The sequence below is a fragment of the Pandoraea aquatica genome (assembly GCF_902459565.1).
Classification (GTDB): domain Bacteria; phylum Pseudomonadota; class Gammaproteobacteria; order Burkholderiales; family Burkholderiaceae; genus Pandoraea; species Pandoraea aquatica.
In genome coordinates this window covers 57,672-287,814 of record NZ_CABPSN010000003.1, presented here as the reverse complement: position 1 = coordinate 287,814, position 230,143 = coordinate 57,672, and the positions used below count along the sequence as shown (strand labels likewise).

The following is a 230,143-nucleotide window of genomic DNA, read 5'->3' as shown; positions in this document are numbered from 1 at the left end:
GCGTGGCCGCACCGACGTGCCGAAGATCGTCGACTGGTACATGGAAGGCAAGATCAACATCGACGACCTCATCACGCACACGCTGCGTCTCGATCAGATCAACGAAGGCTTCGATCTGATGAAGCGCGGCGAGTCCATCCGTTCCGTCGTGCTGTACTGATCTCGCAGATCCACTGATGCGCGGCGGCGTGCTGGATCCGCCCGACAGTCCCGCTGGCGATGCCGGCGGGCCGCTCGCACGAACACGCCGTCGCCGTCATCGCATTCGTCTCGCCATCTTCCTCACCCTGCTGTTTGCAGGGCTGATCTTCACCACTGTCAGCCTCGTACGCGACGTCGGCCGCGCCGGCGAACACAGCATCGCACTGCTGCCGTTCCTTTTGCTCGTCGTCGCCCTGCTGATCGCCCTCGGCTTCGAATTCGTCAACGGTTTTCACGACACGGCGAACGCGGTCGCGACCGTCATCTACACCAACTCACTGCCGCCGAGCGTCGCCGTCATGTGGTCGGGCCTGTTCAACTTTCTCGGCGTGCTGCTCTCAAGCGGCGCAGTGGCGTTCAGTGTCGTCTCGCTGCTGCCCGTCGAACTGATCCTGCAAGTCGGGTCGTCGGCGGGGTTCGCGATGGTCTTCGCGCTGCTCATCGCGGCCATCGTCTGGAACGGGGCGACGTGGTGGCTCGGCCTGCCCGCATCGTCCTCGCACACGCTGATCGGCTCGATCGTCGGCGTGGGCATTGCCAACGCCCTCATGCATGGACGCGACGGCACCAGCGGCATCGACTGGTCGCAGGTGACAACCGTCGGCTACTCGTTACTGCTCTCACCCGTGATCGGGTTCGGACTGGCGGCGGCCCTCTTCATCACGCTCAAATTCTGCGTGCGCAATCCGGCGCTGTACGCCTCGCCCGAACCGCGCAAACCACCGCCGTGGTGGATTCGCGGCATGCTGATCCTCACCTGCACCGGCGTGTCCTTCGCCCATGGCTCCAACGACGGACAGAAAGGCATGGGGCTCATCATGCTGATTCTGGTCGGCACGGTGCCCATCGCCTACGCGCTCAATCGCGCAATGCCGGACGCGCAGGTCGCTCAGTTCGCCGCCAGCGCGCAGACTGTGCAACGCTCGCTCGCCGCACATCCACCGCTAGGTGCACCTGACGTCAATGCATCGGATGTCGTGCCGAGCGCCCCTGCCCGCGACGTGCTGACCCGCTTCGTGCGCACCGAACGCTTCACGCCTGACGTCGTACCGGCGTTGTCCGAACTCAGCGGCGATATCGGCCAAGAGGTGGCCGAACACGGCTCGTTCGCACGCATGCCCGCCACGTCGGTCGCTAACGTGCGCAACGATATGTACATCGCGTCCGAGACTATCCGGCTGCTGGAACGGCAACATGGCGTGCATCTTCAGGCGGACACTGTCAGCGACCTTCAAGCGTTTCGCGGCCAACTCGACGAGGCCACCAAGTACATCCCGTTCTGGGTGAAGGTGTCGGTTGCCGTCGCGTTGGGCCTCGGGACGATGGTCGGCTGGCGGCGCATCGTCGTGACCGTCGGCGAGAAGATCGGCAAGAAGCACCTCACGTATGCGCAGGGCGCGTCGGCCGAAGTCGTCGCCATGCTGACCATCGGGGCCGCGGACATGTACGGCCTGCCGGTGTCGACCACGCACGTGCTGTCATCCGGCGTCGCGGGCACCATGACCATCAACGGGTCGGGCCTCCAGTGGGACACCATTCGCAATCTGCTGCTGGCGTGGGTGCTCACCCTGCCGGCGGCCATCGTGCTCGCGGGCGGCCTGTACTGGGGCTTTCGCCAGTTGTTCTGAGCGCAGTGCGCGCATGGGATAGCGGGCGAGTGTCGCCCCGTAACACACGACAATATTCCGGCAACGTTTCGTTACGCATTACCGCAAACCATCGGGCGGGAAGTCCGGTCGAACCGGCATGGCAAGCACGGAGAGGTTCGGAAATTCGCCGTGCGCCGCTGAATCAGGGAGACGAACATGAACAAACCCACCTTGCCCCTCGCCATCGCGGCCGCGACCTTGCTGACGTCGCTGGTCGCGCTGCCCGGCGTGGCGTCGGCGCAGTCGAGTCAGGCGGTCATCAACGCATCGGCCAATGTGCGGGCTGGCCCTGCGAGCGACTATCCGGTCGTCGCGCAGGCGGGGCCCGGCATGCCGGTGACGGTCTACGGCTGTGTCGCGGGTTATTCGTGGTGCGACATCGGCTTGCCGGGTGCGCGCGGATGGATCTATGGCGCGTTGCTCAGCTATCCCTATCAGGGCAATCCGGTGCCCGTGCTCAACTATGGAACCATGATCGGTTTGCCGATCATCACCTTCTCCATCGGGTCGTACTGGGGCAACTATTACCGTAACCGTCCTTGGTACAACGATCAGCGTTATTGGCATCGTCCGCCGCCGGGACCGCGTCCGCCGCATTGGGGACCGGGTCCGGGGCCGCGACCGCCGGGACACGGCTACTACCCGGGTCATCCGCGTCCGCCGGGTCACGGGGCGGGACCGGGACCAAGGCCACCGGGACATGGCGCGGGTCCGGGGCCGAGACCGCCCGGGCACGGTGGTGGGCCGGGTCCGCGTCCGCCGGGCGGCGGGGGCAATGGTGGTGGACACGGGGGCGGCCATGGGGGTGGAAATGGCGGTGGGCATGGCGGTGGGCATGGCGGTGGGCATGGCGGTGGGCATGGTGGTGGCCGTCCGCCGGGTGGGGGTCCAGGCGGCCCGAACCGATAAGACGGGCGATGTCGGCCCGAGGGTTTGAATTCGGGCAATGGATGGGCGGGGGATGTCGGTGCCCTGACGGAGCGACTTTCAGGTGGAGCGCAGTCGGGGTACCGGCAGCCCCCGCGGCCCGGAGGCTGGCTGGGGCGTGGCGGTGGTGGCGGGATGTGGTGTTAGGAGCACGACCCGCCCCAATCCGCCCCTAATTAAGCAGCAACTACACGCACTTTGGGAAAAACGCTTAAAATGTGAGCAATTCCGGCCAGGCGGAGGTGCCGAACGGGCACCGATGGCCGGACCGCAGGACAGCGAGCCCTTGCACACCGACGCCTTCCGGCGTTCCCGTGCACCAACATTGCAGACCCTTCAGCAGACCTATCTCCGGTGTGCCGCAGCGAAGAATCGAAGCATCGCGGCGGTCACGGCAGTCCGGCAGGATCCTCAGTAAGTCTCGATTGTGTTCGTCCCGCCCCGGCGTGCCCTCCTTGCGAGCGGCGACGTCGTGGCATGCCCATCGCCATGCCCCATCGTCGGCACGCGCTACCCGCGCCCGCCGACGTCGGCCGTATTGCCCGTGCAGTGTGCCCGGGCCGCGCGAGAGCAACGACGTGGTTCGTCAAACCCTGTGGCCTTCCGCCACGCATGGGAACGAGCGGCCACAAGCCCGGGTGCCCTTTGCAGCCAGGTTGCGGGACACGTCTCCCGCAGATTCCCCGGATGGCGCTCGCCACGCGAACGCCAGGGGCATACGTTGCAGGAACCTTTTGCAGGCAATGAGTCTTTTTCGAACCAAAAACATCGAGAACATGCTGGCCGCGGGTCGCACCGGCGATCTCAAGAAAGTGCTGGGCCCGGTCGACCTCGTCCTGATGGGCATCGGCGCCATCATCGGCACCGGCATCTTCGTGCTCACCGGCACCGGCGCACTCACAGCCGGCCCGGCGCTCACCATCTCGTTCATGATCGCCGCGATGGCCTGTGGCTTCGCCGCGCTGTGCTACGCCGAGTTCGCCTCCACCATCCCCGTCTCCGGCTCCATCTACACCTACAGCTACGCCACGCTCGGTGAAATCGTCGCGTGGATCATCGGCTGGGATCTGATGCTCGAATACGGGCTGGCGTCCTCCGCCGTGTCCGTCGGCTGGTCCGGGTACTTCCAGTCGCTTGCCGCCGGTTTCGGTCTTCACCTGCCCGCCGCGATCACCGCAGCGCCCGGCAGCGTGCCCGGCGTGAGCACGTTCATCAACCTGCCCGCCGTCGTGATCATGCTGCTCATCACGTGGGTGCTGTCGTACGGCGTGCGCGAGTCCGCACGCATCAACAACCTGATGGTCGCCATCAAGATCGGTGTCGTGCTGCTGTTCATCGCCGTGGGCGTGTGGCACGTCAAGCCGGCCAACTGGACACCGTTCATGCCGTTCGGCACCAGCGGCATGTTCAACGCCGCCGCGCTCGTGTTCTTCGCCTTCATCGGCTTCGACGCCGTCACGTCCGCCGCCGAAGAAGTGCGCAACCCGGGACGCGACCTGCCCATCGGCATCATCGGCTCGCTCATCGTCTGCACGCTGTTGTATGTGGCGGTCGCTGCAATCATGACCGGCATCGTGCCGTTCGCGCAGTTCGCCGGGGTCGATCACCCGGTGTCGCTCGCGCTGCAATACGCCGGACAGAACTGGATCGCAGGCTTTGTCGATCTGGGTGCGATTCTCGGCATGACCACCGTCATTCTCGTGATGACGTACGGCCAGACGCGCATCACCTACGCCATGTCGCGCGACGGCCTGCTTCCGCCGCTTCTTTCGCGCATTCACCCCACGCACAAGACCCCGTTCGCTGGCACGTGGATCATCGGTGTGGTGTTCGCCGTGATCGCAGGCTTCGTGCCGCTGGGTGTGCTCGCCGAGCTGATCAACATCGGCACCTTGTCGGCGTTCGCGCTGGTGTCGGTCGCCGTGCTCGTGCTGCGTCGCACACGCCCCGACCTGCCGCGTGTATTCCGCGTGCCGGGCGCGCCGGTCGTGCCGCTCATCTCCGTGGGGCTGTGCCTGTTCCTGATGGCGCATCTGCAAGCGACCACGTGGATCGCCTTCGTGGTGTGGCTCGCGATCGGCATGGTGATCTACTTCACCTACGCCCGCCGCAACGCGCTGCTGCACAAGCAAGGCTAATACCCGCAACACCGACTTTCCCCATCTCGCGCACCATCGCGAGTGGGCGTATAGTCCGGCACAGGGCCTCGTAGGGACACATCGGTGTGCCCCCGAGGCCCTTTCTTATGCCTCATTCGCCCGTGCTTTTCCCTTGCCGTCGTCACCCCACGTCCTAGCCAAGGAATCAAAACATGCGCCGTTATGTCCTGCTTGCCGCTGTGCCTGCCGCGTTCGCTGCCGGTCTCCTCTCTTCCCATCTGATACCGAGCGCCGTAGCACAGGCTGCACCGCTCACGCCGCAGATCATCGACGTCGGCGCGATGACCGACGAACAGATCGGCAAGCTCGTCCCCAACGTCGGCACGCTACGCTCGCGCACGCTGGTCGCCACGCAAAACGGCACCGTCGCCGTGCAGAGCGGGAACGTGCCGCGTCACACCCATCAGGATGCCGATGAAATTCAGTACGTGATTTCGGGCAGTGGCACCTTCTGGCTGGGCGACCAGCAACGCGAAGTGCACCCGGGCGATCTGATCGTGATTCCGCGTGGCACCGTGCATGCCGGGTCGCAGAACACCAACGGCGAGTTCAAGGTGCTGGCGATCAAGCTGCCGCCGCAGGCACCGAACGATATTCAGTGGGTGAAGTGACGAAGTGAAGGAGTGATGATCCGGCACGCGGACGCCTGACGGCCCCGTGCCCGATCATCGACACAGTGACAGGTCAGCCCAAGTTGCGATTGATCCAGACTGCACCGTAGCCGAGCGCGAACATCGTGAGCAGCAGCGGCACCGAGATGCGGATGATCTGAATGACGAGCGGACGCGGCGGCAAATCCTCGTCCTGCGGCATACGGGCCGCCTCGTGCAGCGCGCCCGTGCAAAGTGCTGCCGCCACGGCGCTCGCGAACACCCAGAACGTCTGGTTGTAGAGCAAGGCGACGAGCAGCAACGTGAGCGCCACGTTGCGTCCGTGATAGATCAGATTGACGGTATTGCGAAAGGCTTGCGGCGACATGTCGGAAAAGCACTGACGTATGCATGACTGCACCGCCTGCGCGAAGTATCTTGTTATTCGTTTTTTTGATCCGCAGCGCGCCTCGAAACGCACCGCGGTCCTTTCATTCCTCACTTAATCCCTAACGGCGCTGGCTGCCGAGTCTTTAGCGGATCGTCGGCCGCTCACCGGTCATCCGTGGCCATTCGTGGCCACGCGTGACGTGTTCGAGGTGCATCTTACCGCGCCGAATCCACACCTTCGCGTGATGTCATGCGTCATACGAATGGAGTATCCTCCCCCGCATGACAGCCCCCGCCTCCTCCCGTCTCCAGCAAGCCGCGCAGGACACCCGTGACGGTGCCCCGCAGCGTGCCGTCTACGTCATCGTGGCGCATCCGCGCTGGCGCGACTCGCGCGTGAACCGCCGCCTGCTCGAAGCCGCACGCGGCATCGAAGGTGTCGACGTCAACGACCTCTACTCGACGTATCCCGACTTCAGCATCGACGTTGCCGCCGAGCAGGAACGCGTGGCGCGCGCCGACCTGATCGTGCTCGTGCATCCGATCTACTGGTACAGCATGCCGCCGTTGCAGAAGCTCTGGTTCGACGAAGTCCTGTCGTGGGGCTGGGCTTACGGTCAGGACGGTCATGCGCTCGCCAACAAGGATCTCTGGCTTGTAGCCAGCACGGGCGGACCGCTCGAAAGCTACCGTCCCGAAGGGTACAACCAGCACGAGTTTTCTGCCTTCCTGCCCGCCTACGAGCAAACGTCGCATCTGTGCGGCATGCGCTTCTTGCCGCCGCATGTACTGTTTGGTGCACGACGCTGCGACGCCGCCGCACTCGACACCCACGTGAGCGAATTCGCCGGACGCCTCGCCACGTATCCGCACTGGCCCGAACTGATCTCGATGGCGGACGCCGCCGAATGTCAGGCGATCCCGTCGACGGACCGGCCGCGCTGCGCGACCGGCGACGGCGCACAGAACACCACCGACACCGCTCCCGGGAGGGCTGCCTGATGGAACATGTGCCGTCCTGGTTGCTCGCCAGTCTCATCTATCTGGCAGCGGCTGTTATCGTTGTGCCGCTGTCCCGCGCGCTCGGTCTCGGCGCAATCATCGGCTATCTCGCCGCCGGTATCGCCATAGGTCCGTGGGGCCTCGGCCTCGTCTCGCGTGTGGAAGATGTCCTGCACTTTGCCGAGTTCGGCGTGGTGCTAATGCTGTTCCTCGTTGGCCTCGAACTGGAACCGCGCCGTCTGTGGAGCTTACGACGACCGATCTTCGGCTGGGGCTCTGCGCAGGTCATCGGGTGTGCCGTGCTGCTGTTCGCGGCGGGCGTCGCGCTCGGCGCGCCGTGGCGCATCGCGCTCGTCGCGGCACTCGGTCTCGCGCTGTCGTCCACCGCCATCGCCTTGCAGGTGATGGCCGAACGCAACATGCTCGCCACCGCCAGCGGTCAGGCGGGCTTCTCGATTCTGCTGTTCCAGGACGTCGCCGCGATCCCGATTCTCGCGCTGCTGCCGCTGCTCGCCGATTCGGTCGACAGCCAGGCGATGACGGGCACGGCGCGCGCGCTCGAAGCACTGAAGATCGTCGGCGTGATTGCGGCCATCATTCTCGGCGGGCGTCTCGCTTTGCGTCCGCTGTTGCGCTGGATCGCCAACAGCAAGACGCCCGAGATCTTCACGGCAGCGGCGTTGCTGCTGGTCGTCGCCATTGCCACGTTGATGCAACTGGTAGGCCTGTCGATGGCGCTCGGTGCCTTCCTCGCAGGCGTGCTGCTTGCGGAAAGCGAGTACCGTCGCGAACTCGAAACCGACATCGAACCGTTCAAGGGATTGCTGCTGGGGTTGTTCTTCATCGCCGTGGGCATGAGCATCGACTTCGGTGTGCTGATGGCGCAACCGTTGCGCATGCTCGCCGTGGTGATCGGCTTCATGGCGCTCAAGGGACTCGCGATCTACAGTTTGTCGCGTCTGATGCAGTTGCCGTATCAGGAGCGTCCGATCTTCACGCTGCTGCTCGCGCAGGGCGGTGAGTTCGCCTTCGTGGTGTTCCAGTCGGCCGGTCCGCAGGTGCTGCCGCCGGCGGTGTCGTCGTTCCTGATCGGTGCGGTTGCGCTATCGATGTTGCTCTCGCCGCTGCTGCTCGTGGCCATCGACAAGTGGTTGCTGCCGCGTTACAGCGTGAAGGGGTCGCCCCGCATGGAGGAGATCTCGGAGCCGCAGTCGGCAAACGTGGTGATCTGCGGCTTTGGACGTTACGGACAGATCGTCGGCCGCACGCTGATTCCGCAGGGCGTGTCGGTGACCGTGCTCGATCACGATCCGGACACCATCGAGAGTCTGCGTCAGTTCGGTTTCCGGGTGTTTTACGGCGATGCGACGCGTCTCGATCTGCTGCGCATTGCGGGCGTGGCCAACGCGCGTGCGGTGGTCATCGCAGTGGACGACCTCGATCAGTCGCTCGAAATCGCCGATCTGATGCGCGAACACTTCCCCGACGTGCCCGTCATCGCCAGAGCGCGCAACGTCGGACACTTGTTCCAGTTGCGCGAGCGCGGCGTGAAGCACATCGAGCGCGAAGTCTTCGAGTCGTCGCTGCGCAGCGCGCGCTCGGTGCTCGAAACACTCGGGTGGCCGGCGTCCGAAGCCCGTGAGGCGACGATGGCGTTCAGACGCGCCAATTTGCAGTTGACGGACGAAATGTATCCCTCCTACCAGGATCGGAACAAGATGATCGCCACCGCGAAGGAAGGGCGTCGTCAGTTCGAGGAGCAGATGGCGCGCGAGCGAGCGACGCGTCGCGCGCAGCGACAGGTCACGTTCGGCTGGGATGGTGACAGCGCTCCTGAGAAGACGCCGGGGCCTGCCAGCGCCGACGCCACAACGTCTCAGGACAAGACCGCGACATCACGCGCAGGCGACGAACCTCGCGCCTGAGCCATCATCAACGCACGCTATCGCATCGATAGCGTGCATCCCCATCTCGCCAATCAGTCGAACGGCTTGAAATGGCCGTCGGCAGGCACGCGGGCATCGGCACGCAGACGCGTTTCCGCTTCCACACCGGCCAGCCCACGGTAGTACAGATGCACGGCGATGGCCGCCGAATAGCGGCGGATTTCCACGAGCGTGAGATGCGCATGCTCGGCCGACGTGAACATCAGATACGGCGATTCTTCTTCGATCAGCCCGGCGACCTGATGCAGGCCGTGACGGTGCAGCACTTCCGTGAGTTCGTCGCGGCTGCGGTGCGTGTTCGCGTCGGTGGCCGGGTACATCATGCGCAGCAGTGCCAGCGGATGGTCGGCAACGGCGAGCGACAACGCCTGTACGACAGCGTGACTATCGAGAGCCGTAGCCACGGCTTCACCTTCGGGACGATGCTGCGGAAAGAGTTGCTCAAGGGTCAGCGACATGATGAGTCCATTGCAAGGTAGCTGCAAAAACTGCGACAGCGGCTCTACAGTCTAGTCACGTCTGCGCGCGCGATATAGCGCGTCGCGCGAATACCTGCGTTGCACGCGCCGCAACAATTACCAAATATTTCATCGCGCACTGGCCTTCCTGCCACAACGTCCGCCGCATTGTCATTACGCAGTTTTACGTCATGCCCTTGTCCCGGGCCGATGACACAATGCACGGCTAGAAATCGGTTAACAAATTAACAAAAAGGAAGAGACAGTCGTGGTCAAAGGTATTTCCCGTTTTTTCACGCAGGTCGTGCACCGCTTTTTGCCCGATCCGCTGATCTTCGCCATCTTCCTCACCGTCATCACGTTTGCCCTCGCCCTCGGCTTCACCCCCAAGACGCCGGGCGATCTCGTACTCCTCTGGGGTTCGGGCTTCTGGAATCTGCTCGCCTTCTCCATGCAGATGGCGATGATTCTCGTGACGGGTCACGCCCTCGCCAGCTCCGCACCGATGAAGCGCGCGATGGCCGCACTGGCCGGCGCGGCCCGCTCGCCCGCGCAAGCCACGATGATGGTGGCGCTGCTCGCCGGTGTCGCGTGTGCAATCAACTGGGGCTTCGGTCTCGTGCTCGGCGCGATGTTCGCGCGTGAAGTGGCGCGTCGCGTGAAGGGCACCGACTACCGCCTGCTTGTCGCGTGCGCCTACATGGGCTTTCTGACGTGGCACGGCGGACTGTCGGGCTCTGTGCCGCTCGTGGCGGCAACGCATGGCAATCCGATGGAAAAAGTCGTCGGCCTGATTCCCGTCTCGCAGACGCTGTTTACCGGCTACAACGCCTTCATTACCATCGGCCTGATCGTGATGTTGCCGTTGCTGGCGCGCGCGATGATGCCGAGTCCGAACGAAGTCGTGTCCGTCGATCCGAAGCTGCTCGTCGACGAACCGACGCATGAGCGCGTGCTCGGCCCGAACGCCACGCAGGCCGAAAAGCTCGAGGAAAGCCGTCTGCTGTCGTTGCTGGTGTTCGTGCTGATCGCAGCCTATCTGGTGCTGCGCACTGTGACGAAGGGCTTCACGCTCGACATCGACACCGTGAACATTGCGTTCCTCGGCATCGGCATTTTGCTGCATCGCACGCCGATGGCCTACGCGCGTGCCGTGGCGAATGCCGCACGCGGCGCGTCGGGCATCATGATTCAGTTCCCGTTCTACGCGGGTATTCAGGCGACGATGGATCACTCGGGACTCGCCGGCGTCATCACGAACTGGTTCATCGAAATCGCCAACGTCCACACGTTCCCGCTGCTCGCCTTCCTCAGCTCGGCCGTGATCAACTTCGCGGTGCCGTCGGGCGGCGGTCACTGGGTGGTGCAGGGGCCGTTCGTCATGCCCGCTGCACAGGCGCTGCATGCCGACCTCGGCAAGGCGGCCATGGCCATCGCGTACGGCGAAGCCTGGACAAACATGGCGCAACCGTTCTGGGCACTGCCCGCGCTCGCGATTGCCGGACTCGGCGTGCGCGACATCATGGGGTACTGCGTGACGGCGCTGCTGTTCTCGGGCGCGATCTTCATCGCAGGGATGTATCTGTTCTGACGGGTTCTGTCCGCGCTGTGCGGGCTGTCCATGAGACGGTCTGCACGGCGCACGCATCGCGCTTGGTGATATGATTTTTGTCGACGCAGACAGACCTCATACCGAATGCGATATCCCGACCAGATGTCCGACACGTTAGCGGCCGCCGTAGCGCAGGCCGATCATGTCATGCGGCATTGGCAATACGATGCCGACGGCCCCGTAAAAATTGGTTCGGACTCCCATAAACGCATGTTCTGCCGCATGCTGCTGGAGTCGCACAATCCCTACAAGCCGTCCGTCATCGAATGGCCGAAGCTGCCGCCCGACGCCCTCAAACGTCTGACCGCGTTGCCCATCTGGGACATCGCCGTGCAGACGGAAGGACGCGCATCGATTCGCGTCGCGACCTACGCCGCCACGATTCAGGACCCGCTGCTGCGCGAAGCCCTCGTCATGGACGGCGAGGAAGAAGCGCGTCACAAGGTCGTCCTCTCCAAACTCGTCGAAGCCTACGGCATCGAACTCGCTGCCGAGCCGCCCTATCCGCCGCCGAAAGACGCCGAATGGGCGTGGATGAAGACCGGCTTCAGTGAATGCATCGACAGCTTCGTCGCTTTCGGTCTGTTCCGCTCGGCACAGCGCTCCGGCTATTTCCCCGAGGCGCTGGTCGAGACGTTCGAACCGGTGATTCAGGAAGAAGCGCGCCACATTCTGTTCTTCGCAAACTGGGTGGCCTGGTATCGGCGCACGCTGCCGTTCTGGAAGCGTCCGTGGTTTTACGCGCGGGTCGCGGCCGTTTGGGTGACGCTGATCTGGGATCGCATGGCGATTGCGCGCGGCATCGACACCGACGGTGTGGCGCGCGACGCCAACTTTCCCGCGACTGGCACGGCCGATATCGGCGAATCGCTCAAGCCACGCGATCTGATCTTGCTGTGTCTGGAAGAGGATGCGCGGCGCATGGACGGTTACGACAAGCGATTGTTGCGTCCGACGTTCGTGCCGAAGCTCGCCCGCATCGCGCTGCGCTTCATGAAGGCCTGACGAACGCCGCTTTGAGAGGCGAATTGCGACAGTTCGCAAATGCAAAAAAGCCGTCCCGGGCATCACACCCGGGACGGCTTTTTAACTTTTTACTGCTGCGACCTTATCGGCCGCGCGGCGATCAGCTGCCTTGGAACTCGTTCAGTTCGCCAGCAGCGCGGGCACGTGCCAGCTCTTGCTTGACGTCGGCGCGCGACACGCTCGAACCTTGGGCGACTGCGGCGACCGGGTAGTCCTGGTCGTTTTGTGCCATCAGGCCTTCAGCGCGGGCTTGTGCCAGTTCCGTCTTCACTTCGGCGCGGGTCTTGCTCTCGCCCGAAGCGACGTACACCGGATAGTCGGCGTCGCCTTGCGGGATCAGACCGTTGGCGCGAGCCTGAGCCAGATCGGCTTGCACGGCAGCACGCGTGAGCGGCTGACCTTGCGAAGCGATTTCGGGGTAGTTGTTGCCGTTTTCGGCGGCGTTGCTAGCAACGGCACCAAGGGAAGCCACAGCAGCGATAAGGGCGATTGCGATGTTCTTGCGGTTCATTTTCCTAACTCCTGTCATGTTGCGACGACTTTGTTTTGAATTGCGCCGTCGATGGAAGGAAGTCTAGAACTCGCCTCTCGAATGAAAAACGCGATATTTGTCGAGGAACTATTGCGTCTTTTGATGGGAATAAATGCACCACATTGGTGCGACATCAAAATGCGAAACGCCGCTGCCTCCGGACGAATCCGGAGGGCGGCGGCGTCGTAGGGTCGGGAAGACGTCTGCGAGACGCCCCCGAATCGTCAATCCGTAAGCGACGCGCCCAGCGCATCGAGCAGGAAGTTGGTGCCCCGCTCGCGTGACCCGGCATCGTCGTAACCGTCGAGAAACGCGCCCTGCTCGGTCATGACGAGATGCGTGCCGCCACCGCGTGCCTTGATCTCGATGGTCGCCACCGACACCGAGATCTTGCGCGTATCCAGATGCATCTCGTACGCGTAGACGACACGCGTATCCGGCACGACATCGTAGTAAAGCGCATCGAAGGTCGAGACCATGCCGTTCGGCCATTTGCCTTTCGCCACTTCGCGACCGCCGGGGCGCACATCCATCGTGCGCTCGATCAACGTCAGCCCTTCGCTGCGCGCAAACCAGCGGTCCTTCGCCTCTCGCTCGACCAGCGCACGGAACACGCGCGCGGGCGATGCCGGGTACTGACGCTCGATACGGAATGTGCCATGCACGACACTGCGCTGCGTCGGCGCTTCGGCTTCCTTCATGACTTCGCGTCCGAGCTTGTCGAGCGTTTGCGTCCATCCCTGCGCAGCACCCTCCGGCATCCACGCGAAGGCGGGGTCGAGCACCGTATAGCGCTGCTCGACGTCGAGCTGCGTGCCTTGCGCCACGTCGGTAAAGCTCGCCGTGGTGAGCGCGCTGAACAACGCGTGCCCTTTCTCGTCCGTCACTTTCATGTCGATGACCAGACGCTTCGGCGCATCGACTTCGACGAAACGCCCGCGAATCCAGTGCGATTCGCCCTCGGGCGACTGCATGCGCAGATCGAAAGCGCCGCCCTCGCGAGCGTCGATCTGGGCTTCGGGCACCGTGTAACCGGTCGGGCAGAACCAGCGCTTGACGGCGTCGGTCGAGGTCCATGCACGAAACACCACATCGCGCGCCACGGCGTACGTACGGCCAACGGTGAGCGGACGCGCTTGCACGCCCGCTTTTGCTTCACTTGCTGTCGTCATGAAGGTCTCCTTCGGGCGGCAGGCTGGCCAGATACTCGCCCAATCGGTCGAGATGGCCCTCCCACTCGTGACGGCGCTGGTTGATCCATCGCTCTGCAAGGCTCAGCGCCTGAGGTTCGATCCGGCACGTGCGCACACGTCCCGCCTTTTCCGTTCGCACCAGCCCCGCACTCTCCAGTACGGACAGGTGCTGCATGACCGCCTGCAACGACATCGACAAGGGCTGCGCTAGCGCGCTCACCGACGCCGGCCCTTGCGCCAACCGCACGAGCATCGCTCGGCGAGAGGCGTCGGCCAGTGCCTGAAAAGTCAGATCGAGGGTGTTGTCATGGTCAAGCATGTGCTTGAGTATAGTCGCGTTAAATACTAAAGCAAGAACTTTAGTATTAAGTTTTTTGGAAAAGGCATCGGCGACTGAGAGGCCGCCGCCGAGGACTCAGACGGTTCAGGTGATGATGTGATGCTCGCGCGCCCGCACTTGCGCCGTATGCTGGCGATGCAGGATTTCCCGCAGCGATTGCTCGATGGTCTCGGACATGGCGTCGAGCGCCAGATCGTTCGCTTCCAGGCCGAACGGCTCCTCGATCTCGGCGCTCACCGCTTCGAGCGCAAAGAACGTGTACGAGATGAAGGCGACGATCACGGGCGTCATCGGCCCGATGGAGTCGACCAGCCCGAACGGCAGCAGCAGGCTGTAGAGGTACGTCACGCGGTGCAGGATCACGCCGTACGTGAAGGGAATCGGCGTGGTGGCAATGCGCTCGCAGCCGCCGATGGCTTCGCCGAGGCGGTCCAGGTGCATCTCCATGACCTGCGCCAGCGGCGCTTCGATCTGTCCGCGCATGCGACGCTCGCGCAGCCACTCACCCGCCATCAGCAGGAGGGTGATCGGCTTGAACTGCTTGCGCTTGAGGCACGCCACGTCTTCCTTATCGAGCAGGCGCTCGAAGTCGGCGCGCGGGTCCGTGTTGCGCAACTGGTGGCGCATACCGTGCACGAAGGCGATGAGATAGGCGACGAAGCGCGGCGAATCGGACGTATCCGACACCAGCGTCATCGACTGACGGGACAGCGCCCGCGTCTCGTTGAGCACGCTGCCCCAGAGCACACGGGCTTCCCAATAGCGGGCGTAGCTGGTGGTGTTCCGGAAGCCGAGAAAGATCGCGAGCGTGATGCCGATCAGCGAGAACGGGATAAACGTGAGCGGGATCTTCCATTCGAAGATACGCCCGTGCGCTACGGTGACGACAATCGAGATGATCGTGGTGAAAATGAGCTGCGGAGCGATCTTGGGCAAGATCGAGCCGCGCACGACGAATAGCATGCGCAGCCAATGCAGATTGGGACGGACGATCATGATGACGAAATGGCGCTCGCAAGCGCTGAGACCGGCTGTGGGGGTAGCCGTTGGGGCCGGATGATACGCCGATATTCGTGCTATTGAAATGACCGGACCTCGTGCCGTGAGGCAGGCGCGTCAAATCGTCGCAATGACAAATGCCCGTCGACCGTGGGGCCGACGGGCATTTGCCTTTCGTCTCATACAGTGAGGCACCAGGCGTTATTTCACTTCCAGCGCCTGCGCCAACGTCACCGGGTCCTGGAAGATGCTCGAAAAATCGAGCCCGCCATGACCGTTCGCGCGATGCACTTCGAAGATACGGCGCGCGAGATCGCCCAGCGGCGTCGCCACGTCGCTCGACTCGGCCGCACCGTGCGCGAGACGCAGGTCCTTCGCCATCAGGTCGGTCGCGAAACCGCCGGTGTAGCCGCGCGAGGACGCCGCGTTCTCCATCACGCCCGGACACGGGTTATAAACCTCCAGCGTCCAGTTGCGCCCTGAGCTTTGCTGCATCACCGCCGAGAGCACCTTCGGATCGAGACCGTTCGCAATGCCGAGGCGTAGCGCTTCGCTCGTGCCCGCCATCAGAATGCCCAGCAGCATGTTGTTGCACAGCTTGAGCGTCTGTCCCGCGCCGAGCGGGCCGCCGTGGTGAATTGCGCGTCCCATGTTGCCCAGCAGCGGCCGCATGCGCTCGACGAGTGCCGCATCGCCCCCGACCATAAACGTCAGCGTGCCCGCCGCTGCGCCTGCCGTGCCGCCCGAGACCGGCGCGTCGAGCAGCAACGTGCCGGGCCGCGCAAGCTTCGCCAGTTGACGCGGAATCTCCGGCGGCACCGTGCTGCTGTCGATCAGCACGGCGTCCGGTGCCGCGTTCGCCAACACGCCCTCGGGACCGTCGTACGCCGCCAGCACGTGCTCGCCGGCAGGCAGCATCGTGATGACGACCTGCGCGTCGCGCACCGCATCGGCAATCGATTTCGCCGCGTTTCCGCCCGCCGCCGCGAGGCGTTCCACTGCATCACCGGACAGGTCGAAGCCACGCACAGCGTGTCCGGCCTTGACCAGATTCGCCGCCATCGGCCCGCCCATGTTGCCCAGGCCGATGAACGCCACGCGCAGCGTCCCTTGTTGAGTTTCCGTCGCCATTGTCTGTCTCCGAAATCCGTGGAAGCGCGCGTTACTTCAGCGTGATCGTGGTGTTCACGCCTGCGGGGCCGGTGCCGCGCGCCTGCCAGCGTGCCGTGACGGTCTTCGTCTGCGTCCAGAACAGAATGGCCTGCTTGCCGTTCGGGCCGAGATCGCCGAGCTTCGATGCACGTGACCCCGTGAAGCTGAACCACGCCACCGGCACCGGAATCGGCAGGTTGATGCCGACCTGACCGACGTCGATCTCATTCTGGAACTGACGCGCCGCGCCGCCGTCCTGCGTGAACAGCGCCACGCCGTTGCCGTTCGGGTTCGCGTTGACGAAGGCGATCGCTTCGTCGAGCGTGTCGACCCCGGCCATGCACAGCACCGGCCCGAAGATTTCCTCGCGGTAGATCGACATATCGGCGGTCACGCCGTCGAAGATGGTCGGGCCGACGAAGTTGCCGTCCGGCGCTTCCTTGACCGAGTGACCCCGTCCGTCGAGCAACAGCTTCGCGCCCTCTTCCGCACCCGCGCCGATCAGTTTCTCCACACGCGCACGCGCCTGCTTCGAGACGAGCGGGCCAACGTCCGCCTTGCGATCCGTGCCCGGCCCGACCTTGAGCGCACGCGCACGCTCGACCAGCTCCGGCACCCACTCACGGGCTTCGCCCACGAGCACGGCGACCGACGTCGCCATGCAGCGCTGCCCCGCCGCCCCGAAGGCCGCGCCGAGCAGATGGTTGATGGCTTGCTCGCGATCCGCGTCCGGCAGGATCACGCAGTGATTCTTTGCGCCCATCATCGCCTGGCAGCGCTTGCCCGCTTCCGATGCGCGACGATAGATGTGCGTGCCGACGTGCGTCGAGCCGATGAACGACACGGCCTTGATATCGGGGTGATCGCAGATCGCGTTCGCGATGTCAGGACCACCATGCACGACGTTCAGCACGCCCGGCGGCAGGCCGGCTTCGAGTGCGAGTTCGGCGAGTCGCAGCGACGCACTCGGGTCTTGCTCCGAAGGCTTCAGCACAAACGTATTGCCCGTGGCGACGGCCAGCGGGAACATGAAGCACGGCAACATCACCGGGAAATTGAACGCGGTAATGCCCGCACACACGCCCAGCGGTTCGATGAGCGTATAGACGTCAACGCCACCGGCCGCGTTCTGCGCGTACTCGCCGAGTTGCAGCGACGCAATCGAGCAGGCGTGTTCCACGACTTCGAGGCCACGGCCCACTTCGCCTTCGGCGTCGGGCAGCGTCTTGCCGTGTTCGCGCGTGATCAGCTCGGCGAGTTCGCCCGTGTGGTCGCGCAGCAGTTGCTGGAAGCGCAGCATCACGCGCATGCGATTGGCCTGCGACGTGTTGCGCCAGCCCTTGTAAGCGGCCTTGGCGGAGGCCACAGCCGCATCGAGTTCTTCGGTCGTAGCGAACGGCACGCGTGCGACGACTTCCTGCGTGGCCGGGTTCACGACGTCGCGCCACTGCGACGTCTTCGATTCAACACGCTTGCCATCGATGAGCAGCGGGATGGTGGGTAGGGACATGACACGCTCTCCAGATCGAAACGAATGCAGGGATTCGGGTAAGGGTTGCGCGACCGCCGGATGACGGTCGCAGACAGTTCGGTGACGCTTACTTCGCTGCCGTGTTCGTCTTCACGAGCGAACAGGTCGATTTCGACAGCGGCTGGAAGGCTTCCGTCGCAGGGACGGTGGCCACTTTAGTGTAGTAATCCCACGGGCCTTTGGACTCGGCGGGCGACTTCACGCGGAACAGATACATGTCGTGAATCACGCGTCCGTCCGGACGAATCGACGCGTTGTGCATGATCGGATCGCGAATCGGCAATTCACGCATTTTTTGCGCAACCACCTTCGCGTCCACACTCTTTGCTGCGGCGACCGAGCGCAGGTAATGGAGCACGCTCGAATACACACCGGCCTGCACCATCGTCGGCTTCAGATTCTTGTACTTCTTCTGGAAGCGGTCGGACCACGTGCGCGAGGCGTCGTCGTAGTCCCAATAGAAGCCATCGGTAAACATCAGGCCTTGTGCCGTATTCAGGCCAAGGGCGTGAACGTCAGACAGAAACACCAACAATGCGGCGAGCTTCTGACCACGTTGCACGATGCCGAATTCGCGCGCCTGCTTGAGGACGTTGACGGTGTCCTGCCCGCCGTTGGCGAGCGCCACGACTTGCGCCTTCGAGCTTTGCGCCTGCAACAGGAACGACGCGTAATCGGACGCATTGAGCGGATGCCGCGACTGGCCCACGACCGTGCCGCCGAGCGTCTTCACGATATCGGCGGCGTCTTTCTCCAGCGAGTGCCCGAAGGCGTAGTCGACGGTGATGAAGTACCAGGACTTGCCGCCGTCGCCGACCACGGCGCGGGCGGTCGCGGCCGACTGCGAGTACGTGTCGAACATCCAGTGAAAGCCCGTGGGCGAGCAGTCTTCGTTGGTCAGACGCGTGGTGGCCGGCCCGGAGAACAGCACGACTCGCTGCTTGTCCATCGCGAGCTTCTGCACGGCGAGCGCCGCCGCCGAGTTCGTCAGATCGGCAATCGCGTCGACGTTGTCGCGATCGAACCATTCGCGCGCCTTGTTGGCAGCGACGTCCGCTTTGTTCTGGTTGTCGGCCGACACCAGTTCGACCTTCATCCCCTTGCATTCGGCGGCCAGACAGTCGTCAATGGCCATTTGTGCGGCCACAACCGACCCCGCCCCGCCCATCGCCGAATACGTGCCCGACATATCGGTGAGCACGCCCACCTTGACGGGCCGGTCCGGCAACTGCGCAAACGCACCGGCTGACGACAATCCCAAGCCCGCACCGAGTCCCAGCGCGAGCAGCCACGGCTTGATCTTCATCGCTTTTGTCTCCTTCAGGTCTTTTATGCTTTCGTCGCCGACGTCTATGCGTGGCGCTCATAAATTGTATTTGTGCGAATTTGCTTTACATAGCGAAAATCTGCATCTACTTTGTGCATAAATGCACATAGCGACTTCACACGGGAGCGGGGGTATGGCGCACGGCGGCGCAGCGAGAACGACGAGAGCGGCACGGTCAACCGGCATGGCCGGGGCGTCGGGTGCGGAGCCGCGTCCCGACTGGGACGATCTTCGGTACTTTCTGGAAGTGGCGCGCACGCAGCGCGTGAGTGCGGCAGCGCTTCGGCTGGGTGTCGACCACACGACGGTATCGCGACGGGTGCGTGCGCTGGAGCAGGCGCTCGGCACGCTGCTGTTCGACAAGTCGCGCAACGCGGGCTTCGCGCTCACCCCGGAAGGCCAGCAACTGCTGGTGCATGCCGAGCAGATGGAGACGGCCCTGCAATCGGCCTGCGAGCAGGTCGCGGGACTTGGGCAAACGCTCTCGGGCCATGTGCGCATCGGGTCGACGGAAGCCTTCGGCACGTACTTCGTCACGCCCGTGCTCTCACGCTTTCAGCGCGAATACCCCGCCATCGATTTCGACGTCTTGCCGGTGCCGCGCTTCGTCAGCCTCTCCAAGCGCGAAGCCGATCTGGCGATCACCATCGAGCGCCCGCAACGGGGACCGTACGTGTGCAGCAAGCTGTGCGACTATCGCTTGCAGCTGTACGCCACGCCCGGCTATCTCGCGCAGTACGGCGACGTGTCGACGTTCGCCGATCTCACCGGGCGTCGCTTCATCAGCTATGTCGACGAACTCTCGTTCAGCAACGAATTGCGCTATCTGGAAGACATCGTGCCGGGGTGCAATGTCGTGCTGCGCAGCACGAGCGTCATCGCGCAATACCAAGCGGCGTTGCAGGGCGAAGCACTGGCCGTTCTGCCGTGCTTCATGGCGGCGCAGGACCCCCGACTCGTGCCGCTGCTGGTCGACGACGTGGTCGTCACGCGCAGCTTCTGGATCTACTGCCACGAAGAATTGCGCACGCTCAAACGCATTACGGTGCTGTGGGATTACCTGCGCGACGCCGCCCAGCGCAACGACGCCCTGCTGCAAGGAAAGGCCGGACAACTGTTGCTGACCTGACGCCGCACCGGCACGTCTCCCGTCAGCGAATCTTGCGCTGCTCTTCCTCGATCACGGTCGGAATCGCAATGCGCATCGCCTCGACGAAGCGGCGCAGGCGCGCGGGGTAATACTTCGCGTACGGGTACAACAGATACATCGGCAGCGGCGTCGAGCGCCATTTCGGCACGAGTTGAATCAGGCGCCCCTGCGCAATGTCTTCGGCCATTACCCACGCCGACGCCACCCCCACACCCAGACAGCGCAATGCGGCACTGCGCAATGCGAACAGGTTGTCCGTACTCATGCGCGGGTCGAATGTGATGCGCTCGCTCTCGTGCGTCTCACGATGCGTCAGTGTGATGTCGGTCCGGTAGAACGTGGTGAGCGCGAGCCACGGGAACGCCGTCAGTTCAGAGGGATGCTCGGGCATCGGACGTCCCCGCAGCAAGTCGGGAGACGCCACGACGATACGCGGCACGTCGGTGAGCAGAATGGCGACGTTCGACGGGTCCTGCAATTCGCCCACGTGAATCGCGCAATCGATGCCTTCCGCAATGAAGTCCGGCTCGCGATCCTGCAAGAACCAGTGCACCTTCATGCCCGTATAGCGCTCGAGAAAATCGGCCAGCGGCCCGATCATCATGTCCTGCCCAAACGCGTGCGGCACGAGCACGCGCAACGTCCCCTCCGGCTCGGCCCCCGTGCCACGCAGGTCGGCCTCGAACGCCTCCCAACTGGTCACGAGTTCCTTGGCGCGCGCAAAGCAACGCTCGCCGTCTTCGGTGAGCTTCATGCGATGGGTCGAGCGCTGAAGCAGCCGCAGCCCCAACGAGCGCTCCAGCATTTGCAGCCGTCGGCTCACGGTCGGCTGGGTAGTCCCGAGCTGCGCCGCCGCCGCCGACAGACTGCCGGATTCGACGATGCGCACGAAGGTCTGCATCAGTTCGACGCGGTCGGCACCGCCGGGACGGAGGGCCAAGGGCGATGCAGAGGACGGGGGATCGAGAGGCTCTGTCATACGTCACACGTATAAAGGTTGTACGGATTATAGGTCTACCGCTGCACTGCACCAAGCGAGACACTACGGCCCGTACCTTCCTACTGAATTATTGGAGCCTCACGTAATGAGTTCCGCTCAGATTTCGAACACGCCCGACGCGAGCCGTGCCACGCCCCGGCCGCAGCCGGAGCTATCCGCACGACTGATTCTGTTGCTAGCCACGGGCACAGGCCTGACGGTCGCCTCGCTGTACTACGCGCAACCGATGCTCGGCATCATGACCGACGACATCCACGCGGCCAACACGACCGTGGGCTGGGTGCCGACGCTCACTCAACTCGGTTACGCCCTTGGGATTCTGCTGCTCGTGCCGATGGGCGACATCATCGACCGCCGCCGCATCGTGCTCGTCAAGGGCGCGATCCTGACGCTCGCGTTGCTGCTGGCGGCCTTTGCGCCGGGCATCGGCACCTTGCTCGTCGCGAGTCTCGCCATCGGTCTGACGGCGACGATGGCGCAAGACATCGTGCCGGCAGCGGCCACCCTCGCCCCCGAATCGATCCGGGGACGCGTTGTCGGCACCGTCATGACCGGCCTGCTGCTGGGGATTTTGCTCTCTCGTGTGGTGTCGGGCTTCGTCGCGCAGAATTTCGGATGGCGGGCGATGTATGTGGTCGCGGCCATCAGCGTGGCGGGCTTTGGTGTGGTGGCGTGGCGCAGCCTGCCGTCGTTCCATCCGACGACGCAGATGTCCTATCGTCAACTGATCGGTTCGGTGGCGAGCCTGTGGCGTCGTCATCCGGCGCTGCGCCGTGCGGCCTTCGCACAGGGCCTGCTCTCGGTCGGCTTCAGCGCGTTCTGGTCGACGCTGGCCGTGATGCTGCACGAAGCGCCGTTCCATCTGGGCGCGGCCGCCGCAGGTGCGTTCGGTCTGGCGGGTGCTGCCGGTGCACTCGGTGCGCCGATTGCCGGTCGTATCGCGGACAAGAAGGGGCCGCAGATCGTAACGCGTCTGGGCGCGGGTCTGGTGGCCGTCTCGTTCGCGGCGATGCTGTTCGCTCCGCTGCTCAGCCCGCATGCGCAACTGTGGCTGATCGGTCTGGGTGCCATTGGCTTCGATCTCGGTGTGCAGGTCGCGCTGATCTCGCATCAGACCATCGTGTACGGAATCGAGCCTGCCGCGCGCAGCCGTCTGAACGCCGTGCTGTTCGTCTGCGTGTTCATCGGCATGTCGCTCGGCTCGGTGCTTGGCTCGCAGGCGCTGGCGCACTGGGGCTGGACGGGCGTCGCATCGGTCGCCATGCTCTCCGCACTCGGCGCACTGGCTGTGCGGATGTGGCCGGGCACGACGTCGGCACATTGATGCAAGACTGAAAGAAGAAGGGCCTTGCAGACGGTCGGTCTGCAAGGCCCTTTCTCGTTGCGCTTTCGATGTTCAGCGCACGACCGTTTGGGCGGCACCCGCGAGCGCTCGCGCGAATAACTCGTCGGTATCGACGTCGGCCAGATTGAGACCGAAACGTCCGGCCAGCACGTCAACGAGTTGCGACGCCGAATCGATCTTCGTCTCGGCGATCACGTCCCCCTTCGAACCCCGCTCGACAAGCTTGGTATCGAGCAACGCGAGACGTCCCTGCGGCAACACGCGGCACGCCATGAGGTGATTGGTGAAGATCGAGTCCGGCGCGCTCGACGTGTACCAGTTCCCGAGCTTGTAATCGATCCACTCGGCGGGACGCGGCGCGAAGCGATACGTCGGCAGCCATGTCTGCGCCGATTTCACGCTCAGCCGATATTCGCCGACGGTATGACCGTCGCTCATCGGCACCGGCGTCAGATTGAAGATTTCCAGCGGCGTGGCCTGCTCGCCCGACGCATTCAGACGCAACGGCGCGGTCAGCGTGACCGAGCCGAAGCCCACATCCGCCAGCCACGATTCGCCGTCGAGTTCGATGCGCAACAGCATGTGCGTGAGCGGCGCTTCCACTTCGAAGGTGCGGCCCCAGCAGACGCGTCCGATCAGCGGCGTGACGTCGAACCCGAGATACTTGAGCGCGCTGGCAAACAGCGCATTCTGCTCGAAGCAGTAACCGCCGCGCTCACCGTCGACCAGCTTGGCGACGACCGACGGCAGGTCGACGTTCACCGCCTTGCCGCGCATCGGGTCGATGTTCTCGAAGGGAATCGCAAGCGGATGCAGCGAATGCACCGCGCGCAGCACGTCGAGCGTGGCTTCGCGGGGGCCGGTATAACCGATGCGCTGGAAATAGCGCGCAGGATCGAAATCTTGGGACATACCGGCCTTCCTCTGTCAGTCGTTCGATTCGCAGAAGCGAATGCGGTTATTGAACGGGTCCGTCACCGTCATCTGCTTACCCCAGTCGAGGGCTTCGATGCCGGGATTCATATTGGGATAACGCTTGCCCGACAAATCGCGCTGATAGGCTTCGACACCGCGCATGAAGACGAACGTCGTCGCCCCAGGGCTGGCATCGCCGAAGTGGCCTGAGAGGTGCAGTGTCATGCCCGCACGCGAGACCTGGCAGTACAGCGGCAGACCGTCGGCGAAGCGGTGTTCCCAATCGATCTTGAAGCCGAGAAAGTCGACGTAGAATTCGCGCGCTTTCGCTTCGTCGAAGATCCGGTGAATCGGGGCGACGGTGTCGAACACGATGCCATCGCTCACCGCCGCGGCGGCGACTTTGGCGGCGAGCACGTTCCAGTCCGCAAAGCCGAACTGCGCGGCGACGGATTCGAGTGCCTGTGCGTGGGAGATGTCGATGCCCTCGCGCGCGAGACGTTCGCGCAGGGACTTGGCCATGATTTTGGCGTCGAGATAGGTTCGCATGTTGGCCATCCTTGATAGCGTTCAATGGCGACGCATTCGATCAGTGCTCGCGTTGCTGATGCGCGTCGCCCGGAGAACGGGACGGACATGCGATACCTGCGATGCTTTCACCAACCCCGGTTCGGGTGCGAGCGGCAGGCAGCATCGGCCGTGCGGCAATTCTAGCAGCAATCGCAGGCCCCCGAAGACCACCGCCGGGGCGATGCCGAAATGCGATGGCAGCGCACGGAATTCCGTATTGGCCTGCCATGCGGCGCGCCGGTATAGTGGCGCTCGTCGGCCGAGCGCATGATCCCCATGCGTCGGCCTCAGCCTTCCGGAGTCCTGCGTCCATGATCGACGCCGCGCGTATCACGCAAGCGCTGGCCGAGCGCCACATCACCCCCGACCTTCGTCAACGCGACGCCATCGCCATGCTCGCGAGCCTCTCGCCACCGGGCGCGTCCCGTGGGGCGGCGACGCATGACGGCGTCTATTGCTACGGCCTGCCCGGACGCGGCAAGAGCCTTGTTGTCGATGCCGCCTTCGCTGTCGCCGATGGCGAGAAACGACGTGTGCACTTTCACGAGTTCCTGCGCGACATCCATCGTCAGCTCGTGCGTGAGCCGAAGTGCGACGACCGGCTCGCTGCGGTCGCAAACCGCTGGCTCGACGGCGTCGAATTGCTGTGCTTCGACGAATTCCACGTCCACGACATTGCCGACGCCTTCCTCATCGGACGCTTTCTCGACATCGCGCTCGCACGCGGCGTTCGATGGGTGCTGACGTCGAACTACGCGCCCGCGCAGTTGTTGCCCGATCCCGAGTTTCACGAGCGTTTCGAGCCGACCATCGCCGTGATTCTTCAACGCTTCGCCATCGTGCACTTCGATGGCGCGACCGATTACCGGATGGGGGGCGACGCGGCGTCGATGCCCCGCTGGCTTGCGCCGTTGGACACCGCGCATGGCGTGCTGCCCGCGTGTTACGAAGCGCTGGAGGGCAGTCCGGCCGGCGCACCGTCAGACGTTACGGTCGCCGGACGCGCCCTCGCGGTGCGCAGCGCGGGCGAGCGCGTGGTGTGGGCCGACTTCGAGGCGCTGTGCGTGGCCCACCGCTCGCACCTGGACTACCTCAGTCTTGCCGAACAGTGGCAAGCGCTGATCGTCGACGAACTGCACGTCGAGCAGTTGCGCCGCCCCGATACGCTGCAACGCTTTCTCTGGCTCGTCGACATTTGCTACGACCGTCAGCGAACGTTGCTGATCGCGTCCGACGCACCGCTGATCCCCGCGCTCGACGCGCTAAGCGACTGGCGCGACCTGTCGCGCACGATCAGCCGACTGGCGGAGATGGGATCGCGGGACTACGAGCGACGCACGCTCACGTCGATTAAGCCCACTCGCTGAACGTCACGTCGCATCGCCTGCCGGTTAGACGACGCTGGCGATGGTTTCCCGCAGCCAGCGATGCGCCGGGTCGCGGTGCACCCGCTCATGCCAGTACATCGAGATCTCGAAGCCGGGCAGATCGATGGGCGGGGCCATAAGTTGCAGCGCGGGATCGTCGCGCACGAGGCGCTCCGGGGCCATCGCGACGAGATCGGTGCCCGCGAGCGCTGCGCGCAGGAACAGGAAGTGCGGCACGGAGAAGACCACGCGTCGCGACATGCCCATCGCGGCGAGCGCGTCGTCGGTGCTCGCGTGAAAGCCACCGCCGTCCTGCGAGACGATGCTGTGATCGAGTTCGCAGAACTGCGTGAGCGTCGGGCGACGCTTCAACTTCGGATGCCCCCGACGTCCCACCAGCACATAGCGCTCGGTGAAGAGCGCCTTGCGACGCAAGCCCTCCGGCGCGTTCTCCGTCGTGTGAAAGACCACGTCGATGCTCCCCTGCTCCGCCTGACGCGACAGCCGCGAGGGGACCAGATCGTAGACTGCCAGCCGCGTCTTCGGTGCTTCCTCCCGCAGTCTTTGCATGAGCGGCAGAACAATCGTCGATTCGGTGTAATCGGTCGCGGTGATGCGCCACGTCAGATCGGCATTCGCCGGTTCGAACGGTGCCGCCGGCGCGACAGCCCGCGTGAGCGATTCGAGCGCTTCGCGCAACGGCTCGCGCAGCGACTCCGCCCGCGCGGTCGGTCGCATGCCGCGCGGCCCCGGCAGCAGCAGCGGATCGTCCAGCGCCTCGCGCAGTTTCGCGAGATGCACGCTCACCGCTGGTTGGGAGATATGCAAACGCTCAGCCGCGCGCGTAACGTTCAGCTCGGCCAACAGCACGTCGAGCGTGACGAGCAGATTCAGATCGATTCGTCTCAAATTAATCATCGTTATACCTGCCATATCAGGAATTCATTTCCAATATACCTCGTGCGTCTCTAAGCTGCATTCATCCCCATCCAGTCAAGCGATGGCATCGAATACGCCGCAAGGCCACGGAGTCTGAAAATGAATGTCCTGATCGTCTACGCCCACCCCCAACCGCGCTCGCTCAACGGTGCGCTGCGCGACTTCGCCGTGCAGCATCTGGAAGCGGCGGGGCATCACGTGCAAGTCTCGGATCTGTACGCGATGCAATGGAAGACCACCATCGACGAGCACGACGCGCCGCAACGCGATCCGGCTGAACCGTTCCACGCGTCGCTCGACTCGAAGCAGGCGTTCGTCGACGGCACGCAAAGCGTCGACATCGCCCGCGAGCAGGAAAAGCTTCGCTGGGCCGACACGGTGATCTTCCAGTTCCCGTTGTGGTGGTTCTCCATGCCCGCGATCATGAAGGGCTGGTTCGACCGCGTGTATGCGTATGGCTTCGCCTATGGCGTGGGTGAGCATTCGAACGCGCATTGGGGCGACCGCTACGGCGAAGGGTCGCTGTCGGGCAAGCGCGCCATGCTCGTGGTGACGACCGGCGGCTGGGACTCGCATTACAGCGCGCGCGGTATTAACGGCCCTATCGACGACGTTCTGTTCCCGATTCAGCACGGCATGCTGTTCTATCCCGGCTTCGACGTGTTGCCGCCGTTCGTGACGTTTCGCTCGTCGCGGGTCGATGCCGAGGCGTTCGCCACGATTACGCACGATCTCGGCAAGCGTCTCGACACACTCGCGACGACCGCGCCGATCCCCTATCGTCGCCAGAACCACGGCGACTACGAAATTCCTGCGCTCACGCTCCGCGACGATATTGCGACGGACAGAACGGGATACGCCGCGCACATTGCCTGACGGGCACGTTGCGACGCTACTGCACACGGGCGGTAAGCGGGCGGCTGTCACGGCCCGCTTGCCGCGCGCAAGGCGATCTGCAAGACTGGCGTCTCCGCTCCGTTACTGGTACTGCGCCATGCAACTCTCCACGCTTGCGATATATGCCACCGCCGCGCTGATCGGCGGCCTGATTCCCGGTCCGACGACACTGCTCGCCCTTGCCAACGGCATCTCGGGCAACTGGCGTGTGGTACTCGTGGGGATGTGCGGTGCGGCGCTGTCCGACCTGCTGGTCGTAGCCGCTGTGGGTGCGGGGCTCGGTGCGGTGCTCATGGCGTCGGCGACGCTCTTCGCCACCGTCAAATGGGTCGGCGTGGCGTATCTCGTGTGGCTCGCGATTCAACTCTGGCGCAGCCATCCGCAAGACCTGAGTCAGGTGCGGATCAAGTCCGATCTGAGTGCCGGTCGCGTCTTCCTGCGCAGCTTCGGCGTCGGGCTGACCAATCCCAAGATTCTGCTGTTCTTCTCGGCGTTCCTGCCGCAGTTCGTGGATACGTCGATGCCGCTTGCACCGCAATACGCTGTGCTTGCCGTGGTCTCCGCCGGTGTCGACATTCTGGTGATGACGCTTTACGCGACCGGCGGCGTGCAGGCCGCGCGTCTGATGACGGCACGCGGTCTCAAGCGGCTGAACCGCGTTTGCGCCGTTGTCATGTTCTCGCTCGCGGGCGGTCTGGCGTTGTATCGCAAAACCGGCAACTGACGGCCAAACGTTCAGGTGAAGCGCGACACGCCCCCGCACCGCGCTTCACCTTCCCGCTTCTAGCTCGCTCCTAGCCTCTCTCTACTACCCCATCAAACCGTTGCCGGGTCCAGCTTCTCCGGATCGATACCGTACTTGCGAATCGCCTCGGCAACGCGCTCGCGCGGCACTCGACCTTCGTCCGCCAGCGCACCGAGCGCCGCCAGCACGATGAAGTGACGATCCACCTCGAAGTACGTGCGCAACGATTCACGCGTATCCGAGCAGCCGAAGCCATCGGTGCCGAGCGTGACGAAACGACGGTCACGCACGAACGGACGAATCTGATCGCCGACGATCTTCATGTAATCCGTTGCGACCACGACCGGCCCCTTGCGATCTGCAAGACATTGCTGGACGTACGGCACGCGCGGCGTCTGTTCCGGATGCAGCAGATTCCAGCGCTCGACGGCCAGCCCGTCACGACGCACTTCCGTCAGGCTCGTCGCACTCCAGAGATCGCTCTGCACGCCGAAGTCGTCGCGCAGCAATTCGCTCGCCGCCATGACCTCACGCAGGATCGCGCCGCTGCCCATCAGTTGCACGCGCGGTGCATCGGCCTTCGCCTCGCCCTCATCACCTTTACGTAGCAGGTACAAGCCCTTGAGAATGCCAGCCTCCGCGCCTTCGGGCATGGCCGGGTGCGCGTAGTTCTCGTTAAGCAGCGTGACGTAGTAGTAGACGTCCTGATCGTCGACGTACATGCGCTTCATACCGTCTTGCAGAATCACGGCGAGCTCAAACTGGAACGTGGGGTCGTACGCCACACAGTTCGGGATGACGGATGCAAGCACGTGACTGTGACCGTCATCGTGTTGCAGCCCTTCGCCCATGAGCGTCGTGCGCCCGGACGTCGCACCGAGCATGAAGCCGCGCGTACGGGCGTCGCCCGCCGCCCAGGCGAGGTCGCCCACGCGTTGCAATCCGAACATCGAATAGAAGATGTAGAACGGGATCGTGGCAAAGTCGTGCGTGCTGTACGACGTGCCCGCCGCGATCCACGACGCCATCGCGCCCGACTCGTTGATGCCTTCTTGCAGGATCTGGCCGTCGAGCGCTTCCTTGTAGTAGCTGAGCTGCCCGGCGTCCTGCGGCGTGTAGCGCTGGCCTTGGAACGAGTGAATGCCGATCTGGCGGAACAGCGGCTCCATACCGAACGTGCGCGATTCGTCGGGCACGATGGGAATCACGCGCTTGCCGATTTCCTTGTCCTTGAGCAACGCGGTGAGAATGCGAACGAACGCCATCGTCGTCGACATCTCGCGCTCGCCTGAATCCTTGAGTTGCGCGGCGAAGGTGCTGAGCGGCGGAATCGCGAGCGGTGCACGCAAGCCGAAGCGCGCGGGCTGGTGACCGCCCATCGCCGCACGGCGCGCCGCAAAGTAGCGACCTTCGGGACTATCGGGATCGGGCCGCAGGTAGGGCATCTCGGCCAGTTGCTCGTCGCTCACCGGCAGATCGAACCGGTCGCGGAAAGCGCGCACTGCGTCGGCGCTCATCTTCTTCAACTGGTGGTTGACGTTCTGCCCCTCGCCCGCTTCACCCATGCCGAAGCCCTTCACCGTCTTGGCGAGGATGACGGTCGGACGCCCCTGCGTCTTCATTGCCTGCGCGTAGGCGGCGTGGACCTTCAGGGCGTCGTGACCGCCGCGTGCGAGTTGCCAGATCTCGTCGTCGCTCAGATGTGCGACCATCGCCAGCAACTCGGGCGACGTGCCGAAGAAGTGCTCGCGCACATACGCGCCGTTCTGCGATTTGAACGTCTGATAATCGCCATCGACGCACGCCATCATCCGCTCGCGCAGCAGGCCGTGGACGTCGTTTTCCAGCAGCGCGTCCCAGCCGCTGCCCCACACCACTTTGATGACGTTCCACCCCGCCGCGCGGAACGTGCCTTCCAGCTCCTGAATGACCTTGCCGTTGCCGCGCACGGGGCCGTCGAGCCGTTGCAGATTGCAGTTCACGACGAAGACGAGATTGTCGAGACGCTCGCGTCCGCCCAGCGAAATCGCGGCGAGCGATTCCGGCTGATCCATCTCGCCGTCGCCGAGGAACGCCCAGACCTTGCGGCCCTGGTGCTGCTTCAGTCCACGGTATTCGAGATAGCGCATGAAGCGCGCCTGATACGCAGCGGTGATCGGACCGAGCCCCATCGACACCGTCGGGAACTGCCAGAAGTCCGGCATCAGACGCGGATGCGGGTACGACGAGATGCCGCTGCGCCCCGCTTCGCGACGGTAGTTGTCTAGCTGTGCCTGCGTAATGCGGCCTTCGACATAAGCGCGTGCGTAGATGCCCGGCGCGGAATGCCCCTGCACGTAGATCATGTCGCCGTCGAACGTGTCGGTGCGGCCACGGAAGAAGTGATCGAAGCCGACGTCGTACAGCACCGCCGCCGACTGATACGTCGCGATGTGCCCGCCCACGTTCGAATGCTTGCCCGCGCGCAGGACCATCACCATCGCGTTCCAGCGGATAAAGGCGTTCAGGCGTCGCTCGATGGCGAGGTCGCCCGGATAGGCGGGCTGGCGCGACGTGGGGATCGTGTTGACGTAGTCGGTCGTCACCCGGGTATGGAAGTCGCCGTGCTGCGCGAAGTCCCATGCGGCAAGACGGTCGATCAGGAAGTGGGCGCGCGAGCGGCCTTCAACGGTGGTGACGCCTTCGAGCGCGTCGAGCCATTCGCGCGTTTCCTGGATATCGGTGTCGGCACCCGCCGCCACTGGCAATTGGGTCATGAGATGTCTCCTTGAGATCACGAACCACACGAGGGATCGCGATGGGGGTTCGCGATAGCGATTACGACAGCAACAAGCGCAGCATGGATTGCATTTGCAATCGTCATGCCGGCCATTCTAGCCATGTACAATTGCATCTGCAACTCACATGTAACATCGACAAGGACATTCATGAGCACGCCTGACCCCGATCTTTGGTTCTCCTTCGTGCGCGCGCACCGCACGATGATTCGCGAGATCGAGCGCCGTCTGGCGCAGGCCGACCTGCCCGCCTACGCCTGGTACGACACGCTGTGGGGACTGGAAAGCGGCCCGCAAGGCACGCGGCGCATGCACGAACTGGCCGACGTACTCGCCATCGAGCGCTACAACCTCACGCGCCTGATCGACCGTCTGGAGCAGGAAGGGCTCGTCACCCGCATGCGCGATCCGGACGACGGACGCGCCGCCTACGCGACCATCACCGACAAGGGGCGCACCCTTCGCAAGAAGATGTGGAAGGTCTACCAGTCCACCGTAGCGGAGTTGTTCCTCAGCCAGTTTCGCGAAAAGGACGTCGCGCCCGTGGCCGAAGCTCTGGATCGCGCAAGTACGGCAGCGAAGGTGTTTCTGTCCGAGACCAAGGCGCGATAGCGCATTCCTCCGCGACTTCAGACCACACCGTAACGACGCGTGGCGTCTGCGATGCGGGTGCGCGGCAACGTGCCCTCGTCCACCAGCAGACGCAGCGCGTTGAGTACGATCCATCGCACGCCGGGTGCGTCGCCCGTGCCTAAGCGCTCGCCGCTGTCGTCCGTTGCTGCCCCGATGTCGCTCTCAAGGAAATCGTCGCTGCCCAGCGCAGCGAAACGAGCGGGCACGAACGCACCGATCTGATTGGCGATGTGACGCGCATAACCGGTGACGGCGAGGACTGGCGCGCTGCGGCCGCCAAGACATTCCACAAGATGGGGGAGGTCAGGCGCTTGATCCGGGTGCAGCATCGCGACACGCTCCGCCTCTCCAGCCTCCCGTGCCAGACGCGTGTAACTCGGGCAGCTCCACACCTCGCACGCCACGCCCCAGTCGAGTTGCAGCCAGCGCGCGGCTTCCAGCACGTTCGCCAGCGCCCTGCCCGCGCCGCATAGCCTGACGACATATGGCGGATTCGTGTCGGGCAACGCGCGCAGACGATACATCCCCTTGAAAGCGTTGCGGGCATCACCGTGCGTCAGCGCGCGCGAATGCGCGAGCGGCACTTCATGCGCACTCATATAACAGAAACCCGATTCGCCCCGGACATACAACGCGTCGAGCGCCGCGCATAACAATGCCTTGAGCTCCTGCGCCGACGCTGGGTCGTACGGCAGCCATTCGGCCTGCGCCGCGAGCCACATCGGCAACTCCGGCCGAACGCGCTTGAACCGATCCGGCGACCAGATGGTGGCGTCATTGAGGAAAATGCCGCGCCGTGCCGCCCCGGCGTCCTCAGCATCCCTCAATCCCGCCGCTTCGATGCCGGCGCTCAGCACACCGCGCAACGTCGGTGAATGCAACAGGTAAAGCAGCGGACGTTCGCGTGCCGGCGCCGACCGGAACCACGTGACGATGGCGCTCGCGAGCGGCACGGGTTTGCTGCTTCGCTTTCGCTTTGCGTCGGGATCGCGTGACACCGCCGGCACGATTTCCGCGTCCGCGTCGACGATCCAGACCTTGTCGGACGTCTCGCCTTCCGAAAGCGCATTCGTCAGCGACGCGAGCGCACCGGACGGCGACACCGGCAGCTTCCCCGCGCTGCGCACCGCACGCAGCTTGCCGATGCAGGCGAGCGCCGCCTGCCGCGTGACCTCATCCGGTGCGTTCACCGCCGCACGGCCCCCGCTCCTCCATCCCCTCATGGCATTCCTCACATCTTGTGATTCGTCGTGGAAACACATACGATTGCAATTGCAATCATTGTATTTGCAATCGCAAATCAAGACAACGTCCTGAGGAATGCCATGAACGCCAAGAATTCCATCCATCCGCCGCTCACCTTCTACACCGCCGACACACCCAACGGCCTGAAGGTCAGTCTGTATCTGCACGAAGCCGATCTGGCCCATCGACAGGTGAACGTCGATCTCTCAGCGGGCGAGCAGAAGCAACCCGCGTTTCTGTCACTGAATCCGAACGGCAAGATTCCGGTCATCGTCGACCACGAGCGCGATCTGACGGTGTTCGAGTCGGGCGCGATCCTGACCTATCTCGCGACGAAGACCGGCGTGCTGCAACCGATGACGCAAGCGAAGGCGATTGCCATCAATCAATGGCTGCACTTTCAGATCGGTGGCATCGGCCCGATGCTGGGTCAGCTCTGGTGGTTCCTGCACGGCTCGAAGACGCGCAACACCGAGGCCATCGAGCGCTATCGCAAGGAGTCGCTGCGGCTGATCGGTGTGGTGGATATGAGGCTGGCCAGATCGGCCTACCTCGCGACGGATGAGTATTCGATTGCCGACATCGCCGCCTTCGCGTGGCTGCGCACGCACTACGAACTGGATCTCGACCTGACGCCGTACCCCGATGTGCGGCAATGGCTGACGGACATCGAGGCGCGTCCCGCCGTGCAAAGGGCGATTGCGGCCAATCGCGGTGCGTCCGAGACGCCTGAGGCGCAGGAGGCGTAACACCATGAACGCGATGGCCTGGATTTACCTGCTGCTTGCGGCGGCACTGGAAATCGCCATGGGGCTCGCGCTGAAGCTCAACCAGGGCTGGACGCGCGTGCTGCCGAGTGCGGTCGCCATTGCCGCCGCGCTCGCCAGCATCTACCTGCTGGCGCTGGCGTTGCGCGCGTTGCCCGTCGGCACGGCCTATGCCATCTGGACCGGCATCGGGACGGTTGGATTGGTGGCCGTCGGCATCTTCTGGTTTGGCGAGTCGTTGACGTGGAGCCGCGTCGGCTTTCTGACGCTGGCGATCATCGGCATCGCCGGATTGCGGTTTTCGGGGGGCGACGCCGCCTGATGCAGGCCTGATGTGCCGATATGCGTCATGACTGCCTTACGCGCGTTAATGTCACCCTCTATACTGCCCGCTGCGACGGATAGCGGAAGTGATGAGGGAATGACATGAATCACGATGTAAGCAGCGTGGAACAACTCGAAGCGATCTACGGCGAGCCGGGCGAACGCGCGATCTGGAAGGAACTGACGTACCTCAACGAGGACTATCAGGCGTTCGTGAAAGCCTGCCCGTTCGTGGTACTGGCGTCCGTCAGCGAAGAAGGCACCGACTGCTCGCCCAAGGGCGACCCGGCCGGTTTCGTCCAGATTCTCGACGAGCGCACGCTCGCCGTACCGGATCGCCCGGGCAACAATCGTATCGACAATCTGCGCAACATCATTGCCGATCCGCGCGTGTCGCTGCTGTTCCTCATCCCCGGCATCGGCGAGACGTTGCGCGTGAACGGCCGCGCGCGCATTTCGGTCGACCCCGACCTGCTCGCGCGCTTCGACGTGAACGGCAAGCTGCCCAAGACGGTGATCGTCGTATCGATCGATCGCGTGTATTTCCATTGCGCGAAAGCCATCGTCCGCTCCCATCTGTGGGACCCGACGACGCAGATCGCCCGCGAATGCCTGCCGAGCACCGGCGCGATGCATCGCCGTCTGAGCGGCGGTCACTTCGACGCGGAAACATACGACCGCGACCTTCAGAAGAACACGGTAGCCGGGTTGTATTGACCGCTTGTATCGACATACGGAACGTCGGACCGCCCAAGCGCTGACGCGCCTTGCGGTCCGTATCGTTAGGCGGCCTTAGCGCACCGCTATGTCCCGATTCCCGTAACTTTCACTGCATTTCATCAGTTCGTCATGACTCCGTCCAATACTCCGGGACTTCGACCAAGTTCCACAGAGGACATCGGAGTCTATGAAACCTATCGCCATACTGGCAGGCGTCATCGCGCTTTTCGTCGAGCAGCACGCCCTCGCCGCCAATTTCCAGATCAATAGCGGACAAACGCTCACCGCAGGGCAAACGTTGTCGACCGGCCAAACCGGCACGATCAACAGCGGCGGCACGTTGCAGGTGAGCGGTGGCACCGTGGGCATTACGGCCACCGGCAACGCCACCATCGTCAACAACGGCACGATCAATATGACGGGCACCGGCCGGGCCATCCGCGACAACACGGGGGTGTCGCTCACGGTCACGAACGGTGTCGGCGCGAGCATGACGACGTTCGACGCCGACGTCATCCAGATGAACAAGTCGAACGGCAGCATCGTCTTCAACAACTACGGCACGTTGACGTCGACCAACAATTCCCTGTCGGGCAATCAGGCCATCGACTTCAACGCCATCACGACCGGCACCAACGTTCTCAACAACTTTGCGGGCGGTGTCATTCAGGCAAACGAAGCCGACGCGGTGCGCCCCGGCGTGAATGGCGTGGTCAACAACGCGGGCATCATCCGTTCGACCGTGAATCCCGGCAGCACGAGCAGCAGCGACGGCGTCGACGCACAGGCCAACAGCGGCATCACCGTCAACAACACGGGTACCGGCTTGATTCAGGGGGCGCGCCACGGCATTACGGGCGGGCCCGATACGGCGACCGACGGCACCTTCACGCTGAGCGTCAACAACAGCGCCGGTGCCACGATTCAAGGCATGAACGGCTCCGGCATCAACATCGACGGATTCAATGCCAAGGAAGTCGTCACCATCGTCAATGCGGGCACGATCGTCGGTAACGGCGTGACGGGCGATGGCGACGGCGTGGATGTCGACGGGATCGTCAACATCACCAACTCGGGCACGATTCGCGGCGCGCGCGCCAACAACGACGTCAGCGAAGGCGTCACCGTGGGCGGCGGCACTATCGTCAACAGCGGCACCATCGTTGGCGAGAACACGCCGGGCGGCATCGGTCGCGGCATAACGCTCGCGGGCGTCGACAAGGACCCCATCACCAAAGCGCCCATTCCGGTGCAAGGCATTTATACGAACACGACCATCGTCAACAGCGGCCTTATCCGTGGGCAGAGCGACTCGGCGATTGCCGTGACGGGCGGGCGCAACGCGTTCACCGTCACCGTCATCAACCAGGCCAGCGGTGTGCTCGAAGGCGGCGGTGCCACGGCAGCGGTCGTGAATACCGGCGCGAACGATGCCACCGTCGTCAACTACGGCACGATCACGGCCGATCAGAGCGGCAAGGCCGTGGATCTCGGCAGCGGCAACAGCAGTCTCCAGATTCTGGGGGGCGCGGCAGTCGTGAATGGCGACGTGTCCGGCGGCACCGGCACCAGCACGCTGACGATCACGCCGGGTGCGGGCAACGCGTTCAACTACAACGGTGCGATTTCCAACTTCTCGGCGGTCTCGCTCGGTGCGGGCACGATTACGCTCAATGGTGCGAGCACTTACGCGGGTGCCACGTCGATCGCCAGCGGTGCGACGGTTCTCGTCGGCGACGCTGCGCATCGCAGCGCCACGTTGGGCAGCGGCATGACGAGCGTCGCTTCCGGTGCGACGCTCGGCGGTTACGGTGGCGTGCTCGGCAGCGTGACGAACGCGGGCATCATCGCGGTGGGCAGTGCGTCGCTGGGCGCGACACCGGGTGTGCTCGGCACGTTCACCATCGCGGGCGATTACGTCGGCAACAACGGCACGGCGCTGTTCGGTGCGACGGTTGCGCCGGATGGTTCGACCGCATCGGACAAGCTCGTCATCAACGGCAATGCGAGCGGCACGACGCTGCTCAAGCTGACGGTCACAGGGACGGGCGTGCCCACATCAGGGGCAGGCATTCAACTGGTGCAGGTCAACGGGACGGCTTCGGACGGGGCCTTCAAGCTCGCGGCACCGATTCAGGCGGGCGCGTACCAGTACCTGCTTCGCAAGGTCGGCCCGGTGGGGGGCGATCCGAGCTGGTACTTGTCGACGTCGTACGCCTCGGGTCAGACCGCCTATCGCGCCGCGACAGTGGGCTACGCGATGACGCCGCAACTGAACGCCGACTTCGGCTACACGATGCTGGGCCGCTTGCAGGAGCGCATGGGGAGCGTGCGCGGCGTGAGCGCGCCGGGGGAGGATGCATCGAACGGCGTGTGGGGACGGTTGTACGGCAAGACGATGGACTCCACTCTGTCGGGCCGCTTCGGCGCAGACGAGCGCATGTTCGCGGCGCAGTTCGGTCGCGACTGGCGTCTGAATACGGATGCTTCGGGCATGGGCGGCAGCGCGCTCGTGGGGCTGACGGCAACGTTCGGGACGGCCTCGGCACAGTTCTCCGACAGCGCACGCACGCAGGACCCGACACTCTCCGCCGCGACCGGCTCCGTCTCGATGCAGGCGCAATCGGTCGGTGCGTATTGGACGCGCATTCTGCCGCAAGGCGCATTCATCGACGTCACGACGCAGTTCTCGCACTATCGCAACAAGTACAGCGACGTGGGTGGCGTGGGTGCGACGCAGAACGGCTTCGGAGCAGCACTGTCAGGCGAAATCGGTCATCGCTTCTCGATTCTGGGGTCGGGCTTCACCGTCGAGCCGCAAGTGCAACTGGCGTATCAGTACCTGCATCTGAACGGCTTCAGCGACAGCGTGTCGTCGGTGTCGGGCAATACGACGAATGCCCTGCGCGGGCGCGTGGGCGTGAAGTTCAATACGCCGGATCTGGGCAATGCTGTGGGGGTCGGTTCGGCATCGCCGTATCTGAGCGTCGACGTGGTCCACGACTTCCTGTCGCCGGGTGCGACCAACGTGGGCGGTGCGACGTTCGACAGCAGTCTCGCCAAGACGTGGTACGAACTCGGCGCAGGCCTCGAAGCGACGCTGGGTCGCACGTCCTCCCTGTACGCCGGTGTGAAGTACGCGCGCAACATGGGCGGCGACTACCGTCGAAACATCTACGGGCAGGTGGGATACCGGTATCGCTGGTGATGAGAAGGCGACGTGCTTAATGGCACGTCGCCCCCGTCACCTTCCTCACCTACCACATCTACGCCGCGCTCAGCCCTGCACTGCGCCGAGCGTGGCGATATCGCCCGCGTTCTTCAGCGTCTCGACTTGCCAGCACGCGTCGATCAGGCGGCGCACTTGCGCGTCGGGCAGAATGCCGCTCACCAGATCGAGGAACTTGGTCTCGAGCTGCTTATCGGTCATCGGCACTTCCAGACTGCCGATGGCGTGCTCGATGAACTTATGCAGCTTTCGGCCGTCCTTGAGCGTGATGGTCATGTCGACCTGCTCCGGTTTGACCGACGGCACGACCGTCGCCGTCACCCGGTCACGCAATGCGATAACCGCCGGGTCCTGCACTGCGCGGTCGCTGTACTGACGCTCGCCTGCTGCGCCTTCGATGATCGCCACCGCGACCGAGTGGTAGACGCTGAACTTGCCTTCCAGTCCGATGCGCGGTGTCTTCTTGCCGGTCAGTTCGATGACGAGCGGGTTGACCTTCAGGTCGATGCTTGCAATCTGGTCGGCCGTCAGCTTGTACTCGTTGCGCAACTGGATGGCGGCGTCGATGGCCGGATGAATCACGATGCCGCACGCGAACGGCTTGTACGTGTTGAGCGCCGCCTCGTAGCGCTGACCGAGACCTTCCGTGATCTCCCGGTAGTCCTGCTTCGTGCTGATGGCGTTCGCCCAGCCGCGCTTGGCTTCGATCATGCCGTCGGAACTGGTGTAGTCCTTCGCGGCGAGCAATGCGGCGAAGAGTCCGTTGCTGGCGGCGCGTCCCGGGTTGAAGCTCTTGTTCATCGAGCCGAACGATTCGCGCAATCCCACCGGCTGCGACGCCGCCAGCCCCAGCGCCCAGACCATCTGCTGCTCGGTCAGGCCCAGCACCTTGCCTGCGGCCGCCGCCGCGCCGAACACGCCGGCGGTGCCGGTGATGTGCCAGCCCACGTCATAGTGGTTCGGATAGACGGCGTTACCGATGCGGCATTCCGTCTCCACACCCAGTACCAGCGCATTGAGGAATTCGCGGCCCGAGATCGGGTGGTATTCCGACAATGCGAGCAAGGCCGACGTCACCGGACCGGCCGGGTGGATGATCGTCTTCAGATGCGTGTCGTCGTAGTCGAAGATGTGACTTGCCACACCGTTCAGGAACGCCGCATTCATGATGTCGAAGCGTTCCTTGCGGCCCAGCAAATGCGCTTGCGCCGGACCTGAGAACGGCGTGAGCGCCGCCACGGCGCGATCCACCGTCTCATGATGCGAGCCGCCAACGGCCACGCCGATCCAGTTCAGCAGCGTGCGCGTGCCTTCCTTGCGCACATTCGCAGGCAGGTCTTCGTAACGAGCGTTGACGATGTAGCGTGCGAGCGTGCGGGTCACGCCTTTCCCGCTCTGTGCATTTTCACCGGCGGTGGCGGCAGATGCTGCGCCGGGGGCGGGCGCGGCGATGCTGCGTTGAACCAGTCCTTGCGCGGCGGCCAGCGAGGCGAAAGCGCCGACCTTGAGGGCCGAACGTCGGGTAAATGTGCTCATGTGTCGTTCCTCCGTGAAATCGTTGTGTGTGCTTTGGTGAATGGCTACCGGTTGCCCTGCGTTGGGGCAGCCCAAAATGATCAACGATCTCGCGACGCATTAGAATCGCAAAAATCACAACCATTAGTGCACTGAACGCATGAATCTGGAATTGAGCGACCTGCGGGCCTTTGTGGCGATTGCGGAGCGGGGCAACTTTCGGGCGGCGGCGGAGGAAATTCACTTGTCGCAGTCGGCGCTGTCGCGTCGCATCGCCAAGATGGAAAGCACGCTGGGCGTGCGGCTGCTGGACCGCACGACCCGTCGCGTCGACCTGACGGCATTCGGACGCGACTTCGCCCGCAAGGCACGCGAGCTGCTGAACGATTTCGACGAAAGCCTGCGCGGCCTGACGGACGGCGCGACGCGTCTGGGCGGCGAAGTCACGCTCGCGTGCGTGCCGTCGGCCGTGCGTCACTTCCTGCCTGAGGTACTGCGTCAGTTTCACGAGACATACCCGCGCGTGCTGATCCGCGTGATGGACACGGGGGCGAGCGACGTGCTGTCGAGTGTGGTGCGTGCCGAAGCGGATTTCGGGCTGAACTATCTCGGCGCGCAGGAGGACACGATCGAGTTCGAGCCGATTCTGAAGGAGCCGTTTGTGCTCGCTTGCCGACATGAGCATCCGCTGGCCAAGCGCTCGGAAGTGAAGTGGTCCGAGCTGAAAGAATACGACTTCATGGCAGTCGCGAAGGCGAGCGGCAATCGGTTCGTGCTGGATCTGGCGCTGGCGGGCACGCCCGATCTACCGCGCTCGTTCTGCGAAGTGCGGCATGTGATGAGCGTGGTGAGTCTGGTCGAAGCGGGCTTGGGGATTGCGGCGGTGCCGAGACTGGCAATGCCGCCGGGGGAGCATCCGCTCCTGACGAGCGTGCCGCTGGTGGAGCCGGAAGTCACGCGCACCGTCGGGTTGATTCGTCGGCGAGGACTGGTGCTGTCGAGTGCCGCGCAGCAGTTGTACGACACGATTCTTGGATTTGCGGGGCGAAAGCCGAAGTCAGGACTTTAAACGCACGTTACGTATTCGCGTGCTAGGATTAGTTTCCAGCAGTCGGAGTTCGCCACATGCCAACGCAGTTGCATAAACAGTACCGCCAGCGAACGTACATGATTCGCGTAGCACCGAACGGGGTCTCGGGATGGAGAGCTGTCGCATCGATAGGTCACATGGAGAACGGCGTGTTCTTCACTGACTTCTCCAAAATCACCGGGTTGTCGGGTCACTCGCCAGATGACGCATGGGTGAGAGCCGAGGCGCAGGTGCTGGCGTTCATCGATAAGATTCAGGGGTGAAGTTAGGGACGGGACAGCCTGTCGGCGTATCGCCCCAATGGGCAGTTGCACGGCCCCCAAGCTATGCTAAACTCCCCGACTCAGTGCGTCAGAGCGGGCGTCGTATAATGGTAATACCCTAGCTTCCCAAGCCGCTACGGGTTATACAACGCCGCAATTCTCGCGGGGTTTCACCCCGTCTCTTCTGCTGGCAACACTCAAGTCCACATGCCATGCGGGTTTGATAGCGACGCCAGTTTCCGCTCCAGCAGATAGCTCCGGAAGCTAACGACATGCATGTATGTGCCGCAATCACTGCAGGCACCCCGTTCATCATCGCCAGCCCACCGAGACGCATTTCATTTCGAAGATGCCTGCACACGCTCGCTAACATGAGGCTGATCTAGCGCAAGAGTCGCGATGATTGCTTCGAACTCAGCGACCAGATCAGGTTGATACTTTGAGATGAACCTACGCACAGCTTCATTCTCCATCAGTTTCGACAGAAAGCCCTTCGCAATTACCAGATTCAGCACATCTTGCCCGTACGTCTGCTCCACGAGCTTGTACTGGACTTGGAGGTTGCCCATCTCCCTTTCCATCAACGACATTTGTTCTGCCGAAAGCCCCGCAAGCTTCGCAGGCTTCCTTCCCGCAATCAATTGGTTCTCCGGTGTTGCGACGAGAAGCGCTTCCGCATAAGGCACAGACAAATTGTTGACGGAGTTCATAAGCTCGACGCACTCCACCTGCCGCATTGGCTTCATTTTTCTTAGGGCTCGCGACAACTCGGGGGAAAACTGACGGTCCTTCAGAAGGTCGATTGCCTCCGGGCATATCCCGTCGAGCAACCCTATTTTTCTCCTAACCGAAGAGATGTCGACGGCGAGTGCCTTCGCAAGTTGCTCGGGAGCGACTCCTCGCTCGATTGCAAGGCAGATCATTCGATGCTCCTGTATTGACGATATCCGATTAACTCGATTGTTGTACGTGTAGCTTTCGTCGTCGGTCGCTACGAGGCAAAGAGCATGCGTGTCGCCTAGTTGCTGCAGAGCAAGGATTCGAAGATGCCCATCCAAAAGCACATACTGCCCGCCGTTCCCCACCTCCGAGGGAGTTACCGACAATGGCTCAATCATCCCGACCTCCTTGATGGACGCGATGATCTGCTGGAACTTTCTCGATGACGATACGTGCGCCTTGATGCTCTTCGAAAGAAGTATGTCTTCTATCGGCACAGAAATCGGCGTTGGTATGAACCCTAAAGTCACGTTACTCATCAGACTCCCCCACTCGGCCATACTCGCTCTGCGAGATATTTGGGTAGAGTTGCTAATCCTTCCGCTCTGAGCAGATTTACGAAATTCTCATCAGAAAAAAGTTCGCGCAACGCTCCTACCAGAAATAGGAGTCTCTGTTGGGTGAACTCGGCCTTACGAACAAGGGCTTTCTGGCGCTCAACCTCATTACGGTAGATTCGAACGAGGCTGGACGTAGATATGTTTTTGGTCTCTTTAGATTGGTATCGCGTCGCCGATCTCCCAAGCTGTTTTCGTCGCTCGATAAGCCGGCGAGCGTTGACAAGCTGCCGCCCTCGAAGCTTGCCAGTCTCATAAGCGTTTTGAAGCGCTTCTTGAACTGCATCATCGCTTTCTCCAGCCCCCATGATGTCGAGCGCTGTATTCAACGGCACACGCCCCTGCTCCACTGCCACCAGGAGGCGTTCCTCCCCACGTGCCAGCAAGCTCAAAATTCCCCGGATGTAGTCGTAAGTTAAGCCTGTCTTCTCGGCAATCTGCTTGCCCGAGTAGCCCTTTGCCTGAAGTTGCTTGATGCCATTCAGCAATTCAAGCGGCCGACTCTGGTGACGAGCGATGTTCTCCGCCAGACTCATGATCAACGCGTCCTCGTCGCTGACATCGACAACCAATGCCGGTATCAGGACCTCACCGAGAGAGCAAAAGGCTTTCAATCGCCCCTCTCCACATACCAAGAGATAGCGCTCGGAATTATCCGATTGGCGTCGCGGTGTCACGACAATTGGCTTCTTTAGTCCAATCTTCCTTATGTTGCCAACGATCTCATTAAAGATAGCGACGTTCCTGTCTCGAGGGTTCAAAACCTCTATCTCAGACACTGGAATCATCCGCAGTTCAGGCGTCTTCACCCGGACCTCCTAATACGTGCACGCTGCGCCATCCCGTAAAGGTAGTCCAACGTATCAAATCGGTAGCTTTCAAACTCGATAGAATTCCTCTCTCGAAGGCTTATCCTTGGCAAGCAAAAATCGAGACGGGGGAGTAGGTAGTAGTCGAGCGTGGTTTCATTCGATGGAGTCAACCGCACCGCAACCGTGACGTCAGGAAGCAGGCTCGTGTCAAAGCGGATCTTCCAAAAATGTCGCCCACTCATGTAGGACTGACATCTCGCTAGAACGATTGAGCATGTGAATTCGTTGTTGACAGTAAGAACATCCGTCGCGACATCCCGTTCAACACTTCCGCCCAGATCAACAATTCGTCCCTCGGTTGTTGAGACAATTTCCGGATGGAGCTTGCGCAGGAATCTATTCGCCTCCACGTAACGGTAGTCTCTGTCGGGAGTAAAGCCCACGGCCTTATATGCTCGTATCAGACTGCCGAATCGATGCATGTAGACCGACGCGGAGGGCATACCGTCGGTTTCGTCAATGATGACGCCGGAAAGAAGACCCCGTTGCAGATAGAGGTTGCGGAGGCGTTCTATCAGCTCGTCGTTAGAGTATTTGCGAGCTCTGGCACGCATGATGCCTTGAACCGTATAGAACATTTCCGCAGGAACAATGGCTTGAAATGCGTGCTCTCTTCGCACCCATGAGTCCGCAGGATTGACAACTCGACAAGCCTTGAGTTTGAACGAGACCCGGTTGTACACGTTATTGCCAATGTACTTCTCGTTGGTGAGAATCTCCCTCACCGTGGAGCGTGTCCAATCGCGTTCGAGATCGGTTCGTATCCGCATGCTGTTCAAACGCATCGCGATTTCTGATTCACTCAGCGACTCCTCCACAAACCACTGGTAGATCATTTGGACGATTCTGACCTCTCCGTCTGGTCCCGGAACAAGAATCACCCGGTCTGACTGAAGACTCTTATATTCGCCTCGCGCAAGAGCGGTCTTCACCAGCCCGTGCTGATCGACGAGCACACGACGAAGACCGTAACCGGCAAGTCCACCTTGTCGGTATCCAAGCTCTATCAGTCGACACTGGCCAGCGAAAACTTTCGCCGATAGTTCTCGACTGTATTCCCCAGCCATTGCACGCTTAACACCCTTTACGATGGTGGAGACAGGAGAGCCATCGTTTTCGAATTGCTCAGCGCAATAGATGACGTGGATTCCGGCGCGTCGACAGATGTACTCGTAATATGCACTTTCGTCAGAATCTTGAAAGCGCCCCCAGCGACTGACGTCGTAGACAAGAATCACATTGAAGTTTGCACTGCCGCTCTGAACTTGGCGAATCAGCTCCTGAAGCGCCTGCCGACCGTCGATCTTGAGCCCGCTCTTCCCTTCGTCGGCAAATGTTCTTACTATTTCTATCCCGTGAAAAGTCGCGTACTCTTGTATCTTCACACGTTGATTTTCAGTGGAGTACTGCTGGTGTTCCGTTGACATCCGCACGTACTCAGCCGCACTTAATCGGTCAGCAGGCTTATCGCCCCTCTCGTATTGTCGATCCAGCGGCATACTACGACTCCACCACCATAAGATGATCCAACGGGCAAACGAGTCCCTGAGCCTGCCTATATTGCGACGCGCAGCTCCGCAAGCTACTGATTCACATTAGCAGGCAACCTCACGCCGCTTCACAAGTCATCTCTTTGCAATCGCTGAGCATCTGGAGACACGACTGAGAGAACGGAGATTTTGACGAGATACTCGTCAGTCGATGCAATCGGGGAAGGGATCAACAACTTGAGCCGATACACGCCGCCTGGCATCTGGTGCAATACAGGTGACTCGTCAGGCTTTGCAACTTGAGATTTTGATCGTCGGGAGTTTCTCAGATGTTGTTGATCGCGATTCCGTTGACAATAGTCGGGATGTTGTTCGCGATACTCTCTCCAGTAATCGGGATTCCTCTCGTGCCAAGCCAGTTGCGCGTGTCGCTGGTTCGCTCGATAATCAGAATCGACGGCGAGCTGTTGCTTGTGCCACCGATAGCGTCTTTCTCGCTGGCAAAGCGGAGATGAGCAGTAGGCTTGATGCGGAACATTCGGACGCGGGAGAAAGGACTTCCCGCAGGACGCACAACGACGCGATTGCTTCATGGGACACCTCCGAACCAGCTCAGCGCGAGTGTCAGCAAAGGCCCCAAGATTCGCTATCTACTTCGCCAACCAATATAGCGAGAGAGCCCTGTGGCCTTCTGACACGCAACTTGCTTCTATAGCCATACAAAATCATCAGAAAAAATTCGTTCCACCCAGTCATCTTTGTTGGGTAATCCGATAGCCGCCAGAGACTCGCTCATGATCAATCTGAACGAAACATATCGCGGTTGCAGAATTCTTATTGAAATTTGTGGGCAAGCAGAAACTTGGGCAATCACGATATCAGTGAACCCGCTCGACGGCGTCGAGCTTATCGAGCCGCTTGGCAGCAGGAACATGAAGCTACCGAAGTCCGAACCTTTGGACTTGATCGTAAGGGAGTTGCTACGCGAGATTCGGCTCGCAATTGATAGCGACATTGTGGATCCGTAACCCGGATGCGGATGCTGACGAGTCGAATGAAATCGATGCCGAGCATCGGTGACAGCCCATAGACACAATCACTTCAGGTAAAAAAATAGGCTCCCGAGGGAGCCCATTGATTGATCGGCCAGCAGACCAAGCCATTTCTATTTCTTACCGATCGGCTCATGCTTCGCCTTGATCATCTGATAGTAGGTACTCGCCCCCGCTTTCGTCAGCTTCACGTCCACGATGAACTTCTCGATGATGTCCTTTCGAGTGACATCCTTCACCGCCCTCATGCGCTTGTATATCTCCGTAGCGAGTTCCATCTTTGTCGGCGGAGCATCGACTGTCGCGCTCCGCTTCTGATCGGCTGCCGTCTGCTTGCTGGTCTTGTCTTCCTTGCTGCCCACAACCGTCTGCTTTTGTTCAACCATAATCGCACCTCAGAGGTTTTGTAAGTGCGAACACGGTCCCTCGAACGGAACATCAGGGCAACGGCAAGTTGCAGCATCGAACGGCCTCCCACGATGCCCCTGCCGTGAATCCGGCGAGCAACAGTGACAGTTTTCACGTCACCCTCCGTACCTAAACTGCTATCCCGTTGAATTCTCGAGGATCGCCGAAGCAGATCATCAGCTTCTGAAGAATCTGCCGTAGGACCAGCCGCAGCTTTCTGAGGAGGCAAGCAACCTCGATTTTTGACAATTAAACGATTTCATCGATCTGACAAAAGTGTTTACGCTCTGTCATACATACAGACATATCTTTGTATTTCGAAGAAGATCGTTTAATCGTCAAAACCAAAGTGGGGAGCGCGATGCTCGGGCACCCGGTGCGGCCTGCTGACCGTTTGACAAATTTTCGGAGGCGTGTGATTATTCGCGTCCTCCAAGGGAGCATGCTCTCGACCCCGCAAGAACAATAAAAAATATCGCGGGTGATAGGGGTTGATAGGAAGCCGTCCTTAAGCAAGACGGTATGTCGCAGGTAGCTATGCGACTAACTGACCGGTCTCGGTCAGTCAATCGACCTGTATAGCCTTGGTTCGAGTCTGCACGTTGATGTTAACGGGCAGTTTGAACCGCTATACAGGGCGACAAGCTACGTTCGTCCGTATAGCAAATTATTTTTATTAATTTTTTGCCAGAAGGATCGAACATGAATTCACAGCTCAAACCGCATCATCCTGCCACTCGGCAACTCGCAACATCTCGCCGCAATTCGGCACCTAAAGCTCGGAAATCGCCCCTCATCGTTGAGTTCTTCGACGAAGACGACGCATGCCAACGCGAAATGGATGAATTCGAGCGTCGCATGCAAGCGAAGTCACAGCGTCAACTCGCTCAGTTCCATCAGACCTTCGGCCCCCTTTGTGATCTCTCGATCTCCTACGATCTCTGGGGAGAATCGCCGATCCGTCACGCCGACGGTGATCTGATGCCCCTTTGCTGCTTCAGCCCCGGCACCGTGGTGTTCTGCCCTGCACACGAGGCCCCCCAACCCACCGCCACTACCGTCGGCCCTCAGGCAGAAGCTCAAGGCGTACTTTGCGCTGTCTGCAAGCACATCTATCACGTTGATATGACGAACATTCTCCCCAACCCGAGGGAAATGAACATCTCGCTCTGAACACAAGCGAAATCACGTAAACGACAGAAATAGATCGCAAGCTGTGCCGTCTAATTTTAGGCAGCACAGCCCATCAATAATTTAGGAATCCTTATTTTATTTATCATGAAAAATCACCTCCAAAAATTCACGGAACTTGCTGCGGAAGGCCTCGCGTCGATTCCTATCCGCTCGAATTCCAAGATTCCGTTGACGGATCATGGCTTCAAGGATGCAAGCCTCGATCTCGCAACCCATTCTGTCTGGGCAGAGAAATTCCGGGATTCCAACATTGCATACGCGACGGGGGCAATCTCCGGCCGTCTGCTCGTGGTCGATATTGACGTCAAGAACGGCAAGGATGGTATGCAATCGCTCGTGCAAATTGAGAGCGAGCATGGAAGTCTTCCCAAAACGCGGATCGCAAGGACTCCCTCAGGCGGATCTCACATGCTCTTCTACTACCCCGAGGGGGTGACAGTAGCGAATAAGGTCGATCTTCGTCCCGGCATTGATATTCGTGCAGAGGGAGGGTATTGCGTCGCCCCTCCCTCGCGTTTGGAAAACGGGCTCTACGCGTGGGAAGACAAGCTCGTCCCCATCGCAGACGCACCGGTCTGGTTAATCGATCTGATTCGTGCGCCGTCCAAGAAGCGCGAAACGATAGCTCGCGGCGAAACGTATGCCACCGGTAGCCGCAATCACAATGTGATGTTGCACGCATTCGCATTGCTCAATCGCGGGCTGGACTATGGCCGTCTGCAAGACGAACTCATCGACTTCAATATCGCATTCTGCCGCCCGCCTTTAGCTGAGTCCGAAGTGGCAAAAGTAGCCGCAAGCGTCATCAAGTCACATAAGAAAAGCGGCACGGTGATGAAGGATCTGACCGATCTTGGAAATGCACGCCGTCTTAGTCAGTTGTTCGGAGACGAGCTTCGCTTTCATAGTGACTCCGGTCAATGGCTGGAGAAACAACCTTCAGGGCTGTGGAAACGCGTTGACACGCTCTGGGTTCAGCAGCTCGCCCGTGCATTAATCGATCTTATTTACGAGGAAGCCGAAGCCCTCGGAGGGAACGCACAAAGCGCAATGTCCAAACACGCCTATCGCTCGCAGAGCAGTAAGGCGATGAAGGACGCTATCGAATTGTTCAAATCGGAGCCGAACATTGCGGTTTCGACTGAACAACTCGATCAGGGCGAGTGGTTGTTCCCGACAAAAAATGGAATCGTCGACCTTCGCACTGGCGAGTTTATGCCGATACGTCCCGAGCTTCACATTACTTATACGGCGGGGGTCGAGTACGACGAGCATGCAACTTGCCCTACATGGGAAAAGTTCCTTCTGCAGATCATGGCTGGCGATACGAAACTGGTGGAGTACCTGCGCCGCGCGATCGGCTACTCGCTGACTGCTCAGATCACCGAGCACTGCCTGTTCTTCCTGTATGGCAGCGGGGCTAACGGCAAGTCAACTTTCCTCAACGTTCTCCGCGCACTGTTTGGTGACCTCGGGTCGCAAGCCAACGGTGACATGCTGCTTGAAAAATCCGGATCACACGGCTTTTCACAAAATGCTGCCAGTAGCGAAGTCGCGCGCCTCGTCGGCAAGCGGTTCGTTGCTATGAGCGAGGTCGAAGAAGGACGGCACTTTAGCGAGAAAACCGTGAAGTGGTACACCGGGGGGGAAATGATCACCGCTCGCTTTCTTTACCAGAATTTCTTTGAATTCAAACCCCGGTTCAAACTCTGGCTTGCTGGCAACCACAAGCCGACCGTTAAAGGGGCTGATCACGGAATCTGGCGCCGTCTCAGGTTGATTCCGTTCACTGTGACAGTTCCCGTCGAACAGCGTGATCCTGATCTCGAACGCAAGCTTTGCGAGGAGCTGCCGGGAATTTTGAACTGGGCGCTGGAAGGTTGTCGGCAGTGGCAAGCCAATGGCCATAGGCTTCAGGACCCTGAGGTCATTTCGAACGAGGTAACGGACTATCGCGGCGAGATGGACATTGTGGGAAGCTGGCTCAACGAGTTCACGTGCGATGACCCTGAAGGTGAAATTCGCTTTACGGAGACGTTCAAATTCTTCAAGTGGTGGAGCAGTCAGCAGTTCAATTTTTCGTATTCGGGCAAAAGGTTTGGTACGGCGCTGAAAGACAAGGGATACATTCCGCTGGCCAAGCCGGATCGCGTTTATAAGGGCCTGCGCTTGCTGGTCGACTTGGACTTCAACGAGCACACCGGGGCTTTCGTCGGCTACCGCCACATTGAAAACAAAATGAAGCATGCGCTTCCGGTCGAGGCAGAACTGACAACAACGCTGACGCACTAATCCTGCGCCCCCCTCCACTTCCGAACAATGGACGGCGTCCACCAGCGACAGCGTGGCCTTGTGACGCCGTCCTTTTTAAGGCACTGCAAAATGAGTAACAGCAAGTCAGGTACGACCGCGAGCAAGGCATGGAACGAGATTCTCTCCGGCGTCTCGATCGAACTGAAAACACCCGAACATAGGCCGGATGTTGGGTATTTTACCGGGGACACTCTTTTCTCTGACGCCGATGGCAATCGCATGGAGCTGTACGATTTCCAGAGTGCCGAGGTTGTTTGCCCCATGCATCTGAACGAAGTTGTCCTCTGTCGCATGCTCGTCGAACGCAATTACTCAACAGGTTTCTATTGTCCCAAGTGTGTGAAAACCTACTGGGCGATACCTGACTGGCACGTTACATGCCGTCAATGTGGAATCCCCGATTCAATGAGCGCGATGTACGAATATGGGTTCTGCTACAACTGCTACGATCCCGACGAGATATCGGGCTTTCCTAACGGCGAGCCTATGCAGTAATCCGTACGCCAACTGGCAAGGGCGAAAGCTGTTGTCATACGCGTAGTCAGCAAGGATGGTGATGTCCATTGATTCTTTTTTTCAAGGACATCACCATGACGCTTGTTCGTCGCAACAACACGAAGAACTGGTATTACCAGTTCCAGATTCAGGGCAAGAAGTACTTCGGCTCCACCGGCACGCCGAACAAGACCAAGGCTGCACAGGTCGAGCGCGAGATTCGCAATCGAGCCCATAGTGAGCAGTACCTGGGCGAAGCGCAGACCATCACTATCAAAGAGGCGCTGGAGATGTACGTGGAAGCGCGAAAGGACACAGCCTACTATAGCGGCATGTGGTCCGGCGTTCGCAAGGCGCTTGGGTACAAACTGCATTCGAAGACCAAAGCGAAGCTGCCCTGCTACGGCTTTTTGCCGAGTATGTCGCTCCATGAGTTGCAAACGCGTGACTTCGAGATCCTTGTCGCGAAACGCAAAGCTGAAGGCGACAAACCCGCCACGATCAAACATGAGATAGGTCTGCTTCGAGCGACCATCAACGAGATGGGCAAGCTCGGCTACAAGATCAATCGCGATATCGTTTTTCCAGCGCTCAAGACACCGTATAGGCTTCGATATTTGGATTCCAACGAAGAGTCGGCGTTATTGCTCGAACTCGATCCGAAACGCGAGAAAACGGGTTTAAAGCCGTTAGAAGAGCGGACACCCGAAATGATGCGGAATTTGCAGGACAACTACGACCTCGTGGTCTTCCTGCTTGATACGGGGTGTCGCTATTCGGAGGTCGCCAATATCCCGTGGTCTGCCATCGACCTGACCGCCGCAACGATCAGCCTGTATCGGAGCAAAGTGCGGAACGAGGATGTGCTGCACATGACCTCTCGGCTGGAAGCCGTGCTGCGCCAGCGTTGGGAGAATCGCCGCCCCGGTCAGCGATACGTGTTCGAAGATCGCACGGGCAACGAGCGGGGCTACAGCACAAAGTCGATCAAGAAAGCGATTGAACACGCTGGGCTAAACGAAGCGAGCATCGTGAAGGAACGCGGCGGGCGTGTCACCCTGCACACCCTGCGCCACACGTTCGCGAGCAAGCTCGTGCGTGCCGGTGTCAGCTTGTATGAGGTGTCAGTGTTGCTCGGGCACAGTGACCCGAAAATGACGCAACGATATGCTCACCTGAGCCCGAATGACGCCAGCAAGAAAGCGGTGCGAGTGATCGATAACCTGCTGAACGCCGCGTGACGAAATAGTCCACAATCCATCTGTTATAGAAGGCGTATAAATCGGGAAATCGGTGGCTCGAAGATATGTGAGCAACCCTAGAATTCCTCGGCCCACTTTTCCCAGAATCCCGGTGAATCGTGGGCTGCATTCGCCAGTGCAGCCTCGTAGGGCAGACAGTAGAAACGAACTCCGGCGTTGATCACGGGGCCGTTTGGCCCCTCAAGAAACCCCTCTAGTTCGGCATAGAGAGCGTCGCTCGGCTCATATCGGATATCGATGTAGATTTGGCCTCGATACGACATCTGCATGTTGGTCGACGCGATGTGACCGCACGGGCTCCAGCCTATTCCTTTTGCATCCAACCAGTCGATCACTTTTTCGCGTGGGTGCCAACTGCTCCACTCGTGAGCCGCAATAATTTCCTGCCCCTTGCCGTTGCCATCGATCCGGCGGAACTCCACGAACAACGCGTCGCGCCCCTTTGCTCGGGCTATCGCATCAATATGCTCAATGATTATCGGCATCTATGTCGTTATGAGGTGCAACGTCGGTGTACGCCACCCAAGCGACGTCGACCAATGCCGCCGAGCATTCGTCACCTTCTCGTCCCGGCACATCCTCCAACAGCGACAGGAACTCGTCGGTGAATTTGGTCCGAGACAGTGAGTCGCCACGGGTCTCGATAATTTCGGCGATGAGGGATCGAAGTTGTTCGGCAGTCAGCGAAGTGTAGTCCATGATGTCGCACGGTGTTTCCATGCAAGCACCATCCCGGGATTCACCGCCACAGACAACATGCGTCAGGACTTTTTGTCGAAGTACGACGACCGTGGGCACGCATCACTCAATCGATACAGCTCGTCTCGCTCTGCCTCCCACTGCTCCTGTTCACGTTGCTGCTGTGCTTTCGAGAGAGTGTTCCATCGCTCTCGATCACTTCGAGGGTCATCCATTTCGTGCGCAATCATCCGCTTTGTGATGGCTCTCGACTCGGCTTCTTCCTCCTCGAATTTCGCCCACCTGCGTTGAGATTCAGCGCGGCTCGGAACCCACACACCGTCTTCATTAACGCCGCCGTTCACCTTCAGTGACGATTTTGCGATGTAGTAGAGGAGCGCTGCACCGGACACGAGCAACGCGGCAACGAGAAAGTCCTGTACGTCGTAGTCCAATGCTCGCCGGTGCAGCACCACGGCATACATCAACGCCCCCGGCAATCCGAGCACGGCGTCCACCCAATGCATGACTCTTGCCTTGTTCTCGAAGCTCAACGGAAGCAAGAAAAGGTCTTGGAAGATATGGACGTAGATCACAACGGAGATGTAGACGATGCAACACGCCATGCGCAGTTCGTCTCGCCAGTACTTTCGCTCACTCTTGTCGGTGGCAGTTCGCAGGTGCCGTAGCGCTTTCTTCAGCTTCAGCGTTCCGTAGATCGGTGCCGCAATGAAAATGAATACATAGACGGCTGCAAAGGCTGCATTAATCAGCCGCTCCACCATTTCTGTCAGCTCATTCTTCGATGGATCAGTCATGCTGCACTCAAGGTCGAGGAATTGTCGATGGATCGCTACGTGCGGATACCGCGCGCCCTATCGATGCTGAAACCCGCTGATTTGCCAGTCCCCATCAAACCTCTGCAACTGCCACAGGAGCCGTTCGCCCTTGATGTCGCAGATGTAGTAGGTGTCGCTGATCTTTTTGCACTCATTCACGTAAAACTGCTTTGACTGCTCTCGCAGGTCGTCTCGCTCACTATCAGACACGCGATGGAATTTGGACTGAAGATTCAGATTCCATCGGAAATATGCGTTCTGGACGGCGCTCTCGGACGGGTCATTGCCACAGCCGGACAAGGCAATTGCGGCCCCAACAGACAGGAGCTTCGGCAACACGGCACGCGTTAGCCCCCGAAGAGGGAGAATCGGGGCCGTCATTCGGCAGACTCCTTGCCAGCATTCGCCCCTTTCACCGCTTTGCCGACGACCCAATAGATGATGTACGTGATGACGGCTGAGTACAGCCATGCCTTGGTGTCAGACGGACCGCCGCCAAGCTGGGCGTAAGTCTGGAATGCTGCCTTGATGAGCGCGGGGACGATGCCCCACCAGTAATTGCGCCCTTGTGATTTTGCGAAGAACGCGAATCCCGCGCAGATGATGACCAGCAAGACATCAGACATATATCCCCCGGATGACGCCAAGTCGCGCCAGTTGCACCGGATCGACCGTCCGGTCTTCGCAGGCGATCATAGTCCACCTTGGGATAATCCACAACAGGTTATGGCATAGTCTATATCCGGTTCAAGAATGACCGGATGCCGAATCCTATTCATGATCCGAAGTACCAAGTGTTCCGTCAGATGTTGTTGGATGCCCGCAAGGAGAAAGGGCTACAGCAGGTGGAAGTTGCGGAGAGACTTGGGAAGACTCAGTCGTTCGTGTCGAAGTACGAACGGGGGGAAAGACGCCTCGATTTTTGCGAATTCATCGAGATTGCAGCAGCGTTGGAGATAGATGTGCTGCTTTTTATCAAGCGCTACCGAACCTCGACTGAGGGAGCGTAACGACACGCACTGCGAGCCGCTCGCGCCTCTGATACTAGACGTACATTAAAGCGTAGTACTATGCATCATATGTTAAAGGCGAGAAGCTTAATTCCACGGGGAATACATGCCTACCATCCAAAAATTCACAATAGAAAATTTCAAGGGTATAGAGAAAGTCGAGATTGACCTTGAGGTAAAAACCACCAGCCCTGTCCTAACACTGATTGGCCTTAATGAAAGTGGAAAGACCACCATTCTGGAGGCACTATCCCACTTCATCAGTGGCGACCGCTCTGTTGCCAGTTTGTTTGAAGGGCCAAACGCAAAAGTCCCTGCTCTCGGCCTAATCCCGATGCACAAGAAGGCTGCATTTACTGGCGAAATAAAAATCTCCGCCGAAATCCTTCTTGACAGCACAGATATTTCCGATTTAGAGGAAATAGCGAAGAGTCAAAAACTTACAATCAATGCGGCACCTTTAAAAAAAACGATTACAGCAACAAAAAAATACATCTTTGAAGATAGCGCACTCAAAGAAACTTGGAATAATTGGAGCATTAGCATTCAAACCAAGACTGCGCGATCAAAAACTTTCTCACCCTACACTAGACCCACAAAAGAATCTGGCGCAGTTGACATTTGGTTGAAATGTGTAAACAAAATTCACCAAAAACTTCAACAAGTCTCTTACTTTCCAACGTTTCTCGTCGATATGCCAGCGCGCATCTACTTACGCGAACATGACGATGAAACACCCATAAATCGACACTATCGTTTTGTATTTCAGGATGTATTGGATAGTCTCGGCGAAGGATTGGAGCTTAGCAAGCACGTCTGCGCAAGAATTGAGGAGTTCAAGAAAAACGAGGATACTCCTGTCTGGTGGTCAATTTTCATCGGAAGCCCTGACAAAGGGCCAATAGACTCCGTTTTTCAGAAAATTTCCGCCGCCATCACGAGAGAAGTATTAGGAAGTTGGCAGCGCGTCTTCCAACGAGCAATTTCCGCAAAAACAATTAGCGTAGAGTGGAATATTGACACGGAGAAGGGTGACCTACCATACGCGGCGTTCTATGTTTCCGATGGGGAATCACGCTTCGCAATCAACGAGAGGTCACTCGGATTTAGATGGTTTTTTTCGTTTCTTCTTTTCACTGGATTTAAGAAAACGAAACAACGAAAAACCATATTCATTTTTGACGAACCTGCAGCTAATCTTCATGCAAAGGCTCAAGCCGAGTTATTGACAAGTTTTGCAAAAATTGCCTCAAATGGAAACAAGATAATATATTCCACTCACAGCCACCACATGATAAATCCCCGGTGGCTTGGTGCTGCGTACATCGTGGAAAATTCGGCCCTCGACTACGACGAAGAGGACAGTTTTGGTCTTGACACAAAACCCACAAAAATAACGGCAACCCCTTACCGTCAATTCGTCTCCGAATTTCCAACGCGATCTAGCTATTTCCAGCCGGTAATAGAGAAACTCGAATACGTTCCGCCAGAGATCGTAGGATCCGCCCCATACCTCATTGTTGAGGGTGTATCTGATTATTACGCGCTAAGATTAGCAGCAAAGCTTTCGAAGAAAGATTATCGCTTCAACATTATCCCGGGCGTCGGTTCGGGCGCTTCCGGCCCCATCATCAGCCAAATGCTTGGACAAGGCCAAAAGTTTTCGATCTTGCTTGACGACGATGCCGAGGGAAGGAAGGCTGCCAGCAAATACAAGGACGATTGGTTTTTTGATGACACTGTCGTTACGACGCTTGGTGACATCGATAAATCATTCGCAGGCAACGCCATGGAGAAACTCCTTGGCAAAGAGACGCTCGAAGAGATCCAGCGTCGCCAGGAACTACCCGGCAAGCCTTCAAAAAAGCAGATCGGATGGTATTTGGCAGAAGCGTGTGGCTGTACCCCCGTCGCGGCAGGATCACTTCCCGATGTGGCTGTCGAGCGCTTGACTCGCGTCCTTGATTGCTTCGAAGCGCGCTTCGAGTGAAATCAATTGTGAGCGACGTTTCCGGTGCCGCGCAAATCTAGCACTCGCATTCCCCCTAGAAGCGCGGATGGCGCGACTCTCCGCATCAGGGTCACACCTCATAATTTTTCCGCATAACCACGTCTTCGCCGAACCACTTGCCTCCACTCGGAACCGCGGCTTACCGGCGACCTTGCCAAGCCTGAGTCGCTTGTTCCTGGCCCTGCGTCACGAAAATACCAGCTTGATCTTCGCGACGTCATTGATAGCGCTGCTGCACTTGGAATCGCCATGATCGAACATCTCAACCTTCAGCACCGGACAATCTGAACGGCCACTTGCGATACGGCAGGCTATCCGTCAACGTGACCGACTTATGGCTCGACCAGAACTGGTCGCTAGAGATGTCTAAACGCCTCCGTTCAGTGCAGTGGGGCAATTTCAACACGGCCCCGCGAGCGAAGACTTCGCCAACTTCCCACGAGGCTTAGCAGTTCCAGCGAGTTCAGCGGCCGCAAGGAAATCCGCACACTCCTTGGGCTTAAGGATTGAAACGTATTTCGGCATATTGGGCCCGGTCAGTGATATCTGCTGCCATTTGGAGGGGACTGCCTTCCCAAGCCAGCATCGAAAAGCAAGGCCTGCGAGCAAAAAACCGTGGACCCAAATCATGCCTACTTTGACCGAGGTCGGTTCCGAAACCCATCCTCGTGCATCAACGTCCGGCGAATGCTCAATTAATGCAATGGAAAGCACTCCCTCAGTGGGGAACGACGCCTTCCCAAGCAAGTATTGGCGGAAGGCCGACTCATATAATCCCAGCTTGCAATCGCCAGTCATCACACAGCCGCGCCACATTACGCTGGCTGCGAAGTATGCGATGTGAGCGGCATGCTCAGACCGATCGAGACGGGCTAACACGTTGCCCGGTGTGTCACATCGCGTGATTTCACTGAACAATTTGAACTGCTCGCCGTCCGGCAAAGTTAGCGATGCCAGATAGTCTTCACTTTTTGAGAAACGCTGTTCGCAGTCTTCGCACAAGAGGTGCCGTTTTGTCTGCGCGTTGGAGAGAACTGCACTCCCGTTTGCAACATATACCGGGGCTGGCGCGCGCTCCAGTTGAACGCCGCAAGCCCTTCTGTATGCCCATTTTGGGATCAAATGGCTATCCTGAAGATCGGCATTTTTCTGGCACAAAGCGCAAGTTCCCAACATCTTCGGTACCCCGATTGTTTGCCATCATGACATCTCCTATTCCCTCCGCGTCACAAATTTCGGATAGGACGAATGTCCGTTCAAGGCCGGTTGCAACCGACGTCTCGTTGCGTCTGTAACCGAGATGCCGGACGGTACGATCACCATCACGGAGATCGTACCCAATGACCATCCATCACACGCACCAACTTGCTATCCTTGGCGAAATCCTCATTCACTCCCGTCACGCCAAGCATCTCACGACCGCAGAACTCGCGTCGCACCTCAATAGGCCCGAGTCGTTCGTCATCGAGTACGAGTCCGGCGAGTACCGTCTCGACCTACCCGAACTCGTTGATATCGCGGACGCTCTTGGGATCGATATTGTTGAACTAGTCAACCTGTACCAACAACGCATCTGGTTATCCACTGCGCGTAGCTGAGCACGTCGCGTCGATGTGTATCACTGGAGAGAATCGGTAAGGGCCTTCTCGAACGTCGGCAACTGATGTCTAAGCACATGATCGAGTTTGTCAAACACTCCTTTGAGGGCGCGGCGATACTCGATCTTAGTCGACAAATGAGCCCCAACGATAAGGGCCGTGGTGAAGTCGTTCGCAACCTCGGCCGCTCGTGGCTTATTCGCAATACGCAGAAAACGTCGCAGCGCGATCTCCAGCGCATACGTCTTGAACTGATCCGTCAACTTCGGTGATTGAACGATGTCCTGCATGATCGTTCCGAGAGCAATAGTTGCCTGCTTCGATATATAAAATACATCGAACCCGTCCTCCTCACGCTTCGCCGAAGGAATATCTTCAACCTTGACGTTCGTGCAATCCTCGATCCAATTTGAAGTAATAGAAATGATCTCGTACAACAGGTAATAGAAAGGTGTAGGCCATTCGTGATACTCATCTTCCTGTGTGCGATGACGCATCTGATCGAGAATCTTCTCCGTAAAGTGGGTGAAGTAGAAGAGCCACAGGTGATCTTGCTGCCCCTGATGAATACCCTCGTGAATCATGATCTCAAAGAGCTTGATTCCGGCATGCACCGGACAGTGATATTTCCCCACGTCGGCGTAGTATCCCAATGAGCGGTTGTACAACGCAGCCATTCGATCGTCTTCGTCCAGCCTCATACACACAGCCTCGCCGATCGCCCGATACAACCCATGTTGGGCCGCGACAGATACGTCCTTGAAGAAAAAGCACAGGATGCGATTCGATTCTGGTAAGGAGAGACGATGAGCACCATTCAAATTCTGGTTGTTTTTTAACTCAACGAATATTCGGCTGTTTCGATCAGACAGTAGCGCGCTCACGAATAGATCGATGAATTCTTCACGTACGGCCTCGGGGCGCCCTAGCAGCCTCAGGCAAAAATAAGGATGTACCACCGCAAGGTGAGCCACGAGCGCAGGGGAAGTGGAAATGCTCTTGATGATTTCCTTCGCGTACCGACCAGCACGATTACGTGCCATGATTTTCTCTTCGAATGCACCTAGCGCCGACCGGATGTAACGTTTGACGGCCGACTCGCGGCGACGAGGTGCTCCGCGCAGAATTGCTTCGATGTCGATGATGGGTTTGGGCCTCATTCGTGACGCCATCCTCGCCAACGGTGGGCGGCGCTGACTTAGCCTGAGTAACTTCGGCAGTTGTGGCTCGACGAGAGAAACGAGCTCGTCGTATCGCTTGGTCAGCAGAAGGCTGTCGACCAGCTTGCTGAATATTTCGACGTTTTGTTTAGCCAATTTGGGTGAGCGTGCACGAACCAGAAGGTAGATACCTACTGCAAGCAGAATGAGGTAGACGGCGCTCCCGGAGTCTAGGCCCCATCTCCACGGCCCGAAGCTATGATAGAGCCCGACCTCACGCAGCGCTTTCTCGAAAACCAGATAATGCACCGACAGGAACGCCGCGATGACGACGCCCCAGTCTGGCCATGTCACGCTCAATCTAAATCGGAGTCGGCTATTGGCAGGAATGATTGCCCAAACCGCCGCAATAACTCCTAATATTGTGAGCAGGTTACCGGTGTCGATGTGGGGTTCGTTCGTCACAGACAGCAGCTCCTTGTCTTTTCATTGGAACCGCAAGAATACCTGAGCCTCCTACAGCCGGTGACGCGTCACGCCCGCAGCGACGCCACCAACCTCATCCCGAGTGGATACACTTTTCACGCCAGCTACCAGATCCCACGATTGCCAAAATCCCCAAACCCCGCGTAAAATGCCACTCTTCGCGGGCGTCGTATAATGGTAATACCCTAGCTTCCCAAGCTAGAGCCGTGGGTTCGATTCCCATCGCCCGCTCCAGAGAATTTTTGAGAAAGCCGTCCTTGTGACGGCTTTTTTGTTTTCTGACGTCGCTCGCCGTCACTGTCTCCCCACCATCCGCCCAAATCCACAACCGACATCCGGTTATTTGAACGAATGGTAAAAAATCGCCTATAGTCACGCCATCAGACTGGTACCTCGTGGCACCGGCTATTTCCATCCCTCCAGAATGACGAGGTCCATCATGAGCGGAAGACCCAGAGAATTCGATGACGCCGCCGTCATCGACGCCGCCATGGACGTCTTCTGGACGAACGGCTATGAAGGCACCTCCGCGCAAGCGCTCGTCGAATGCACCGGCCTCGGACGCGGCAGCCTCTACAACGCCTTCGGCAGCAAGCTCAATCTCTATCACGAAGCCCTTGAGCGCTATCAGACGCTCGGTCTTCAGAAGCAAGTCGACATTATCAACGGCACCGGCCCCGTCAAGGATCGCCTGCGCACGCTCATGCAATGGGGCATCGACGACGATCTCGATCCCGAGAAACAACGCGGCTGCATGTCCCTGTTCGCAGCCTTCGAGCGCGGTGCCAAGGACGAACGCGTCCGCCAGATCAGCCAGGCTTACTTCGTCCGCTTCGAACAGGTCCTCGTGCATCTGATCGCCGTCGGGCAACACAACGGCGAACTCTCCGCTGAACGTTCCCCCGTCGTCATTGCCCGGACGTTCCTGTCGAGCTACTACGGTTTGCGCGCACTGGGACGCACCGTCTGCGACCGCGCATTCCTCGAAGGCATCATGGAAGGCATATTGGCTCAGCTCTGACGGACGACCGCATTCAGTCCGCACACCCAACACTTTCTCGCGCAGTACGTCACCCACAACACCCGACAATCGACTCACCCCCTCGCGGGTCGTTATTCCTCCCGCGAATATGGAATGCACGTTAAAGAATATGACGCAAAAATCCGCAATGCCACCCGTCGTCTACTTGTTAGGACTCACCGTCTTCGCCATGACCACGGCCGAGTTCATGGTCGCCGGGATGATGCCCGCACTGGCCGACGCGATGAACGTCGGCATCGGCAAGATCGGTAATCTGATCTCGCTGTATGCCCTCGGCATGACCATCGGCGGTCCGGTACTCACCGCCGTGTTGCTCGCGCTGCGCACGCCGCATAAGCGCGCCCTCATCTGGCTGCTCTCGATCAACGTCGCCGGCGGCATACTCGCCGCCATGTCGACCCGCTATGAAATGATGGCCGTCGCGCGAATCATCATGGGCGTGGCCAGCTCGGCAACGTTCGGTGTCGCCCTCACGCTCTGCGCCGATCTGGTCGCGCCGTCGGTGCGCGGACGCGCCGCCTCCTTCGTGCTCGGCGGCCTGATGTTCTCGCCCGTGGTCGGTGTGCCGCTCACCGCCTTCATCGAACAACACTACGGCTGGCGTGCCAGCTTCTGGCTCGTCGCGGTACTCGCTGCACTGTGCACCGTCGCGATTGCGCTGTGGGCACCGGCCGACCATAAGCAAGATGGGGCCAACGCTGAAGTCGTCAGCCTGTCTGCCGAATTCCGTTCGTTGCTGAATCGTCCGCTGTGGGCCGCGTTTGCGACCAGCGGGTTGATCATCGGCGCGACGTTCGCCGCGTTCAGCTATTTCTCGCCGATCTTTTTGAATGTGGCCGGTGTGTCAGCCACCTCGATTCCGAATCTGCTCGCGATGTACGGCATTGCGAACATCATCGGCAACGCCGTCGTCGGACGCTTCGCCGACCGTCACACGCTCACCGTGTTGGTCGCCGGTTTGTCAGTGCTCGCACTCGCCCTGATCAGCTTTGCGCTTTGGGCCGAACTGACGCCGGTCGGCATCGCTGCGTTTGCCGCCATCGGCCTGACGGGCGTTTCGCTCAATCCGGCAATGGTCGCGCGAGTCATGCGCGCCGCAGCGCCGGGGCCGCTCGTCAATACGATGCATACGTCGGTGATTACTGCGGGCCTCGCCTTCGGGACGTGGGCCGGTGGTGCCGCGATCGATGCGGGCTACAGCATGCGCGCGCCGTTGTGGATCGGTGCCGCGATGGCCGCCGTCGGTCTTGCCAGTTTGTTGCCTTACCTTCGGTCGGGTCTCGCACAAGCCCCCGAAACTGCCTGCTCGACGACCTGAACTGAATCAGAAGACGGTGGCAGCGAAGTCCGAGAAGAAGTTGCGGAGAGGCTCGGAATCGCTGCCCCAAACGAGTGCAGACATCTCACACCTCCTGCTCTTGATGGCTTGCGTTGCGCCGAGCGCGCCTTACATGAAGATATTGACCGTGTCGGCGAGAAACTTGGCGACAGGTGCCGCAGCACGTGCCCAGCTTCCGATCATGACCAGTCCGTCGCAGATGAGTCCGATTGCGGGCATGTCACACCTCCAGTTTTGTTTCGTTGTTTTGCGTTAGTCGCGGGAATTCTCAGAACAGCGCCAGCACGTCGTTGAAGAACTTCGCCACCGGGGCAGCCCGGCTGGCCCACGTGCCTACGGTCACCAGTGCGTCGCAGATCGGTCCGATTGCAGCCATTTCACACCTCCAGTTTTGTTTGGTTGTCTTGCGTCAGTCGCAGGAAATTTCAGAACAGCGCCAGCACGTCGTTGAAGAACTTCGCCACCGGGGCAGCCCGGCTAGCCCACGTGCCTACGGTCACCAGTGCGTCGCAGATCGGTCCGATTGCAGCCATTTCACACCTCCAGTTTTGTTAGGTTGTCTTGCGTCAGTCGCAGGAAGTTTCAGAACAGCGCCAGCACGTCGTTGAAGAACTTCGCCACCGGGGCAGCCCGGCTAGCCCACGTGCCTACGGTCACCAGTACGTCGCAGATCGGTCCGATTGCAGCCATTTCACACCTCCGGTTTCGTTTCGTTTGTTTCGCGTTTGTCGCGGGTTGAGTGAAAGATAAACCTCGGGTCGGCACCTGAAAACTGAGATAAATCACAGTCGGCGTCTGGCGGGGCTTTCGGCGGGGTTTCAGAGGGCATTCAGGCGCTTTGCTCGCCCGTCAATCCCCCGACCGGGCAGCCAGCGGGGGACGCGAGGCGCGCGCAGTGTAAACTGCTGGGTTTTCGACCCCCCAGTGGAATGGTGCAAGTGTCCCGGCGTCCCGTTATCAGCGCCCCAACACTCATACGCTCGCTGGCCCGCCTGAGCTCGTTCGCGCCCCCGGAGGCCGCGCCGTCGCTCTCGGACCGTCTGAGCCAGTGGCTGGGCTGGACCGACGCCATCGCTTTGTCGTCGGCTCTCAAAGCCAACCCGCCGGCGGCAACGCCCGGCGCGCGTTCGGCCGCGCAGAGCCCGGCGGCTGAACTGGCACGTGTGCGCGTCGACCTCGCCGCCGCCATCGCCCGCGATTGCGGACTGGCGGCCGCGCCCGGCGGGCAGATCCGCGCACTGAGCGCTGCCGAGCGTCAACGGGCAGCCTCGTTCGCGGAGTTTCCGGCGTATCGCCAGCGCTACGCGACGTCGCAGCAGACGATGGACACGGCGATCAGCGCCCTGCGCACCCGCCTCCGCGCGCAACTGGCCACGATGTCGCCGGACGCCGCGCGCCTCGCCAGCGTCGACGCCGTGATGGAGCGCGTGATGGACGCACGTGAGCGCACACTGCTCGCGAGCGTGCCGAATCTGCTCGAAGGGCACTTCGTGCGTCTGCGCGACACCGAGCAGGCCGCCATGGCGGCCCCGCGCGTGCCCGGCGCACCGCCGCTCGCGCCCGCCGGCACCTGGCTAGACACATTCCACCGGGATATGCAGAGCGTTTTGCTCGCAGAACTGGATATCCGCCTGGAACCGATCGAAGGGCTGATTGCCGCCCTCGCCTCGGTGACTCCCGGCGAAAACGTTAGTGAACCCGGACAACATGACCCGTTTGCCACGCTACCTCGTTGATCTCATTGCCTTTGTCGCAGGTCTTGCCGTCGTCGGCTGGATCGCCATCGGCTATGCCGGCACCAATACCCTCGCGCTCGCCGTCGCCCTGCTGATTGCAGCGGTCTACCTCTTCGGCGCGCTCGAACTCAAACGCTTTCATCAGTCGACGAACGCCCTCGCCAACGCCGTCTCCGGTTTAAACGCAGCCCCCGCGTCCCTGCCCTCGTGGCTTGAGACGTTGCCGGCCGGCCTGCGCACCGCCGTGCGTCTGCGCGTGGAAGGCGAACGCGTCGGCCTGCCCGGCCCGGCACTCACGCCCTATCTCGTCGGCCTGCTCGTGCTGCTCGGTATGCTCGGCACCTTCCTCGGCATGGCGGCCACGCTGCGTGGCACCGGCATCGCGCTCGAAGGCGCGACCGATCTGCAAGCGATTCGCGCCTCGCTCGCCTCGCCGGTCAAGGGACTCGGCTTCGCGTTCGGCACGTCGGTCGCAGGCGTCGCCACGTCGGCCATGCTCGGCCTGCTCGCCGCCCTCGCACGTAAAGAGCGCGCACAGGTCGTGCAATCGCTCGACGCACGCATCGTCACGACACTGCGCGGCTTCTCGCAGCAACATCAACGCGAAACCACGCTGCAACTGCTTCAGCAGCAAGCGACGGTCATGCCCGCACTCGTCGACCGTCTGCAAGACATGATGGCCGCGATGGAGCGCCAGAGTCAGGCGCTCGGCGAACGCCTCGTCGCCAATCAGGACGCCCTGCACGCCAAGACGGATGCGTCTTACGCACAACTCACCAGCGCGATGCAGCAGTATCTGAAGGACAGCGTCGCCACCACGGCAAGCGCCGCCGGTGCAGCGATTCGTCCGGAAGTCGAAGCGACGATGGCGAGCCTCGCACGCGAAACCGCCACGTGGCATCAGACCGTGTCGAGCGCCGTGCAAGACCGTATGGACGGCCTGTCCGATCGCTTCGAAGCCACGACCGCGCGCGTCGCCAGCGTCTGGAAGGATTCGCTCGACGCTCAGTTGCGCACCAATGAATCGCTCGCGACCGATCTGCGCTCGGCACTCGGCGACTTCACTCAGACGTTCGAGACACGCTCGGTACGACTGGTCGACGATGTCGCCGCACGCCTCGAAACCGTGACGGCACAGGTCAGCAGCGCACAAACCGGCGTTGCGCAGACGTGGGAATCGTCGCTCGCCACGCAGCAACGCACCAACGACGCGCTCGCTGAAAACCTCGGCGCCGCACTCGCGCACTTCTCGCAGACCTTCGAGACGCGCTCGGCCAAGCTGGTCGACGATGTCGCGGCTCGCCTGGAGGCCACGACAGGACGCGTCGACGCCGCCCATGCGAACGTCGCCCAGACATGGGAGACCTCGCTCGCCACACAGCAACGCACCAACGATGCGCTCGCTGAAAACGTCGGCGCGGCGCTCACGCAATTCGCACAGACCTTCGAGACGCGCTCGGCCAAGCTGGTCGACGATGTCGCCGCACGCCTCGACGCCACAACGGGACAGGTCAACGCGGCACACGCGGGCATCGCGCAGACATGGCAAACGTCGCTCACCACGCAGCAGCAGACCAACGACACGCTCGCCAGAGAACTCAGTGCCACGCTCGCGCAATTCACCGAGTCGTTCGAGACGCGCTCCGCGAGCCTGCTCGGCGACGTCATCACGCGTCTCGACAGCGCCACGGGTAGCATCGCCACAGCGCAGACCACCGTCGCCCAAGCGTGGGAGCAAGCGCTCGGCCAACAGCAGCAGTCGCACGACACGCTCACGCAGTCGCTCGGCGCAGCGCTGGAACGCTTCGCGCAGACGTTCGAAGCCCGCTCAAGCGCCTTGCTGGCGGATGTCGCCACCAAGCTCGACGCCGCGAGCGGCAACGTCAGCGGCGCACACGAGCGCGTGGCATCGGCGTGGGAGCAATCGATCGGGCTGCAAAAGCAGGCCAACGACGCCCTGAACACCGAACTCGCCGCCGCCCTCGCTCGCTTCACGGACACCTTCGAGCAACGTGCCGCGCATCTGATCGATGGCGTGAGCCAGCGCACGGAAGGCGCAATGCATAGTGTCTCGGAGACGGCTGCGGTCGTGTCGGGCGAATGGAAGCAGGTCCTCGTCGCGCAGCAATCGGCGAACGACGCGCTCGCGACCGATCTCGCCGCCGCCCTCGCGCACTTCGCCGAAACGTTCGAATCGCGGGCGTCGCAGTTGCTGCAAAACGTCTCGACGCAACTGGACTCGACGTCCTCCAACGTCGCCCAGACCTGGCGCGACGCCATCGCCGAACACACGCGCACGAGCGAGCGTCTGGCCGACGGCAATCAAGAACTCGTGGCGGCGACGACCAGCGCCTTCACCGAACACAGCGCCTCGCTGCTGCAAGCGCTCAGCGCCGCCAACACTGCGCATCACGACGCCACCGCCGAGCGCGAAACGCAGCGCCTGTCCGTCTGGACGGAAACGCTCGAAGGCACGCTGTCCACGCTGCGCTCGGAATGGCAGCAGGTCGGCGCACAAACCGCCTGCCAGCAACAGGCGATCTGCGACACGCTCGCCCGCACCGCGCTGGAGATGTCCGAACAGACGCGCGCCAATGCCAGCGACACCATCGCCGAGATCTCGCGTCTGGTGCAGACCGCGTCGGAAGCCCCGAAGGCGGCCGCCGAAATCATCGGCGAACTGCGTCAGAAGCTCTCGGACAGCATGGTCCGCGATAACGCCATGCTCGAAGAACGCTCGCGACTGCTCGACACGCTGGGCACGCTGCTCGACACCGTCAAGCACGCGGGCAACGAACAACGTGCCGCCGTCGACGAACTCGTCACGACCTCCGCGCAACTGCTGGAACGCGCAAGTGCGAACCTCGGCGACGCCATCGCCGCGCAGACAGAGAAGCTCACGGAAGCGTCCGCGCAGGTCACCGGCAGCGTGGTGGAAATCGCCAGCCTTGGCGACGCCTTCGGTGCCGCCGTGCAGTCGTTCGGCGAATCGAACACGCAACTGCTGGAGCATCTGCAACGCATCGAAGCCGCGCTCGACAAGTCGATGGCGCGCAGCGACGAACAACTCGGGTACTACGTCGCACAGGCACGCGAGGTGGTCGAGCTGAGCGTGATGTCGCAAAAGCAGATCCTCGAGAACCTTCAGGAACTCGCACAGGCGCGCTCGCAAGCCGCGCAAACCGCGCAAGCAGGTATGCAACCGGGTAGCGTGGCAGCATGAGAGACGAATTCGACGCGGATATCGCGGACGCGGGCGACGTAGGCGCCGCCGCGCCGACGTGGGCCGTCTTCGGCGATCTGATGTCGGTGATGCTCGGCGCGTTCGTGCTCATCATGCTCGGCGTGATCGGTGTGCAGATCGAACTGTCCGCGAAGCTGGAGCGCGAAGTGAAGGAGCGTCAGGTCGAGACGCAGCGCCGCGAAACGCTTGAGAAAGCGCTCGCCGGTCCGCTCGCAGGTGGCCGTGTGACGCTCGTGAACGGTCGCATCGGTATCAGCGGCAGCGTGCTCTTCGCGCTGAACTCGGACCAGTTGCAGCCGCAGGGCCGCGAAGTGCTGCGCAGTCTGGCCGCGCCGCTGGCCGCCTATCTGCGCGTGAGCGACGAGATTCTCATGGTCAGCGGCTTCACCGACGACCAGCAAGTGCGCGAGACGAACCGTCGCTTTGCCGATAACTGGGAGTTGTCGGCACAGCGGGCGCTGACCGTCACACGCGAACTGATCGCCGCCGGGGTGCCGCCGTCCTCCGTGTTCTCGGCCGCCTTCGGGGCGGAACAGCCGGTGACGTCCAACTCGGATGAAGCCGGACGCGCGAAGAACCGCCGCGTGGAAATCGCGCCGATGCCGCGTAGCAGTGCCGGTAATGCCGGCAATGCTGACAAACCAAAAGCGTGACGGTGCGGCGATGAGTGTGCAGATGCCTCCGCTGGAGAACGAAGACGCCACAGACGGCACGCAGGCTGTGCCACAGGCCGATCCGGTCGTTGCCATCGATCCGACCACCGCGCAACTCGCGGCATGGCGTGAAGCCGGTGCCGACAAGCGCGACCCGGCGCGCTTTCATCGCATCGAAGCGCTTTGCACACGCATGCTCACCTATCGGGGCGACGTGCGGCGCGTGCTTGAAGCGCGCGTGAAGGTGCTGGTAGATGGCTTCGCGAAGTCGCTCGCCGATGCAAAGACCTCCGCCGACGATCCCGCAGCATCACGTGTGGCGTCGCCGCTCGTCACGCTGACCGCAGACATCACGCGACGGATTGGTGCGGGTGAGCGGCCGACATCACCTGCTACATCGAAGCCGACACGCAGCGCTCAGCCGACGACAACGTCGCCCACGGCGAGCCGCCCCGACACGCTCACGCCCTCACCCACAACGTCCACTGCATCCGCGAAGCGCACCGTCGCCAAACCCGCGCCGAGTCCCGTCGCCATCACGCCGACAGTCATCGCGACGGACGACGCGTTCGAAGACCTCGACGTCCTCGAATACTTCCGCGAAACGTGGTCGAAGCTGAGCACCGACGGCAATCTGCGCCAGTCGCTCGCGCAGGTGCCCGAAAACGCGGGACCGCTCAATTCCAGCCATCTCGTGCATCGCGCGCTCTCGCTCATGCACGACGTGTCGCCCGACTACCTGCGTCACTTCCTGCGTCACGCCGATGCCCTCTCCTGGCTCGAAGACATGGAAACGACGGGCGTCTTCGGCAACAAAAGCGCGGCGCGCGTGGCGGCGAGCGCCAAGCCGTCGCGCGCCAAGGCTCGCTGACGGCCACGCGCGCTAGTGATGTCAGACAGCATCACGCCGGGACGCGAAGCGTGCGCCAACTTGCCAGCGCACGCGGTTCCGGTGGATAATCGAGCCCGTTCCCGCCGCCAAGGCGCGGGAAAATCCTTTGAAAAATCATCGTGTTGGGCGCTGTACGCACCACCCGCCGAAGTCTCCCTCGACAAGCCGTCGTTCCAGACGGCTTTTTGTTTCCATGACGAACCACGGACAACCGCCGGCCGACGATTCGCTCCCGGCCCACGACGACGCTGAACTCGACGCGTCGCAAACGAATCCTTCGGAAGACGACGACACCTACGTCGGCCCGGACGGCGTCGCGCACCCGCGCCGCATCCGCAGTTTCGTGCGCCGCGCGGGACGCAGCTCGGAAGCGCAGAAGCGCTCCTTCGAAGAACTCGGCCCGAAGTTCATGCTGCCGTATGCGGCGCAAACGCTCGACTGGCCCGCCGCCTTCGATCGCGCCGACGCACCGCGCATTCTGGAAATCGGCTTCGGCATGGGCGACGGCACCGCGCACATCGCGAAGGTTCGTCCGGACGACGATTTCCTCGGCGTGGAAGTGCACGAGCCGGGCGTGGGCGCGCTGCTCAAGCTCATCGGCACGACGCCGCTCTCGAACGTGCGCATCATCCAGCACGACGCTGTGGAAGTCGTCCAGCACATGCTCCCGGAAGGCTCGCTCGACGGCGTGCACGTGTTCTTCCCCGATCCGTGGCACAAGAAGCGTCACCACAAGCGCCGTCTGCTGCAACCGCCGTTCGTGGCGTTGCTCGCCTCGCGTCTGAAGCCGGGCGGTTACCTGCACTGCGCGACGGACTGGCAGGAATATGCCGAGCAGATGCTCGAAGTGCTCGGCGGCGAAGCGTCGCTCGAGAACACGGCGGCCGATTACGCACCGCGTCCGGATTACCGTCCCGTGACGAAGTTCGAGAACCGCGGCCTGCGCCTCGGTCACGGCGTGTGGGATCTGGTCTTCCGCAAGCGCGGCTGAGCGGTATCGACGTCATCGCGTCGGTACTGACGCACAGCAAAAAGGGCACCTTTCGGTGCCCTTTTTTCATGGTGCGGTCAGGTGTGCGACGTTCAGTCCGCCCACACGACCAGCCCGCTGTAGGCCGACACCAGCACCACGATACCGAACACGATGCGGTACCAGGCGAACGCCGTGAAGTCGTGCGACGCAATGTAGCGCAGCAGCCAGCGCACGCAGATGAACGCGCTGATGAAAGCGAACACGAAACCGATGCCGAACAGACCGAAGTCCGCGACTTCCAGCATGGAGCGCGACTTGTACAGTTCGTAAATCGTCGCGCCGAACAGAATCGGGATCGCGAGGAAGAACGAGAACTCGGTCGCCACACGACGCTCCAGCCCGAACATCATGCCGCCGATGATCGTCGCGCCCGAGCGCGAGGTGCCCGGCACCAGCGCGAGGCACTGCGCGAAGCCGACTTTCAGGGCGTCCAGCGTCGACAGCTCGTCGATGGAATTCACACGCGGCAGTTTGCCCGCCTCGACGTTGCGACGGTTATGACGCTCGACCAGTAGAATGATCACGCCGCCGACGATGAACGCGGTCGCCACCACCAGCGGGTTGAACAGCACCGCCTTGATGTGCTTGCCGAACAGCAGCCCGAGCACGATGGCGGGCACGCACGCGACGATCACGTTCACCGCGAAGCGACGCGCCTTCGCATCGCTGCCCAGCCCGAACACGACCTGCGCAATCTTCGCGCGAAACTCCCAGCACACGGCCAGAATCGCGCCGAACTGAATCACGATGTCGAAGATCTTGCCCTTCTCGTCGTTGAAGTCGAGCAGGCTGCCGACCAGAATCAGGTGCCCGGTCGATGAGATCGGCAGAAATTCGGTCAGGCCTTCAACCACACCGAGAATGACGGCTTTGAGCGCCAGCAACAAGTCCATGCAATGAGTTCCTGAGGAGTCGTGGATTAAGAGAGTTTTTGTAGGGTCAGGCGAAGGCGTTCCCGCGGAATCGGTGCAACGTCAGCGCGCGTCGAATTTGACGTTCACGCCGTGCGAAAGCACAGTGATCGCCCCCGGCTGACGCATTGCGCCGCCGATGTTGAGTTGCTCGGGCTTGAACGTGTAGATCGGTGCGCCTTGCAGCAACTGCGTCGCGATCAGTGCCCCGGCCGCGTTCAGCTGACGCGACCAGCGGTCCGGGAGACCGTCGATGGTGAACGTCTCCACTTCCGGGTCGCGCAGCACGACCGACAGCGTGGCCGGATCGTACGCGAGCGCACTGTCGATGGCGAGTGTGCCGGTGAGCGGTGCGCCACCCAGCGGATGCGTCACGGTAGCGTCGACGGAGACCGCCAGACGATTACGCTCGGGCAGCAGCGTCAGACGCGGATGCGTGAGATTCACGTCGAGCACGGCCAGCACGCGACGGTCGAACGGAAACTTGCGTTCGAGCGCACGCTGCAACTGGCTTTCGGAGAAGGTGTAGTCGTTGCCGAACGGCAAGCCTGCGCATGCGGCGAAGCCAGCCGCCAAAGCCGCCGCACCGGTCATCGTCAGCCAGCGACGGCGCGAGACAGTGAACGACGCGGTCGCATCGCACTTCTGAGGAATGGGACGATCTGAATGAGTGCTACCCGGCATTTCGCGTTCCGCTTCAGGGCGCATGAGGCCCGACACGCGCGACTATAGCACTCAGATACGACAGGAATTGAGGTTTGCCCGGCGCTGCCCGCTGGCAGCTCCCCGCTTTCCGTTTGCGATCCTCAGGCAGCCATCGGCGCGGTCATCGCTTCCAGTTCCGACAGCCAGGCGATGGCCTGCGTGCGATTGTCGCCGCACATCTCCACCGAGGGCTGCAACGATCCGCACACGGCCGGACGCTGCGGGCTGCCGAAGATACGGCAGCGGTCTGCGTCGTCCAACTGCACGCAACGCGTGTTCGCCGGTTTGCCGTTGGGCATCCCGGGAATCGGTGTCGAAATGGAGGGCGCGATGCAGCACGCAGCGCAATGAGGTCGGCAATTCATGGGGGCGGATTTTACCCGACCCGCCCTCTCTGCATTGATCTCCGCATTTACCAGGGCAGCGTGCCCGAGAGATCGAAGAAACCACCGGTCACCGGGCCGCGTTCGCCCAGCGCGAGCATCACCACGCTACGCGTGCCGTCGACCAGCCCCAGACGCCCGCGCTTGCCGCTCGCGTCGACTGTCAGATCGGACGGTGCGCCCGGGTCGACCGAGTTCACCGTGATCGACGTCTCGCGCAAGGTGTGCGAGAGCTGCACCGTCAACATGTTCAGCGCGGCTTTCGACGCGTTGAAGCCGATCTGCCGGAAAGCCGCATGCTCCCACGCCGGATCGTTATTCTGCGCGAGCGAGCCCAGGCCGCTCGACACGTTGACGATGCGCGCACCGTCCGAGCGCGACAGCCACGGCAGCATCGCCTGTGTGACGCGCAAGGTGCCGAAGAAGTTGGTCTGGAAGACACGCTCGACGGCCTCGATGGACGCCTTCTCAGGCGTGTCGTCGCGCGGATCGGTCACGCCCGCGTTGTTGACCAGCACGTCGAGCCGTCCGTGATAGCGCCCGATCCGGTAGGCCGCCGCGTGCAGCGTCTCCGAGCGAAGCAGGTCGATCACCAACGTTTCTGCCTGAAAGCCCGCCTTGCGCAGCGGGGCGACGATTTCGTCCCCCTTGGCTTCATCGCGTGCGCCGACCAGCACCGTCATGCCCGCCTCGGCCAACTCACGCGCCACTTCCATTCCGATTCCCCGGGTCGCGCCAGTCACCAGCGCCACTCTTCCCAGATGGCGTTCGGCGTCCTCGCGTACCGTATGTTCGATAGCGTCCCGTTTCATCACTGCTCCCGTCGAATTCCCATTGTTCTGCGCCCGGCCGCACGCAAATTTGTTAGCATCGAGTTTATGAAGAATCCTTCAGATTTTCTATTCGCATATGAAACCGGCCGGTCAACCACCCGCAACGCCCCGTAAATCGCCGCAACAGGCGCGTTCCCGGGTCACCATCGACGCCATTTTCGAAGCCGCGCTTCAGGTTTTGCTGCTCGATGGCGGGCGTCAGCTGACCACCACCCGGGTGGCCGAGCGCGCCGGGGTGTCCGTCGGCACCCTCTATCAGTACTTCCAGAACAAGCAGGTGCTGCTCTACGCGGTGCTCGAGCGTCACATCGACCGGATCGTCGACTCGGTCGAGCAAACGTGTCAGGCGTCGCATGGCAAGCCGCTGGAAACGATGGCGCAGGCGCTGGCGAAGGCTTACGTCGGCGCGAAGATGCGCGATATCGAGGAGGCGCAGGCGCTGTACCGGCTCTCGGAGGATCTGGACGGGCGTGAGGTGTTCGCGGGGGCGTCTGCGCGGATGCACGCGGCCGTCGTCGGCATGCTGAAGACCGCGCACAACGTGCGCTTCGAGGATCCGGAGACGGTCGCCTTCGTCTTTCTGAACTCCATGACGGGGCCGATCAAGGCCATTCTGGAGAACCGTGCGCCGGTGGGTGCCTGCTACGAGACGCTCTCCCGCCAGATCGCCGATCAGATGGCCACGATGTGCGGCGCGTATTTGCAGTGCGTCGCCCAGTCCGGCACCGCGGTCCCTCCCGACCTTTCAATCCCGCCTGAGGCAGCCTAAACGCCCCCTCTTGTGCCGATTTGCGGCAAAAGTTCACACGTCATCATGGCTGCCGTCCGGAACTGGTAAAATGCCGGGTTGTGTTTGCCTACTACCCACGAGTAATCGAAATGAATTACGAACAGGCCCGCTTTAACATGATCGAGCAGCAAATTCGTCCCTGGGACGTGCTCGATCAGGACGTGCTCAAGCTGTTGGAAGTCGTCAAGCGCGAAGATTTCGTGCCGACGGCACTGCGCGACATCGCATTCACCGACGTCGAACTGCCGCTCTCGGGCGCTGCTATCCCGAACAAGAGCCAGCACATGATGTTCCCGCGCGTCGAAGCGCGCATTCTGCAAGCGCTCGCGCCGAAGAAGAACGAGAACGTGCTCGAAATCGGCACGGGCTCGGGCTACATGGCCGCGCTGCTGGCTTACAACGCGCATCACGTGACGACCGTCGAATTCGACGCGAATCTGGCGCAGACGGCTCAGCAAACGCTGCGCGCCAATGGCGTGACCAACGTGGAAGTCGTCAACGCCGACGGCGCGCAGGGCTGGAGCGCTGCCGCACCGTACGACGTGATCTGCATCTCGGGCGCGCTGGCCGAACTGCCGCAAGCGTTCCAGAACCAACTGAAGGTCGGCGGCCGTCTGGCCGCGTTCGTGGGCGGCAGCCCGGTCATGGAAGCCGTGCTCATCACGCGCGTGTCCGAGACCGAGTTCCGTCGCGAAAACCTGTTCGAGACGCAGGTGACCTATCTGGTCGCCCCGCAACCGTCGAGCTTCAAGTTCTAAAGCCCGGCCGCCGGGAAGCGCGTCGCCCGATAGCGGATGGCGCGGCTCCCGGAAGCCGCGAGCGGACCGGTTCCATGTTTGTTCGTTTGGGGACGAACAAACGGCCTGACGAGAACCGGACGCCATCGATTCGACACACGTAGAACATCATGCAAAACATTACACCGGCGCAATTGGCCCAGTGGCTCGCGGACGGGGACCGCAGCCAACCCACGCTCCTCGACGTGCGTGAGGACTGGGAAGTGCAGACCTGCCACATCGCCCAGAGCAAGAACGTGCCGCTCGGCGACGTGCCGTCGCGTCAGGGCGAACTCGATACCGATGCGCCCATCGTGTGCATTTGCCACCACGGCATGCGCAGCGCCCGCGCCGCCATGTTCCTGGAACAACAAGGTTTTACCCAGATGTTCAATCTGGACGGCGGAATCGATGCCTGGGCACGCCAGGTCGATCCGTCGATGCCGACGTACTGAGCCAGGGCCATGCGCCCCCCGAGGTTTGCCGCGCGGCTGCGCGCGGAGAGGCGTGCGTCCGTCCGCCCCACCCGTAACACCCGAAGCATCCTCAACGCCCGCACCACGAGCGTCCTCGCCACTGCGACGATGCTCGCGGCGCTCATTGGGCACTCGGCACCCGCGAGCGCGACCGACCTGCTCCAGCTCTACAGCGAAGCCCAGGGCCGCGACGCGCTCATCGCCAGCGCACGCTCGTCGTACCTCGCGAACATCGAAGCGCTGCCGCAAGCTCGTGCCGCGCTGTTGCCGCAGGTCACGGCGCGCTACGGCGCCGTCAATACGCACTACGGCTCCGGCAACATCTCGAACACTTTCGGCAGTAGCGGCTACAGCCTTGCGCTGACGCAGCCCATCTTCCATTGGGATAGCTGGCAGTCGTACCAGCAGGGCAAGCTGACGGTCGCGAGCGCCGAAGCGGCATTCGCGCAGGCGCAACAGGATCTGATCCTGCGCGTGGCGACGGCCTACTTCGACGTGCTCGCCGCGCAGGACGATCTCGCCCTCGCCGGCACGCACAAGCAGGCCATCGCAGAACAACTCGCGTCGGCCAAACGCAACTTCGAAGTCGGCAACGCGACCATCGTCGACTCGAACGAAGCACAGGCCAGCTTCGATCAGGCCACCGCTCAGGAAATCGCCGCGCAGAACACGCTCGACGTGCGCCGTGCCGCGTTCGCGCGCATCGTCGGCCATCCGGTCGGCTCGCTCGCCACGCTGCGCGCCGGATCGACGCTGCCGTCGCCCGAGCCGAACAACGTCGCCGACTGGGTCACGCAAGCCGAGCAAGCCAACTACGGCGTGCAGTTGCAGTCGCTCACGCTGGAAATCGCGCGACGCGAGACATCGAAGGCGAAGTCGGGCTATATGCCGTCCGTCGATCTCGTGGCGGCCGGTGCGCATTCGAACGTCGGCAACGCCAATAGCTTGCTGTCGTCCGCGATGTCCAGTCCGTCGAGTCAGGGCACGGGGCCGAGTTCGGCCGGACAGATCGGCATTCAGATCAGCATCCCGATCTTCTCGGGTGGCTCGGTGCAGAGCAAGATGCGTCAGACGCTGGCGCTCGAAGACAAGGCGCAGAGCGATCTGGACGACGCGCGACGTCTGGCCGTGCTGAGCGCTCGCACGTCGTACCTTGGCGTGTCGAGCGGACTGGCGCAGGTCAAGGCGCTCGAAGCGGCCGAGCAATCGGCGCAGTCGTCGGTCGCGTCGAACAAGCTCGGCTATCAGGTCGGCATTCGCATCAACGCCGACGTGCTCAACGCCGAAGACAAGCTCTTCACCACACGACGCGATCTCGCCAAGGCGCGCTACAGCACGCTGCTCTCCAGCCTCCAGCTCAAAGCCAGCGCCGCCACGCTTGTCGATACGGACTTGCAGTTGCTCAACGCGTTGCTGACCGAGAATCCGGACGCCTCCGCCGCCATGGCCGGTGCCCGTGAAGCGGCCCCGGCAAACGCAGGTACTGGTCTGCCTGCACGTGGCGTGCGCCCGGGAACGACGGCACCGCTGCGTCGCTGACGTAAGCCCTGAGGTCCACGGCAACGTCGTCGGCATCAAAACAAAAAGCCTCGCATGGCCATTCCGGCATGCGAGGCTTTTTGCTTTCCAACGTCAGCGTTGTGACGTCTTATCGATTCACTCCTGCGGAGCGACGAATCCGGTATCGAGCCAGCGTCCCAACGCGGTGACGGTACGGGCAGTTGCGCCCTGATGCTGCTTCGCGAACAGCAGCGCCGCCGTGCGCATCGCCAGTCTTTTGTCGTCGTTGATCAGCAGGTCGGCCAGCGTCGACGCCAGCTCGCCCGCATCGCTCACCCGCCGCGCCGCGCCCGCCGCGAGTGCGTTTTCGCTGGCCTGCGTGAAGTTGAACATGTGAGGCCCGAACACCACCGGCGTGCCCGCCGCACACGATTCGATCAGATTCTGGCCGCCCAACGGCAGGAGACTGCCACCGATGAACGCGACGTCAACCGCCGAGAAATACGCCGCCATCTCGCCCATCGAATCGCCCAGTACGACGTCGACATCGGCGGGCAACGGTGTGTCGTCGTCCGACCATGCACTGCGACGCACGTAATTCAGGCGAACCTTTTCGAGCATCGCCGCCACTTCGTCGAAACGTTGCGGGTGACGCGGCACCAGCACCAGCAGCGAGCGACGCCCCACGTCGGAGGCAGACGCAAGCATCGCACGCGCCTGAAGCACCTGCGCTTCCTCGCCGTCGCGCGTACTCGCCGCGAGCCACACCTTACGGTCACCGAAGCGCTCGCGCCAACGTGCGCCCAGCGCCAGCAGCGCGGGCGGCGGCGTCATGTCGAACTTGAGGTTGCCCATCACGTCGACGTCACTGGCACCCAGCATGCGCAGACGCTCGGCGTCGGCATCGCTTTGTGCCAGCACGCGACTGAATCCACCGTACACAGGCTTGGCCGCATCGCCGAAGCGCGCTGCGCGACGGAACGAGCGCGCCGACATACGCGCATTGGTCAGCACCAGCGGCACGCCGCCTTCGCGGCACGTGAAAATCAGGTTCGGCCAGACTTCCGTCTCCATCACCATGCCGACGCTCGGCCGCCAGTGCTTCAGGAAGCGCCGGATCGGACCGACCATGTCGTACGGCAGATAGCAACGCACCACGCGATCGCCGAACAGGCTTTCGCCCGTGGCGCGACCTGTCGGTGTCATGTGCGTGAGCAATACGCCGTGGGACGGGTAGCGCTCCAGCAGCGCGTCGATGAGCGGCTGCGCGGCGCGCGTCTCACCGACGGAGACCGCATGCACCCAGATCAGCGGACGGCCGGTGTACGGCGGCGTGCTGTAAAAGCCGAAACGCTCACCGATGTGACGGCGATAACCCGGCTCGAACCGGCCGCGCCACCACAGGCGAACCACCGCCAGCGGTGCGACGATCCACCAGAGCGCGCGATAGACGAGACGCAGCAACATTCAGATCAGCGCGCGATGCGTAAGACGTTGCAACACCGCCAGCGGCGAGCACTCGGGGTGCACCATCGCGTCGGCGGGCAGGAAGAAGGTCTGTTCCATCATGAACTGGCCGGACATCACGGCGTGCGACGTCTGGTCCGAGAAGCAGATCCAGACGCTGCCCGGCGGGAACGGCATGGTTTGCTGATCGGCATCGTGCTGATACCCCATGTCGGCCTTCATGCCATCGTGCAGATGCAACATGATGTGGTCGTAGCCGCTGCGCGGGCGCTTGGTGATGCCCACGGCGTTTTGCAGCCAGGCCGAGCCCGGCCACTGCGTCGGCACCTTCGGCAGGAAGCGCTTCGCGACGTCCTCGAACGGCTCGCCTACGCGCCACACGCGCGACTGACCGGCCGGGTTGATGTTGGTGAACACGCGCAGAATGCGCTCGCCGTAGTTCGGGCGCGACGGGAAGGCGTCGACGTGCAGACGGCTGTCGTCCTTGCGCCACGACGTCTGCCGCGTCTCCACCTGATGCAGTCGCAGGCTCGTCGGTGCTGCGCGCAGCTTGCCGCGATACTCCGGCATCAGGCCGTCGATCAGGCTGCACGCTTGCGTGTAGTAGCGCTTGACCAGCGCGTGCACCGCACGCTGCGTGGCGTCGTCGGCGGCCACGCCCACGAGCGCGCCGGTCTTCGGGTCGAGGCTGATGTTCTTGCGCTTCGGATCGGCGATCTTCGGATCGAGCAACGCCTGTTCGGCGGCGTCGATGGCGAAGGCCAGATGCGGGAAGTACAACACTTTGCCGGCTTCGACGTCGGCGACCAGCGTCTCGCGCGCGACCGGCAACTGACCGCCCTGCCAGTCGCCCGAAGCGACGGTGACGATCTGGCCGCTCTCGCTGGCGTCGTCAGCTTGGGTGTTTTGATTCATGCGATTCAGTCCTCCTCAGACGCAGCGGTACCGTTCGGCACAGCCGCAGGCGACGATGTCAGCGCCGGTGCCAGCGCACGCACGGCGTCGCGCACCTGCGCGAGCGTCGGCTTGTGTTCGGCGTCGCCGAGATTGACGATGCGCGGCGACCAGAACCCGCCGGTGCGCCACGCGGTGCTGAAATTGTATAGCTCGATGGTCGGACGGTTCAGCGCTGCGGCGATATGTACCAGCCCGGTGTCCACGCCCACGGTAATCGCCCCGCGATCGATCAGGCCGACGACCTGCGACAGGTTCATCTTCGGCGGCACCCAGGCATGCTCGCCCAGTGCGGCCGCCAGCCGCATCGACACGTCACGCTCGGCCGCACTGCCCCACGGCAACACGATAAGGAATCCCTGCGATGCGAGATCGCGGCCCAGCGCGACCCAGTCGTCTTCCGGCCAGGTCTTGTCGTCGCGCGAGGTCGCATGCACGAACACGGCATACGGACGATCCGGGCACTGACTGTGATCGGCCCGCTCGGTGGCGATGCCGAAGTCGATCTCGCCCGGCACCTTGAAGCCCATCGCCTCGGCCACCAGCAGACGCGAGCGCGTTACCACGTGCGTGTGCGGCTCGATGCGCACCATGTGCTGATACAGATAGCGCACCGGCCATTCGTAGCTCGCGCCTTCGGTGCGGTTGCCAAGGCCCCAGATCGCGCCGCGTGCGGTGCGCGCAATCCAGCCGGTCTTGACCAGACCCTGCGTGTCGATGACGTAGTCGTAAGGGGTTTCGCGCAACGCGCGGCGAAACGCACCGATTTCCTGCCAGGTGCGTGCCGCGAACGGCTTCTTGCGCCAGCGGCGCAAGGCAAACGGAATGACCCGGCGCACACCGCGCACGAGTTTGACGAGGTCGACGAAGCCCTCTTCCACGACCCAGTCGATCTGGGCGTCGGGATACTGGCGCAGGATGTCCTGCACCACGGGCATGTTATGGACGACGTCGCCGAGCGACGAGACTTTGACGATCAGAACCTGCAACCGAACGCCCCGGCGGTTCGGCCGGGCCTCGTGAGCAAAACCGCGATTTTACCCCGTCCCGGCCCGCCAATCATGATTGACGGCGTCGCTCACCCAACGGCCGCCTTACCGCGTCATTCCGGGTCATCGTCCAACGATGGTCCGGCGACCTTCTGGCGGCCGCGTGGCGTGAGTTCAAACGGCCGTGCAGCCTCAGAACGGCAGCTTTGCGTCGGGCTTGACGGCCAGAATCGCGCGGCGGAAGTCGTCCTGAATACGCTGGATGGCGGCGTCGCTGTCGGCTTCGAAACGCAGCACCACGACCGGCGTGGTGTTCGACGAACGGGCCAGACCGAAACCGTCCGGGTACTCGACGCGAATGCCGTCGATCTTGACGATGTCCTGCGCGCCGTCGAACTTGGCGGTCTCGCGCAGCTTGTCGATCAACGCGAAGTTCTCGCCCTCGGCCAGCGGAATTTGCAGCTCCGGCGTCGAGATCGAGTTGGGCAACGCGTTGAGCACAGCGCTCGGGTCGGCCGTCTTCGAGAGGATTTCGAGCAGACGCGCGCCCGTGTACAGACCGTCGTCGAAACCGTACCAGCGATCCTTGAAGAACACGTGACCGCTCATCTCACCGGCGAGCGGTGCGCCCGTTTCCTTGAGCTTGGCCTTGACCAGCGAGTGGCCCGTCTTCCACATCAGCGGCTCGCCGCCGTGCTTGCGCACCCAGCTCGCGAGATTACGCGTGCACTTCACGTCGTAAATGATCTTCTCGCCCGGATTGCGGCTCAGCACTTCGGCGGCGAAGAGCATCAGTTGACGGTCCGGATAGATGATCTGGCCGTCCTTGGTCACCACGCCGAGGCGGTCGCCGTCGCCGTCGAATGCCAGACCGATTTCGGCATCGGTCGTTTGCAGGGTGTGGATCAGGTCCTGAAGGTTTTCAGGATGCGCCGGGTCCGGGTGATGGTTCGGGAACGTGCCGTCGACGTCGCAGAACAGTTCGATGACGTCGCAACCGAGCGCCTGGAAGAGCGCCGGGGCGTACGCACCCGCCACGCCGTTGCCGCAGTCCACTGCGATCTTCATCGGACGCGCCAGATGCACGTCGTTGACGATGCGGGCGCGATACGACTCACCGATCTCGTCGGCGGTGTAGGTGCCCTGACCCGTTTCGAAGTCCTGCGCCTCGATCAGCTTGGCGAGGCCCTGAATCGCGTCGCCGTAGATGGCGCGCCCGCGCAGCACCATCTTGAAACCGTTGTAGTCCGGCGGGTTGTGGCTGCCCGTGACCATGATGCCGGAGTCGACGACGCGGCCGTGCAGCGTCACGTTCGTGGCGAAGTACACCATCGGGGTGACGACGACGCCGATATCGACCACATCGACGCCGGCGGCGCGCAGGCCGTCGGACAGTGCGCCGACCAGCTCGGGGCCGGACAGACGGCCGTCACGGCCGACGACGACCGCGTTGCCACCTTCGCGACGCAGCGCCGTGCCGAAAGCGCGTCCGATCAGGTGCGCGACGTTGGCATCCAGTGTCTTGCCGACGATGCCGCGAATGTCGTAAGCCTTGAAAATCGCAGGCGAAACTTGCGTGGTTTGCGTCATGGGAAAGAGTCTCTCGGAAACGAGGGGGAGAAAGCGGAGCCGTCGGCGAAAGTCGCCGGCAAGAGCTCGAAACGAGCCATCAAGGCCGCTAGCATCACAAACGCAAATCCCGGCGGGAAGCCCGGCCGGGAGCGGCTGCATTACGCTAAAATTATACGGGACTTCGCCGCACTGCGGCATTTCCCCAAACCCTTGTCAGCCAGCGCCTACTTTCGCCCTACCGGCCGTAGCCGCGCCGGCCGGCAAGCGCCGACAGTCCCAGTTTCGGTTCACCGCACCGGCCTCACAAGGCCGGTTTTGCTTATCTCGAGAACGAGTGAGACGCGCGAGCGCCCCATGCCCTACCGAACCTATCGGACCATCTTTCGCAACATCCTCTGGATGCTCACCGAGCGCGGCGCACAGATCGCCGGGGGCATTGCCGTCTCCGGCCTGCTCGCCCGCAGTCTCGGCGCGGCCCAGTTCGGCCTGTTTCAGTACGCGCAATCACTCGTGTTTCTCGCCGCGTCGCTGACATTGTTATGTGGCAGCGAAGTCGTGGTGCCCCGGCTGGTCGGCAAGCCGGAAGACGAGCAACGAACGGTCATTGCGCATGCGTTCGTGCTGCGGCTGGCGGCGGCGGCCGTCGCCTATACGATCCTCACGATCTACGTCGTCGGCTTTGCGGAGTCCGATCTCGTCGTGGTGGCGCTCTGGCTCGGTGTGGCGCTGTGGTTCCGTGAGCCGTCGGGCATCGTGATCGCCTGGCTGCAAGCCCGCACGTTCAACCGGCCCAGTGTGACGGCCAACCTCTGCGCGTTGTTCGTGAAGCTCGCGCTGGTCGCGGTGCTGTTCGTCACCCATGCGAACGTGGCGGCTTTCGCGGTCGTCTACGCCGTCGAAGCCGTCGTGGCGGCGGCGCTGCTCGTGCGCTACTACCTGCGGCATTCTCCGAAGACGCCGGTCGTCTGGCGTCGCCGTCTGCTGATCGACCTGCTGGCAAGCGGCTCAACCTTCTGGGGCGGGCTGATGCTGATGATGCTGTTCAAGCGAATCGACCAGCTCGTGCTCAAGCCGATCATTCCGCTCTCGGAACTGGGAGCCTACGCGGCCGCCATGCAGGTCACGGAGAACTTTGTGCTGGTCGCACCGATCATTGCAAACTCGCTTGCGCCCCAATTGATTTTTCAGACGATGGACAACCTGACGGCGCGACGCAACACGGTGCGCGCCGTCTGGCTGATGGTCGCCGCCGGTGCCAGCCTGGCGATACCCATCGCCGTGCTCGCGCCGTGGATCGTGCATCTGATTTACGGGGCGGGATTCGCGGAATCAGCGCAGATCCTGCGCGTCTCCGCGCTCATGGGGATTCTCGTGTTCGCAGACGCCGCCCTGAACCTCACGCTCGTGCGTCGCGGTGCCGGTCGCTGGGTGATTGCGAAATGGCTGTGTGCGGCCGTCGTGGCGTTCGTCGTCGTGCGAAGTCTGGCCCCCCAACTCGGCGCGCTGGCCGGGGCACTGGGTTATGGCGCGGGTTACGCTGCGGCGCTGGTGCTCGGCGTGTGGCTGCTTCGGCGGGATTGAGACGATGACGACTTCCGGCTCAAATGCGACGAATGCCATGAAACTTCCGCCCGGCGCACGCACGATCTGTCTGTTCACCGGCACGCTCGCCGCGTTTGCCGGCGCCGAGCGCGCGACCGCAACGCTGGCCAACGCTCTCGCCGCACGCGGGCATCGCGTTCACGTGCTGTCGCTGTGGGGCCACACGCCCGTCTTCCCGCTCGCGCCCGGTGTCGCGCATCACGCGCTGTTCGCCGCGCGCGTTGCGTTCAAACGCCACTATCCGAGTATCGTGCGACAGGTGCGGCGCTACGTGCGCACGCACAGTATCGACGTGATGATCGACGTCGATCCGATGCTCGCGCTCTACACCGTGCCCGCCACGCTCGGCCTGCCCGTGCGGCGCATTGCCTGGGAGCACAGCACCTATGCGAGCGACCTCGGCCGTCGCGCACGTCGATGGGCACGGGCGCTGGCCGCACGTCGATACGATGCGGTCGTCGTGTTGACCGACGCCGACCGCAACGCCTGGCGGACCCATCATCCCGACGCACGCGCGCAATTCGTCACGCTGCCCAATCCGCTCGGCATAGCGATGCCCGACTCGCCTCCGGCGCACGGCGACGAGCGCTGCATCCTTGCCGTCGGCCGTCTTGTCCCCGAAAAGGGCTTCGACCGGCTGATCGACGCGTGGACACGCATCGCCGCCTACGCGCCGGGCTGGCAGGTGCATATCGTCGGCGATGGCGAATTGCGTGACGATCTGCTCGCGCAGGCGCGCGACGCTGGCGTTGGCGATACCGTCCGGTTGCTGCCTGCCGTCGCCGACATCGCGCAGCACTATGCGCGCGCGTCGATTTATTGCCTGCCGTCGCGACGCGAGAGCTTCGGTCTGGTGCTCCTCGAAGCCAAAGCGTATGCGTTGCCGGTCGTCGCGTTCGCGGCCGATGCCGGACCGCGCGCCCTGCTGCATGACGGCGTCGACAGTCTGGTTGTGGACGACGGCGATATTCCGGCATTGGCCAGTGCACTCCGGCGACTGATCGACGACGCCGCACTGCGCCGTCTGTTCGGACTCGCGGGTTACACGCACGCGCAAGACTTCCGCACGGATGCCATTGCCGAGCGCTGGGAAACGCTCTGGGCGGACGATGTGCATGGCCATATCCCCGCCACGGAGGCCACGCGATGAAGATCGTTCTGTTCGTGACGGGGCTACAACTCGGCGGCGCGGAAACGCAGGTGGCCGATCTCGCGCGGGGGTTTCTCGCGCGTGGCCACGACGTCACGCTCATCTCGCTGACCGGGCCGTGCGCCATTGCGCTGCCGACGTCGCCGCAATTCACGCTCGTCGAACTGAAGGCGGGCAAGTCGCCGGGATCGCTGATCGGGGCGTTGTTCCGGTTTGCGGCGTATCTGCGGGCGTGGCGGCCGGATGTCGTGCATGCGCATATGGTCCACGCCAACCTGATGGCACGCGTTGCGCGCTGGTTCGCGCCCGTGTCAGTGTTGGTGACGAGCGCACATAGCCGCAACGAAGGCGGCCGCGCACGCATGCTCGCGTATCGCCTGACCGACCGGTGGACGGATCTGACGACCAACGTGAGCGACGACGCTGTCGCCGAGTTCGTTGCGCAACGAGCCGCGCCCGCCACGCGTATCGTCAGCATGCCCAACGGCATCGACACCGGACGCTACCGTCCGGACGCTCAGGCCCGCGCCGCGTGGCGCAATGCGTCCAACGCATTGCCTGATGTGTTGCCGGATGCAGACGCCCCCATCGTCTTCGCCGCCGGACGGATGGTCGAAGCGAAGGACTATCCAACGCTGATCGACGCATTTGCGCACGTCGCAAATGCCATGCCTGAAGCGCGACTGTTCATCGCGGGTGAAGGACCGTTGCGCACGTCTGTGCAGGCCCGCGTGGACGCCCGTGGCCTCGCGCACGCCGTAACATTGCTCGGCCGTCGCAACGACATCGCGCAATGGATGCAGGCCGCCGACGTGTACGTCATGTCGTCCGCATGGGAGGGGCTGCCGCTCGTGGTCGGCGAAGCGATGGCAAGCGGTCTGCCCGTCGTGTCGACGGACTGCGGCGGGGTTCGCGAACTGCTGGGTGATGCCGGACAAGCTGCCGAACACGATGGCCCACACGGTGGTGCGCACAACGCGCTGGTGCCCGTCGGCGATGCGCAAGCCCTCGGCGACGCCCTGCTTCGCCAGCTACGCGCCGGCCCCGAAGCACGTCGGGCCCTCGGCACGGCCAACCGCGAGCGCATTGTCACGCACTTCTCGCTCGACGCCATCGTGACGCGATGGCTCGACACATACGTTCGCCTGGCCACGCAGCGCCACACCTCTCACTGAACACCATGCAAGCACCTGTTCTCTTTTGCTCGAATTCCTTCTGGTCGATCCACAACTTTCGTGGCGGCCCCATTCGAGCCTTGCTCGTGGACGGACACCCTGTGCATGTGGTCGCCCCCGACGACGACTACGCTCCTCTGCTGCGCGACATGGGCTGCCACGTTCACGTTATGCCGATGGCGTCCAAAGGTCAGAATCCGCTGCAGGACATTGCACTGACGCTGAATCTGTATCGGCTTTACCGCCGCGTTCGCCCCGCCGTCTGCTTCCACTACACCATCAAGCCCAACATTTACGGTGCGGTGGCCGCGCACTGGGCCGGCATTGCCTCCGTGTCGATCACCACCGGCATGGGCACTGTTTTCATCAATAAATCTCTGCTTACACACATTGTTCGGCTGCTCTACAAGTACGCCTTCCGACATACCCGCGAAAACTGGCTGCTTAATGACGAGGATTTCAAAGCGATGGTCGGCGGCGGGCTCGTCGATATGCGCAAAGCACGGCTGCTACCAGGAGAAGGCGTCAATCTTGACCACTTCGCGCTGTCACCGTGGCCTGACGATGACGGCACGTTCCGATTTTTGCTGATCGCACGACTGCTGCGCGACAAGGGGGTACTGGAGTTCGTGGAGGCGGCGCGGGCGATCAAAGCGTCGATGCCGCACGTGCGCTTCCAGTTGCTGGGGCCGGCCGACGTCGAAAACCCGACGGCAATCTCACGCGAACAGGTGGCCCGGTGGGAGGACGAGGGACTTGTCGAATATCTGGGCGTCACGCAGGAAGTCCGCCCGTTCATCGCACAGGCCCATTGCGTCGTGCTCCCGTCGTATCGGGAAGGCCTATCCCGGACGCTGCTCGAAGCCGGTGCCATGGGACGCCCGGTTATCACAACGGACGTTCAGGGGTGCCGCGAGGTTGTGACCGAGGGCGTAAGCGGGTGGGTGGTGCCGGCACAGGACGCGACAGCGCTGGCAACACGAATGTCGCATGTAGCCAACATGACGGCATGTGATCTTGCGGCTGTCGGTAGGGCCGGGCGTGCTAAAGTAGCGCAAAATTTCGACGAGCGATTGGTGATCGCCGAGTATTTCCGAATACTTGGCGAAATCAGCGGGGGCCTCCACTAAATCCCACACCAGTCTTAAAGACTGGTTTGGCACGAGAGCGCCAATCGCTTATAAAAACTAAGTAACGCGGTTAACTTGTCCGTACTATGCTGAACCTGACATTGGCATTGGTAGTTTCATTTGTCACCACGCTGCTGATTGTGCGGTATGCCCATGTGCACGCCCATTTTTCCAGCGACAGTGATACTCAAGGGGTTCAGAAGGTTCATGCGCACCCGGTGCCGCGCATCGGTGGCCTGGGCATTATGCTCGGCCTGATCGCAGCCGGAACATTCGCAACGTTTAAATATCCCGGTCGACTCGAAGAAATTCTCCTGCTTGCAGTCAGCGCCGCGCCGGTATTTCTTGGCGGATTCATCGAAGACATCACGAAGCGCGTGTCGCCGCGTACCCGGCTTATCTGTGCAATGGCTTCTGCGCTGATCGCCTATTGGTTGCTCGGGATTCACATCAACCGTATTGACATTGCCCCGCTCGATAGCCTGCTCGCGTTCCCGGTGATTTCGGTGATTCTCACCGTCATTTGCACCGCAGCCATGACCAATGCGGTCAATATCATCGATGGCTTTAATGGCCTAGCCGCAATGGTTAGTATCTTCATGTTCGTTTCGCTTGGTTATGTGGCGTTCCAGGTGGGCGACAACATCGTCCTTTCTGCATCGTTGATCATGACGGGTGCCGTCTTCGGATTCTTCATCCTTAACTATCCAAACGGCTTGATTTTTCTTGGTGATGGCGGAGCCTATTTCATCGGCTTTATGCTCGCGGAACTCGCTATTTTGCTTGTGATGCGGAACCCGATGGTGTCGCCGTGGTACCCGGCGCTCATGCTGATTTACCCCATTTTCGAAGTTTGTTTCTCGATCTACCGACGTCGCTTCGTGCGCGGAGTATCCCCCAGCATGCCGGACGGTGTTCACCTGCACATGCTCATTTACAAACGCGTGCTGCGTTGGGCGGTGGGATCGAAAGTCGCAGCGCAATTGGCGCGCCGCAACTCCATGACGTCGCCATATCTTTGGGTGCTGTGCCTGTCTGCCGTGCTTCCCGCAACGATTTTCTGGCGCCAGAGCGGTGTGCTTGCCATCTGCTGTCTGGTATTCATCGTTGGCTATGTTTGGCTTTACCAACGGATTGTTCGGTTCCGCTCACCCCGCTGGATGATCTTCAGAAAGAAGTAAGTTGTTTTCCGAATTCTTTTCTCGTTAGCCAGGCTTCCGGCTATCGCCCCGCATCATGCTGAGTCTTGCCATCGCCCTCGTCGTGTCGTTTGTCGCGACGCTGCTGATCGTCCGTTACGCGCACGTTCACTCCCGCTTCTCCGGCGATAGCGATGTCGCCGGCGTGCAGAAGTTTCACGTGCGTCCGGTGCCGCGCATCGGCGGTGTCGGCATTCTCGCCGGCCTGCTCGTCGCAGCCACGGCGCTCAGCTTCTCCTATCCCAAGGTGTCGCGCGACATTCTGCTGCTCGTCGCCTGCGGTCTGCCTGCGTTCCTGTCCGGCTTCATCGAAGATCTGACCAAGAAGGTCTCGCCGACGGTGCGTCTCGTCTGCACGATGTTCGCGGCGCTGCTCGCGTGGCTCGTGCTCGACATTCACATCACCCGCGTCGACATCGGCGTGGTCGACCGCGCCTTGATCGTAGCCGCCGTGTCGGTGCCGCTCACCGTGCTGTGCGTGGCGGGCATGGCGAATGCCGTAAACATCATCGATGGCTTCAACGGACTCGCCGCCATGGTCGCGATGATCATGTTCGCGTCGCTCGGGTATGTCGGGTTTCAGGTGCAGGACCCCATCGTGCTCACCACGTCGATGATCATGGTCGGTGCCATCCTGGGCTTCTTCATCTTTAACTTCCCCGGCGGACTGATTTTTCTGGGAGATGGCGGGGCCTATTTCCTCGGCTTCATGCTGGCCGAGATTGCCGTGCTGCTGGTCATGCGCAACCCGCAGGTCTCGCCGTGGTATCCCGCGCTGATGGTGATCTACCCGGCGTTCGAGGTGTGCTTCTCGATCTATCGCAAGCGCTTCGTTCGCGGCATGTCGCCCGGCATTCCCGACGGCGTCCATCTGCACATGCTGGTCTACAAACGGCTGATGCGCTGGGCTGCCGGGGCGCGCACCGCGAGCGCGCTCACGCAGCGCAATTCCTTGACCTCTCCGTACCTTTGGCTGCTATGCTTGCTGGCAGTGATCCCGGCGACGGTCTTCTGGCGGCATAGCGTGGTGCTCGCACTGTGCTGCGTCGCCTTCATGGTGACGTACGTGTGGCTCTACCTGAGCATCGTCCGCTTCAAAGTACCGCGCTGGCTGATCTACAAGAAATGAATGACCACGGGGGGCGACGCACCTGACAAGGTGCGCGGCCGCGGCACACGGAAACCCCCTGATCGGGACAACAAGACAAGACAGCGCCACCATTGCGATGCGTGACATCTATGCCATCGGCGACCTCCAAGGTTGCCAAACGTCGTTTGAACAACTGCTCGAGCGCCTCCCCCAGGACGCGGATCTCTGGCTTGCCGGCGATCTGATCAATCGCGGGCCGCGCTCGCTCGATACGCTGCGTCAGGTCATTGCACTGGGTGATCGCGTCACCGCCGTGCTCGGCAATCACGATCTGCATTTGCTGGCCGTGGCCGCCGGTGTGCGTCAGGCGCACGGCAGCGACACCCTCGACGATATTCTCAACGCACCCGACCGCGACGCGCTCATCGACTGGGTGCGTCGTCAGCCGCTGGCGCATCTCGCCCACGGGCATCTGATGGTGCACGCCGGTGTGCTGCCGCAATGGGACGCCGAACAGGTCGTCTCGCTCGCGCGCGATGTCGAGACGCAACTGCGCAGCAACGACTGGAAGGCATTCCTCTCGCGCATGTTCGGCAATCAGCCCGACCAGTGGCAGCCGGACCTGAGCGACGAAGACCGCCGACGTCTCACGATCAACGCGCTCACGCGCATGCGCTTTTGCTCGGCCGACGGACGGATCGACTTCAAGATCAAAGAAGGTGCCGATGCCTCGACCGAAACGCTCAAGCCGTGGTTCGATGCGCCGGGCCGCCGCACGGCAGACGTCACGATGGTCTTCGGGCACTGGTCGGCGCTCGGGCTGGTCATGCGGGACAACGTGCTCGGTCTGGACACAGGCTGCGTCTGGGGCGGCAAGCTCACGGCAGTGAAACTCGCCGACTCACCCGCCGGACGCGAACTGATTCAGATCGACTGCCCGCAGATCCGCGACCCGCTTGCCTTCGCCGACAAGAAGCGCAACAAGATGAAAACGGCCGACAAGGCCGAGGACGCGCTGAAGGCCGCGAAAGCCGAAAAGCTCGACAAGTTCGGTAAGGTCGAGAAGGCCGCGCGCAAGCTGGAAAAGGCTGCGAAGGCGGACAAAGCCGACAAGTCTGACAAGGGGACGAAGCGCAAAGGCGAGTGATCGACGCAGTGGGTCACGGCGAATGTCCGTCACGTCCAACACGTCCCCGAGCATCGAACGAAAACGGCGCCCCGCAGGCGCCGTTTTTCATTTCGTTGTGCCGACTCAGACCTGAACTGCCTGCACGGCGTCGCTCTCGTCGTCACCCAATCCCGACGCACGCGAGCCGACCAAACCACTCTCCGGCAACACGGCTTCGGGCAGGAAGCCCTGCAATGCCGCACCCACGGCCTGCTGCGCGCCCAACGTGAATTCGCGACGATGCTCGCCGTCCTGCGGATACTGCGGTGCACCGATCGACAGACGCACCGTCATCGGCGGCGCGCGCAAAATCATGTCGATGGATTCGATCAGGCTCGTCTCGCCGATATAGGCCGGGGCGATTGTGTGGCGTCCGCTCGCCGCGTCCGTATAGAACAGACACAACGGCTGGACCGGCTTGCCCGTCGTGACCGGTGCCTGCAACAAATTCGCATGGAACGGTAGCAGACTGCGGCCATCCGTCGTCGTGCCCTCAGGGAAGACGGTGATGATGTCGCCGTCCTTCAGGCAATCGGCCAGGTAATGCATGATGCGACGCGCATCGGCACGCCGCTCGCGTTGCAGGAAGATCGTGCGCGTCTGCACGCACAACCAGCCGACGAGCGGCCAGTGACGAATCTCCGCCTTGGCGACGAAACGCACCGGTTGCCACGCATTGAGGGCAAAAATGTCGATCCACGACACGTGATTGCACAACAGCATCACGCCCCCTTCCGGCACCGGCGCGTGCTGCTCCACCTCCAGGCGCATGCCGCACAGCTTCAGCAGCTTCTGCGACCACGCACGGATGCGGCGATCCTTCTGCGGCTGCGACAGAAACGGAAACAACGTCGCCGCAGTCAACATGCCGCGCGCGAGATGCAGGCCAAGACGAAGTTTTTTGATCAACAGCACGGCAATCGCATCCTAGACGCAAGGGGCTTCGTACGCCACGCGGCCACCGACCAGCGTGAGCCGTACCTGGCCCGGGAGTTCGTATCCCAGAAACGGGGTGTTATGACCGGCGCTGCGCAGCTGCGGCGCGGACACGGTCCAGTACGTCGACGGCGCAAACACGCAGACATCCGCCGCATGGCCCGGCGACAGACGGCCCGCTCCCGGCGCGACCGCCGACAGTCGCTGGCCAGGACCATGCGTCACCCTGGCGAGCGCATCGACGAGCGGCACACGCGACTCCTCGGCCCACTTCAACACCAGCGACAGGAGCAGTTCGAGGCCCGTTGCCCCCGGCTCGGCTTCGGCGAAGGGGACGAGGCGCGCGTCGGGCGCAAGTGGCGTATGGTCCGAGCAAACGGCATCAATCGTACCGTCTCGCGCGGCTTCACGCACGGCTTCGCGATCACGCTGCGAGCGTAGCGGCGGATCGAGCCGGTATTGCGCGTCAAAGTACCCGATGTCCATGTCGGTGAGATGGAGATGGTGCGCGGCGACGTCACACGTCACCGGCAATCCCTCGGCTTTCGCCGCACGCATGAGCGCGAGGCCAGCCGCCGACGACAGACGGCACAGGTGCACGCGGGTGCCCGTGACGCGTACGAGTTCGAGAATGGTGTGCAGGGCGATGGTCTCGGCCGCGACCGGAATGCCAGCCAGTCCGAGACGCGACGCCACAGCACCGCTCGCGGCCACACCGCCCGCCGCAAGTGCCGCGTCCTGCGGCCGCAGCCAGACCGTCAGCCCGAACGTCCCGGCGTATTGCAGCGCGCGCAGCAGTGTGCGGTTGTCGGCCATCGCGGCGTTCGCCTGCGACAGTCCGATGCATCCGGCTTGCGTCAGTTGCGCCATCTCGGTGAGTTCGCGGCCCGCGAGACCGACCGTCAACGCACCCAGCGGATGAACCTGCGCGAGATGCGCTGCGCGGGCGCGCAGTTGCAGCATTTCCACGAGGTCCGGTTCATCGAGTACGGGATCGGTGTCGGGCGGACACACGACACGCGTCACGCCACCGGCGAGCGCCGCTGTCGCTTCGCTTGCCGCCGTCATCCGTCGTGCAGACAGATCGATCAGGCCCGGCACGACGACCAGCCCTTTGGCGTCGAGGGTGCGCTCAGCCGTGAAGTCGGCCGGCGGTGCATCGAGCGCCAGCAGCTCGCCGTCGGCAATGAATACGTCCTGTACGCGGTCGAGACGCGTTGCAGGATCGATCACGCGGCCACTCTTCAGATGCAGTTTCATGGCGCGCTTACCCGTTGTTTGCGGCGACGATACTCATCACCGCCATCCGCACGGCAATGCCGAACGAGACTTGTTCGAGGATGACCGACTGCGGGCCGTCCGCTACCGCCGAGTCGATTTCCACGCCCCGGTTCATCGGCCCGGGATGCATCACGATGGCATTGGGCTTCGCGAGCGCCAGGCGCGCCGGCGTCAGTCCGTAATACTTGAAGTACTCCGACGCCGAGGGCAACAACGCGCCGTTCATGCGTTCGTTCTGCAACCGCAACATGATGACGACGTCGACGTCTCGCAACCCTTCGTCCATGTCGTGGAACACGCGCACGCCGAGTTGCTCAAGGCCCGTCGGTAACAACGTGCGCGGGCCGATGGCGCGCACTTCGGGCACGCCGAGCGTCGTCAGCGCGTGGATGTCGGAGCGGGCGACGCGCGAGTGCAGAATGTCACCCACGATCGCCACCGTCAGATTCTGGAATTCGCCTTTGTGATGGCGAATCGTGTACATGTCGAGCAGGCCCTGCGTCGGGTGCGCGTGGCGGCCGTCACCTGCGTTGATCACGTGGACGTGCGGCGCGCAATGCTCGGCAATCAGATACGGCGCGCCCGACTGCGCGTGACGCACGACGAACAGGTCAGCGTGCATCGCCGACAGATTGCCGATGGTGTCGAGCAGCGTTTCGCCCTTGCTCGTCGACGACGCATTGATATTCAGATTCAGCACATCTGCGGACAGGCGAGCTGCCGCGATCTCGAACGTCGTACGCGTACGCGTCGAGTTCTCGAAGAACAGATTGAAAACGGATTTGCCGCTCAGCAGCGGCACCTTCTTGACGTCGGCATCGTTCACGCTCACGAACTGCGTGGCCGTGTCGAGAATGTGCATGAGCACGGCGCGCGGCAACCCTTCGACCGTCAGCAAATGCTTCAGCTCGCCATTGCGCGTGAGTTGGGGATGGCCGCGCCGGCCGAGAATGCCGTTAGCCATGGGCGCGCTCCGTGGCTGCGCGGCAGACGACCGCCGCTTGCGTCACGTGATGCGTGGGGATGTCAGGCAGGCACATGCTCGTCGAAGTACTGCTGGAGGATGATGCGGGCGGCTTCGGCGTCGAGCGACGTCTTTTGCGAGACCTTGATGCCCGCTTCGGCCAGCGCCGCCGCAGCGGCCACCGACGAATAGCGCTCGTCGACCCAGACGACAGGCACGTCGAACCGCCCGTTGAGTTGATTGCCGAAGCGCTTGGCCTGCTGCGTCATCTCGTGTGGCGTGCCGTCCGGATGGCACGGCAGGCCCACGACGATCAGCTCGGGTTGCCACTCGGCGATGAGTTTGCCCATTTCGGCAAAGCGAACGTCACGATTCAGATTGGCGACGACCGTGAGGGCGCGCGCCTCGCGCAGCATCAGGTTACCGATCGCGACCCCGATACGGCGTTCGCCGTAATCGAAACCAAGCACCGTGGAACTGCCCGCTGTCTTGCCAGCGGTCATGCGTGACCCGCGTCGGCGGAAAGCATCGACGACGTGACGCCAAGCAGCGCCAGTGCCGCGTCGAAACGCTCGGCCGGCGGCACATCGAACACGATGCCCGGATCGGCGGCCACCGTCAGCCAGCCATTACGGCTGATTTCGTCTTCCAACTGCCCGGCGCTCCAGCCCGAATGGCCCAGCGTGAGCAGGAAGCGGTTCGGTCCCTGGCCGTTGGCGACGGCTTCGAGTACGTCCTTGGACGTGGTCATCTCCAGACCGCCCGGCACCGACAGCGACGAGCTGTACGGCGTACCCGTGGCGTCGTGCAGCACGAAGCCGCGCTCGGTCTGCACCGGGCCGCCGAAGAAGACCGGTTGATGCGCAAGGGGATCGATTTCCAGCTTGAGATCGAGCCGCTCGAAAAGCGACGCGAGATCGATGTCGGTCGGACGGTTGATCACCAGCCCGATCGCGCCCTTTTCACTGTGCTCGCACAGATAGACGACGGTACCGGAAAAGGTAGGATCGGCCATGCCCGGCATGGCGATGAGGAACTGATTCGTAAGGTTGATACGGTCGTTCGGCATAGGGCCAAAATTTATCGGAACCTGTTTGACGGACTGCCGCCCGGTTTCACGCCCCGCAGCGCTGTCGCCGACGCCCCTCAGGCGCCCTGCGTCACATGCCGCGGCCGGTCAGCGGACGAACTTTTTCCGCATCGTGATACGGCCATCGGCCGCCAGCGGCAGCCTTTGGGCCGACTGTATCACGGAACGTCACGCCCGGTGACTAGCCGCTGTCCGAACACGCTGGCGTCAAGCGCACGCTCGCGCCACAGGGCCATCTCGGCGATCAGATCGGGACGCGACTCGGGATAGGTGTCCGCCGCAAACTGATGCAGCATGCCGCGCAGCGCCTTGACCGTCATGGCCAGTGCCGCCGGCCCCCCCGGTTCCGCCGGAGGCGATGCCGCCAGCCGTTCGCCCGTTGCGGCCACCGCCGCCGCCAGCCTTGCCACCGGCGCGAGTCCGATGGCCGCCGAATACTGTGCCACTTGCGCGGCAACAGCGGGGTCGTTCAGATTCGGAAGCGCCTCATCCGCCAGACTCAGGAACGTCTGGCAAACGTCTTGCCGAACCGCCAGCGGTCCGATGCGCAGCCAGTCGCGCGAACTCGCGCCCGCGCCCTGCTTCTGGCCGGCTTGCGCCGCATCGGCCAACGGTTCGGGCAGATGGCCGGGACGGCGCAATACGCCGAAATCGGCCAGCAGCGCGCCAAGCCAGCTATCCGGCGCCTGGGCATGCCAGGTCGCCAGCGCTTCGAGCAAATCGTGCCCGGGGATGAATTCCGATGCCGCTTTGGCGGTACCTGCCGGCGACGCCTGCGTCGCAGAGGCCTCGACAGCACCGCCGCCCATCGGCTCGGCAGGACGCGTCAGCTGCTTGCGCAGCGCCATGTTCAGGCGGCCGATCTGACGCTTGTCCGCCAGCGAAAGCGGCGCACGCGCGAAACGCAGCCAGGCAGCCGCCAGACGCCAGTAGTCGAGCGGTGCGGTCGCCCCGGCCCGATGCAGGTCGGCGGCCAGATCGGCCAGTTGCCCCAGCGCGGCCGTGGTGTCGAGGGCGTCGGCATCCGGGCGCAACAGACGCAGGAGCACACGCTCGACGTCGGCGCGCAACGGGGCCGTGCCTGCGGGCAATCCATGCAGACGGGGCTGAGCAATCGCCCATCCCGCCATACGAAGCTCGCCCGGCGTGGGTGCGCCGGGCCAACTGTCGGGACTTGGGGATGCAGAAGCGGCAGAAGCTGTCGATGACACCGATGACGCCGACGCAGCAGGTGGCGTCACCGCCCCCGCCTGCCAGATATCGCGCTCGAACTGCCGCAGCGCGTTGCGTTGCGCGTCCTGACTGCCCGGCTCGCCATAGGCGGCTTCGGCAATCGCCTTCACGAGACGCTCGCCATGCAACGCCCAGTCGGCGTGACCGCTCGACTGGAGCAACCGGTTCGCACGCCGAAGCGGGCCGAGCGCCGCCGCCGGGCCATTGGACCAGGCATCGGACGCTTCCGTCAGCGCTTCCGCGACTTCGGGCAGACGCCACAACGGCGTGTCGCGCGTTGCAACAGAGGCGACGGAGGCAACGGAATCGGGTGACGATTGCGGCACTTCGGACGATCCGGACATTCCGGACGACTCAGACATCACCATGGGCCATCTCCTGGCCGTGCGGCCTCAGATCTGCACCATCTCGAAGTCTTCCTTACGAGCGCCGCACTCCGGGCAGGTCCAGTTGATCGGCACGTCTTCCCAGCGCGTACCGGGCGCAATGCCCTCGTCGGGCAATCCTGCCTCTTCGTCGTAAATCCAGCCGCAAATGAGGCACATCCAGCTCTTGTATTCCATTCTTTCTTCAGCGACGAGCGTTCCGTTACAATGGCTTGTCAACCGCTTCGGGTCCCGTCGGCAGAGATGCCGGACGGTCTTGTGGGAACCCTGCCGGTGCAATGTCCGGCGGGCGCTGCCCACGGCGCTTTCGAGCGCTCCGAAACGGGCATTTAAGGCGTGATGGTACCAACGAACCCAAAGCCTGACCAGATCGCCGTCTATCCTGCCTCCATGCACACTGAATCCCCACCCATTCTCCTGACCTTCGGGCTCTCCGATCCCACTTCGGCCACCGGCGTGCAGGCCGACCTGCTTACCTTTGCCAGCATGGGCGGCTACGGCGTGTCGGTACTGACCGGCTACTCCTCGCAGGACTCGCGCTCGTGCGACGACGTGCAACCCATCGACCCCGACTGGATCGGCGATCAGGCGCGCATGCTGCTCGAAGACATGCCGGTCGCCGCCTTCAAGGTCGGCAGTGCGGTGAATGCCGAGAACGTCGCCGCCATTGCCGAGATCGTGGCCGACTATGACGAAACTCCCCTCGTCGTCGCGCCGGACTTCGGGCTGGCGGGCGAGCATCTGCTCTCGACCGACGAATTGCGCGAAGCCACCGCCAGCCTGCTGGTGCCTCAGGCCAGCGTGCTGGTCGTGAGCCCGCAGAGCGCCGTCGCGTTGGCCCAAACGATCACCGAGAACGAGAATCTGGCTCTCGACGAAGCCGTCTCGATCCTGCTGGAAAACGGCTGCGAGTTCGTGCTGATCAGCGACGGCAACGCGCCGCAGTTCACCCATACGCTTTACAGCGATGGCGGCATCGTCCGTGAAGACGCCTGGGACCGTCCGGCCCACAACGTCGCCGGCGCGATCGACACGCTCGCCGCTGCCGTCACCGCCATGCTCGCCAACGGGCTGGCCGTGCCGGAGGCCGTGCGCGAAGCCCAGGAGTATCTGCAACAGGTGCTCGAGAACGCCTTCCGCCCCGGCATGGGCCGCCACTTCCCCGACCGGTTCTTCTGGGCGCGCACCGAGGAAACCGAGCAGGACGATAGCGGCGCGCAAGGCTGAGGCAAGCTCGCAGCAGGTGTGAGGCGGGCGCGTAGCTTCTCCGGTTAAGCGCGCGTTGCTCACTCGTTGTGCGCTCGTTGTACGCTTGCTATGCGCCCATCGGGCACCTGCGTCCGGATGCAAAAACGCCCGCAATCGCTGCGGGCGTTTTTTCGTTTGCGCGATGCCTTACGCGACATGATGCGACATGACGCGATGCGCCACGACAGCGCGTGGCGTCCGTGGACCACGGCCTAAGACGAGCGGCTCGCCCTATCGGTCGGGACCACCATGGCGTCCTGATCGGACTCACCCTTCGGTCGTCCCCATGCGTCGATGACACGTTTGACAAACGGCTTCAGGTCGTCGCCCTGCGCGCGCAACATGCGCACCAGCGAGGCGTACTGCCCCTCGAAGATCAGCGAGTTGTAGTTCTTCAGACGCTGGATGTCTTGCAGCGCCTCGTCGTCGCGCCCGGCGAGCGCCAGCAACACGATGTAGCGCTTGATCATCGTCGGCCCGGCACCCAGTGCCAGCGCTTCGCGGTGGGCGGCCAGCTTCTCGTCGAGCTGATCGCGACTGAGGTACAACGCGCCGGTCACGGCGTAATCGCCATAGGGCGCGAAGAACAGCGCCGGATCGGTGCGATACGTCTCGACCTTGCCCGCGCGATAAGCCACCTCGACGCGCTGATAGTCGTGATACAACCACGGAATCGCCACACATGCGAACAGGACGATCACGCCATTGATGGCCCCCGTCGCCGTCGGCGACACGCTGTCGATCGGCTTCGTCTCGCAGAATCCGAGCAGGAACAAACCGGGCAGCAGGAAGAACGCGTAGTGCTGCGGATACTCCAGCATCGCGTGCACTGCGAGCATGCCAAGCAAGATGAAGGCAAACGCGATCGGTGCCGACTTGAGGCCACGCACCGCACGCGTAAACCAGAACGCCAGCGGCAGCAACACTGCCAGCGTGCCGACGATGCCGGTCTTCGCCAACAGATCGAGCAAGACGTTATGCGCGTTGTCCGCCATCTCGACCGGCCCGAGCTTGTCGACCAGTGCGAACTGGGCGTCGATGTAGTTCGACCAGCCGGCGCCAAAGAACCAGTGTTCGCGGAAGATCGCTAGCCCGTACTCCCACAGGTTCAGACGCCCGGTCACCTGGCCCGCCTGCTGCATGCGCGCCACGGCACTCCCGTCGAGTTGCAGCCCCCAGTTCACATTCGCCCAGCCGACGGCAAGCGTCATCAGACCCAGCACCGGCAGAACGGCAGCGGGCAAAAACCAGCGCATCGAACGACGCATATTGCGCGCTTCTTCCACACGCTCCATCCACACGAGCCACAGGCCAAACGCACACAACAGCGCGAGTTGCAGCCAGGGCGCGCGCGAGCCCGTCAGACAGATGCCGATGTCGAAGACCGCCCACACGAGCAACAACGCCCAGCCCGGCAGCTTTCGCTGATACCAGAGATAGAACGCACCAGCGCTCGCCATCGACAGATACGTCGCCAAGTGATTCGGCTGATACATATTGCCGAACAAGCGGCGTGCCGCTGTCACCGTGTACTTCGCCACGAGCCACGGGACATTGGCTTCGAGATGAAACGCCTGCACGACCTGCGCACCCACGGCGTACAACCCGCCCAGCGTGAGGGCCACCGCGCTCCAGCGCATGAGGACACCGCGCCACCCCAACTGCGCCAGCCAGTAACCGGCGTTGACGGCGACGATCATCGCAACGCCATACAGCAACGCCGTCATCATCAGTTGCGGCAGCTCGGTCGCCATCGTGGCGCGCTGCACGAGGACCACGGCGATAAAGCCCAGCGGCATCCATGTGACGCGCGGCATGCGCAGCGCACGTCCGTCACGCTGCCAGACCGCTACCATCGACAACGCGCCGAGCAGCGCGAAAAGACTAAAGGTCAGCGCTTCCGAATAGAACGTCGAGATCGGATACGTGTGTTTGACGAGGTTGTAGGGCAACGCCCAGATCAGGGCCAGCGTGAGCCCGATCATCGAAAGAAGCAGAGGAGGAAACAAGGTCGCCGCCGTGCAATGCACCGGTTGGAAGATGCGCAAGCATAACGAAAAAATGGCCACCCGAGGGCAGCCATTTCATGCCTGACGCGCGTGATGACGCTGTCTTCAGATCCATCGTGGGCGCGCCGCCGAACGCCGTATTGCCTAATGTAACGTTAGCAACGTCAGCGACGTCAGCGACGTCAGCAGCATCGCGTCATTCGGCAACGCGCCGCGCAGACTTAGCTCGACTTGGCCGCCGTTTCGCCACGGCACTCGGGCGGTGCCAGCTTACCCGGCAACGTCGCGCCACCCGGCGCGCCTTCGCGGCCTTGTGCGTAGCAGGTCCAGACGATCTGACCCTCAGGGGCCTTGCCGACCGACAGTGCCGCCGGCGAGCCCGATGCGCCGGCGCTCGTCGGCACAAGAACGATCGCGCCGTCGCCGGCGCGCTGCGTGTAGGCCACCGTGACGTTGCCACTCACGGAATCGATGCTCACGCCACTCACGTTGTCCGTCGGGCTCGGCGCTTGCCAGCCGCTGTTGAACGGCGCACCGTGCATGGCATTCTCGCTCACGAGCGCCTTGGCCGACGCCGCAGCGCCCAGCCCTTCGACGACACGTGCGCGCACCAGATAATTCTGCAGATACGGAACCCCTGCCGTAACCAGTACGCCGATGATCGCCAGCACGATCATCAGTTCGATCAGGGTGAAACCCCGGGATTTGGCGAGACCGGTAGTCCGGTGGCCGAAACGACGCATTGTGTAACTCCCTGCAAAAGCAATGAAAACAAAGGGGACATCGGGGGGAAGTGGGCGGAGTATGACATAGCCCCCTCGGCGAATGCCCTGCCGCAGATCAAAATCGGCGCGTGCCTTATCGGTCCTCGGAAACGTCCGATGCAAAGCCGGACGATTCATCCGGCAAGACCGTCCGGATTGTTCATCCGGCGCGCACAAATCGGACATGGAAAAGCCCTTGCCGAGACCCGCAGTCCCGGCAATGGACTCGATTATTTCGAAGAGGTTGCACGCGTCTGACGTGCCTCGCTGCGCCGCTTGAGCGCCAGCCCCACAATCAGGACGAACAGCGCACCGACGGCTGACGCCACGTAATGCGTATATGGGGCTGCATCACCCGGCAGGTGCAGCAGATGACCGACGCCTGGGTCTGAGACGATCAGACCGCCCGCGATCCATCCGAGCAACGCCGCCCCGGCCATCACGATGACCGGGAAGCGATCGAGCGCCTTGAGCACCAGTTGCGAGCCCCAGACGATGAGCGGAATGCTCACGAGCAGACCGAAGATGACCAGCGGCAATTGATGGTGGTCGGCGGCACCTTCTGCGGCTCCGGCAATGGCGATCACGTTGTCGATGCTCATCACCAGATCGGCGACGATGATGGTCTTGACCGCCGTCCAGAGCTTATCGGCCGGCTTGACGCTGTCGTGCGCATCATGGTCGGGCACCAATAGCTTGGTACCGATCCAGAGCAGCAACAACCCGCCGACCGCCTTCAGATACGGCACGGCGAGCAGCGTCACGGCAAACGCAATCAGAATCACGCGCAGGACGATCGCCCCGATCGTGCCCCAGACAATGCCTTGCAGGCGTTGCTTGGCCGGCAGATTGCGGCAGGCGAGCGCGATCACCACAGCGTTGTCGCCACCCAGCAGGATGTCGATCATGATGATCTGCAGCACGGCGGCCCAGTTCAGCTCGGCAAAAAACGCAAGCATGCGCGGAAATCCTCGGGGAACGTTTGAAACCAGTCAGACGGATGATGCCAATCACGGCACAAAGACAAAAGAGGGAGCCCGATATTCCGGGCTCCCTCTTTCAAGACCCGAAGCGCAGCCACCGGTTCCGGCAGCTGCAACGACTGGGTCGTCCGGCGGGAATTACAGCGCTGCCTTGAGCAGGCGGCCCATTTCCGACGGGTTGCGGGTCACCTTGATGCCGCAGGCATCCATGATGGCCAGCTTGGCTTCGGCCGTATCGGCACCGCCCGAGATCAGCGCGCCGGCGTGGCCCATGCGCTTGCCCGGGGGCGCCGTGACGCCTGCGATGAAGCCGACGACCGGCTTCTTCATGTTGCCCTTGATCCACTCGGCAGCAGCGGCTTCGTCCGGACCACCGATTTCACCGATCATGATCACGGCGTCCGTTTCCGGATCGTCGTTGAACATTTGCATGACGTCGATGTGCTTCAGACCGTTGATCGGGTCGCCACCGATACCGACGGCGCTCGACTGGCCCAGACCCAGAGCGGTCAACTGGCCCACGGCTTCGTACGTCAGGGTACCCGAGCGCGAGACCACGCCGATGCGACCCTTCTTGTGGATGTGACCCGGCATGATGCCGATCTTCAGTTCGTCCGGCGTGATCACGCCCGGGCAGTTCGGTCCGAGCAGCAGGGTCTTGCGACCTTCGCGACGCATACGGTCCTTCACTTCGATCATGTCACGGACCGGGATACCTTCCGTGATGCAGATCGCCAGATCCAGGTCGGCTTCGACGGCTTCCCAGATGGCGGCAGCAGCGCCTGCGGGCGGCACGTAGATCACCGACACGGTTGCGCCGGTCTGTTCCTTGGCGTCCTTCACCGAACCGTAGATCGGAATGCCTTCGAAGTCTTCGCCGGCCTTCTTCGGGTTCACGCCAGCGACGAACGCGTTCTTGCCGTTCGCGTATTCGCGGCACATACGGGTGTGGAACTGGCCGGTCTTGCCAGTAATACCTTGGGTGATGACCTTGGTATCTTTGTTGATCAGAATCGACATTGCTTGATTTCCTTCGTCCTGTTGCCTGACGGTGTGCGCTCAGCCTTTCGGGAGCGGCACGCCGCAATGGCTTCGACTGTTCTGGTTACTTGCCTGCGGCAGCCGCGACAACCTTCTGGGCAGCTTCTTCCATGCTGTCCGCGGAGATGATCGGCAGACCGGATTCGGCGAGCATCTTCTTGCCCAGGTCTTCGTTCGTGCCCTTCATGCGCACGACGAGCGGCACCTTCAGCGACACAGCCTTCGACGCCGTGATCACGCCTTCGGCGATCACGTCGCAGCGCATGATGCCACCGAAGATGTTGACCAGAATGGCCGTCAGGTTCGGGTTCTTCAGCATGATCTTGAACGCTTCGGTCACCTTCTCTGCCGTGGCGCCACCGCCCACGTCCAGGAAGTTGGCCGGCTCGCCGCCGAACAGCTTGATGGTGTCCATCGTGGCCATGGCCAGACCGGCGCCGTTCACCAGGCAGCCGATGTTGCCGTCGAGCGAGATGTAAGCCAGATCGAACTTCGAAGCTTCGACTTCAGCCGGATCTTCTTCGTCCAGATCGCGGTAAGCGACGATTTCCGGATGACGATACAGGGCGTTCGAGTCGAAGTTGAACTTGGCGTCCAGTGCCGTGACCGTGCCGTTCTTGCTTACGTTCAGCGGGTTGATTTCGGCCAGCGAAGCGTCCGTTTCCCAGAAAGCCTTGTACAGACCTTGCAGGATCGTGCGGGCTTGCGCAACCGAAGCTTCCGGCACGCTGATCTTCTTGGCGAAGTCGTCGGCTTGCGCGTCCGTCAGGCCAACCGACGGATCGATCACAACGTGGTGGATCAGTTCCGGGTGCTTTTCGGCGACTTCTTCGATGTCCATGCCGCCTTCGCTCGAACCCATCATCACGATCTTCTGCGTGACGCGGTCAACCACCAGGCTGACGTACAGTTCGTTGTTGATGTCGGCGCCTTCTTCGATCAGCAGGCGATTGACCTTCTGACCTTCCGGACCGGTCTGGTGCGTGACCAGTTGCATGCCGAGGATCTGGCTGGCGTATTCGCGCACTTGCTCGATCGACTTGGCAACCTTCACGCCGCCGCCCTTACCGCGACCGCCTGCGTGAATCTGGGCCTTGACCACCCAAACCGGACCGCCGAGTTCTTCGGCTGCCTTCACGGCCTCGTCCACGGAAAACGCCGGAATGCCGCGGGGCACCGCGACTCCGAATTTCCGGAGGATTTCCTTGCCTTGATACTCATGAATCTTCATGCGTGATTCCCTTCTTGCTGAGTTGGAAGTTTGGGTTCGAGCTTGCGAGTCGAGGCCGCATCGCGCACCGCTTCTGATGTGACGGGCGTCGTGGGCTCGTTCGCTCGATCGTTTGCGCGGCCGTTGAACCAGCGCGGGTAAAACCGGCGCACCGCCTCGCCATCAAACCGCAGGGCGTGACAATGTCCGAGTTGGAAAGGAGGTGCCGAGTTATCGGCATCGTTGGCCGCTGCCGTGTCGGGGGTATGAATCACCACGCCGGCAAACGCCTGAATCGCTGCCGTCGGCAGGACACTGCAAAGTTCTGTCAGATGGGTACAGCCCGCCGCGCCGCCAAGGCGCTCGCGAACCCCGCGCCGGAAGCCGTGCCGCAGGTTAAGACCGATCAATTGACGATATTCGGGGCCGATCTGATCACAAATCCCGGGATAAGGCACCCAGTCGGAGACGGCCTCGGCGTCATGCACTTCGAAATCTTCGTCGATCGTCAACCGCAGCCATAGCTCGTGGATCGGCGTGCCCTCCTTGCGAAGGCCCGTCGCCAATGCAAAATCCCGATCCTTATGATCGGTGAGTCGGGCTTCGATGTCCCATAGGCCATCCTCGCGCGAATACGCTTCAACAGCGATCGTGCGACGGTGACGCAAGGTACGAGGGGCAGGCGCGGAGAGCGGCATGCGGAAGTGTGCAATGCATGAACGCAGAAAGATCTTGATTCTAGCATAGGCGACAGCGTCGTCTGCCGCAGCGCAGCAGAAGCCCGTCGCATAAGGCCGAATTACCCGACCCATTGGTCGGGTTATCAAAATTCCGAGTGACGGGCACGCATGGTGCGACGCCATAACGCGATAAGCGAAGCACCACGCGTCACACGAGATTCATCGTGGTGTCACGCGAGCATTCATGCGGGTTGCATGATGGTGGACGCAACGCACGCTTCGTCGATGAATGCGCACGCATCCATAACGAAAGTGATGGCATCGGCGTCAGACGTCGTCCAGAAACTCGTCCGCACCCCGCACGATTTTGCTGATAACGGTACGCGAGAAACCGCGCGCCGCCAGAAAGCGCATCTGCTTGGCGCGCGCTTCGGGCGTTGTCGCGACCTCGCCGAACTTCTTTTGCCAGACGGCCCGGGCGCGGGCGAGTTCGGTCTCCCGCAATTGTTCGGAGATCGCGGCGACGGTTTCCGCGTCGACCTGATGCTGCTTAAGCTCGCCGACGATGCGTGTCGTGCCCATGCGCGAGGCGCGCCGGTTCACTACGCTTTCCGCGAACCGCTCGTTCGACAACCATCGCTCCTGCTCAAGCGCGTCGAGCACGCGGTCGAGTGCTTCGGGGTCCTCGGCATCCGCGTAAGGCGTGAGCTTGCGACGCAGTTCCGCCCGGCTGTATTCGCGGCGCGCCAGATAGGACAACGCGCGCCCTTTCAGACTCAGCGTCGGCTTGCGAGACCGCTTGACCGCAACGGCCTCGTCGCCCGGCGGGGGCGGTGGCGCGTTCGGATCACGGGGAGGACGTCGATTGATCATGCGTTCATCGTAGCGCTGCTTTGCGCAGCAAGAATGCAAAACGGCAGCACGACACCGTGTGGTTTCGCGCTGCCGTTCCAACAACCCAGGCACGTATCAAACGATCAGGCCTCGTCTTCCTCTTCGATCTCGCCGGTTTCGTTGATCGCCGTCACACCCAGCGATGCACGTACCTTGTTCTCGATCTCATGGGCGATTTCCGGATTTTCGCGCAGGAATTCGCGCGCGTTGTCCTTACCCTGACCGATCTTCTCGCCGTTGTAGCTGTACCAGGCACCGGCCTTCTCGACGATCTTCGCGTTGACACCCAGATCGATGATTTCGCCTTCGCGCGAGATACCCTGACCGTAGAGGATGTCGAAAATCGCTTCGCGGAACGGCGGCGATACCTTGTTCTTGACGACCTTGACGCGGGTTTCGTTACCGACCACCTCGTCGCCCTTCTTGATCGAACCGATACGGCGGATGTCCAGACGCACCGACGAGTAGAACTTCAGTGCGTTACCGCCCGTCGTCGTTTCCGGGTTACCGAACATGACGCCGATCTTCATACGAATCTGGTTAATGAAGATCACCGTGCAGTTCGTGCGCTTGATCGTACCGGTCAGCTTACGCAGCGCCTGCGACATCAGACGTGCCTGAAGACCCGGCAGCGAATCGCCCATCTCGCCTTCGATTTCGGCCTTCGGCACCAGCGCCGCGACCGAGTCGATGATGATGAGGTCGATCGAGCCCGAGCGCACCAGCGCATCGGCGATTTCCAGCGCCTGTTCGCCCGTGTCCGGCTGCGAGATCAGCAGTTCCGGCACCGAGACGCCCAGCTTGTTGGCGTAACCGACGTCGAGGGCGTGTTCTGCGTCGATGAACGCGCAGGTGCCACCGATCTTCTGCATTTCCGCCACGACTTGCAGCGTGAGCGTGGTCTTGCCCGACGATTCCGGGCCGTAGATTTCGATCACTCGGCCGCGCGGCAGACCACCGACGCCCAGCGCGATGTCCAGACCCAGCGAGCCCGTGGAGACGACCTGGATGTCCGCTTCGACCTCGCCGTCGCCAAGACGCATGATCGAGCCCTTGCCGAATTGCTTCTCGATCTGCGCGAGGGCGGCGGCGAGCGCCTTGCCTTTCTCGGCCGACAGATTGGCAGACCCTTTCTTGCTTTCTTCCATGAATCGTCCTTTGATATGATGAGCGAGACGGCTCGAGTGAGGCGTGACTGCCGGTACTGTATAAAAAACCAGTGCTCTTTGCAAGTGCCTGTTGTCCGAAAGCGCCGAAACGACAAAAAAAGCCGCGAACCACGCGCCGCAACATCACAGGAGACACACCCGTGCCGTCAGGCATTGGTGCCTACACAAGCCTATCACGCCCATGCGAATTCTCATCGCAGAGGATGACAGCATTCTGGCCGACGCCCTGACCCGCTCGTTACGTCAGGGGGGCTACGCCGTCGATCACGTCAAAACGGGGCTCGAAGCCGATTCCGCGCTGTCCGCCCAGACGTTCGACCTGCTGATTCTCGACCTCGGTCTGCCCCGCCTTCCCGGCCACGAAGTCCTGCGCCGGCTGCGCGCCCGCAACTCCCATCTGCCCGTACTGATCCTGACCGCGTCCGACAGCGTCGACGCCCGTGTGAAGGGCCTCGATCTCGGTGCCGACGACTATATGGCCAAGCCGTTCGCTCTCGCCGAACTCGAAGCGCGCGTGCGGGCGCTGACCCGGCGCGGTGCGGGCGGCGGTTCGACCGTCATCCGCCACGGGCCGCTGAGCTTCGATCAGGTCGGGCGCACGGCCTATATCAATGAGCAGATGCTCGATCTGTCCGCGCGCGAACTCGAATTGCTCGAAGTGCTGCTGCTGCGCACCGGACGGCTCGTCTCCAAGGAACAGCTCGTCGACCATCTGTGCGGATGGGGCGAGGAGGTGAGCAACAACGCCATCGAGGTGTACATGCACCGGCTGCGCAAGAAGATCGAGCCGAGCGGTGTACGCATCGCCACGATCCGCGGGCTGGGATATTGTCTGGAGAAGCCGGCAGCGGCCCCCGCCAACGCGGCATGATCGGGCTCGTCCGATGCGTCTGAGCTTTCGTCACCCCCATCGTGCCACGCCCGCGCCGTCGGACAACGCGTCCCTTGGCGGCCCGGACGATCCAGACGATCTGGACCGCCAGCGTCACCCGCATGCGGACGCCGCCGATCCCTTCGACCCTTACGCCGATCCCTTCGTACGCCCGGGCTTCGGCGCGCCGTTAGAGCGCGAGGCCGAGCCGCCGCCGCGCTCGCTTTTCGGCGAGATTCTCGACTGGATGCTCGCGCCGTTGCTGCTGCTCTGGCCGATGAGTATTGCCGTGACGTATCTCGTCGCGAAATCGATTGCCAACGGCCCGTTCGACCGCGCGCTGGAGACCAATACCTACGTTCTCGCACAGCAGGTTCATTCGGATCGTGGGCAGGTCACCCTCACGCTGCCCATGCCCGCGCGCGATCTGCTGCGCGCCGATGCGACCGACAACATCTACTATCAGGTGCTCGGCGCGAAGGGCGAACTCGTGGGGGGCACGGCAGAGCTGCCGCTGCCTCATGAAGACGACCGTCCGCAACCCGGTGTGGTCCAGTTCCGCGACGAAACGGTGGGCGGCAACGACATTCGCGTCGCGTTCACTTATGTCGATCTGCCGCGCATGCAGCCACCGGGCAGCATGGCGCTCGTTCAGGTGGCGGAGACGCTCGACAAGCGCAGCCAGTTGGCCAACGAAATCATTAAAGGCGTGATCCTGCCGCAGTTCGTGATTCTGCCGCTCGCTATCGTGCTCGTCTGGTTCGGTCTGTCGCGCGGTCTCGCGCCGCTGCACGCGTTGCAGGAGCACATTCGCGCGCGCCGCCCCGACGATCTCTCGCCACTTGAAGCGCGACAAGCGCCGCCGGAAATCGCGCCGCTCGTCAATTCGCTGAACGATCTGCTCGGACGCCTCGAGCAGAACATGAAACTCCAGCAACGCTTCATTGCGGACGCCGCACATCAGCTCAAGACACCACTCGCGGGCCTTCGCATGCAAGCTGAACTGGCGTTGCGTCAGACGTCTCCCGACGAACTGCGCCGCTCGCTCTCGCAAATCGCGATGAGCTCCGAACAGGCCGCGCGTCTCGTCAATCAGTTGCTCGCCCTCGCGCGCGCCGAGAACAGCGCGAACGACGCCGCCGCGTTCACGCCGCTCAATCTCAGCCTGCTCGCGCGCAGTGCCATGCAGGACTGGTTTCAGGCTGCTTTCGCCAAACGTATCGACCTCGGCTTCGAAGAACCGCCATTCCCGGTACATCTGTCCGGACAGCCGGTGATGTTGCGCGAGTTGCTCAACAACCTGATCGACAACGCGATCCGCTACACACCGGCCGGCGGCAAGGTGACGGTGCGGCTGCGTCACGAAGCGTCCGACGGCTTCGTGCATCTCGAAGTCGAGGACACGGGGCCGGGCATTCCGGCGTCGGAGCGTCCGCGCGTGTTCGAGCGCTTCTATCGCATTCTCGGCAGCGACAGCGACGGCAGCGGACTGGGCCTCGCGATCGTGCGCGAGATCGTGCAGATTCATCGCGGCGATGTGAGCGTGCTCGACCATGTCGATGCGCAGCATCCCGAAGCAACTGGCACGCTCATTCGTGTGACGTTACCGCTCGCCGAGGTGCCTATCGAAAACCCTCATGCGTGACGAAAATCCGCTAAATACGGCCACTTTTCGCCCCAATTCGAGGGTAACTCCCTAGCCACGTAAGGTTCGAGTCAGTTTGGCGTCAGACGGCGGTAAGGTTGCCCTCCAATAATCAGTTGCAACGGCCCGGGTGCGTCCCAGGGGCGTGCTTACATTACAGGAGACAACCGCATGGCTACTACAACGGCAGCCACCACCCATGCGCCGATGACCAAAGAAGAACGCAAGGTCATCTTCGCTTCGTCGCTGGGCACGGTGTTCGAGTGGTACGACTTTTATCTGGCCGGTTCGCTGGCCGCATTCATCAGCCGTCACTTCTTCTCCGGGATCAACCCGACGGCGGCATTCATCTTCACACTGCTGTCGTTTGCTGCGGGCTTCGCGGTGCGTCCGTTCGGCGCTATCGTGTTCGGTCGCATCGGTGACCTCGTCGGTCGTAAATACACGTTCCTCGTCACCATCACGCTGATGGGTCTGTCGACGCTGGTCGTCGGTCTGCTGCCGGGCTATGCGTCCTGGGGCATCGCCGCGCCGGTGATCTTCATCGCCATGCGTCTGCTGCAGGGTCTGGCCCTCGGCGGCGAATACGGCGGTGCTGCCACGTACGTTGCCGAGCACGCGCCGCACGGCCGTCGCGGCTTCTACACGTCGTGGATTCAGACGACCGCAACGCTGGGTCTGTTCCTCTCGCTGCTCGTGATTCTCGGCACCCGCATGGTGATGGGTGAAGAGGCATTCGGTGACTGGGGCTGGCGCATTCCGTTCATCCTCTCGATCGTGCTGCTGCTCGTGTCGCTGTGGATTCGTATGCAACTGAGCGAATCGCCGGCATTCCAGCGCATGAAGGCCGAGGGTAAGGGATCGAAGGCACCGCTCAAGGAATCGTTCGGTCAGTGGAAGAACCTGAAGATCGTGATTCTGGCGCTGGTCGGCTTGACCGCCGGTCAGGCAGTCGTGTGGTACACGGGCCAGTTCTACTCGCTGTTCTTCATGACACAGGTGCTTAAGGTCGACGGCAACACCGCGAACATCATGGTCGCGCTGGGTCTGTTGATCGGCAGCCCGTTCTTCGTGTTCTTCGGTGCGTTGTCGGACAAGATCGGTCGCAAGCCGATCATCATGGCGGGCTGCCTGCTGGCCGCACTGCTGTACTTCCCGATCTTCAAGGCGCTCACGCACTACGCCAACCCGGCGCTCGAAGCGGCCACCGCCCGTTCGCCGATCACGGTCATCGCCGATCCGAACGAGTGCTCGTTCCAGTTCAACCCGGTGGGCACGTCGAAGTTCACCAGCTCGTGCGACATCGCGAAGAGCTACCTGTCGCGCGCCGGTCTGAACTATCAGAACCAGGCAGCCCCGGCGGGCACGATGGCTACGGTGAAGATTGGCGACAAGGTGATCTCGTCGGTCGACGGCAAGGCAGCGGACGCGAAGGACAAGACCAAGGCGTTCGAGACGGATATGTCAGCCACGCTCAAGGCTGACGGCTATCCGCCGAAGGCCGATCCGGCGCAGATGAACAAGCCGATGGTCGTGGTCCTGCTGGCGATTCTGGTGATCTTCGTGACGATGGTGTACGGCCCGATTGCGGCGATGCTGGTAGAAATGTTCCCGACGCGCATTCGCTACACGTCGATGTCGCTGCCGTATCACATCGGTAACGGCTGGTTCGGGGGCTTCCTCCCGGCAACCGCCTTCGCCATCGTGGCGGCCAAGGGCGACATCTACTCCGGCCTCTGGTACCCGATCGTGATCGCGCTCATCACCTTCGTCATCGGCATGCTCTTCATCAAGGAGACGAAGGACGTCGACATCTACGCCAACGACTGATGGGGTGACCCGTCGGACAGGTGGAAGGTAGATCTGTCTTAGCAACGCCGGGGCTTTCGAGTCCCGGCGTTGTTGTTTGTGGGAGGGATCGGTGCCCGGGCGAGGCTCCGCCCATGAAGGCCGCCCGAAGTATTTTCATAGCTTTCGCAAAATACCTGTTGACAGCCTATAGCCTTCCCCATATACTCTTTTTCCTACGGCGAATTAGCTCAGTCGGTTAGAGCGACGGAATCATAATCCGCAGGTCCGGGGTTCGAGTCCCTGATTCGCCACCAGTTGTAAGAAAGGCTCTGTAATCTTTGATTACAGAGCCTTTTGTCTATTCCGATGGGTAACTTCCCATTCACGCATTGCCCCGCCCGTCTTCCCCCCGCCCGCATCTACAATTTGCGAATCATTCGCAACAAAAAGTATCGCCTCTCCCTCTCTGAGCGAATGACCTTCGTCAGGCTCGAATCCACGCGCTAACCGTTGGCACGGAACTGGCATCAATAACTCATTACGGTTGCCAAAACGGAATGAACTGGACACCCCCACCTCAAGGCGAAAGCACTGCGCCAAAGTGGTTGAAGACGAGTCTCACCTTACTCTATCGCGCGCTATGTGGAATTTTGGTGCTAGGCGGGCTCGCGTTCATTGTTGCGCACATATTTAACATTCCGACTCAATTCGATACGATTCTGCCGTTTTCGCTATTTATTCTTACTTTCGGCTTGTTCTCGATAGTAGACACTTGGCGCATTTGGCTTTTACGCCTGCCTGTCAAAACCAGATTCTCCCCGCCGGTGCCATATGGCTACCCAGGATGGCGCAGCATTCTCCAATCTGAGCTCCTCGCGGGAGGTTACCTGTTTATATTCGGCGCGCTGCTATCTCTGCTTTGAGTTGCGGGCACCCATCAAGAAGTCGACCCGCTTTTTCGGAGGCTAGCTGCTGATGAATCAGGTAGTTTTCGAAAATAAGAACACACCCTGATTCGCCACCAAATTTAAAAAGGCCATGAGCAATCATGGCCTTTTTTCTTTTCTGCTCGCGCTGCGTCACACAGCGGTCGATCAACTTCGTACCGCACCCCGAAAAGCTGCGCCAAGTGCAGCCAGCGCACCGCGCGCCCGGCTGTCCTTCACACGGGTATGCAGCAGAATGGGCAGATGCGGCAACTCGGGCAGCGACAGTCTGGGGCCTACGTCAACCGCACCAAACGGCACCATCCGTGGCGACAGCGCTGCCACACCCAGCCCGGCCATCACAGCCGCAGCAACCGCCATCACGCCCCCACCAACGAAGACCTCCGTCCAGGGGATACCCGCCTCGTCGAGAAGCTGTTCAGCAACGGCGCGCACGCCGCAAGGCTCCGCCATCGTGGCGAGCGGCAACGGCTCCCCCGCGCGATGCTGCCAGCCGGGTGCCGCAAACCAGCCGAACTTCTCTTCGGTGACGACCTCCCCGTCGCTTCGGCCAACATGCATGCGAACCAGCACCGTATCGAGTTCTCTCCGGTCGAAACGCTGAAGCAAATCCGCCGACGTTGCGATCCTGATCTCGATCAGTAGCTGAGGATCCTGCGCGTTCATCCGCGCAATCAACGCGGGAAGCTCCGGCCCCGCGACATGCTCGCTGATGCCGATGGTGAGGCGCTGACGCGCGCCCGCGACCGCAGCCACCGCGCGGTCATGGGCGTCGATGAGCTTGCGCGCGTGGTCGAGAAAGGTGGCGCCCTGCGCCGAGAGCTCGACGTATCGGGGAGTCCGCTCAATAAGCCGGAAACCCAACCTGTCCTCAAGACGTTTGAGCTTCAGGCTGACGGCCGCCTGCGTCGTCCGCAACGCTTCCGCAGCACGCGTGAAGCTGCCAAGCTCTGCAATACGGATAAAGGCGCGCACGGCCTCCAGATCAAGCGAACGCTCTGTCATTTCAAATTGTTATCATTGAAATAAGAATGCATAGCTTATCAGAATAGATACTATGGAGCGGGTCAACACACGAGGAAACTCACCATGCCACTCGCTCATATTTCAATGCGTACCGGAAAGTCCGAGACCTACAGACAGGCGATATTCGATGGCGTTTATCGCGCGCTGCGGGAGACATTCACCGTGCCCGAAGACGACCAGTTCATGGCGTTGACCGAGCATGACGCCGCGAACTTCCGCTACGGGGCGACGTACCTGAACGTCGCCCGAAGCGACGACCTCGTGCTCATCCAGATCACCGCCAACAACACGCGCACGAAGGAACAAAAGAAAGCCCTGTTCCGGCGGATTGCCGAGTTGCTCAGCGATAACCCCGGCATTCGCCCCGAGGACGTGTTCGTGAATCTTGTCGAAGTCGAGAAGGAAAACTGGTCGCTGGGGTTGGGACTCTCGCAGTACGCGTGAGGCTGGCGGACGTAGCGAAATGAAAAATCGGCGGCCCACTTCGGGCCGCCGACGTTATCGCTGAAACCAACTTCGCTTTCGGCCCGCCCGGCGCACCGATCAATCGAAGTCGAACATCTCGAACAGCGACTTCTTCTTGCGCGGACGGTCATAGTGGCGACGGCGGTCGTCGTGGCCATGATGGGTGTTGCGGTGTCTGTCGTCGTCATCGTGCCGATCACCGTCGTCGCGATACTCGCGGGACGCCCGGTGCTCTCGGGCGTCGTATCCGCCTCGTCCAAATCCACCCTGCCCGCCTTGCACAGTCTGTGCAGCCATCGCCGGAGTCTCGTCCGTGCGCTCGATCAGCTTGTCCAGCTCGCCACGATCGAGCCACACGCCGCGACACTTCGGACAGTAATCGATCTCCACACCCTGACGCTCCGTCATCAGCAGATCCGGGGTACCGCATACAGGACACTTCATCGTTTCGCTCCGTTACTTAAAGGACAACGCCCTCAATGTACCGAGCGTGTCGCAACGGAAAAACCTGTATTTCCATTCATTCAAGTTCGAAAAAACCGAACACTCAAGCCATCCTCGCCAACAAAAAAGCGGTGCCGATTTTCACCGGCACCGCTTTTATTTACCGCCCAGAAACGTATCGCTTAGTGCAGCACGCGCGCCTTCTCTGCGTCACGTCGCGCCTTGGCACGACGCGTCATCATGTTCAGCCCTTCGACGAAGGCCGAGAACGCCATAGCTGCGTAGATATAACCCTTGGGGATGTGCGACCCGAAGCCCTCCGCAATCAGCGTCATACCGATGACCAGCAGGAAGCCCAGCGCCAACATGACCACCGTCGGATTCGCCGCGATGAAGCGCGAGAGCGGACCCGCCATGAACAGCATCGCCGTCACTGCCGCGATCACGGCGATGAACATGATCGGGATGTGCTCGGTCATGCCCACTGCCGTCACGATGCTATCGATGGAGAACACGAGGTCCAGCACCAGAATCTGCATGACGGCCGCGCGTGCGGTGATCGTCGCCAGCGTGCCCGACGCGTCGCCATTCGCTTCGTCTTCCAGCCCCGTCGCCACGTGGTGATGCATCTCCTTCGTCGCTTTCCATACGAGGAAGAGACCACCGGCAATCAGGATCAGGTCACGCCACGAGAAGCCGTGGTCGAACAGTTCGAACAGCGGTGTCGTCAGTTTTGCGATCCAGGCCACCGTGCCGAGCAACGCCAGTCGCATGATCAGCGCCAGCGCGATCCCCATGCGCTGCGTGCGCGCGCGCATCGCCAACGGCAATTTGTTCGTCAGGATCGAGATGAAGATCAGGTTGTCGATGCCGAGCACGACCTCCATGACCACCAGCGTGACAAGCGCCGCCCACACCGCCGGGTCGGCCGCCAAAGCAAGTAGATAGTCCATATGTGCGCCAGAGTTTCCGTATGGTTATCGGGAGGATCGCCGCCGTTCGGCATCGGCCCTCCCCTTTCGTCTCCCGCACACAACGTAGGGTGCGGGCTCAGGACAGCATCATCGTCGAACTGATGCTTCGCAAAAACCAGTTATATACTTCACTTTAGTTCGGTTTTTCCGAAGTCTTCCCATTATGTTGAACTACCGCCATCTTTACTACTTCTGGGTGGTCGTCAAGGAAGGCGGCTTTGCCAGAGCCGCCGAGCGCCTCGACATGGCCGTCCAGACCATCAGCGCGCAGGTCCGTGAGCTGGAAAAGTCGCTGGGCCACCAGTTGCTCAAACCTGCCGGGCGCGGCGTCGCCATGACCGAGCCGGGACACGCTGCCTTCCGGCGTGCCGAGGAAATCTTCCGCCTCGGCCAGTCGATTCCCGACGAAGTCCGTGAAGCCGCAAGCGGGCGGGTGGCTCGCCTCGCGGTGGGTCTCGCAGACGGCATCTCGAAACTCGCCGCCCATGCCATTCTCGCACCGGTGCTCGACACGCCATCGCTGCGACTCGTTTGCCACGAAGGCGAGCATGAACAACTGCTCGCCGAACTCGCCCTGCACAAGCTCGATCTCGTGCTCGCCAGTCAACCCGCGCCGTACAACCCGACCTTGCGGCTCGCGAGCGAGCGTCTGGTGGAGTCGCCGGTCGACTGGTACGGACCGGCGTCGCTCGTACGCAACGCCTCGCGCGACACGTTCCCGCAATGCCTCGCCACCCTGCCCGTATTATTGCCGACGGGACACTCGGCCTTGCGCGCTCGCCTAGATCAGTGGTTCGAGACGCAGAGCATTCGTCCCAACATCGTGGGCGAGTTCGAAGACAGCGCACTGATGGCCGTGTTCGCCACGCGCGGCATGGGCGTGTTCCCGCTGAGCGAAGCCGGGGCCGGCGACGTCTCGCTGCTGCGCGGACTGCGCTGGCTGGGCCGCCCGGACGACGTCCACGAGGACATTCACGCGATTCGCTCGCGACGCGGCGAAGGGCATCCGCTCGTCACCCGCATCATCGAAGGCATTCGTGACACCACGACCGGGGTGACGTCCGGTTCTGATATAAGAAGGACTGACGCGCCATCCGAGCCGTCGTCATCTGTGAGGAAACCTCATGTCGAGTCGTAGCGACCAGCGCAAGTTCTTCCACCTCATGCTGTTCGTCGTGACGATCGTGTTCGGGTGGATTCTGTTCCCACTGTTCGGCGCGGTGTTCTGGGGGACGATTCTCGCCGTGCTGTTCCAGCCGGTGCAGCGCCGCATTCTGGTGCGCATGCGCGGACGCCCCAACCTCGCCGCCCTCACCACGCTCGCGCTGATTCTGATCATCGTGATTCTGCCGCTCACGCTCGTCGTGGGCATGCTGACGCAGGAAATCAGCACGGCGCTCGTGCGCTTTCGCACCGATCTGCCGCAACTGACGGTGTCCTTCCAGCAATTGCTCGATCGCCTGCCCGCCAGCGTTCACCGGATTATGGATCTGGCCGGTGTGCAGGACGTCAACGCCATTCAACAGAAGCTGGGCGACGGGGCGGCGCAGATCGGGCGTCTGGTCGCGGTGTACCTCGTGAGCATCGGACAGAACACCGCACAGTTGCTGGTGAGCTTCGGTGTGATGCTCTACTTGCTGTTCTTCCTGCTGCGCGACGGGACGGCGCTCGGTGCGATGGTTCGACGCGCCCTGCCGCTCGACGAGCGTCACAAGGGTCAGTTGATCCGGCAATTCACGACCGTGGTCCGCGCGACCGTCAAAGGCAACATCGCGGTGGCAGTGGCACAGGGCGCGCTCGGCGGCTTCATCTTCGCCGTACTCGGGATCCAGGGTTATGTGCTGGCGGCCGTGGTGATGGCCTTTCTGTCGCTGCTGCCCGCCGTGGGTGCAGCCGTGGTGTGGGTGCCCGTGGGCATCTGGCTGCTGCTCGCCGGGCATGTCTGGAAGGCGGTGATCCTGTTCGCGTTCTGCGGCACCATCGTCAGTCTCGTCGACAACGTGCTGCGCCCGATCCTCGTGGGCAAGGACACCAAGCTGCCCGACTGGGTGGTACTGATCTCCACCCTCGGCGGCATGTCGCTCTTCGGTCTGACGGGCTTTGTGATCGGGCCGCTCATCGCTGCGCTGTTCATCGCGAGCTGGAACATCTACACGCGTCTGCGCGACGACGATGAAGCGGCCGATGCAGGTTGATGGTTGATAGGGTTCGGCGCTGCATTACTGCTGCAAGATGCCTTCGACGTCCGTCGCGACTTGCGCCATCAGGCCATCCCAGTCACCACGCGCTGGCTGCCGATACAACGAGACCGACGGATACCAGTCGCTGTCGCGTCGTGTCAGTTGCCACCGCCAGTCCGGCGTGTAGTTCAGCAGCACCCACACCGGTTTGCCCAGCGCGCCGGCCAGATGCACCACTGCCGTATCGGCGGCAATCACCAGATCCATTTGCGCGATGACGGCCGCCGTCTCCGCGAAGTCGCTGAGCTTCGCGCCGATGTCGTGCACGTTGCCGTGCGCGCTGCGGTAGCTCGCAAGTTCGGCATGCTCCTCGTCGGTCGCGTCGACCTGTAACGAATAGAACTGGGCGTTCGTGGCGAACAGCGGTGCCCAGTGCTTGAGGGCGATGTCCCGATGCGGCGGGAACGGACGCGTGCGCCACACGAAGCCGACACGAAGCGCACCTTCCGGCTTCGCCCCGAGGGCGGAACGCCAAATCATCTCGCGCCCGGCACTGGAGCGCAGATAGGGCGAATGCACCGCCACGTCTCCCGCGATCTTGAGCAGATGGGGCAAGCTGAGCAGCGGCAATTGCCAGTCGAACGACGGCACCGGCATGTGCTCGCCGAGCACCGTCACGCCCCGCGCGAAGCCACCCAGCAGCGTGACGAGCGGTGCCTGCACCGCGAGCACCACCGTCGCACCCATCGCTACCAGACGCGGCACGAAACGCACGAACTGCAGCGTGTCGCCGAAGCCCTGTTCGCTATAGACGAACACCGTCTTGCCCGCGAGCGGCGCTTTACCGTCCCACAGACGATCGTTGAAACGGCGCGTCTGCCCCCCGTCCTGCCAGCGCCATTCGTAGTCGTGCCAGCCGTGCTCGAAGTCGCCCAGCAGCAAATTGGTTTGCGCCCGGTTGGTCCGCGCACCCGCGTGATCCGGCGACAGCTTGACGGCGTCGCGCAGGCATTGCAGCGCGTCGGCGAAGGCGTGCTGCTCGCGCAGCGCCACGCCCAGATTCACCAGCGGATCGGGCTGCTGCGGGGCAATCGCGTTGGCGAGCCGGTAAGCGGCGATCTCTTCGTCGAAGCGCCCCAGCGAACCGAGCGCACGGCCTCGGTTGAAATGGGCCTGCCACAGTGCGGGTGCTTTGGCCGAGGTGCGCTCGAACCAGGCAAGCGCACGCGCGTTGTCGCCCGCCTGTGCCCACGTCAGACCGACCGTGTGCATCGTACCGATGACGTCGGGCGACTGCTGCACCGTCGCTTCGAACAGCGCTTCGGCGCGCATCGGACGCCCCGCTTGCAGACTGGCCATCGCAGCATCGAACGTCGCTTGCGCCCCAGGACGCGGCACGAGCGCGAGCAGACGGTCGAACGCATCGGCCGCGCCTTCGAAAGCGCCCGTGCGCAACGAGACATATGCGAGCCCTTCGAGCGCGGGAAGAAATTCAGGGGATTGTTTAAGAACTTGTCGTAACTCGGCGATCGCCTCGTCGAGCCGGCCGGCGGCACTGAGTTGTCGTGCACGCTCGCAACGCGCGTCTAATGGCGTCGTCATGCGGCGCATCCTTGCTTGTCTTGGAATGGGAGGGAGACGGGCCGGCAAGCCATACGAACACCGCAAGCGGAGAAACCGCCCGCAGCGACTGGCGCCGTGGCCCGAGCAAGCGGTGCACACTACACCACCGCACGGCGCGAAGCAAGCCGCGGGGATTGGTCCGCGCGACCGCTCATAAGTTCACAACTTAAACGTAACCAATTGTCGCGATCTCCCTTGTGCGACCGGGGTTCGGGCCGGTGTATTCGCCGTTGCACCAAACGCCTTTGAAAGCACATTTTTTGAAAGCGCAAACGCGCCGCTTCAAATCGGTATCGACTGACGAAACCCAGACTTCCCGCAGTGCAGCATAAAAACCACAATCGCCCATCGGCGACGGGGTTTGCCAACGTATGACACCCGCTTTAACATCTTTTTACGGGGCAATCTGGTAGCATCCGCTGCCGTCCCTGCACACGCGCAACGTCGCTGCCGTGCTGCACTACGACGCTTCAGCCCTGTTGTCCGTCCGAACCCTCATCCAAACGAGGTCCTGATGACGCGCGTAGCCCGTCCGTTCATCCCCGCCACCGCGCGACGCCTGCTGCCCAACCGCTGGGATTTCATCGCTTTCCCGATCATCATCGGCTTTCTGATGGTCAGCTCATCGGGCATTCGACAAACCTGGGCCCCGCTGGCCGATCTGCATACCGAAGTCATCTCGCTGGACCCGTCCAATCTGCCCGAGTACGCATTACGCACGACGCTGCGCATGCTCGCGGCAATGGTGGCCTCGCTGATCTTCACGCTGGTCTACGGCACGCTTGCGGCCAAGAGCCGTCGTGCGGAAAAGCTGCTGGTGCCGATGCTCGACATTCTTCAGTCGGTGCCGGTGCTGGGCTATATCTCATTTACCGTCACTTTCTTCCTCGCCCTGTTCCCGGGACGCGTACTGGGTGCCGAATGCGCCGCCATCTTCGCGATCTTCACGAGTCAGGCGTGGAACATGACGTTCTCGTTCTACCAGTCGATGCGCACCCAGCCGCGCGATCTGTCCGAAGTCGCGGTCAATCTGCGTCTTTCGCCGTGGCAGCGCTTCTGGAAGCTCGACGTGCCGTACTCCATGCCGGGCCTCATCTGGAACATGATGATGAGCATGTCGGGCGGATGGTTCTTCGTGGTGGCGTCCGAGGCGATCACCGTGGGCGACAAGACGGTCACGCTGCCGGGCATCGGCGCGTATCTCGCCACGGCTATCCTTCAGCGCGATCTGGGCGCGGTGGGCTGGGTGATTCTGGCGATGGTCGTGGTCATCGTCATTTACGACCAGTTCCTGTTCCGCCCGATGGTCGCGTGGTCGGACAAATTCCGTCTGGAAGACACGGTCTCGCAGGCCGCCCCCGAATCGTGGGTGCTGAACGTCATTCAACGCACGCGCGCCATTCAGTTGCTGCTGCGTCCGCTGGGCAAGCTGCTGCGCACGATCGCGCGCATGCGTATGCCGATCTCGCTGCCCGCCGCGATTCACTCGGAGTCGAAGTCAGCGCTCTCGCGCGTGATCGACTGGCTGTGGGCTGCGCTGCTCGTGGTGCTCGGCGTGTTCGCGGCATGGAAGATCGTCACGTTCGTGCTGAGCGAAGTCGGCGGGCCGGAGATTCTGCGCGTGTTCGGCCTCGGCCTGATCACGCTGGTGCGGGTGATCGTGCTGATCGCGATTGCGTCGGTGATCTGGGTGCCGCTGGGGGTGCTGATCGGCCTGCGTCCGAAGCTCGCCGAGCGCATTCAGCCGCTCGCCCAGTTCCTCGCGGCGTTCCCGGCCAACCTGCTGTTCCCGATCTTCGTGGTGCTGATCGTCCACTTCCATCTGAATGCGGACATCTGGCTCTCGCCGCTGATCGTGCTGGGCACGCAGTGGTACATCCTGTTTAACGTCATCGCTGGCGCGACCGCCTTCCCGAACGACTTCAAGGAAGCCGCCACCAACTTCCGCATTCGCGGCTGGCAATGGTGGCGTCAGGTCATGTTGCCGGGCATCTTCCCCTATTACGTGACGGGGGCGATCACGGCGTCGGGCGGTGCGTGGAACGCATCCATCGTCTCGGAATACGTGCAGTGGGGCGACGACAAGGTCGCCGCGCACGGTCTGGGCGCCTACATCGCACAAACGACGGCCGCCGGCGACTATCCGCGCATTCTGCTCGGCATCGCGGTCATGGCGCTGTTCGTCGTGCTGTTCAACCGTTTGCTGTGGCGCCCGATGTACGCCATCGCTGAAAACAAGCTTCGTCTGAATTGAAGGGACCGTGATGCCGAACGATACTCAAACGATTGCCGGAAAAGAGATCTTCTCGCTCGCCAACGTCAGTCGCGGCTTCCGCAAGGGCAGCGACGAGCGTCAGGTCCTCGACGGCGTGAACCTGCAACTGCATGAAGGCGAGATCGTCGGCCTGCTGGGCCGCTCCGGCTCGGGCAAGTCGACGCTGCTGCGCATCATCGCCGGCCTGATTCAGCCCAGCTCGGGTGACATCCGCTACATGGGCGAGCCGCTCGAAGGCCCCCCCGAAGGCGTGGCGATGGTGTTCCAGACCTTCGCGCTGTTCCCATGGCTCACCGTGCTGCAAAACGTGGAAGCCGGGCTGGAAGCGCTCGGCGTCGAGCCGAAGGAACGTCGCAAGCGTGCGCTGGCCGCCATCGACCTGATCGGTCTGGACGGGTTCGAGAACGCCTATCCGCGCGAACTCTCCGGCGGTATGCGCCAGCGCGTGGGCTTCGCCCGGGCGCTGGTGGTCAACCCCACGCTGCTGCTCATGGACGAGCCGTTCTCCGCCCTCGACGTGCTGACGGCCGAAACGCTGCGTACCGACCTGCTCGATTTGTGGAGCCAGCGTCAGTTGCCGATCAAGTCGATCCTGATCGTCACGCACAACATCGAGGAAGCCGTGTTCATGTGCGACCGCATTCTGGTGCTGTCGTCGAATCCGGGCCGTGTGGTCGCCGAGATCAAGGTGCCGTTCCCGCACCGCCGCAACCGTCTCGATCCCGCCTTTCGCAAGATGGTGGACGACATCTACGCGCTGATGACCTCGCGTCGTAACGCCCACACCACGCAGAAGATGCCGCTGGAACTCTCCAGCCCGCTGCATGAAGTGTCGACCAACCTGATGGCCGGTCTGCTCGAAGCGCTGGCAGTGCCGCCGTACAACGGACGCGCCGACTTGCCCGATATCGCACAGACGCTGCTGCTGGAGGTTGACGACCTCTTCCCCGTCGCCGAAATTCTCGATCAGTTGGGCTTCGCCGAACTCAAGGAAGGCGACATTCTGCTGACGGCCGCAGGCAAGCGATTCGTGGATGTGAGCACGCAGGAGCGCAAGGTGCTGTTCGCCGAGCATCTGCTGCGCCATGTGCCGCTCGCAGCGAAGATCCGCGCGGTGTTGCAGGAACGTCGTGGCCAGCGCGCACCACGCGTGCGTTTCGAGCAGGAGCTGGAAGATTCGATGTCGGACGATCTCGCACAGGAAACGCTCGACACCGCGATCAACTGGGGCCGCTACGCCGAGATCTTCTCGTACAACGACCACACGGAAACGTTCAGTCTTGAGGACGTGGAAGGCGCGACCTGAGCACCGTCCGCTGAATCCGAGGCGGACAAAACAACGCCGCGCGAGTCTCTCGACCGCGCGGCGTCGTTGTTTCTGCTGTGACGTTCGTGACGTCCTGAGTACGCCTCAGAATGCGTAGCCTGCGCCGATCATCCACGTCTGGTTGATCGTCTTTGAATCGGGCTCGTAAGCATTCACGCCGGGGCTGACTTGCGTGACGCTGGAACGTCCGTACTGGAAGCGAGACCACTCGTAGGTCGCATTCACGTGGAAGTTGCGCGCCACCGCGTAATCCAGCCCGAAGCCCGCCACCACGACTGGCTTGTTGCCGAGATTGAAGGTGTTCTGCGAACCGGCGAGTGTCATCGACGAGCCGACCATCGCACCGGCGCGAATGTCCGCCGTCGCCACGAGCTTCGACGTCAGCTCCAGTTGCCCCATGAGACCGCCCCCGACCACGTGATGACGGTAGCGCTCGTAGAAGCCGTAAGGATCGCGGCTGCTGTCGCGGATCCAGTCGCGATAGCTGTAGCTGACATACGGAATCACCTGCGCATTCCACGTCCCGAGATGGAACGGAATGGCCTTACCGGCTTTGAGGGTGACGTCCGTGGCCGTCGAGCGCGTGGTCATCCCGTAATTCGACTGGATCACCCGGCCGGTGACGTCCTGCAAATAGCCGCCGTAGTTCACGTTGCCGTGCGCCACACGGACCGAACCGCTGAAGTACAGATTGGAGATGCCGAACAACTGCCGCTGCGTCGACGCCGTCAACGCAAAGGCCGCGGTCGTTCCGCTCTCGGAGTCGCTCTTGCCCGGGGCAATGGTTTCCCAGTAGTTCAGGCTCTGAGCACCGACACCGAACCAGACCTGATTGTTGGCGCGCAGCATGGCTTCCTGCGCATTGGCGCCAGCCGAAAAAAGGCTGGCAAGACCGGCAAAGCCGGCGGCAACGACGAGCAATGCGGTGCGTCCGAAGACAGTACCGCCGGGGCCGCAAACGATGGTGCGGCGCGAGTTCGACGTCATGGCACGACCCTCCCCAGGCGTGAACATCGACGATCCGGAAGTGACCATCGGCGTGGCCACCGTTTTCAGGCATTGTTTCAGCGCGTCTCGCGAGGCGCAAGCGGGGAAATGTGGATTCTTTGCATACCTCGATTTTCGAGAGATCCATTCGTCGTGCCAATGCCCCGGCACCGCCATGGGGAATGTCGGCCAGCGGGCCGTGGCGATTGACGATCGAAGCAGGGAGGACGGAGAAATCGACGCGGCCGGCCGCTTTCGAGGTCTTCGTCGAAACGAAACGGCCGAGGGGAGACCGTGTCAAAAAGGCCACACCTATCGGTATAGATACTGATTAGCGGTCGTTTTTGTGCGGTCGCATAATCGACTCAGAACCTGCGTGTCGTGTGCCGGGGGGCGCATAGACAAAGGCTGGAGCAGGTTCTCTTTGCGGCGAAGACCGTGTACCAGATACGAGAAGGTGCAATATGAGCTACTACCACTCCAAAGAAGAAGGCCGCGCACGCGCCATCAGCTTCACCCCCGCCTACCGCTGGCGTCGTCGCGTGTTCGCCGTGACCTGTGCGGTGCTCGCCGCGCTCGCTTACTACGCGGTGCATCACCCGAAGTAAGCGTCACGGCATCGCAACATCACGGCAGGGCGCAGCGCCGTCGTTCAGACGCCCGCCCCGTCAGCCTCGTTCAGGCCGCGTTTCCCAACACCGGCGCGTGCCAGTCGAGCGGCACGTTGGCGAGCATGTCGTCCACCATGGCGTCCAGATCGAAGGCCGGCTTCCAGCCCCAGTCGTAGCGCGCATGCGTGTCGTCGAGCGTGTGCGGCCACGTCTCGGCAATCGCCTGACGGAAGTCCGGCGCGTACTTCACCGTGAACCCCGGCACGCGGCGTGCAATCGCCGCGGCAAGCGTCTTCGGGTCGAAACTCACCCCCGCCACGTTGTACGACGAACGCACGCGCAGACGCGAGGCGTCGGCATTCATCAACTCCAGCGTGGCGCGCACGGCATCCGGCATATGGATCATCGGCAACGTGGCGTCTTCCTTCAGGAAGCACGTGTACGTTTCGCCACGACGGGCCGCCTGGAAGATGTCGATGGCGTAATCGGTCGTACCGCCGCCCGGCGGCGTCTTGAAGCTGATCACGCCCGGATAGCGCAGACTGCGCACGTCCACCCCGAACTTCGTGAAGTAGTACTCGCACAGCCGCTCGCCCGCCTGCTTGCTGATGCCATACATCGTGGTCGGATCCATGATGGCGAGCTGCGGGGTTTCCACGGCCGGGGTGTGCGGCCCGAACGCCGCAATCGACGACGGCCAGAACACGCGCAGGTTCTTCCCCTTGCCCTGATGCTCACGCGCCAGTTCGAGCACGTTGAGCAGGCCGTTCATATTGAGCGTCCAGGCTTGCAGCGGACGGGTTTCGCCCGTGGCCGAGAGCAGCGCCGCCAGATGGAAGATCTGGGTGATGCCGAAGCGCTCGACCAGTGCCGCCAGACGCGCCGCGTCGAGCACGTCGAGCGTTTCGTAATGCACCGGATGGCGCGACGGCCCCGGCGCGATGTCGGTGGCAACGACATTCTCGTTGCCGTATTGCGCGGCCAGCGCTTCGACGAGTTCACTGCCGATCTGCCCGTTCGCGCCAATGATGAGAATTCGTTCCATGATCAACCTTGCTTGAGAATGCCGAGTTCGTTACCGGCCTGAGCGAACGCCGCCAGCGCACGGGTGAGGTGTTCGCGGGTATGCGCCGCCGAGAGTTGCACGCGCACTCGCGCCTGACCTTGCGGCACCACCGGGTAGAAGAAGCCCGTGGCGATCACGCCGAGTTCGTACAGACGCTGCGCGAAGTTCTGGGCGAGCGTGGCGTCGAACAGCATCACCGGGACGATCGGATGCGTGCCCGGCTTGATCGTGAAACCCAGCGCCGCCACTTCCTGACGGAAAAACGCCGTGTTCGTGTGGAGTTGTTCGCGGCGCGAGGACGAGTGTTCGAGTTCGTCGAAGACCGCCAGCGACGTACCGACGATGGCCGGTGCGAGGCTGTTGGAGAAGAGATAGGGGCGCGAGCGCTGACGCAGCGTCTCGATCACTTCGCGACGTCCTGCCGTGAAGCCGCCCATCGCACCGCCCAGCGCCTTGCCCAGCGTGCCGGTGATGATGTCGATCTTGCCCAGCACGCCGTGGTGCTCGTGCGTGCCGCGCCCCGTCGGCCCCATAAAGCCGGACGCGTGACACTCGTCGATCATGATGAGCGCGCCGTACTGCTCGGCCAGCGCCACGATACGGTCGAGTTGGGCAATCGTGCCGTCCATCGAAAACACACCGTCCGTGACGATGATGCGGTGACGCGCCCCGGCGGCTGCTTGCAACTGGCGCTCCAGGTCGTCCATATCGTTGTGGGCGTAGCGCAGACGCTGCGCCTTGCAAAGCCGCACGCCGTCGATGATCGAGGCGTGGTTCAGGGCGTCGGAGATGATGGCGTCCTGCTCGTCGAAGAGCGGCTCGAACACACCACCGTTGGCGTCGAACGCTGCGGCGTACAGGATCGCGTCCTCCGTGCCGAGGAATGCGGCGATGCGGGCTTCGAGCTCCTTATGCGGGCCTTGCGTGCCGCAGATGAAGCGCACCGACGACAGACCGAAGCCGAAGTCTTCCAGCGCTTTCTGCCCCGCCTTGACGAGCGACTCGCTCCCGGAGAGCCCCAGATAGTTGTTCGCGCACAGGTTGATACGCGTTTGCCCGTCGTCGCACATGACCTCCGGCCCCTGCCGCGACATGAGCACGCGTTCCTGCTTGAAAAGGCCCTGCCGGCGCGTGTCTTCGAGTCGTTCGGTCAGTTGACGGTAGAAGCCCTCGCGGGCTTCCGGGGTTTGTGCGGTCATCGTGCGCATCTCCTATGCGTTCAGCGGTTTCAGCGGTACGGGGCGAACCCGCTCTGCTACCATGCAGCCATCACGGCATCCAACTTATCGGAAACTATACTTTATATTGAACTAGTTTCAATATATTGAAAAATTCTAATATCTCGGAATTCATATGGCAAGTACTCCCGCAGCCTCTGCGGCGCCTCCGATCGCCCCGCCGCCCGTCGGCGACATGATTCAGCAGCTGCGCAAAGACCGTGGCATGACGCTGGAGACGCTCTCGCGTGCGTCCGGCGTCTCCAAGTCGATGCTCTCGCAGATCGAGCGCGACAAGGCCAACCCGACCATCGCCGTGGCCTGGCGGCTGGCAAACGCCCTGGGCGTGCGTCTCGACCAGTTGCTGGGCGCGCCGTCCGGCGACCCGGAACCGGTGCGCATCTTCGGCAAACATGAGACGCCGACGCTCGCGGGTGCCGAACAGGCCTATCAGCTGAAAATCCTCGGGCCGATGGAGCTGGCAGGCAAATTCGAGTGGTACGAACTGACGCTGCAACCCGGCGCGGCGCTCGTCTCCGAGCCGCACGATCCGGGCACGCGCGAACACTTCACCGTGTTCGACGGGCAGGTCGACATCGAGGTCGAACACGTCGCGCGCCGCGCAAAACCGGGCGAGACGGCCCGCTACCCCGCCGATCGCGCCCACGCGATCCGCAACGTCGGCAAGTCGGTCGCTCGCGGCCTGATGGTCGTGATTCACGGGTAACACGGCTTTACACGGCTTTACACGGCTTACACAGCGAATTGCCGCTCCCTGCAAGGGTTCGCAAGCGTTTGCTTGCCCTCGCAAAGCTCAAGTCCTCCCCAGGACTGCCGTTAGCACACGTTCGGTCCGCATCTTCTTTCGAGGGTGCCGACAACCGATCAATTTGCCGATAACCGGACTGTGCGGATGGGACACCCCGTCACGCACGGCCACCGCATGTGCACCACCAAAGCGGAACCCGTGGGGATGACGAAGTAATGCAGCGATTGAGTTTGAAAGCGAAGTTGTGGTCTGCCGTCGCATTGATGTGGGTCAGCTTGCTGGCCATGGCGATCTGGGGAGCCTGGGCACAGCGCGACACCATGCTGACCGAGCGCAGAGCGGGCCTGACCCACGTGGTCGATGCCGGTCTGAGTCTGGCCAAGCACTACGCGGCCCGTGCCGAGCGCGGCGAAATGAGCGTCGCGGACGCGCAAAAGGCCGCCCGCGAGCAAATCGGCGCGATCCGCTACGACGGCGAAAACTATTTCGGTATCTTGAACTCGCAGCGCGTGATCGTGCTGAACTCGGTCAATCCGAAGCTCGAAGGCAAGGACATGAGCCAGTTCCGCGATCCGTCGGGCAAGCTCATGTTTTCGGACATCGTCGCTGCCGCACGCACTAACGACCCGTTCGTCTCTTATCTCTGGCCCAAGCCCGGCTCGGACAAGCCTGTCGAAAAAATCAGCCGCGTGGGGGTGTACCAGCCGTGGGACTGGTATCTGACGACCGGTGTCTACGTCGACGACATCAATGCCGCCTTCGTCGGCGCGCTACTGCGCTGGGGCGCCATGCTCGCCGTCATCGGTCTGGCGGTGTCGGGCGTCATGCTGCTCATCATCCGCAACGTCCAGCAGAGTCTTGGCGGCGAGCCGGAGTACGCGGCCGATATCGCCACGCGTATTGCCGACGGCGACCTGCTCACGCAAGTCCGTCTGCGTCAGGGCGACGGGGCCAGCCTGCTCTACGCAATGCAGCGCATGCAGGGCAATCTCCAACAGATGATCGGACGCATTCGCGGCGGCACCAGCGCCATCACGCTTGCCGCGCGCGAGATCGCCGAAGGCAACACAGACCTGTCGGCGCGCACCGAGCAGCAGGCCGCCGCGCTGGAGGAGACGGCATCGTCGATGGAGCAACTGACGTCGACCGTGCGTCAGAACGCCGACAACGCACGCCAAGCGAGCCAGCTCGCGGAGAACGCCTCGGCCATCGCGGTGCGCGGCGGACAGGTCGTGGATCAGGTGGTGGCCACGATGGAAGGCATCTCGCAAAGCTCGGGCAAAGTGGTCGACATCATCAGCGTGATCGACGGCATTGCGTTCCAGACGAACATCCTCGCGCTCAACGCTGCCGTGGAAGCGGCACGCGCCGGCGAGCAGGGACGTGGCTTCGCCGTCGTGGCCGGGGAAGTGCGCACCTTGGCCCAGCGCAGCGCCGCCGCCGCCAAGGAAATCAAGGAACTGATCGAGTCGTCGAACGGCCGCGTGCAGGACGGCTCGGTGCTCGTGGCGCAGGCCGGCCAGACGATGCACGACGTGGTGCAGGCCGTGCGACGCGTCACCGATATCATGGGAGAGATTTCAGCCGCGTCGGAAGAACAGAGTCACGGCATCGAGCAAGTCGGCCGTGCGGTGACGCAGATGGATGAAGTCACGCAGCAGAACGCTGCGCTCGTGGAGCAGGCGGCCGCAGCAGCGGCGTCTATGGAAGATCAGGCGCGTGCGCTCGATCAGGCAGTTGCCGCCTTCCGCATGAACGGCGCCGCGACGTCAGACGGGGCACATGTGCCGATGACACGCGGCACCGCTGCCGTCGCGATGCAACGGCTGGCGGCCTGAAGGTAGCAGCGTTGCCAAGTTGTGGTGGCGGTCGACGCGCGTCGGCGACTGCCATCGCTTCCATCGATGTGAGTGACCTACGTCGTCACGCAGCTGTCAGCGCTCCCGCCATGCCCGCGTCGATAATCTGACGCGCCACCGTCGGCAAAATACGCAGCGGTGCAGAGCCCGGCCCGAAGGTCTGGCTCGCGGCATACGCGCCCTCGAGAATTAGCGACAGCGCATCGACCAGCGGTGCCGGCTCGTCGAGACCGGCGGCCGTCACCAGCGCAGTGAAGCGTTTCACCACTTCCGCCTTGTAATTCACGACCGAATGGCGCGCCGCATGGTCCGGGTCGGGGAATTCCGCCGCCACATTGACGAACGGGCACCCGCGATAGCCGGGGCGACTCGCCCGCTGAGCCAGATCCACGAAAATCTGCAACATCTGCGCACGCGGCTCGCCCGGGCGCTTCGCGATGCTCTCGTCGATGCGCGCAAGACTCGCCGTCTGCATATGATCGAGATACGCCAGAATCAGGTCGTCCTTCGATGCGAACTGACGATATAGACTCATCTTGTTGACGCCCGCACGCTTGACGACGGCATCCACCCCCACAGCGCGCACACCCTCCGTATGGAACAACTCGACGGCCGCGTCGAGCAGGTGCTGCTGCGCAATCGGTGCGGGCGTGACGTGTCGACCCGGCTTGGCCGCGCGAGATGCAGCGCTGCGGCGACGTGCCGTGATGGGGGCGGCATTGGGCGTCGCGCTCACGCTTTCGCCCGCGGTTGCCGCGGTGGCTGCAACATCCGCGCCGGCGTTCACCGCGTCTGCCCCGCCGGTCGGCGAGACAGTCTCGACGGGCACGGAAGATGTTGACGATTTGGCCATGATCCGGCGCTCCCTGAACTGTGGTTTGCCATTGACGCGGGCGCTGCGAAAGCCCTGCCGTCAAAAAGGAATACTTGACATGTTACCGATCGGTTCATAACATGGCAACCTCATGTTACCGCTCAGTCACAATTCTATCGATGAACGTAGACCGTGCGGTTCCCGCAAACGTTCCCGGTTCGGCCATTAAAACCGCTTAATACCCCTCAAAGCGGCCAAGACCGAACCACAGCAAGGATCTCCGCCATGAAGGCTGCACTTGCAAGGCGCATCGACGGACGCTTCCACTACGGGTGGATCGTCGTCGGTGTCATTTTCCTCGTCCTGCTCGCATCAGCAGGCATTCGCGCGACGCCCAGCGTCATGATGGTGCCGCTCGAACACGATTTCGGCTGGAGCCGCGCCACGATCTCACTGGCGATCTCCGTCAATCTGGCGCTGTACGGCTTGACCGGACCGTTCGCGGCGGCTGCCATGCAGCGCTTCGGCATCCGTCCCACGGTCATGGTCGCACTGCTGCTGCTCGCGTCGGGCACGGCGCTCTCGTCGCTGATGACCGCACCGTGGCAGATGGTGCTGATCTGGGGTGTGATGGTGGGCGGCGGAACCGGTGTCGCCGCCGTGACGCTCGCTGCCACGGTCTCGAACCGCTGGTTCCACACGCATCGCGGTCTGGCGATGGGCATTCTGACGGCAAGCTCGGCGACCGGACAGATGGTGTTCCTGCCGATCATGGCCGCGATCACGGAAAACTACGGTTGGCGTCCGGTGGTGCTGATCGTGGCAGCGGTGGCCGCGATCGTTCTGCCGCTGGTCGCGATCCTCGTGCCGGAGCGTCCGGGGTCGGTCGGGCTGCGCCCGGTCGGTGCACCGGAAGACGCCCCCGACGTGCAGCTCACGCAAGGCAATCCACTCACGGCGGCGCTCTCGGCTCTGCGCATGGCGGCTGGCAAGCGCGACTTCTGGCTGCTGTTCTTCAGCTTCTTTATCTGCGGCGCGAGCACGAACGGCTACATCGGCACGCACTTCATCGCGATGTGCGGCGACTACGGCATCTCCGAAGTGAAGGGCGCGGGCATTCTGGCGGCGATGGGCATTCTCGATCTCATCGGCACCACGGCGTCGGGCTGGCTCTCGGATCGGTACAACAGCCGCGTGCTGCTGTTCTGGTACTACGGACTGCGCGGCCTGTCGCTGATCTATCTGCCTTACGCTTTCGGCTTCGACTTCTTCGGCATTCCGCTCTTTGCGCTGTTCTACGGTCTGGACTGGATTGCGACGGTGCCGCCGACGGTGCGTCTGACGACCGATGTGTTCGGCAAGACGATGGCCCCGATCGTGTTCGGTTGGATCGTGGCAGGGCATCAGCTCGGCGCTGCGACCGCAGCACTGGTCGCCGGTTCGCTGCGCGCAACGCTCGGCAATTACACGATGGCCTCGATGCTCTCCGGCGGCGTGTGCATCATCGGCGCGTTCATGGTGCTGCGAATCGCCCCGCATGCGCCGAAGCGTCCGGTGGCAGCCAATGCCTGAATCGACTGGTCTGCGCGTGTTGTGCGTATTTTTGGCCGATTAATCGCGAAATTTGCGACGAATCGATCGAAAACCCGCTGGCATCGCGATACGCCGATAACTCGCCGCGTCTCCCTGTTTTGGTGCAGGAAGGCCGGCGAGTTTTTTCATGACGATGCGTTGGCCGTCGCGGCGATTTCGTCGTCAGCAAGGCCAGGAAAATTGCCGTAACCTGTGCGAGTTTTGTGCAGCACAGCAACCCCCACTTTCACAGGACCTTCAGCAATGACGGACTCGCAACACACCCCACTCGCCGCGCTCGATACCGACCTGTTTTCGTCGTACAAGCTCGGCCCGCTCGAACTGAGCAACCGCATCGTCATGGCCCCCCTCACGCGCAGCCGCGCCAGCCAGGGCGACGTGCCGGGCCCGATGGTCGCCGAGTACTACGCGCAGCGCGCATCGGCCGGACTGATCATCAGCGAAGCCACCAACATCTCGCAGCAAGGCAAGGGCTACGCCTTTACGCCGGGCATTTACACCGACGAACAGGTCGCTGGCTGGAAGCAGGTCACGGACGCGCTGCACGCCAAGGGCGGCAAGATCTTCTGCCAACTCTGGCACGTGGGCCGCATCTCGCACCCGTCGCTTCAACCTGAGGGCGCACTGCCGGTCGCACCGTCCGCGATTCAACCGGCCGGTCAGGCGTTCACGGAGCATGGCTTCGAGCCGCATCCGGTGCCGCGTGCGCTGGAGACATCCGAAATCCCGGGCATCATCGAACAGTATCGTCATGCCGCCGAGTGCGCGAAGCGCGCCGGTTTCGACGGTGTGGAAATCCACGCAGCGAACGGTTATCTGCTCGACCAGTTCATGCGCGACAAAACGAACCATCGCACCGACCAGTACGGCGGCAGCATCGAGAACCGTGTGCGCATCGTGCTGGAAGTCACGCAGGCGGTTGTCGACGTCTGGGGTGCCGAGCGCGTGGGCATTCGTCTCTCCCCGATCAGCCCGGCCAACGATTGCGGCGATAGCAATCCGGAACCGGTCTTCACGTACGCCGTCGAGCAGCTCAACCGTTTCGGCCTCGTGTACCTGCACGTCGTCGAAGGTGCGACGGGTGGCCCGCGTGAAGTGGAAGGCGGCTTCGATCTTCAGACGCTGCACCGCCTGTTCAAGGGTACGTTCATGGCGAACAATGGCTATGACCTCGCACTGGCGCTCAAGGCCCGCAAGGAAAACCTCGCGGATCTGATCGCCTTCGGCAAGCCGTTCATCGCAAACCCGGATCTGGTCGAACGCCTCAAGCGCGGTGGCCCATTCAACGCCCTGAATCGCGACACGCTCTATGGTGGCGATGCACGCGGTTATGTCGATTACCCGACATTGGATGAGTCGGCGGTTTAAGGTGTGAGTTAGGGGGAGTTAGGGTGCGCGAAGCATTCATGGCACCCTCAACATTCTCGCGCAAACGCTGAAAGAATGAGGGCTCCTTCGGGAGCCCTTTTCTTATGTTACGACTTGCGACACGGCAATGGATCAATCGCCAGCTACGCCGGTCTCCTCAGAGAAAACGTTCCGCAGACGTGCCATGGCACGTCTCAACGCATGCCGATCCAGTGCCCCCGTATGTCGAACTAATCGCTGTCTATCCATCGATCTAAGATGGCTTAACTGCATCGCGCCCTGACGTCCGCCATATGTCGTGGAGACACTGTATCGAGAGGCGTCCGACGATGTGAGTGGTGCCACGATCACGGTTTGCGTGTGCTTATTCATCGGCGAAGGCGACAAAATGACACAAGGACGCGTCTTCCCGATTTCACATCCGATTGCCGGATCGAAACTTGCGATCCAAATCTCACCTCGTTTCAGCACATTCACTCCTTTGCGGGATCCGCGTCGCTGGGGCAACTCCGCAGTTGAATCAGCTCTTCCTCCGTGTCGTCGACACAAAAGTCCTCAGCCCGTGCGTTAGCATTGGGATACCACACCACTTCAATCGTATAGTCGTCGTTCATCTCTCACTCCGAATCATTACCCCGTCATCCCTCTCTCGTGGATTCGTGGATATCGTCGCAGCGCGACACATCGAAGTAAACAGATGCCAAAGCTTTCCGGAATTTTCCTGAAGCGTTCGGACGGCAATGCGATTAGGCGTCGCGCTGCCCCCAGCGCATCAGATCCGCGCCGGTGGGGTTCTGGTACATGCGCAGGCCGAACTCGGGAAGGATGGCCAGCAGGTGGTCGAAGACGTCGCCCTGTACGCGCTCGTACTCCGCCCACACGATCGTGTTCGTGAAGCAGTACAGCTCGATGGGAATGCCCGTTGCGGACGGCTGGAGCGAACGCACCATGCATGTCATGCCCTCGTGGATGTTCGGATGCGCCTTCAGATATGCCAGCGCATACGCGCGGAACGTGCCGATATTCGTCAGACGTCGTGTGTTCGCCAGCACGTCCGCCGCGACGCCCAGCGCCGCATTGGCGTCCGCCATCGAACGCTGCTTCTCCGACAGATAGCCACCCAGCAGATGCAGCGTCGACAAACGCGCGATCTCGCCGGCGTCCAGGAATCCGACGCTACCCGCATCGATGCACAGCGTGCGCTTGATGCGTCGCCCGCCCGACTGCTGCATGCCGCGCCAGTTACGGAAGCTCTCCGAAATCAGACGCCACGTCGGAATCGTCGTGATCGTCTTGTCCCAGTTCTGCACCTTCACCGTATGCAACGCGATATCCACCACGTCGCCATCGGCCCCGACCTGCGGCATCTCGATCCAGTCGCCCACGCGCAGCATATCGTTCGACGTGAGTTGCACGCTCGCGACGAACGACATGATCGTGTCCTTGAACACCAGCAACAGCACCGCCGACATCGCCCCCAGACCGGAGAGCAGCAACCACGGCGAACGGTCGATGATCGTCGCGACGATGCCAATCGCCGCCACCACGTAAAGCGCGATCTTGCCTAGCTGGACGTACCCCTTGATCGAGCGCGTGCGCGCATGTTCCGACATCGCGTAGACGGTTTGGGCGGCGTCGAGAATGCCCGCAATGGCGAGCGTGGCGTAGAGCAGCGTCGTCGCGAGCGCCACATTGCCGATGACGATCACCGCCTTCGCTGGCAGGTCCGGCACCCACTCGATACCGAACTGGATGACGAGGTACGGCAGGATGCGTGCCGCCCGGTGAAAGACACGATGCGCGAGCAATGCGTCGTCCCAGCGGTTCGCCGTTCTCTGCACCACGATGCGCACGATCCGAACAATCACGAACTGCGCCACCGCCTGAACCAGCACGGCTGCCGCAATCAGCATCGCCAACGATCCGGCCATGCGCGCCCATGGCGCATTGTCGAACCACGCTATCACTGCTTCCCACGTCATCCTGCAACTCCTTGTCTTGCTGTTTTCTCTGTCTGTTCGATGGCGCTGTTCGTCGGCATCGCCCCGCCTTCAGCGAAGAATGAATCCGGCAAACGCAAAAATGACGGCCGCTCGGGCCGTCATCCTTGGATACTTCAGGCGACGGTCGTTCCCTTCCGTCGCCGAAACTCACGTGATATCACGCGATATCACGCCTCGTCAGGTGCATTCAGCAACATGGCAGCGCGTGCATCGCATACGTCGCACACGTCGCTTACGTCCCTTACACCGACGCGCCGAACGGCACGCTTGCGACCACATTGGGCGCGCCCGGCAGCGACGGCGTAATGATCGTACCGCCACCGTTACCGCGCGACTTGCCCGAACTCAGATAGTCGGCGATCGAGTCTTGCGTGACCTCGCCTAGATACTGATTGTCGTCCCCCAGCACCGGCAGCGACGCGAGATTGTGTTCGTACATGCGCGAGAGCAGCACCCGCAGGTTATCGCCAGCCACCGCCGACGCCTTGAAATCCCGCACGCGCTCGCCGCACGTGCCCTGTGCGTGCCGCGTGTCCCGACGCGCAATGTAACCCAATGCACGCGCGCTCTCGTCGACCACCACAAGCGATCGCGTATCGAGTTCGTCCATCATGCCGTAGGCTTCAGAGAGCGTCGTCTGCGGCTTGACGGTCGGTTGCGGCGTGGCGGCGTCTTCGGCGCGCACGAGCAGCAGGCGCTTAAGAATTCGGTCATGTCCCACAAAGCTTGCGACAAATTCGTCGACCGGTCGGGCCAGCAGCGCATCCGGTTGCGCGTACTGCACGAGACTTCCCTGACGGAAGATCGCGATGCGGTCCGCCAGCTTGATGGCTTCGTCGATATCGTGGCTGACCATGATGACGGTCTTGCCCAGTTGACGCTGCATCTGCAAAAACTCGTTCTGGATCGATTCGCGATTGATCGGATCGACCGCGCCGAACGGCTCGTCCATCAGCAGCACGGGCGGATCTGCCGCCAGCGCCCGGATCACACCGATACGCTGCTGCTGGCCGCCCGAGAGTTCGCGCGGATAGCGCGACAGGTAACGCTTCGGATCGAGTGCGACCATGGCCATCAGCTCGGTGGCACGCTCGCGGCAGCGCTTCTTGTCCCAGCCGAGCAGACGCGGCACCACGGTAATGTTCTCTTCGATGGTCATGTTCGGAAACAGACCGATCTGCTGGATCACATAGCCGATGTGTCGGCGCAGTTCGATTTCGTTGATCTTGCCGGTGTCTTCGCCGTTGAGCAGGATGTGCCCGGAGGTCGGCTTGATCAGCCGGTTGATCATCTTGAGGGTGGTCGTCTTGCCGCAGCCCGACGGGCCGAGGAAGACGCAGATTTCGCCCGGCGGCACTTCAAGGCTGACCGAGTTCACGGCGGTCACACGCGTACCGTCCTTCTGGACGAAGCTTTTGGTGAGATTGTCGAGTTTGATCATACGGTTCGGATTCCTTTCGGTGTCAGCACGCGCTGCAGGCGGTGCAACAGGGTGTCGGCGACGATGGCGAGCAAACTCACCATGACCGCACCCACGACAAGCTGCCGGGTATCGCTCTGGCTGATCCCCTGGGTAATCAACACCCCGAGACCGCCGGCCCCGACGATGGCACCAATGGCCATCACGCCAATATTCATCACGACAGCAGTGCGCACGCCGCCCAGTACCACCGGCACGGCCAGCGGCAGTTCGACCAGGCGCAGACGCTGCCAGAACGTCATACCAATGCCAATCCCTGCTTCGCGAATGCTCGGATCGATCTGTCGCAACGCGAGACTCGTGTTGCGCATGATCGGTAGCAGCGAATACAGGAAGACGGCGGCCACCGCCGGTGCCGGGCCGATCCCCATGCCGTAGACGGACAGTGCGGGAATCATCAGGCCGAACAGGGCAATCGACGGGATCGTGAGCACGACCGTCGCCAAACCCAGCACGACACCGGACAGCCAGCGAAAACGCGTGACCAGCACGCCCAACGGCACGCCGACCACAATGGCCGCGCCAACCGAGGCGGCCACCAGCCACGCATGCTGACCGGTCAGGGTCAGAATGCGGTGCCAGTTGTGCGTCAAAAATTCAATCATGGGACTCCTCAATCGGTAACTATCGGGAGCAGCAATGCGCGATGCGCGCTTACTGCACCAATCCTTCCTGCTTGAGGAAGTCGCTCGCCACACGCGACACCGCACGATGGTCGATATCGACCTTGGCGTTCATGTCGCGCATGTTTTCGTCGTTGATCTTCGCGGAGAGCGCGTTAAGTTCGTCGGCGAGCTTCGGGTTTGCGTCGAGCACTTCCTTGCGCACCACGGGCGTGGCCGCGTAAGCCGGGAAGAAGCCCTTGTCGTCGGCCAGCACCTTCAGATCGAAACCCTTGTTGCGGCCGTCGCTGGTGTAGACGAGACCGGCGTCGATCTGTTCGTTCTTCAGTGCGGTGTAGACGAGGCCCGGGTCCATCTGCTTGATGTTGCGGCGCTCGAGATGGAAATCGTAGAGTTGCTCCATCGGGTCCAGACCGTCCGAGCGACCGACGAACTCCATGTCGAACGCGAATTGCATGTCCGGATTCGCGCGGAATTTTTCGATGAGCTGCGACACCGTCTCGATGCCCTCTTCCCGCGCCATCTTGCCCGGCATCGCGAATGCATACGTGTTGTTCAGCGCAGCGGGATTCAGCCAGACGAGACCGATCTTGCCGTCAAGCTCTTTGACCCGCTCGTAAGTCTGTTGCGGATCGAGCTTCTCGGTGACCTTGTTGTAGACGATGAGCGAGGTACCGGTGTACTCCCAGACCACGTCGAGCTGATTGCTCTCCATGCCCTGACGCATCACCACACTGCCGAGGCCGTTCTTCAGCTCGACGTCATACCCTTTGCTGCGCAGGTACTGTGCCGTCATCTCCGAGAGAATCAGCTGTTCGGTGAAGTTCTTGCCGCCGATGGTGAGCGTGGCGGCCTGCACGGTGGCACTCGTCGCCATCACACTCAGCGCGACAGCGGCGATGCTCAGCAAACGGATCGCACCTGCCGCGAGCGTACGAGAAAACGAAATTTTCATACCTGGGGGTCTCCTATGTTTCAGCGCGCCGGCGTGCCGTGTCGCGCGAACCAGAGCCCGCTGGCGAAGGCGACGATGCCGTCGAGCACCAGCGCGAGCAGTGCAGTCCCGGCCGCGCCGAGCAGCAGCTTGGTCTGGTCGTTCAGATAGATGCCGGGGAAGATCAACTGCCCCAGGCTGTCCGCGCCGATCAGGAAAGCGAGCGGCGCGGTGCCGACGTTGATCGCCAGCGCGGTGCGAACGCCGCCGATGATGACCGGCATGGCGTTGGGCAGATCGACGCGAAACAGCACCTGCGCCGGCGTCATGCCCATGCCGCGTGCCGACTCCCGCAACGCGGGCGGCACCTGTCGAAGGCCTTCGTACGCGTTACGCACGATGGGCAGCAGCGACGCGAGCCACAGTGCCAGAATGGCCGGGCGGTCGCCGATACCGAGCACCGCCATCGACAACGCCAGCACGGCGAGCGACGGCAGCGTGTTGCCGATATTGAAGATCTGCACCGCGCGCTCGGCATGTTTCGCGAACATCGGACGCGAGATCAGCACGCCCGCAGGCACGCCGACCAAAATGGCCAATGTCATCGAAATCGCCACGAGCTTGAGATGCTGTTGGGTGTAATACACCAGGTCGCCCCGGTACTTGACGAGCGAATCCACGCCCAGCCAATACACCAGACCGGTGACTGCGGCGGCAACACCGAGCAGTCCGAAGCCGGCCAGATAGAGAATGCGATACTGCTTCGCCACGTTCATGCTCCCTTTGAATGGGTTGGCAGCGCTGCGCGCGCGGCAATAGCTATCGCCCCACGTGACAACGCGGTCAATCAAGCATGACAACTGTTAGCTGCCTTGCGAATTGTGGTGTGTTCGATCCGAAGGTCTGTGAAAGACAACGGTGACGAACGAGGCGTCGCGAAATGCGACATGAGAGACGAGCTTTCGACGCCGTGGGCGCCTGGGCCTCTCGATGCACGCTTATTGAAAGCGCGCGAAAGTTTTACTGCACAGACTCATTGCGTGATGTAACGGACGCCGGCGCAACGAGGAACACCGGCAACGCTTTTGTTTCTATGGGCCAACCGCAGCGATTGGCTTTTTTTATTCTAGTACAGATAGTGCGTCGATGCCAACCCGTAGCACGTTTTTAGTCATAAATCTGGCCTATTTACACGCAATTACACGATACATTTCTCATATGAATCGTAATCCTGACTAATTGCGTGCGCTCGAATCCACCGTCATCACTGGCGTTGCGGCGAATTGAAAAGTTGCGAAGGGGATGCATTTTTACGACGTCCCGAAATCTGCAATTTCGATGTTTCGCATAGCGGATCGATGTGTCGCAGCGTTTTATTTTCCGGGACGCGAAGCGAGCGAATTCAGGTGCGGCAAGCGACGTGCCGACCGTCCGGAATCCGCATGTTATCTGGCCTCCGAAGGGAAATTAGAGGACCGCTCCGGAAACCAGTGCCAACCCGGAAAAACTCGTGTATTCTCCGAGGTTTAGCTTAGTTTTCAATCATTTAGCGCAAAATCGGGGAAACGCAACGGGAACGCGAGGCAATGATCTTGCGGCAGTTTGCGGGCGCGGTGATTGAACGGTAGGAAAGCGATCGTGCGCGGGCACGAGGTCGTTGAATGGCGAATAACAACTATGAAAAGTACCATCAGCCGTACCGAACAGGGCAATCGCGTTGCCGCGACCACCATTCTGGCCGCGTGCGCTGCACTCACGCTTGCCGGATTCCTCGCGCGAGCGCTCGAAGGCGCAGTCAATCCTTTACTGACCTTCTTTCTCGTCTCGGCAGGCGGCATTCTCAATCTGTCGACAGCGTGCCTGCTAGGCGTTCAATATCTCTACAACGGTAAGCGCTATTTCGCGCAGTTCGGATGCGCGTTTCTGCTGCGCGGACTGTTCATGTTTACCGAAGGCGTGTTGCTCGCGAATCAGCTTGCGGGCATCTCGACACATATCACTCGCGCCCCCTTCTGGCTCTGGCTGGTTGCCGAAGCGAGCTTCGCCGCGTACGTGATGCTTAGCGTGCGCAGCTACTCGCGCACACGCATGGACCCGCACACGCGTCCCGGCTACTCCGAGGCGGCGCGTTACGGCGCGACGGTCCTTATCATCTGGGTGACGGTTTCACTGTCGCTCGTGGGTGCGGGACGTACGCTCGTCACACCGCATCTGACCGGCGGCGTCGACATCGAAACGATTGCCCTCGCCGCCCTCTTCATCGCGTACATCGCATTGTGGTGGCGTATCGCGGCCGTCACGCGCCTGTCGCACAAGTTGTTCCTGCTCGTGTGGGTCGTGGTCTCGATCTCGCTGTGTCAGTTGCTGCTCTCGCTTACGGCACCGAGCGAGGCGTCGTATCAGTGGTATGCGGCGCGTTTGCTGGCGCTGGCGTCGCCGGGTGTCGCGACACTCGCCCTCGTGTGGGAAATCACTCGGCAGTACCAATCGCTCGCGCTGACCAATACCGATCTGGTGGAGAAGGTTTTCATCGATCCGCTCACGCACATCTATAACCGTCGCTACTTCGACAACCGCATCCGGCTCGTGGCCGAACGCGTGCAACAGCGTGCGATTCCGCTGTCCGTGCTGCTGATCGACATCGACTTCTTCAAGCAGGTGAACGACCGCTACGGACATCCGTTCGGCGACGCCGTCCTGCAACGCATCGCCACGACCATCCAGCATTGCATTCGTCTGCCGAGCGACTTTGCGGTGCGTCTGGGCGGCGAAGAGTTTGCGGTGGTGCTGCCCGAGATCGACCAGCACGCGGCGCTACGTGTGGCCGACCGGATTCGCGAATCCGTCAAGCGTGCGAGTACGGATCTGCTGCCGCAAACCGCACGCGACGAAGGCGAGGCGATCACCATCAGCGTCGGCATTGCCTCGTGGCAACCGGGCGAGCCACTCGTGATCAGTTCGATGCTCGATCAGGCGGACAAGGCGCTCTATCAGGCGAAGCACAAGGGCCGGGATCAGAGCGTGATGGGGCAGATGGCGGCTTGATGGTGGCTTGATGGCAGTATGACGTCCGGCGCTGCGCGATGCCGCCGGACGTCGCGAACGACATCAGTGCCCGCCGACGGGCGGCGACGTCGCCGGTCCTTTGAGTTCCACGGTGTTGCCGTCCGGATCGCTGAGATAGCAGGACGGCCCTTCCCCGTGTGCGCCGTAGCGTTGCACCACTTCGCCCAACGTCACACCGTGCGACGCCAGTCCTTTACGAATGGCTTCGTCATCGAACGGTTCGACGCGCAGACAGAAGTGATCGAGATTGTGTCCTTCGGGACCGGGCGCGACACCGCCCTGACGGCCGATCTTGCCGGCGACGTCGACCAGATCGATCAACGCGTCGCCGGCGCGCAGTTGCACCAGTCCGATGTCGTCCTGCACCTTCTCCAGCGTACAGCCCAACACCTCGATGTAGAAGTGCCGCAGGCGTGCCACATCGTTGGTACGCAACACCACGTGATCGAGCGCGACGAACGGAATCTTCATCGCGCCCCCGTCAGGCGCTCAGCGCGTAGCGACGCCGCTTCTCGACCTTCGTCTCGTGCGTCATCTCGCTGCGACCATCTTCGAACACCGTCTCCAGCCGCACGGTAAAGCCCCACAGCCGCGCCACGTGCTTGAGCACTTCCTCGAAGCTGTCGTCGAGCGGCTTACGTTCGCTTTGCACATGCCGCAGCGTCAGCGACCGGTCGCCATGCAGATCGACGTGCGCCACCTGAATGTTCGGTTCGAGCTGGCTCAGGTTGTACTGCTGCGCCAGCATCTCGCGGATCTCGCGATAGCCCGAGTCGTTGTGGATGGCTGTCACACGCAAGCGGCTGTCGCGATCGTCGTCGAGCACTGAGAACAACTTCAGATCGCGAATCACCTTGGGCGAGAGGAACTGCTGGATGAAGCTCTCGTCCTTGAAGTTGCGCATGGCGAAGTCGAGCGTCGTCAGCCAGTCGGAGCCCGCGATATCCGGCGCCCACAGACGATCTTCTTCGGTCGGGTCCTCGCACATGCGACGGATGTCCTGGAACATGGCGAAGCCCAGCGCATACGGATTCAGACCGCTGTAGTACGGGCTGTCGAACGACGGCTGATAGACGACGTTCGTGTGCGCGTGCAGAAACTCCATCATGAAGGCGTCGTTGACGAGCTTTTCCTTGTAGAGCTGCTGAAGGATCGTGTAGTGCCAGAACGTCGCCCAGCCTTCGTTCATCACTTTGGTCTGACGCTGCGGGTAGAAGTACTGCGCGAGCTTGCGCACGATGCGCACGATCTCGCGCTGCCACGGCGCGAGCTTCGGGGCGTTCTTCTCGAAGAAGTACAGCAGGTTTTCCTGCGGTTCCCCCGGGAATGGCGGCTCGTCTGAATCGGTGGGATCGAGGCCGTCATCCTCATCGTCGTCATGCAGTGCGTGATTGGGCAACGTGCGCCACAGATCGTTGATCTGCATTTGCAGATAATTCTCGCGATCTTTCTGACGCGCCTGCTCCTGCGCCATCGACAGACGTTTCGGCCGCTTGTACCGGTCCACGCCGTAGTTCATCAGTGCATGGCAGGAGTCGAGCAACAATTCCACGGACTGCTCGCCGTAGCGTTGCTCGCACTCGGTGATGTAGTTGCGTGCGAACAGCAGGTAATCGACGATGGCGTCGGCGCTGGTCCATGTGCGAAACAGGTAATTGCCCTTGAAAAACGAGTTATGACCGTAGCTGGCGTGCGCGATGGTCAGCGCCTGCATGGTCATGCTGTTCTCCTCCATCAGATACGCGATGCAGGGGTTCGAATTGATGACGATCTCGTACGCCAGCCCCATCTGCCCGCGCTTGTAGCCACGCTCGGACGACAGGAAGTGCTTGCCGTACGACCAATGGTGATAGCCGATGGGCAGACCGACGGTCGCATAGGCGTCGAGCATCTGCTCGGCAGTGATGATCTCGATCTGATTGGGGTACGTGTCGAGCTTGAAGTTCGAAGCGATACGCGCGATCTCATGCTCGTATCGTTGAATCAACTCGAACGTCCATTCCGACCCGGTGGATATATACGCCATGACGCGCCCTCGTTTCGGTACCGGCACGGGCCGGTATCGGTACGCTAGGAAACGGCTTTCAGGCCGCCTTCTTCTTGAACAAGTCGTGCAGCACCGGATAGATTTCGGCCGCCTCCATGATGCGTTGCATCGCGAAGTTCGAGTGCTGCTGCTTGACCGACAGGTATTCGTTCCACAGGTTCTGCGGCTCTGCGCTCGCCACCTCCACGTAGGCGAAGTACTGCACGGCCGGCATGATCGACTGCATCAGAATGTCGCGACAGATGGGCGAATCGCCGTCCCAGTTGTCGCCGTCGGAGACCTGCGCGCCGTAGATGTTCCAGTCGCTCGGTGAATACCGGTCCGCGATGACCTCGTTCATCAACTTGAGCGCGCTGGACACCACGGTGCCGCCCGACTCACGCGCATAGAAGAAGTCGTCCTCGTTCACCTCCTTCGCCGTGGTGTGGTGACGGATGAGCACGAGATCGATGCGCTCGTAGTTATGCCGCAGGAACAAGTACAGCAGCATGAAGAAGCGCTTGGCGAGATCCTTGCGGCTCTGGTCCATCGAGCCGGAAACGTCCATCAGACAGAACATGACGGCCTGCGCTTGCGGGCGTGGCTGCATGACCCGGTTCGAATACCGCAGATCGAGCTTTTCGATGTACGGAATCGCCTCGACGCGCGTACGAAGATGCGTGATCTCGTGCGCGAGCGCCAACGCCCGGGGCGACGTGTCGCCCTCGCGCGAGACGATGTCCGCGTACTCGGCTTCGAGCTCGCGGAGCTGCTTGCGATACGGTGCGGTGAGTGCGATGCGTCGGCCGAGCGAGCTGCGCATCGTACGAATGACGTTGAGGTTCGACGGCGTACCGTCGATGGAATAGCCCGCACGCACCTTGCGAAACTCCGGGATCTGCGCGAGCCGGCGTTTTGCGAGGTCCGGCAGCGCCATGTCCTCGAAGAAGAATTTCAGGAACTCCTCTCGCGAGAGGTTGAAGACGAAGTCGTCCTCGCCCTCTCCCGAGTCGCTGGCGCGGCTGCCGCCGCCCCCTGCGCCCGATGGTGGACGTTCGAAGTTGTCACCCACCACGAACTCGCGGTTGCCGGGATGAACCATCTCCCGCCGCCCGCCGGGCCCGTGGTGGAACAACGGCTCCGAAATGTCCTTGACCGGGATCGAGACCTGTCCGCTGCCATCGATATCGGTGATCTTGCGCCCAGCCACCGCCTTCGCGACCGCACGACGAATCTGGTCGCGATAGCGTTTGATGAAACGCTGCTGGTTGATGGCGCTTTTGTTCTTGCCGTTTTGCCGTCTGTCGATGATTGCTGACATAGTGGCCCCGATTGGTTGCTACGAGGATTTGCGCACGCGCAGATACCATTCCACAAGCAGGCGAACCTGCTTCGGGGTATAGCCCTTTTCCACCATCCGGTTGACGAAGTTGGCGTGCTTTTCCTGATCCTCCTTGGACGACTTCGCGTTGAACGAGATCACCGGCAGCAAATCCTCGGTCGTCGAGAACATGCGTTTCTCGATCACCGCGCGCAGCTTTTCGTAACTCGTCCAGAGCGGATTCTTGCCCGCGTTGTTGGCGCGCGCCCGCAGCACGAAGTTGACGATCTCGTTGCGGAAATCCTTCGGATTGGTAATCCCGGCCGGCTTTTCGACTTTCTCCAGTTCGTCGTTGAGCGCGGTGCGGTCGAGAATTTCGCCGGTGTTCGGATCGCGATACTCCTGATCCTGAATCCACAGGTCCGCAAAGTTCACATAGCGGTCGAAGATGTTCTGACCGTACTCCGAGTACGACTCCAGATACGCGGTCTGAATCTCCTTGCCGATGAACTCGACGAACGGTGCCGTCAAATATTCCTTGATGTAGGCGAGATAGCGCTTCTCCACCTCACCCGCATACTGTTCGCGCTCGATCTGTTGTTCGAGCACATACAGCATGTGCACCGGGTTCGCGGCGACCTCCGTGTTATCGAAGTTGAAGACCTTCGAGAGCACCTTGAAGGCGAAACGCGTGGACATGCCCGTCATCCCTTCGTCCACCCCGGCGTAGTCGCGGTACTCCTGATACGACTTGGCCTTCGGATCGATGTCCTTGAGGTTTTCACCGTCGTAGACACGGACCTTCGAGAAGATGTTGGAATTCTCGGGCTCTTTCAGACGCGTAAGCACCGCGAACTGGGCAAGCATCTTGAGCACGTTCGGCGCGCGCGGGGCGTTCGCAAGCGAGCTGTTCTTTACGAGCTTCTCGTAAATCTTCACCTCGTCGGTCACGCGCAGGCAGTACGGCACCTTCACGATATAGATACGGTCGAGGAAAGCTTCGTTGTTGCGATTGCCCTTGAAGCTCTGCCACTCCGCTTCGTTCGAGTGGGCAAGCACGATCCCGTCGAACGGAATCGCACCGAACCCTTCCGTGCCCTTGTAGTTGCCCTCCTGCGTGGCGGTCAGCAACGGGTGGAGCACCTTGATCGGCGCTTTGAACATTTCGACGAATTCGAGCAGGCCGCGGTTCGCCAGGCACAGGCCGCCGGAGTATGAGTAAGCGTCCGGATCGTCCTGCGGAAATTCTTCGAGCTTGCGGATGTCGACCTTACCGACCAGCGACGAAATGTCCTGGTTGTTTTCGTCGCCCGGCTCGGTCTTCGCAATGGCGATCTGCTGCAACACCGACGGACGCACCTTCACCACGCGGAACTTGGTGATGTCGCCGTTGAATTCGTTAAGACGCTTGGTGGCCCACGGTGACGGAATCGTATTGAGATACCGCATCGGAATGCCGAAGTCCTCTTCGAGAATCTTGCCGTCTTCCTCTGAGGAGAACAGGCCCAGAGGCGACTCGTGCACCGGCGATCCCTTCAGGCAGTAGATGGGGACATCCTCCATCAACACCTTCAGTTTCTCTGCCAGCGACGACTTGCCGCCGCCCGGAGGCCCAAGCAGATACAGAATCTGTTTGCGCTCTTCGAGGCCCTGCGCTGCGTGTTTGAAGAACGAGACAATTTGCTCGATCGTGTCTTCCATGCCGTAAAACTCACGGAAGGCAGGATAGATCTTGATGATCTTGTTGGAGAACAGCCGCGAGAGTCGCGGGTCGTGATGCGTGTCGATAAGCTCCGGCTCACCGATCGCGCGCAACATGCGCTCGGCTGCCGATGCATACGCAGTCGAATCCTTCTTACAGATCTCCAGATATTCCTGGATGCTGTATTCCTCTTCCCTGCGTGCTTCGAAACGTGTCGTGTAGTGGCTGAAAATATCCATATGCCTCACCCCCGCCTCATCGGAATACACCGCGGAAAACACCGCGATACGATGCCCGCTCTGTTGCTTAAGACCCGGATGACTGCACGATGGTTTCGACCTGGCTCACTGCATGCCGGAGCGACTGACGCGAAACCTTTCGCACTGTCCCCTCCCTCACATGAACGACTCAAAATCGGTTTAGGTTGACTTTAAACTTGTCAGTGAAAATTGCAACCGTTAACTCATCATATGCACAAACAAAAAAACTGTCGCTAGATATTTTCCGCAGCGCTAAGCATTCTCGATAACCCGCATGCCGCAAGGGTTTCCGCGTGTTGTGCACACACTCTACGCATTGCGCATGTCGCGCGAGATAGGTCAAATTTCGAGCGACTTTTGCAGCCACCACCCACGCATTGCGCACTCGGGTTTGCCTGCATTCAGAAACGTTTGAGGCATTGGTTTATTTATTCAGCAATCCTATATATTTCATCGAATTTCACACATCGACGAGATGTGTTGCGTGCAATGTTTTCTGGAAAAAAAGTGGGCGGCCCAACGACGTCGACGAGAGCGAAGACGTGGGCGCGAAGGGGATGCTTTCCTGTCGAAGCGTCGCGGCTGCGCAAAGTCGCGAAGGTCGTGCGACGGGCCTGCTCTGGAGCACGCTTGTCGCCAGTGGAAAGTCGATGGCGGATGGATGTCTTGACGGACTCACCTCCTCCTTGCAAATTGGCGATCTCTGGAATGAAGCGAACAACGTGCCAGACGACCGCGCTTGAAATCCATGTTACGCCCGTTCGCCAAAATCTGCTGCGCGGATATGTAACGCGATGTGACCCGCGATGTGCCCCCAAGCCTCCCGGCCGCATCCTCGCGCTGCCCCCGACGTCACCGCGCCGGGAACGATTCGTGCAATAATGCAACTTTGTTGCATTTATTACACAGTTGCAAACTGTGTGCGGGCGTCGCCCCATCTGTCCATGATTCGCTTCTCCGTTTGGCTCTACCGTCTCGCAGGCTGGGAACGCACGGCGCTCACGCTGCTGGTGCTCGTCCCGCTTTGGGCGCTCGTTTACTGGGCGCTGCAAGGGGTCGCCCCGTGATCGGTTGCCAGAATCTCTCGGTCCGCTTCGGACCGAACGTCGCGCTGGAAGACGTCAGCGCCATGTTCGCGCCCGGCGTGCTGTCGGCAGTCGTCGGCCCTAACGGCGGCGGCAAGACCACCCTGTTGCGCGCACTCGCCGGCCTGCAAAAGGCCGCCACGGGCAAAATCGTCAGCGACGGCCCGGTGGCCTATCTGTCGCAACGGCCCGAGACCGACCATCGTTTTCCGATGTGCGTTGAAGAATACGTGCTGACCGGTACGTGGCGTCGCACGGGCGATGCCCGTCGCCTCGGCCGGGACGAGTTCGACCGCGCCCTCGACGCCCTCACCCGCGTCGGCCTCGCCGATAAGCGCACGCAAGCGCTGGAAGCCTTGTCCGGCGGGCAATGGCAGCGCGCCCGCTTCGCGCGCCTGATCGTCGAAGACGCGCCGATCGTTTTGCTGGACGAACCGCTAACCGGCATCGATGTGCCTTCGGCGGAACTGTTGTTGGCATTGCTGGATCAATGGCGCAACGAGGGACGCACCGTTGTGACCGTGCTCCACGACTTGCCGCTGGTGCTCGAACGCTTCGCGCACGTGGCCGTGATGGCCGGACGTCTGGTGGCCTCGGGCACACCGGCGTCCTGCCTTCAGGGCGGGTTCCCGTCGGCGGACGGCGTGGGCGGCAGCGCGCACCCGGGCCTGTCGGCGGCGGGGGGCTACACCGCGTTTGCCGCGACACCACCGTCGATCACCGCTGCGGCCGCCCCCTTCCCCGGAGGCCGTCGATGAGCGCGCTGCTCGATCTCGTCATTGGCCCGTTCGCGGAATTCGACTTCATGCGCCACGCGCTGGTCGGCAGTCTGGCGCTGTCTCTGGGTTGCACGCCCGTGGGCGTATTTTTGTTGCTGCGCCGCATGAGCCTGATGGGCGACTCGCTTTCGCACGCGGTATTGCCGGGTGCGGCGGTCGGCTATCTGATCGGTGGCCTGTCGCTGCCGTGGATGGCCGGGGGTGGCATGATCGCGGGTCTGCTCGTGGCGCTGCTCGCCGGTTTGTCGAGCCGCCGTACACGGCTGGATGAAGGCGCGTCGTTCGCCGGCTTCTATTTGCTGGCGCTCGCGGGCGGCGTGGTCATCGTGTCGAAGTGGGGTAACAGCGTCGACCTGATGAACCTGCTGTTCGGCTCGGTACTGGCGGTGGACGACCCTTCGCTGATACTCGTCGCGGCCATCACGACGGTCACGCTGTTGTGGTTTGGCTGGCACTATCGGGGTCTCGTGCTCGACAGCGCCGACCCGACCTTCCTGGGTCAGGGCCAGGGCAGGAGCGTGATGCGCTACCACCTGGGCTTTACCGTGCTGACGGTGATGAACCTCGTCTCCGGTTTCCAGGCGATGGGCACGCTCATGGCCGTGGGGCTGATGATGCTGCCGGCGGCCACCGCCCGGCTCGTCTCCCGCACGCTGCCCGGCATGCTGCTCACCGCTTGGCTGGTGGCCAGCGCGTCGAGCGTGATCGGGTTGCTGATTTCGTACTATCTGGCTTGCCCTTCCGGGCCGGCCATCGTTCTGACGGCAGGCGTCGCCTATCTGGGCGCGCTGCTAGTTTCGCCTGGCGGTGCCGGCACGGCCAAGGCGTCTGCGCTTTAAGAGAGGAAAACATGTTCGGATTGGGTCTTGGGGGCAACAACGCGTCACGCCGCAAATCGTGGCTCGGCGCCGGTCCCTTTGCAGTTTTCGCGGCGATTTTTTCGCTCGCCGTCGCCTTCGCGAGCCCGGCGCACGCGCAGGACACGCGCCTGCCTGTCAGCGCCAGCTTCAGCATTCTGTCCGACATCGTGAAAGCCGTTGGCGGCGACCGGGTCGACGTCACCACGCTCGTCGGCCCCGATCAGGACACGCACACCTATGAGCCGACCCCGGCGGACGTCGCCAAACTCTCGGGCACCAAGCTGTTCTTCGTGAACGGTCTGGGCTTCGAAGGCTGGCTGCCGCGCCTGATGAAGTCGAGCCACTACCCCGGCGAACTGGTCACGGTCACGAAGGGCCTCAAGGCCCGTACGATGGTCGATGACGGCAAGACGGTGACCGATCCGCACATGTTTCAGGATCCCGAGCGCGTGAAGACGATGGCGGACAATATCGCCGCCGCCCTCTCGAAGGCCGACCCGGCGGGCGCGAACTACTATGCGGATCGCGCCAGAAACTATCGCGGCGCGCTCGACGACCTGATCGTCTGGGCCAACAAGCAACTGGCCCCGATTCCGCAGTCGCGCCGCGTGGTGCTGACCTCGCATGACGCCTTCGGCTATCTGGGCCAGCGTTTCGGCATCAAGTTCCTCGCCCCGGAAGGCGTGTCGACGGAGAGCGAAGCCAGCGCCAAGGACGTCTCCAACCTGATCCGCGTGATCCGACGCACCGGCATCAAGGCCGTCTTCATGGAAAACATCTCCAATCCGCGTCTGGTGCAACGCATTGCGCACGACGCAAAGGTGACCGTGGACGGCAAGCTGTACTCCGACGCCCTGTCGAAGAACCCGGAAGCGACCACCTACCTCCAGTTGTTCCAGTACAACATCCGGGCGCTCGCCGCCGCCATGAAGGACAACCGGTAATCCCCCCGGCGCTCCTGCGCTCCCCTGCGGTGCACGCGGTATAATGCGTGCACCACACACCGGCCCCGCTACGGAGGTCCGGACAGGCCGGCCATGCCGGCTTTTGCGTTTGGGTCGTCACTTTTTTTTGGTCGTCACATTTCTCGCACGACCGAAGACTGACCTTTTGAACCCCTGAAACATCCGGCAACGGACACATACGGACGCCCCCAGGTTAATCACTGCGAACGGCGCACACTCAATGGCAAAGAAGATTTACATCAAGACGTTCGGCTGTCAGATGAACGAGTACGACTCCGACAAGATGGCGGACGTGCTGGGAGCCGCCGAAGGTCTCGAGAAGACCGACACCCCCGAAGACGCCGACGTCATCCTGTTCAACACCTGCTCCGTGCGCGAAAAGGCGCAGGAAAAAGTGTTCTCGGATCTGGGCCGCATGCGCGCCCTCAAGGAAATCAAGCCGGATCTGGTGATCGGTGTCGGCGGTTGTGTCGCCAGTCAGGAAGGCGCGGCCATCGTGCAACGCGCCCCGTACGTGGACGTAGTGTTCGGCCCGCAAACGCTGCACCGCCTGCCGCAGATGCTCGAAGCGCGCCGCTCGACCGGCCGTTCGCAAGTCGACATCTCCTTCCCCGAAATCGAGAAGTTCGATCACCTGCCGCCGGCCAAGGTCGAGGGGGCTACGGCATTCGTCTCGATCATGGAAGGCTGCTCGAAGTATTGCAGCTACTGCGTGGTGCCCTACACGCGCGGCGACGAAGTCTCGCGTCCGTTCGAAGACGTGCTCACCGAAATTGCCGGTCTGGCCGAACAAGGCGTGCGTGAAATCACGCTGCTGGGCCAGAACGTGAATGCCTATCGCGGTCTGATGGCCGACGGCGAGATCGCCGACTTCGCACTGCTCATCGAGTACGTGGCGGAAGTGCCGGGCGTCGAGCGCATTCGTTACACGACGAGCCATCCGAAGGAATTCACGCAGCGCCTGATCGACACCTACGCCAAGGTGCCCAAGCTCGTGAGCCACCTGCACCTGCCGGTGCAACACGGCGCCGACCGCGTGCTGTCGGCCATGAAGCGCGGCTACACGGTGCTGGAGTACAAGTCGATCATCCGTCGCCTGCGTCAGGTGCGCCCGGAGATGTCGATGTCGTCGGACTTCATCGTCGGCTTCCCCGGCGAGACGGAAGAGGATTTCGACAAGCTCATGGCCATGATTCACGACATCGGCTACGACACCAGCTTCTCGTTCATCTACAGCCCGCGCCCCGGCACGCCGGCTGCGAACTTGCAGGACGACACACCGCGCGAAGTGAAGCTGCGCCGTCTGCAACACTTGCAGGCCGTGATCGAAGAGAACGCCGCACGCATCAGCCAGAGCATGGTCGGCTCGCGTCAGCGTATCCTCGTCGAAGGCGTATCGCGCAAGGACCCGAACGAGCTGCAAGGCCGCACGGAGAACAACCGCGTGGTCAACTTCCCGGCCCCTGAGGCACAGCGTGCCGCGCTGATCGGGCAGATGACCGACGTGGTGATCACCTTCGCCTACCCGCACTCGCTGCGTGGCGAACTGGTGACCACGCACTGAGCGACGCAGCGAACATCGAACGACCTGAACAGGCAACCGACCGGATTATCTTGAAAGCACCCGTCCAAGAATTCACCGCCCCGCGCGACGACAATCGCCGTCTGGCCAATCTCTGCGGCCCGCTCGACGAGAACCTGCGTCAGATCGAACAGGCGCTCGACGTCTCGATCACCCGCCGTGGGCATCGCTTCTCGATTCGCGGCAAGAGCGCCGCCGTCGCCACGCAAGCCCTCGAGAGTTTTTACAACCGCGCCACCGAAGCGCTGTCCGTCGACGATATCCAGTTGGGTCTCGTGGAGACGCGTCAGGGCCTCGCGCCGACCGTGCGCCATGGCGACGACAACCCGTTCGCCGCCGGCGAGACGGAAGACGGCTCGCCTGTGCTTCACACGCGTCGCAGCGACCTGCACGGCCGCACGCCGGCGCAGCGCGACTATCTGAAGCAGATCCTCTCGCACGACGTGACGTTCGGTATCGGCCCGGCCGGTACTGGCAAGACGTATCTGGCGGTGGCCTGCGCTGTCGACGCCCTTGAGCGCGACGCCGTCAAACGCATCGTGCTCACGCGCCCGGCAGTGGAAGCGGGCGAGCGTCTGGGTTTCCTGCCGGGCGATCTCGCGCAGAAGGTCGATCCGTACCTGCGTCCGCTGTACGACGCGCTCTACGATCTGCTCGGCTTCGACAAGACGCAGAAGTACTTCGAGAAGCAGATGATCGAGATCGCGCCGCTCGCCTACATGCGCGGGCGCACGCTCAATCACGCGTTCATCATTCTGGACGAGGCGCAGAACACCACGCCCGAGCAGATGAAGATGTTCCTCACACGTATCGGTTTCGGCAGCAAGGCGGTCGTGACCGGCGACACCACGCAGGTCGACCTGCCGCGCGGCCAGAAGAGCGGCCTGATGGAAGCGCAGGTGATTCTGAAGAACGTGCGCGGTATCGCGATGACTCGCTTCACCAGCGTCGACGTCGTGCGTCACCCGCTGGTCGCGCGCATCGTCGAAGCGTATGACGAGCACGCGCAACATCTGGAAGCCGGGCTGGACCTGCCGGCGTCGGAGCAAGGACGCGAGCGCTCGTCGCGTGGTCCGCGTGCTGCCGGAGGCAAGGCATGAGCGAGCGTGCCGTGCGCCACGCACTCACGCTGACGAGCCAGTTCGTCGCGGGTCCGGCGTTCGCGTCGCACAAGGCGCTACTCACGCGCACTGCGGTGCGTCGCTGGGTACAGGCCGCGCTGCTGGCCGACGCCGAGCTGACGCTACGCTTCGTCGACGCCGACGAAGGCCAGACGCTCAATCGCGGCTATCGCGGCAAGGACTACGCCACGAATGTGCTGACGTTCGCCTACGCGCAGGACGAAAGCGATCCGGTGACGGGCGACATCGTGCTGTGCTGCCCGGTGGTCGAGCGCGAAGCGAATGAGCAAGGCATTGCGCTCGAAGCCCATTACGCGCACCTGATCGTGCACGGCGTGCTCCACGCGCAGGGCTACGATCACGAAGAAGACGACGAAGCGCAGGAGATGGAAGGCCTGGAGACGGAGATTCTCGCCGGGCTGGGCTATGCCGATCCCTACGCATCCGAGAAGTCGCCGCCTGCCGCAGCAGCGGCCGAACCGGTGAAGGCTCCGAAAAGCCGTCAGGCCAAAACGTCTGTCGAGTCCGTCGCGTCTGCCAAGCCGGCCAAGACGTCCAAAGCGCTGGCCTCCCGCCGCACCTGAACCGAGACCGAACGAACGTATGGACCGCATCCCCGACCGACCGACAGCTCCTGAAGCGCCTGTAGCTCCCCAGGCCAGCACGTCGAGCGGCCCGGGATGCGACCGATACCCTCCGGACCTCGGCGTCTCACGTCACCTGAGCGCGGAAGAAATGAGCGAATCGCTCGACGCCGCGCTCACCGGTTGGGACGGCCGCGAAGACCTCTGGATCTTTGCCTACGGCTCGCTCATCTGGAACCCCGGCATGCCCGTCGAGGAATGCCTGCGCGCCCGCGTGCACGGCTATCACCGGGGGCTGTACCTGTGGTCGCGCGTCAATCGCGGCACGCCGGAGCAGCCGGGACTCGTGCTGGCGCTCGATCGCGGCGGCTCGTGCGCCGGGGTGGCGATGCGTCTCGCCGCTAAGCACGTCCGCACGGAATTCGAAACGCTCTGGTATCGGGAAATGGCAATGGGCTCGTATCGTCCGATGTGGCTGAACTGCCAGTTGGCCGACGGCCGCACCAAGCCGGGCCTCGCCTTCGTCATGCGACGTGAAGCGGCGAGCTACGCAGGCCGCCTGCCCGACGCCATCGTCCGCCAGGTGTTCGATCGGGCCCAGGGACGCTACGGCACCACGCACGACTATGTCGCCCGTACGGTCAAGGCGCTGCGCGAAGCGGGCATGCCCGACCCGGCGCTCGAAGCGGTGCTGCGTCGCTGCGAGGCAAAGTAAGCGCGAAAGTGAGCGCACCAGAATGCAGCATCCCGTGCGCTGAAATGTCCTGAAATATGCATGGCGGTGTGCGTGTCGCCTCAAGCGTTGCAATGCAGCCAGCCTGACGCGGTAATGCCGCACATCTGGTGTATCCTTGAGCTTCCTGTAACAGCTCGGCGTCCGCCCAACTTGGACGCGCCGTCATGAACGACCCTTATCCCAGTCGACCCGGTCCAAAGAAAACCGACAAACCTCGCTCTCTGCTCGAACGCCTCACCGATCTGATTTCCCCAGAGCCGGAGTCGCGCGCAGAGTTGCTCGAAATTCTGCAAGACGCTCACGCCCGTAACCTGATGGACGCCGATTCTCTGGCGATGATCGAGGGCGTATTCCAGGTGGCCGATCTATGTGCCCGCGACATCATGGTGCCGCGCGCGCAGATGGACGCCATCAACATCGAACAGACCCCCGAAGAATTCGTCCCCTTCGTGCTGGAACAGGCGCACTCGCGCTATCCGGTCTACGAAGGTAATCGCGACAACATCATCGGCATTCTGCTCGCGAAGGATCTGCTGCGTTACTACGCCAATCACGACTTCGACGTGCGCGACATGCTGCGCCCGGCCGTGTTCATTCCGGAGTCGAAGCGTTTGAACGTGCTGCTGCACGACTTCCGCGTCAATCGCAATCACATCGCCATCGTCGTGGACGAATACGGCGGCGTGGCCGGCCTCATCACGATTGAAGACGTGCTGGAGCAGATCGTCGGCGACATCGAAGACGAGTACGACTTCGACGAGGAAGAAGACAACATCATCGCCGCGCCCGACGGCTCGTATCGCATTCGTGCGCTCACGGAAATCGAGCAATTCAACGAAGCGTTCGGCACGCAGTTTCATGATGACGAAAACGACACGATCGGCGGTATGATCACGCACCAGTTCGGCCGTGTGCCGCGCCGTGGCGAACGTATGCGCATCGGCAATCTCGTGTTCGAAGTGCTGCGCGCCGACGGCCGTCAGGTCCACATGCTGCTGTTGCGGCGCGTGGAGCCGGCACCCGCCGTTCAGCCCGAGTAACTCACTCATCGATCCATGCAGGAAATGACCGTCCACGCGCCCGAGCGGCGCTCGTGGCCGGCCTGGCGTGCCCGTGCGCTCGCCGGTCTGGCCGGTATCGCACAAACGCTGGCGTTCGCGCCACGCGACCTCTGGTGGCTGCAACTGCTTGCAATGGCGGGGCTGTTCGCGCTCGTCGAGCGCAGTGCCTCGCGGCGCAATGCGCTCTGGCTGGGCGGTAGTTTCGGCCTCACCTCGTTCGTCTCTGGCATCTGGTGGCTCTACATCAGCATGCACACCTACGGCGGCATGCCCAGTGTGATGGCCGGGGCGGCCGTCGTGTTGTTCTCGATCTATCTGGCGATCTATCCGGCGCTCGCCGCGTTCGTCACGCGTGCCGTGTCTGCCACCGGCCCGTGGCGCGTGTTGGCCTTCGCCGGGGCCTCGACGCTCGCCGAATGGCTGCGTGGCACCGTCTTCACCGGTTTCCCGTGGCTCTCGCCCGGCTACGCCCATGTCGACGGCCCGCTCGCGGGCTTTGCCCCGCTGCTCGGCGTGTACGGCATCACCGGCCTTGCCGCGCTTGCGGCGGCATGGCTTGCCCGCGCGCTGCTGCCGGTCGTCGCCACGACCGCGGCGGCACGTCGGCTCGCCGCCGTAGTCGGCGTACTGGCGTTGCTGGGCGTGGGTGTCGGTCTGTCTCGTCACGCATGGACCACGCCCTCGGGTCAGCCGCTCACCGTGCGGCTATTGCAAGGCAATATCCCGCAGGACATGAAGTTCGAGCGCGCCGGTATCGATCACGCCATGGCGCTCTATCGCGACATGATCGTGGCCGCACCGGCCGATCTCATCGTGACGCCGGAGACGGCGTTCCCGGTGCTGCTGCAAGCCATTCCGCCTGACGTCGCGGCACCGATCCGCGAGTTTGCGGACCGTACCGGCTCGCACGTGGTGCTCGGCGCGGTGGGGGCGACCATCACCGATCGCGGCCCCGCCGACTTCACCAACAGCCTGTTCGGCGTCACGCCGCGCGACCAGACGCTCTACCGCTACGACAAGCACCATCTCGTGCCTTTCGGCGAGTTCGTGCCGTGGGGCTTTCGCTGGTTCGTCGACATGATGCATATCCCGCTGGGCGATTTCCTGCGCGGCAGCGCCACGCCGAGCGGCTTCCCGGTGCGCGACCAGCGTATCGCTATGAACATCTGCTACGAGGATCTGTTCGGTGAGGAAATCGCACAGGCGCTGCGCAACATGCCGGAACCGGCCACGGTGCTCGTGAACTCGACCAACCTCGCGTGGTTCGGCGACACCATCGCACTCGATCAGCACTTGCAGATCGCCCGCATGCGCACGCTTGAGACGGGACGCCCGATGCTGCGTGCAACGAACACGGGCGCGACGGCGATCATCGATGCGCACGGCCGTGTGCAGGGGCGGCTGCCCGCGATGACGGTCGGCGCGCTCACGGGCAACGTCCAGCCGTACACCGGCCTCACGCCGTACGTGCGCTTCGGCAATGTGCCCGCGCTGGTGCTCGCACTCGTCGCGCTGGGCCTCGGTCTGGCCATGACGCGCCGCGCGCGCTGATCGGCAAAACGGCAGGCATCGCATCGTCAAAACGACACAGGGGGACGTGAAAATCCCCCTGTCGTGTCACGCTGGGGCCATCGGCGCCCCGTTCGGGTCGAATTCCCGCTAAAATTCAACGTTTTAGTCTTTTGGCCGCGCTCGCGGCCGGGCCGAAAGACTGCGCAAAATCCGCATTTTTTCCTGTTCGTCCGCGCGAATTCATCATGCTTACCTTTCAACAAGTCATCCTGACGTTGCAGGATTACTGGGACAAGCAAGGCTGTGCGTTGCTCCAGCCTTACGACATGGAGGTCGGCGCCGGTACCTCGCACACTGCCACGTTCCTGCGCGCGATCGGTCCGGAGCCGTGGCGCGCTGCCTATGTGCAGCCGTCGCGCCGTCCCAAGGATGGCCGTTACGGTGAGAACCCGAACCGCATGCAGCACTACTACCAGTATCAGGTGGTGCTCAAGCCGGCCCCGGAAAACATCCTCGACCTGTATCTGGGCTCGCTGCGCGCGCTCGGTCTCGATCTGACCGAAAACGACGTGCGCTTCGTCGAAGACGACTGGGAAAACCCCACGCTCGGCGCCTGGGGTCTGGGCTGGGAAGTCTGGCTCAACGGCATGGAAGTCACGCAGTTCACCTACTTCCAGCAAGTGGGCGGCCTCGATTGCAAGCCGGTGCTCGGCGAAATCACGTACGGCATCGAGCGTCTGGCGATGTATCTGCAACAGGTCGAGAACGTCTACGACCTCGTGTGGACCGAGTGGGAAGAGCAAACGCCTGAAGGCCCGGTCAAGCGCCGCCTGACCTACGGCGACGTGTTCCATCAGAACGAAGTGGAGCAGTCGACGTACAACTTCGAGCACTCGAATCAGCCGATGCTGTTCAGCTTCTTCGACAACTACGAGAGCGAAGCCAAGCGTCTCATCGAAGCCGAACTGGCGCTGCCCGCCTACGAGATGATTCTCAAGGCCGCGCACACCTTCAACCTGCTCGACGCGCGCGGCGCCATCTCGGTGACCGAGCGCGCGGCGTATATTGGCCGTATCCGCGCGCTGTCGCGCCTGATCGCACAGGCCTACTACGCTTCGCGCGAAAAGCTCGGCTTCCCGATGCTGAACGCCCCCGCCGCCCAAACCAAAACGCAAGCCGCATGATGAGCACCGCACAACGCACCCTGCTGGTCGAACTGCTGACCGAAGAATTGCCGCCGAAGGCACTGGCGCGTCTGGGCGACGCGTTTGCCGACGGCATCGCCAACGGCCTGCGCACGCGCGGGCTCACCACGGACGCCAGCGTCGTCACGCCGTTCGCTACGCCGCGCCGTCTGGCCGTCTCGATCACGAACGTGCTCGACCGCGCCCCGGATGCCACCATTCGCGCCAAAGTGCTGCCGGTGTCCGTCGCGCTCGACGCCAACGGCAACCCCACTCCGCCGCTCGCGAAGAAACTCGCCGCGATGGGCTTCGCCGACCTACCGGTCGCGAGCCTGGAGCGTGCAATGGACGGCAAGGCCGAAGCCTTCTTCCACACCTATACCGCTGCCGGCGCCCAACTGGCCGACGCGCTGCAAGCCTCGCTCGACGAAACGCTCGGCAAGCTGCCGATTCCGAAGGTCATGAGCTATCAGCGTCCGGACGGCGAGACGGTACAGTTCGTGCGCCCGGTGCACGGTCTGATCGCGCTGCACGGCGACACGCTCGTGCCCGCGACGGCCATCGGTCTCGCGTCGGGCAACAAGACGCAGGGCCATCGCTTCCTGTCGAAGGGTGAAGTCACCGTCGCCAATGCCGACGCCTACGCCGCCACGCTGGAAACCGAAGGCAAGGTCGTAGCGAGCTTCACCGGTCGTCGCGACGCCATCCGCACGCAACTGCTCGCTGCCGCCGGCAACGACCACGTGGTGATGCCGGATTCACTGCTCGACGAAGTGACCGCACTCGTCGAATGGCCCGCAATCTACGCCTGCCATTTCGAGAAGGAATTCCTGGCAGTGCCGCAGGAATGTCTGATTCTCACGATGCAGACGAACCAAAAGTATTTCGCGCTCACCGACAAGCCGCTGGCCGAAGGTGGTCGTCTGACGAACCGCTTCCTGATCGTCTCCAACATCGAGACGGGCAGCCCCGAGCAGATCGTGACGGGTAATGAGCGCGTGGTGCGCCCGCGTCTGGCCGATGCGAAGTTCTTCTTCGAGCAGGACAAGAAGAAGCCGCTGGCCGATCGCGTGCCGCTGCTCGCCAACGTCGTGTACCACAACAAGCTGGGCTCGCAGTTCGAGCGCACGCAGCGTCTGGTGAAGCTCGCCGGTGCGATCGCCCACATGATCGGTGCGGATCAGGACGGCGTGAAACTCGCCGAGCGCGGCGCACTGCTGGCCAAGGCCGACCTGCTGACCGACATGGTCGGTGAGTTCCCCGAATTGCAAGGCACGATGGGCACGTACTACGCACGTCATGACGGCGAAGCCGCCGACGTCGCGCTGGCCTGCTCGGAACACTATCAGCCGCGTTTCGCCGGCGACGCCCTGCCCACCAGCACCACCGGCACGGTGGTGGCACTGGCCGACAAGCTCGAAACGCTGGTCGGCATCTGGGGCATCGGCCTGCAACCGACGGGCGAGAAAGATCCGTTCGCGCTGCGACGTCACGCGCTGGGCATCGTGCGTATGCTCATCGAAAAGCGTCTGCCGGTGATGCTGCCGGACCTGCTGAACGTCACGTACAAGCAGTTCACGACGGGCGTGGCCGACTCCGCTTACCTGAACGACGTCTACCAGTTCGTGCTCGACCGTCTGCGCGGCTACCTGCGAGAGCAGGGTTATGCTGCCAACGAGATCGAAGCCGTGCTGGCCGATCACCCGAAGTATCTCGGCGATCTGATCGAGCGTCTGGATGCCGTGCGCGCTTTCTCGGCGCTGCCGCAAGCCGAAGCCCTCGCGGCCGCGAACAAGCGTATCGGCAACATCCTGAAGAAGACGGCACCGCCGGCCGACGGCACGATTTCGCCCGACCTGCTGCTGGAATCGGCCGAGAAGGCGCTTCACGCCGCCCTCGAAAAGGTCACCCCGGTGGTCGAGCAGAAGTTCGAAGCACGCGAGTACGCACAGGCGCTCTCCGCGCTGGCCGAACTGCGCGATGCGGTCGACGCCTTCTTCAACGACGTGATGGTGATGGCCGAGGAGGACGCGTTGCGCAACAACCGTCTCGCCTTGCTCAAGAACCTACACTTCCAGATGAACCGCGTGGCCGATCTCTCGAAGCTCGCCGCCTGATGTTCCAACGAGTCAACTGAGCTACTCATGGATTCGCGTAAAGATCGCACCCTCGGCCCCGCCGCCCGAAAACTCGTGATTCTCGACCGGGACGGCGTGATCAACGCCGACTCGGATCAATTCATCAAGTCGACGGACGAGTGGGTGCCGCTGCCCGGCAGTCTCGAGGCCATCGGCCGGCTGAATCAGGCCGGGTACCGTGTGGTCGTCGCGACGAATCAGTCGGGTGTGGGGCGCGGTCTTTTCGACATGGCGACGCTCGGTGCGATGCACGCGAAGATGTCGAAGCTGGCGGCAGCCGCCGGCGGACGCATCGACGCGGTGTTTTTCTGCCCGCACACCGCGGTGGATGCCTGCGATTGCCGCAAGCCCAAGCCCGGCCTGTTCCAGGAAATCGCGCGACGCTACGAAGTCGATCTGACCGGGGTGCCGGCTGTGGGCGATTCGCTGCGCGATCTTCAGGCGGCCGCCGCCGTGGGCGCGCAGCCGCATCTGGTACTCACCGGCAAGGGCAAGAAGACGCTCGCCGCAGGCAACCTGCCCGACGGCACGCGCGTGCACGATAGTCTGGCGGCGTTCGTCAACGATCTGCTTGCCGACGAGGACGCGTAACCTCACGCGCGCTACCGAACAACGACCGCCCAGCCTTCGCTGAACTGCCGCCCCACCGCGCGTACTATGACGCGGTCACGCGCAAACGTCTCGCGAAGGCGATCGATCCCAGGCCCGAAACCCCATGCGTCAACTTCGTTCGATTCTCTTCTTCATCTTCCAGATCGTCTGGACGATTCCGTACGCCATCGCGTGCATCCTGTCATTTCCGTTCCTGTCGCGCGTGCAGCGTTATTGGTTCGCGGTAGGCTGGTGCAAGGTCGTGATTTGGGTCGGCGACAAGCTCTGCGGCATTCGCTATCGCGTGATCGGCTGGGAAAACCTGCCCGATACGCCTGCGATCATTCTGTCGAAGCATCAATCGGCATGGGAGACGGTGGCGCTACCGGCGCTGATGCCGCGCCCGCTGTGCTTCGTGTTCAAGCGTGAGTTGCTGTTCGTGCCGTTCTTCGGCTGGGCGCTGGGTCTGCTGAGCATGATTCACATCGATCGCCGCAAGGGCACGGACGCTTTCTCGTCGGTCGTGACGCAAGGGCGCGAGCGTCTGTCGGAGGGATCGTGGATCATCATGTTCCCGGAAGGCACGCGCACGAAGACCGGCTCGCGCAACAAATACAAGTCGGGCGGCGCACGTCTGGCTGCGGCGACCGGCGCTCCCGTCGTACCCGTTGCACACAATGCCGGACGTGTCTGGCCGCGCAACTCGTTCATGAAATTTCCCGGGGAAGTGATCGTCTCGATCGGTCCGGTCATCGAGACGGCAGGCCGCACGGCCGAAGCCGTCAACGCCGATGTCGCCGAGTGGATCGAGCGCGAAATGATACGTATCGACCCCGCCGCTTATACGTCGAAACCGAGGACGAGCGCGTCTGAACCCTCCGACGCGACACCCCGGACCTGACTGCGCCTCACGCGAGACCGTCTCATGTCGAAAGCCCAACCCGCCACACGCGATAGCCGCTCCCGGCATGAGACCCCTGCACCCCAGATGGAACTCGATCTGTTCGGCAGCCCTGCGGCCGAAGCCAATGGTGTCGCTACCGACGCCCCCGCACCATCAACCGCACCGGCCACGCCTGTCCACGCCTCCGCACCCACGGCCACGGCCACGAGCGATTCTGCATCGCTCGCCCCGGGTGCCGGGCCGCGTCGCGCCCCCGCGCCGGGCGAGCGCGTCATCATGCTCGACGGCCACGCGCTCTACTACCGTTTCAAGCGCTCCTCGCGCCGCACCATCGGCTTCATGATCGACGAGTCGGGGCTGGCCGTCACCGCCCCGCGCTGGGTCACGATTGCCGACGTGGAAGCAGCCGTCGTCGAGAAAAAGCGCTGGATCTTCAGCAAGATCGCCGAATTCCGCGAACGCGCCGCGCACCGGGTGATTCCGCGTGTAACGTGGGCCGACGGCGCATCGCTGCCCTACCTCGGCCACACGCTGACGGTTCGTCTCGGCGGACGCTCGGGTGCCGCCCAGTACGACATCCACACGCACACGCTGTGGCTCGATCTGCCGCCACAAGCCGCCCCCGAGCAGATGCGCGACCGCGTGCAGGGCTGGTTGCAGCAGGAGGCGCGCAAGCTCTTCACGTCACGGCTGGACGTCTACGGCGAGCGGTTGGGTGTGCGTTACACCGCGCTCGGGCTGTCGTCGGCAACGACGCGCTGGGGCAGTTGCAGCGCCGACGGACGCATTCGCCTGAACTGGCGGCTGATCCACTTCCCGCTGGGCGTGATCGATTACGTCGTGGCGCACGAACTCGCACATCTGAAGGAGATGAACCACGGGCCGCGCTTCTGGCAGGCCGTGGCATCGATCTTCCCGGAATTCGAAGCGGCCCGCGATACGCTCAAGTCGCACGCCCCCGAGTGGTTGCCTGAGTTCTAAGCGAATGTCGCAAATCTCTACGTCTTCAGTGGAGAATGACTCAACGCAACATGAATGATGTTCATTTTCATGGTCGCGGGTACAATTGAGTTTTCGTTGTCCCCACACTGAAAACACCATGCGAATGCTCCATACCATGCTGCGCGTCGGCGACCTGCAGCGCTCGATCGATTTCTACACGCGCGTGCTCGGCATGCAACTGCTGCGCCAGAGCGAGAACCCCGAGTACAAGTACACGCTGGCGTTCGTCGGCTACGGTGCAGAGTCGGAAAACACCGTCCTCGAACTGACCTACAACTGGGGCGTGGAAAAGTACGAGATGGGCACCGCCTTCGGCCATCTGGCCATTGAAGTCGACGACGCCTACAAAGCCTGCGACACGATCCGCGCCGCTGGCGGCAAGGTCTCGCGCGAAGCGGGCCCGGTCAAGGGCGGCACCACGGTCATCGCCTTCGTGGAAGACCCGGACGGCTACAAGATCGAGCTGATCCAGAAGCATTCGAGCAAGGGCGGTCTGTAAGCCCACCGCTTGCGCGATTGCGCTGCTTGATGCGACAACGGCCGCCCTAGGGCGGCCGTTTGCTTTATCGTCAGGCGCGATGCGCTGGCATGTTGCCGCGAATGCGGCGCGTCAGAACTCCACCATCGCGAAGTCTTCCTTACCCACATCGCACAGCGGACAACGCCAGTCGTCCGGCACATCTTCCCAGCGCGTGCCCGGGGCAATACCGTCTTCCGGATACCCCACCGCTTCGTCGTAAATCCATCCGCAAATCACACAGACCCATTGGCGCGATGCCGTGTTCCGCGCACTTGCCGTCTCACCCGACGAGAGCGCTGCCGCACCGTCGTCACCGAGGGCGGCGGACGCCTTAGTCATGCCCGGATCCAGCAATGTGAAGACCAGCGGGGATTCGGTGGCCGAGGCATCCGTCGCCGGACGGCTCAGATGCGCTTGCAGCGCGTCGAGCAGTGCCTGCGCTTCGTCGCGCGTGAAATCGATCCAGTAGGGATCGCCAGCGCCGTCGTTGAGTCGCGACGGGGAAAACTGCAATTCGACGGCAGAACCTTTCTTGTACATACGTCAGTGCTAAATCTGAAGCGGAATACGGTGAAAACGAGGGATGAGCGACGACTGCGGCTTGGCTCGACGAAGGACGAGCGCCGCCTCGCGGAGCATTGTATCGGTGCGACGATGCGCAATAAACAGGGGCAGCGGGGACATATTGTCCCGCCCGACGAGACAATCGCACCCGCACAGACGAACGAACGCCCACAAAGATTACCCGCGCTGGCGGCATCGGTTTGATGCGTTGAGTATCAGGATCGGTGACAATGACCGCTTCTGCGCGTCGTGCCCACGATGCATCGTCATCCGAATTAATTTCATGAAAACCACACCGCGTCCGATCGATGCCACGGCGCTCGCCATCATGCTGGGGCTGTGCATGGTCTGGGGAGGTCAGCAAGTCGCCGTCAAACTGGCCGTGCCGGTCGTGCCCGCCGTCTTGCAGGCCGGACTGCGCTCCGTCGTGGCGACCGTCCTCGTCGGCGCGTGGATGCTGTGGCGGCGCCAGCGCCTGATTACCGGCGACGGCACGCTGCCCGCCGGCATTCTTGCAGGCGCGCTGTTCTCGCTCGAATTTCTCTGCATCTTCGTCGGCCTCACGCACACGACCGCGTCGCGGATGGCGGTGTTTCTGTACTCCGCTCCGTGCTTCACCGCCATCGGCCTGCACTGGACGGTGCCCAGCGAGCGGCTGCGACCCATGCAATGGCTCGGCATGGCCGTCGCGTTTTGCGGTATCGCCGTGGCGTTCTCGGACGGCAGCGGCGCAGATCTCGCCACCACGTGGCCCGGCGATCTGCTGGCCATTCTGGCCGGTATCTTCTGGGGGATGACGACGGTCGTCGTGCGGGCATCGCGTCTGGCGAGCGCCGCGCCGTCGAAGACTTTGCTGTACCAGCTGGCCGTCTCGGCGGTCCTGCTGTGCGCGCTGGCGCTGGCGACGGGCAATGTGCAGATCGGGCCCATGACGTCGACCATCTGGATCAGCCTCGTCTACCAATCCATCGGCGTGGCGTTCGCGAGCTATCTGATCTGGTTCTGGCTGCTCACGCGGTATAGCGCCGCGCGGCTCGCCTCCTTCTCGTTCCTCAGCCCGCTGTTCGGGGTAACGTTCGGCGTGCTGATTCTCGGCGAATCGGTCGGCTGGCGCTTTGGCTGCGCCGTCGTCCTCGTCTTCGCCGGGATCAGCCTTGTGAACCGGCGCCGCTGATCGCGCGCGACAGATTCACGTATTCGTCGACAGGCACATCTTCGGCACGACGCGTGAGGTCAAAGCCGAGCGCGTCGAAATCCACACGGTCGCGGTAGCTGTGCAACGTGTTGCGCAGCATCTTGCGACGTTGCGAGAACGCCTGCGCCACCACCGCCTCGAACACGTCGAGATCGACCTGCGGCAGATCGGCCACGGCGCGCGGAATCATCCGGACCACTGCGGAATCGACCTTTGGCGGCGGATTGAAGGCGTCCGGCGGCACGTGCAGCACCTTGTCCATCCAGTAGCGGTACTGAAGCATGACCGACAGGCGGCTGTAGTTGCTTGAGCCGGCCGGGGCCACCATGCGCTCGACCACTTCGTCCTGCAACATGAAGTGCTGGTCGCGCACGAGTGCAGCGTAGCGCATCAGATGAAACAGTAACGGGCTGGAGATGTTGTACGGCAGGTTGCCGACAATGCGCAGCGGTGCTTCGTCGCGACGATCTTCCGGGACGAGCGAACCGAAATCGAAGTCGAGGGCGTCGCCGGCGTGCACGCTCACGCGCTCGCCGAACTTGCGCGTCAGACGCGCGACCAGATCGCGGTCGAGTTCGACGACGTGCAGATGCGCGAGCCACTCGGTGAGCGGTGTCGTCAGTGCGCCAAGGCCCGGACCGATTTCGACCATCAGATCGTCGCTGCGCGGCGAAATGGCGCTGATGATCGAATCGATCACGCCCATATCGACGAGAAAGTTCTGACCAAAACGTTTGCGCGCCACGTGGCCCTGTTGGACGCCCGTGCGCTTCGATGCGCTACTCATGTGAAATTCCTTAGGAACGCGGCGGCGTGGCGTGCGGATCGACGCCCGCGCCAGCGGTCAGTTGTGCGGTTGTCGACGCATGTAACGCAGCGTTCGCCGCCATCGTCGCCGCAGTGCGCAGCGCTTCGAGCAGGCTGCCGCTCTCGGCTTGCCCCGTGCCCGCAAGGTCGAGCGCGGTGCCGTGATCGACCGAAGTCCGGATGATCGGCAGCCCAAGCGTGATGTTCACGCCCGCGCCGAAGCTCGCGTATTTGAGCACCGGCAAGCCCTGATCGTGGTACATCGCGAGCACCGCATCGGCACCTTCGAGGTGACGGGGCTGAAACAGCGTGTCGGCAGGGTAAGGTCCGCGTGCGTCGATACCGGCGGCGCGCGCGTCGTCGAGCGCCGGTGTGATGACGTCGATCTCCTCACGCCCGAGATAGCCGGACTCACCGGCGTGCGGGTTGAGCCCCGTCACGAGAATGCGCGGACGTGTCACCCCGAAGTGACGCATCAGATCCTGATTGAGGATGATGAGCGTTTGCAGCAGATCGTCGCGACGAATCGCGCCGGGCACCTGCGCGAGCGGCAAATGCGTGGTGGCGAGCGCCACACGCAGCCCGCCGCCGGCGAGCATCATCACGACGCGCGGCGTGCCCGTACGCTCGGCCAAATACTCGGTGTGTCCGGTGAACGCCACACCACAGTCGTTGATCGTGCTCTTCTGCAAGGGCGCAGTCACGATCGCGTCATAGGTGCCGGCCATGGCACCGTCGATGGCGTCGTCCAGCAATGCCAGCACGTAGCGGCCGTTGGCGGCGTCGAGTTGCCCCGGCGTCACGGCGGCAGCAAGCGGATGGTGCGACACGTGCACGCGTCCACTGCCGAGCAGTGCCTGCCAGGCATCACCCAACCCGACGTCCTGCGCGCGTGCGGCGAGCAGCGACGCATCGCCGAGTACGGCGAAGCGGCAATTGGCTAGCGAAAGATCGGGGGAAGCGGTATCGAAAACGGCCGCAGAAGCGGCCGCCGGTGCCGAAGAAAGGCACTTCACCAGTGCCTGCACCGTCAATTCCGGCCCGACCCCCGCCGGTTCACCGGTGGTGATGGCGAGGAGGAAGGACCGGTTGGAACTCATGCTCACTGCTGCGCGTTGCTCAGACGGTAGTCGACGTAAGCGCTGTCGCGCAGTTGCTGCAACCAGTCGCGGTACTGCTGTTCGGCCTTGCGACCGCGCAATTCCTGCATGGCGAGGTTACGTTCCTGATCGCCCGAGACCTGCGACTCGCGATGGCCCAGCACCTGAATCAGGTGATAGCCATATTCCGAACGCACCGGGTCGCTGATCTGACCGTCCTTGAGTTCGGACATCGCGCGCTCGAAGGCGGGGACCGTTTCGCCCGGCGAAATCCAGCCGAGATCGCCGCCCTGCGATGCCGAGCCGTCCACCGACACCTGACGCGCGAAGTCGGCAAAGTCGCCCTTGCCCGCTTCGATCTGCGCCTTGATGTCGAGCAGCTTCTGACGTGCCTGCGCTTCCGAGACACCGTCACCCACACGAATCAGGATGTGACGTGCGTGGATCTGCGGCACGGTCATGCCCTGATCGCCGCCCTGCTTGCGCGTCTCGACCAGTTTGATGACGTGAAAACCGTTGCTGCTGCGAAGCACTTGCGGCACAACGGTGCCTGCTTGCAGCTTCTGCACCTGATTGAGATACAGATCGGGGATACGTTCGGGAATGCGGAAACCCATGTCGCCACCGCTGGCGGCATCGGACGCATCCGAATACTGCTTCGCCAACGCAGCGAAATCGCCACCGGCCTTTGCCTTATCCAGCGCTTCGGTCGCTTTCTTCTGCGCGGCGCTGACCTGATCCGGCGTCGCACCGTCCGGCAGCTTCACGAGAATCTCGCTCAGTCGGTATTCCGTCTCCGCCGGCGCAGCATTGGCACCCTTCTGTGCGGCGAGATACGCGTTGATTTCCGAGTCGCTCACCTGCACCTGGCTGTCGACTTCACGATCGCGCAGGCGCGCCATGATGATCTGCTCGCGCACTTCCTTACGGAAGGCGTCCCACGGCACACCGGCCTGCGCCAGACGCGCCTTGTACTGATCGACGCTCAGACGGTTGTCGGCGGCGATGCGCTGCAAGGCCTGTTCGACGTCGGCGTCCTTCACGACAATGCCGCCTTCCTTGGCGCGCTGAAGCTGCACCTGCGTGACGATCATCTGTTCGAGCACCTGACGCTGCAACAGGTCGGCGTCCGGAATCGGGCGCTTGGAGAGCGTCAGTTGATGTTTGGCCTCCTCGATACGCGTGTCGAGCTCCTTGCGGGTGATCACGCTGTCGTTGACCACGGCGACGATCGAATCGACGGCACGGGCGGACGACGCGGGTGCACCTGCGGCTTTGGCGCTGACCGGCGCCGGCTGCGCAACCGCCACCCCGGCGGCGAGACACAGGCCCGCCAGCAGCGAGGCACGCTTCACAAACATGTCATTCATAGTTGCTGAATCGAGAAGGAATCTGGTTCGTCGGCGGTGGCTGGTAGCCTGGCACCCCGACCTTGAAGGCTTCTGTGGCGCTGTTACTCGACTTGGTCAAGCCCTTCAACTCCAACTGCGCAAAGACGCGCGAAGTTGTCGTAGTGGCGTTGGTCGCATAGCGCTGGAGCCCAATCCGGAAGGCCCAGCAGTCGGCATCATACTCGAAACCCGCCAGGGCATCGACGAACGTCTTGTCCGTAATGCTGTAGTTCAGACGGCCCACAATGCCGAGTCGCGGTGTGATCGGCCACTGCCCCGAAAGTTCGATCTGGTTGATCGGCGTGACGGTCAATGCGCTTTGCCCCACGACCGGCGGCGGATTGCGCAGGTAGCGGTAGTACAAGTTGAATACCCTGCGCTCACCCGGGCGCCACGTCACACCGACGTCAGACCGGTTGAACTGCGACGTGCTCGGACTGTACTGCACGGCGGTGCTTAATGTGATGTTGCGGTACAGCAAGGCCGAACCGCCGACCAGGAAGTCGGAAACACCTGCATCCTCCGGCACCCCGCCCGGCATCGTCACGCGCGACTGCTGGATGTTGTAACGCTGGGCATACCAGACACGTGCGCGCTCCACGCCCGTCTCGGCGTCGATCAGGCGGGATGTGAGCGCGGCCGTGACACGATTGGCATCCTGAATGCGGTCAACGCCGATGAACGAATTCTCGCTAAAGATTTCCGCGAGGTTGAAGTCCGCCGTCGCACTATCGAAAATCGGAATCGAGCTTTGATCACGGTACGGCGTGTAGACATAAAACAAACGAGGTTCCAACGTCTGCTTCATCGCTGTACCGAACAGCGTCAGCGGTCGCTCGAACGTCAATCCGGTATCGAGACTGACCGTCGGCAATGTCCGTGTCGTCGATGAATTCAACATCGAGCCGCTCGGATAATCAACGTTATACGCAGCGGCGTTAAAAATGACCTTCGGGACGATAAAGTAGCCCGGCGTCAGAATCGGATAGCTCAACGTCGGCTGCGCATAGATACGCTCACCGTTCGGTTGGCCCGTCCAAGACGCGATCTGGAAGCGGTTATACCGGATCGGCAGCGAAAAATCGAAGCCGTGAAAATCCAGCTTGTTGTACGTCGCCGACAGTTCCGGCACAGACTCGTACTGCGGGGAGCTGGGCGCAAGCGTCTGATATCTCAGTACACGTGCGAGGAATGACCAGTCCCCACGACTCCATGTCAGACCTGCTTCGCGGTTATAAACGCGCTGCACACCGTTCTGAAAGTTCGTGCCGGTACCGAAGTCGTCCGGATAGGTATCGTCCGAAACCTTGGAGAAATTGACGTACCCGTTCACACCATAGCCGAGCGCCTGACTGTGCTGGAAGGTGTACGTGTAACGCGCGTCGCCCGTGACACGATCCTTCGGCAAATACTCGATGTGGAACAGGCCCGAGTAGGTCGGCTCAAGATAGCGGAAATCGCCATTGAGCATCACGCCGCGCTTGGTCATGATGCGCGGTGTGATCGTCAGATCGCGGTTCGGTGCGATGTTGAAATAGTACGGCGTAGCGAGTTCGAAACCCGTACGGCTCGACTGCGTAAACGTCGGCGCCAGGAAGCCGGAGCGGCGCTCGTTGGACGTCGGGAACGACATGTACGGGCTGGCGAGAATCGGCACGCCCTGGAAGAACAGAATGCCGTTGTACGCCGTGCCTTCCTGCTGTTCCTGATCGAACTCGAATTCGGACGCCTTGATGTACCACGCAGGCGTCTTGCCATCTTCCGCACAGGTCGCGCAACCCGTGTACGTGCCGCGTTGCAGCGTCACGACATTGTTGGCTTCGATGTCGGCGCGCTCCGACTTTCCGCCGCCCCCCGACACGAGGCGGTAGGTCGGCGTGAGCATGTAGCCATCGCCCGCGCCCGTATACATATGGGCTTCGGGGCCGATGAACATATTGCCGCCCTGCGACAGGCGCGCGTTGCCGTGCGCCACCACTTCGTCCGTGTCCTGATCGTACGTCAGGCGATCGCCTTTCACGAACGAGCGGTACTTGCGTGCTTCGGCGTCGCCGTCGACCGTGGCGTCCACGTTGGTCCGGCCGGTGAGGGCCATGCCGCGCACGTACATCGGCACGTCGTCGCCGCTGGAGAGCGGATTGTCGACAAGCGCCGGCACCGTGCGCAACACGAGGCCGTCGCTCTTGGCAATATCGGGCGGGGGAATTTCCTGCGCACCGGCGAGCGAACACCACACGCCCGGTAGGGAGAGCAGCAGCGCCAGTGGCTTGCGTCGCGTGCGCATCATGCGCTGCAGCGACGAGACTTCATTCGTATGGACTTGTTTATCCGGCATGTACGCAAACAGCGAGACAATCGTGGCGCCGCTTGCGGGCAGCCAATCCCGCTTGTCCAGCCGGCTTCACCGGGACATTCGGGACGGTCGATCGAGGTCGAGAAACAGGGCGTCGGGAAAACATGATCGGGTATTATATGGCAAGACGTTTACGGCCCCCACCATGACCGCACAACCCAGTACCTCCGCGAGTGTTTCCAACGCTTCCAGCGAACTCTTGAACACCTCCGATCCCCGCCTGCAAGCCCTTCACCACTGGCTCTCCGGTCTGTCCTCCGAGTTTTCGCTCGACATGGCGAACTGGGCACCTGCGTCGGCCGATGCGAGTTTCCGGCGCTACTTCCGCATTGGCAGCCACGCCCCCGCGCATCCGAGCCTGATCGTGATGGACGCGCCGCCCCCGCAAGAGGATTGCCGTCCTTTCGTGCACGTGGCGCAGTTGCTTGAGGAAGCCGGTCTGCAAGCGCCGAAGGTGCTGGCCGAGGATCTCGCGCAGGGTTTCCTGCTGCTCACCGATCTCGGGCGCGAGACGTATCTCGACGTCCTGACCGACCTTGACGCCGATAGCGCACGCCCGCTGATGCGCGCCGCACTCGACGCGCTGATCGTCTGGCAGAAGAGCTCGCGCGCCGATGTCCTGCCGGCCTACGACAGCGCGTTGCTCAAGCGCGAGCTCGATCTGTTCCCCGACTGGTACATCGGCAAGCATCTGAAGGTCGAACTGAGCGAGTCGCAGCGCGCCACGCTCGATCGCATCAATCAGTTGCTCATCGACAGCGCGCTCGCACAGCCGAAAGTCTTCGTGCACCGCGACTACATGCCCCGTAATCTGATGCCGGGCCTGCCGGGCACGACCGGCCCGGGCATTCTCGATTTTCAGGATGCCGTCTACGGCCCGCTCACCTACGACGTCATCTCGCTCATGCGCGACGCGTTCCTTAGCTGGGACGAAGAACGTCAGCTCGACTGGCTGGCCTACTACTGGGAACGGGCGCGCAAGGCCGGTCTGCCGGTCGACGCCGACTTCGGCGAGTTCTACCGTCAGGCCGAATGGATGGGACTGCAACGTCACCTCAAGGTGCTCGGCATTTTCGCGCGCATCAACTATCGCGACGGCAAGCCCCGCTATCTCGCCGACACCCCGCGCTTTCTCGACTACGCCCGCAAGGTGGCCGACCGCTATGCGCCGTTGCGCCCGCTGGCGAAGCTGCTCGACGAGCTGACCGGCCAGCAGGTCGACGTCGGCTACACGTTCTGAGGCATCGCTCATGAAAGCGATGATCTTCGCTGCCGGGCGCGGCGAACGCATGCGTCCGCTCACCGACACGACGCCCAAGCCTTTGCTCACCGTTGGCGGCAAGCCGATCATCGTGTGGCAGATCGAAGCGCTGGCCCGCGCGGGTTTCACGCAAATCGTGATCAATCACGCCTGGCTGGGCGCTCAGATCGAAACCACCCTCGGCGACGGCAGCACCTACGGCGTGCACCTGGCGTACTCGGCCGAAGCCGAAGCGCTGGAGACGGCAGGCGGCATCGCCCAAGCGCGCGCGTTGCTCGAAGGTGACGGGAACGTATTTCTGGCGGTGTCGGGCGACATCTTCACCGACTTCGATTACGCCACGCTTCGCGCGCAGGCCGAGCGCCTTGCCGCGCAACCCACGCCGGGCATGCATCTGGTGATGGTGCCGAATCCCGCCTTCCATCCGACGGGCGACTTCGCGCTCGACGCGACAGGCCATCTCTTCCTGCGCGACGCCGCGCCCGCGACAGCCGAGTCGCTGACGTTCGGCAACATCGCCCTGTACGACCTGCGCCTGTTCGACGGCATCGCCCCGGGCACGCGCCTGGCGCTCACGCCGCTGTACCAGCGCGCGATTGCCGCAGGACACGCGAGCGGCGAGCGCTTCGACGGCGTTTGGGAAAACGTCGGCACCCCGGCGCAGCTCGATGCACTGGACGCCGAAGTGCGCGCCGGGCACGCACGCTCGCCCGGCAGTAGAATCGCCTGAACGCAGGTCAATACGTCTGAACTCGAACCAATACCCCGAAATGGAGCCCGCGATGTCTGATTCCCCGTACCGTGCCCGCCGCGAGCGAGTCATCGAACAGATGCGCAAGGCCGGTGGCGGCGTCGCCATCCTGCCCACGGCGCCGGAAGTGCCGCGCAACCGCGACAGCGACTACCCGTATCGTCACGACAGCTACTTCTATTACCTGTCGGGCTTCACGGAGCCGGAAGCGGTGGTCGTCCTCGACAGCCGTACGGGGCATTCGATTCTGTTTTGCCGCGCGAAGAACGAAGAGCGCGAGATCTGGGACGGCTATCGCTTCGGCCCGGACGCCGCACGCGAGACCTTCGGCTTCGACGCCGCCTATCCCATCGACGAAATCGACACGCGTCTGCCGCAGTTGCTGGCCGACGCACCCGCCCTGTTCTACGCACTGGGCGCATCCGCACAGCAGGACCGTCAGGTGCGTCACTGGCTGAACGCCGTGCGTGCGCAGAGCCGCACCGGCGTGTCGGCACCGTCGGCCGCGCGCGACATCCGCGGGATTCTCGACGAGATGCGTCTGATCAAGGACAGCACCGAACTGGCCATCATGGCGCGTGCTGGCAAGATTTCCGCCGACGCCCATGTGCGCGCCATGAAGGCATCGAAAGTGGGCCTGCGCGAATACCATCTCGAAGCCGAGCTGCTGTATGAATTCCGCCGCAACGGCTCGCAATTCCCGGCGTACGGCTCGATCGTCGCCACCGGTGCGAACGCCACGGTGCTGCACTATCGCGCGGGCGACGCCGAGCTGCGCGACGGCGATCTCGTGCTGATCGACGCCGCCTGCGAACTCGACGGCTACGCCTCAGACATCACTCGCACGTTCCCGGCCAACGGCAAGTTCACGCCGGCCCAGCGCGAGCTTTACGACATCGTGCTGGCCTCGCAGCAAGCCGCCATCGACGCCACGCGCGCTGGTGCACGCTTCGACGCGCCACACGAGGCTGCCGTTCGCGTGCTCGCGCAGGGCATGCTCGACACGGGCCTGCTCAAGCGCGACACGGCGGGCAGTCTGGACGACGTCATCGCCAACAAGGCCTACAGCCGCTTCTACATGCACCGTACCGGCCACTGGATCGGCATGGACGTGCACGACTGCGGCGAATACCGTGAAGATGGCCCGAACGGCGAGCGTCCGTGGCGCACGCTGGCCGCCAACATGGTGACGACCATCGAGCCGGGCATCTACGTGCGTCCGGGGCCGGACGTCGACGAGCGTTACTGGAACATCGGCATTCGCATCGAAGACGACGCCGTGGTGACTGCCGACGGCTGCACGTTGCTCACGCGCGACGTGCCGGTCGACGCCGACGACATCGAAGCGCTGATGCGCGGCTGACGCGTCACGGACTCACGGCTGATGACGAACGCACAGGTTTCCGGCAACGCCGACACCTCCGCCACCTCCACCGCTTCCGAGCAACGCGCGGCGACCGAACGGCCCGCCGCGCGTTTCGACGTCGCCATCGTGGGTGCGGGTCCGGTCGGCACGGCGCTCGCGCTGTTGCTCGCGCAACGCGCACCGCACTTGCGCGTGGCGCTGGTGGACGGGCGTGGCGCGCAAGCCAGCTACGACGACCCGCGCACGCTCGCCCTCTCCCACGGCAGCCGCGAAATTCTCGCGCGCGCCGGGGCATGGCCGCGCGAGCGCACAGCGTTGCCAAGCACACCGATTCAGCACATTCACGTCTCGCAAGCGCAACGTTTCGGCAGCACCGAGATCGACGCCCTCGATCACAGCGTGCCGGCCCTCGGCTACGTGGTGCGTTACGGCGCGCTCATGCGTGCGCTCGATACCGCGATGGCACAGTTGCCGACGCGCGTCGAGCATGCCTCGCAAGCGTCTGCGCTCAGCGTGCTCGACAGCGACGCACCGGGACTGCACCACTTCCGCCCGTATCGCGCCATCGCGCTGCGTCAGGACGCCCAGCAGGTCACCCTCACGCTTGAAGGCGCGAGCGGCGATCACGTGCACACGCTGCACGCCACGCTCGCCGTCAACGCGGAAGGCGGATTGTTCGAAGGTCAGACGGCACGGCCGCGCACGCGCGATTACGGTCAGACGGCGCTGGTCGGCTTCGTGACGTGCGAGCGTCCGCGCATCGGCTGGGCATGGGAGCGTTTTACGTCCGACGGTCCCGTGGCGCTCCTCCCGCAGGAGAACGGCTACGCGCTCGTGTGGTGCTGCTCGAATGCCGAAGCCAGCCGTCGCCGCGCGTTGGACGACGCTCAGTTTCTCGCCGAACTGCACAAGGCATTCGGCGACCGCATGGGCCGCTTTACCTCGATTACCGGACGCGCGGGCTTCCCGCTCGGTCTGAATGCGCTGGGTCAGGTGGTCGACGGCCGTGTCGCTGCCATCGGCAACGCCGCCCAGACGCTTCACCCCGTGGCCGGTCAGGGCCTGAACCTCGGCTTGCGCGACGCGTTCGACCTCGCTGACTGCCTCGTTCGCCATTCCAGCGCCGGTACGACGCATCAGGGCGTAGCAGGTCCTGCCGCACTGACCGCCTTCGCCCGACGCCGTCGCGCAGACCGGGGACTGACGATTCGCATCACCGATCTGCTGCCCCGCCTGTTCGGCATCGACGCCGCCCCGGTCGCCCTCGCGCGCGGCATGGCACTGGCCAGCCTCGATCTCGTTCCCCCGCTCAAAACCGCCTTCGCCCGACAGATGATGTTCGGCCAGCGCGGCTAACCCCGAGATCTCACGCCCCTCACCGGGCGTCTCCCGAAGTCTTTCCGGTGCAGCCCAGACGGGCCCGCCCGGAACTTTGCACATTTTTTAGGCGACGAGGGCGGGTTTTCGCAGTAAAATAGCGATCTTTTTTCCGGCTTTTCCCCTTCATCGTGCGTATCGGTCCCCACGAACTCCGCAATAACCTGTTCGTCGCCCCCATGGCGGGTGTGACGGACCGTCCGTTCCGCCAGTTGTGCAAACGACTGGGCGCGGGCTATGCCGTGTCGGAAATGGTGGCGTCCAACGCGCAGCTTTGGAAGAGCGAGAAGACGATGCGTCGCGCGAATCACGCGGGCGAAGTGGCCCCGATTTCGGTGCAGATCGCCGGGGCCGACCCCGAGATGATGGCCGAAGCCGCGCGCTACAACGTCGAACGCGGTGCGCAGATCATCGACATCAACATGGGTTGCCCGGCCAAGAAGGTCTGTAACGTTGCCGCCGGATCGGCGCTGTTGCAGAACGAGCCGCTGGTCGCCCGTATCGTGTCCGCCGTCGTCGGTGCCGTAGGTGATGTCGTGCCCGTTACGCTGAAGATTCGCACGGGCTGGGACCGCGAACACAAGAATGCGCTCACGGTGGCGCGCATCGCCGAAGAGTGCGGCATCAGCATGCTGACCGTGCACGGCCGCACGCGCGCCGACCTGTACCACGGCGACGCCGAGTACGAGACCATCGCCGCCGTGAAGGCTGCGGCACGCATCCCGGTGGTGGCCAACGGCGACATCGCTTCGGCGCAGAAGGCAAAGCACGTGCTCGAAGTCACGGGCGCAGACGCCATCATGATCGGCCGCGCGGCACAGGGACGTCCGTGGCTCTTCCGCGACATCGAACTCTTTCTCACGACGGGCGAGATCGCCTTGCCGCCGCGCGTCGACGAGATCCAGCAGATCATGAACGAACACCTCGTGGACCATTACGAGTTCTACGGGGAGTACACCGGTGTGCGGACCGCGCGGAAGCACATCGCGTGGTATTCGCGTGGCCTGCCGGGGGCAGCCACGTTCCGCCAGCGTATGAATACGCTCGACACCACGCAGGAACAGTTGGCTGCGGTCAACGCGTTTTTCGAAGAGCAGAAGGTGCACTCGGACCGCCTCTGCTATGAACAAGAATCTCCGAGGGAGCTATTAGCCGCATGAGCAAAGCAAACATAGAACAATCTGTGCGCGACAGTCTGGATATGTATTTCCGGGATCTGGACGGCGCACGGCCACACGATGTCTACGATATGGTCGTTTCCGTCGTCGAAAAACCCCTGCTCGAGTTCGTGCTCGGCAAGGCCGACGGCAACCAGTCGCTCGCCGCGGAATATCTGGGGATCAACCGCAACACGCTGCGCAAGAAGTTGCAGCAGCACGGCCTGCTGTAAGGGCTGCGGCGGCGACATTCGCCGCCCGGCCTTACCGGCCCTGTGCTAATCCGTGCCCTGTACTAATCCGCGATTAACCGCCCGTTTTTGCCGCTTCACTACCGTCCGTCATGATCAAGCAAGCTCTCATTTCCGTCTCCGACAAGACCGGCATCGTCGACTTCGCCAAGTCGCTCGCAGCCCAAGGCGTGTCGATTCTCTCCACCGGCGGCACCGCCAAATTGCTGGCTGACGCCGGTCTGAAAGTGACCGAAGTGGCCGACTACACCGGCTTCCCGGAAATGCTCGACGGGCGCGTGAAGACGCTGCATCCGAAGGTGCACGGCGGCATTCTGGCGCGTCGCGACCTGCCCGAGCACATGGCCGCCCTCGACACGCACGGCATTCCGACGATCGACCTGCTCGTCGTGAACCTGTACCCGTTCGTTCAGACCGTTGCCAAAGACGACTGCTCGCTCGAAGACGCCATCGAGAACATCGACATCGGCGGACCGACCATGCTGCGCTCGGCCGCGAAGAACCATCGTGACGTCACCGTCATCGTCGACCCGGCCGACTACGCCGTGGTGCTCGACGAAATGAAGGCGAACAACAACACCGTCGGATACACCACGAACTTCCGTCTGGCGACCAAGGTGTTCGCGCACACCGCCCAGTACGACGGCGCGATCACGAACTACCTGACGAGCCTCGGCGAGTCGCTGCGTCACGACGAGCGCTCGGCCTACCCGGCCACGCTGAACCTGGCTTACACCAAGGTGCAGGACATGCGCTACGGCGAGAACCCGCACCAGAGCGCCGCGTTCTACCGCGACATCGTCACGCCGGAAGGGTCGCTCGCGAACTACCGTCAGTTGCAAGGCAAGGAACTGTCGTACAACAACATCGCCGACGCCGACGCTGCGTGGGAATGCGTGAAGACGTTCGAAGCCCCGGCTTGCGTCATCATCAAGCACGCGAATCCGTGCGGCGTGGCCGTGGCGGCTTCGCCCGCCGAAGCGTACGCCAAGGCTTTCCAGACGGATCCGACGTCGGCCTTCGGCGGCATCATCGCCTTCAACCGCGAAGTCGACGAAACGGCTGCGCAAGCCGTCGCCAAGCAGTTCGTGGAAGTGCTCCTCGCGCCGTCGTTCACCGACGCCGCGAAGCAGGTGTTCGCCGCCAAGCAGAACGTGCGTCTGCTGGAAGTGCCGATGGGCGCTGGCGTGAATCAGTACGACTTCAAGCGCGTGGGCGGTGGCCTGCTCGTCCAGTCGACGGACTCGAAGAACGTGGCACCGCATGAACTGCGCGTGGTCACGAAGCGTCACCCGACGCCCAAGGAAATGGAAGACCTGCTGTTCGCATGGCGCGTGGCGAAGTACGTCAAATCGAACGCCATCGTGTTCTGCGCCGGCGGCATGACGCTGGGCGTGGGTGCCGGTCAGATGAGCCGTGTGGACTCGGCCCGCATCGCCAGCATCAAGGCGCAAAACGCCGGTCTCTCGCTGAACGGCTCGGCCGTGGCGTCGGACGCCTTCTTCCCGTTCCGTGATGGCCTCGACGTGGTGGTCGATGCTGGCGCGACCTGCGTGATCCACCCGGGCGGCTCGATGCGCGACGACGAAGTCATCGCCGCTGCCGACGAACGCAACGTCGCCATGCTGATGACGGGCACGCGCCACTTCCGTCACTAAGCACGGATCGCGATAAGCGTGATGAGAAAAAGGACACCCTCGGGTGTCCTTTTTTACTTTGCCCAGCCGGTGTCGAATCAGAAGTAATGCGACAGCCCCACGGCCACGCCGAGCTGATTGCTGCCTGGCACGATGCTCATTCCATAACCGGTCACGCCCAGATTCGAGCCGTTCTGATTACGCGAGAAGCCCACTTCGGCAAACAACTGCGTGCGTTTGGACAGCAGATACGCCGCGTTCGCCGCCAACAGATACGGATGCTGATTCGTCGACGTGATGTTGTTGTAGAAGATCGCGCCCGAGAGAATCACCTCCGTCACCGGACGATACTGCAATCCGGCGAAGTACAACTCATTACGTGCTGCCACCCCCGGCACATTGCTCAGATACCACTGATAACCGACATAGGGCTTGAAGTTACCGATCGCGTAGCTCGCACCGGCGGCCACACGCTGCGTCGTGTTGCCCTGCGTCGCGATGGCCGTGCCCTGCTGCTGGTCGTACACGAGTGAGACATTCAGCGGCCCATTGGCGTAACCCACCGACACGCTGTATTCCTTGCCCACGCGCCACTCGCCCGGCACTTGTCCGCCGTTGGCGATGGTACCGTCGTAGCCCGTCGAGAACAGACCGGCGACCTTGAAGCCATTGAAGTTGCCAGCGTACTTGATCGAGTTATCCGCCTTCCCCGCGAACTGCGCGTCGAGTGCGGGCAACGCATAGCTGTAATAACCGAGCGGGTCGAGTTCGAGGAATGCGTCGTAAATCAGATTTTTCTGACGGCCAACGGTCAGCGCGCCCCATTCGTTCTGTAACCCCACGTAGGCCTGACGACCGAACATCCGCCCGCCCTGCTGCAACACGCCGTTGTTCAGGTTGAAGCCGGACTCCAGCTGCATGATGGCCTTGAGGCCACCGCCGAGATCTTCCGACCCCTTGAAGCCGAAGCGGTTCTGCACCTGAGATCCGTTGCTCGCGCGCACGACCGACTGCTTGCTGCCGTTCGCACCGACCCCGGCGTTGCTGAGATATTCGACGCTGTTGTCGAGAATCCCGTAAATCTGCAACCCGTCCGCCTTGACGCCGCCTGCCGCGAGCGTCAGTGCCATTGCCATCCAAACCTTGCGTTTCATGACATTCCCTTTTTTATATTGGACTACGAATTACATTTCAAACATCGACTGCAAGTACGGCACACCCTCACGCCGCCCTATCACGAAGGTGCACCTCGGCTCCATACCTGACGCCATTGCGCAACGCCGTCATCTGCGCCAGAATCGCCAGCGCAATCTCGGGCGGCGTGCGCGAGCCGAGCGGCAAGCCGACAGGTCCATGCAATCGCTCGATCTGCGTGGTGGTCAGATCGAACATCGCCAGCCGCTCGCGCCGCGACGCCTGATTGCGATGCGAGCCAATCGCACCGACATAGAACGCCTCGGACTTCAGCGCTTCGAGCAGCGCCATATCGTCGAGTTTGGGATCGTGTGTGAGGGCCACGATGGCCGTATTGCCATCGGGACGCAGACGCACGATGAGATCGTCCGGCATCTCCTTCGTGCGTGTGACGAGTGGGTGTGTCTCCTGCGCGCAGTCGTGATCGTCATGAATGTCGCGCGGGTCGCAGATCACGATCTGATAGCCCAGCGGCAACGCCATGTGCACGAGATGCTGCGTCAGTTGCCCGTCGCCGATCACGATGATTCGCCAGCGCGGCCCAAACGGGACCGATAGCCGCGTCGGCGTATAGGCGAACGCCGCCGGTTGACCGACGCTGCGCACGCGCGCCTGTCCGGTGCGCAGATCGAGCTCGCGGACGCCGAGACGGCCGGCCGCGATGGCTGAGCACATGGCATCGAGCGCACTGCGCGGTGTGACACGTTCGATGACGAGTTCCAACGTGCCACCGCACGGCAGACCGAACCGATGCGCTTCGTCGGCAGTCAGGCCGTACGTCTGCACATGCGGACGCAGCCCCGGGCGAAAGCCGCCCGCGACCTTCGCGAGCAGATCGTCTTCGATGCAACCGCCCGAGACCGATCCGGCGACGCGTCCGCGCGGGGTCAGCGCCATCATCGCGCCGACCGGACGCGGCGCCGAGCCCCACGTGCGGGCGACGGTCGCAAGCAACACGTCGTCGCCCTGCGACTGCCAGCGCGCGATGGTGTCCAGCACCTCGGCGTCGACGCCGTCCATTACCCTTGCCCCTTGCGGATACCGTCACCCGAGTCCGCTCGGTCTGCCTGATGTAGCGCACGCGCTTCGGTCACCGTTTGCGGCAACGGCATCGAACGAGGCCGCACGCCCGTCGCGCGACGAATCGCCTGCGCAACTGCCGGCGCCATCGGCGGCAGCGACACCTCGCCACAGCCCTGTGGCGGACGATCGCTCGGCAGAATCACTGTCTCGACTTTCGGCATCTCCACGAGATACAGCAGCGGGTAGTCGCCGAAGTTGCTCTGCTCGACGCCGCCGTTCGCAAACGTGATCTGACTCTTGAACGTGTTCGTCAACGCGAACCCGATACCACCTTCGATGTTCGCGCGAATGAGGTTCGGATTGATCGCACGGCCGCAATCGACACCACACACCACGCGCTCGATCTTGAAGCGATCGCCCACGACACGCAGCTCCACCGCGACCGCAACATACGTCGAAAACGCTGCACCGCGTCCCGTGTACGTGCAGTAGCCGAAGCCGCGATGCACGCCCGCTTTCACCTTCGTCCGCCATCCGGCCGCTTTCTCCGTTTCTTCGACGACGCGTGTGGCGAGCGGATCGTGCTTCAGCAAACGCTTGCGATACTCGATGGACTCGATGCCCGCCGCGTCCGCCATCTCGTCGATGAAGCTCTCGAGAAAGAACACGCTCGACGTCGAGCCGACCGAGCGCATGAAGCTCACGGGAATGTTCGGCTGCGGTACGTCGATGCCTTCGACGCGCAGATTCGGCACGGCGTAGACGAGGTCGTAGAGCCCGTCGAGCATGGTCTCGTCGTAACCCGCCTTCTCGTAGTGATCCTTCTTGATGACGTTGTACATCGACTGCCCGGCCACGCGCAGGTGCATGGCTTTGGGCAGACCGTCGTCGCCGAGCACGGCCTGAAAGCGTCCCGATGCGCACGGCCTGTAGAAGCCGTGACGGATGTCGTCCTCACGTGAGCGGATCACTTTGACGGGCCGCCCCACCGCCGCCGACGCGACTGCCGCATGAATCACGAAGTCGGGCACGTACTTGCGTCCGAAGCTGCCGCCGAGGAACGTCGTATGCACCGTGACCTTCTCGGGCGGCACCTTGAAGATGCCCCCCAGCGCCCAGCGCACTTTGTCCTGCCCCTGAATCGGGCCCCAGACTTCGATCTCGCCTTTGTCGCGGCGCACGTGCACAGTGGCGTTCACCGGTTCCATCGTCGCGTGGACGATGTACGGCGTGTGGTATTCGCCCGTCACCACCTTGCCGCCTGCGGCGATCAGTGCGGGCGCGTCGCCGATGTTCGTGGCGACACCGCCCTTCGCCTTGACGAGCGCCTCGCGGCGCTGCGCCATGATCGTCGTGCTGTCGGCGGCGGGACCGGCTTTCCATTCGACGTCGAGTGCGTCGCAAGCTTTCTTCGCACGCCAGTAGTCGTCGGCCACGACGATAACGGCGTCCTTCGCCAGCACCACGTCGTGCACGCCCTTACGTGCCTTGATCTCGTCGCGATTGCGCACGGACAGCGGCGCACCGCCCGACGTCGGGGCCATCAGAATGGCACCGATGAGCATGTCCGGCACCTTCACGTCGATGCCGAAGACGGCCGAGCCGTCGACCTTCGACGGCGTATCGAGACGAGACACCGCGCGGCCGATCAGCGAATGCGCGGCCTCGTTCTTCAGACGCGGATGCGGATTGAGGGGCAGCTTCGCGGCCTCGGCCACCAGTTCGCCATAGCCGAGCGAGCGGCCGGACTGCGGATGCATCACGCGACCGTCACGCGTGACGCAGTTGGTCGTGCGAACGCCGAATCGGCGAGCCGCGACCGCGACGAGCGACTCGCGGGCCTGCGCTCCGGCAATCCGCAGCCGCTCGTAGAACAGCGTTGCCGACATCGATGCACCGACGAACTGCTGCAACGCTTCGTTCGCGGCGGCCGTGCGGTAGGCGTCGCGCGCCGTCACGAACTCGACGCGCACGCGTCGCCAGTCCGCGTCCAGTTCGTCCGCCAGCACTTGCGGCAAGCCGGTGTACACGCCCTGCCCGACTTCACACTGCGAGAGTCCGAGTACGGTCGTGCCATCGGCGTCGATGCGAATCCAGTCGTTGATCTCGACGAGATGGCCGTCTGCTGCGTCGGCCGCGCGGGCCTCGGGGCTTGTCAGCCACGACGCGGAGATCGGGATCAGCAAGCTGCCAGCGGCGAGCGACATGCCCTTGAGCCACTGGCGGCGCGACGATGAAGCCGGCGCCATGAGGGGCGTGTCGTTCACGGCGGATGCCGTGCGCTCAGCGTTTTGCTGCGTCATGGATCGCCTCCCGGATACGGTGATAGGTCGCGCAACGGCAGAGGTTGGTCATTGCCTCGTCGATCTGCGCGTCGGTCGGGTGCGGATGCTTGTCGAGCAGTGCGGCGGCCGCCATCACCATGCCGGACTGACAATAGCCGCACTGCGGCACGTCTTTGGCGATCCACGCCTGCTGGATCGGATGCGAGCGCGCGGGCGACAACGCTTCGATGGTCGTGATGCGTTTGCCTGCGACGGCCGAGACCGGCAGCACGCACGTGCGCGTGGCCACGCCTTCGAGATGCACCGTGCATGCACCGCACGCGCCGATGCCGCATCCGTATTTCGTTCCGGTCAGCCCCGCGGCATCGCGGATGACCCACAGCAAAGGCGTGTCGTCCTCGCCGTCGAAGACGAAGGGCCGCCCGTTGAGTTGGAATTCCATTGACTCTCCCGTTGTGACTGCTGCGTGCGGCGGAGAAACGCGCAGCACCAGCAGATGGCGAGTGAATTCTCACAACGAGGAAATTGCCGGACAACGGCCGCCCGGCCCGAAAAGGATGCCGTTCGTCCAGAGACGGGAAAACCCTCGGGCGTCCGTCGATCTCCGTTATCCGTCTATCTCAGGCAGCCGTCAGCCGCATGAGGACGTCATGCAAACCGCACGCGGACGGCGTGCGCGGCGGAGCCCATCAAAGGGAGGAGGGGGTAACTGAGGCTTAGTGGCCCAGCTCGCAGCTGCGAAGGTACTCGCGCGGCGGCAGTCCATAGCAGCGGCGAAATGCGCGCGTGAACGCCTTTTCCGAGGCGTAGCCGACCGCTTCCGCGACATCGGAAATCCGCGCGCTGGCACCCGACAGACGCTCGGCTGCCAGGTACATGCGATGGGTGGTGAGGTAAGTCATCGGCGATTCGCCGACAAGATCGCGAAAGCGTAGACAGAACTTCGAGCGCGACATGCCCGCGATGGCGGCGAGTTGCTCGACCGTCCACGGACGCTGCGGCGCTTCATGCATGGACGCGATGGCACGGCCCAGTTGCGGATCGGTCATGCCGCGCAACCAGTGCGTGCTGGCGCTACCGCTGGCTTCGAGGTACGCCCGCAGGATCTGCACGAACAAGACGTCGGCCAGGCGTGCTACGACCACACGCCACCCCGCACCGCGCTGCATCGACGCTTCGATGAATCCTGCGATGGTGTTCGTCAGCAACGCGGGTACGGCCGGGTCACCCGCGCGAATATGGATCACGGGCGGGAGCGACGCCAGCAGCGGGTTGCGCACCCGGTCGCGGAACATCACCACGCCGGTATAGAGATCGCTCACGGGACCATCCCCGCCCGCACGGAACGCCAGCGGCGTGTCCAGACGCGGCTCAATGCCCTGCGCCGACATCATCTCCTCGAAGACCACCGGCGGCTCGTCCAGCGACGAACACATCACGTGCTCGTGCCCGTGCGGCAACAGCACGCAGTCGCCCGGCTCGACACGCACCGGTGTCATGCCTGCCACGATCAGGTAGAACGGTTCCCCCATCGCCATGCGAAACGGTGCGCCGTCGAGCGCCGGTTTGCGCAGCGACCACGGCGCACCGAACGTGAAGCGGCCAGTGACGACCGCGTCCGCGCGCAAGTCGCTCAGGACGTCGCTTAACGGATCCATTGCGCCGTGCCTCGCGCAGGATAGTCGGCTTTTTGTTTCATGGGTGGAACTTCGATTTATATATGGATTACTTCGAAGTATGCCGTTTTACTGCACGGAAAAATATCGGGTTTGACCTGAGGGCGGTCGAGGTGGGGGGAAGGACGAAGGGAGACGCTAGCGCACGCCTGTGAGTCGATACCTCGACGCACAGGCGGCTCACGAGGATCAGCGACGAGCGAGGGTTGTCAGGAAGACATCTGCCGAGGTGGCGTCCGCGTGCAGTTCGCAGACGTTGGCACCCGCGCCTACTTCGTCGATGCGAAGCGCATTACCCGCAGCGACGGTCAACGTCCGGCCGTCGTGGAATGTCACACGCACCTGTCCGTACGCGCAGTAGAGGAGCGCGAGCGCATCGGCCGTGACAGGCAGCGTCCACGTCAGTGCATCGCCTTCGAGACGATGCTGCGTCAGCGAGTGCTGCCAGCCGTCGCGTCGCGTCATGACGTTGAAGTCGTCGATGGGCACGCCATCCGTCTCAAGCGCCGGCGTGCTGCTCACCGCGAGTTCTCCGCCGAAAGTGTACGGAGCGGTGCGCGTCGTCAGTGTGACGTCCGGACGCCCTTCCACGTTGAGCGTAAGTGTGCCGCCGCGAACGATGGCGAGCGACCGATCGATGCCCGCGAACACCGAGAACGGTCCCGGTACTGCGACCGTCGCGGTGCTGATACGCCAGTCGAAGCCGTCCTCGCCGGACCGACGTGCCACCGCCAGTTCCGTCGTCACGCCCTGACCGTTCTTCCACGGCATTTTCAGAAAATCGGCGGGGCCGAGTGCTTGCAGTTTCATGCGTCCACGCCTTCGTTCACGATCATTGACGCACTTCGCCGTGTCCGAACACGACGTACTTCAGACTCGTCAGCCCTTCGAGACCGACGGGGCCGCGCGCGTGCAGCTTGTCGTTCGAGATGCCGATCTCCGCACCGAGGCCGAACTCGAAACCATCGGCAAATCGCGTACTGGCGTTGATCATCACGCTCGCCGAATCGACCTCGCGCAGGAACTGCATGGCGTCGGTGTAGTTCTCCGTCACGATGGCGTCGGTGTGGTGCGAGCCGTAACGGTTGATGTGGGCGATGGCGGGTGCCATGCCGTCGACAATCTTGATCGCCAGTACCGGCGCGAGATATTCCGTCGACCAGTCTTCCTCGGTCGCCGCAATCGCGCCGCTCACGCCGGCTGCGCTCAGCGCGGCGAGCGTACGTTCGCAACCGCGCAGCTCGACCTGCTTGCTCTGGAACATGCGGGCGATGGCGGGCAGTTGATCGATCGCTTGCTGATCGACGAGCAACGTCTCCATCGTGTTGCACGTGCCGTAGCGATGCGTCTTGGCGTTCTCGCAGATCGCCAACGCCTTGACCGGGTCGGCGAGGCCGTCGACATAGACGTGGCAGATGCCGTCGAGGTGCTTGATCATCGGCACACGTGCGTCCTGCATCAGGCGCGCGATCAGGCTCTTGCCACCGCGCGGCACGATCACGTCGACGTACTCGGTCATGGTGATGAGTTCACCGACGGCGGCGCGGTCCGGCGTGCTCACGACTTGCACGGCGTCGCCGGGCAGGCCCGTGGAAGCGAGTGCCTCCGCGATGAGCGCCGCCAGCGCCGTGTTGCTTTCGATGGCTTCCGAGCCGCCGCGCAGAATGGTGGCGTTGCCCGACTTGAGGCACAGCGCTGCGGCGTCGATGGTGACATTCGGACGCGACTCGTAAATGATGCCGATCACGCCCAGAGGCACGCGCATCTGACCGACCTGAATGCCGCTCGGTTGCACGCGCACGTTGCTGATCTCACCGATGGGATCGGACAGCCCGGCGATCTGACGCAGGCCTTCGATCATGGTGCGCAGCGCCTTGTCGGACAGCGTGAGGCGGTCGATGAAGGCGGCGTCCTGACCATTGGCGCGCGCGCGTTCGAGGTCGCGACGGTTCACGTCCTGCAATTTCGCACCGTCGCGTTCGATGGCGTCGGCAATGGCGAGCAGGGCACGGTTCTTGGCGGCGGTGTCGGCACGCGCCATGGCGCGCGATGCGTCGCGGGCGCGCTGGCCCAACGATTGCATGTAGGCTTTGATGTCCGCTTTGATGTCCATATGGTGGTTCTGAGAATTCGGGATATCGGGATGTCGGGCGCGGTGGGCGGCGTTGCCGCCGTGACCGGACGCGTCGAACGGATTCAGGCGTGTGCTGGGCGCGCGGCGCGGGTGGCGCGCGCCACCGGCGGTCGCTCGCCGGCGAGCAGCAAACCGAGTTGCAGCATGCCGTCCCACGGATCGCTTGGCAGGCCCTCGGCGCGCAGGCCCTTGACCTGACGATCGAGACGCGCCGCGAGTTGCAGCGCTTGCGCGAGCATCGGCGCCGTGACGCGCCCCACCGCCTGCTCCATCAGCCGTTCGCGCGGGCCCCAGACACGGTATTCGCGCAGCAGCATGGCGAGCGGTTTGCCCGACGCCATGCCGCGTGTGATCTTGGCGAGCGTGCGGACTTCTTCGGTGAGCGCCCACAGTACGAGCGGCGCGGCCTCGCCTTCGCCGCGCAGCCCGTCGAGCATACGTACCAGTCGCGCGACATCGCCCGAGAGCACGGCTTCGCTGAGCTTGAAGACGTCGTAACGCGCCACATTGAGCACGGCATCCTGCACCTGTTCGAACGCGAGCGCGCCCGCCGGATACAGCAACCCGAGCTTCTGAATTTCCTGATGCGCCGCGAGCAGATTGCCTTCGACGCGGTCGGCGATGAATTGCAGGACCCGTCGTCCCGGCTCACCGGCTTCGACCCGTTGCCCTTGCGCGGCAAGACGCTGCGCAATCCAGTCCGGCAAACGCGCACGATCGACCGGATCGACCTTGACCGTCACACCGGCCCGGTCGAGGGACGTGAACCAGTCGGACTTGCTTGCCGTGGCGTCGAGCCGGGGCAGCGTAATGATGGTCAGCACATCGCTGTTGGCGGCGTCGGCGTGCGCCTTGAGCGCAGCCCCACCGTCCTTGCCCGGCTTGCCACCGGGGATGCGCAATTCGATGAGCTTTCTGTCGCCGAACAGCGACATCGACTGTCCCGCGTTGGCGAGCGCGCCCCAATCGAAGCTGCGCTCGACGCTGAGTACGTCGCGCTCGGTATAGCCCCCGGCACGCGCCGCCGCACGCACGCGATCCACCGCCTCCTGCACGAGCAGGCTCTCATCGCCGTAGATCGTATAGATCGGCGAGAGTGTCTTGGCGAGGTGCGCGTCGAGCGCGTCGGGGCGCAATTGCATGGCGGCGGTTTGGCTTTCCTGAACTTAGTTCTGCGGGTCCGGGCGTTATTCTTCCGGCTTGGCTTCCGGCATGGACTTCACAGCTTCCATGCGGCGGATGATCTGATCGACAGCGTCCTTCTGCATATCGCGATAGAGCAGTGAAGCCTCGGCATCACGCGCAGTCGACTCACTATCGCTATAGGGCAGATTGCGCACCAGGCGAATCGTCGTGAGCGGAATAATCGGTCTACCATCAGGCGTGACCAACTGGAAAGTGTATGCACTTCGCATTTCGTATTCACGTGCCTGACCATTCGCATCGAGGCTGACCGCCGTACGCGAGGCCTGCACGTTCACGATTTCCAGACGAGCATCCGCTTCCTTAGGCTCGGTCACCACAACCGTCCCCTTACTGCCGTAGCGGATATAGCGTGAAATATCGATGCCCATCGACCCGCCGCCCGAAATATACAGGCGCTGGAACGCGTACTCGCTCGCGCCGCGCAGCTGGAAGCCGCACGCCGACAACGTCAGTGCGCAACCCAGCAGCGCGATCCAGCCGAAAATCCTGCGCGTCACACCGACGCTTCGTTGCCCGGATGTCATTTGCACGTGATGTGCCCTCTTCTCACCAAACGTCATCAACCGACTCGGGGCGGCAGTCACCGCCCCCGCATTCTCTGATCGCGCTCAGACCACCACGTTCACCAGACGGCCCGGCACGACGATGACCTTCTTCACCGGCTTGCCTTCGCCGAACTTGGCGGTCATTTCGTGCGCCAACGCAGCCTGTTCGATGGCTTCGCGCGAAGCGTCCTTCGCCACGCGCACCGCACCACGCACCTTGCCCGCCACTTGCAGCACGAGTTCGATTTCGTCCTGCACCAGGGCGGCTTCGTCGACTTCCGGCCACGACGCGTCGAGCAGATCGCCCGATTGCGCGGCATAGCCCAGTTCGACCCACAGACCGTGCGTGACGTGCGGCACCACCGGGTACAGCACGCGCAGCAGAATGCCGTAGCACTCGCGCACTGCGCCGGCACCCGCCGCGCCCTTGTCGCTCTCGATCGCGTTGAGCATCTTCATCGCCGCCGACACCACCGTGTTGTACTGCACGCGCTGGTAGTCGTAGTTGGCTTGCTTGAGCACGCTGTGGATTTCCAGACGCAGTGCCTGTGCCGCCGGATTCGCCGTGTCGATGACGGCGTCCGTCTGACGCAACAGCGCGGCTTGCGATTGGCCGAAGCCCCACAGACGACGCAGGAAGCGGCTCGCGCCTTCCACGCCCGCACCCGACCATTCGAGTTGCTGCTCCGGCGGGGCCGCGAACATCACGAACAGACGCGCCGTATCGGCACCGTACTGGTCGATCAGCGACTGCGGATCCACACCGTTGTTCTTCGACTTCGACATCTTTTCGATGCCGCCGAGCGTCACGTCTGCGCCGTCGGCCTTCGACGTGGCGCCCGCCGGGCGGCCCTTGTCGTCGAACTGCACCTGAACGTCGAGCGGGTTGAACCACGTCTTCTTGCCCGACGTGTCTTCACGGTAGAACGTTTCGTTGAGCACCATGCCCTGCGTGAGCAGGTTCTGCGCCGGTTCCTTAAAGCTCACGAGGCCCAGATCGCGCATGACCTTCGTCCAGAAGCGCGAGTAAAGCAAGTGCAGAATCGCGTGCTCGATGCCGCCGATGTACTGATCCATCGGCATCCAGTAATTGGTGCGCTCGTCGACCATGGTCTCGGCGTCCGGGCAGGCGTAGCGCGAGAAGTACCACGACGAATCCACGAACGTGTCCATCGTGTCCGTCTCGCGACGGGCCGGCTTGCCGCACTTCGGGCAATCGCACTTGAGGAACGCTTCGGACTTGGCGAGCGGGTTGCCGGTGCCGTCCGGCACGAGGTCTTCCGGCAGCACGACCGGCAGATCCTTTTCCGGGACCGGTACAGCGCCGCAGGTGTCGCAGTGGATGATCGGGATCGGCGTGCCCCAGTAGCGCTGACGCGAGATGCCCCAGTCGCGCAGACGGAACGTCACCTGCTTGTCGCCGGCACCCTTCGCCTTGAGGTCGGCGGCGATGGCGTCGATGGCAGCCGCGAAGGCCAGACCGTCGTACTTGCCGCTGTTGATCAGCGTGCCTTCCTTCTCGCCGTACCAGGCTTGCCACGCATCGGTCGAATACGTCTCGCCTTGCACAGCGACGACCTGCTTGATCGGCAGGTTGTACTTGCGGGCGAACGCGAAGTCGCGCTCGTCATGCGCCGGCACGCCCATCACAGCGCCTTCGCCGTAGCCCATCAGCACGTAGTTGCCGATCCAGACTTCGACCTTGTCGCCGGTGAGCGGGTGCGTGACGAAGAAGCCCGTCGGCATGCCCTTCTTTTCCATCGTGGCGATGTCGGCCTCGGCCACGCCACCCTGCTTGCATTCGGCGATGAACGCCTGCAAGTCGGGACGATCGGCCGCCAGACGCGTCGCCAGCGGGTGCTCGGCCGCGATCGCAGCGAACGTCACCCCCATGATCGTGTCGGCGCGCGTGGTGAACACGCGCAACAGCTTTTGCTCGCCGTCGAGTTCGTACGGGAAGCCGAAGTTCACGCCGAAGCTCTTGCCGATCCAGTTCTGTTGCATCACCTTCACGCGCTCGGGCCAGCCGAGATCGTCCAGATCGCCGAGCAGTTCGTCGGCGTATTCGGTGATGCGCATGTAGTACATCGGGATTTCGCGCTTCTCGACGAGCGCGCCCGAACGCCAGCCACGGCCGTCGATCACTTGCTCGTTGGCGAGCACGGTCTGATCGATCGGATCCCAGTTCACGGTGCCCGTCTTCAGATAAACGACACCCTTCTCCAGCATCTTGAGGAACAGCCACTGGTTCCAGCGGTAATACTCCGGCTTGCAGGTGGCGACTTCGCGCGACCAATCGATCGCGAGACCCATCGCCTGCATCTGCTTCTTCATATAGTCGATGTTGTCGTACGTCCACTTGGCCGGCGGCACGCCGTTGGCCATAGCCGCGTTTTCCGCCGGCATGCCGAACGCATCCCAACCCATCGGCATCAGCACGTTATAGCCGCGCATGCGCATCTGACGGTACATCACGTCATTGATGGTGTAGTTGCGCACGTGGCCCATATGCAGCTTGCCCGACGGATACGGCAGCATCGAGACGCAATAGAATTTCTGTTTGTCCGCGCGCTCGGTGGTCTTGTAGGCATCGATCGCCTGCCAGTGAGACTGGGCGGAGGCTTCGACGTCGGCGGGAACGTATTTTTCTTGCATGATGGGTCGGCGGATAGGATTCGGCTCGGTGTCGGCCCGGCTGGCACGCGTCATCGGGATGCGCGGTACGCAGGAAATATGGGGCAGATCCGGGGAAAACGATGATTATAACGCCGCCGGAAGTGGATTCGGCGTGACGTTGGCGAGGGGATGTGACCTTTGCGTCACTTTCGCTTCCGATCCGGCGGGTCTGTCGTACGACCGTCGGCGAAGCGCGTCGCGATGGCGGCATCCGGGACCGGCCGGCGGTGCCTGAGTCTGTACGACCTGACGCCTCTGGAGCGCTCAGGCCGACACCGCTGGCCGCCCGGTGGAACCTATGCCGATCAGCGTAGGCCCAGCACGTCCTGCATGTCGAACAGACCGGTCTTGTGCTGTGCAAGGAAGCGCGCCGCACGCAGCGAACCCTGCGCGTACGACAGGCGGCTCGACGACTTGTGCGTGATTTCGATACGCTCGCCGATCCCGGCGAACAGCACCGTGTGATCGCCGACGATATCGCCGCCGCGCACCGTTGCGAAGCCGATCGTCGACGGATCACGCTCGCCGGTCACGCCTTCACGGCCGTAGATCGCGCATTCCTTCAGATCGCGACCCAGGGCTTCCGCCACCACTTCGCCCATGCGCAGCGCCGTGCCCGACGGGGCATCGACCTTGTGACGGTGATGGGCTTCGATGATCTCGATGTCGTAGCCGGTATTCAGGATCTTCGCGGCGATTTCGAGCAGCTTGAACGTGGCGTTCACGCCCACGCTCATGTTCGGCGCGAACACGACGGCGACCTGTTCCGCGCCCTTTGCCAGACGCGCCTTGTCTTCTTCCGAGAAACCGGTCGTGCCGACGATCATCTTCACGCCATGCTTTTGCGCGGCCGCCAGGTGCATCAGCGTGCCTTCCGGGCGCGTGAAGTCGATCAGGTATTCGGCATCGGCCAGCGCCGCGTCGAGATCGGCGGTGATCTTCACGCCGGTGTCGCGGCCGAGGAACGCGCCGGCATCGATGCCGAGCGCCGGGCTGCCTTCACGGTCGAGTGCGCCGACCAACTCGGCGTCGTCTGCCGCGAGTACCGTTTCGATCAACATCCGGCCCATACGGCCGGAGGCCCCTGCAATCGCAATCTTCATCATGGTGAGTCTTTCGTCGTCTTTCTACCGGCTTTGCGCCGCTTACTGAGGCATCGAGAAGAGACCGCCACCGGCGGTCACACGCGGCGACGGTACCAGTCCGGTGCCCGAGGCCGTGCCGGCCGAGCTGGACGTTCCGGCGCTCGGCGCGGGTGCGCTCGGTTGCGCCGCCGGCGCAGGCTTGGCTGCGGCTGCGACGTTCGCGGCAGCGTCCGTCGAAACGGTCGCCACATCGGTCGGGGCGGGTGCGGCGGTCGGTGCCGCTGCTGCTGCGTCCGGCGACGGGGCGGCGGCTTCGGCAGCCGCGGCGCTTGCCGTCGACGGTGCAGGCGCGTCCGTCTTCACGGTCTTGCCCTTCTGGCCGTCAATTTCCTGCACCAGCTGGTACTCGGTCGGCAGATTTTCGCCACCTTCCCAACGCGCCAGCGTGTCGCCTTCGAAGTACACCTTCAGGTGACGTTCCTGAACGACCGACGCGTTGCCGCGCTTGAAGTAGAAAACGTAATCCCAGCGATTCGCATGGAAGATGTCGGCGAGCAACGGCGTACCGAGCAGTTGACGCACCTGATCGCGCGTCATGCCCGCTTTGAGCTGGTCATAGGCTTCCTTCGAGACGAAGTTGCCCTGAACGATGTTGATTCGATACGGCGTGACCACGCCGATGACCTTGTCGGTCACGCTGTCATACGTCGAGCAGCCAGCCAGGACAAGGAATGCTGCGGCTGCGCAGACGGAGAACGGAAGGGAGAGATAACGACGCAAATCTGACTCGCTTTCAAAAAGATCGAACTTGAATCCGGCACGCCGGGCGCGCCGCCACATCGCCCCCGTTGACGGCACAACCGTCCCGTTTGCCCCGGTTTGCGCCCGGGCAAGGCAAAAAGGCATTATTATTGGGGCTGTATTGTACTCTAGGGACGTAGAGCGATGCCGAATCCCGCCGATTTGAAAAATATCGGACTGAAAGCCACGCTTCCGCGCCTCAAAATTCTGGAGATCTTCCAGAACAGTGAGGTGCGCCACTTGACCGCTGAAGACGTATATCGTCATCTGCTCGGCGAAAATCTCGATATCGGCCTGGCCACGGTTTACCGTGTCCTGACCCAGTTCGAACAAGCCGGGCTATTGTCGCGCAGCAACTTTGAATCCGGCAAGGCCGTTTTCGAACTCAACGAAGGCCATCACCACGATCACCTCGTGTGCATGGACTGCGGACGCGTCGAAGAATTCTTCGATGCCGAGATCGAACGCCGTCAGAAGCTGATCGCGAAGGAGCGCGGTTTCGCACTCCAGGAGCACTCGCTCGCCATGTACGGCAGTTGCACGAAGGATCCGTGCCCCCACCGTCAAAAATAATTAACGCCTCACATGTCAGAATGCCTTCAACCGAGGGCATTCTGAGATTTTTCCTCCCACATGCCGCCGACTTAGATCAAGCGCCGGTGCGCATCGTCTACAATATCCCTCCCCGTTAGTTACGTTGATACGCTATTTGCGTTTCGACGAGCCTGTAACAACAGCAAGCCCCATCTATGGACCACAGAGAATTGCCCAACGACATGGCACAGAGCGACGCAGACGAACTCTCATTCGCGGACGTTGTCCGCTTTGTCCGCAACAATTTGAAGTTGATAGCCGGACTAGCCATCGTGGGAGCGGCGATCGGCATCGGCAGCACGTTCGTCATCCAGAAGCAATGGGAAGGGAAGGTGACCTTGCAGATTGGACGCGCTGCCGGTTCCCCCGTTGTCGGCCCGGATGGCCCTCTGATCGAGTCTGTCCAACAAACGGTCGGGCGAGTGTTGCTGAGTACGTTTCGGGAGAGCGTTGCTGGCGAAGTCCTTCCCGAGTTGAAGGGCAATTCGGACGCATTGCACCGAACAGTCGTGTGGAAGAATCTGAAAGCCAGACCGATTCAGGGCACGGTCTACGTCGAGATGTCTGCGCGCGGGACCTCGGTTGAGCAGGCTGAACAAATACTGCAAGTCGCTTCGAATCAGGTCATCGCCGAACACGCCGAGATCCTTGAGCGCGCGCGGGCCTTGCCGAAGCAGCAATTGAGCGTCATCGATGCGGCAATCGAATCGAATACCAAAGCCCAGGCGGATCTGAGTACCGCGCTAGCCAATTCGAAAAGCACGGATTCGGTGATGGCACTGAGCGCTTTGCAAAGCAGCCGCACCGAACGGGCCACGCTTAACGAAAGCCGCTATCGCGTTTCGCAGCTTCTCGCACCCGACCAGTCCTACAACACGCGGGTCGTTAGCGCGATTCGTGTAGATGCGCAAGCAGCGTTCCCGCGCAAGCTGTACTTTGGTTTGGCCGGATTGATCTTGGGCGCGATTCTCGGCACCATCGTCGGCATGGCTCGCAAGCGAAGCGCCTGAACGACTAAGCCCCGGCGACTGCACCCCAAATAAAAAGCCGCTGTCTCTCGACAGCGGCTTTTTTCACTTCCGAACCCGCTTCGGCGGCGATTACTTCGCAGCCATCAGCGCGACAGTCGTGTCGAGCATGCGGTTCGAGAAGCCCCACTCGTTGTCGTACCACGAGCTGACCTTCACCAGACGACCCGACACCTTCGTCAGCGTGCCGTCGAAGTTCGACGACGCCGGATTGTGGTTGAAGTCGACCGACACCAGCGGTGCCGTGTTGTACGTAGCGATGGCCTTCAACGAGCCTTCGGCAGCTTCCTTCAGGATCGCGTTGACTTCGTCGACCGTCGTGTCGCGCTTGGCGATGAACGACAGGTCAACGATCGACACGTTGATCGTCGGGACGCGAATGGCGTAGCCGTCGAGCTTGCCATTGAGTTCCGGCAGCACCAGACCGACAGCGGAAGCCGCGCCCGTCTTCGTCGGGATCATGCTCATCGTGGCCGAACGGGCGCGACGCAGGTCTTCGTGATAGACGTCCGTCAGCACCTGGTCGTTCGTGTAGGCGTGAACGGTCGTCATCAGGCCCGTTTCCAGACCGATCTTGTCGTGCAGCGGCTTGACCAGCGGTGCCAGGCAGTTCGTGGTGCACGAAGCGTTCGAGATGACCGTGTCGGTCGACTTGAGCACGCCTTCGTTCACGCCGAACACGACCGTTGCGTCCACATCCTTGCCGCCCGGGGCCGAGATGATGACCTTCTTCGCGCCGCCCTTCAGGTGAGCGCTGGCCTTTTCCTTCGTCGTGAAGAAGCCGGTGCACTCGAGCACGACGTCGACGTTCAGCTCGCCCCACGGCAGCTCGGCCGGGTTGCGGTTGGCCAGCACGCGGATCTTGTCGCCGTTGACGATCATGAAGTCGCCGTCGACCGACACCGTGCCCGGGAACTTGCCGTGCGCCGTGTCGTATTGCGTGAGGTGGGCGTTCGTCTGTGCATTGCCGAGATCGTTGATGGCAACGATTTCGATGTCGTGCTTCTTGCCACCTTCGTAGTGGGCACGCAGTACGTTGCGGCCGATACGGCCGTAGCCGTTAATAGCGACGCGAATGGTCATGGGGGTATCTCCGTAAGGTCTAACGAAATCAGCCAAGCACGGACTTTGCCGTCGCGACCACGTGGTCGACGGTGAAGCCGAAGTGTTTGAACAGCACGCCGGCCGGAGCCGACTCGCCAAAGGTATCGATGCCGACCACGCCGCCTTCCAGGCCGACGTACTTATGCCAGAACGCCGTCACACCGGCTTCCACGGCCACACGCGGCACGCCGCGCGGCAGCACGCTCTCGCGGTAGGCCTTGTCCTGACGATCGAACACATTGGTCGACGGCATGGACACGACACGTGCGGCAATCCCTTCAGCCGCCAGCGCTTCGGCGCCCTTGAGCGCCAGATCCATTTCCGAGCCGGTCGCGATCAGGATGACCTGCGGATTGGCCACGTCGCGCAGCACGTAGCCGCCACGACGGATATCGGCGATCTGCGCATCGCTGCGCGAGACGAACGGCAAATTCTGACGGCTCAGCACCAGGCTCGACGGACCGTCGTGACGCTCCACTGCAGCCACCCACGCGGCCGCCGTTTCGGTCGTATCGCACGGACGCCACAGATCCATTTGCGGAATCAGGCGCAGGCTCGACACATGTTCGATCGACTGGTGCGTCGGGCCGTCTTCGCCCAGACCGATCGAATCGTGCGTGAACACGAAGATCGAACGCAGCTTCATGAGCGCTGCCATGCGCAGTGCATTGCGGCTGTAGTCGGAGAACGTCAGGAACGTGCCGCCGAACGGGATGTAACCGCCGTGCAGCGCAATGCCGTTCATGATGGCGCTCATGCCGAACTCGCGCACACCGTAGTTGATGTGATTACCGAACTGCACGCCTTCTGCATTGGCGCGCACGGCCTTGCTGGCCTTCCAGTTCGTGAGGTTCGAGCCGGTCAGGTCGGCCGAGCCGCCCAGGAATTCCGGCAGCACGGCGGCGAGCCCTTCGATGGCGAGTTGCGACGCCTTACGCGTTGCCACCGTCTCGGCCTTTTCGTTGGTCTTCGCGATCAAGGCGGCAGCGGCCGTCTTGAAGTCGCCGGGCAGTTCGCCCTTCATGCGGCGCTCGAACTCGGCAGCTTCGGCCGGGAACTGGCTGCGATAGGCGGCAAAACGCTCGTTCCACGCGGCTTCGGCCTTCTGACCGGCAGCCTTGGCGTCCCATGCGGCATAGACATCGGCCGGCACTTCGAACGGCGGCAGATTCCAGCCGAGTGCTGCGCGCGTCGCGGCGATTTCGTCGGCACCCAGCGGTGCGCCATGCACGTCGTGACCACCTTCCTTGTTCGGTGCCCCCTTACCGATCAGCGTCTTGCAGCAGATCAGCGTCGGACGGTCGGACTTCTTGGCTTGCGCGATGGCTGCGTCGACGGCGTCGGCGTTATGACCGTCGATACCGCGAATCACGTTCCAGCCGTAGGCTTCGAAACGCTTCGGCGTATCGTCGGCAAACCAGTATTCGACGTCGCCGTCGATCGAGATGCCGTTGTCGTCGTACAGCGCAATGAGCTTGTTCAGACGCAGCGTGCCCGCGAGCGAGCAGGCTTCGTGCGAGATGCCTTCCATCAGGCAACCGTCGCCGAGGAACGCATACGTATAGTGGTCGACGATGTCGTTGCCCGGACGGTTGAATTCCTTGGCGAGCAGCGCTTCGGCGAGTGCGAAACCGACGGCGTTCGTGATGCCCTGACCCAGCGGGCCCGTGGTCGTCTCGACGCCCGGCGTGATGCCCACTTCCGGGTGTCCCGGCGTCTTGCTGTGCAGTTGACGGAAGTGCTTGAGCTCTTCGATCGGCAGGTCGTAACCCGTCAGATGCAACAACGAGTAGATCAGCATCGAACCGTGGCCGTTGGACAGCACGAAGCGGTCGCGGTCGGCCCAATGCGGATTGGTGGGGTTGTGCTTGAGATGGCGGCCCCAGAGAGCGACCGCGATATCGGCCATGCCCATGGGCGCGCCAGGGTGACCGGAGTTGGCCTGTTGGACCGCATCCATGGAAAGGACGCGAATAGCAGAGGCCATCAGCGCAGCCGTAGCAGGAGAGGAGTTCGTCATGGTGACCAGCCGGAAGAGCGGGCGTGCCCCGTTGCCGCGAGCTGCCGCGCGAAATTCAAATGCAGGAAAAGAGCAAGATTTTACCAGAATCGCCCCCTGCCCGGGTCGTTCACGGCGAACTTCCTCAACCGGCGGGAACGTGGAATCATGCGAAGAAGTGATGCGATCGCCACAAATTAGAGGAAGTTGTCTTGCCAATGCCCGAAAAACACGACACCTCCGCCAGCCAATCCGACGCCCCGACAGCCTCGTCCGCCAAGCTGACAACGTCTTACCCAGCACCGCTCGGGCCGTGGGCGGGCTATACGTTCGCTGCGATGCCGGTGTACGCCACCTCGTCGCCGCATCAGCGCATCGAAATCGTGGACTTGCCCGCGTTCGGCGAACTCGGGCGAGCGTACCGGCTCGACGGCCGCTTCATGGCGTCGCTGGCCGACGCCCACATCTGCCATGAGTGCATGGTGCATCCGCTGCTGCTCGCGCATGGCAACGCGCAACGGGTGCTGATCCTCGGCGGCGGCGACGGCGGCTCTGCGCGCGAAGCGCTACGGCATGCCTGCGTACGAGAAGTGGTCGTTGCCGAACTCGACGCGCAAGTGCCCGCCGCCATCCTTCGACACATCCCGGCGCTGGCCAACGGCGCATTCGACGATCCCCGCACCACGCTCGTCATCGGTGATGCCCGGGATCTTGTGGACGCAGCACGAGCGAACGGCGAACAGTTCGACGCCATCGTCTTCGATCTGACGGAGGCCGACGGCGATGCCGCGTCGCTGCACGACGCGGCATTCTTTGCGAAAGTCCGCGACTTGCTTGGCCCACGCGGGGGCATCGCCCTGCAACTGGGCGCGCCGTGGTTCGAAGGCACACAGGTGCGTCGCATGCTCGATGCGCTACATTCGGTGTTCGCCTGCGTCTTGCCGATGACAACCTATGTGCCGCTCTACGGCACGCAATGGGCGCTTGCGATTGCCAGCAATTCACTCACAGCGCGCGATTTCGACGCGCTGACGGCGAATCCGTCAGTAACGGCGCTACAAGGCGTGCGTCACTATTCGCCGTCCCGTCACGCCGCGCTCTTCGATATCCCGCCGGAGTTGAGCGTCATCCTCGGTCCCATCGGCCCGTAATGCCCGCAATGCCCGGCGCTGCGACTCGTTACAGCGCCGATCGGGCGCGATCTTGTGCGCCGTCGCGCGCAACGGATGAAGCGGATACGCGTTCCTTGTATATTGGGAACATGCGAAGACCGTCGGACCCCCATCGATTTCGTTTGCCGACGGCCCCAACGGAGCAAACCCATGTCCGATCCCCGCCCATCCCACGTACCGTGGTTGACGCCGTATCTGACCGTTCGCGATGCGCGTGCATCCGCCTCGTTCTACGAGCAGGCCTTCGGCTTTTCGGTGCATGACATGGTGGACGACGACGGCGCAGTGATGCACGTCGAAATGTTCTACCAGGGACAACTGATCCTGATGTTCGCCCCCGAAGGCGCGTTCGCGACGACCGCGCGCACGCCGCGCACCTCGGGCATCGAAGCGCCGCAGAGCTTCTATGTCTACACCGAAGATGTCGATGCGCTTTACGCACGTGCAACCGCCGCCGGTGCCAAGGGACTCATGCCGCCGAGCGACCAGTTCTGGGGCGATCGCTTCTGCCAGTTGGAAGACCCCGACGGTTACCGGTGGGGCTTTGCCCGGCCCATTGCCCCTCGCAGTTGACGATTTTCCGGCACGTCCTTATGTCGGGTGTCAGGACACGTTGGAGTATGCTTCTGTCCCCGACGCCAACACTGGGCGCCATCCTCACGTTCCTCGTCACCCACACCCGCTCACCCGAATGCCTCGCTTTTTCATCGATGCGCCGCTACACGCCGGTGCCCTGCTCGACCTTCCGGACACCGTCGTTCGCCACGTCCAGGTCCTGCGCCTGAAGACCGGCGATACGCTCACGCTATTCAACGGCACAGGCGGCGAATATCCGGCGGTACTGACGACGCTGGAAAAGCGCCATGCGACGGCACAACTCGGTGAGCACGACAGTCGTGAAGCCGAGCCACCCTATCGCATTACGCTGGCGCAAGGCATTGCAGGCGGCGACAAGATGGACTGGCTCATCGAGAAGGCCATCGAACTCGGTGTGACGGAAATTCAACCGCTCGCGACAGAGCGCTCCGTCATTCGTCTCGAAGGGGAACGTGCTGCCAAGCGCGTCGCGCACTGGCAGGCACTCGTGCAAGCCGCGTGCGAACAATGCGGACGAAATCGTGTGCCCAAGGTGCTGCCGATCCGTCCGATTACGGCCTGGCTGGGTGACCGGGATGTCATAAAGAGTGACGGATGGCGTGTGCTATTGTCACCCAGAGCAGACAGCGGATTCGATTCGCTACCGCTAGAGGCACCGTCTCAGCCCGGCGTGCTGCTCTTCGGCCCGGAAGGCGGGCTGGCTCCTCAGGAGGAAGCCCTCGCAAGGCAGGCCGGATTTTCGGCCATTCGTCTTGGCGAGCGCATCCTTCGGACCGAAACGGCGGGCATGGCAGTTCTCGCTGCGTTGGCCGCTCGCTGGGGCGGATGGTAAGCATCGATGATTCGAGAAAACGGCCTCACAAGCCTTAAGGAGTAATCGTCATGGGTATCCTCGACAACATTCTCGGTGGTGGGTCCGGCAATCAGGCCGGTGGTGGCGGTTTCAGCACGAAGACCATGCTGCTGATGGGCTTGCTGGCGATGATTGCCAGTCGCTCGGGCAACGCGCAAGGCCAGGGTGGTGAGGGCGGCGGCTTGCTTGGCGGCCTCGGCGGTATGCTTGGCGGCATGCTCGGTGGCGGTGCGGCGGGTGGCTCCGGTGGGGCGGGTGGCCTGGGCGATTTACTCGGCGGACTGCTCGGCGGCGGACAATCGCCGGCGGCGGGTGCGCCGGGAGCGCCGAATGGCGGTTTGCTGGGGCAACTCGGCGGATTGGGCGGGCTGGCGCAAATTCTGAATCAGGGTGGCCTGGGTGAAGCGGTAAATTCCTGGGTTGGCACGGGCGCTAACCAGCCGGTCAGCGCCGATCAGGTCACGCAAGCGCTCGGCCCCGGCGGCCAGTTGCAGCAATTGGCAAGCTCGGCGGGCGTCTCCGAAGACGAAGCGGCGCAGGAGTTGTCGGAATTGCTTCCCAAGGTCGTGAATCATTTGACCCCGGACGGCGCAATGCCACAAGGTCCGCTGGATCTGACGTCGCTGGCCCAGCAATTCCTCGGCGGCAACCACACCAGCTGATTCGCAACGATTGGCCGGAAATGAAAAAAGGTCCGCAGTGCGGACCTTTTTTCTTGCGCTTCGTCGTCTACGGAAACCGCGAAAAGCCAACCGTTACCTGCCGCAAAAGCGATTTTCGCGGATGTTTCGCGTCAGGCGATACGTGGACGAAAAATGAGTCTCAGGCAAACGAGTAGAAAACGCGGAAGCTCACGCGACGCTCGCTCCAGAACTCGGCGGTATCGCGGAACACTTCCAGCAGTGTCTCGCGGCCATCCTTGTCGAACTTGGTGACGACCGGCAAGCCCTCCAGCACGACGACAAACCCGGGTTGCGGCCCGCAATGGGCGACCAGATCGGTCAGACAATCGTGCAACGCGTCGTAGTTCTTTCCGAAATGCTTCGGGAACAGGAACGATGTGGCGATCGTCTCCAGCACTTCCGCCTTGCTTTGCGCATGTGAGCAATTGGCATAGAGGAAGTGCTGTCCGAGCCGCTCGGCCTCCGCCGCCAGTTCCGGCACGCGGAATGCACGGATCGACTGCACGATGTTCGGCCTCACGGCCTGGAAAAGACTCATATCTCCCTCTTCCGATAGGCTACGGCGATGGCCGGCCCGCGCGACAGCATGCAGGCCCAGCACCTGCTTGAACAAGTTGCCCTCGCCCGCACCGAATGGATCTGCCATAAGATCTTTCCCGCGTTCTTGTGCGAAAACCGGCTCACTCATACTGCTGTCATTCCCTTATTTGTTTAAAGCTGTTGTAGTGGTCTTGGGTGTAGTAACACGGTTCGACCGCACGTTGGTTACCGCCACAGATGATGCGCCTGGCACCTCTATTGCGGGCACCGGGAGTCGGCACCGTATATTCATGGTAATAGCCACGCGGCATTTTGGGCAGGCGCTTTTCGTAGTTCCCGAACGTGATGCCATCTTTGGCATAGGGAAACGGCCCGCCCTGGGCAATCAGCGTCAGCGTGCGCTGCGCTTCGCGAGGTAACTCGGCAACGGAGACCGTTGCTGTTTGATCCGTGACGTATGGCGCGGTTTCGCGCGCCACAGCGTTAGCCCCCAGAAAGACACTTCCCGCCGCAGTCAGTGCCACGATGCTCCGGTGAAGCCAACGTGCCATTGTCATAGCTAGCTGTCGCCCGGCGCGGCTTTGCGCTACCGGCCCGTTCTGGTGGGTGAAGCCGTAAGATTATCGCTATTGGTCATCAGAATCAATGTCGGCTTACATTTTGCAACCAAACTACTCAACAAATTCACGAAAATACAGGGATTTTCACGACAGTAAGCACACACATTGACGTATACGATGCCAAAAAATGCATCACCCAAATAGAAAAACGCCGCGCCCGAAAGGCAGCGGCGTTTTTTTCTTCCATCGGCTAACGGGCGCGAAACCGCAGCGAACCACCGGGTGCTAACGTCAAATCAGTCGCATCGGTCAGCGCCGCCGGTTCGGCCCCGCTTAATCCTCTTCGTCGGCTCAGCGCCCCTGTTGTTGCGCAGCCGCATCGGCCACGACCAGCGCCGCCATATTGATAATGCGACGCACCGTCGCCGACTCGGTCAGGATGTGCACCGGCTTCGCCGCGCCCAGCAGAATCGGCCCGATCGCCACGTTGTTACCGGCGGCGGTCTTGAGCAGGTTGTAGGCGATGTTGGCGGCGTCGATATTCGGCATCACGAGCAGATTGGCCGCACCGGTCAACGTCGAATCCGGCATGATGCGTGCGCGCAGCTCCGGGTCCAATGCGCAGTCACCGTGCATTTCGCCATCGACTTCCAACTCCGGCGCACGCTCTTGCAGAATCTCCAGCGTTTCGCGCATCTTGCGCGCGCAATTCGCGTCGCTCGTACCGAAGTTCGAATGCGACAGGAGTGCCACCTTCGGCTGGATACCGAAACGACGGATCTCATCGGCCGCCATCAGCGTGATTTCGGCCAGTTGCTCTGCCGTCGGGTCCTGGTTGATGTGGGTATCGACGAGGAAGAGTTGACGATTCGGCAGAACCAGCGCGTTCATCGCGCCATAGACGTTGCCGCCTTCGCGCTTGCCGATGACACGGTCGATAAAGTGCAGGTGGCGTCCCGGTGTCGACACCGTGCCGCAGATCATGCCATCCGCTTCGCCCTTGCTCACGAGCATGGCTGCAATCAGGGTCGTGCGACGACGCATTTCCACGCGCGCATACGACGCCGTGACGCCCTTGCGGTTCGTCAGACGATGATACGTTTCCCAGTAGTCGCGATAGCGCTCGTCGTGCTCCGGATTGACCACGGTGAAATCGACGCCCGGCGTGAGGCGCAGACCGTACTGCTGAATGCGATGCTCGATGACGGCCGGACGACCCACGAGCACCGGCGTTGCAACGCGCTCGTCCACGAGGACTTGCACGGCGCGCAGCACGCGCTCTTCTTCGCCCTCGGCGAATGCGATGCGCTTCTTATCGGCCGGCACACTGCGCGCCACCGAGAACAGCGGCTTCATCAGACCACCGCTGTGATACACGAACTGCTGGAGCGACTGCGAATAGGCATCGATGTCCGCCAGCGGGCGCGTTGCCACACCGGCAGCCATCGCGGCTTCCGCCACTGCGGTAGCGACCTTCACCAGCAAACGCGGATCGAAAGGCTTCGGAATCAGGTATTCCGGGCCGAACGACAGGTTCTTGATGCCGTAGGCCGAAGCGACGATATCGCTCTGCTCCTGACGTGCCAGCTCGGCCAGCGCATTCACGGCGGCAATTTCCATCGAGCGCGTGATCGTCGTCGCACCGACGTCGATGGCACCACGGAAAATGAACGGGAAGCACAACACGTTGTTAACCTGGTTCGGATAGTCCGTGCGGCCCGTCGCCATCACGCAATCCGGGCGCACTTCCTTCGCCAGTTCCGGCGTGATTTCCGGATTCGGGTTGGCCAGCGCAAAGATCAGCGGCTTATCGGCCATCGTCTTCACCATTTCCGGCTTCAGCACGCCGGCGGCCGACAGCCCGAGGAACACGTCGGCACCGCCGATCACATCGGCCAGACCGCGCGCGTCCGTCTTCTGCGAGAAGCGAATCTTCTCGGGGTCCATCAGTTCGGTACGCCCCTCGTACACGACCCCGGCCAGATCCGTCACCCAGATGTTCTCGATGGGCAGCCCCATGTCCACGAGCAGATCCAGACAGGCGAGCGCTGCTGCACCCGCGCCCGACGTTACGACCTTGACCGACGCAAGATCCTTGTTGACGACCTTCAACCCGTTAATGAGCGCCGCCGCCACCACAATGGCCGTGCCGTGCTGATCGTCGTGGAAGACCGGAATCTTCATGCGCTCGCGCAGCTTGCGCTCGACGATGAAGCACTCGGGTGCCTTGATGTCTTCGAGGTTGATCGCGCCAAACGTCGGTTCGAGCGCTGCAATGATGTCGACCAGCTTCTCCGGGTCCTTCTCCGCGATCTCGATGTCGAACACATCGATATTGGCGAACTTCTTGAACAACACGCCCTTGCCTTCCATCACCGGCTTCGAAGCCAGCGGCCCGATATCGCCGAGGCCCAGCACGGCCGTACCGTTCGTAATCACGCCGACCAGATTGCCACGCGCGGTATAACGCGAAGCGTTGAGCGGATCCACAACGATTTCCTCACACGCGGCAGCGACGCCCGGCGAGTACGCCAGCGCCAGATCGCGCTGGTTCAGCAACTGCTTGGTCGGCGCGATAGCGATTTTGCCGGGGGTGGGGAATTCGTGATATTCGAGCGCAGCTTCGCGCAGTTTCGGATCGATCGGCGTGGGCATGAGGGGAAGCTCTTGGCGAACAGGAGGGTCAAATTTTCAGTGCGAATTGTAGCCCTATTTATTCACGTCATTTATGCAAAAAACGGATAAGGGCCGCACTCGCAATGAGGCAGTTCCAAGCCGATAGTGGCGAATATTCTGCGCAAACTCAACGCTGCATTGCACCATTAGGCGCGTTTTCGGACAACGGATGAAAAACCAGTAGGGTGTTGTCCGAGACCGGTATGAGAAGGCATCTGAAAACGAGACCCAAGCCCGTTTGCCCGCTTGGGAAAGCGCTCACGCCCTCTTAGAATAGGGGTTTGCGTCGTATCACTGCCTCGTTGCCCATGACCTCACGTCCCGCCGCTTCATCGTCCTCACCCGTGTCGCTATCCGAGTTTTCGCTGATCGACCGCTTCTTTGCCGGGGCGACGCATCAGGGCGAGCATGTGACGCTCGGCATCGGCGACGATTGCGCCCTGCTGCGTCCGCCGGCAGGAGAACAACTGGCGATCTCGACCGACATGCTGGTAGAAGGTCGTCATTTTTTTGCGGACGTCGATCCCCGCGCGCTCGGCCACAAGACCCTCGCGGTAAACCTTTCGGATCTGGCCGCGATGGGCGCACGGCCGCTCGGTTTCACGCTGGCGCTCGCGTTGCCGGACAGCGATCCGGCGTGGCTCGGACCATTTGCGCAGGGCCTCGCCGAACTGGCGGACCGTTACGGCTGTCCGCTCGTCGGCGGCGATACAACACGCGGCCCGCGCAACCTCTGCGTGACCGTCTTCGGCAGTGTGCCCGGCGCACAGGCGCTACGCCGGGACGCAGCGCAACCCGGCGACGACATCTGGGTCTCCGGCACGCTCGGCGATGCGCGCCTCGCGCTTGGCGCGCTGCGCGGCGAATGGTCGTTGCAGGACAATGAGCTCGCGCTCGCGCGCCGGGCGATGGATTGGCCGGAACCGCAAGTGACGCTCGGGCTGGCATTGCGCGGCGTGGCACGCGCCGCACTGGATATCTCCGACGGCCTGATCGGCGACCTCGGGCATATTCTCGAACGATCCTCGATGAGTGCAAAAATCGATGTCGACGCGCTGCCACGCTCGGACTTGCTCGGCGCGCAGTCCTCTGGCATTCAGCGGCTTTGCACGCTCGCCGGCGGAGACGACTACCAGCTTTGCTTCTGCGCCGATGCCACACAGCGCGGGCGAATCGCGGCAATCGGCAACGAACTCGGGATACGTGTCACTCGTATCGGTACAATAGCGCTTCCCGACGCGCGCCGAACGATGCTGCAACTCCATGACAATACGGGCGCGAGCGTCGCTGCCGATTTCAAAAGTTTCGACCATTTCCAATGAGCACTGATCAAACGGCCGCCGTCAATCCGGGCAGCGGCCCGCGCCGGCCGAACTCGCGTTTCCTGCTGTCGCACCCCGCACACCTGTTTTCGCTCGGCTTCGGCACGGGCCTGTCGTCGTTCGCGCCGGGCACGGTAGGCACGCTTTTCGGCTGGGCCTCGTATCTGGTGCTGAACCTGTATCTGACGGTGACCGGCTGGGCGGTGCTGATCGCCGCCTCCATCATCGGCGGCATCTGGATTTGCAGCTTTACTGCGCGCAAGCTTGGCGTACAGGACCCGAGCGCCGTCGTGTGGGATGAGATCGTCGCGTTCTGGATCGTGTTGCTGCTCATCACGCCCTCGAGCTTCGTCGGTCAATTGGTCGCGTTCGTGCTGTTCCGCTTCTTCGATGCAGTTAAACCGCCGCCGATCAGCTACTTCGACCGGACCGTCAAGGGCGGTCTCGGCATCATGCTGGACGATCTGGTCGCCGCATTCTGCACGTTGCTCGTCATTGCGCTCTGGCGCTCGATCTGAATTTTTGAAGGCGTCGTCCCGTGGTTTCCGAACAAAATCTTCTGGCCCAATTGTCGGTGAAAGTCGGCAACCGTCTGCGCGATGAGCGCCTGCTGCTGGCAACGGCCGAATCGTGCACCGGCGGTCTCGTTGCAGCCGCCATCACCGATATCTCGGGGAGCAGCAACTGGTTCGAGCGTGGCTTTGTAACGTACTCGAATCAGGCCAAGTCCGAGATGATCGGTGTGCCGGCCGAGTTGATCGACAAGCACGGCGCTGTGAGCGAACCGGTGGCCCGCGCCATGGCGGAAGGCGCGCTGCTTAACAGTCGCGCCCAAATTTCGCTGTCGATCACAGGCGTCGCCGGTCCCGGCGGCGGAACTGCCGACAAGCCGGTGGGGATGGTCTGCTTCGGCTGGAGCAATCGCGTCACCACCATCGTCGAGACGAAGCACTTCAAGGGCGACCGCACGCAGGTGCGCAGTCAGGCGGCGCAATACGCGCTGCGCGGCGTGATCGAGTTGCTCGACAAGGGCGAAGCGTAATCCCACGCGGAGAATAAAAAACAGCGCCCGCGAATTCGCGAGGCGCTGTTTTTTTGTGCTCAAAGATCGATGCCTCGGGCATCGATCTCGCATTGTTCCGCCACGGTTCAGCGATAGGCGTTGATGCTGTCGCGCGTCTTCAGTGCAGCAGCGGCAGCAGCGGCGGCGAAGTGCTCGTCGCGGCCCGCGTAGATGATGGCACGCGACGAATTGATCATCATGCCTGCGCCATTGGCGGTGCGCCCGGCGGTCACCGTCGCCTCGACATCGCCGCCTTGCGCGCCAACGCCCGGAATCAGCAGCGGCATATCGCCGACGATGCTACGCACGGTGGCGATCTCCGCCGGGAACGTGGCACCCACGACCAGACCGATCTGACCGCTCGTGTTCCACGGCCCTGCCGCCAGTCGCGCCACCGTTTGATACAGCGGCTTGCCGTCGACATCCAGAAATTGCAGATCGCTACCACCGGGGTTCGAGGTCCGGCACAGGACAATCACGCCCTTATCGGCATGCGCGAGATACGGCTCCAGCGAATCGAAGCCCATGTACGGGTTCACCGTGACGGCGTCCGCGCGATAACGTTCGAACGCTTCACGGGCGTATTGCTCGGCGGTGCTGCCGATATCGCCGCGCTTGGCGTCGAGAATCACCGGCAGGCCTGGATGATCGGCATGGATGTGCGCGATCAGTTGTTCGAGCTGGTCTTCGGCACGATGCGCCGCGAAATAAGCGATCTGCGGCTTGAATGCACTGGCATAGGGCGCAGTCGCATCCACGATCTGACGGCAGAACTCGAAAATCGCGTCGGGTTTGCCTTGCAGATGCGCAGGGAAACGCGACGGTTCGGGATCCAGGCCGACACACAGCAGCGAGTTGTTGCGCGTCCAGGCGGCGTTGAGAGCTTCGGTGAATGTCATGACGGGTTCCGGCGGGGTTCCGGCGGTGGTATTCCGACGGAGAGTGATTCGAGTCTGGTTCGATCCAGCAAGGCCGCCATTTTACCTGCTCGGCGGCCATCCCCTTGCGGACTTTCGCAAAAGCCGGCATTGCGCCGGCCTTCGCACGACCTTCGCGCGACCTTACGAAAGCATCAATCGAGCCAGCCGCGATAGCGGAAATACAGGAACGGCGCGATGGCCGAAACGATCATCAACCCCAAAGCGAAGGGGTACCCGACTTCCCAACGCAGCTCCGGCATCATCTGGAAGTTCATGCCGTAAATACTGGCGATAAGCGTCGGCGGGAGGAAGGCAACGGCAGCCACCGAAAAGATCTTGATGATCTTGTTCTGGTTGATGTTGATGAAGCCGATCGTGGCGTCCATCAGGAAGTTGATCTTGTCGAACAGATAAGCGGTGTGATTATCGAGCGACTCGATATCGCGCATGATCTGCTTGCCTTCCTGATATTGCTCGTCCTTCAACATACGGGCGCGCATGAGGAACGACACCGCCCGTCGCGTATCCATGACGTTACGGCGAATGCGCCCGTTCAAGTCCTCCTGCGCGGCAACGCTTTCAAGGGCCTTGGCGGCGTCCGCATCGGTGAGGTTCTTGCCCAGCACCCGCTTGCTGACCTCTTCGAGTGCCGCGTACACCCCTTCGAGCGAATCGGCCGAATATTCGGCGTCGGTCGAGTAAAGGTCGAGCAGGACATCCATGGCGTCGCGCACGGAGCCGGGACGAATGCGCGCGCGCATGCGCACCAGTCGAAACACCGGCAGATCTTCGTCGTGCACGGAAATCAGCAGATCCTTGACGACCACGAACGCGACAGGCACGTTGCGCGACTGCTCTTCGTCGTCGAGCAGAAAATCGGTGCGGATGTGCAACACGCCGTCATCGTCTTCGTAATATCGCGCCGATGCTTCGATATCCGTCACTTCGTCACGTGAGGGCAGCTTGACCTTGTAGGCCTCTTCGACCCAGCGGCGTTCCTCTTCGGACTCGCTGTGGAGATCGACCCAGACCGGCGAAACGCTGGCCAGATCGCTGGGATGGTCACAAGTCACCTGTTGCAGGCGGCCGTGATGGATGACGAAGGCATTGATCAAACGAGGTTCTCCCTGCTACAAGGCGACGCCAGTGTAGCAGCCGCGCCACAGTCACGCCAATGGCGGCACACCGGTCCCCGCAGCAGGCTCACCGCCCCCTGTCGGTCGACACCGGATTCGCTCGTAGGAATGCTCCTAAAGTCCACGATTTCACACGATTCGGCGAGCTTCGCTGGCAAGCTCATCGAACCAATCTACGCACTTTGCGTCAACTTTGATATCGACGCATTTGTCGGCACACATTCATCGGCGCCCACCTCGGCGCTTTCATCGTCGTTCTCAGCGACGCGCTCATCGACATTTCCTGCTGCTTCTCGCGGAAATATCATCGACCAGGGAGAAATCAACAATGGCGGAAGTTACTACCCCGCTCACGTCTTTCGACGCCGTGACAGGTTTTCTGGCGGCCAACGCCGTGCACTACGGCTTGTCGTTCCTGCAAGCTGTGGTGATCCTGCTGGTCGGCTTCTGGGTCGCGAAGCGCTTGTCCCGCTTCGTTCACAAAACGCTCAGTCGCTCGCCGCATTTCGACGCCACTCTCAAACCGCTGATCGAGTCGGTAGTGCTGTGGTCCGTACGCATCATCACGATCATTGCAGTGCTGGCGCAGTTCGGCGTGCAGACGGCGAGCATCATTGCAGTCCTTGGCGCGGCGGGTCTGGCCATCGGTCTGGCTTTGCAAGGCACGTTGCAGAACATTGCCGCGGGCACGATGCTGCTGGTGCTGCGTCCGTTCCGCAATGGCGACTATGTGACGGCCGGGTCCACCGTGGCGGGTACGGTCGAAGAGATCGGTCTGTTCACGACGACGCTCACGAATGCCGATGGCATTTACGTCTGCGTGCCGAACAATCAGATCTGGGGACAGCCGATCACGAACTACAGCCGCAACGCCACCCGTCGAATGGAAATCACGGTGGGCATTGCCCTGGACGACGACCTCGACGCCGCAATGAGCGCCTTGCGCCAACACGTGTCGGACGATCAGCGCGTGCTCGGCACACCCGCGCCCGAAATCATGGTCAAGCAGGTCAGCGACAGTGCCGTGATCGTGAACGTGCGCGTCTGGTCGTTGCTGGGCAACTACTGGGGACTGTATTGGGATCTGCAACGTAACGTAAAGGAGACGGTCGAGGGCGTTGGCTGCTCACTGCCATATCCGACGCGTACGGTCATGCAAGTGCCCACGCAAACCCTCCCGGACGCGGCACAGCAGCGACACTGATCGCGTCTGGTCGAGCGTGACGGGGCGGCAACCGCTATTGCGGCAACTCGGCCGCCCCCATCCGACGCGCAATCACCCCGGCGCGTTGCGCGAGATACGGGGAATTGCGATGCGTATCGAAGTAGCGCGGACGCGGCAACATGACCGCAAGCCGCGCGGCCTGCCACGGTGAGAGCTTCGACGCCGGAATCCCGTAGTAGTAGCGCGCTGCGGCCTCCGCCCCGAACACACCCTCGCCCCACTCCACCGAGTTCAGATAGATCTCGAAGATGCGCTGCTTGTCCATCCAGAATTCGAGCATCCAGGTGATGGTGAATTCCTCCGCTTTGCGCAGGTAACTCTTCTCGCTCGACAGAAACAGATTCTTCGCCAGTTGCTGCGAGAGGGTCGAGCCGCCCGCGACGATGCGTCCCTTCTTCTGATTCTTCTCCCACGCGCCGAGCATGGCGTCGATTTCGTAGCCGTCGTGATTGACGAAATTGGCGTCTTCGCTCGCGATGATCGCGCGCTTCAGATTGCGCGAAATCTGGTCGTACGACACCCATTCGTGTCGCAGCGTCGCTTTCGGATCCGTTTCATGAAGGCGCGCTTCGGCGGCGCGCATGAACGCCGTCGATTGCGGATTGAAGTGCACCCACCAGCCGATTTGCAGGAAGTAGTAAAGCTGCGTCGCCAGCACGCCCACGATCAGCAACGTGACGAAGTAGCCCGCCCATTGCCATGGCCCCCACGCGCGTTTGCGACGGGTGCCACTGCCGCCAGAATTCCGTGAGGTGCGTCGCTGGGCAGCCATCGGCACGATCAGTCCTTGGCGTTGAGCCGGGCGCGCAGCGCTGCGCGCACGACGTCGGTCGACGGCCGCACACCACGCCACACGGCAAACGCTTCGGCCGCCTGCTCGACGAGCATGCCCAGCCCATCCGACACCTTCGCCGCGCCAAAGGCCAACGCGTGCGTCATGAAGACCGTTGGCTGCGCCCCGTACATCATGTCGTACGCGAGCGAACCGGCGGCATATGCGCCCGCAGGCAACGGCGGGACTTCGCCCTGGAGGCTACCGGCCGTAGCGTTGATGACGACATCGAATCCGGCAGGAATGGCATCCCAGCCACCACCGCCCAACGCCACACCGTGACGTGCGGCCGCATCGGCAAACCGGGCGACGAGTTCATCGGCGCGCGCCGCCGTGCGATTGCCGACGAAGAGCGCCGCCGGTTTCGCCTCGATCAGCGGCAGCATCGCGCCGCGCGACGCGCCACCTGCGCCCAGCAGCAACACGCGGCGTCCGGCGAGCGTCACACCAAGCGGGCCTTCGATGTCGCGCACCAGACCGACGCCATCCGTGTTGTCGCCGGTGATACCTTGTGCGTCGAATACCAGTGTGTTGACGGCCCCCGCCGCTTGCGCGCGCTCGGTGAGCCGATCCGCCAGCGCGTGGGCTTCCAGCTTGAACGGAACGGTGACGTTGGCCCCGCGCGCACCCTGCTCGATGAATGTGCGCACCGTCGCGGCAAACGTGTCGAGTGGCGCGAGGAGACGCTCGTAGACGAGTCGCTGCCCCGTCTCCCGCGCAAACTCGGCGTGAATGAAAGGCGATTGACTATGTTCGACAGGATGACCGATCACGGCGTAGCGATCGGCTGGCAATTCCCCGGCAGGCGTTTGGTTTGTCATCGTTTTCAAAGACGCGGCGCCTGGCTTTCGCTCAGGCGCCGCTAATATTCATACAGCAGGTCGTCGGCCGCTACGGCGTCAGGGCATCAGACCGTCACCAGAGCATCCACAGCAGGATGCCTCCGAACAGCGCCCATTTCACCGCATAGTACACGTTCCGGTTCCACGCCTTCAGGCGTTTGCCGACGATGCGAATCGAGTAAATATACTTGAACACCTTGTTCAAGCCACCGGTACGGTCGCCGGCCTCGTTCGGCGACGCCGCTGCGCCCACCAGATGACGGCCAAACCAACGGTTGACGATCTGCGTCCAGCGGTACTTCATCGGACGCTCGACGTCGCAAAACAGAATGATACGGTTCTGGCCGCTTTGATTCTCGGCGTAGTGAATATACGTCTCATCGAACACCACACCCTCACCGTCACGCCAGCTATAGCGCTGACCATCGACGTCGATGTAGCAACGGTCGTCGTTCGGCGTGACCAGTCCGAGGTGATAACGCAGCGAACCGGCGTATGGATCGCGGTGACGCACCAGCCGGGTGCCATGCGGCAATTCGGCAAACATCGCCGCTTTGATCGTCGGGATCTTGCGCACGAGGTCGGTCGTCACCGGACACAGCGCGTTGGCGGACGGGTGCGCCTCGTCGTACCACTTCAGGTAGAAGCGCTTCCAGCCGCTTTTGAAGAACGAATTGAAGCCGACATCGTTGTACTTGTCGGACGCTTTGATACGGCTGGCTTCAAGCAACGACATCGCTTCGGCGCGAATCGCTTCCCAGTTCTGACGCAACGGCTCCAGCTCGGGAAAACTGTCGGACTTCAAATAAGGCGTCGTGGGTACACGCGAAAAGGTGTACATGAAGACGTTCAGCGGTGACAGGAACGTCGAATGGTCGGACAGTTGGCGGAAAAATTTATGGCGAACCTTACCGCGGAAATGCACGTACACAGCACAAGCAGCAATGATCGCCAGAACAATCCATTTCATGGCGGACTTTTCGAGATCGGGAAAACCCAGCAATTATAGAAATTATTGGAAAGTTTCACCGACCACGATTCCAGCGGAATACCGTCCGCTGTGGCCACACCGACGTGCTATTTCAAAGGCTATTGCGGGTTGTCCTGCGCCGGTGCAGTCAGCGTTTGCGCCTGCACGCCCTGACGGGTAAATGTCATTCGCGTGACGATCTCGAGGATGTCATAACGCTGCTTCATTTCGGACGAGAAGTCGCCGAACGGCGCGCTGGCCTGCACGATCGCGACCGCGCGTCGATCCAGATCCCGATTGCCGGAACTGCGTGTCACTTCCACGCCGACGACATTCCAACCATCCTTGTGGTACCCCAGCCCGCCCCGTTGATTCACGTTGAGCGTGACGATCAGCTCACCGTACAGGCGATCGTTGCCGATTTGCGGAAAGTGCTCCGTACCGTAACGCTCGATACGATGACGCAAACCATCGAAGTATCGGGCATACGCGACTTCACGCGTGTTCGCCGTCACCTGGCCTCGCTTGGGGCGTGTCTGATAGGCGCGCAGTTGTTTGTCGATTTCCGCCTGCAAGCGCGCGATCTGCTGGTCGACCGTCTGGTCGTCGAGACCATGGCCGCGCTGCGGCGTGTCGGCGCGATTGCGCTGCGCCTCGGGCGTGGTCGCGTACTGGCTGCGCAGCTGCGAAAGCAGCTTCTCCTGCATGGCTTCCAGGTCGCTCACATTGCGCTGGACCTGCGCGACGGGGGCACCATCGCGCTCGACGGCCTGCGATGGCAGTGGCGACGTCGCGCGCTCACCATCATGCTCCCCACCGCCGACAAGGTTGGCCTGCGCGAGTGCCGTTGCCTTGTCCGGTGCGTTAGCCGACTTCGCGTTGACGAGGACGACTTCGAGGGGCGTATCTGCGCTGTGCAACCGGAAGCTGTCGGGGGCAACGAAATGTACCGCCAGCGCGAGCAAATGCACCACGGCTGAAAAAATCAGACCGGTGGCAAGCGGATGCTCGCGCATCAGCGACCAGCCGCGACGTCGCGCCGCGGCCAGATCGCCGGAGGGCAAAGCCGGTTTCAGCACGCGGGGCTGGCCGAAGCGTCGTGCGCGCCTGCCGCCATCAGCGCGGCGGCCAGCGGCGACCCGGCGTCGGACGCGGCTACCGCGTCATCGCTCCGAGCGGACACGATTTCGTCATCGTCAGCGGCACCTTTGGCAGCACCCGCCGCACCGACATCGCCTTCGGACGACTCAGAAGATTCGGAGCCTTCGCCACCGTCGCTCCCCTCGCCTCCTTCGCCACCCTCAGCGTCGCCGCCCTCACCACCTTCACCACCGTCACCGGCACCGCCGTCACCTTCATCGTCGTCATCCGCGAGTTCGGTCTGGCTCGCACCGAGCACCTGCGAGATGCGCACCGAAATACTGAGTGTGACGACGTCGAACGACAGCACGTCGAGCATGATCTGCGTGCCGCGTGCATGCAGCCCGAGGCCCGGCACGATGAGCGTGAGCGGAATATCGTTCAGACGAACGGTATCGCCCTTGAGCACGCTCGCCTGTACCTGCGACTTGTTCTCCTGAATCAGCCAGCGCATGCACCAGTAGCGTTCCATGCGGCTCTGATGTTCGCCGTAGGCCGCGTATGCGGCCTCGAAGCTCGACACCGTCGCATACAGATCGGCATCTTTCGGCTTGAACGGGGCGGCCAGCTTGGCGGTCACGCCGTGACGCACGCAGGCGATCAGTTGCCACTGGTTAACAAGGTCGACGTAGCGACGCAGCGGCGACGTGCTCCACGCGTACTGCTCGACACCCAGCCCTTCGTGCGGAGCGGGCGACGTCTGCATGCGCGTACGGTTCACGCCGTAAGCACGTTGTGCGCGGTAGATACCCGGCACACCACATTCGGCCAGCAGGCGACCCCAGCGGCTGTTCGCGAGAATCGCCATTTCGGCGACGATCAGATCGAGCGGCGCGCCACGCAGACGCTGCTTGATCGTGACGTGCTCGCCGTCGACATAAAAATTGAAGTCGGTCTTATTCTGCACTTCCGGGCGCAGACCGTAGCCCACGCGCGCGGCCTGACGCTTGTCGTACAGCGATTGCGCAAACGGCCACAGCAGACGCAGCTCTTCCTTGTGCGGATAGTCGCCGCTGCCATCGGCCAGCGTCTCCGCCGTGATGATGGCGTCAAGCTCGTTGTGACGCAGGTTGGCGGAGATCGGCACAAGTTCTGCGCGCGTCTCGGTCGTTACGATCTCATACGTATCGGCCTTGACGACGACATACAGCGACAGCGCCGGACGCGCGCCCCCTTCGGCGAGCGTATAAGTCTCGACCACCGAATCGGGCAGCATCGTGATCTTCTCGCCGGGCGAGTAGACCGTCGACAGACGCACGCGGGCGATCTCGTCGATGGCGTCGCCGCGCGTGATGCCCAGTGCCGGAGCCGCGATGTGGATACCTACGCGCAGCAAACCGTCCGGCAGCAGTTGCACCGAGAGGGCGTCGTCGATTTCCGTCGTGGTCGAATCGTCGATCGAGAACGCCTGCACGTCGGCAAGCGGCAGATCGTCGGCCGGTTGCGGCGTCGGCCCCAGGTCGGGAAAGCCGGTACCGCGCGGGAAGTGTTCGTAGAGGAAGGCAGCCTCGTGATAGGCACGCGGCGACGCAATGCCACCACACGCCAGCATCACCTCGGCGTGGGTCTTGCCCAGCGCGATAGCGGCCGCATCGAGCGCCTTCCATTCGAGCGCGTTCTTGTCGGGACGGAACAGCAGTTGCAGCTCCTTGCCCTTGAGCGCGTCCGGCAGCGAACCGGCGATCATCTGATCGGCGTACGACTGCTGCAACTCCGCTTGCTGCTGCTTGCGCGCCAGTCCAGCCAGTGCGGCCTCGAGCTGTTCCTGTGCGGCACGCTGATACTGACCGCGGCCTTTGCGACGGAAATAGATCGGCGACGCCTGCAAGGCCAGTGCCAGCCCGGCCTGCTGTGCCACGCTCGCGCCCTCCCCGAAGTACTCGGAAGCAAGGACGGGAAACGCGAACTCGTCGGCCGGCGCGCATTCCCACAGGAAACTCATATCGATGTCCTGTGCGGCGGCCTGTGCCTGCGCGATCAGCTCGGCGGGCGTGGGCGACTCGAAACGTAGCAGAACGTCGCGCCCTTTAATCTTGCTGCGACGCCCGCCAGGCAACTCCACCTGATAGGACTCGCCCTGCTGCGACAACACCGTGCCAGCCTTGAAGCCGCCGGATTCCTCAAAAAAAATGTTCATGAAACAGCCATCGATCGCAATAGGCGATATTGTAGCCCGCCAATGTACGGCGGTTTAGGACAGAACGGGGTAACGCGTCATTCGCCCGCGAACGGGCTTGCTGCGCCAGGCGAAGGCGGCACGTCGATACCGGCGAAGCGCAGCACGTCATCCATATAGTTAGCGAAATCGGAAATTCCGTGATCGCTCCCCTCAATCAGCGTGAGCTTCGCGCCAGGGAATTTTGCCACCATGTCGCGATAGTCCAGCGTCTGGTCGCCGGTCGCGGCCACCAGGTAATAGCGCTCGGGACGTGTGATCTGCGCCACGTCGATCATGCGCAGTTCGTCCAGATGGCGGGGTTCGACGACGATGGAGCCGCCGCCGTGCCACATCGGCTGCTCGCCGAGCCATTTGCCGAGGTCGTCATACGGCCGCGTCGCCGGATTGAGCAGCACGGCGCGGCAACCCAGCTTTTCTGCGAGATACGTTGCGTAGTAGCCGCCCAGCGAGCTACCCACGATGGTCAGCTCGTCGGCGCTCACGCCCGTCAGCAGGCGCTGCGCATCGACGACGGCGGCGAGCGGCGACGGCGGCAACTGCGGGCACGCCCAGTCATGCCCCAGACCGAGCCGGTGCATGCGGGCCGCCATCAGTTGCGCCTTAAAAGAACGCGGCGACGAACGGAAGCCGTGCAAATAGAGAATCATGTGAGCCCCGGTAAAACCAAGTCAGTGTGCGCTAGCCACGTGATACCAGCTTAGGCGCGATCAGGCACGCGCCGCCAGCGCATCAAGCAATTTCTGATGAATGCCGCCAAAGCCGCCGTTACTCATCACCACGATCTGGTCACCCGGCTGCGCGGCAGCGCTCACCGCCCGCACCAGCCCGTCGATGTCGCTGAACGCCTGGGCACGCGCTCCCAGCGGCGCGAGCGCTTCGGTCAGATTCCAGCCGAGCGAATCTTTGCCGGACGGCGCGCCGTAGCCGAACACCAGATCGGCGTCGGCCAGGCTCGCAGGCAGTTGCGCCTTCATCACGCCGAGCTTCATCGTGTTCGAGCGCGGTTCGAGCACCGCCAGAATGCGGGCCTTGCCCGCGCGGCGGCGCAGGCCGGCCAAAGTCGTCTGAATCGCGGTCGGATGATGGGCGAAGTCGTCGTAGACGGTCACGCCAGCGGCTTCGCCGCGCACTTCCATGCGGCGCTTCACGTTCTGGAACTTGCCCAGCGACGCCGCGCCCTGCTCAGGCGGCACGCCCACGTGACGTGCGGCGGCCAGCGCCGCGAGCGCATTCATCCGGTTGTGTTCGCCCTGAAGCGCCCACTTCACTTCCCCGGCAGCCTTCGGCCCCTGATGGACCCAGAACGCCTCCTGCCCGGCCGCCAGCGTCTCGTTGGCTTCGGCCACGTGCCAGCCGTCCGCCACGCCGAAACGTTCGACTTCGCTCCAGCAGCCACGCGTCAGCACACGCTCCAGCGCCGGTTCGCGACCGTTCACGATCAGACGGCCCTGCCCGGGGACGGTACGTACAAGATGGTGGAATTGCGTCTCGATCGCCGTCAGATCCGGGAAGATGTCGGCGTGATCGAATTCCAGATTGTTCAGGATGGCCGTGCGCGGGTGGTAATGGACGAACTTCGAGCGCTTGTCGAAGAACGCCGTGTCGTACTCGTCCGCCTCGATGACGAAGAAGTCGCTGTCGGTCAGCCGCGCGGAAATACCGAAATTCATCGGCACACCGCCGACGAGGAAGCCCGGGTTGTACCCGGCGTCTTCGAGAATCCACGTCAGCATCGACGTCGTGGTGGTCTTGCCGTGCGTGCCGGCCACCGCCAGCACCCACTTCTTCGACAGCACGTGCTCGCCCAGCCATTGCGGGCCGGACGTGTAAGGCAGATTCCGGTTCAGGATCTCTTCCATCAGCGGATTGCCGCGCGACACGACGTTGCCGATCACGAACAGGTCAGGCTCCAGCGAGACCTGGTCGGCGTCGAACCCTTCAATCAGGCGAATGCCCTGAGCCTCAAGCTGAGTGCTCATCGGCGGATAGACGTTGGCGTCGCAACCCGTGACGGTATGACCGGCCTGACGCGCAAGGACTGCCAGTCCGCCCATGAACGTGCCGCAGATGCCAAGAATATGAATATGCATGGATGGGGAGCGTGGTGAGGACGGGCCGAACCCGTGCGGGAAATGGGAGTGCAGAGAAGCCAGGGGCTCCATTGTACCTGTCACGTGAACCGCAATGCCTTTCGGGTATCATCGTTTGCATGACACGCAAATCCTGGACCGACGCCCAACGCCTGCGCGAAGAAATCGCGCTGGCGGCCGCTCGCCTCATCGCCGAAGAGGGGGCCGACTACGCTTCCGCGAAGCGCAAGGCGGCCAAGCAGATAACGGGTGAATCGCGAATTGCTGGCGAATTACTGCCCGATAACGACCAGATCGAAGCGGAAGTCCGGGAGTACGTTCAGACGTTCCTCTCCGACACGCAGCCCGCCGAGCTGGCGCATCTGCGCCAGGTCGCGCTGACGGTGATGACGGAACTGGCTCGCTATCGTCCGTTCATCACCGGTGCCGTCTACAACGGTACGGCCACTGCGCTATCTGATATCTACTTGCAGGCTTTTTGCGACAACCCCAAGGAAGTTGCCATCGACTTGCTGAACCGGGGCATCGACTACGAGGTCTCCGAGAGCCGCCATTTCAATGGACGGGGCATGGTCGAGACGTTGAGTTTTCTCTGGCGCGAACGTCGTCAGCAGGGCGAACCGGCGGGCGTCCACCTGTCGCTCTATTCGATGGACGACATGCGCGGCGCGCTCAAGGCATCCGACGGCAATGGCCGTCCGGTCCGTGTCGACGCCGACGGACTGCGGGCGCTGATCGCACAAGCCGATGCCGCCAGCCATGCACCGAGTCACTGAGCCGACCGGGGGCTGGCGCGCAATCGCGACAAAATCACGGCAAAATCACGACGCGATCACGACGCAATCGCCACTAATTCTTCGCAATTACCGTTCGTCTTTCGTTTACCGTCTTATCCCGGCACTTCCGCCTTCTATCCATCATGGCAAAACGCATCGTTATTCTGGTGATTCTGGCCCTCATCGGGCTGGCAGGCGGATTCTGGCTCGGCCACCGCAACCAGCCGGCCCCGAGCGCCTCCGACGCCGCCGTCGCCCAACTGCTCGCCACCCGCCTGCCCGACCTGAAGGGCAACGATCAGGCGCTCTCCCAATGGAAAGGGAAGACGCTGGTGGTGAATTTCTGGGCACCGTGGTGTGGACCCTGCGTCGAGGAAATGCCCGATTTGCAGGCGCTCTCCACCGAGTTCGGAACGAAAAACGTGCAATTTGTTGGCATTGGCATCGATACGGCGCAGAACATGATCGCGTTCGAGCAAAAGGTGAAAGTGGACTATCCGCTGCTCGTGGCAGGTTATGCCGGCACGGACCTGGCCCGCGCGCTCGGCAATAAGGCGGGCGCATTGCCCTTTACTGTCGTCGTCGACCCGCAGGGCCGTCTGCACTATGAGAAGCTGGGCCGCATTACGTCGGACGAGGTCCGCACCGCGCTCAAGCCGCTCATCTGACCCTAACACGGTGGGAGGGGCATCCCGGGAAGCCCCGCCGGACGTGACCGGCGGCACCCCAAGGGGCAGCCCCTATTTCGCCCCACTGGACAAAATCCACCAACTGGCGTTTAATTGCGCCCAATTTCGTGAAATTTGATTCGCCGATGCCTCACCGCATTCTCGTGCTCCACGGCCCCAACCTGAACCTGCTCGGTACTCGCGAGCCGGAGGTGTACGGTCGCACGACGCTGGCCGACATCGACTCCGCCCTTGTGGCGCAGGCCCAGACGGCGGGTGCCGAGGTGGCGACATTCCAAAGCAATCACGAAGGCGCACTGGTTGACCGGATTCAGGCGGCGCGCGGTGAGTCGATCGACTTCATCGTCATCAACCCGGCGGCCTACACCCACACGAGCGTGGCAATTCGCGACGCGTTGGCCGGGGTAGGCATCCCGTTCGTCGAAGTTCACCTCTCGAACGTTCATGCGCGCGAAGCCTTCCGGCATCACTCGTACTTTTCCGACATTGCGCAAGGTGTGATCTGCGGCCTGGGTTGGCGCGGGTATACCTACGCACTCGATTTTGCCCTGCGGCGACTCGCCGGCGGGTAGTCCTCTCTCACACCCCATTTCCTCTCGCGGGACGTTGCGCCCGCGTCGATACAGAATCAAGGAGCTTCCTTCATGGATTTGCGCAAACTCAAGACGTTGATCGACCTCGTGGCCGAATCGGGTATTTCCGAACTCGAAGTCACCGAAGGCGAAGGCAAGGTCCGCATCGTCAAGGCGCCGCCGCAAGTGATCGCCGCCCCGATGCAGATGGCCATGCCGGCCGCCATGCCGCAAGTCGCTGCGCAAGCTCCCGCTGCATCGCCGGCCGCCGCCGCACCGGCTGCACCGGCACTGCCGCAAGGTCACATCGTGACGTCGCCGATGGTCGGTACGTTCTACCGCGCCCCGTCGCCGGGCGCCGATCCGTTCGCGCAAGTCGGCGACTCGGTCAAGGAAGGCCAGACGCTGTGCATCATCGAAGCGATGAAGCTGCTCAACGAGATCGAGTCGGATAAGGCCGGCGTGATCAAGGAAATCCTCGTCGAGAACGGTCAGGCCGTGGAATACGGTCAACCGCTGTTCGTGATCGGCTAATGCCGGTTGTCGGACGCGCCGCCCGCAGCCTTCGGCCGCGTGGCGATTTGAAGCGTCCGGCCCCGCTCCTCTCCCCTTACGGGCAGGACTGCACATAATGTTTGAAAAAATTCTCATCGCCAACCGCGGCGAAATCGCTCTGCGCGTCCAGCGCGCGTGCCGCGAGATGGGCATCAAGACCGTCGTGGTCTATTCCGAAGCCGATAAGGAAGCGAAGTACGTCAAGCTCGCCGACGAAGCGGTCTGTATCGGTCCGGCCCCCTCGCCGCTGAGCTATCTGAACATGCCTGCGCTGATCAGCGCGGCGGAAGTGACGGACGCCCAGGCGATTCACCCGGGTTACGGCTTCCTCTCCGAAAATGCCGACTTCGCCGAGCGCGTCGAGCAATCGGGTTTCACGTTCATCGGCCCGCGCCCCGAAACCATTCGCCTGATGGGCGACAAGGTGTCGGCCAAGCAGACGATGATCAAGACCGGCGTGCCGTGCGTGCCGGGTTCGGAAGGCGCGTTGCCCGACGATCCGAAGGAAATCGTGCGTATTGCACGTCAGGTCGGTTATCCGGTGATCATCAAGGCAGCAGGTGGCGGCGGTGGTCGCGGCATGCGCGTGGTGCACACGGAAGCGGCGCTCGTGAACGCGGTCAACATGACGCGTGAAGAAGCCGGCCGCGCCTTCGGCAATCCGGAAGTCTATATGGAGAAGTTCCTCGAGAACCCGCGCCATATCGAAATCCAGATTCTCGCCGACAAGCACAAGCAAGCGATCTGGCTGGGTGAGCGCGACTGCTCCATGCAGCGTCGTCACCAGAAGGTGATCGAAGAAGCGACGGCACCGCTGATTCCGCGTCGTCTGATCGAGCGTATCGGCGATCGTTGTGCCGACGCGTGCAAGAAGATGGGCTACGTCGGTGCAGGTACGTTCGAGTTCCTGTACGAAAACGGCGAGTTCTACTTCATCGAAATGAACACGCGCGTGCAGGTCGAACACCCGGTCACGGAAATGATCACGGGCGTCGACATCGTGCAGGAACAGATTCGCATTGCGGCCGGCGAAAAGCTCGCTTACCGTCAGCGCGATATCGAATTCCGTGGCCACGCCATCGAATGCCGTATCAATGCCGAAGATCCGTTCAAGTTCACGCCGTCGCCGGGTCGCATCACCGCCTGGCATATGCCGGGCGGCCCCGGCATCCGCGTCGACACGCACGCCTACAACGGCTACTTCGTGCCGCCTAACTACGACTCGATGATCGGCAAGCTGATCGCCTACGGTGCAACGCGCGAGCAGGCGATCCGCCGCATGCGTGTGGCCCTGTCGGAAATCGTGGTCGAAGGTATCCAGACGAACATCCCGTTGCACCGGGAACTGATGCTCGACGCCAAGTTCGTCGAAGGCGGCACGAGCATTCACTATCTGGAACACAAGCTGGCGCAGAAGTCTGCCGTCGGCGGCAATTAAGTCGTTAATTCGTAGGAATCACTCGCTATGTATCGCGAACTCGTCGTAGAAGTTGCCCGTGCCCAGGCCGAGGCCCTGTCAGACGCCCTGCTCGATCTGGGCGTGCTGTCGGTCTCCGTGGAAGACGCGGATGCCGACACGCCCGACGAGCAACCGATGTTCGGCGAGCCGGGTCTGACCCCGCCGGACACCGCGTGGCAACGCTCGCGCGTGGTCGCGCTGGTGGGGGAAGATCAGGACGCCGCCGTGCTGCTTGCGGCGGCCGTCAATGAACTGGGACTCGCCGAGTCGCCTGCCTTCACGTTGCGTGATGTGGAGGAACAGGACTGGGTGCGTCTGACGCAATCGCAGTTCGAGCCGATGCAGATTGGCCAGCGGATCTGGGTCGTGCCGTCGTGGCACGACGCACCGGACACCGACGCCCTCATCCTCGAACTCGACCCGGGTCTGGCCTTCGGCACCGGCAGCCATCCGACGACGCGTCTCTGCATGGAGTGGCTCGAACAGCACGTGCAGACGGGTCAGTCGCTGCTCGACTATGGCTGCGGCTCGGGCATTCTGGCGATTCTCGCGCGCAAGTGCGGTGCCGATCCGGTCATCGGCATCGATATCGATCCGCAAGCCGTCGAATCCGCCCGCTACAACAGCGAACGCAATCACGCGCCGGTCGAGTACGGTTTGCCCGACGATCTGCGTGACGGTCAGTTCAACATCGTGGTCGCCAATATCCTGTCGAACCCGCTCAAGCTGCTCGCGTCGATGTTGACGTCGCGCGTGGCCCCGGGTGGCCGGCTCGCGCTGTCCGGCGTGCTGGAACGACAGGCCGACGAGGTGATCGCGGCGTACGCGCCTTATATGAAGATGTCGGTCTGGCGCGCTCACGACGGCTGGGTCTGCCTGCACGGACAGGCTGCCACCGAGTCCGTCGGTTAACCTCCCGCCCGCCGCGCTGCCGCACGCGATGCGCCCGATGCGACGAGTCCAACGAGTCCCCCGAGCCTCATGACCCAGTCCTCGCGCGTTCTCGCTACCCGCTGCCCACACTGTCACACCGTTTTTCGCGTCGTCGCGGATCAGCTCAAGCTGCGCGACGGCCTCGTGCGCTGCGGCCACTGCCGCGAAGTGTTCGACGGACGCGCGTATCTCTGCGATCCGCCGGCCGAGGACACGCCGCCCGCCTCACCCATCGCCCCATCACCCAGCGCGACGCCGGGCCAAAGCGGTGCTACGCAGACTGCATTTGCGACGCCGGAAGTCGCATCGGCGCCCCCAACGGCAACACGCCCGGCCACGTATGAAGGTGCATCGTCACCTTCATCGTCCCCCTCGCCCTCCTCGCCCTCCTTGCCCGCATTCATCGGCGAAAAACCGGTGCCGGAGATGCTGACGCCCACGGCCATTGCCGCGCTGCTCGGCTCGCCGGACGAAAGTCGCGCGCAGATGCAGCACGGCCCGGGCCGCTATATGGACGACGACGATCCCACGGTGCTCACCGCGCCGACGGCCTCACGTTCGGAAACGCACACCACTTCCACCGTCGCCAGCGCGGACAAGCGCCCCGGTGCGGCACGTGCGATCTGGCGCGTGCTCATGATGTTGGCCGTCATCGCGCTGCTCTGCCAATGGGCATGGATCGAGCGTGCGGCGCTCGTCGACCGGATCCCGGCATTGCACGGCGTGTTCGCCGCGATCGGTCGTCCGCTGCACGTGGCAGTCGGACTGCCGCGCCAGCCGGACAAGATCCAGATTTCGAGCGTCACGCTCGTGACCGACACCGTCGGCGACAATGACAACAACAGCGTCGTGGCGTCGGCAGCCGCAGCGAACCCCGTCACGGCCAGCGATGCTGCCGCGGCGTCCACCGATGTTCCGACCGACAGCGTACCGATGACACTCACCGTCTTCGTACGAAACGACGCCGACCATGCGCTGGCCTGGCCATCGCTCGAACTGACGCTCTCGGATATCGACGGCAAACCGGTCGTGCGTCGCGTTTTTTCAGCGAATGACTACGTCACCGAGGCTTTGACACGCGATGCCGGACTGGCACCACGCAACGAACGCACGATTCGGTTACGATTGTCGGCGCAGGCAGCGCTAGCCAGTAATTACCGGGTGCTCGCGTTCTATCCCTGATAGCGCTGTTGCACTCAACCTAGGAGATATAGATGTCCCAAGTCACGCTCGGGGGCAACCCCATCGAAGTCGACGGCCAGTTCCCGCAGAAGGGTCAGACCGCACCGGCACTGAAGCTGGTCAACGCAAAACTGGCAGACGTCACGCTCGACGACTTCGCTGGCAAGCGCAAAGTCCTCAACATCGTGCCGAGCCTCGACACGCCGACCTGCGCCACGTCGACCCGCAAGTTCAACGAAGCGGCCGGCAAGCTCGACAACACCGTCGTGCTCGTGATCTCGGCTGACCTGCCGTTCGCCATGAGCCGCTTCTGCGCCACCGAAGGTCTGAACAACGTCGTCACGCTCTCGACGATGCGCGGTCGCGAGTTCCTCAAGGACTACGGCGTTGCCATCACGACCGGCCCGCTCGCCGGCGTGTCGGCGCGTGCTGTGGTCGTGCTCGACGCCGACAACCGTGTCGTGCACGCGGAGCTGGTGCCGGAAATCAAAAACGAACCGAATTACGACGCTGCGCTCGCCGCACTGGCGTAATTCAACTTCGTGACGATGCCCCGACGCGGCCATACGGCCGCCGGGGTATCGTAACCTCATGTCGTCCCTCGCCGCGTGCGTTCCTCCGCTGGCGCTCCCCCGCTTACTTTTCGCAAGGACTTTCCCGTGACTACCGTGATCTGCGGCTCGCTCGCCTACGACAACATCATGACGTTCGAAGGCCGCTTCGGCGAGCACATCCTGCCTGATCAGGTGCACATCCTGAACGTCAGCTTCCTCGTGCCGACGATGCGCCGCAACTTCGGCGGCTGCGCCGGCAACATCGGCTACAGCCTGCATCTGCTCGGCGGATCGCCGGTCGTCATGGCCACGGTCGGTGAAGATGGCGCGGCGTACCTTGAGCGCTTCCAGTCGCTCGGTATGACGACGGAGTTCGTGCGTACGGTCACGGACAGCATGACGGCCAACGCGATGATCACCACCGATCTGGACAACAACCAGATCACGGCCTTCCACCCGGGTGCGATGATGTTCTCGTCGCGCAACCGCGTGGCCGATGCGAAGGGCGCTACGCTCGGCATCGTCGCGCCGGATGCTTCAGACGCCATGCTCACGCACGCCGAAGGTTTCGCCGCGGCGGGCGTGCCGTTCATGTTCGATCCGGGTCAGGGTCTGCCGATTCTGTCGCCTGAGGCACTGCGTCGCATGGTGGAACTTGCCACGTATCTTGCGGTCAACGACTACGAAGCCAAGCTCCTCTGCACGAAGACCGGATGGTCGATGGAAGATCTCCAGTCGCGTGTCGAGGCACTTGTCGTCACGCGCGGAGAACACGGGGCCCAGATCTTCGCCGGCGGCAAGCAACACGACATTCCTGCCGTGCCCGCCAAGCGTGTCGTCGACCCGACCGGATGCGGCGACGCGTTCCGTGGTGGTTTGCTGTATGGCATCGAAAAGGGCCTCGACTGGCCGACCACCGGCCGCCTGGCCAGCCTGATGGGTTCGCTCAAGATTGCCGAGCAGGGTCCGCAGACGTATGCACCGACGCGCTCGGAAATCGAAGCGCAATATGAAGAAGCGTTCGGCCACCGCTTCGAATGACTTCACGAAAGGCACAACGATGGCACGACTCACCACACCGCTAATCATCCTCGCCGCTGCGGCGTCGCTCACGCTGTCCGCCTGCACGGCGTTCGGCCCGAGCAACTCGGCAAGCGTCTACAACAGCCGTCAGGCGCAACGGGAACAGGTCGTACGTATGGGCACGGTCGAATCGGTGCGTCCGGTCACGATCGATAGCAGCAACGGCGACCCGGGCATTCTGGGCATCGCCGGTGGCGGTGCGCTCGGCGCGATCGGCGGCAGCGCCATCGGTGGCGGTCGCGGTTCGATTGCAACGGGCATCGTCGGCGGTCTGCTGGGTGCCGTGGCGGGTCAGGCCATCGAAAGCCGTATGAGCAAGAAGGCCGGTCTCGAGATCACCGTGCGTCTGGATAACGGTGAGTTGCGCGCAATTACTCAGGATGCCGACGAGGCATTCCAGCCGGGTCAGCGCGTGCGTCTGCTCTCGAGTGGCGGCGTGACACGTGTGACGCACTAAGGCGACACGTCACACAAAAGAATGGGCGACTTCGGGTCGCCCATTTTTATTTCGCCATGAAAAAACCCGCTGTGACGATCGCTCATCACCGCGGGTTTCGAACCGGGTAGACCTACCCGGTCAAAAGACACCTAAGTGCCTTGGTTCCTGCATCGGCACTCGGATTACGGACGGCTGCCGGTCGGGAACGGCCATGCTGCTGCCGGGTTCAGTGCCGTCTTCGGTGCTGCGGCGGGTGCTGCGGCCGGAGCTGCAGCAGCGGGCTTAGCGGCAACCTTCTTGACGGCCGGCTTCTTCGCAGCAGGCTTCTTCGCGGCAGGCTTCGCAGCGGCCTTCTTCGCAGCAGGCTTAGCAGCAGCCTTCTTGGCAGCAGGCTTCTTGGCAGCAGCCTTCTTCGCAGCCGGCTTCTTGGCAGCAACTGCCTTCTTCGCGGCCGGCTTCTTGGCAGCAACCTTCTTCACTGCTTTCTTGGCGGCCGGCTTCTTGGCGGCAACCTTCTTCACTGCTGCTTTCTTGGCAACCGGCTTCTTGGCGGCAACCTTCTTCACTGCTGCCTTCTTGGCAACCGGCTTCTTAGCTGCAACCTTCTTCACCGCTGCCTTCTTGGCGACCGGCTTCTTGGCGGCAACCTTCTTTGCTGCCGGCTTCTTAGCGGCAACTGCCTTCTTTGCTACCGGCTTCTTGGCAGCAACGGCCTTCTTCGCTACCGGCTTCTTGGCAGCAGCAGCCTTCTTTGCAACGGGCTTCTTGGCGACAGCTTTCTTAGCCGCCGGCTTCTTGGCAACAGCCTTCTTAATCGTAGCCATGACAAAACTCCTTAACGTGAGAGATCACTCAAACGAAACTACCTGAGAAGGAAACCCGACCACCGTGCGGGAACCGCCGGCGAGCGGGCTATTCATCGGCGTACGCATCGAACTACGACCGCTTACGCTAATGAATTCGGCGCTGCGCGCATGACGCTGACCGTATGTGGTCACGCGCGCAAAAAAATTGCCGGCGACATTGCCGCCAGCAATTCGATTGTCTTGAGAAAGGGGGATCGCCAGATTCTTCGGGGGGTAGCTTGCCTGTCCCGTCATCGGGATGGAGGAGATTGCGATAGCGGATAAGCGATACAGCTTGCTATGCACCAAGGTTTTTACGCTCCGTAACTACCAGCTCTCTGTCGCGGGAGGAAAGCAGTGAGTGCTTTCGTGTGTTCATCGAGACTGCAATTTATTTGAGCGAATAATAATTCTTTTGTGATGCGATGTTAATACTTTGTGCATAAAAAAGCGCACATCAATCGTAACGAAGAAGTCAATCTGTTGTATTTGATGCACATCACACTCGCATGTCGATGCGTGCGATGCGTGCGTTCGATGTCTTCGATGTGCGCTGCTGTGTCTTCGACACGCGCTTCACTCGATCTCTGAAGCGATCTCCGAAGCCAACTTCGAAGCGAGAACTTCAACGTGCGAGTGAGGATGATGTGTGTGACCGACGCCTCTTCTTCGTCTTCCTTCCGGTCAGTCACGCGTGTCATGCACGCACACACCACCCTCTCGAAACCCGCATGGATGCTCGCTTTGCGCGAAGCATCCATTTTTCACTCAATGCTTAGTCCCAGCTCAGTGCGCCACCGGTCTGGTACTCGATCACTCGCGTTTCGAAGAAGTTGCGCTCCTTCTTCAGGTCGATCATCTCGCTCATCCACGGGAACGGATTCTCTTCGTTCGGGTAGAGCGCTTCGAGACCGATCTGTGCGCAACGACGATTCGCGATGAAGCGCAGGTAGCTCTTGAACATGCCCGCGTTCAGACCGAGCACGCCGCGCGGCATCGTGTCTTCTGCGTAGCGATACTCAAGCTCGACTGCCTTCTTGAACAGCTCGCGAATCTCTTCGCGGAACTCCGGCGTCCACAGATTCGGGTTTTCCAGCTTCACCTGGTTGATCAGGTCGATGCCGAAGTTGCAGTGCATCGACTCGTCGCGCAGGATGTACTGATACTGCTCTGCAGCACCGGTCATCTTGTTCTGACGGCCCAGCGCCAGAATCTGCGTGAAGCCCACGTAGAAGAACAGACCTTCCATGATGCAGGCGAACACGATCAGCGAACGCAGCAGCTTCTGGTCGGCTTCCTGCGTACCCGTCTTGAACGACGGATCGGCCACCACTTCAATGAACGGCAGCAGGAATTCGTCCTTGTCGCGGATCGACGCCACTTCGTGATACGCGTTGAAGATCTCGGCTTCGTCCAGACCCAGGCTTTCGACGATGTACTGATAGGCGTGCGTGTGGATCGCTTCTTCAAACGCCTGACGCAGCAGGAACTGACGGCACTCCGGCGCGGTGATGTGGCGATAGGTGCCCAGCACGATGTTGTTCGCGGCAAGCGAGTCGGCCGTCACGAAGAAGCCGAGGTTGCGCTTGATGATGCGGCGCTCGTCTTCGGTCAGACCGTTCGGGTCCTTCCACAAGGCGATGTCGCGCGACATGTTGATTTCCTGCGGCATCCAGTGGTTCGCGCAACCGGCCAGGTACTTTTCCCAAGCCCACTTGTACTTGAACGGCACCAGCTGGTTCACGTCCGTCGTGCCGTTGATCACGCGCTTGTCGGAGGCGCTCACGCGGCGCGTCGACTGCGAGGCGATCGTATGCGGCGCGTTGTCGTCCTGCGTGCCCAGAATGTTCGATGCAGGCGCAGCCGGTGCTGCCGCAGGTGCCGGTTTGGCGGTAGAGGTCTCTTCTTCCCAGTTCAGCATAGGGTCTCGGTCCGTTCAGGTTGATGCGAAACACGTGAGTCACGCGTATCGCCGAAGTGACAGATCAGCCGTTCGCGCACGAGGCGCACGAAGGCCGACGAAAAAATTGCGATATTGCTGCCGTCAATCAGAAGACGACGACGAAAAATCCGCGAGTGGCAATGCTTGGTATTGGGGGTAAAGCAGATTCGCTTTCGCGCTAATTTGAATAACGACGCAGACGATGACATCGGTTCCGAGGCTGCAATCTTTGTCTTGCAACATCATGACCTCCCGACGTCGATCGAATGACTCCAATTTAGCACAATACCGTCACTCATTCCAGCCCATCGACACCATATATTGTGTCGAGTTATGCCATCACCACAATACCTAGTGTTTGCGAGCATACCGACGTCACGTGACGTCCGGCCTTGCGGGACCGGCATCTTGCCACGAAACGACGCCGCACGACAGCGTTTGCAGTGCATCAAAATGACGCGCGGCCGCATTGGCGTATCCTGTGCGGCAAGCGCCAAAGCGTTGCGGACCGGGACACAAGATTCCGGCGCGCGCCACTGCCTCCACCTCCCCGGCGCACACGAAGGAGATACTGACGATGACATCCTCACGCGCCGACGGCGCACAGGCCCCGGCCGCTTCGGTCGACCAACCGGGTCCGACACCGCTCACCCTCACCCCCGGCAAACCGATCCGCCTCGCCAGAGGCGCGCTCATCGCCGAAGTGCAGCCGGGTTGCGGCGCGCGCCTGTCGCGTCTGGCGCGTCGCGACACCCGCGGCGACCTGTTCGACTATCTAGTACCGCTCGGCAATGAGCCATTTTCCTCCGATGAATGGCCCAAGGCCGGTGCGTTCCCAATGCTGCCGTATACCAATATGTTGCGCGACGATACGCTGCACTGGCGCGGGCAGACCATCGCCGTTCACGAGACGCCCGCTACGTCGAGTTCGTTACATGGCTGGGGGCTGCGACGTGCGTGGGAAGTCGTCGACGAAAGCGCCCATTGCTGCGTGCTGCAACTCGACAGCCCGGCGCAGCCCGAATGGCCCTGGCACTATCAGGCGTACCTTTCGGTGACGCTCGACGAGCAAGGTCTCGACATGCAGCTCTCGCTCACCAACCTCTCGGCGCAGGAGATGCCGGCGGGGCTCGGCCTGCACCCCTACTTCCGCTGGCCCGCCGGCGCGCGCGTGACGTTCGAATCCGAAGCGCTCTGGCGCTCGCCGTCGGAGGACATTCGCTGGCCGAGCGAGCAACGCGTGCACGTCGGGCCGATGGAAGTGGTGTCGGTCGGCGGCGGTCTCGACACCGGCGGACGCTCGACATGGTTCGCCGAAGTCCCCACCGAGTCGGGACGCTTCGACGCTCGCATCGACTACGCCGGCGGACTGCGCAGCGCCACCGTGCGCAGCGACGATGCGACCTGGCTCGTCCTGCACTCGCCCGCCGGTCGTCCCTATCTGTGTCTTGAACCGTCGACGCATCGCGTGGGCGAGTTCGACACCGACCACGAGGTGCTCGCTCACGGCCAGACACTCGATCTGTCGATGCGCATCGATCTGGCCTGATCCGAAAACAGACTTTCGCCGCCGCCAAAGAAAAACCCCGTCGCCCTTTCGGATCGACGGGGTTTTCCCGAAGACGGGTGCCGCATGCAATATGCGGCACCGCATCACAAACAACTTACTGGCAAGCCTCGCACTCTTCGAAGCCCGGGTCGCCCGGACGCATCGTGCAGACAGCGCCTTCGGCTTCCGGCATCGGCTGCGCCAGCGGCGAGGTCGGCTCGGCCGAGAAGCCACCCGACACACCACCCGAGCTCGGCACCGCGTTCAGCGCGCCGTGGCTGACCGTCGACTTCTCGACGTGCGTTGCGGCCATCGTACGGAGGTAGTACGTGGTCTTCAGTGCTCGCGTCCAGGCCAGCTTGTACGTCTCGTCGAGCTTCTTGCCCGACGCGCCTGCCATATAGATGTTCAGCGACTGCGCCTGATCGATCCACTTCTGACGACGCGACGCTGCCTCGACCAGCCACTTCGGCTCGACTTCGAACGCCGTGGCGTAGATCTCGCGCAGGTCGGCCGGCACGCGGTCGATACGAGCGAGCGAACCGTCGAAGTACTTCAGGTCGGCGACCATCACTTCGTCCCACAGACCGCGGGCCTTCAGGTCACGCACCAGGTACTCGTTCACCACCGTGAATTCGCCCGAGAGGTTCGACTTCACGTACAGGTTCTGGAACGTCGGTTCGATACAGGCCGACACGCCGATGATGTTCGAGATGGTGGCCGTCGGTGCGATGGCGACGCAGTTCGAGTTGCGCATGCCGTGCGCAGCAATGTGCTTGCGCAGGCTGTCCCACTCGAGCGTGCTCGACAGGTCGACATCGACGTAACCGCCACGCTCTTCCATCAGGAGCTTGAGCGAATCCTGCGGCAGGATGCCACGATCCCACAGCGAGCCCTTGTACGACGAGTACTGACCGCGTTCCTTGGCCAGCTCGGTCGACGCCCAGTAAGCGTAGTAGCAAACCGCTTCCATCGAACGGTCGGCGAACTCGACGGCGGCGTTCGACGCATACGGCGTACGCAGCAGGTGCAGGCAATCCTGGAAGCCCATGATGCCCATGCCCACCGGACGGTGATGCAGGTTCGAGTTGCGCGCCTTCGCCACCGCGTAGTAATTGATGTCGATGACGTTGTCGAGCATGCGCATCGCCACACGAATGGTGCGTTGCAGCTTCTCGTGATCCAGCTCGTAACCGTTGGCCGTCTGCTTCAGGTGAGCCACGAGGTTCACCGAGCCGAGGTTACACACGGCGATTTCCGTCTCGCTCGTGTTGAGCGTGATTTCCGTGCACAGGTTCGACGAGTGCACCACGCCCACGTGTTGCTGCGGCGAGCGGATGTTGCACGGGTCCTTGAACGTGATCCACGGATGGCCGGTTTCGAACAGCATGCCCAGCATCTTGCGCCACAGCGCTTGTGCCGGCACCTTCTTGAACAGCTTGATCTCGCCGCGTGCGGCCTTCTCTTCGTAAGCCGTGTAAGCCTGTTCGAAAGCCTTGCCGTACTTGTCGTGCAGATCCGGGCAGGTCGACGGCGAGAACAGCGTCCACTCCGCACCTTCCATTACGCGCTTCATGAACAGATCGGGAATCCAGTTCGCCGTGTTCATGTCGTGCGTACGGCGACGATCGTCACCCGTGTTCTTGCGCAGCTCCAGGAATTCTTCGATGTCCAGGTGCCACGTTTCCAGGTAGGCGCAGACCGCGCCCTTGCGCTTGCCACCCTGGTTCACGGCCACGGCCGTGTCGTTGACCACCTTGAGGAACGGCACCACGCCCTGGCTCTTGCCGTTCGTGCCCTTGATGTGCGAGCCGAGTGCGCGAACCTGCGTCCAGTCGTTGCCCAGACCGCCGGCGAACTTCGACAGCAGTGCGTTTTCCTTGAGCG

The 230,143-nt window shown here is 62.4% G+C and carries 210 protein-coding genes, 2 tRNA genes and 1 pseudogene (2 of these 213 only partly in view); 110 read left to right on the top strand and 103 right to left on the bottom strand.

Going from position 1 to position 230,143, the window contains the following annotated elements; genetic code table 11:
• The 5 genes from PAQ31011_RS12100 to PAQ31011_RS12080 all read left to right on the top strand — a co-directional run.
• Positions 1–160 carry the end of an S-(hydroxymethyl)glutathione dehydrogenase/class III alcohol dehydrogenase gene (locus PAQ31011_RS12100; protein WP_150576073.1) on the top strand. It extends 947 nt beyond the left edge of the window, so 160 of the gene's 1,107 nt are visible here — the last part of the coding sequence; the start codon falls outside the window, past its left edge; the stop codon is at positions 158–160.
• 16 nt (positions 161–176) lie between these two features.
• Positions 177–1,829 (top strand): inorganic phosphate transporter, encoded by a 1,653-nt coding sequence (locus PAQ31011_RS12095; protein WP_150576072.1) that lies wholly within the window; start codon positions 177–179, stop codon positions 1,827–1,829.
• Between the two features lie 177 nt (positions 1,830–2,006).
• The gene (locus PAQ31011_RS12090; RefSeq protein ID WP_150576071.1) at positions 2,007–2,759 is read left to right on the top strand and encodes an SH3 domain-containing protein; all 753 of its coding nucleotides are present in this window, start codon (positions 2,007–2,009) and stop codon (positions 2,757–2,759) included.
• A 761-nt stretch (positions 2,760–3,520) separates the two neighbouring features.
• The gene (bcaP, locus tag PAQ31011_RS12085; protein ID WP_150576070.1) at positions 3,521–4,915 is read left to right on the top strand and encodes a branched-chain amino acid transporter BcaP; all 1,395 of its coding nucleotides are present in this window, start codon (positions 3,521–3,523) and stop codon (positions 4,913–4,915) included.
• A gap of 173 nt (positions 4,916–5,088) precedes the next feature.
• Entirely contained in the window at positions 5,089–5,547 is a 459-nt protein-coding gene (locus PAQ31011_RS12080) for a cupin domain-containing protein (RefSeq protein WP_150576069.1), read from the top strand.
• A 73-nt stretch (positions 5,548–5,620) separates the two neighbouring features.
• Here the strand turns inward: PAQ31011_RS12080 and PAQ31011_RS12075 are convergent, their stop codons facing one another.
• Positions 5,621–5,914, bottom strand: a complete 294-nt coding sequence (locus PAQ31011_RS12075; protein WP_150576068.1) for a hypothetical protein — start codon at positions 5,912–5,914, stop codon at positions 5,621–5,623.
• Positions 5,915–6,198: 284 nt separating this feature from the next.
• On the opposite strand from PAQ31011_RS12075, the gene kefF reads away from it, so the two are divergent.
• Together kefF and kefC are read left to right on the top strand one after the other, a co-directional pair.
• Positions 6,199–6,918, top strand: a complete 720-nt coding sequence (kefF, locus tag PAQ31011_RS12070) for a glutathione-regulated potassium-efflux system oxidoreductase KefF (protein WP_150576067.1) — start codon at positions 6,199–6,201, stop codon at positions 6,916–6,918.
• Positions 6,918–8,843, top strand: coding sequence for a glutathione-regulated potassium-efflux system protein KefC (kefC, locus tag PAQ31011_RS12065; protein WP_246179522.1), 1,926 nt, complete (start codon positions 6,918–6,920; stop codon positions 8,841–8,843). Before kefF ends, kefC begins: the two co-directional genes overlap by 1 nt.
• A gap of 53 nt (positions 8,844–8,896) precedes the next feature.
• Here the strand turns inward: kefC and PAQ31011_RS12060 are convergent, their stop codons facing one another.
• The gene (locus tag PAQ31011_RS12060; RefSeq protein WP_052252296.1) at positions 8,897–9,322 is read right to left on the bottom strand and encodes a hypothetical protein; all 426 of its coding nucleotides are present in this window, start codon (positions 9,320–9,322) and stop codon (positions 8,897–8,899) included.
• A gap of 268 nt (positions 9,323–9,590) precedes the next feature.
• Between PAQ31011_RS12060 and PAQ31011_RS12055 the strand changes: the two genes are divergently transcribed.
• Together PAQ31011_RS12055 and PAQ31011_RS12050 are read left to right on the top strand one after the other, a co-directional pair.
• Positions 9,591–10,913, top strand: a complete 1,323-nt coding sequence (locus PAQ31011_RS12055) for a TIGR00366 family protein (RefSeq protein WP_150576066.1) — start codon at positions 9,591–9,593, stop codon at positions 10,911–10,913.
• Positions 10,914–11,036: 123 nt separating this feature from the next.
• On the top strand, positions 11,037–11,939 hold the full coding sequence (locus PAQ31011_RS12050; protein ID WP_150576065.1) for a ferritin-like domain-containing protein: 903 nt from the start codon (positions 11,037–11,039) through the stop codon (positions 11,937–11,939).
• Positions 11,940–12,060: 121 nt separating this feature from the next.
• Here PAQ31011_RS12050 and PAQ31011_RS12045 read toward each other — a convergent pair whose 3' ends face one another.
• The 7 genes from PAQ31011_RS12045 to PAQ31011_RS12015 form a co-directional block, all read right to left on the bottom strand.
• Positions 12,061–12,471, bottom strand: coding sequence for a DUF4148 domain-containing protein (locus PAQ31011_RS12045; protein WP_174990093.1), 411 nt, complete (start codon positions 12,469–12,471; stop codon positions 12,061–12,063).
• A gap of 245 nt (positions 12,472–12,716) precedes the next feature.
• Positions 12,717–13,664, bottom strand: a complete 948-nt coding sequence (locus PAQ31011_RS12040) for an SRPBCC family protein (protein WP_150576063.1) — start codon at positions 13,662–13,664, stop codon at positions 12,717–12,719.
• A complete protein-coding gene (locus PAQ31011_RS12035) occupies positions 13,648–14,004 on the bottom strand; it encodes an ArsR/SmtB family transcription factor (RefSeq protein ID WP_039401336.1) in 357 nt (118 codons plus the stop codon). Before PAQ31011_RS12035 ends, PAQ31011_RS12040 begins: the two co-directional genes overlap by 17 nt.
• 105 nt (positions 14,005–14,109) lie before the next feature.
• The gene (locus PAQ31011_RS12030) at positions 14,110–15,021 is read right to left on the bottom strand and encodes a bestrophin family protein (RefSeq protein WP_150576062.1); all 912 of its coding nucleotides are present in this window, start codon (positions 15,019–15,021) and stop codon (positions 14,110–14,112) included.
• Between the two features lie 204 nt (positions 15,022–15,225).
• Entirely contained in the window at positions 15,226–16,155 is a 930-nt protein-coding gene (gene mmsB / locus PAQ31011_RS12025; RefSeq protein WP_150576061.1) for a 3-hydroxyisobutyrate dehydrogenase, read from the bottom strand.
• A gap of 31 nt (positions 16,156–16,186) precedes the next feature.
• Positions 16,187–17,686, bottom strand: a complete 1,500-nt coding sequence (locus tag PAQ31011_RS12020; protein ID WP_150576060.1) for a CoA-acylating methylmalonate-semialdehyde dehydrogenase — start codon at positions 17,684–17,686, stop codon at positions 16,187–16,189.
• Between the two features lie 88 nt (positions 17,687–17,774).
• Complete coding sequence (locus PAQ31011_RS12015; protein ID WP_150576059.1) at positions 17,775–19,013, bottom strand: ABC transporter substrate-binding protein; 1,239 nt, start codon at positions 19,011–19,013, stop codon at positions 17,775–17,777.
• A 205-nt stretch (positions 19,014–19,218) separates the two neighbouring features.
• Here PAQ31011_RS12015 and PAQ31011_RS12010 point away from each other — a divergent pair, with 205 nt between their 5' ends.
• Positions 19,219–20,163: a LysR family transcriptional regulator gene (locus PAQ31011_RS12010; protein ID WP_150576058.1), complete on the top strand. Its 945-nt coding sequence runs from the start codon at positions 19,219–19,221 to the stop codon at positions 20,161–20,163.
• A gap of 22 nt (positions 20,164–20,185) precedes the next feature.
• On the opposite strand, the gene PAQ31011_RS12005 is transcribed toward PAQ31011_RS12010, so the two are convergent.
• Entirely contained in the window at positions 20,186–21,163 is a 978-nt protein-coding gene (locus tag PAQ31011_RS12005) for a LysR family transcriptional regulator (RefSeq protein ID WP_217424861.1), read from the bottom strand.
• Between the two features lie 106 nt (positions 21,164–21,269).
• On the opposite strand from PAQ31011_RS12005, the gene PAQ31011_RS12000 reads away from it, so the two are divergent.
• Positions 21,270–22,508, top strand: a complete 1,239-nt coding sequence (locus PAQ31011_RS12000) for an MFS transporter (RefSeq protein ID WP_150576057.1) — start codon at positions 21,270–21,272, stop codon at positions 22,506–22,508.
• Between the two features lie 72 nt (positions 22,509–22,580).
• Here the strand turns inward: PAQ31011_RS12000 and PAQ31011_RS11995 are convergent, their stop codons facing one another.
• Both PAQ31011_RS11995 and PAQ31011_RS11990 read right to left on the bottom strand, forming a co-directional pair.
• On the bottom strand, positions 22,581–23,441 hold the full coding sequence (locus PAQ31011_RS11995; protein WP_150576056.1) for an arylamine N-acetyltransferase family protein: 861 nt from the start codon (positions 23,439–23,441) through the stop codon (positions 22,581–22,583).
• A 15-nt stretch (positions 23,442–23,456) separates the two neighbouring features.
• Positions 23,457–23,993, bottom strand: a complete 537-nt coding sequence (locus tag PAQ31011_RS11990) for a glyoxalase superfamily protein (protein WP_150576055.1) — start codon at positions 23,991–23,993, stop codon at positions 23,457–23,459.
• 332 nt (positions 23,994–24,325) lie between these two features.
• On the opposite strand from PAQ31011_RS11990, the gene zapE reads away from it, so the two are divergent.
• Positions 24,326–25,381 carry a cell division protein ZapE gene (gene zapE / locus PAQ31011_RS11985; protein WP_150576054.1) on the top strand — a complete coding sequence of 352 codons (1,056 nt, stop codon included), beginning with the start codon at positions 24,326–24,328 and terminating at the stop codon, positions 25,379–25,381.
• A gap of 24 nt (positions 25,382–25,405) precedes the next feature.
• On the opposite strand, the gene PAQ31011_RS11980 is transcribed toward zapE, so the two are convergent.
• Positions 25,406–26,299 (bottom strand): LysR family transcriptional regulator, encoded by an 894-nt coding sequence (locus tag PAQ31011_RS11980; RefSeq protein WP_217424860.1) that lies wholly within the window; start codon positions 26,297–26,299, stop codon positions 25,406–25,408.
• 120 nt (positions 26,300–26,419) lie between these two features.
• Here PAQ31011_RS11980 and PAQ31011_RS11975 point away from each other — a divergent pair, with 120 nt between their 5' ends.
• Together PAQ31011_RS11975 and PAQ31011_RS11970 are read left to right on the top strand one after the other, a co-directional pair.
• Positions 26,420–27,196 (top strand): NAD(P)H-dependent oxidoreductase, encoded by a 777-nt coding sequence (locus PAQ31011_RS11975; protein ID WP_150576052.1) that lies wholly within the window; start codon positions 26,420–26,422, stop codon positions 27,194–27,196.
• 118 nt (positions 27,197–27,314) lie between these two features.
• Positions 27,315–27,941 carry a LysE family translocator gene (locus PAQ31011_RS11970; RefSeq protein ID WP_150576051.1) on the top strand — a complete coding sequence of 209 codons (627 nt, stop codon included), beginning with the start codon at positions 27,315–27,317 and terminating at the stop codon, positions 27,939–27,941.
• Between the two features lie 92 nt (positions 27,942–28,033).
• Here PAQ31011_RS11970 and aceE read toward each other — a convergent pair whose 3' ends face one another.
• Positions 28,034–30,718 (bottom strand): pyruvate dehydrogenase (acetyl-transferring), homodimeric type, encoded by a 2,685-nt coding sequence (aceE, locus tag PAQ31011_RS11965; RefSeq protein WP_150576050.1) that lies wholly within the window; start codon positions 30,716–30,718, stop codon positions 28,034–28,036.
• Positions 30,719–30,889: 171 nt separating this feature from the next.
• On the opposite strand from aceE, the gene PAQ31011_RS11960 reads away from it, so the two are divergent.
• The gene (locus tag PAQ31011_RS11960) at positions 30,890–31,351 is read left to right on the top strand and encodes a MarR family winged helix-turn-helix transcriptional regulator (RefSeq protein ID WP_150576049.1); all 462 of its coding nucleotides are present in this window, start codon (positions 30,890–30,892) and stop codon (positions 31,349–31,351) included.
• Between the two features lie 17 nt (positions 31,352–31,368).
• Here PAQ31011_RS11960 and PAQ31011_RS11955 read toward each other — a convergent pair whose 3' ends face one another.
• The gene (locus PAQ31011_RS11955; RefSeq protein WP_150576048.1) at positions 31,369–32,595 is read right to left on the bottom strand and encodes a transketolase-like TK C-terminal-containing protein; all 1,227 of its coding nucleotides are present in this window, start codon (positions 32,593–32,595) and stop codon (positions 31,369–31,371) included.
• Between the two features lie 102 nt (positions 32,596–32,697).
• Here PAQ31011_RS11955 and PAQ31011_RS11950 point away from each other — a divergent pair, with 102 nt between their 5' ends.
• From PAQ31011_RS11950 to PAQ31011_RS11935, 4 genes are all read left to right on the top strand, one after another.
• Complete coding sequence (locus PAQ31011_RS11950; protein WP_150576047.1) at positions 32,698–33,366, top strand: glutathione S-transferase family protein; 669 nt, start codon at positions 32,698–32,700, stop codon at positions 33,364–33,366.
• Positions 33,367–33,379: 13 nt separating this feature from the next.
• Positions 33,380–33,706 carry a DMT family transporter gene (locus PAQ31011_RS11945; RefSeq protein WP_150576432.1) on the top strand — a complete coding sequence of 109 codons (327 nt, stop codon included), beginning with the start codon at positions 33,380–33,382 and terminating at the stop codon, positions 33,704–33,706.
• A 104-nt stretch (positions 33,707–33,810) separates the two neighbouring features.
• Positions 33,811–34,425, top strand: coding sequence for a pyridoxamine 5'-phosphate oxidase family protein (locus tag PAQ31011_RS11940; RefSeq protein WP_150576046.1), 615 nt, complete (start codon positions 33,811–33,813; stop codon positions 34,423–34,425).
• A gap of 190 nt (positions 34,426–34,615) precedes the next feature.
• Positions 34,616–37,636, top strand: a complete 3,021-nt coding sequence (locus tag PAQ31011_RS11935; RefSeq protein WP_150576045.1) for an autotransporter family protein — start codon at positions 34,616–34,618, stop codon at positions 37,634–37,636.
• A gap of 69 nt (positions 37,637–37,705) precedes the next feature.
• Here PAQ31011_RS11935 and PAQ31011_RS11930 read toward each other — a convergent pair whose 3' ends face one another.
• Positions 37,706–39,193, bottom strand: coding sequence for an MmgE/PrpD family protein (locus PAQ31011_RS11930; RefSeq protein ID WP_150576044.1), 1,488 nt, complete (start codon positions 39,191–39,193; stop codon positions 37,706–37,708).
• A 139-nt stretch (positions 39,194–39,332) separates the two neighbouring features.
• On the opposite strand from PAQ31011_RS11930, the gene PAQ31011_RS11925 reads away from it, so the two are divergent.
• Together PAQ31011_RS11925 and PAQ31011_RS26895 are read left to right on the top strand one after the other, a co-directional pair.
• Positions 39,333–40,241 carry a LysR family transcriptional regulator gene (locus PAQ31011_RS11925; RefSeq protein WP_150576043.1) on the top strand — a complete coding sequence of 303 codons (909 nt, stop codon included), beginning with the start codon at positions 39,333–39,335 and terminating at the stop codon, positions 40,239–40,241.
• Positions 40,242–40,399: 158 nt separating this feature from the next.
• Entirely contained in the window at positions 40,400–40,525 is a 126-nt protein-coding gene (locus PAQ31011_RS26895) for a hypothetical protein (protein ID WP_281349997.1), read from the top strand.
• Between the two features lie 338 nt (positions 40,526–40,863).
• On the opposite strand, the gene PAQ31011_RS11920 is transcribed toward PAQ31011_RS26895, so the two are convergent.
• From PAQ31011_RS11920 to PAQ31011_RS11905, 4 genes are all read right to left on the bottom strand, one after another.
• Entirely contained in the window at positions 40,864–41,784 is a 921-nt protein-coding gene (locus tag PAQ31011_RS11920; protein ID WP_150576042.1) for a plasmid partitioning protein RepB C-terminal domain-containing protein, read from the bottom strand.
• Positions 41,784–42,650, bottom strand: coding sequence for a ParB/RepB/Spo0J family partition protein (locus PAQ31011_RS11915; RefSeq protein ID WP_150576430.1), 867 nt, complete (start codon positions 42,648–42,650; stop codon positions 41,784–41,786). Before PAQ31011_RS11915 ends, PAQ31011_RS11920 begins: the two co-directional genes overlap by 1 nt.
• Before the next feature lie 17 nt (positions 42,651–42,667).
• Positions 42,668–44,233, bottom strand: coding sequence for a recombinase family protein (locus PAQ31011_RS11910; protein WP_246179520.1), 1,566 nt, complete (start codon positions 44,231–44,233; stop codon positions 42,668–42,670).
• 316 nt (positions 44,234–44,549) lie between these two features.
• Positions 44,550–44,762 carry a hypothetical protein gene (locus PAQ31011_RS11905; RefSeq protein ID WP_150576041.1) on the bottom strand — a complete coding sequence of 71 codons (213 nt, stop codon included), beginning with the start codon at positions 44,760–44,762 and terminating at the stop codon, positions 44,550–44,552.
• 256 nt (positions 44,763–45,018) lie between these two features.
• On the opposite strand from PAQ31011_RS11905, the gene PAQ31011_RS11900 reads away from it, so the two are divergent.
• On the top strand, positions 45,019–45,252 hold the full coding sequence (locus PAQ31011_RS11900; protein ID WP_150576040.1) for a hypothetical protein: 234 nt from the start codon (positions 45,019–45,021) through the stop codon (positions 45,250–45,252).
• Positions 45,253–45,389: 137 nt separating this feature from the next.
• Here PAQ31011_RS11900 and PAQ31011_RS11895 read toward each other — a convergent pair whose 3' ends face one another.
• Positions 45,390–45,662 carry a hypothetical protein gene (locus PAQ31011_RS11895; protein ID WP_150576039.1) on the bottom strand — a complete coding sequence of 91 codons (273 nt, stop codon included), beginning with the start codon at positions 45,660–45,662 and terminating at the stop codon, positions 45,390–45,392.
• A 724-nt stretch (positions 45,663–46,386) separates the two neighbouring features.
• Between PAQ31011_RS11895 and PAQ31011_RS11890 the strand changes: the two genes are divergently transcribed.
• The 4 genes from PAQ31011_RS11890 to PAQ31011_RS11875 all read left to right on the top strand — a co-directional run bounded on the left by PAQ31011_RS11890 (position 46,387) and on the right by PAQ31011_RS11875 (position 50,927).
• Complete coding sequence (locus tag PAQ31011_RS11890; RefSeq protein ID WP_150576038.1) at positions 46,387–46,857, top strand: hypothetical protein; 471 nt, start codon at positions 46,387–46,389, stop codon at positions 46,855–46,857.
• A 105-nt stretch (positions 46,858–46,962) separates the two neighbouring features.
• Entirely contained in the window at positions 46,963–49,170 is a 2,208-nt protein-coding gene (locus tag PAQ31011_RS11885; protein WP_246179519.1) for a phage/plasmid primase, P4 family, read from the top strand.
• A gap of 90 nt (positions 49,171–49,260) precedes the next feature.
• Positions 49,261–49,686: a hypothetical protein gene (locus PAQ31011_RS11880; RefSeq protein ID WP_150576036.1), complete on the top strand. Its 426-nt coding sequence runs from the start codon at positions 49,261–49,263 to the stop codon at positions 49,684–49,686.
• 95 nt (positions 49,687–49,781) lie between these two features.
• Positions 49,782–50,927 (top strand): tyrosine-type recombinase/integrase, encoded by a 1,146-nt coding sequence (locus PAQ31011_RS11875; protein ID WP_150576035.1) that lies wholly within the window; start codon positions 49,782–49,784, stop codon positions 50,925–50,927.
• A gap of 77 nt (positions 50,928–51,004) precedes the next feature.
• Here PAQ31011_RS11875 and PAQ31011_RS11870 read toward each other — a convergent pair whose 3' ends face one another.
• From PAQ31011_RS11870 to PAQ31011_RS11860, 3 genes are all read right to left on the bottom strand, one after another.
• Positions 51,005–51,433 (bottom strand): hypothetical protein, encoded by a 429-nt coding sequence (locus tag PAQ31011_RS11870; protein ID WP_150576034.1) that lies wholly within the window; start codon positions 51,431–51,433, stop codon positions 51,005–51,007.
• Entirely contained in the window at positions 51,417–51,647 is a 231-nt protein-coding gene (locus tag PAQ31011_RS11865) for a hypothetical protein (RefSeq protein ID WP_150576033.1), read from the bottom strand. Before PAQ31011_RS11865 ends, PAQ31011_RS11870 begins: the two co-directional genes overlap by 17 nt.
• A gap of 62 nt (positions 51,648–51,709) precedes the next feature.
• Positions 51,710–52,444, bottom strand: a complete 735-nt coding sequence (locus tag PAQ31011_RS11860) for a hypothetical protein (protein WP_150576032.1) — start codon at positions 52,442–52,444, stop codon at positions 51,710–51,712.
• Between the two features lie 27 nt (positions 52,445–52,471).
• Between PAQ31011_RS11860 and PAQ31011_RS26375 the strand changes: the two genes are divergently transcribed.
• Complete coding sequence (locus tag PAQ31011_RS26375; RefSeq protein WP_174990092.1) at positions 52,472–52,639, top strand: hypothetical protein; 168 nt, start codon at positions 52,472–52,474, stop codon at positions 52,637–52,639.
• Between the two features lie 203 nt (positions 52,640–52,842).
• On the opposite strand, the gene PAQ31011_RS11855 is transcribed toward PAQ31011_RS26375, so the two are convergent.
• A complete protein-coding gene (locus PAQ31011_RS11855) occupies positions 52,843–53,091 on the bottom strand; it encodes a hypothetical protein (RefSeq protein WP_150576031.1) in 249 nt (82 codons plus the stop codon).
• A gap of 135 nt (positions 53,092–53,226) precedes the next feature.
• Here PAQ31011_RS11855 and PAQ31011_RS11850 point away from each other — a divergent pair, with 135 nt between their 5' ends.
• From PAQ31011_RS11850 to PAQ31011_RS11840, 3 genes are all read left to right on the top strand, one after another.
• A complete protein-coding gene (locus PAQ31011_RS11850) occupies positions 53,227–53,475 on the top strand; it encodes a helix-turn-helix domain-containing protein (RefSeq protein WP_150576030.1) in 249 nt (82 codons plus the stop codon).
• 106 nt (positions 53,476–53,581) lie between these two features.
• The gene (locus PAQ31011_RS11845) at positions 53,582–55,465 is read left to right on the top strand and encodes an ATP-dependent nuclease (protein WP_150576029.1); all 1,884 of its coding nucleotides are present in this window, start codon (positions 53,582–53,584) and stop codon (positions 55,463–55,465) included.
• 1,361 nt (positions 55,466–56,826) lie between these two features.
• The gene (locus PAQ31011_RS11840; RefSeq protein WP_150576028.1) at positions 56,827–57,084 is read left to right on the top strand and encodes a helix-turn-helix domain-containing protein; all 258 of its coding nucleotides are present in this window, start codon (positions 56,827–56,829) and stop codon (positions 57,082–57,084) included.
• A gap of 20 nt (positions 57,085–57,104) precedes the next feature.
• Here PAQ31011_RS11840 and PAQ31011_RS11835 read toward each other — a convergent pair whose 3' ends face one another.
• Positions 57,105–58,709, bottom strand: coding sequence for a hypothetical protein (locus tag PAQ31011_RS11835; protein ID WP_150576027.1), 1,605 nt, complete (start codon positions 58,707–58,709; stop codon positions 57,105–57,107).
• A gap of 181 nt (positions 58,710–58,890) precedes the next feature.
• Between PAQ31011_RS11835 and PAQ31011_RS11830 the strand changes: the two genes are divergently transcribed.
• The 8 genes from PAQ31011_RS11830 (at position 58,891) to trmB (ending at position 68,627) form a co-directional block, all read left to right on the top strand.
• Positions 58,891–58,964: transfer RNA gene (locus tag PAQ31011_RS11830), tRNA-Gly, on the top strand.
• Positions 58,965–59,169: 205 nt separating this feature from the next.
• The gene (locus PAQ31011_RS11825) at positions 59,170–59,751 is read left to right on the top strand and encodes a TetR/AcrR family transcriptional regulator (RefSeq protein ID WP_150576026.1); all 582 of its coding nucleotides are present in this window, start codon (positions 59,170–59,172) and stop codon (positions 59,749–59,751) included.
• A 130-nt stretch (positions 59,752–59,881) separates the two neighbouring features.
• The gene (locus PAQ31011_RS11820) at positions 59,882–61,090 is read left to right on the top strand and encodes an MFS transporter (protein ID WP_246179518.1); all 1,209 of its coding nucleotides are present in this window, start codon (positions 59,882–59,884) and stop codon (positions 61,088–61,090) included.
• A gap of 950 nt (positions 61,091–62,040) precedes the next feature.
• Positions 62,041–62,847 carry a DUF3348 domain-containing protein gene (locus PAQ31011_RS11815; protein ID WP_150576025.1) on the top strand — a complete coding sequence of 269 codons (807 nt, stop codon included), beginning with the start codon at positions 62,041–62,043 and terminating at the stop codon, positions 62,845–62,847.
• On the top strand, positions 62,828–66,070 hold the full coding sequence (locus PAQ31011_RS11810) for a DUF802 domain-containing protein (RefSeq protein WP_150576428.1): 3,243 nt from the start codon (positions 62,828–62,830) through the stop codon (positions 66,068–66,070). The genes PAQ31011_RS11815 and PAQ31011_RS11810 overlap by 20 nt, the downstream gene beginning before the upstream one ends.
• On the top strand, positions 66,067–66,744 hold the full coding sequence (locus PAQ31011_RS11805) for an OmpA family protein (RefSeq protein ID WP_150576024.1): 678 nt from the start codon (positions 66,067–66,069) through the stop codon (positions 66,742–66,744). Before PAQ31011_RS11810 ends, PAQ31011_RS11805 begins: the two co-directional genes overlap by 4 nt.
• Entirely contained in the window at positions 66,722–67,615 is an 894-nt protein-coding gene (locus PAQ31011_RS11800) for a DUF2894 domain-containing protein (RefSeq protein ID WP_246179516.1), read from the top strand. The genes PAQ31011_RS11805 and PAQ31011_RS11800 overlap by 23 nt, the downstream gene beginning before the upstream one ends.
• A gap of 214 nt (positions 67,616–67,829) precedes the next feature.
• Complete coding sequence (gene trmB / locus PAQ31011_RS11795; RefSeq protein ID WP_150576023.1) at positions 67,830–68,627, top strand: tRNA (guanosine(46)-N7)-methyltransferase TrmB; 798 nt, start codon at positions 67,830–67,832, stop codon at positions 68,625–68,627.
• Between the two features lie 92 nt (positions 68,628–68,719).
• Here trmB and PAQ31011_RS11790 read toward each other — a convergent pair whose 3' ends face one another.
• The 4 genes from PAQ31011_RS11790 to PAQ31011_RS11775 form a co-directional block, all read right to left on the bottom strand.
• Entirely contained in the window at positions 68,720–69,562 is an 843-nt protein-coding gene (locus tag PAQ31011_RS11790) for an undecaprenyl-diphosphate phosphatase (protein ID WP_150576022.1), read from the bottom strand.
• A gap of 81 nt (positions 69,563–69,643) precedes the next feature.
• Positions 69,644–70,264, bottom strand: a complete 621-nt coding sequence (locus PAQ31011_RS11785) for a DUF1439 domain-containing protein (protein WP_150576021.1) — start codon at positions 70,262–70,264, stop codon at positions 69,644–69,646.
• Between the two features lie 122 nt (positions 70,265–70,386).
• The gene (locus PAQ31011_RS11780) at positions 70,387–70,650 is read right to left on the bottom strand and encodes a YkgJ family cysteine cluster protein (RefSeq protein ID WP_150576020.1); all 264 of its coding nucleotides are present in this window, start codon (positions 70,648–70,650) and stop codon (positions 70,387–70,389) included.
• Positions 70,651–70,697: 47 nt separating this feature from the next.
• Positions 70,698–71,480: an SDR family NAD(P)-dependent oxidoreductase gene (locus PAQ31011_RS11775; RefSeq protein WP_150576019.1), complete on the bottom strand. Its 783-nt coding sequence runs from the start codon at positions 71,478–71,480 to the stop codon at positions 70,698–70,700.
• A 97-nt stretch (positions 71,481–71,577) separates the two neighbouring features.
• Here PAQ31011_RS11775 and PAQ31011_RS11770 point away from each other — a divergent pair, with 97 nt between their 5' ends.
• From PAQ31011_RS11770 to PAQ31011_RS11755, 4 genes are all read left to right on the top strand, one after another.
• A complete protein-coding gene (locus PAQ31011_RS11770; protein WP_150576018.1) occupies positions 71,578–72,270 on the top strand; it encodes a TetR/AcrR family transcriptional regulator in 693 nt (230 codons plus the stop codon).
• Between the two features lie 110 nt (positions 72,271–72,380).
• Complete coding sequence (locus PAQ31011_RS11765) at positions 72,381–73,049, top strand: protein-L-isoaspartate O-methyltransferase family protein (protein ID WP_150576017.1); 669 nt, start codon at positions 72,381–72,383, stop codon at positions 73,047–73,049.
• 149 nt (positions 73,050–73,198) lie between these two features.
• A complete protein-coding gene (locus tag PAQ31011_RS11760) occupies positions 73,199–73,522 on the top strand; it encodes a rhodanese-like domain-containing protein (protein WP_150576016.1) in 324 nt (107 codons plus the stop codon).
• Positions 73,523–73,531: 9 nt separating this feature from the next.
• Entirely contained in the window at positions 73,532–75,082 is a 1,551-nt protein-coding gene (locus PAQ31011_RS11755; protein WP_246179515.1) for a TolC family outer membrane protein, read from the top strand.
• Positions 75,083–75,199: 117 nt separating this feature from the next.
• On the opposite strand, the gene waaA is transcribed toward PAQ31011_RS11755, so the two are convergent.
• From waaA to PAQ31011_RS11735, 4 genes are all read right to left on the bottom strand, one after another.
• Complete coding sequence (gene waaA / locus PAQ31011_RS11750) at positions 75,200–76,507, bottom strand: lipid IV(A) 3-deoxy-D-manno-octulosonic acid transferase (protein WP_150576425.1); 1,308 nt, start codon at positions 76,505–76,507, stop codon at positions 75,200–75,202.
• A 3-nt stretch (positions 76,508–76,510) separates the two neighbouring features.
• Positions 76,511–77,425 carry a Kdo hydroxylase KdoO gene (gene kdoO, locus PAQ31011_RS11745; RefSeq protein WP_150576015.1) on the bottom strand — a complete coding sequence of 305 codons (915 nt, stop codon included), beginning with the start codon at positions 77,423–77,425 and terminating at the stop codon, positions 76,511–76,513.
• A 5-nt stretch (positions 77,426–77,430) separates the two neighbouring features.
• Positions 77,431–78,402, bottom strand: coding sequence for a lipopolysaccharide heptosyltransferase I (gene waaC / locus PAQ31011_RS11740; protein ID WP_246179562.1), 972 nt, complete (start codon positions 78,400–78,402; stop codon positions 77,431–77,433).
• Positions 78,403–78,645: 243 nt separating this feature from the next.
• Positions 78,646–80,043, bottom strand: a complete 1,398-nt coding sequence (locus tag PAQ31011_RS11735) for a phosphomannomutase/phosphoglucomutase (protein WP_150576013.1) — start codon at positions 80,041–80,043, stop codon at positions 78,646–78,648.
• Between the two features lie 336 nt (positions 80,044–80,379).
• Here PAQ31011_RS11735 and PAQ31011_RS11730 point away from each other — a divergent pair, with 336 nt between their 5' ends.
• The 7 genes from PAQ31011_RS11730 to PAQ31011_RS11700 all read left to right on the top strand — a co-directional run bounded on the left by PAQ31011_RS11730 (position 80,380) and on the right by PAQ31011_RS11700 (position 88,518).
• Positions 80,380–81,606 (top strand): oligosaccharide flippase family protein, encoded by a 1,227-nt coding sequence (locus tag PAQ31011_RS11730; RefSeq protein ID WP_150576012.1) that lies wholly within the window; start codon positions 80,380–80,382, stop codon positions 81,604–81,606.
• Between the two features lie 37 nt (positions 81,607–81,643).
• Positions 81,644–82,777 (top strand): glycosyltransferase family 4 protein, encoded by a 1,134-nt coding sequence (locus PAQ31011_RS11725; RefSeq protein WP_150576011.1) that lies wholly within the window; start codon positions 81,644–81,646, stop codon positions 82,775–82,777.
• Entirely contained in the window at positions 82,774–83,952 is a 1,179-nt protein-coding gene (locus tag PAQ31011_RS11720) for a glycosyltransferase (protein ID WP_150576010.1), read from the top strand. The genes PAQ31011_RS11725 and PAQ31011_RS11720 overlap by 4 nt, the downstream gene beginning before the upstream one ends.
• A 5-nt stretch (positions 83,953–83,957) precedes the next feature.
• Complete coding sequence (locus tag PAQ31011_RS11715; protein ID WP_150576009.1) at positions 83,958–85,082, top strand: glycosyltransferase family 4 protein; 1,125 nt, start codon at positions 83,958–83,960, stop codon at positions 85,080–85,082.
• 86 nt (positions 85,083–85,168) lie between these two features.
• Positions 85,169–86,263 carry an MraY family glycosyltransferase gene (locus tag PAQ31011_RS11710; protein ID WP_150576008.1) on the top strand — a complete coding sequence of 365 codons (1,095 nt, stop codon included), beginning with the start codon at positions 85,169–85,171 and terminating at the stop codon, positions 86,261–86,263.
• Between the two features lie 55 nt (positions 86,264–86,318).
• Complete coding sequence (locus PAQ31011_RS11705) at positions 86,319–87,410, top strand: MraY family glycosyltransferase (protein ID WP_150576007.1); 1,092 nt, start codon at positions 86,319–86,321, stop codon at positions 87,408–87,410.
• A 97-nt stretch (positions 87,411–87,507) separates the two neighbouring features.
• Positions 87,508–88,518: a symmetrical bis(5'-nucleosyl)-tetraphosphatase gene (locus PAQ31011_RS11700; protein ID WP_150576006.1), complete on the top strand. Its 1,011-nt coding sequence runs from the start codon at positions 87,508–87,510 to the stop codon at positions 88,516–88,518.
• 105 nt (positions 88,519–88,623) lie between these two features.
• On the opposite strand, the gene PAQ31011_RS11695 is transcribed toward PAQ31011_RS11700, so the two are convergent.
• From PAQ31011_RS11695 to PAQ31011_RS11665, 7 genes are all read right to left on the bottom strand, one after another.
• Positions 88,624–89,454 carry a lysophospholipid acyltransferase family protein gene (locus PAQ31011_RS11695; RefSeq protein ID WP_150576005.1) on the bottom strand — a complete coding sequence of 277 codons (831 nt, stop codon included), beginning with the start codon at positions 89,452–89,454 and terminating at the stop codon, positions 88,624–88,626.
• 12 nt (positions 89,455–89,466) lie between these two features.
• Positions 89,467–90,735 carry a dihydroorotase gene (locus PAQ31011_RS11690; protein WP_150576004.1) on the bottom strand — a complete coding sequence of 423 codons (1,269 nt, stop codon included), beginning with the start codon at positions 90,733–90,735 and terminating at the stop codon, positions 89,467–89,469.
• A gap of 7 nt (positions 90,736–90,742) precedes the next feature.
• The gene (locus tag PAQ31011_RS11685; RefSeq protein WP_150576003.1) at positions 90,743–91,720 is read right to left on the bottom strand and encodes an aspartate carbamoyltransferase catalytic subunit; all 978 of its coding nucleotides are present in this window, start codon (positions 91,718–91,720) and stop codon (positions 90,743–90,745) included.
• Between the two features lie 62 nt (positions 91,721–91,782).
• Positions 91,783–92,223, bottom strand: a complete 441-nt coding sequence (gene ruvX / locus PAQ31011_RS11680; protein WP_150576002.1) for a Holliday junction resolvase RuvX — start codon at positions 92,221–92,223, stop codon at positions 91,783–91,785.
• Entirely contained in the window at positions 92,220–92,789 is a 570-nt protein-coding gene (locus PAQ31011_RS11675; RefSeq protein WP_039393068.1) for a YqgE/AlgH family protein, read from the bottom strand. The genes ruvX and PAQ31011_RS11675 overlap by 4 nt, the downstream gene beginning before the upstream one ends.
• A gap of 179 nt (positions 92,790–92,968) precedes the next feature.
• The gene (locus PAQ31011_RS11670; RefSeq protein ID WP_150576001.1) at positions 92,969–94,411 is read right to left on the bottom strand and encodes a hypothetical protein; all 1,443 of its coding nucleotides are present in this window, start codon (positions 94,409–94,411) and stop codon (positions 92,969–92,971) included.
• 24 nt (positions 94,412–94,435) lie between these two features.
• Complete coding sequence (locus tag PAQ31011_RS11665; protein WP_006400971.1) at positions 94,436–94,606, bottom strand: rubredoxin; 171 nt, start codon at positions 94,604–94,606, stop codon at positions 94,436–94,438.
• A gap of 213 nt (positions 94,607–94,819) precedes the next feature.
• On the opposite strand from PAQ31011_RS11665, the gene thiD reads away from it, so the two are divergent.
• A complete protein-coding gene (gene thiD / locus PAQ31011_RS11660) occupies positions 94,820–95,656 on the top strand; it encodes a bifunctional hydroxymethylpyrimidine kinase/phosphomethylpyrimidine kinase (RefSeq protein WP_150576000.1) in 837 nt (278 codons plus the stop codon).
• A gap of 233 nt (positions 95,657–95,889) precedes the next feature.
• On the opposite strand, the gene PAQ31011_RS11655 is transcribed toward thiD, so the two are convergent.
• From PAQ31011_RS11655 to recA, 8 genes are all read right to left on the bottom strand, one after another.
• Entirely contained in the window at positions 95,890–97,686 is a 1,797-nt protein-coding gene (locus tag PAQ31011_RS11655) for a PglL family O-oligosaccharyltransferase (RefSeq protein ID WP_150575999.1), read from the bottom strand.
• Between the two features lie 221 nt (positions 97,687–97,907).
• Entirely contained in the window at positions 97,908–98,429 is a 522-nt protein-coding gene (locus tag PAQ31011_RS26570; RefSeq protein ID WP_174985174.1) for a pilin, read from the bottom strand.
• Between the two features lie 251 nt (positions 98,430–98,680).
• A complete protein-coding gene (locus PAQ31011_RS11645) occupies positions 98,681–99,409 on the bottom strand; it encodes a TerC family protein (protein WP_150575997.1) in 729 nt (242 codons plus the stop codon).
• Between the two features lie 162 nt (positions 99,410–99,571).
• On the bottom strand, positions 99,572–100,453 hold the full coding sequence (gene sucD / locus PAQ31011_RS11640; protein WP_039393073.1) for a succinate--CoA ligase subunit alpha: 882 nt from the start codon (positions 100,451–100,453) through the stop codon (positions 99,572–99,574).
• Between the two features lie 85 nt (positions 100,454–100,538).
• Positions 100,539–101,705 (bottom strand): ADP-forming succinate--CoA ligase subunit beta, encoded by a 1,167-nt coding sequence (sucC, locus tag PAQ31011_RS11635; protein WP_150575996.1) that lies wholly within the window; start codon positions 101,703–101,705, stop codon positions 100,539–100,541.
• Complete coding sequence (locus PAQ31011_RS11630; protein ID WP_150575995.1) at positions 101,702–102,382, bottom strand: DUF2889 domain-containing protein; 681 nt, start codon at positions 102,380–102,382, stop codon at positions 101,702–101,704. Before PAQ31011_RS11630 ends, sucC begins: the two co-directional genes overlap by 4 nt.
• Before the next feature lie 309 nt (positions 102,383–102,691).
• A complete protein-coding gene (recX, locus tag PAQ31011_RS11625; RefSeq protein WP_150575994.1) occupies positions 102,692–103,237 on the bottom strand; it encodes a recombination regulator RecX in 546 nt (181 codons plus the stop codon).
• A 104-nt stretch (positions 103,238–103,341) separates the two neighbouring features.
• Positions 103,342–104,406 carry a recombinase RecA gene (recA, locus tag PAQ31011_RS11620; protein ID WP_150575993.1) on the bottom strand — a complete coding sequence of 355 codons (1,065 nt, stop codon included), beginning with the start codon at positions 104,404–104,406 and terminating at the stop codon, positions 103,342–103,344.
• 202 nt (positions 104,407–104,608) lie between these two features.
• On the opposite strand from recA, the gene PAQ31011_RS11615 reads away from it, so the two are divergent.
• The 4 genes from PAQ31011_RS11615 (at position 104,609) to PAQ31011_RS11600 (ending at position 109,048) form a co-directional block, all read left to right on the top strand.
• Positions 104,609–105,298, top strand: a complete 690-nt coding sequence (locus PAQ31011_RS11615; protein ID WP_039393077.1) for a response regulator transcription factor — start codon at positions 104,609–104,611, stop codon at positions 105,296–105,298.
• Between the two features lie 13 nt (positions 105,299–105,311).
• Entirely contained in the window at positions 105,312–106,943 is a 1,632-nt protein-coding gene (locus PAQ31011_RS11610; RefSeq protein ID WP_150575992.1) for a sensor histidine kinase, read from the top strand.
• A 171-nt stretch (positions 106,944–107,114) separates the two neighbouring features.
• The gene (locus PAQ31011_RS11605) at positions 107,115–108,773 is read left to right on the top strand and encodes an MFS transporter (protein ID WP_150575991.1); all 1,659 of its coding nucleotides are present in this window, start codon (positions 107,115–107,117) and stop codon (positions 108,771–108,773) included.
• Between the two features lie 198 nt (positions 108,774–108,971).
• Positions 108,972–109,048: transfer RNA gene (locus PAQ31011_RS11600), tRNA-Met, on the top strand.
• A gap of 780 nt (positions 109,049–109,828) precedes the next feature.
• Here PAQ31011_RS11600 and PAQ31011_RS11595 read toward each other — a convergent pair.
• Positions 109,829–110,686, bottom strand: coding sequence for a LysR family transcriptional regulator (locus tag PAQ31011_RS11595; RefSeq protein WP_150575990.1), 858 nt, complete (start codon positions 110,684–110,686; stop codon positions 109,829–109,831).
• An 84-nt stretch (positions 110,687–110,770) separates the two neighbouring features.
• On the opposite strand from PAQ31011_RS11595, the gene PAQ31011_RS11590 reads away from it, so the two are divergent.
• Positions 110,771–111,151 carry a tautomerase family protein gene (locus tag PAQ31011_RS11590; RefSeq protein ID WP_150575989.1) on the top strand — a complete coding sequence of 127 codons (381 nt, stop codon included), beginning with the start codon at positions 110,771–110,773 and terminating at the stop codon, positions 111,149–111,151.
• A gap of 99 nt (positions 111,152–111,250) precedes the next feature.
• Here PAQ31011_RS11590 and PAQ31011_RS11585 read toward each other — a convergent pair whose 3' ends face one another.
• Together PAQ31011_RS11585 and PAQ31011_RS11580 are read right to left on the bottom strand one after the other, a co-directional pair.
• Positions 111,251–111,616, bottom strand: a complete 366-nt coding sequence (locus PAQ31011_RS11585; protein ID WP_150575988.1) for a TFIIB-type zinc ribbon-containing protein — start codon at positions 111,614–111,616, stop codon at positions 111,251–111,253.
• A 182-nt stretch (positions 111,617–111,798) separates the two neighbouring features.
• On the bottom strand, positions 111,799–112,569 hold the full coding sequence (locus PAQ31011_RS11580) for a TerC family protein (protein ID WP_150575987.1): 771 nt from the start codon (positions 112,567–112,569) through the stop codon (positions 111,799–111,801).
• A gap of 184 nt (positions 112,570–112,753) precedes the next feature.
• Between PAQ31011_RS11580 and PAQ31011_RS11575 the strand changes: the two genes are divergently transcribed.
• Positions 112,754–113,728 (top strand): LysR family transcriptional regulator, encoded by a 975-nt coding sequence (locus PAQ31011_RS11575; protein ID WP_150575986.1) that lies wholly within the window; start codon positions 112,754–112,756, stop codon positions 113,726–113,728.
• The gene (locus PAQ31011_RS11570; protein WP_150575985.1) at positions 113,715–114,785 is read left to right on the top strand and encodes an AI-2E family transporter; all 1,071 of its coding nucleotides are present in this window, start codon (positions 113,715–113,717) and stop codon (positions 114,783–114,785) included. Before PAQ31011_RS11575 ends, PAQ31011_RS11570 begins: the two co-directional genes overlap by 14 nt.
• A gap of 24 nt (positions 114,786–114,809) precedes the next feature.
• Here PAQ31011_RS11570 and PAQ31011_RS11565 read toward each other — a convergent pair whose 3' ends face one another.
• Entirely contained in the window at positions 114,810–116,372 is a 1,563-nt protein-coding gene (locus PAQ31011_RS11565; RefSeq protein ID WP_174990091.1) for a tetratricopeptide repeat protein, read from the bottom strand.
• Positions 116,373–116,907: 535 nt separating this feature from the next.
• On the opposite strand from PAQ31011_RS11565, the gene PAQ31011_RS11560 reads away from it, so the two are divergent.
• Both PAQ31011_RS11560 and PAQ31011_RS11555 read left to right on the top strand, forming a co-directional pair.
• Positions 116,908–118,647, top strand: a complete 1,740-nt coding sequence (locus PAQ31011_RS11560) for an ABC transporter permease (protein WP_150575983.1) — start codon at positions 116,908–116,910, stop codon at positions 118,645–118,647.
• Between the two features lie 10 nt (positions 118,648–118,657).
• Positions 118,658–119,974, top strand: a complete 1,317-nt coding sequence (locus PAQ31011_RS11555; protein WP_150575982.1) for an ABC transporter ATP-binding protein — start codon at positions 118,658–118,660, stop codon at positions 119,972–119,974.
• 105 nt (positions 119,975–120,079) lie between these two features.
• Here the strand turns inward: PAQ31011_RS11555 and PAQ31011_RS11550 are convergent, their stop codons facing one another.
• Complete coding sequence (locus tag PAQ31011_RS11550) at positions 120,080–120,982, bottom strand: hypothetical protein (protein WP_150575981.1); 903 nt, start codon at positions 120,980–120,982, stop codon at positions 120,080–120,082.
• Positions 120,983–121,446: 464 nt separating this feature from the next.
• Here PAQ31011_RS11550 and PAQ31011_RS26365 point away from each other — a divergent pair, with 464 nt between their 5' ends.
• Positions 121,447–121,590: a hypothetical protein gene (locus PAQ31011_RS26365; RefSeq protein WP_157127442.1), complete on the top strand. Its 144-nt coding sequence runs from the start codon at positions 121,447–121,449 to the stop codon at positions 121,588–121,590.
• Between the two features lie 70 nt (positions 121,591–121,660).
• On the opposite strand, the gene PAQ31011_RS11545 is transcribed toward PAQ31011_RS26365, so the two are convergent.
• Together PAQ31011_RS11545 and kbl are read right to left on the bottom strand one after the other, a co-directional pair.
• On the bottom strand, positions 121,661–122,638 hold the full coding sequence (locus tag PAQ31011_RS11545; protein ID WP_150575980.1) for an NAD-dependent epimerase/dehydratase family protein: 978 nt from the start codon (positions 122,636–122,638) through the stop codon (positions 121,661–121,663).
• A gap of 2 nt (positions 122,639–122,640) precedes the next feature.
• Positions 122,641–123,858: a glycine C-acetyltransferase gene (gene kbl / locus PAQ31011_RS11540; RefSeq protein ID WP_150575979.1), complete on the bottom strand. Its 1,218-nt coding sequence runs from the start codon at positions 123,856–123,858 to the stop codon at positions 122,641–122,643.
• A gap of 154 nt (positions 123,859–124,012) precedes the next feature.
• Between kbl and PAQ31011_RS11535 the strand changes: the two genes are divergently transcribed.
• Together PAQ31011_RS11535 and PAQ31011_RS11530 are read left to right on the top strand one after the other, a co-directional pair.
• Positions 124,013–124,603: a helix-turn-helix domain-containing protein gene (locus tag PAQ31011_RS11535; RefSeq protein WP_150575978.1), complete on the top strand. Its 591-nt coding sequence runs from the start codon at positions 124,013–124,015 to the stop codon at positions 124,601–124,603.
• 257 nt (positions 124,604–124,860) lie between these two features.
• A complete protein-coding gene (locus PAQ31011_RS11530; protein WP_150575977.1) occupies positions 124,861–126,483 on the top strand; it encodes a methyl-accepting chemotaxis protein in 1,623 nt (540 codons plus the stop codon).
• A gap of 85 nt (positions 126,484–126,568) precedes the next feature.
• Here PAQ31011_RS11530 and PAQ31011_RS11525 read toward each other — a convergent pair whose 3' ends face one another.
• A complete protein-coding gene (locus tag PAQ31011_RS11525; RefSeq protein ID WP_246179513.1) occupies positions 126,569–127,357 on the bottom strand; it encodes a TetR/AcrR family transcriptional regulator in 789 nt (262 codons plus the stop codon).
• Positions 127,358–127,603: 246 nt separating this feature from the next.
• Here PAQ31011_RS11525 and PAQ31011_RS11520 point away from each other — a divergent pair, with 246 nt between their 5' ends.
• Together PAQ31011_RS11520 and PAQ31011_RS11515 are read left to right on the top strand one after the other, a co-directional pair.
• Entirely contained in the window at positions 127,604–128,890 is a 1,287-nt protein-coding gene (locus PAQ31011_RS11520) for an MFS transporter (protein ID WP_150575976.1), read from the top strand.
• Between the two features lie 264 nt (positions 128,891–129,154).
• Positions 129,155–130,279 carry an alkene reductase gene (locus tag PAQ31011_RS11515; RefSeq protein WP_150575975.1) on the top strand — a complete coding sequence of 375 codons (1,125 nt, stop codon included), beginning with the start codon at positions 129,155–129,157 and terminating at the stop codon, positions 130,277–130,279.
• A 132-nt stretch (positions 130,280–130,411) separates the two neighbouring features.
• On the opposite strand, the gene PAQ31011_RS27010 is transcribed toward PAQ31011_RS11515, so the two are convergent.
• The 7 genes from PAQ31011_RS27010 to PAQ31011_RS11485 form a co-directional block, all read right to left on the bottom strand.
• A complete protein-coding gene (locus tag PAQ31011_RS27010; RefSeq protein WP_174990090.1) occupies positions 130,412–130,750 on the bottom strand; it encodes a type II toxin-antitoxin system PemK/MazF family toxin in 339 nt (112 codons plus the stop codon).
• 2 nt (positions 130,751–130,752) lie between these two features.
• Positions 130,753–130,893 carry a hypothetical protein gene (locus PAQ31011_RS26360; protein WP_174990089.1) on the bottom strand — a complete coding sequence of 47 codons (141 nt, stop codon included), beginning with the start codon at positions 130,891–130,893 and terminating at the stop codon, positions 130,753–130,755.
• 132 nt (positions 130,894–131,025) lie between these two features.
• Positions 131,026–132,261 (bottom strand): mechanosensitive ion channel family protein, encoded by a 1,236-nt coding sequence (locus tag PAQ31011_RS11505; protein WP_150575973.1) that lies wholly within the window; start codon positions 132,259–132,261, stop codon positions 131,026–131,028.
• 262 nt (positions 132,262–132,523) lie between these two features.
• Positions 132,524–133,723, bottom strand: coding sequence for an osmoprotectant ABC transporter ATP-binding protein OsmV (locus PAQ31011_RS11500; protein ID WP_150575972.1), 1,200 nt, complete (start codon positions 133,721–133,723; stop codon positions 132,524–132,526).
• Positions 133,720–134,367, bottom strand: coding sequence for an ABC transporter permease (locus tag PAQ31011_RS11495; protein ID WP_150575971.1), 648 nt, complete (start codon positions 134,365–134,367; stop codon positions 133,720–133,722). The genes PAQ31011_RS11500 and PAQ31011_RS11495 overlap by 4 nt, the downstream gene beginning before the upstream one ends.
• Positions 134,368–134,416: 49 nt before the next feature.
• The gene (locus tag PAQ31011_RS11490; RefSeq protein ID WP_150575970.1) at positions 134,417–135,340 is read right to left on the bottom strand and encodes a glycine betaine ABC transporter substrate-binding protein; all 924 of its coding nucleotides are present in this window, start codon (positions 135,338–135,340) and stop codon (positions 134,417–134,419) included.
• A 20-nt stretch (positions 135,341–135,360) separates the two neighbouring features.
• The gene (locus PAQ31011_RS11485) at positions 135,361–136,095 is read right to left on the bottom strand and encodes an ABC transporter permease (RefSeq protein WP_046289789.1); all 735 of its coding nucleotides are present in this window, start codon (positions 136,093–136,095) and stop codon (positions 135,361–135,363) included.
• A gap of 901 nt (positions 136,096–136,996) precedes the next feature.
• Between PAQ31011_RS11485 and PAQ31011_RS11480 the strand changes: the two genes are divergently transcribed.
• Positions 136,997–138,364: a GGDEF domain-containing protein gene (locus tag PAQ31011_RS11480; protein WP_150575969.1), complete on the top strand. Its 1,368-nt coding sequence runs from the start codon at positions 136,997–136,999 to the stop codon at positions 138,362–138,364.
• A gap of 63 nt (positions 138,365–138,427) precedes the next feature.
• On the opposite strand, the gene PAQ31011_RS11475 is transcribed toward PAQ31011_RS11480, so the two are convergent.
• Genes PAQ31011_RS11475 through PAQ31011_RS11460 form a run of 4 tightly spaced genes read right to left on the bottom strand, consistent with a single transcriptional unit; the run spans position 138,428 to position 143,673 of the window.
• Positions 138,428–138,856: a VOC family protein gene (locus PAQ31011_RS11475; protein ID WP_150575968.1), complete on the bottom strand. Its 429-nt coding sequence runs from the start codon at positions 138,854–138,856 to the stop codon at positions 138,428–138,430.
• 10 nt (positions 138,857–138,866) lie between these two features.
• Positions 138,867–140,411 (bottom strand): SpoVR family protein, encoded by a 1,545-nt coding sequence (locus PAQ31011_RS11470; RefSeq protein WP_150575967.1) that lies wholly within the window; start codon positions 140,409–140,411, stop codon positions 138,867–138,869.
• 58 nt (positions 140,412–140,469) lie between these two features.
• Complete coding sequence (locus PAQ31011_RS11465) at positions 140,470–141,732, bottom strand: YeaH/YhbH family protein (RefSeq protein WP_150575966.1); 1,263 nt, start codon at positions 141,730–141,732, stop codon at positions 140,470–140,472.
• An 18-nt stretch (positions 141,733–141,750) separates the two neighbouring features.
• Positions 141,751–143,673, bottom strand: a complete 1,923-nt coding sequence (locus PAQ31011_RS11460) for a PrkA family serine protein kinase (protein ID WP_150575965.1) — start codon at positions 143,671–143,673, stop codon at positions 141,751–141,753.
• 965 nt (positions 143,674–144,638) lie between these two features.
• Here PAQ31011_RS11460 and PAQ31011_RS26890 point away from each other — a divergent pair.
• From PAQ31011_RS26890 to gloA, 16 genes and pseudogenes are all read left to right on the top strand, one after another.
• Positions 144,639–144,761, top strand: a complete 123-nt coding sequence (locus PAQ31011_RS26890; protein WP_281349996.1) for a hypothetical protein — start codon at positions 144,639–144,641, stop codon at positions 144,759–144,761.
• A complete protein-coding gene (locus PAQ31011_RS11455) occupies positions 144,758–145,537 on the top strand; it encodes a metal ABC transporter ATP-binding protein (RefSeq protein WP_150575964.1) in 780 nt (259 codons plus the stop codon). The genes PAQ31011_RS26890 and PAQ31011_RS11455 overlap by 4 nt, the downstream gene beginning before the upstream one ends.
• Complete coding sequence (locus PAQ31011_RS11450; RefSeq protein ID WP_150575963.1) at positions 145,534–146,397, top strand: metal ABC transporter permease; 864 nt, start codon at positions 145,534–145,536, stop codon at positions 146,395–146,397. Before PAQ31011_RS11455 ends, PAQ31011_RS11450 begins: the two co-directional genes overlap by 4 nt.
• An 11-nt stretch (positions 146,398–146,408) precedes the next feature.
• Complete coding sequence (locus PAQ31011_RS11445) at positions 146,409–147,362, top strand: metal ABC transporter solute-binding protein, Zn/Mn family (RefSeq protein WP_150575962.1); 954 nt, start codon at positions 146,409–146,411, stop codon at positions 147,360–147,362.
• 241 nt (positions 147,363–147,603) lie between these two features.
• Positions 147,604–148,947, top strand: a complete 1,344-nt coding sequence (gene miaB, locus PAQ31011_RS11440; RefSeq protein WP_150575961.1) for a tRNA (N6-isopentenyl adenosine(37)-C2)-methylthiotransferase MiaB — start codon at positions 147,604–147,606, stop codon at positions 148,945–148,947.
• Between the two features lie 50 nt (positions 148,948–148,997).
• Positions 148,998–150,065 (top strand): PhoH family protein, encoded by a 1,068-nt coding sequence (locus PAQ31011_RS11435; protein WP_246179512.1) that lies wholly within the window; start codon positions 148,998–149,000, stop codon positions 150,063–150,065.
• Positions 150,062–150,526, top strand: a pseudogene (gene ybeY / locus PAQ31011_RS11430) (rRNA maturation RNase YbeY); the annotation flags it as partial. The gene PAQ31011_RS11435 and the pseudogene ybeY, both read left to right, overlap by 4 nt.
• A gap of 163 nt (positions 150,527–150,689) precedes the next feature.
• Complete coding sequence (locus PAQ31011_RS11425; protein WP_150575959.1) at positions 150,690–151,385, top strand: gamma-glutamylcyclotransferase; 696 nt, start codon at positions 150,690–150,692, stop codon at positions 151,383–151,385.
• A gap of 185 nt (positions 151,386–151,570) precedes the next feature.
• Entirely contained in the window at positions 151,571–152,446 is an 876-nt protein-coding gene (locus PAQ31011_RS11420; RefSeq protein ID WP_150575958.1) for a CorC family transporter, read from the top strand.
• A gap of 24 nt (positions 152,447–152,470) precedes the next feature.
• Complete coding sequence (gene lnt / locus PAQ31011_RS11415) at positions 152,471–154,018, top strand: apolipoprotein N-acyltransferase (RefSeq protein ID WP_246179511.1); 1,548 nt, start codon at positions 152,471–152,473, stop codon at positions 154,016–154,018.
• 206 nt (positions 154,019–154,224) lie between these two features.
• Positions 154,225–155,163, top strand: a complete 939-nt coding sequence (gene glyQ, locus PAQ31011_RS11410) for a glycine--tRNA ligase subunit alpha (protein WP_150575956.1) — start codon at positions 154,225–154,227, stop codon at positions 155,161–155,163.
• Positions 155,160–157,280: a glycine--tRNA ligase subunit beta gene (gene glyS, locus PAQ31011_RS11405; RefSeq protein WP_150575955.1), complete on the top strand. Its 2,121-nt coding sequence runs from the start codon at positions 155,160–155,162 to the stop codon at positions 157,278–157,280. Before glyQ ends, glyS begins: the two co-directional genes overlap by 4 nt.
• A 27-nt stretch (positions 157,281–157,307) precedes the next feature.
• A complete protein-coding gene (gmhB, locus tag PAQ31011_RS11400; protein ID WP_150575954.1) occupies positions 157,308–157,892 on the top strand; it encodes a D-glycero-beta-D-manno-heptose 1,7-bisphosphate 7-phosphatase in 585 nt (194 codons plus the stop codon).
• A gap of 124 nt (positions 157,893–158,016) precedes the next feature.
• Entirely contained in the window at positions 158,017–158,793 is a 777-nt protein-coding gene (locus PAQ31011_RS11395; RefSeq protein WP_150575953.1) for a lysophospholipid acyltransferase family protein, read from the top strand.
• A gap of 87 nt (positions 158,794–158,880) precedes the next feature.
• Positions 158,881–159,777: a M48 family metallopeptidase gene (locus PAQ31011_RS11390; protein WP_174990115.1), complete on the top strand. Its 897-nt coding sequence runs from the start codon at positions 158,881–158,883 to the stop codon at positions 159,775–159,777.
• A 118-nt stretch (positions 159,778–159,895) separates the two neighbouring features.
• Positions 159,896–160,297, top strand: a complete 402-nt coding sequence (gene gloA / locus PAQ31011_RS11385) for a lactoylglutathione lyase (protein WP_150575952.1) — start codon at positions 159,896–159,898, stop codon at positions 160,295–160,297.
• 111 nt (positions 160,298–160,408) lie between these two features.
• Here the strand turns inward: gloA and PAQ31011_RS11380 are convergent, their stop codons facing one another.
• Positions 160,409–160,858 (bottom strand): rubredoxin, encoded by a 450-nt coding sequence (locus tag PAQ31011_RS11380; protein ID WP_150575951.1) that lies wholly within the window; start codon positions 160,856–160,858, stop codon positions 160,409–160,411.
• Between the two features lie 307 nt (positions 160,859–161,165).
• Here PAQ31011_RS11380 and PAQ31011_RS11375 point away from each other — a divergent pair, with 307 nt between their 5' ends.
• Positions 161,166–162,056 carry a DMT family transporter gene (locus tag PAQ31011_RS11375; protein ID WP_150575950.1) on the top strand — a complete coding sequence of 297 codons (891 nt, stop codon included), beginning with the start codon at positions 161,166–161,168 and terminating at the stop codon, positions 162,054–162,056.
• Here the strand turns inward: PAQ31011_RS11375 and rsmA are convergent.
• Genes rsmA through PAQ31011_RS11355 form a run of 4 tightly spaced genes read right to left on the bottom strand, consistent with a single transcriptional unit; the run spans position 162,031 to position 167,710 of the window.
• A complete protein-coding gene (gene rsmA / locus PAQ31011_RS11370) occupies positions 162,031–162,864 on the bottom strand; it encodes a 16S rRNA (adenine(1518)-N(6)/adenine(1519)-N(6))-dimethyltransferase RsmA (RefSeq protein ID WP_150575949.1) in 834 nt (277 codons plus the stop codon). The two genes, PAQ31011_RS11375 and rsmA, sit on opposite strands and share 26 nt — an antisense overlap.
• 10 nt (positions 162,865–162,874) lie before the next feature.
• Positions 162,875–163,984 (bottom strand): 4-hydroxythreonine-4-phosphate dehydrogenase PdxA, encoded by a 1,110-nt coding sequence (pdxA, locus tag PAQ31011_RS11365; RefSeq protein WP_150575948.1) that lies wholly within the window; start codon positions 163,982–163,984, stop codon positions 162,875–162,877.
• A gap of 2 nt (positions 163,985–163,986) precedes the next feature.
• Positions 163,987–165,354, bottom strand: a complete 1,368-nt coding sequence (locus PAQ31011_RS11360; RefSeq protein WP_150575947.1) for a peptidylprolyl isomerase — start codon at positions 165,352–165,354, stop codon at positions 163,987–163,989.
• Positions 165,347–167,710 carry an LPS-assembly protein LptD gene (locus PAQ31011_RS11355; protein WP_150575946.1) on the bottom strand — a complete coding sequence of 788 codons (2,364 nt, stop codon included), beginning with the start codon at positions 167,708–167,710 and terminating at the stop codon, positions 165,347–165,349. Before PAQ31011_RS11355 ends, PAQ31011_RS11360 begins: the two co-directional genes overlap by 8 nt.
• Positions 167,711–167,873: 163 nt before the next feature.
• On the opposite strand from PAQ31011_RS11355, the gene PAQ31011_RS11350 reads away from it, so the two are divergent.
• The 7 genes from PAQ31011_RS11350 (at position 167,874) to purH (ending at position 175,549) form a co-directional block, all read left to right on the top strand.
• Positions 167,874–168,968, top strand: a complete 1,095-nt coding sequence (locus PAQ31011_RS11350) for an aminoglycoside phosphotransferase family protein (protein WP_150575945.1) — start codon at positions 167,874–167,876, stop codon at positions 168,966–168,968.
• A 10-nt stretch (positions 168,969–168,978) separates the two neighbouring features.
• Complete coding sequence (gene murU, locus PAQ31011_RS11345; RefSeq protein ID WP_150575944.1) at positions 168,979–169,719, top strand: N-acetylmuramate alpha-1-phosphate uridylyltransferase MurU; 741 nt, start codon at positions 168,979–168,981, stop codon at positions 169,717–169,719.
• Positions 169,720–169,771: 52 nt separating this feature from the next.
• Positions 169,772–171,103, top strand: coding sequence for an aminopeptidase P N-terminal domain-containing protein (locus PAQ31011_RS11340; protein ID WP_174990088.1), 1,332 nt, complete (start codon positions 169,772–169,774; stop codon positions 171,101–171,103).
• A 21-nt stretch (positions 171,104–171,124) separates the two neighbouring features.
• On the top strand, positions 171,125–172,462 hold the full coding sequence (locus tag PAQ31011_RS11335) for a UbiH/UbiF/VisC/COQ6 family ubiquinone biosynthesis hydroxylase (protein WP_150575942.1): 1,338 nt from the start codon (positions 171,125–171,127) through the stop codon (positions 172,460–172,462).
• A 152-nt stretch (positions 172,463–172,614) separates the two neighbouring features.
• Complete coding sequence (dusB, locus tag PAQ31011_RS11330) at positions 172,615–173,643, top strand: tRNA dihydrouridine synthase DusB (protein ID WP_039393172.1); 1,029 nt, start codon at positions 172,615–172,617, stop codon at positions 173,641–173,643.
• Entirely contained in the window at positions 173,640–173,873 is a 234-nt protein-coding gene (locus PAQ31011_RS11325) for a Fis family transcriptional regulator (protein WP_039393174.1), read from the top strand. The genes dusB and PAQ31011_RS11325 overlap by 4 nt, the downstream gene beginning before the upstream one ends.
• Positions 173,874–173,983: 110 nt before the next feature.
• Positions 173,984–175,549 carry a bifunctional phosphoribosylaminoimidazolecarboxamide formyltransferase/IMP cyclohydrolase gene (purH, locus tag PAQ31011_RS11320; RefSeq protein ID WP_150575941.1) on the top strand — a complete coding sequence of 522 codons (1,566 nt, stop codon included), beginning with the start codon at positions 173,984–173,986 and terminating at the stop codon, positions 175,547–175,549.
• 77 nt (positions 175,550–175,626) lie between these two features.
• On the opposite strand, the gene PAQ31011_RS11315 is transcribed toward purH, so the two are convergent.
• The 12 genes from PAQ31011_RS11315 to PAQ31011_RS11260 all read right to left on the bottom strand — a co-directional run bounded on the left by PAQ31011_RS11315 (position 175,627) and on the right by PAQ31011_RS11260 (position 190,132).
• Positions 175,627–176,682, bottom strand: a complete 1,056-nt coding sequence (locus PAQ31011_RS11315) for a porin (RefSeq protein WP_150575940.1) — start codon at positions 176,680–176,682, stop codon at positions 175,627–175,629.
• A 67-nt stretch (positions 176,683–176,749) separates the two neighbouring features.
• Entirely contained in the window at positions 176,750–177,742 is a 993-nt protein-coding gene (locus PAQ31011_RS11310) for an XdhC family protein (protein WP_150575939.1), read from the bottom strand.
• The gene (locus PAQ31011_RS11305; RefSeq protein WP_425495102.1) at positions 177,742–180,048 is read right to left on the bottom strand and encodes a xanthine dehydrogenase family protein molybdopterin-binding subunit; all 2,307 of its coding nucleotides are present in this window, start codon (positions 180,046–180,048) and stop codon (positions 177,742–177,744) included. The genes PAQ31011_RS11310 and PAQ31011_RS11305 overlap by 1 nt, the downstream gene beginning before the upstream one ends.
• Complete coding sequence (locus PAQ31011_RS11300) at positions 180,029–180,472, bottom strand: (2Fe-2S)-binding protein (protein ID WP_150575938.1); 444 nt, start codon at positions 180,470–180,472, stop codon at positions 180,029–180,031. Before PAQ31011_RS11300 ends, PAQ31011_RS11305 begins: the two co-directional genes overlap by 20 nt.
• 274 nt (positions 180,473–180,746) lie before the next feature.
• Positions 180,747–181,688, bottom strand: a complete 942-nt coding sequence (locus PAQ31011_RS11295) for an AraC family transcriptional regulator (RefSeq protein ID WP_150575937.1) — start codon at positions 181,686–181,688, stop codon at positions 180,747–180,749.
• 207 nt (positions 181,689–181,895) lie between these two features.
• Entirely contained in the window at positions 181,896–182,516 is a 621-nt protein-coding gene (locus tag PAQ31011_RS11290) for a HutD/Ves family protein (RefSeq protein ID WP_150575936.1), read from the bottom strand.
• Between the two features lie 22 nt (positions 182,517–182,538).
• Positions 182,539–183,819 (bottom strand): glutamate-5-semialdehyde dehydrogenase, encoded by a 1,281-nt coding sequence (locus tag PAQ31011_RS11285; protein ID WP_150575935.1) that lies wholly within the window; start codon positions 183,817–183,819, stop codon positions 182,539–182,541.
• Between the two features lie 83 nt (positions 183,820–183,902).
• Positions 183,903–184,982 carry a DNA polymerase III subunit delta gene (holA, locus tag PAQ31011_RS11280; RefSeq protein ID WP_150575934.1) on the bottom strand — a complete coding sequence of 360 codons (1,080 nt, stop codon included), beginning with the start codon at positions 184,980–184,982 and terminating at the stop codon, positions 183,903–183,905.
• A gap of 45 nt (positions 184,983–185,027) precedes the next feature.
• Entirely contained in the window at positions 185,028–185,543 is a 516-nt protein-coding gene (locus PAQ31011_RS11275) for an LPS-assembly lipoprotein LptE (RefSeq protein ID WP_174990087.1), read from the bottom strand.
• 111 nt (positions 185,544–185,654) lie between these two features.
• Positions 185,655–188,246 carry a leucine--tRNA ligase gene (leuS, locus tag PAQ31011_RS11270; protein WP_150575932.1) on the bottom strand — a complete coding sequence of 864 codons (2,592 nt, stop codon included), beginning with the start codon at positions 188,244–188,246 and terminating at the stop codon, positions 185,655–185,657.
• Positions 188,247–188,572: 326 nt separating this feature from the next.
• Positions 188,573–189,370 (bottom strand): 4-hydroxy-tetrahydrodipicolinate reductase, encoded by a 798-nt coding sequence (gene dapB / locus PAQ31011_RS11265; RefSeq protein ID WP_150576421.1) that lies wholly within the window; start codon positions 189,368–189,370, stop codon positions 188,573–188,575.
• Positions 189,371–189,412: 42 nt separating this feature from the next.
• Complete coding sequence (locus PAQ31011_RS11260; protein ID WP_246179510.1) at positions 189,413–190,132, bottom strand: outer membrane protein assembly factor BamE; 720 nt, start codon at positions 190,130–190,132, stop codon at positions 189,413–189,415.
• A 165-nt stretch (positions 190,133–190,297) separates the two neighbouring features.
• On the opposite strand from PAQ31011_RS11260, the gene fur reads away from it, so the two are divergent.
• Both fur and PAQ31011_RS11250 read left to right on the top strand, forming a co-directional pair.
• Positions 190,298–190,726, top strand: a complete 429-nt coding sequence (fur, locus tag PAQ31011_RS11255; protein ID WP_150575931.1) for a ferric iron uptake transcriptional regulator — start codon at positions 190,298–190,300, stop codon at positions 190,724–190,726.
• A gap of 176 nt (positions 190,727–190,902) precedes the next feature.
• Positions 190,903–191,757: a GumC domain-containing protein gene (locus PAQ31011_RS11250; RefSeq protein ID WP_150575930.1), complete on the top strand. Its 855-nt coding sequence runs from the start codon at positions 190,903–190,905 to the stop codon at positions 191,755–191,757.
• A 90-nt stretch (positions 191,758–191,847) separates the two neighbouring features.
• Here the strand turns inward: PAQ31011_RS11250 and gap are convergent, their stop codons facing one another.
• Both gap and tkt read right to left on the bottom strand, forming a co-directional pair.
• Positions 191,848–192,858 (bottom strand): type I glyceraldehyde-3-phosphate dehydrogenase, encoded by a 1,011-nt coding sequence (gene gap / locus PAQ31011_RS11245; protein ID WP_039393204.1) that lies wholly within the window; start codon positions 192,856–192,858, stop codon positions 191,848–191,850.
• A gap of 28 nt (positions 192,859–192,886) precedes the next feature.
• Positions 192,887–194,899 carry a transketolase gene (gene tkt / locus PAQ31011_RS11240; protein WP_150575929.1) on the bottom strand — a complete coding sequence of 671 codons (2,013 nt, stop codon included), beginning with the start codon at positions 194,897–194,899 and terminating at the stop codon, positions 192,887–192,889.
• A gap of 197 nt (positions 194,900–195,096) precedes the next feature.
• Here tkt and PAQ31011_RS11235 point away from each other — a divergent pair, with 197 nt between their 5' ends.
• The 4 genes from PAQ31011_RS11235 (at position 195,097) to PAQ31011_RS11220 (ending at position 198,162) form a co-directional block, all read left to right on the top strand.
• Entirely contained in the window at positions 195,097–196,029 is a 933-nt protein-coding gene (locus PAQ31011_RS11235; RefSeq protein ID WP_150575928.1) for a spermine/spermidine synthase domain-containing protein, read from the top strand.
• 171 nt (positions 196,030–196,200) lie between these two features.
• Positions 196,201–196,623, top strand: coding sequence for a VOC family protein (locus tag PAQ31011_RS11230; protein ID WP_150575927.1), 423 nt, complete (start codon positions 196,201–196,203; stop codon positions 196,621–196,623).
• 118 nt (positions 196,624–196,741) lie between these two features.
• Positions 196,742–197,479: a 16S rRNA (uracil(1498)-N(3))-methyltransferase gene (locus PAQ31011_RS11225; protein ID WP_150575926.1), complete on the top strand. Its 738-nt coding sequence runs from the start codon at positions 196,742–196,744 to the stop codon at positions 197,477–197,479.
• 50 nt (positions 197,480–197,529) lie between these two features.
• A complete protein-coding gene (locus tag PAQ31011_RS11220; RefSeq protein ID WP_150575925.1) occupies positions 197,530–198,162 on the top strand; it encodes a YidB family protein in 633 nt (210 codons plus the stop codon).
• Positions 198,163–198,322: 160 nt separating this feature from the next.
• Here PAQ31011_RS11220 and PAQ31011_RS11215 read toward each other — a convergent pair whose 3' ends face one another.
• The 3 genes from PAQ31011_RS11215 to PAQ31011_RS11205 form a co-directional block, all read right to left on the bottom strand.
• Positions 198,323–198,871, bottom strand: coding sequence for a barstar family protein (locus PAQ31011_RS11215; RefSeq protein ID WP_039393221.1), 549 nt, complete (start codon positions 198,869–198,871; stop codon positions 198,323–198,325).
• Between the two features lie 7 nt (positions 198,872–198,878).
• On the bottom strand, positions 198,879–199,274 hold the full coding sequence (locus tag PAQ31011_RS11210) for a guanyl-specific ribonuclease (protein ID WP_150576419.1): 396 nt from the start codon (positions 199,272–199,274) through the stop codon (positions 198,879–198,881).
• Between the two features lie 360 nt (positions 199,275–199,634).
• Positions 199,635–201,938 (bottom strand): NADP-dependent malic enzyme, encoded by a 2,304-nt coding sequence (locus PAQ31011_RS11205; protein ID WP_150575924.1) that lies wholly within the window; start codon positions 201,936–201,938, stop codon positions 199,635–199,637.
• A 329-nt stretch (positions 201,939–202,267) separates the two neighbouring features.
• Here PAQ31011_RS11205 and thiL point away from each other — a divergent pair, with 329 nt between their 5' ends.
• Genes thiL through PAQ31011_RS11190 form a run of 3 tightly spaced genes read left to right on the top strand, consistent with a single transcriptional unit; the run spans position 202,268 to position 204,323 of the window.
• A complete protein-coding gene (gene thiL / locus PAQ31011_RS11200; protein WP_150575923.1) occupies positions 202,268–203,281 on the top strand; it encodes a thiamine-phosphate kinase in 1,014 nt (337 codons plus the stop codon).
• Complete coding sequence (locus tag PAQ31011_RS11195; RefSeq protein WP_150575922.1) at positions 203,278–203,799, top strand: phosphatidylglycerophosphatase A family protein; 522 nt, start codon at positions 203,278–203,280, stop codon at positions 203,797–203,799. The genes thiL and PAQ31011_RS11195 overlap by 4 nt, the downstream gene beginning before the upstream one ends.
• Positions 203,800–203,819: 20 nt before the next feature.
• Complete coding sequence (locus PAQ31011_RS11190; RefSeq protein ID WP_150575921.1) at positions 203,820–204,323, top strand: CinA family protein; 504 nt, start codon at positions 203,820–203,822, stop codon at positions 204,321–204,323.
• Between the two features lie 107 nt (positions 204,324–204,430).
• Here the strand turns inward: PAQ31011_RS11190 and pyrF are convergent, their stop codons facing one another.
• The gene (gene pyrF / locus PAQ31011_RS11185; protein ID WP_150575920.1) at positions 204,431–205,243 is read right to left on the bottom strand and encodes an orotidine-5'-phosphate decarboxylase; all 813 of its coding nucleotides are present in this window, start codon (positions 205,241–205,243) and stop codon (positions 204,431–204,433) included.
• 173 nt (positions 205,244–205,416) lie between these two features.
• Positions 205,417–206,379 carry a magnesium/cobalt transporter CorA gene (gene corA / locus PAQ31011_RS11180; RefSeq protein ID WP_039393240.1) on the bottom strand — a complete coding sequence of 321 codons (963 nt, stop codon included), beginning with the start codon at positions 206,377–206,379 and terminating at the stop codon, positions 205,417–205,419.
• A 349-nt stretch (positions 206,380–206,728) separates the two neighbouring features.
• On the opposite strand from corA, the gene PAQ31011_RS11175 reads away from it, so the two are divergent.
• Positions 206,729–207,604, top strand: a complete 876-nt coding sequence (locus tag PAQ31011_RS11175) for a mechanosensitive ion channel family protein (RefSeq protein WP_150575919.1) — start codon at positions 206,729–206,731, stop codon at positions 207,602–207,604.
• Positions 207,605–207,638: 34 nt separating this feature from the next.
• Here PAQ31011_RS11175 and mtgA read toward each other — a convergent pair whose 3' ends face one another.
• From mtgA to mpl, 7 genes are all read right to left on the bottom strand, one after another.
• Positions 207,639–208,397, bottom strand: a complete 759-nt coding sequence (mtgA, locus tag PAQ31011_RS11170) for a monofunctional biosynthetic peptidoglycan transglycosylase (protein WP_150575918.1) — start codon at positions 208,395–208,397, stop codon at positions 207,639–207,641.
• 8 nt (positions 208,398–208,405) lie between these two features.
• Positions 208,406–209,278 carry a shikimate dehydrogenase gene (gene aroE / locus PAQ31011_RS11165; protein ID WP_150575917.1) on the bottom strand — a complete coding sequence of 291 codons (873 nt, stop codon included), beginning with the start codon at positions 209,276–209,278 and terminating at the stop codon, positions 208,406–208,408.
• 94 nt (positions 209,279–209,372) lie between these two features.
• Entirely contained in the window at positions 209,373–210,269 is an 897-nt protein-coding gene (gene lpxO, locus PAQ31011_RS11160) for a lipid A hydroxylase LpxO (protein WP_150575916.1), read from the bottom strand.
• Between the two features lie 119 nt (positions 210,270–210,388).
• A complete protein-coding gene (locus PAQ31011_RS11155; protein WP_246179509.1) occupies positions 210,389–211,348 on the bottom strand; it encodes an energy transducer TonB in 960 nt (319 codons plus the stop codon).
• A complete protein-coding gene (locus tag PAQ31011_RS11150) occupies positions 211,342–213,546 on the bottom strand; it encodes a ribonuclease catalytic domain-containing protein (protein WP_150575915.1) in 2,205 nt (734 codons plus the stop codon). Before PAQ31011_RS11150 ends, PAQ31011_RS11155 begins: the two co-directional genes overlap by 7 nt.
• 77 nt (positions 213,547–213,623) lie before the next feature.
• Complete coding sequence (locus tag PAQ31011_RS11145; RefSeq protein WP_150575914.1) at positions 213,624–214,235, bottom strand: YqiA/YcfP family alpha/beta fold hydrolase; 612 nt, start codon at positions 214,233–214,235, stop codon at positions 213,624–213,626.
• 60 nt (positions 214,236–214,295) lie between these two features.
• Positions 214,296–215,678 (bottom strand): UDP-N-acetylmuramate:L-alanyl-gamma-D-glutamyl-meso-diaminopimelate ligase, encoded by a 1,383-nt coding sequence (mpl, locus tag PAQ31011_RS11140; RefSeq protein WP_150575913.1) that lies wholly within the window; start codon positions 215,676–215,678, stop codon positions 214,296–214,298.
• Between the two features lie 119 nt (positions 215,679–215,797).
• On the opposite strand from mpl, the gene PAQ31011_RS11135 reads away from it, so the two are divergent.
• From PAQ31011_RS11135 to PAQ31011_RS11090, 10 genes are all read left to right on the top strand, one after another.
• Complete coding sequence (locus PAQ31011_RS11135) at positions 215,798–216,454, top strand: UDP-N-acetylmuramate--alanine ligase (RefSeq protein WP_150575912.1); 657 nt, start codon at positions 215,798–215,800, stop codon at positions 216,452–216,454.
• 143 nt (positions 216,455–216,597) lie between these two features.
• Positions 216,598–217,122, top strand: a complete 525-nt coding sequence (locus PAQ31011_RS11130; RefSeq protein ID WP_150575911.1) for a TlpA family protein disulfide reductase — start codon at positions 216,598–216,600, stop codon at positions 217,120–217,122.
• 146 nt (positions 217,123–217,268) lie between these two features.
• Complete coding sequence (aroQ, locus tag PAQ31011_RS11125; protein ID WP_039393255.1) at positions 217,269–217,715, top strand: type II 3-dehydroquinate dehydratase; 447 nt, start codon at positions 217,269–217,271, stop codon at positions 217,713–217,715.
• Between the two features lie 72 nt (positions 217,716–217,787).
• Positions 217,788–218,249: an acetyl-CoA carboxylase biotin carboxyl carrier protein gene (accB, locus tag PAQ31011_RS11120; RefSeq protein ID WP_150575910.1), complete on the top strand. Its 462-nt coding sequence runs from the start codon at positions 217,788–217,790 to the stop codon at positions 218,247–218,249.
• Positions 218,250–218,346: 97 nt separating this feature from the next.
• On the top strand, positions 218,347–219,708 hold the full coding sequence (gene accC / locus PAQ31011_RS11115; protein ID WP_150575909.1) for an acetyl-CoA carboxylase biotin carboxylase subunit: 1,362 nt from the start codon (positions 218,347–218,349) through the stop codon (positions 219,706–219,708).
• A 27-nt stretch (positions 219,709–219,735) separates the two neighbouring features.
• Positions 219,736–220,641 (top strand): 50S ribosomal protein L11 methyltransferase, encoded by a 906-nt coding sequence (gene prmA, locus PAQ31011_RS11110; protein WP_150575908.1) that lies wholly within the window; start codon positions 219,736–219,738, stop codon positions 220,639–220,641.
• 69 nt (positions 220,642–220,710) lie between these two features.
• Positions 220,711–221,844 carry a DUF3426 domain-containing protein gene (locus tag PAQ31011_RS11105; RefSeq protein ID WP_150575907.1) on the top strand — a complete coding sequence of 378 codons (1,134 nt, stop codon included), beginning with the start codon at positions 220,711–220,713 and terminating at the stop codon, positions 221,842–221,844.
• A 32-nt stretch (positions 221,845–221,876) separates the two neighbouring features.
• Positions 221,877–222,377: a thiol peroxidase gene (gene tpx / locus PAQ31011_RS11100; protein WP_150575906.1), complete on the top strand. Its 501-nt coding sequence runs from the start codon at positions 221,877–221,879 to the stop codon at positions 222,375–222,377.
• Between the two features lie 126 nt (positions 222,378–222,503).
• Positions 222,504–223,439: a carbohydrate kinase family protein gene (locus PAQ31011_RS11095; protein ID WP_039393270.1), complete on the top strand. Its 936-nt coding sequence runs from the start codon at positions 222,504–222,506 to the stop codon at positions 223,437–223,439.
• Between the two features lie 19 nt (positions 223,440–223,458).
• Entirely contained in the window at positions 223,459–223,938 is a 480-nt protein-coding gene (locus PAQ31011_RS11090; RefSeq protein WP_039401436.1) for an outer membrane lipoprotein, read from the top strand.
• A 164-nt stretch (positions 223,939–224,102) separates the two neighbouring features.
• On the opposite strand, the gene PAQ31011_RS11085 is transcribed toward PAQ31011_RS11090, so the two are convergent.
• From PAQ31011_RS11085 to PAQ31011_RS11075, 3 genes are all read right to left on the bottom strand, one after another.
• The gene (locus tag PAQ31011_RS11085; RefSeq protein WP_150575905.1) at positions 224,103–224,744 is read right to left on the bottom strand and encodes a histone H1-like DNA-binding protein; all 642 of its coding nucleotides are present in this window, start codon (positions 224,742–224,744) and stop codon (positions 224,103–224,105) included.
• 24 nt (positions 224,745–224,768) lie between these two features.
• Positions 224,769–225,074, bottom strand: coding sequence for a hypothetical protein (locus PAQ31011_RS11080; protein ID WP_150575904.1), 306 nt, complete (start codon positions 225,072–225,074; stop codon positions 224,769–224,771).
• A gap of 466 nt (positions 225,075–225,540) precedes the next feature.
• Entirely contained in the window at positions 225,541–226,686 is a 1,146-nt protein-coding gene (locus PAQ31011_RS11075) for a ribonucleotide-diphosphate reductase subunit beta (protein ID WP_150575903.1), read from the bottom strand.
• Positions 226,687–227,284: 598 nt separating this feature from the next.
• Between PAQ31011_RS11075 and PAQ31011_RS11070 the strand changes: the two genes are divergently transcribed.
• Positions 227,285–228,256: an aldose epimerase family protein gene (locus tag PAQ31011_RS11070; protein WP_150575902.1), complete on the top strand. Its 972-nt coding sequence runs from the start codon at positions 227,285–227,287 to the stop codon at positions 228,254–228,256.
• A gap of 115 nt (positions 228,257–228,371) precedes the next feature.
• Here PAQ31011_RS11070 and PAQ31011_RS11065 read toward each other — a convergent pair whose 3' ends face one another.
• On the bottom strand, positions 228,372–230,143 hold the 3' portion of the coding sequence (locus tag PAQ31011_RS11065; RefSeq protein WP_150575901.1) for a ribonucleoside-diphosphate reductase subunit alpha. The gene runs 1,180 nt beyond the window's last position; only the last 1,772 of its 2,952 coding nucleotides appear in the window; its start codon lies off the right edge, out of view — the gene reads right to left on this strand; it ends in the stop codon at positions 228,372–228,374.

Coding starts and splice junctions, on each gene's coding strand:
- PAQ31011_RS12095 (WP_150576072.1), top strand. CDS start 177: ATGCGCGGCGGCGTGCTGGATCCGCCCGACAGTCCCGCTGGCGATGCC.
- PAQ31011_RS12090 (WP_150576071.1), top strand. CDS start 2,007: ATGAACAAACCCACCTTGCCCCTCGCCATCGCGGCCGCGACCTTGCTG.
- bcaP (WP_150576070.1), top strand. CDS start 3,521: ATGAGTCTTTTTCGAACCAAAAACATCGAGAACATGCTGGCCGCGGGT.
- PAQ31011_RS12080 (WP_150576069.1), top strand. CDS start 5,089: ATGCGCCGTTATGTCCTGCTTGCCGCTGTGCCTGCCGCGTTCGCTGCC.
- PAQ31011_RS12075 (WP_150576068.1), bottom strand. CDS start 5,914: ATGTCGCCGCAAGCCTTTCGCAATACCGTCAATCTGATCTATCACGGA.
- kefF (WP_150576067.1), top strand. CDS start 6,199: ATGACAGCCCCCGCCTCCTCCCGTCTCCAGCAAGCCGCGCAGGACACC.
- kefC (WP_246179522.1), top strand. CDS start 6,918: ATGGAACATGTGCCGTCCTGGTTGCTCGCCAGTCTCATCTATCTGGCA.
- PAQ31011_RS12060 (WP_052252296.1), bottom strand. CDS start 9,322: ATGTCGCTGACCCTTGAGCAACTCTTTCCGCAGCATCGTCCCGAAGGT.
- PAQ31011_RS12050 (WP_150576065.1), top strand. CDS start 11,037: ATGTCCGACACGTTAGCGGCCGCCGTAGCGCAGGCCGATCATGTCATG.
- PAQ31011_RS12045 (WP_174990093.1), bottom strand. CDS start 12,471: ATGAACCGCAAGAACATCGCAATCGCCCTTATCGCTGCTGTGGCTTCC.
- PAQ31011_RS12040 (WP_150576063.1), bottom strand. CDS start 13,664: ATGACGACAGCAAGTGAAGCAAAAGCGGGCGTGCAAGCGCGTCCGCTC.
- PAQ31011_RS12035 (WP_039401336.1), bottom strand. CDS start 14,004: ATGCTTGACCATGACAACACCCTCGATCTGACTTTTCAGGCACTGGCC.
- PAQ31011_RS12030 (WP_150576062.1), bottom strand. CDS start 15,021: ATGATCGTCCGTCCCAATCTGCATTGGCTGCGCATGCTATTCGTCGTG.
- mmsB (WP_150576061.1), bottom strand. CDS start 16,155: ATGGCGACGGAAACTCAACAAGGGACGCTGCGCGTGGCGTTCATCGGC.
- PAQ31011_RS12020 (WP_150576060.1), bottom strand. CDS start 17,686: ATGTCCCTACCCACCATCCCGCTGCTCATCGATGGCAAGCGTGTTGAA.
- PAQ31011_RS12015 (WP_150576059.1), bottom strand. CDS start 19,013: ATGAAGATCAAGCCGTGGCTGCTCGCGCTGGGACTCGGTGCGGGCTTG.
- PAQ31011_RS12010 (WP_150576058.1), top strand. CDS start 19,219: ATGGCCGGGGCGTCGGGTGCGGAGCCGCGTCCCGACTGGGACGATCTT.
- PAQ31011_RS12005 (WP_217424861.1), bottom strand. CDS start 21,163: ATGACAGAGCCTCTCGATCCCCCGTCCTCTGCATCGCCCTTGGCCCTC.
- PAQ31011_RS12000 (WP_150576057.1), top strand. CDS start 21,270: ATGAGTTCCGCTCAGATTTCGAACACGCCCGACGCGAGCCGTGCCACG.
- PAQ31011_RS11995 (WP_150576056.1), bottom strand. CDS start 23,441: ATGTCCCAAGATTTCGATCCTGCGCGCTATTTCCAGCGCATCGGTTAT.
- PAQ31011_RS11990 (WP_150576055.1), bottom strand. CDS start 23,993: ATGCGAACCTATCTCGACGCCAAAATCATGGCCAAGTCCCTGCGCGAA.
- zapE (WP_150576054.1), top strand. CDS start 24,326: ATGATCGACGCCGCGCGTATCACGCAAGCGCTGGCCGAGCGCCACATC.
- PAQ31011_RS11980 (WP_217424860.1), bottom strand. CDS start 26,299: ATGATTAATTTGAGACGAATCGATCTGAATCTGCTCGTCACGCTCGAC.
- PAQ31011_RS11975 (WP_150576052.1), top strand. CDS start 26,420: ATGAATGTCCTGATCGTCTACGCCCACCCCCAACCGCGCTCGCTCAAC.
- PAQ31011_RS11970 (WP_150576051.1), top strand. CDS start 27,315: ATGCAACTCTCCACGCTTGCGATATATGCCACCGCCGCGCTGATCGGC.
- aceE (WP_150576050.1), bottom strand. CDS start 30,718: ATGACCCAATTGCCAGTGGCGGCGGGTGCCGACACCGATATCCAGGAA.
- PAQ31011_RS11960 (WP_150576049.1), top strand. CDS start 30,890: ATGAGCACGCCTGACCCCGATCTTTGGTTCTCCTTCGTGCGCGCGCAC.
- PAQ31011_RS11955 (WP_150576048.1), bottom strand. CDS start 32,595: ATGAGGGGATGGAGGAGCGGGGGCCGTGCGGCGGTGAACGCACCGGAT.
- PAQ31011_RS11950 (WP_150576047.1), top strand. CDS start 32,698: ATGAACGCCAAGAATTCCATCCATCCGCCGCTCACCTTCTACACCGCC.
- PAQ31011_RS11945 (WP_150576432.1), top strand. CDS start 33,380: ATGGCCTGGATTTACCTGCTGCTTGCGGCGGCACTGGAAATCGCCATG.
- PAQ31011_RS11940 (WP_150576046.1), top strand. CDS start 33,811: ATGAATCACGATGTAAGCAGCGTGGAACAACTCGAAGCGATCTACGGC.
- PAQ31011_RS11935 (WP_150576045.1), top strand. CDS start 34,616: ATGAAACCTATCGCCATACTGGCAGGCGTCATCGCGCTTTTCGTCGAG.
- PAQ31011_RS11930 (WP_150576044.1), bottom strand. CDS start 39,193: ATGAGCACATTTACCCGACGTTCGGCCCTCAAGGTCGGCGCTTTCGCC.
- PAQ31011_RS11925 (WP_150576043.1), top strand. CDS start 39,333: ATGAATCTGGAATTGAGCGACCTGCGGGCCTTTGTGGCGATTGCGGAG.
- PAQ31011_RS26895 (WP_281349997.1), top strand. CDS start 40,400: ATGGAGAACGGCGTGTTCTTCACTGACTTCTCCAAAATCACCGGGTTG.
- PAQ31011_RS11920 (WP_150576042.1), bottom strand. CDS start 41,784: ATGAGTAACGTGACTTTAGGGTTCATACCAACGCCGATTTCTGTGCCG.
- PAQ31011_RS11915 (WP_150576430.1), bottom strand. CDS start 42,650: ATGATTCCAGTGTCTGAGATAGAGGTTTTGAACCCTCGAGACAGGAAC.
- PAQ31011_RS11910 (WP_246179520.1), bottom strand. CDS start 44,233: ATGCCGCTGGATCGACAATACGAGAGGGGCGATAAGCCTGCTGACCGA.
- PAQ31011_RS11905 (WP_150576041.1), bottom strand. CDS start 44,762: ATGTTCCGCATCAAGCCTACTGCTCATCTCCGCTTTGCCAGCGAGAAA.
- PAQ31011_RS11900 (WP_150576040.1), top strand. CDS start 45,019: ATGATCAATCTGAACGAAACATATCGCGGTTGCAGAATTCTTATTGAA.
- PAQ31011_RS11895 (WP_150576039.1), bottom strand. CDS start 45,662: ATGGTTGAACAAAAGCAGACGGTTGTGGGCAGCAAGGAAGACAAGACC.
- PAQ31011_RS11890 (WP_150576038.1), top strand. CDS start 46,387: ATGAATTCACAGCTCAAACCGCATCATCCTGCCACTCGGCAACTCGCA.
- PAQ31011_RS11885 (WP_246179519.1), top strand. CDS start 46,963: ATGAAAAATCACCTCCAAAAATTCACGGAACTTGCTGCGGAAGGCCTC.
- PAQ31011_RS11880 (WP_150576036.1), top strand. CDS start 49,261: ATGAGTAACAGCAAGTCAGGTACGACCGCGAGCAAGGCATGGAACGAG.
- PAQ31011_RS11875 (WP_150576035.1), top strand. CDS start 49,782: ATGACGCTTGTTCGTCGCAACAACACGAAGAACTGGTATTACCAGTTC.
- PAQ31011_RS11870 (WP_150576034.1), bottom strand. CDS start 51,433: ATGCCGATAATCATTGAGCATATTGATGCGATAGCCCGAGCAAAGGGG.
- PAQ31011_RS11865 (WP_150576033.1), bottom strand. CDS start 51,647: ATGGACTACACTTCGCTGACTGCCGAACAACTTCGATCCCTCATCGCC.
- PAQ31011_RS11860 (WP_150576032.1), bottom strand. CDS start 52,444: ATGACTGATCCATCGAAGAATGAGCTGACAGAAATGGTGGAGCGGCTG.
- PAQ31011_RS26375 (WP_174990092.1), top strand. CDS start 52,472: ATGGATCGCTACGTGCGGATACCGCGCGCCCTATCGATGCTGAAACCC.
- PAQ31011_RS11855 (WP_150576031.1), bottom strand. CDS start 53,091: ATGTCTGATGTCTTGCTGGTCATCATCTGCGCGGGATTCGCGTTCTTC.
- PAQ31011_RS11850 (WP_150576030.1), top strand. CDS start 53,227: ATGCCGAATCCTATTCATGATCCGAAGTACCAAGTGTTCCGTCAGATG.
- PAQ31011_RS11845 (WP_150576029.1), top strand. CDS start 53,582: ATGCCTACCATCCAAAAATTCACAATAGAAAATTTCAAGGGTATAGAG.
- PAQ31011_RS11840 (WP_150576028.1), top strand. CDS start 56,827: ATGACCATCCATCACACGCACCAACTTGCTATCCTTGGCGAAATCCTC.
- PAQ31011_RS11825 (WP_150576026.1), top strand. CDS start 59,170: ATGAGCGGAAGACCCAGAGAATTCGATGACGCCGCCGTCATCGACGCC.
- PAQ31011_RS11820 (WP_246179518.1), top strand. CDS start 59,882: ATGACGCAAAAATCCGCAATGCCACCCGTCGTCTACTTGTTAGGACTC.
- PAQ31011_RS11815 (WP_150576025.1), top strand. CDS start 62,041: ATGGTGCAAGTGTCCCGGCGTCCCGTTATCAGCGCCCCAACACTCATA.
- PAQ31011_RS11805 (WP_150576024.1), top strand. CDS start 66,067: ATGAGAGACGAATTCGACGCGGATATCGCGGACGCGGGCGACGTAGGC.
- PAQ31011_RS11800 (WP_246179516.1), top strand. CDS start 66,722: ATGCTGACAAACCAAAAGCGTGACGGTGCGGCGATGAGTGTGCAGATG.
- trmB (WP_150576023.1), top strand. CDS start 67,830: ATGACGAACCACGGACAACCGCCGGCCGACGATTCGCTCCCGGCCCAC.
- PAQ31011_RS11790 (WP_150576022.1), bottom strand. CDS start 69,562: ATGGACTTGTTGCTGGCGCTCAAAGCCGTCATTCTCGGTGTGGTTGAA.
- PAQ31011_RS11785 (WP_150576021.1), bottom strand. CDS start 70,264: ATGCCGGGTAGCACTCATTCAGATCGTCCCATTCCTCAGAAGTGCGAT.
- PAQ31011_RS11780 (WP_150576020.1), bottom strand. CDS start 70,650: ATGAATTGCCGACCTCATTGCGCTGCGTGCTGCATCGCGCCCTCCATT.
- PAQ31011_RS11775 (WP_150576019.1), bottom strand. CDS start 71,480: ATGAAACGGGACGCTATCGAACATACGGTACGCGAGGACGCCGAACGC.
- PAQ31011_RS11770 (WP_150576018.1), top strand. CDS start 71,578: ATGAAACCGGCCGGTCAACCACCCGCAACGCCCCGTAAATCGCCGCAA.
- PAQ31011_RS11765 (WP_150576017.1), top strand. CDS start 72,381: ATGAATTACGAACAGGCCCGCTTTAACATGATCGAGCAGCAAATTCGT.
- PAQ31011_RS11760 (WP_150576016.1), top strand. CDS start 73,199: ATGCAAAACATTACACCGGCGCAATTGGCCCAGTGGCTCGCGGACGGG.
- PAQ31011_RS11755 (WP_246179515.1), top strand. CDS start 73,532: ATGCGCCCCCCGAGGTTTGCCGCGCGGCTGCGCGCGGAGAGGCGTGCG.
- kdoO (WP_150576015.1), bottom strand. CDS start 77,425: ATGAATCAAAACACCCAAGCTGACGACGCCAGCGAGAGCGGCCAGATC.
- waaC (WP_246179562.1), bottom strand. CDS start 78,402: ATGCCCGTGGTGCAGGACATCCTGCGCCAGTATCCCGACGCCCAGATC.
- PAQ31011_RS11735 (WP_150576013.1), bottom strand. CDS start 80,043: ATGACGCAAACCACGCAAGTTTCGCCTGCGATTTTCAAGGCTTACGAC.
- PAQ31011_RS11730 (WP_150576012.1), top strand. CDS start 80,380: ATGCCCTACCGAACCTATCGGACCATCTTTCGCAACATCCTCTGGATG.
- PAQ31011_RS11725 (WP_150576011.1), top strand. CDS start 81,644: ATGAAACTTCCGCCCGGCGCACGCACGATCTGTCTGTTCACCGGCACG.
- PAQ31011_RS11720 (WP_150576010.1), top strand. CDS start 82,774: ATGAAGATCGTTCTGTTCGTGACGGGGCTACAACTCGGCGGCGCGGAA.
- PAQ31011_RS11715 (WP_150576009.1), top strand. CDS start 83,958: ATGCAAGCACCTGTTCTCTTTTGCTCGAATTCCTTCTGGTCGATCCAC.
- PAQ31011_RS11710 (WP_150576008.1), top strand. CDS start 85,169: ATGCTGAACCTGACATTGGCATTGGTAGTTTCATTTGTCACCACGCTG.
- PAQ31011_RS11705 (WP_150576007.1), top strand. CDS start 86,319: ATGCTGAGTCTTGCCATCGCCCTCGTCGTGTCGTTTGTCGCGACGCTG.
- PAQ31011_RS11700 (WP_150576006.1), top strand. CDS start 87,508: ATGCGTGACATCTATGCCATCGGCGACCTCCAAGGTTGCCAAACGTCG.
- PAQ31011_RS11690 (WP_150576004.1), bottom strand. CDS start 90,735: ATGAAACTGCATCTGAAGAGTGGCCGCGTGATCGATCCTGCAACGCGT.
- PAQ31011_RS11685 (WP_150576003.1), bottom strand. CDS start 91,720: ATGGCTAACGGCATTCTCGGCCGGCGCGGCCATCCCCAACTCACGCGC.
- ruvX (WP_150576002.1), bottom strand. CDS start 92,223: ATGACCGCTGGCAAGACAGCGGGCAGTTCCACGGTGCTTGGTTTCGAT.
- PAQ31011_RS11675 (WP_039393068.1), bottom strand. CDS start 92,789: ATGCCGAACGACCGTATCAACCTTACGAATCAGTTCCTCATCGCCATG.
- PAQ31011_RS11670 (WP_150576001.1), bottom strand. CDS start 94,411: ATGGTGATGTCTGAGTCGTCCGGAATGTCCGGATCGTCCGAAGTGCCG.
- PAQ31011_RS11665 (WP_006400971.1), bottom strand. CDS start 94,606: ATGGAATACAAGAGCTGGATGTGCCTCATTTGCGGCTGGATTTACGAC.
- thiD (WP_150576000.1), top strand. CDS start 94,820: ATGCACACTGAATCCCCACCCATTCTCCTGACCTTCGGGCTCTCCGAT.
- PAQ31011_RS26570 (WP_174985174.1), bottom strand. CDS start 98,429: ATGCGTCGTTTCGGCCACCGGACTACCGGTCTCGCCAAATCCCGGGGT.
- PAQ31011_RS11645 (WP_150575997.1), bottom strand. CDS start 99,409: ATGCTTGCGTTTTTTGCCGAGCTGAACTGGGCCGCCGTGCTGCAGATC.
- sucD (WP_039393073.1), bottom strand. CDS start 100,453: ATGTCGATTCTGATCAACAAAGATACCAAGGTCATCACCCAAGGTATT.
- sucC (WP_150575996.1), bottom strand. CDS start 101,705: ATGAAGATTCATGAGTATCAAGGCAAGGAAATCCTCCGGAAATTCGGA.
- PAQ31011_RS11630 (WP_150575995.1), bottom strand. CDS start 102,382: ATGCCGCTCTCCGCGCCTGCCCCTCGTACCTTGCGTCACCGTCGCACG.
- recX (WP_150575994.1), bottom strand. CDS start 103,237: ATGATCAATCGACGTCCTCCCCGTGATCCGAACGCGCCACCGCCCCCG.
- recA (WP_150575993.1), bottom strand. CDS start 104,406: ATGGAAGAAAGCAAGAAAGGGTCTGCCAATCTGTCGGCCGAGAAAGGC.
- PAQ31011_RS11615 (WP_039393077.1), top strand. CDS start 104,609: ATGCGAATTCTCATCGCAGAGGATGACAGCATTCTGGCCGACGCCCTG.
- PAQ31011_RS11610 (WP_150575992.1), top strand. CDS start 105,312: ATGCGTCTGAGCTTTCGTCACCCCCATCGTGCCACGCCCGCGCCGTCG.
- PAQ31011_RS11605 (WP_150575991.1), top strand. CDS start 107,115: ATGGCTACTACAACGGCAGCCACCACCCATGCGCCGATGACCAAAGAA.
- PAQ31011_RS11595 (WP_150575990.1), bottom strand. CDS start 110,686: ATGACAGAGCGTTCGCTTGATCTGGAGGCCGTGCGCGCCTTTATCCGT.
- PAQ31011_RS11590 (WP_150575989.1), top strand. CDS start 110,771: ATGCCACTCGCTCATATTTCAATGCGTACCGGAAAGTCCGAGACCTAC.
- PAQ31011_RS11585 (WP_150575988.1), bottom strand. CDS start 111,616: ATGAAGTGTCCTGTATGCGGTACCCCGGATCTGCTGATGACGGAGCGT.
- PAQ31011_RS11580 (WP_150575987.1), bottom strand. CDS start 112,569: ATGGACTATCTACTTGCTTTGGCGGCCGACCCGGCGGTGTGGGCGGCG.
- PAQ31011_RS11575 (WP_150575986.1), top strand. CDS start 112,754: ATGTTGAACTACCGCCATCTTTACTACTTCTGGGTGGTCGTCAAGGAA.
- PAQ31011_RS11570 (WP_150575985.1), top strand. CDS start 113,715: ATGTCGAGTCGTAGCGACCAGCGCAAGTTCTTCCACCTCATGCTGTTC.
- PAQ31011_RS11565 (WP_174990091.1), bottom strand. CDS start 116,372: ATGACGACGCCATTAGACGCGCGTTGCGAGCGTGCACGACAACTCAGT.
- PAQ31011_RS11560 (WP_150575983.1), top strand. CDS start 116,908: ATGACGCGCGTAGCCCGTCCGTTCATCCCCGCCACCGCGCGACGCCTG.
- PAQ31011_RS11555 (WP_150575982.1), top strand. CDS start 118,658: ATGCCGAACGATACTCAAACGATTGCCGGAAAAGAGATCTTCTCGCTC.
- PAQ31011_RS11550 (WP_150575981.1), bottom strand. CDS start 120,982: ATGACGTCGAACTCGCGCCGCACCATCGTTTGCGGCCCCGGCGGTACT.
- PAQ31011_RS26365 (WP_157127442.1), top strand. CDS start 121,447: ATGAGCTACTACCACTCCAAAGAAGAAGGCCGCGCACGCGCCATCAGC.
- PAQ31011_RS11545 (WP_150575980.1), bottom strand. CDS start 122,638: ATGGAACGAATTCTCATCATTGGCGCGAACGGGCAGATCGGCAGTGAA.
- kbl (WP_150575979.1), bottom strand. CDS start 123,858: ATGACCGCACAAACCCCGGAAGCCCGCGAGGGCTTCTACCGTCAACTG.
- PAQ31011_RS11535 (WP_150575978.1), top strand. CDS start 124,013: ATGGCAAGTACTCCCGCAGCCTCTGCGGCGCCTCCGATCGCCCCGCCG.
- PAQ31011_RS11530 (WP_150575977.1), top strand. CDS start 124,861: ATGCAGCGATTGAGTTTGAAAGCGAAGTTGTGGTCTGCCGTCGCATTG.
- PAQ31011_RS11525 (WP_246179513.1), bottom strand. CDS start 127,357: ATGGCCAAATCGTCAACATCTTCCGTGCCCGTCGAGACTGTCTCGCCG.
- PAQ31011_RS11520 (WP_150575976.1), top strand. CDS start 127,604: ATGAAGGCTGCACTTGCAAGGCGCATCGACGGACGCTTCCACTACGGG.
- PAQ31011_RS11515 (WP_150575975.1), top strand. CDS start 129,155: ATGACGGACTCGCAACACACCCCACTCGCCGCGCTCGATACCGACCTG.
- PAQ31011_RS26360 (WP_174990089.1), bottom strand. CDS start 130,893: ATGAACGACGACTATACGATTGAAGTGGTGTGGTATCCCAATGCTAAC.
- PAQ31011_RS11505 (WP_150575973.1), bottom strand. CDS start 132,261: ATGACGTGGGAAGCAGTGATAGCGTGGTTCGACAATGCGCCATGGGCG.
- PAQ31011_RS11500 (WP_150575972.1), bottom strand. CDS start 133,723: ATGATCAAACTCGACAATCTCACCAAAAGCTTCGTCCAGAAGGACGGT.
- PAQ31011_RS11495 (WP_150575971.1), bottom strand. CDS start 134,367: ATGATTGAATTTTTGACGCACAACTGGCACCGCATTCTGACCCTGACC.
- PAQ31011_RS11490 (WP_150575970.1), bottom strand. CDS start 135,340: ATGAAAATTTCGTTTTCTCGTACGCTCGCGGCAGGTGCGATCCGTTTG.
- PAQ31011_RS11485 (WP_046289789.1), bottom strand. CDS start 136,095: ATGAACGTGGCGAAGCAGTATCGCATTCTCTATCTGGCCGGCTTCGGA.
- PAQ31011_RS11480 (WP_150575969.1), top strand. CDS start 136,997: ATGAAAAGTACCATCAGCCGTACCGAACAGGGCAATCGCGTTGCCGCG.
- PAQ31011_RS11475 (WP_150575968.1), bottom strand. CDS start 138,856: ATGAAGATTCCGTTCGTCGCGCTCGATCACGTGGTGTTGCGTACCAAC.
- PAQ31011_RS11470 (WP_150575967.1), bottom strand. CDS start 140,411: ATGGCGTATATATCCACCGGGTCGGAATGGACGTTCGAGTTGATTCAA.
- PAQ31011_RS11465 (WP_150575966.1), bottom strand. CDS start 141,732: ATGTCAGCAATCATCGACAGACGGCAAAACGGCAAGAACAAAAGCGCC.
- PAQ31011_RS11460 (WP_150575965.1), bottom strand. CDS start 143,673: ATGGATATTTTCAGCCACTACACGACACGTTTCGAAGCACGCAGGGAA.
- PAQ31011_RS26890 (WP_281349996.1), top strand. CDS start 144,639: ATGATTCGCTTCTCCGTTTGGCTCTACCGTCTCGCAGGCTGGGAACGC.
- PAQ31011_RS11450 (WP_150575963.1), top strand. CDS start 145,534: ATGAGCGCGCTGCTCGATCTCGTCATTGGCCCGTTCGCGGAATTCGAC.
- PAQ31011_RS11445 (WP_150575962.1), top strand. CDS start 146,409: ATGTTCGGATTGGGTCTTGGGGGCAACAACGCGTCACGCCGCAAATCG.
- miaB (WP_150575961.1), top strand. CDS start 147,604: ATGGCAAAGAAGATTTACATCAAGACGTTCGGCTGTCAGATGAACGAG.
- PAQ31011_RS11425 (WP_150575959.1), top strand. CDS start 150,690: ATGGACCGCATCCCCGACCGACCGACAGCTCCTGAAGCGCCTGTAGCT.
- PAQ31011_RS11420 (WP_150575958.1), top strand. CDS start 151,571: ATGAACGACCCTTATCCCAGTCGACCCGGTCCAAAGAAAACCGACAAA.
- lnt (WP_246179511.1), top strand. CDS start 152,471: ATGACCGTCCACGCGCCCGAGCGGCGCTCGTGGCCGGCCTGGCGTGCC.
- glyQ (WP_150575956.1), top strand. CDS start 154,225: ATGCTTACCTTTCAACAAGTCATCCTGACGTTGCAGGATTACTGGGAC.
- glyS (WP_150575955.1), top strand. CDS start 155,160: ATGATGAGCACCGCACAACGCACCCTGCTGGTCGAACTGCTGACCGAA.
- gmhB (WP_150575954.1), top strand. CDS start 157,308: ATGGATTCGCGTAAAGATCGCACCCTCGGCCCCGCCGCCCGAAAACTC.
- PAQ31011_RS11395 (WP_150575953.1), top strand. CDS start 158,017: ATGCGTCAACTTCGTTCGATTCTCTTCTTCATCTTCCAGATCGTCTGG.
- PAQ31011_RS11390 (WP_174990115.1), top strand. CDS start 158,881: ATGGAACTCGATCTGTTCGGCAGCCCTGCGGCCGAAGCCAATGGTGTC.
- gloA (WP_150575952.1), top strand. CDS start 159,896: ATGCGAATGCTCCATACCATGCTGCGCGTCGGCGACCTGCAGCGCTCG.
- PAQ31011_RS11380 (WP_150575951.1), bottom strand. CDS start 160,858: ATGTACAAGAAAGGTTCTGCCGTCGAATTGCAGTTTTCCCCGTCGCGA.
- PAQ31011_RS11375 (WP_150575950.1), top strand. CDS start 161,166: ATGAAAACCACACCGCGTCCGATCGATGCCACGGCGCTCGCCATCATG.
- rsmA (WP_150575949.1), bottom strand. CDS start 162,864: ATGAGTAGCGCATCGAAGCGCACGGGCGTCCAACAGGGCCACGTGGCG.
- pdxA (WP_150575948.1), bottom strand. CDS start 163,984: ATGAGTTCCAACCGGTCCTTCCTCCTCGCCATCACCACCGGTGAACCG.
- PAQ31011_RS11360 (WP_150575947.1), bottom strand. CDS start 165,354: ATGAATGACATGTTTGTGAAGCGTGCCTCGCTGCTGGCGGGCCTGTGT.
- PAQ31011_RS11355 (WP_150575946.1), bottom strand. CDS start 167,710: ATGCCGGATAAACAAGTCCATACGAATGAAGTCTCGTCGCTGCAGCGC.
- PAQ31011_RS11350 (WP_150575945.1), top strand. CDS start 167,874: ATGACCGCACAACCCAGTACCTCCGCGAGTGTTTCCAACGCTTCCAGC.
- murU (WP_150575944.1), top strand. CDS start 168,979: ATGAAAGCGATGATCTTCGCTGCCGGGCGCGGCGAACGCATGCGTCCG.
- PAQ31011_RS11340 (WP_174990088.1), top strand. CDS start 169,772: ATGTCTGATTCCCCGTACCGTGCCCGCCGCGAGCGAGTCATCGAACAG.
- PAQ31011_RS11335 (WP_150575942.1), top strand. CDS start 171,125: ATGACGAACGCACAGGTTTCCGGCAACGCCGACACCTCCGCCACCTCC.
- PAQ31011_RS11325 (WP_039393174.1), top strand. CDS start 173,640: ATGAGCAAAGCAAACATAGAACAATCTGTGCGCGACAGTCTGGATATG.
- purH (WP_150575941.1), top strand. CDS start 173,984: ATGATCAAGCAAGCTCTCATTTCCGTCTCCGACAAGACCGGCATCGTC.
- PAQ31011_RS11315 (WP_150575940.1), bottom strand. CDS start 176,682: ATGAAACGCAAGGTTTGGATGGCAATGGCACTGACGCTCGCGGCAGGC.
- PAQ31011_RS11310 (WP_150575939.1), bottom strand. CDS start 177,742: ATGGACGGCGTCGACGCCGAGGTGCTGGACACCATCGCGCGCTGGCAG.
- PAQ31011_RS11305 (WP_425495102.1), bottom strand. CDS start 180,048: ATGACGCAGCAAAACGCTGAGCGCACGGCATCCGCCGTGAACGACACG.
- PAQ31011_RS11300 (WP_150575938.1), bottom strand. CDS start 180,472: ATGGAATTCCAACTCAACGGGCGGCCCTTCGTCTTCGACGGCGAGGAC.
- PAQ31011_RS11295 (WP_150575937.1), bottom strand. CDS start 181,688: ATGGATCCGTTAAGCGACGTCCTGAGCGACTTGCGCGCGGACGCGGTC.
- PAQ31011_RS11290 (WP_150575936.1), bottom strand. CDS start 182,516: ATGAAACTGCAAGCACTCGGCCCCGCCGATTTTCTGAAAATGCCGTGG.
- PAQ31011_RS11285 (WP_150575935.1), bottom strand. CDS start 183,819: ATGGACATCAAAGCGGACATCAAAGCCTACATGCAATCGTTGGGCCAG.
- holA (WP_150575934.1), bottom strand. CDS start 184,982: ATGCAATTGCGCCCCGACGCGCTCGACGCGCACCTCGCCAAGACACTC.
- leuS (WP_150575932.1), bottom strand. CDS start 188,246: ATGCAAGAAAAATACGTTCCCGCCGACGTCGAAGCCTCCGCCCAGTCT.
- dapB (WP_150576421.1), bottom strand. CDS start 189,370: ATGAAGATTGCGATTGCAGGGGCCTCCGGCCGTATGGGCCGGATGTTG.
- fur (WP_150575931.1), top strand. CDS start 190,298: ATGCCGAATCCCGCCGATTTGAAAAATATCGGACTGAAAGCCACGCTT.
- PAQ31011_RS11250 (WP_150575930.1), top strand. CDS start 190,903: ATGGACCACAGAGAATTGCCCAACGACATGGCACAGAGCGACGCAGAC.
- gap (WP_039393204.1), bottom strand. CDS start 192,858: ATGACCATTCGCGTCGCTATTAACGGCTACGGCCGTATCGGCCGCAAC.
- tkt (WP_150575929.1), bottom strand. CDS start 194,899: ATGACGAACTCCTCTCCTGCTACGGCTGCGCTGATGGCCTCTGCTATT.
- PAQ31011_RS11235 (WP_150575928.1), top strand. CDS start 195,097: ATGCCCGAAAAACACGACACCTCCGCCAGCCAATCCGACGCCCCGACA.
- PAQ31011_RS11230 (WP_150575927.1), top strand. CDS start 196,201: ATGTCCGATCCCCGCCCATCCCACGTACCGTGGTTGACGCCGTATCTG.
- PAQ31011_RS11225 (WP_150575926.1), top strand. CDS start 196,742: ATGCCTCGCTTTTTCATCGATGCGCCGCTACACGCCGGTGCCCTGCTC.
- PAQ31011_RS11220 (WP_150575925.1), top strand. CDS start 197,530: ATGGGTATCCTCGACAACATTCTCGGTGGTGGGTCCGGCAATCAGGCC.
- PAQ31011_RS11215 (WP_039393221.1), bottom strand. CDS start 198,871: ATGAGTGAGCCGGTTTTCGCACAAGAACGCGGGAAAGATCTTATGGCA.
- PAQ31011_RS11210 (WP_150576419.1), bottom strand. CDS start 199,274: ATGGCACGTTGGCTTCACCGGAGCATCGTGGCACTGACTGCGGCGGGA.
- PAQ31011_RS11205 (WP_150575924.1), bottom strand. CDS start 201,938: ATGCCCACGCCGATCGATCCGAAACTGCGCGAAGCTGCGCTCGAATAT.
- thiL (WP_150575923.1), top strand. CDS start 202,268: ATGACCTCACGTCCCGCCGCTTCATCGTCCTCACCCGTGTCGCTATCC.
- PAQ31011_RS11195 (WP_150575922.1), top strand. CDS start 203,278: ATGAGCACTGATCAAACGGCCGCCGTCAATCCGGGCAGCGGCCCGCGC.
- pyrF (WP_150575920.1), bottom strand. CDS start 205,243: ATGACATTCACCGAAGCTCTCAACGCCGCCTGGACGCGCAACAACTCG.
- PAQ31011_RS11175 (WP_150575919.1), top strand. CDS start 206,729: ATGGCGGAAGTTACTACCCCGCTCACGTCTTTCGACGCCGTGACAGGT.
- mtgA (WP_150575918.1), bottom strand. CDS start 208,397: ATGGCTGCCCAGCGACGCACCTCACGGAATTCTGGCGGCAGTGGCACC.
- aroE (WP_150575917.1), bottom strand. CDS start 209,278: ATGACAAACCAAACGCCTGCCGGGGAATTGCCAGCCGATCGCTACGCC.
- lpxO (WP_150575916.1), bottom strand. CDS start 210,269: ATGAAATGGATTGTTCTGGCGATCATTGCTGCTTGTGCTGTGTACGTG.
- PAQ31011_RS11150 (WP_150575915.1), bottom strand. CDS start 213,546: ATGAACATTTTTTTTGAGGAATCCGGCGGCTTCAAGGCTGGCACGGTG.
- PAQ31011_RS11145 (WP_150575914.1), bottom strand. CDS start 214,235: ATGATTCTCTATTTGCACGGCTTCCGTTCGTCGCCGCGTTCTTTTAAG.
- mpl (WP_150575913.1), bottom strand. CDS start 215,678: ATGCATATTCATATTCTTGGCATCTGCGGCACGTTCATGGGCGGACTG.
- PAQ31011_RS11135 (WP_150575912.1), top strand. CDS start 215,798: ATGACACGCAAATCCTGGACCGACGCCCAACGCCTGCGCGAAGAAATC.
- PAQ31011_RS11130 (WP_150575911.1), top strand. CDS start 216,598: ATGGCAAAACGCATCGTTATTCTGGTGATTCTGGCCCTCATCGGGCTG.
- aroQ (WP_039393255.1), top strand. CDS start 217,269: ATGCCTCACCGCATTCTCGTGCTCCACGGCCCCAACCTGAACCTGCTC.
- accB (WP_150575910.1), top strand. CDS start 217,788: ATGGATTTGCGCAAACTCAAGACGTTGATCGACCTCGTGGCCGAATCG.
- accC (WP_150575909.1), top strand. CDS start 218,347: ATGTTTGAAAAAATTCTCATCGCCAACCGCGGCGAAATCGCTCTGCGC.
- prmA (WP_150575908.1), top strand. CDS start 219,736: ATGTATCGCGAACTCGTCGTAGAAGTTGCCCGTGCCCAGGCCGAGGCC.
- PAQ31011_RS11105 (WP_150575907.1), top strand. CDS start 220,711: ATGACCCAGTCCTCGCGCGTTCTCGCTACCCGCTGCCCACACTGTCAC.
- tpx (WP_150575906.1), top strand. CDS start 221,877: ATGTCCCAAGTCACGCTCGGGGGCAACCCCATCGAAGTCGACGGCCAG.
- PAQ31011_RS11090 (WP_039401436.1), top strand. CDS start 223,459: ATGGCACGACTCACCACACCGCTAATCATCCTCGCCGCTGCGGCGTCG.
- PAQ31011_RS11085 (WP_150575905.1), bottom strand. CDS start 224,744: ATGGCTACGATTAAGAAGGCTGTTGCCAAGAAGCCGGCGGCTAAGAAA.
- PAQ31011_RS11075 (WP_150575903.1), bottom strand. CDS start 226,686: ATGCTGAACTGGGAAGAAGAGACCTCTACCGCCAAACCGGCACCTGCG.
- PAQ31011_RS11070 (WP_150575902.1), top strand. CDS start 227,285: ATGACATCCTCACGCGCCGACGGCGCACAGGCCCCGGCCGCTTCGGTC.